This is a genomic window from Gordonia pseudamarae (assembly GCF_025273675.1).
In the GTDB taxonomy this organism is placed as follows: domain Bacteria; phylum Actinomycetota; class Actinomycetes; order Mycobacteriales; family Mycobacteriaceae; genus Gordonia; species Gordonia pseudamarae.
This window is the reverse complement of record NZ_CP045809.1, coordinates 1038087-1268772: the sequence shown is the minus strand read 5'-3', so window position 1 is coordinate 1268772 and position 230686 is coordinate 1038087. Positions and strand designations below refer to the sequence as shown.

The 230686-nt window shown below is 67.1% G+C and carries 209 protein-coding genes, 8 tRNA genes, 1 pseudogene and 1 riboswitch (2 of these 219 only partly in view); of the genes and pseudogenes, 108 read left to right on the top strand and 110 right to left on the bottom strand.

Annotation, left to right across the window (positions count from 1 at the left end; genetic code table 11):
- Positions 1-1027, bottom strand: partial view of an ADP-forming succinate--CoA ligase subunit beta gene (sucC, locus tag GII31_RS05540; protein WP_260840324.1) — the 5' portion only. The gene continues 137 nt to the left of window position 1, outside the view; 1027 of the gene's 1164 nt are visible here — the first part of the coding sequence; it begins with the start codon at positions 1025-1027; the stop codon falls past the left edge of the window.
- A gap of 496 nt (positions 1028-1523) precedes the next feature.
- On the opposite strand from sucC, the gene GII31_RS05535 reads away from it, so the two are divergent.
- Complete coding sequence (locus tag GII31_RS05535; protein ID WP_260840323.1) at positions 1524-2702, top strand: M23 family metallopeptidase; 1179 nt, start codon at positions 1524-1526, stop codon at positions 2700-2702.
- A 73-nt stretch (positions 2703-2775) separates the two neighbouring features.
- On the opposite strand, the gene GII31_RS05530 is transcribed toward GII31_RS05535, so the two are convergent.
- Positions 2776-5211, bottom strand: coding sequence for a UvrD-helicase domain-containing protein (locus GII31_RS05530; RefSeq protein ID WP_213247528.1), 2436 nt, complete (start codon positions 5209-5211; stop codon positions 2776-2778).
- Positions 5212-5437: 226 nt separating this feature from the next.
- Between GII31_RS05530 and GII31_RS05525 the strand changes: the two genes are divergently transcribed.
- Together GII31_RS05525 and pgi are read left to right on the top strand one after the other, a co-directional pair.
- Positions 5438-5719, top strand: coding sequence for a chorismate mutase (locus tag GII31_RS05525; protein ID WP_246222261.1), 282 nt, complete (start codon positions 5438-5440; stop codon positions 5717-5719).
- Between the two features lie 90 nt (positions 5720-5809).
- A complete protein-coding gene (gene pgi, locus GII31_RS05520) occupies positions 5810-7492 on the top strand; it encodes a glucose-6-phosphate isomerase (RefSeq protein ID WP_213247524.1) in 1683 nt (560 codons plus the stop codon).
- Positions 7493-7574: 82 nt separating this feature from the next.
- Here pgi and GII31_RS05515 read toward each other — a convergent pair whose 3' ends face one another.
- A complete protein-coding gene (locus GII31_RS05515; protein WP_213247522.1) occupies positions 7575-8318 on the bottom strand; it encodes an SDR family oxidoreductase in 744 nt (247 codons plus the stop codon).
- A 44-nt stretch (positions 8319-8362) separates the two neighbouring features.
- Positions 8363-9292: an Fpg/Nei family DNA glycosylase gene (locus GII31_RS05510; protein ID WP_213247520.1), complete on the bottom strand. Its 930-nt coding sequence runs from the start codon at positions 9290-9292 to the stop codon at positions 8363-8365.
- A gap of 26 nt (positions 9293-9318) precedes the next feature.
- Between GII31_RS05510 and GII31_RS05505 the strand changes: the two genes are divergently transcribed.
- Positions 9319-10092: a 3'(2'),5'-bisphosphate nucleotidase CysQ gene (locus tag GII31_RS05505; protein ID WP_213247518.1), complete on the top strand. Its 774-nt coding sequence runs from the start codon at positions 9319-9321 to the stop codon at positions 10090-10092.
- Between the two features lie 238 nt (positions 10093-10330).
- On the opposite strand, the gene cobF is transcribed toward GII31_RS05505, so the two are convergent.
- From cobF to GII31_RS05490, 3 genes are all read right to left on the bottom strand, one after another.
- Positions 10331-11107: a precorrin-6A synthase (deacetylating) gene (gene cobF / locus GII31_RS05500; protein ID WP_213247516.1), complete on the bottom strand. Its 777-nt coding sequence runs from the start codon at positions 11105-11107 to the stop codon at positions 10331-10333.
- The gene (locus tag GII31_RS05495; RefSeq protein WP_407649894.1) at positions 11104-11922 is read right to left on the bottom strand and encodes an SDR family NAD(P)-dependent oxidoreductase; all 819 of its coding nucleotides are present in this window, start codon (positions 11920-11922) and stop codon (positions 11104-11106) included. Before GII31_RS05495 ends, cobF begins: the two co-directional genes overlap by 4 nt.
- A gap of 76 nt (positions 11923-11998) precedes the next feature.
- Positions 11999-12071, bottom strand: a tRNA-Arg gene (locus tag GII31_RS05490).
- Positions 12072-12269: 198 nt separating this feature from the next.
- Between GII31_RS05490 and GII31_RS05485 the strand changes: the two genes are divergently transcribed.
- From GII31_RS05485 to GII31_RS05475, 3 genes are all read left to right on the top strand, one after another.
- A complete protein-coding gene (locus GII31_RS05485; RefSeq protein WP_260840322.1) occupies positions 12270-12938 on the top strand; it encodes a hypothetical protein in 669 nt (222 codons plus the stop codon).
- Between the two features lie 299 nt (positions 12939-13237).
- Positions 13238-16351: an Eco57I restriction-modification methylase domain-containing protein gene (locus tag GII31_RS05480; RefSeq protein WP_213247510.1), complete on the top strand. Its 3114-nt coding sequence runs from the start codon at positions 13238-13240 to the stop codon at positions 16349-16351.
- An 83-nt stretch (positions 16352-16434) separates the two neighbouring features.
- Positions 16435-19875, top strand: a complete 3441-nt coding sequence (locus tag GII31_RS05475; RefSeq protein ID WP_246222117.1) for an SNF2-related protein — start codon at positions 16435-16437, stop codon at positions 19873-19875.
- Positions 19876-19948: 73 nt separating this feature from the next.
- Here GII31_RS05475 and GII31_RS05470 read toward each other — a convergent pair whose 3' ends face one another.
- A complete protein-coding gene (locus GII31_RS05470) occupies positions 19949-20803 on the bottom strand; it encodes a hypothetical protein (protein ID WP_213247506.1) in 855 nt (284 codons plus the stop codon).
- Positions 20804-20818: 15 nt separating this feature from the next.
- On the bottom strand, positions 20819-21184 hold the full coding sequence (locus tag GII31_RS05465; RefSeq protein WP_213243997.1) for a hypothetical protein: 366 nt from the start codon (positions 21182-21184) through the stop codon (positions 20819-20821).
- Positions 21185-21275: 91 nt separating this feature from the next.
- Between GII31_RS05465 and GII31_RS05460 the strand changes: the two genes are divergently transcribed.
- The 4 genes from GII31_RS05460 (at position 21276) to GII31_RS05445 (ending at position 25192) form a co-directional block, all read left to right on the top strand.
- Positions 21276-22427 (top strand): IS630 family transposase, encoded by a 1152-nt coding sequence (locus GII31_RS05460; protein WP_246221877.1) that lies wholly within the window; start codon positions 21276-21278, stop codon positions 22425-22427.
- 93 nt (positions 22428-22520) lie between these two features.
- Positions 22521-23411 carry an IS982 family transposase gene (locus GII31_RS05455; protein ID WP_260840032.1) on the top strand — a complete coding sequence of 297 codons (891 nt, stop codon included), beginning with the start codon at positions 22521-22523 and terminating at the stop codon, positions 23409-23411.
- Positions 23412-23564: 153 nt separating this feature from the next.
- The gene (locus tag GII31_RS05450; RefSeq protein WP_213247502.1) at positions 23565-24326 is read left to right on the top strand and encodes a hypothetical protein; all 762 of its coding nucleotides are present in this window, start codon (positions 23565-23567) and stop codon (positions 24324-24326) included.
- 239 nt (positions 24327-24565) lie between these two features.
- On the top strand, positions 24566-25192 hold the full coding sequence (locus GII31_RS05445) for a hypothetical protein (protein WP_213247500.1): 627 nt from the start codon (positions 24566-24568) through the stop codon (positions 25190-25192).
- Positions 25193-25223: 31 nt separating this feature from the next.
- Here GII31_RS05445 and GII31_RS05440 read toward each other — a convergent pair whose 3' ends face one another.
- From GII31_RS05440 to GII31_RS05430, 3 genes are read right to left on the bottom strand one after another with little or no spacing between them, the layout of a single operon-like run.
- Complete coding sequence (locus GII31_RS05440; RefSeq protein ID WP_322974140.1) at positions 25224-27530, bottom strand: heavy metal translocating P-type ATPase; 2307 nt, start codon at positions 27528-27530, stop codon at positions 25224-25226.
- 43 nt (positions 27531-27573) lie between these two features.
- On the bottom strand, positions 27574-28494 hold the full coding sequence (locus GII31_RS05435; protein WP_213247498.1) for a heavy-metal-associated domain-containing protein: 921 nt from the start codon (positions 28492-28494) through the stop codon (positions 27574-27576).
- Positions 28491-28712, bottom strand: a complete 222-nt coding sequence (locus tag GII31_RS05430) for a heavy-metal-associated domain-containing protein (RefSeq protein ID WP_213247496.1) — start codon at positions 28710-28712, stop codon at positions 28491-28493. Before GII31_RS05430 ends, GII31_RS05435 begins: the two co-directional genes overlap by 4 nt.
- A gap of 147 nt (positions 28713-28859) precedes the next feature.
- On the opposite strand from GII31_RS05430, the gene GII31_RS05425 reads away from it, so the two are divergent.
- The 3 genes from GII31_RS05425 (at position 28860) to GII31_RS05415 (ending at position 31797) form a co-directional block, all read left to right on the top strand.
- On the top strand, positions 28860-29213 hold the full coding sequence (locus GII31_RS05425; RefSeq protein ID WP_246222116.1) for a metal-sensitive transcriptional regulator: 354 nt from the start codon (positions 28860-28862) through the stop codon (positions 29211-29213).
- Positions 29214-29287: 74 nt separating this feature from the next.
- Positions 29288-30598 carry an acyltransferase gene (locus GII31_RS05420; RefSeq protein ID WP_213247494.1) on the top strand — a complete coding sequence of 437 codons (1311 nt, stop codon included), beginning with the start codon at positions 29288-29290 and terminating at the stop codon, positions 30596-30598.
- 50 nt (positions 30599-30648) lie between these two features.
- The gene (locus tag GII31_RS05415) at positions 30649-31797 is read left to right on the top strand and encodes an alpha/beta hydrolase fold domain-containing protein (RefSeq protein WP_213247492.1); all 1149 of its coding nucleotides are present in this window, start codon (positions 30649-30651) and stop codon (positions 31795-31797) included.
- 10 nt (positions 31798-31807) lie between these two features.
- Here GII31_RS05415 and GII31_RS05410 read toward each other — a convergent pair whose 3' ends face one another.
- The gene (locus GII31_RS05410) at positions 31808-32254 is read right to left on the bottom strand and encodes an SRPBCC family protein (protein ID WP_246222115.1); all 447 of its coding nucleotides are present in this window, start codon (positions 32252-32254) and stop codon (positions 31808-31810) included.
- Between the two features lie 255 nt (positions 32255-32509).
- Between GII31_RS05410 and GII31_RS05405 the strand changes: the two genes are divergently transcribed.
- Positions 32510-34681, top strand: coding sequence for a glutamine synthetase III family protein (locus GII31_RS05405; RefSeq protein WP_213247488.1), 2172 nt, complete (start codon positions 32510-32512; stop codon positions 34679-34681).
- Between the two features lie 87 nt (positions 34682-34768).
- Here the strand turns inward: GII31_RS05405 and GII31_RS05400 are convergent, their stop codons facing one another.
- The 9 genes from GII31_RS05400 to GII31_RS05360 all read right to left on the bottom strand — a co-directional run bounded on the left by GII31_RS05400 (position 34769) and on the right by GII31_RS05360 (position 45727).
- Positions 34769-35227 carry a calcium-binding protein gene (locus GII31_RS05400; protein ID WP_213247486.1) on the bottom strand — a complete coding sequence of 153 codons (459 nt, stop codon included), beginning with the start codon at positions 35225-35227 and terminating at the stop codon, positions 34769-34771.
- Positions 35228-35317: 90 nt separating this feature from the next.
- Positions 35318-37006, bottom strand: a complete 1689-nt coding sequence (locus GII31_RS05395) for a substrate-binding domain-containing protein (RefSeq protein ID WP_246222114.1) — start codon at positions 37004-37006, stop codon at positions 35318-35320.
- Between the two features lie 299 nt (positions 37007-37305).
- On the bottom strand, positions 37306-37494 hold the full coding sequence (locus GII31_RS05390; RefSeq protein WP_213247484.1) for a hypothetical protein: 189 nt from the start codon (positions 37492-37494) through the stop codon (positions 37306-37308).
- A 6-nt stretch (positions 37495-37500) separates the two neighbouring features.
- Positions 37501-39126, bottom strand: a complete 1626-nt coding sequence (locus GII31_RS05385) for a VWA domain-containing protein (RefSeq protein WP_260840321.1) — start codon at positions 39124-39126, stop codon at positions 37501-37503.
- 51 nt (positions 39127-39177) lie between these two features.
- Positions 39178-40854 (bottom strand): substrate-binding domain-containing protein, encoded by a 1677-nt coding sequence (locus GII31_RS05380; protein WP_213247480.1) that lies wholly within the window; start codon positions 40852-40854, stop codon positions 39178-39180.
- 234 nt (positions 40855-41088) lie between these two features.
- Entirely contained in the window at positions 41089-41529 is a 441-nt protein-coding gene (locus GII31_RS05375) for a type II toxin-antitoxin system Rv0910 family toxin (RefSeq protein ID WP_213247478.1), read from the bottom strand.
- Between the two features lie 212 nt (positions 41530-41741).
- Complete coding sequence (locus tag GII31_RS05370; RefSeq protein WP_213247476.1) at positions 41742-41975, bottom strand: antitoxin; 234 nt, start codon at positions 41973-41975, stop codon at positions 41742-41744.
- 58 nt (positions 41976-42033) lie between these two features.
- Entirely contained in the window at positions 42034-44517 is a 2484-nt protein-coding gene (locus GII31_RS05365) for an HAD-IC family P-type ATPase (RefSeq protein ID WP_213247474.1), read from the bottom strand.
- Positions 44518-44554: 37 nt separating this feature from the next.
- The gene (locus GII31_RS05360; RefSeq protein ID WP_407649892.1) at positions 44555-45727 is read right to left on the bottom strand and encodes an MBL fold metallo-hydrolase; all 1173 of its coding nucleotides are present in this window, start codon (positions 45725-45727) and stop codon (positions 44555-44557) included.
- A gap of 204 nt (positions 45728-45931) precedes the next feature.
- Here GII31_RS05360 and GII31_RS05355 point away from each other — a divergent pair, with 204 nt between their 5' ends.
- The 4 genes from GII31_RS05355 to GII31_RS05340 all read left to right on the top strand — a co-directional run bounded on the left by GII31_RS05355 (position 45932) and on the right by GII31_RS05340 (position 50256).
- Positions 45932-46552, top strand: coding sequence for a TetR/AcrR family transcriptional regulator (locus tag GII31_RS05355; RefSeq protein ID WP_260840320.1), 621 nt, complete (start codon positions 45932-45934; stop codon positions 46550-46552).
- Entirely contained in the window at positions 46536-47792 is a 1257-nt protein-coding gene (locus GII31_RS05350) for an alanine racemase (protein WP_213247470.1), read from the top strand. The genes GII31_RS05355 and GII31_RS05350 overlap by 17 nt, the downstream gene beginning before the upstream one ends.
- Complete coding sequence (locus GII31_RS05345) at positions 47789-49102, top strand: D-arabinono-1,4-lactone oxidase (protein ID WP_213247468.1); 1314 nt, start codon at positions 47789-47791, stop codon at positions 49100-49102. The genes GII31_RS05350 and GII31_RS05345 overlap by 4 nt, the downstream gene beginning before the upstream one ends.
- 77 nt (positions 49103-49179) lie before the next feature.
- Complete coding sequence (locus GII31_RS05340) at positions 49180-50256, top strand: XdhC family protein (protein WP_213247466.1); 1077 nt, start codon at positions 49180-49182, stop codon at positions 50254-50256.
- 35 nt (positions 50257-50291) lie between these two features.
- Here the strand turns inward: GII31_RS05340 and GII31_RS05335 are convergent, their stop codons facing one another.
- Positions 50292-51917 (bottom strand): vWA domain-containing protein, encoded by a 1626-nt coding sequence (locus GII31_RS05335; protein ID WP_213247464.1) that lies wholly within the window; start codon positions 51915-51917, stop codon positions 50292-50294.
- A gap of 235 nt (positions 51918-52152) precedes the next feature.
- The gene (locus GII31_RS05330) at positions 52153-52881 is read right to left on the bottom strand and encodes an enoyl-CoA hydratase (RefSeq protein ID WP_213247462.1); all 729 of its coding nucleotides are present in this window, start codon (positions 52879-52881) and stop codon (positions 52153-52155) included.
- A 66-nt stretch (positions 52882-52947) separates the two neighbouring features.
- Between GII31_RS05330 and GII31_RS05325 the strand changes: the two genes are divergently transcribed.
- Positions 52948-54054, top strand: a complete 1107-nt coding sequence (locus tag GII31_RS05325; protein ID WP_213247460.1) for an NAD(P)-binding domain-containing protein — start codon at positions 52948-52950, stop codon at positions 54052-54054.
- 132 nt (positions 54055-54186) lie between these two features.
- Here GII31_RS05325 and GII31_RS05320 read toward each other — a convergent pair whose 3' ends face one another.
- The 3 genes from GII31_RS05320 to GII31_RS05310 all read right to left on the bottom strand — a co-directional run bounded on the left by GII31_RS05320 (position 54187) and on the right by GII31_RS05310 (position 56980).
- A complete protein-coding gene (locus GII31_RS05320; protein ID WP_213247458.1) occupies positions 54187-54546 on the bottom strand; it encodes an FKBP-type peptidyl-prolyl cis-trans isomerase in 360 nt (119 codons plus the stop codon).
- A 95-nt stretch (positions 54547-54641) separates the two neighbouring features.
- Complete coding sequence (locus GII31_RS05315; RefSeq protein ID WP_213247456.1) at positions 54642-55958, bottom strand: citrate synthase; 1317 nt, start codon at positions 55956-55958, stop codon at positions 54642-54644.
- A gap of 62 nt (positions 55959-56020) precedes the next feature.
- Positions 56021-56980 carry a carbohydrate kinase family protein gene (locus tag GII31_RS05310; RefSeq protein WP_213247454.1) on the bottom strand — a complete coding sequence of 320 codons (960 nt, stop codon included), beginning with the start codon at positions 56978-56980 and terminating at the stop codon, positions 56021-56023.
- Positions 56981-57108: 128 nt separating this feature from the next.
- Between GII31_RS05310 and GII31_RS05305 the strand changes: the two genes are divergently transcribed.
- A complete protein-coding gene (locus GII31_RS05305) occupies positions 57109-57774 on the top strand; it encodes a 5-oxoprolinase subunit B family protein (RefSeq protein WP_213247452.1) in 666 nt (221 codons plus the stop codon).
- Positions 57771-58643, top strand: a complete 873-nt coding sequence (locus GII31_RS05300) for a 5-oxoprolinase subunit C family protein (protein WP_213247450.1) — start codon at positions 57771-57773, stop codon at positions 58641-58643. Before GII31_RS05305 ends, GII31_RS05300 begins: the two co-directional genes overlap by 4 nt.
- Before the next feature lie 34 nt (positions 58644-58677).
- Here GII31_RS05300 and GII31_RS05295 read toward each other — a convergent pair whose 3' ends face one another.
- Positions 58678-59946: an MFS transporter gene (locus tag GII31_RS05295; protein WP_213247448.1), complete on the bottom strand. Its 1269-nt coding sequence runs from the start codon at positions 59944-59946 to the stop codon at positions 58678-58680.
- A gap of 2 nt (positions 59947-59948) precedes the next feature.
- Positions 59949-60695, bottom strand: a complete 747-nt coding sequence (pdxH, locus tag GII31_RS05290) for a pyridoxamine 5'-phosphate oxidase (RefSeq protein ID WP_213247446.1) — start codon at positions 60693-60695, stop codon at positions 59949-59951.
- A 168-nt stretch (positions 60696-60863) separates the two neighbouring features.
- Between pdxH and GII31_RS05285 the strand changes: the two genes are divergently transcribed.
- The 4 genes from GII31_RS05285 (at position 60864) to GII31_RS05270 (ending at position 65415) form a co-directional block, all read left to right on the top strand.
- The gene (locus tag GII31_RS05285; protein ID WP_213247444.1) at positions 60864-61976 is read left to right on the top strand and encodes a citrate synthase 2; all 1113 of its coding nucleotides are present in this window, start codon (positions 60864-60866) and stop codon (positions 61974-61976) included.
- A 135-nt stretch (positions 61977-62111) separates the two neighbouring features.
- Positions 62112-63257: a phosphoserine transaminase gene (gene serC, locus GII31_RS05280; RefSeq protein ID WP_213247442.1), complete on the top strand. Its 1146-nt coding sequence runs from the start codon at positions 62112-62114 to the stop codon at positions 63255-63257.
- Between the two features lie 196 nt (positions 63258-63453).
- Positions 63454-64578 (top strand): septation protein SepH, encoded by a 1125-nt coding sequence (sepH, locus tag GII31_RS05275; RefSeq protein WP_213247440.1) that lies wholly within the window; start codon positions 63454-63456, stop codon positions 64576-64578.
- 3 nt (positions 64579-64581) lie between these two features.
- A complete protein-coding gene (locus GII31_RS05270; RefSeq protein ID WP_213247438.1) occupies positions 64582-65415 on the top strand; it encodes a DUF6928 family protein in 834 nt (277 codons plus the stop codon).
- Between the two features lie 195 nt (positions 65416-65610).
- On the opposite strand, the gene GII31_RS05265 is transcribed toward GII31_RS05270, so the two are convergent.
- On the bottom strand, positions 65611-65904 hold the full coding sequence (locus tag GII31_RS05265) for a DUF2537 domain-containing protein (RefSeq protein WP_213247436.1): 294 nt from the start codon (positions 65902-65904) through the stop codon (positions 65611-65613).
- Positions 65901-66749, bottom strand: a complete 849-nt coding sequence (locus tag GII31_RS05260) for a TrmH family RNA methyltransferase (protein WP_213249888.1) — start codon at positions 66747-66749, stop codon at positions 65901-65903. The genes GII31_RS05265 and GII31_RS05260 overlap by 4 nt, the downstream gene beginning before the upstream one ends.
- A gap of 156 nt (positions 66750-66905) precedes the next feature.
- On the opposite strand from GII31_RS05260, the gene GII31_RS05255 reads away from it, so the two are divergent.
- Entirely contained in the window at positions 66906-68174 is a 1269-nt protein-coding gene (locus tag GII31_RS05255; protein WP_213247434.1) for a GNAT family N-acetyltransferase, read from the top strand.
- A gap of 48 nt (positions 68175-68222) precedes the next feature.
- Here GII31_RS05255 and GII31_RS05250 read toward each other — a convergent pair whose 3' ends face one another.
- Positions 68223-68735: a MarR family transcriptional regulator gene (locus GII31_RS05250; RefSeq protein ID WP_407649891.1), complete on the bottom strand. Its 513-nt coding sequence runs from the start codon at positions 68733-68735 to the stop codon at positions 68223-68225.
- 125 nt (positions 68736-68860) lie between these two features.
- On the bottom strand, positions 68861-70378 hold the full coding sequence (locus GII31_RS05245; RefSeq protein ID WP_407649890.1) for an NCS2 family permease: 1518 nt from the start codon (positions 70376-70378) through the stop codon (positions 68861-68863).
- Between the two features lie 307 nt (positions 70379-70685).
- On the opposite strand from GII31_RS05245, the gene GII31_RS05240 reads away from it, so the two are divergent.
- On the top strand, positions 70686-70916 hold the full coding sequence (locus tag GII31_RS05240) for a DUF2530 domain-containing protein (protein WP_246222259.1): 231 nt from the start codon (positions 70686-70688) through the stop codon (positions 70914-70916).
- Here GII31_RS05240 and GII31_RS05235 read toward each other — a convergent pair.
- Genes GII31_RS05235 through GII31_RS05225 form a run of 3 tightly spaced genes read right to left on the bottom strand, consistent with a single transcriptional unit; the run spans position 70898 to position 75203 of the window.
- On the bottom strand, positions 70898-71467 hold the full coding sequence (locus tag GII31_RS05235; RefSeq protein WP_213247430.1) for a phosphatase PAP2 family protein: 570 nt from the start codon (positions 71465-71467) through the stop codon (positions 70898-70900). The genes GII31_RS05240 and GII31_RS05235 overlap by 19 nt on opposite strands.
- A 5-nt stretch (positions 71468-71472) precedes the next feature.
- Positions 71473-74394, bottom strand: a complete 2922-nt coding sequence (locus GII31_RS05230; protein ID WP_213247428.1) for a hypothetical protein — start codon at positions 74392-74394, stop codon at positions 71473-71475.
- Positions 74391-75203: a DUF3027 domain-containing protein gene (locus tag GII31_RS05225; protein ID WP_213247426.1), complete on the bottom strand. Its 813-nt coding sequence runs from the start codon at positions 75201-75203 to the stop codon at positions 74391-74393. Before GII31_RS05225 ends, GII31_RS05230 begins: the two co-directional genes overlap by 4 nt.
- Positions 75204-75327: 124 nt before the next feature.
- On the opposite strand from GII31_RS05225, the gene GII31_RS05220 reads away from it, so the two are divergent.
- The gene (locus GII31_RS05220) at positions 75328-77517 is read left to right on the top strand and encodes an MFS transporter (protein ID WP_407649889.1); all 2190 of its coding nucleotides are present in this window, start codon (positions 75328-75330) and stop codon (positions 77515-77517) included.
- Complete coding sequence (locus tag GII31_RS05215) at positions 77514-78089, top strand: DUF2771 family protein (protein ID WP_213247422.1); 576 nt, start codon at positions 77514-77516, stop codon at positions 78087-78089. Before GII31_RS05220 ends, GII31_RS05215 begins: the two co-directional genes overlap by 4 nt.
- 216 nt (positions 78090-78305) lie before the next feature.
- Here the strand turns inward: GII31_RS05215 and GII31_RS05210 are convergent, their stop codons facing one another.
- A complete protein-coding gene (locus tag GII31_RS05210) occupies positions 78306-78731 on the bottom strand; it encodes a cold-shock protein (RefSeq protein ID WP_213249882.1) in 426 nt (141 codons plus the stop codon).
- Positions 78732-78950: 219 nt separating this feature from the next.
- Between GII31_RS05210 and GII31_RS05205 the strand changes: the two genes are divergently transcribed.
- From GII31_RS05205 to GII31_RS05185, 5 genes are all read left to right on the top strand, one after another.
- The gene (locus tag GII31_RS05205; RefSeq protein ID WP_246222112.1) at positions 78951-79178 is read left to right on the top strand and encodes a hypothetical protein; all 228 of its coding nucleotides are present in this window, start codon (positions 78951-78953) and stop codon (positions 79176-79178) included.
- A gap of 10 nt (positions 79179-79188) precedes the next feature.
- Positions 79189-79728: a flavin reductase family protein gene (locus GII31_RS05200; protein ID WP_213247421.1), complete on the top strand. Its 540-nt coding sequence runs from the start codon at positions 79189-79191 to the stop codon at positions 79726-79728.
- Positions 79729-79737: 9 nt separating this feature from the next.
- Positions 79738-80832: a GTP 3',8-cyclase MoaA gene (moaA, locus tag GII31_RS05195; protein WP_213247419.1), complete on the top strand. Its 1095-nt coding sequence runs from the start codon at positions 79738-79740 to the stop codon at positions 80830-80832.
- 4 nt (positions 80833-80836) lie between these two features.
- Positions 80837-81085 carry a MoaD/ThiS family protein gene (locus GII31_RS05190; protein WP_213247417.1) on the top strand — a complete coding sequence of 83 codons (249 nt, stop codon included), beginning with the start codon at positions 80837-80839 and terminating at the stop codon, positions 81083-81085.
- Between the two features lie 245 nt (positions 81086-81330).
- Positions 81331-81513: riboswitch (cyclic di-AMP (ydaO/yuaA leader) on the top strand.
- A gap of 9 nt (positions 81514-81522) precedes the next feature.
- Positions 81523-82164 carry a transglycosylase family protein gene (locus GII31_RS05185; protein WP_213247415.1) on the top strand — a complete coding sequence of 214 codons (642 nt, stop codon included), beginning with the start codon at positions 81523-81525 and terminating at the stop codon, positions 82162-82164.
- Positions 82165-82269: 105 nt separating this feature from the next.
- Here the strand turns inward: GII31_RS05185 and GII31_RS05180 are convergent, their stop codons facing one another.
- From GII31_RS05180 to GII31_RS05165, 4 genes are read right to left on the bottom strand one after another with little or no spacing between them, the layout of a single operon-like run.
- Entirely contained in the window at positions 82270-82707 is a 438-nt protein-coding gene (locus tag GII31_RS05180; protein ID WP_213247413.1) for a molybdenum cofactor biosynthesis protein MoaE, read from the bottom strand.
- Complete coding sequence (locus GII31_RS05175) at positions 82704-83198, bottom strand: MogA/MoaB family molybdenum cofactor biosynthesis protein (protein WP_213247411.1); 495 nt, start codon at positions 83196-83198, stop codon at positions 82704-82706. Before GII31_RS05175 ends, GII31_RS05180 begins: the two co-directional genes overlap by 4 nt.
- A 7-nt stretch (positions 83199-83205) precedes the next feature.
- Positions 83206-83685 carry a cyclic pyranopterin monophosphate synthase MoaC gene (moaC, locus tag GII31_RS05170; protein WP_213247409.1) on the bottom strand — a complete coding sequence of 160 codons (480 nt, stop codon included), beginning with the start codon at positions 83683-83685 and terminating at the stop codon, positions 83206-83208.
- A 28-nt stretch (positions 83686-83713) separates the two neighbouring features.
- Positions 83714-83920 (bottom strand): hypothetical protein, encoded by a 207-nt coding sequence (locus GII31_RS05165; protein WP_213247407.1) that lies wholly within the window; start codon positions 83918-83920, stop codon positions 83714-83716.
- 43 nt (positions 83921-83963) lie between these two features.
- On the opposite strand from GII31_RS05165, the gene GII31_RS05160 reads away from it, so the two are divergent.
- The 4 genes from GII31_RS05160 (at position 83964) to GII31_RS05145 (ending at position 91063) form a co-directional block, all read left to right on the top strand.
- On the top strand, positions 83964-86306 hold the full coding sequence (locus tag GII31_RS05160; protein WP_213247405.1) for a helicase-associated domain-containing protein: 2343 nt from the start codon (positions 83964-83966) through the stop codon (positions 86304-86306).
- Positions 86307-86518: 212 nt separating this feature from the next.
- Positions 86519-87904, top strand: coding sequence for a cation:proton antiporter (locus tag GII31_RS05155; RefSeq protein ID WP_213247403.1), 1386 nt, complete (start codon positions 86519-86521; stop codon positions 87902-87904).
- A gap of 152 nt (positions 87905-88056) precedes the next feature.
- Positions 88057-89253, top strand: a complete 1197-nt coding sequence (locus GII31_RS05150; RefSeq protein WP_213247401.1) for an RtcB family protein — start codon at positions 88057-88059, stop codon at positions 89251-89253.
- A 157-nt stretch (positions 89254-89410) separates the two neighbouring features.
- Positions 89411-91063: a DNA repair helicase XPB gene (locus GII31_RS05145; RefSeq protein ID WP_322973053.1), complete on the top strand. Its 1653-nt coding sequence runs from the start codon at positions 89411-89413 to the stop codon at positions 91061-91063.
- Positions 91064-91066: 3 nt separating this feature from the next.
- Here the strand turns inward: GII31_RS05145 and GII31_RS05140 are convergent, their stop codons facing one another.
- Together GII31_RS05140 and GII31_RS05135 are read right to left on the bottom strand one after the other, a co-directional pair.
- Entirely contained in the window at positions 91067-91603 is a 537-nt protein-coding gene (locus GII31_RS05140) for a hypothetical protein (RefSeq protein WP_213247397.1), read from the bottom strand.
- 8 nt (positions 91604-91611) lie between these two features.
- Positions 91612-92439 carry an LppU/SCO3897 family protein gene (locus GII31_RS05135; protein WP_213247395.1) on the bottom strand — a complete coding sequence of 276 codons (828 nt, stop codon included), beginning with the start codon at positions 92437-92439 and terminating at the stop codon, positions 91612-91614.
- Positions 92440-92478: 39 nt separating this feature from the next.
- Here GII31_RS05135 and GII31_RS05130 point away from each other — a divergent pair, with 39 nt between their 5' ends.
- Together GII31_RS05130 and GII31_RS05125 are read left to right on the top strand one after the other, a co-directional pair.
- Positions 92479-93681, top strand: coding sequence for a pyridoxal phosphate-dependent aminotransferase (locus tag GII31_RS05130; RefSeq protein ID WP_213247393.1), 1203 nt, complete (start codon positions 92479-92481; stop codon positions 93679-93681).
- A gap of 131 nt (positions 93682-93812) precedes the next feature.
- Positions 93813-93974 (top strand): annotated as a pseudogene (locus GII31_RS05125) (alpha-ketoglutarate-dependent dioxygenase AlkB); the annotation flags it as partial.
- 8 nt (positions 93975-93982) lie between these two features.
- On the opposite strand, the gene GII31_RS05120 reads toward GII31_RS05125, so the two are convergent.
- Positions 93983-94807 (bottom strand): mycofactocin-coupled SDR family oxidoreductase, encoded by an 825-nt coding sequence (locus GII31_RS05120; protein ID WP_213247391.1) that lies wholly within the window; start codon positions 94805-94807, stop codon positions 93983-93985.
- Positions 94808-95105: 298 nt separating this feature from the next.
- On the opposite strand from GII31_RS05120, the gene GII31_RS05115 reads away from it, so the two are divergent.
- The 4 genes from GII31_RS05115 to GII31_RS05100 are packed head-to-tail and all read left to right on the top strand — an operon-like array spanning position 95106 to position 99739.
- The gene (locus tag GII31_RS05115; protein ID WP_213247388.1) at positions 95106-96323 is read left to right on the top strand and encodes an aromatic ring-hydroxylating oxygenase subunit alpha; all 1218 of its coding nucleotides are present in this window, start codon (positions 95106-95108) and stop codon (positions 96321-96323) included.
- On the top strand, positions 96320-96982 hold the full coding sequence (locus GII31_RS05110; RefSeq protein WP_213247386.1) for a PaaI family thioesterase: 663 nt from the start codon (positions 96320-96322) through the stop codon (positions 96980-96982). The genes GII31_RS05115 and GII31_RS05110 overlap by 4 nt, the downstream gene beginning before the upstream one ends.
- Before the next feature lie 4 nt (positions 96983-96986).
- A complete protein-coding gene (locus tag GII31_RS05105) occupies positions 96987-98186 on the top strand; it encodes a CaiB/BaiF CoA transferase family protein (protein ID WP_213247384.1) in 1200 nt (399 codons plus the stop codon).
- A 2-nt stretch (positions 98187-98188) separates the two neighbouring features.
- Positions 98189-99739 carry a class I adenylate-forming enzyme family protein gene (locus GII31_RS05100; RefSeq protein ID WP_213247382.1) on the top strand — a complete coding sequence of 517 codons (1551 nt, stop codon included), beginning with the start codon at positions 98189-98191 and terminating at the stop codon, positions 99737-99739.
- 24 nt (positions 99740-99763) lie between these two features.
- On the opposite strand, the gene GII31_RS05095 is transcribed toward GII31_RS05100, so the two are convergent.
- From GII31_RS05095 to GII31_RS05080, 4 genes are all read right to left on the bottom strand, one after another.
- Complete coding sequence (locus tag GII31_RS05095) at positions 99764-100348, bottom strand: TetR/AcrR family transcriptional regulator (protein ID WP_213247380.1); 585 nt, start codon at positions 100346-100348, stop codon at positions 99764-99766.
- A 31-nt stretch (positions 100349-100379) separates the two neighbouring features.
- Complete coding sequence (locus GII31_RS05090) at positions 100380-101288, bottom strand: oxidoreductase (protein WP_213247377.1); 909 nt, start codon at positions 101286-101288, stop codon at positions 100380-100382.
- Positions 101285-102970 (bottom strand): adenylate/guanylate cyclase domain-containing protein, encoded by a 1686-nt coding sequence (locus GII31_RS05085; RefSeq protein ID WP_213247375.1) that lies wholly within the window; start codon positions 102968-102970, stop codon positions 101285-101287. The genes GII31_RS05090 and GII31_RS05085 overlap by 4 nt, the downstream gene beginning before the upstream one ends.
- A 175-nt stretch (positions 102971-103145) precedes the next feature.
- Positions 103146-103688, bottom strand: coding sequence for a YceI family protein (locus GII31_RS05080; protein ID WP_213247373.1), 543 nt, complete (start codon positions 103686-103688; stop codon positions 103146-103148).
- A 416-nt stretch (positions 103689-104104) separates the two neighbouring features.
- On the opposite strand from GII31_RS05080, the gene GII31_RS05070 reads away from it, so the two are divergent.
- The 5 genes from GII31_RS05070 (at position 104105) to GII31_RS05050 (ending at position 110060) form a co-directional block, all read left to right on the top strand.
- Complete coding sequence (locus tag GII31_RS05070; RefSeq protein ID WP_213247371.1) at positions 104105-104983, top strand: 1-acyl-sn-glycerol-3-phosphate acyltransferase; 879 nt, start codon at positions 104105-104107, stop codon at positions 104981-104983.
- The gene (locus GII31_RS05065) at positions 104980-107067 is read left to right on the top strand and encodes an AMP-binding protein (RefSeq protein ID WP_213247369.1); all 2088 of its coding nucleotides are present in this window, start codon (positions 104980-104982) and stop codon (positions 107065-107067) included. The genes GII31_RS05070 and GII31_RS05065 overlap by 4 nt, the downstream gene beginning before the upstream one ends.
- Before the next feature lie 103 nt (positions 107068-107170).
- Positions 107171-107581, top strand: coding sequence for an FMN-binding protein (locus GII31_RS05060; RefSeq protein WP_213247367.1), 411 nt, complete (start codon positions 107171-107173; stop codon positions 107579-107581).
- An 11-nt stretch (positions 107582-107592) separates the two neighbouring features.
- Complete coding sequence (locus GII31_RS05055; RefSeq protein WP_322973052.1) at positions 107593-108525, top strand: FAD:protein FMN transferase; 933 nt, start codon at positions 107593-107595, stop codon at positions 108523-108525.
- Positions 108522-110060: an FAD-dependent oxidoreductase gene (locus tag GII31_RS05050; RefSeq protein WP_213247365.1), complete on the top strand. Its 1539-nt coding sequence runs from the start codon at positions 108522-108524 to the stop codon at positions 110058-110060. The genes GII31_RS05055 and GII31_RS05050 overlap by 4 nt, the downstream gene beginning before the upstream one ends.
- A 550-nt stretch (positions 110061-110610) precedes the next feature.
- Here the strand turns inward: GII31_RS05050 and GII31_RS05045 are convergent.
- Both GII31_RS05045 and GII31_RS05040 read right to left on the bottom strand, forming a co-directional pair.
- Complete coding sequence (locus tag GII31_RS05045; RefSeq protein WP_213247363.1) at positions 110611-110991, bottom strand: carboxymuconolactone decarboxylase family protein; 381 nt, start codon at positions 110989-110991, stop codon at positions 110611-110613.
- A gap of 34 nt (positions 110992-111025) precedes the next feature.
- On the bottom strand, positions 111026-113179 hold the full coding sequence (locus GII31_RS05040; protein WP_213247361.1) for an MMPL family transporter: 2154 nt from the start codon (positions 113177-113179) through the stop codon (positions 111026-111028).
- A 145-nt stretch (positions 113180-113324) separates the two neighbouring features.
- Between GII31_RS05040 and GII31_RS05035 the strand changes: the two genes are divergently transcribed.
- Together GII31_RS05035 and GII31_RS05030 are read left to right on the top strand one after the other, a co-directional pair.
- Complete coding sequence (locus tag GII31_RS05035; RefSeq protein WP_213247359.1) at positions 113325-113726, top strand: DUF302 domain-containing protein; 402 nt, start codon at positions 113325-113327, stop codon at positions 113724-113726.
- Positions 113723-113983: a metal-sensitive transcriptional regulator gene (locus GII31_RS05030; RefSeq protein ID WP_213247357.1), complete on the top strand. Its 261-nt coding sequence runs from the start codon at positions 113723-113725 to the stop codon at positions 113981-113983. The genes GII31_RS05035 and GII31_RS05030 overlap by 4 nt, the downstream gene beginning before the upstream one ends.
- 73 nt (positions 113984-114056) lie before the next feature.
- On the opposite strand, the gene GII31_RS05025 is transcribed toward GII31_RS05030, so the two are convergent.
- From GII31_RS05025 to GII31_RS04995, 7 genes are all read right to left on the bottom strand, one after another.
- The gene (locus tag GII31_RS05025; protein WP_213249870.1) at positions 114057-115679 is read right to left on the bottom strand and encodes an AMP-binding protein; all 1623 of its coding nucleotides are present in this window, start codon (positions 115677-115679) and stop codon (positions 114057-114059) included.
- Between the two features lie 200 nt (positions 115680-115879).
- Positions 115880-115953, bottom strand: a tRNA-Phe gene (locus tag GII31_RS05020).
- 33 nt (positions 115954-115986) lie between these two features.
- Positions 115987-116060 (bottom strand) — tRNA-Asp (locus GII31_RS05015).
- 41 nt (positions 116061-116101) lie between these two features.
- Positions 116102-116174 (bottom strand) — tRNA-Glu (locus tag GII31_RS05010).
- Positions 116175-116362: 188 nt separating this feature from the next.
- Positions 116363-116436: transfer RNA gene (locus GII31_RS05005), tRNA-Phe, on the bottom strand.
- Between the two features lie 33 nt (positions 116437-116469).
- A tRNA-Asp gene (locus GII31_RS05000) sits at positions 116470-116543 on the bottom strand.
- 41 nt (positions 116544-116584) lie between these two features.
- A tRNA-Glu gene (locus GII31_RS04995) sits at positions 116585-116657 on the bottom strand.
- A gap of 304 nt (positions 116658-116961) precedes the next feature.
- On the opposite strand from GII31_RS04995, the gene GII31_RS04990 reads away from it, so the two are divergent.
- A tRNA-Lys gene (locus GII31_RS04990) sits at positions 116962-117034 on the top strand.
- A 120-nt stretch (positions 117035-117154) separates the two neighbouring features.
- On the opposite strand, the gene GII31_RS04985 is transcribed toward GII31_RS04990, so the two are convergent.
- Positions 117155-117358 (bottom strand): PIN domain-containing protein, encoded by a 204-nt coding sequence (locus tag GII31_RS04985; RefSeq protein ID WP_213247355.1) that lies wholly within the window; start codon positions 117356-117358, stop codon positions 117155-117157.
- A 132-nt stretch (positions 117359-117490) separates the two neighbouring features.
- Positions 117491-118381: an alpha/beta fold hydrolase gene (locus GII31_RS04980; protein WP_213247353.1), complete on the bottom strand. Its 891-nt coding sequence runs from the start codon at positions 118379-118381 to the stop codon at positions 117491-117493.
- A 124-nt stretch (positions 118382-118505) separates the two neighbouring features.
- Between GII31_RS04980 and GII31_RS04975 the strand changes: the two genes are divergently transcribed.
- Positions 118506-119426 carry an alpha/beta fold hydrolase gene (locus tag GII31_RS04975; RefSeq protein ID WP_213247351.1) on the top strand — a complete coding sequence of 307 codons (921 nt, stop codon included), beginning with the start codon at positions 118506-118508 and terminating at the stop codon, positions 119424-119426.
- Positions 119427-119440: 14 nt separating this feature from the next.
- Here GII31_RS04975 and GII31_RS04970 read toward each other — a convergent pair whose 3' ends face one another.
- The 4 genes from GII31_RS04970 to GII31_RS04955 form a co-directional block, all read right to left on the bottom strand.
- Entirely contained in the window at positions 119441-120370 is a 930-nt protein-coding gene (locus GII31_RS04970; RefSeq protein ID WP_246222111.1) for a copper resistance D family protein, read from the bottom strand.
- Positions 120371-120374: 4 nt separating this feature from the next.
- Positions 120375-120896 (bottom strand): copper resistance CopC family protein, encoded by a 522-nt coding sequence (locus tag GII31_RS04965; RefSeq protein WP_213247349.1) that lies wholly within the window; start codon positions 120894-120896, stop codon positions 120375-120377.
- The gene (locus GII31_RS04960) at positions 120889-121569 is read right to left on the bottom strand and encodes a YcnI family copper-binding membrane protein (protein WP_260840318.1); all 681 of its coding nucleotides are present in this window, start codon (positions 121567-121569) and stop codon (positions 120889-120891) included. Before GII31_RS04960 ends, GII31_RS04965 begins: the two co-directional genes overlap by 8 nt.
- A 68-nt stretch (positions 121570-121637) precedes the next feature.
- Positions 121638-122216 (bottom strand): hypothetical protein, encoded by a 579-nt coding sequence (locus tag GII31_RS04955; RefSeq protein ID WP_213247346.1) that lies wholly within the window; start codon positions 122214-122216, stop codon positions 121638-121640.
- A gap of 97 nt (positions 122217-122313) precedes the next feature.
- On the opposite strand from GII31_RS04955, the gene GII31_RS04950 reads away from it, so the two are divergent.
- Positions 122314-123174, top strand: coding sequence for a GNAT family N-acetyltransferase (locus GII31_RS04950; RefSeq protein ID WP_213247343.1), 861 nt, complete (start codon positions 122314-122316; stop codon positions 123172-123174).
- Here GII31_RS04950 and GII31_RS04945 read toward each other — a convergent pair.
- Positions 123135-124343 carry a CaiB/BaiF CoA transferase family protein gene (locus GII31_RS04945; protein ID WP_213249866.1) on the bottom strand — a complete coding sequence of 403 codons (1209 nt, stop codon included), beginning with the start codon at positions 124341-124343 and terminating at the stop codon, positions 123135-123137. The genes GII31_RS04950 and GII31_RS04945 overlap by 40 nt on opposite strands.
- A gap of 147 nt (positions 124344-124490) precedes the next feature.
- On the opposite strand from GII31_RS04945, the gene GII31_RS04940 reads away from it, so the two are divergent.
- The gene (locus GII31_RS04940; protein ID WP_213247341.1) at positions 124491-125546 is read left to right on the top strand and encodes an MBL fold metallo-hydrolase; all 1056 of its coding nucleotides are present in this window, start codon (positions 124491-124493) and stop codon (positions 125544-125546) included.
- Positions 125547-125695: 149 nt separating this feature from the next.
- Here the strand turns inward: GII31_RS04940 and GII31_RS04935 are convergent, their stop codons facing one another.
- Both GII31_RS04935 and GII31_RS04930 read right to left on the bottom strand, forming a co-directional pair.
- Positions 125696-126253, bottom strand: coding sequence for a type II toxin-antitoxin system HipA family toxin (locus tag GII31_RS04935; RefSeq protein WP_213249864.1), 558 nt, complete (start codon positions 126251-126253; stop codon positions 125696-125698).
- The gene (locus GII31_RS04930) at positions 126237-126671 is read right to left on the bottom strand and encodes a HipA N-terminal domain-containing protein (RefSeq protein ID WP_213247339.1); all 435 of its coding nucleotides are present in this window, start codon (positions 126669-126671) and stop codon (positions 126237-126239) included. The genes GII31_RS04935 and GII31_RS04930 overlap by 17 nt, the downstream gene beginning before the upstream one ends.
- A gap of 180 nt (positions 126672-126851) precedes the next feature.
- On the opposite strand from GII31_RS04930, the gene GII31_RS04925 reads away from it, so the two are divergent.
- On the top strand, positions 126852-128873 hold the full coding sequence (locus GII31_RS04925; RefSeq protein WP_213247337.1) for an NAD(+) synthase: 2022 nt from the start codon (positions 126852-126854) through the stop codon (positions 128871-128873).
- Positions 128874-129008: 135 nt separating this feature from the next.
- On the opposite strand, the gene GII31_RS04920 is transcribed toward GII31_RS04925, so the two are convergent.
- Positions 129009-130406, bottom strand: coding sequence for a WS/DGAT/MGAT family O-acyltransferase (locus GII31_RS04920; protein WP_213247335.1), 1398 nt, complete (start codon positions 130404-130406; stop codon positions 129009-129011).
- A 160-nt stretch (positions 130407-130566) separates the two neighbouring features.
- Here GII31_RS04920 and GII31_RS04915 point away from each other — a divergent pair, with 160 nt between their 5' ends.
- The 5 genes from GII31_RS04915 to phoU all read left to right on the top strand — a co-directional run bounded on the left by GII31_RS04915 (position 130567) and on the right by phoU (position 137012).
- A complete protein-coding gene (locus GII31_RS04915; protein ID WP_213247333.1) occupies positions 130567-131094 on the top strand; it encodes a nuclear transport factor 2 family protein in 528 nt (175 codons plus the stop codon).
- A gap of 136 nt (positions 131095-131230) precedes the next feature.
- The gene (locus tag GII31_RS04910; RefSeq protein WP_213247331.1) at positions 131231-132235 is read left to right on the top strand and encodes an acyl-ACP desaturase; all 1005 of its coding nucleotides are present in this window, start codon (positions 131231-131233) and stop codon (positions 132233-132235) included.
- Between the two features lie 50 nt (positions 132236-132285).
- A complete protein-coding gene (gene dusB / locus GII31_RS04905) occupies positions 132286-133437 on the top strand; it encodes a tRNA dihydrouridine synthase DusB (protein WP_213249862.1) in 1152 nt (383 codons plus the stop codon).
- A gap of 419 nt (positions 133438-133856) precedes the next feature.
- The gene (locus GII31_RS04900) at positions 133857-136241 is read left to right on the top strand and encodes an LCP family protein (protein ID WP_260840484.1); all 2385 of its coding nucleotides are present in this window, start codon (positions 133857-133859) and stop codon (positions 136239-136241) included.
- 108 nt (positions 136242-136349) lie between these two features.
- Entirely contained in the window at positions 136350-137012 is a 663-nt protein-coding gene (gene phoU / locus GII31_RS04895) for a phosphate signaling complex protein PhoU (protein WP_213247329.1), read from the top strand.
- Between the two features lie 122 nt (positions 137013-137134).
- Here phoU and pstB read toward each other — a convergent pair whose 3' ends face one another.
- The 4 genes from pstB to pstS form a co-directional block, all read right to left on the bottom strand.
- Complete coding sequence (pstB, locus tag GII31_RS04890) at positions 137135-137911, bottom strand: phosphate ABC transporter ATP-binding protein PstB (protein ID WP_213247327.1); 777 nt, start codon at positions 137909-137911, stop codon at positions 137135-137137.
- A gap of 52 nt (positions 137912-137963) precedes the next feature.
- The gene (pstA, locus tag GII31_RS04885; protein ID WP_213247325.1) at positions 137964-138902 is read right to left on the bottom strand and encodes a phosphate ABC transporter permease PstA; all 939 of its coding nucleotides are present in this window, start codon (positions 138900-138902) and stop codon (positions 137964-137966) included.
- Position 138903: 1 nt separating this feature from the next.
- Positions 138904-139938: a phosphate ABC transporter permease subunit PstC gene (gene pstC, locus GII31_RS04880; protein ID WP_213247323.1), complete on the bottom strand. Its 1035-nt coding sequence runs from the start codon at positions 139936-139938 to the stop codon at positions 138904-138906.
- A gap of 173 nt (positions 139939-140111) precedes the next feature.
- The gene (gene pstS / locus GII31_RS04875; RefSeq protein ID WP_260840317.1) at positions 140112-141176 is read right to left on the bottom strand and encodes a phosphate ABC transporter substrate-binding protein PstS; all 1065 of its coding nucleotides are present in this window, start codon (positions 141174-141176) and stop codon (positions 140112-140114) included.
- Between the two features lie 289 nt (positions 141177-141465).
- Between pstS and GII31_RS04870 the strand changes: the two genes are divergently transcribed.
- Together GII31_RS04870 and GII31_RS04865 are read left to right on the top strand one after the other, a co-directional pair.
- Positions 141466-142356, top strand: coding sequence for an IS982 family transposase (locus GII31_RS04870; RefSeq protein ID WP_260840032.1), 891 nt, complete (start codon positions 141466-141468; stop codon positions 142354-142356).
- A gap of 41 nt (positions 142357-142397) precedes the next feature.
- Complete coding sequence (locus tag GII31_RS04865; protein ID WP_260840316.1) at positions 142398-143534, top strand: LLM class flavin-dependent oxidoreductase; 1137 nt, start codon at positions 142398-142400, stop codon at positions 143532-143534.
- 29 nt (positions 143535-143563) lie between these two features.
- Here GII31_RS04865 and GII31_RS04860 read toward each other — a convergent pair whose 3' ends face one another.
- Positions 143564-144712, bottom strand: a complete 1149-nt coding sequence (locus GII31_RS04860; protein ID WP_246222110.1) for a citrate/2-methylcitrate synthase — start codon at positions 144710-144712, stop codon at positions 143564-143566.
- Between the two features lie 84 nt (positions 144713-144796).
- Here GII31_RS04860 and GII31_RS04855 point away from each other — a divergent pair, with 84 nt between their 5' ends.
- Complete coding sequence (locus GII31_RS04855; RefSeq protein ID WP_260840315.1) at positions 144797-146044, top strand: citrate synthase; 1248 nt, start codon at positions 144797-144799, stop codon at positions 146042-146044.
- Here the strand turns inward: GII31_RS04855 and mshD are convergent.
- Positions 146017-146928, bottom strand: coding sequence for a mycothiol synthase (gene mshD, locus GII31_RS04850; protein ID WP_213247313.1), 912 nt, complete (start codon positions 146926-146928; stop codon positions 146017-146019). The two genes, GII31_RS04855 and mshD, sit on opposite strands and share 28 nt — an antisense overlap.
- Entirely contained in the window at positions 146921-147667 is a 747-nt protein-coding gene (locus GII31_RS04845; protein WP_213247311.1) for a winged helix-turn-helix domain-containing protein, read from the bottom strand. Before GII31_RS04845 ends, mshD begins: the two co-directional genes overlap by 8 nt.
- A gap of 110 nt (positions 147668-147777) precedes the next feature.
- On the opposite strand from GII31_RS04845, the gene GII31_RS04840 reads away from it, so the two are divergent.
- The 3 genes from GII31_RS04840 to GII31_RS04830 all read left to right on the top strand — a co-directional run bounded on the left by GII31_RS04840 (position 147778) and on the right by GII31_RS04830 (position 150253).
- Positions 147778-148737 (top strand): LmeA family phospholipid-binding protein, encoded by a 960-nt coding sequence (locus GII31_RS04840; RefSeq protein ID WP_260840314.1) that lies wholly within the window; start codon positions 147778-147780, stop codon positions 148735-148737.
- Between the two features lie 364 nt (positions 148738-149101).
- On the top strand, positions 149102-149941 hold the full coding sequence (locus GII31_RS04835; protein ID WP_213247307.1) for a sulfurtransferase: 840 nt from the start codon (positions 149102-149104) through the stop codon (positions 149939-149941).
- A gap of 6 nt (positions 149942-149947) precedes the next feature.
- The gene (locus GII31_RS04830; protein ID WP_213247305.1) at positions 149948-150253 is read left to right on the top strand and encodes a DUF1416 domain-containing protein; all 306 of its coding nucleotides are present in this window, start codon (positions 149948-149950) and stop codon (positions 150251-150253) included.
- Between the two features lie 70 nt (positions 150254-150323).
- Here the strand turns inward: GII31_RS04830 and GII31_RS04825 are convergent, their stop codons facing one another.
- Entirely contained in the window at positions 150324-150755 is a 432-nt protein-coding gene (locus GII31_RS04825; protein WP_213247303.1) for a nitroreductase family deazaflavin-dependent oxidoreductase, read from the bottom strand.
- A 131-nt stretch (positions 150756-150886) separates the two neighbouring features.
- Positions 150887-151645 (bottom strand): SDR family NAD(P)-dependent oxidoreductase, encoded by a 759-nt coding sequence (locus GII31_RS04820; protein WP_213247301.1) that lies wholly within the window; start codon positions 151643-151645, stop codon positions 150887-150889.
- Between the two features lie 312 nt (positions 151646-151957).
- On the opposite strand from GII31_RS04820, the gene GII31_RS04815 reads away from it, so the two are divergent.
- Together GII31_RS04815 and GII31_RS04810 are read left to right on the top strand one after the other, a co-directional pair.
- Positions 151958-152086 carry a hypothetical protein gene (locus GII31_RS04815; protein WP_260840313.1) on the top strand — a complete coding sequence of 43 codons (129 nt, stop codon included), beginning with the start codon at positions 151958-151960 and terminating at the stop codon, positions 152084-152086.
- Between the two features lie 89 nt (positions 152087-152175).
- On the top strand, positions 152176-152802 hold the full coding sequence (locus GII31_RS04810; RefSeq protein WP_213249856.1) for an FABP family protein: 627 nt from the start codon (positions 152176-152178) through the stop codon (positions 152800-152802).
- A 469-nt stretch (positions 152803-153271) separates the two neighbouring features.
- On the opposite strand, the gene cydC is transcribed toward GII31_RS04810, so the two are convergent.
- The 5 genes from cydC to GII31_RS04785 form a co-directional block, all read right to left on the bottom strand.
- Entirely contained in the window at positions 153272-155020 is a 1749-nt protein-coding gene (gene cydC, locus GII31_RS04805) for a thiol reductant ABC exporter subunit CydC (protein ID WP_213247299.1), read from the bottom strand.
- Entirely contained in the window at positions 155020-156837 is a 1818-nt protein-coding gene (locus GII31_RS04800; RefSeq protein WP_246222256.1) for an ABC transporter ATP-binding protein/permease, read from the bottom strand. Before GII31_RS04800 ends, cydC begins: the two co-directional genes overlap by 1 nt.
- Before the next feature lie 71 nt (positions 156838-156908).
- Positions 156909-158006, bottom strand: a complete 1098-nt coding sequence (gene cydB / locus GII31_RS04795) for a cytochrome d ubiquinol oxidase subunit II (protein WP_213247295.1) — start codon at positions 158004-158006, stop codon at positions 156909-156911.
- 12 nt (positions 158007-158018) lie between these two features.
- Positions 158019-159566 carry a cytochrome ubiquinol oxidase subunit I gene (locus GII31_RS04790; RefSeq protein ID WP_213247293.1) on the bottom strand — a complete coding sequence of 516 codons (1548 nt, stop codon included), beginning with the start codon at positions 159564-159566 and terminating at the stop codon, positions 158019-158021.
- 160 nt (positions 159567-159726) lie between these two features.
- Complete coding sequence (locus GII31_RS04785; RefSeq protein ID WP_213247291.1) at positions 159727-160593, bottom strand: aminodeoxychorismate lyase; 867 nt, start codon at positions 160591-160593, stop codon at positions 159727-159729.
- 177 nt (positions 160594-160770) lie between these two features.
- On the opposite strand from GII31_RS04785, the gene ygfZ reads away from it, so the two are divergent.
- Together ygfZ and GII31_RS04775 are read left to right on the top strand one after the other, a co-directional pair.
- Positions 160771-161949 carry a CAF17-like 4Fe-4S cluster assembly/insertion protein YgfZ gene (gene ygfZ, locus GII31_RS04780; RefSeq protein ID WP_213247289.1) on the top strand — a complete coding sequence of 393 codons (1179 nt, stop codon included), beginning with the start codon at positions 160771-160773 and terminating at the stop codon, positions 161947-161949.
- 557 nt (positions 161950-162506) lie between these two features.
- Positions 162507-162683 (top strand): DUF3073 domain-containing protein, encoded by a 177-nt coding sequence (locus GII31_RS04775; protein WP_213247287.1) that lies wholly within the window; start codon positions 162507-162509, stop codon positions 162681-162683.
- Positions 162684-163010: 327 nt separating this feature from the next.
- On the opposite strand, the gene purM is transcribed toward GII31_RS04775, so the two are convergent.
- Together purM and GII31_RS04765 are read right to left on the bottom strand one after the other, a co-directional pair.
- On the bottom strand, positions 163011-164105 hold the full coding sequence (purM, locus tag GII31_RS04770; RefSeq protein WP_213247285.1) for a phosphoribosylformylglycinamidine cyclo-ligase: 1095 nt from the start codon (positions 164103-164105) through the stop codon (positions 163011-163013).
- A gap of 178 nt (positions 164106-164283) precedes the next feature.
- Entirely contained in the window at positions 164284-165636 is a 1353-nt protein-coding gene (locus GII31_RS04765) for an NtaA/DmoA family FMN-dependent monooxygenase (protein ID WP_213247283.1), read from the bottom strand.
- Between the two features lie 142 nt (positions 165637-165778).
- Here GII31_RS04765 and GII31_RS04760 point away from each other — a divergent pair, with 142 nt between their 5' ends.
- Entirely contained in the window at positions 165779-166912 is a 1134-nt protein-coding gene (locus tag GII31_RS04760) for a rhodanese-like domain-containing protein (RefSeq protein ID WP_213247281.1), read from the top strand.
- A 1-nt stretch (position 166913) separates the two neighbouring features.
- Here the strand turns inward: GII31_RS04760 and purF are convergent, their stop codons facing one another.
- On the bottom strand, positions 166914-168479 hold the full coding sequence (gene purF / locus GII31_RS04755) for an amidophosphoribosyltransferase (RefSeq protein ID WP_213247279.1): 1566 nt from the start codon (positions 168477-168479) through the stop codon (positions 166914-166916).
- Positions 168480-168702: 223 nt separating this feature from the next.
- Entirely contained in the window at positions 168703-169089 is a 387-nt protein-coding gene (locus GII31_RS04750) for a sterol carrier family protein (protein ID WP_213247277.1), read from the bottom strand.
- 77 nt (positions 169090-169166) lie between these two features.
- Between GII31_RS04750 and GII31_RS04745 the strand changes: the two genes are divergently transcribed.
- Complete coding sequence (locus tag GII31_RS04745) at positions 169167-170675, top strand: glutamate--cysteine ligase family protein (RefSeq protein WP_213247275.1); 1509 nt, start codon at positions 169167-169169, stop codon at positions 170673-170675.
- A 46-nt stretch (positions 170676-170721) separates the two neighbouring features.
- Here the strand turns inward: GII31_RS04745 and GII31_RS04740 are convergent, their stop codons facing one another.
- The gene (locus GII31_RS04740; protein ID WP_213247273.1) at positions 170722-171813 is read right to left on the bottom strand and encodes a YncE family protein; all 1092 of its coding nucleotides are present in this window, start codon (positions 171811-171813) and stop codon (positions 170722-170724) included.
- A gap of 169 nt (positions 171814-171982) precedes the next feature.
- Positions 171983-172906 carry a TetR/AcrR family transcriptional regulator gene (locus GII31_RS04735; protein WP_213247271.1) on the bottom strand — a complete coding sequence of 308 codons (924 nt, stop codon included), beginning with the start codon at positions 172904-172906 and terminating at the stop codon, positions 171983-171985.
- Between the two features lie 98 nt (positions 172907-173004).
- Between GII31_RS04735 and GII31_RS04730 the strand changes: the two genes are divergently transcribed.
- A complete protein-coding gene (locus GII31_RS04730) occupies positions 173005-173601 on the top strand; it encodes a helix-turn-helix transcriptional regulator (RefSeq protein WP_213247269.1) in 597 nt (198 codons plus the stop codon).
- A gap of 77 nt (positions 173602-173678) precedes the next feature.
- Here the strand turns inward: GII31_RS04730 and GII31_RS04725 are convergent, their stop codons facing one another.
- The 3 genes from GII31_RS04725 to GII31_RS04715 form a co-directional block, all read right to left on the bottom strand.
- On the bottom strand, positions 173679-174830 hold the full coding sequence (locus GII31_RS04725; RefSeq protein ID WP_213247267.1) for a thiolase family protein: 1152 nt from the start codon (positions 174828-174830) through the stop codon (positions 173679-173681).
- Complete coding sequence (locus GII31_RS04720; protein WP_213247265.1) at positions 174827-175246, bottom strand: Zn-ribbon domain-containing OB-fold protein; 420 nt, start codon at positions 175244-175246, stop codon at positions 174827-174829. Before GII31_RS04720 ends, GII31_RS04725 begins: the two co-directional genes overlap by 4 nt.
- 256 nt (positions 175247-175502) lie before the next feature.
- Positions 175503-176141 carry a TetR/AcrR family transcriptional regulator gene (locus GII31_RS04715; RefSeq protein WP_213247263.1) on the bottom strand — a complete coding sequence of 213 codons (639 nt, stop codon included), beginning with the start codon at positions 176139-176141 and terminating at the stop codon, positions 175503-175505.
- Positions 176142-176374: 233 nt separating this feature from the next.
- On the opposite strand from GII31_RS04715, the gene GII31_RS04710 reads away from it, so the two are divergent.
- From GII31_RS04710 to GII31_RS04645, 14 genes are all read left to right on the top strand, one after another.
- Complete coding sequence (locus GII31_RS04710; RefSeq protein ID WP_213247261.1) at positions 176375-177679, top strand: cytochrome P450; 1305 nt, start codon at positions 176375-176377, stop codon at positions 177677-177679.
- 2 nt (positions 177680-177681) lie between these two features.
- Positions 177682-178437, top strand: coding sequence for an SDR family NAD(P)-dependent oxidoreductase (locus GII31_RS04705; RefSeq protein WP_260840312.1), 756 nt, complete (start codon positions 177682-177684; stop codon positions 178435-178437).
- 217 nt (positions 178438-178654) lie between these two features.
- On the top strand, positions 178655-179452 hold the full coding sequence (locus GII31_RS04700; RefSeq protein ID WP_246222255.1) for an MlaE family ABC transporter permease: 798 nt from the start codon (positions 178655-178657) through the stop codon (positions 179450-179452).
- 15 nt (positions 179453-179467) lie between these two features.
- Entirely contained in the window at positions 179468-180328 is an 861-nt protein-coding gene (locus tag GII31_RS04695) for an ABC transporter permease (protein WP_260840311.1), read from the top strand.
- Positions 180329-180331: 3 nt separating this feature from the next.
- Positions 180332-181729 carry an MlaD family protein gene (locus GII31_RS04690; protein WP_260840310.1) on the top strand — a complete coding sequence of 466 codons (1398 nt, stop codon included), beginning with the start codon at positions 180332-180334 and terminating at the stop codon, positions 181727-181729.
- Positions 181726-182757, top strand: coding sequence for an MCE family protein (locus GII31_RS04685; protein WP_213247253.1), 1032 nt, complete (start codon positions 181726-181728; stop codon positions 182755-182757). Before GII31_RS04690 ends, GII31_RS04685 begins: the two co-directional genes overlap by 4 nt.
- Before the next feature lie 5 nt (positions 182758-182762).
- Complete coding sequence (locus tag GII31_RS04680) at positions 182763-183803, top strand: MCE family protein (protein ID WP_213247251.1); 1041 nt, start codon at positions 182763-182765, stop codon at positions 183801-183803.
- Positions 183800-184885, top strand: coding sequence for an MCE family protein (locus GII31_RS04675; protein WP_213247249.1), 1086 nt, complete (start codon positions 183800-183802; stop codon positions 184883-184885). The genes GII31_RS04680 and GII31_RS04675 overlap by 4 nt, the downstream gene beginning before the upstream one ends.
- Complete coding sequence (locus GII31_RS04670; RefSeq protein ID WP_260840309.1) at positions 184882-186183, top strand: MlaD family protein; 1302 nt, start codon at positions 184882-184884, stop codon at positions 186181-186183. Before GII31_RS04675 ends, GII31_RS04670 begins: the two co-directional genes overlap by 4 nt.
- Positions 186180-187517, top strand: a complete 1338-nt coding sequence (locus tag GII31_RS04665; protein ID WP_213247245.1) for an MlaD family protein — start codon at positions 186180-186182, stop codon at positions 187515-187517. The genes GII31_RS04670 and GII31_RS04665 overlap by 4 nt, the downstream gene beginning before the upstream one ends.
- Before the next feature lie 27 nt (positions 187518-187544).
- Positions 187545-188330, top strand: a complete 786-nt coding sequence (locus tag GII31_RS04660) for a hypothetical protein (RefSeq protein WP_213247243.1) — start codon at positions 187545-187547, stop codon at positions 188328-188330.
- 91 nt (positions 188331-188421) lie between these two features.
- Complete coding sequence (locus GII31_RS04655) at positions 188422-189021, top strand: TetR/AcrR family transcriptional regulator (RefSeq protein ID WP_213247241.1); 600 nt, start codon at positions 188422-188424, stop codon at positions 189019-189021.
- 113 nt (positions 189022-189134) lie between these two features.
- Complete coding sequence (locus tag GII31_RS04650) at positions 189135-190673, top strand: AMP-binding protein (RefSeq protein ID WP_213247239.1); 1539 nt, start codon at positions 189135-189137, stop codon at positions 190671-190673.
- A 35-nt stretch (positions 190674-190708) separates the two neighbouring features.
- A complete protein-coding gene (locus tag GII31_RS04645) occupies positions 190709-191890 on the top strand; it encodes an amidohydrolase family protein (protein ID WP_213247237.1) in 1182 nt (393 codons plus the stop codon).
- A 156-nt stretch (positions 191891-192046) separates the two neighbouring features.
- On the opposite strand, the gene GII31_RS04640 is transcribed toward GII31_RS04645, so the two are convergent.
- Both GII31_RS04640 and GII31_RS04635 read right to left on the bottom strand, forming a co-directional pair.
- A complete protein-coding gene (locus GII31_RS04640) occupies positions 192047-193252 on the bottom strand; it encodes a CaiB/BaiF CoA transferase family protein (RefSeq protein ID WP_260840308.1) in 1206 nt (401 codons plus the stop codon).
- A 9-nt stretch (positions 193253-193261) separates the two neighbouring features.
- On the bottom strand, positions 193262-194755 hold the full coding sequence (locus GII31_RS04635; RefSeq protein WP_213247234.1) for an aldehyde dehydrogenase family protein: 1494 nt from the start codon (positions 194753-194755) through the stop codon (positions 193262-193264).
- Positions 194756-194969: 214 nt separating this feature from the next.
- On the opposite strand from GII31_RS04635, the gene GII31_RS04630 reads away from it, so the two are divergent.
- From GII31_RS04630 to GII31_RS04600, 7 genes are all read left to right on the top strand, one after another.
- Entirely contained in the window at positions 194970-195776 is an 807-nt protein-coding gene (locus GII31_RS04630) for a TauD/TfdA dioxygenase family protein (protein ID WP_213247232.1), read from the top strand.
- A 4-nt stretch (positions 195777-195780) separates the two neighbouring features.
- Positions 195781-196488, top strand: a complete 708-nt coding sequence (locus tag GII31_RS04625) for an SDR family NAD(P)-dependent oxidoreductase (RefSeq protein ID WP_213247230.1) — start codon at positions 195781-195783, stop codon at positions 196486-196488.
- A 15-nt stretch (positions 196489-196503) separates the two neighbouring features.
- A complete protein-coding gene (locus GII31_RS04620; RefSeq protein ID WP_213247228.1) occupies positions 196504-197364 on the top strand; it encodes a mycofactocin-coupled SDR family oxidoreductase in 861 nt (286 codons plus the stop codon).
- Positions 197365-197411: 47 nt separating this feature from the next.
- Complete coding sequence (locus tag GII31_RS04615) at positions 197412-197609, top strand: ferredoxin (protein WP_213249852.1); 198 nt, start codon at positions 197412-197414, stop codon at positions 197607-197609.
- Positions 197610-197622: 13 nt separating this feature from the next.
- On the top strand, positions 197623-199029 hold the full coding sequence (locus tag GII31_RS04610; protein WP_260840307.1) for a cytochrome P450: 1407 nt from the start codon (positions 197623-197625) through the stop codon (positions 199027-199029).
- A gap of 93 nt (positions 199030-199122) precedes the next feature.
- Positions 199123-199944 (top strand): NAD(P)-dependent oxidoreductase, encoded by an 822-nt coding sequence (locus GII31_RS04605; protein ID WP_213247224.1) that lies wholly within the window; start codon positions 199123-199125, stop codon positions 199942-199944.
- Entirely contained in the window at positions 199941-200831 is an 891-nt protein-coding gene (locus tag GII31_RS04600; RefSeq protein WP_213247222.1) for an NAD(P)-dependent oxidoreductase, read from the top strand. Before GII31_RS04605 ends, GII31_RS04600 begins: the two co-directional genes overlap by 4 nt.
- Here the strand turns inward: GII31_RS04600 and GII31_RS04595 are convergent.
- From GII31_RS04595 to GII31_RS04555, 9 genes are all read right to left on the bottom strand, one after another.
- The gene (locus GII31_RS04595) at positions 200781-201176 is read right to left on the bottom strand and encodes a hypothetical protein (protein WP_213247220.1); all 396 of its coding nucleotides are present in this window, start codon (positions 201174-201176) and stop codon (positions 200781-200783) included. The genes GII31_RS04600 and GII31_RS04595 overlap by 51 nt on opposite strands.
- A gap of 86 nt (positions 201177-201262) precedes the next feature.
- Entirely contained in the window at positions 201263-201886 is a 624-nt protein-coding gene (locus GII31_RS04590; protein ID WP_213247219.1) for a TetR/AcrR family transcriptional regulator, read from the bottom strand.
- Between the two features lie 100 nt (positions 201887-201986).
- Positions 201987-203252 carry a CaiB/BaiF CoA transferase family protein gene (locus GII31_RS04585; RefSeq protein ID WP_213247217.1) on the bottom strand — a complete coding sequence of 422 codons (1266 nt, stop codon included), beginning with the start codon at positions 203250-203252 and terminating at the stop codon, positions 201987-201989.
- Positions 203252-204430 carry an acyl-CoA dehydrogenase family protein gene (locus tag GII31_RS04580; RefSeq protein WP_213247215.1) on the bottom strand — a complete coding sequence of 393 codons (1179 nt, stop codon included), beginning with the start codon at positions 204428-204430 and terminating at the stop codon, positions 203252-203254. Before GII31_RS04580 ends, GII31_RS04585 begins: the two co-directional genes overlap by 1 nt.
- 9 nt (positions 204431-204439) lie before the next feature.
- On the bottom strand, positions 204440-204934 hold the full coding sequence (locus GII31_RS04575; protein ID WP_246222109.1) for a hypothetical protein: 495 nt from the start codon (positions 204932-204934) through the stop codon (positions 204440-204442).
- A complete protein-coding gene (locus GII31_RS04570) occupies positions 204931-205665 on the bottom strand; it encodes an ABC transporter ATP-binding protein (RefSeq protein ID WP_213247213.1) in 735 nt (244 codons plus the stop codon). The genes GII31_RS04575 and GII31_RS04570 overlap by 4 nt, the downstream gene beginning before the upstream one ends.
- Positions 205662-206378 (bottom strand): ABC transporter ATP-binding protein, encoded by a 717-nt coding sequence (locus GII31_RS04565; protein ID WP_213247211.1) that lies wholly within the window; start codon positions 206376-206378, stop codon positions 205662-205664. The genes GII31_RS04570 and GII31_RS04565 overlap by 4 nt, the downstream gene beginning before the upstream one ends.
- Positions 206356-208578 (bottom strand): branched-chain amino acid ABC transporter permease, encoded by a 2223-nt coding sequence (locus tag GII31_RS04560; RefSeq protein ID WP_213247209.1) that lies wholly within the window; start codon positions 208576-208578, stop codon positions 206356-206358. Before GII31_RS04560 ends, GII31_RS04565 begins: the two co-directional genes overlap by 23 nt.
- A complete protein-coding gene (locus GII31_RS04555) occupies positions 208579-210003 on the bottom strand; it encodes an ABC transporter substrate-binding protein (protein WP_213247207.1) in 1425 nt (474 codons plus the stop codon). It lies immediately after the preceding gene.
- A gap of 376 nt (positions 210004-210379) precedes the next feature.
- Between GII31_RS04555 and GII31_RS04550 the strand changes: the two genes are divergently transcribed.
- The 7 genes from GII31_RS04550 to GII31_RS04520 are packed head-to-tail and all read left to right on the top strand — an operon-like array spanning position 210380 to position 216115.
- Positions 210380-210928: a carboxymuconolactone decarboxylase family protein gene (locus GII31_RS04550; RefSeq protein ID WP_213247193.1), complete on the top strand. Its 549-nt coding sequence runs from the start codon at positions 210380-210382 to the stop codon at positions 210926-210928.
- Positions 210929-210933: 5 nt separating this feature from the next.
- Complete coding sequence (locus tag GII31_RS04545; protein WP_213247191.1) at positions 210934-212205, top strand: aromatic ring-hydroxylating oxygenase subunit alpha; 1272 nt, start codon at positions 210934-210936, stop codon at positions 212203-212205.
- Entirely contained in the window at positions 212186-212512 is a 327-nt protein-coding gene (locus GII31_RS04540) for a hypothetical protein (RefSeq protein ID WP_260840306.1), read from the top strand. Before GII31_RS04545 ends, GII31_RS04540 begins: the two co-directional genes overlap by 20 nt.
- Positions 212513-212528: 16 nt before the next feature.
- Positions 212529-213752 (top strand): metal-dependent hydrolase family protein, encoded by a 1224-nt coding sequence (locus GII31_RS04535; protein WP_213247187.1) that lies wholly within the window; start codon positions 212529-212531, stop codon positions 213750-213752.
- Positions 213739-214203 (top strand): nuclear transport factor 2 family protein, encoded by a 465-nt coding sequence (locus GII31_RS04530; RefSeq protein ID WP_213247185.1) that lies wholly within the window; start codon positions 213739-213741, stop codon positions 214201-214203. The genes GII31_RS04535 and GII31_RS04530 overlap by 14 nt, the downstream gene beginning before the upstream one ends.
- A complete protein-coding gene (locus GII31_RS04525; RefSeq protein WP_213249847.1) occupies positions 214203-215294 on the top strand; it encodes an acyl-CoA dehydrogenase family protein in 1092 nt (363 codons plus the stop codon). Before GII31_RS04530 ends, GII31_RS04525 begins: the two co-directional genes overlap by 1 nt.
- The gene (locus GII31_RS04520) at positions 215294-216115 is read left to right on the top strand and encodes an acyl-CoA dehydrogenase family protein (protein ID WP_407649887.1); all 822 of its coding nucleotides are present in this window, start codon (positions 215294-215296) and stop codon (positions 216113-216115) included. Before GII31_RS04525 ends, GII31_RS04520 begins: the two co-directional genes overlap by 1 nt.
- Before the next feature lie 404 nt (positions 216116-216519).
- Here the strand turns inward: GII31_RS04520 and GII31_RS04515 are convergent, their stop codons facing one another.
- The 3 genes from GII31_RS04515 to GII31_RS04505 form a co-directional block, all read right to left on the bottom strand.
- Positions 216520-217056, bottom strand: coding sequence for a hypothetical protein (locus tag GII31_RS04515; RefSeq protein ID WP_213247183.1), 537 nt, complete (start codon positions 217054-217056; stop codon positions 216520-216522).
- 208 nt (positions 217057-217264) lie between these two features.
- Positions 217265-218440, bottom strand: coding sequence for an acyl-CoA dehydrogenase family protein (locus GII31_RS04510; RefSeq protein WP_213247181.1), 1176 nt, complete (start codon positions 218438-218440; stop codon positions 217265-217267).
- Complete coding sequence (locus tag GII31_RS04505) at positions 218424-219422, bottom strand: acyl-CoA dehydrogenase family protein (protein WP_213247179.1); 999 nt, start codon at positions 219420-219422, stop codon at positions 218424-218426. The genes GII31_RS04510 and GII31_RS04505 overlap by 17 nt, the downstream gene beginning before the upstream one ends.
- Positions 219423-219635: 213 nt before the next feature.
- Between GII31_RS04505 and GII31_RS04500 the strand changes: the two genes are divergently transcribed.
- Positions 219636-220286 carry a TetR/AcrR family transcriptional regulator gene (locus GII31_RS04500; RefSeq protein WP_213247177.1) on the top strand — a complete coding sequence of 217 codons (651 nt, stop codon included), beginning with the start codon at positions 219636-219638 and terminating at the stop codon, positions 220284-220286.
- A 69-nt stretch (positions 220287-220355) separates the two neighbouring features.
- Positions 220356-221171, top strand: coding sequence for an acyl-CoA thioesterase (locus GII31_RS04495; RefSeq protein ID WP_213247174.1), 816 nt, complete (start codon positions 220356-220358; stop codon positions 221169-221171).
- Between the two features lie 145 nt (positions 221172-221316).
- Here the strand turns inward: GII31_RS04495 and GII31_RS04490 are convergent, their stop codons facing one another.
- The 4 genes from GII31_RS04490 to GII31_RS04475 form a co-directional block, all read right to left on the bottom strand.
- A complete protein-coding gene (locus GII31_RS04490; RefSeq protein WP_213247172.1) occupies positions 221317-222471 on the bottom strand; it encodes a thiolase family protein in 1155 nt (384 codons plus the stop codon).
- Positions 222472-222627: 156 nt separating this feature from the next.
- The gene (locus tag GII31_RS04485) at positions 222628-223395 is read right to left on the bottom strand and encodes an enoyl-CoA hydratase/isomerase family protein (RefSeq protein ID WP_213249843.1); all 768 of its coding nucleotides are present in this window, start codon (positions 223393-223395) and stop codon (positions 222628-222630) included.
- A 2-nt stretch (positions 223396-223397) separates the two neighbouring features.
- Positions 223398-224483, bottom strand: coding sequence for an acyl-CoA dehydrogenase family protein (locus GII31_RS04480; protein WP_260840305.1), 1086 nt, complete (start codon positions 224481-224483; stop codon positions 223398-223400).
- Positions 224470-225381: an acyl-CoA dehydrogenase family protein gene (locus GII31_RS04475; protein ID WP_213247168.1), complete on the bottom strand. Its 912-nt coding sequence runs from the start codon at positions 225379-225381 to the stop codon at positions 224470-224472. Before GII31_RS04475 ends, GII31_RS04480 begins: the two co-directional genes overlap by 14 nt.
- A gap of 170 nt (positions 225382-225551) precedes the next feature.
- Between GII31_RS04475 and GII31_RS04470 the strand changes: the two genes are divergently transcribed.
- Together GII31_RS04470 and GII31_RS04465 are read left to right on the top strand one after the other, a co-directional pair.
- Positions 225552-226583: a ferredoxin--NADP reductase gene (locus GII31_RS04470; protein WP_246222108.1), complete on the top strand. Its 1032-nt coding sequence runs from the start codon at positions 225552-225554 to the stop codon at positions 226581-226583.
- A gap of 27 nt (positions 226584-226610) precedes the next feature.
- Entirely contained in the window at positions 226611-226925 is a 315-nt protein-coding gene (locus tag GII31_RS04465) for a DUF4286 family protein (protein WP_213247166.1), read from the top strand.
- A gap of 184 nt (positions 226926-227109) precedes the next feature.
- Here the strand turns inward: GII31_RS04465 and GII31_RS04460 are convergent, their stop codons facing one another.
- Positions 227110-228066, bottom strand: coding sequence for a TIGR03564 family F420-dependent LLM class oxidoreductase (locus tag GII31_RS04460; protein ID WP_213247164.1), 957 nt, complete (start codon positions 228064-228066; stop codon positions 227110-227112).
- 114 nt (positions 228067-228180) lie between these two features.
- On the opposite strand from GII31_RS04460, the gene GII31_RS04455 reads away from it, so the two are divergent.
- On the top strand, positions 228181-229449 hold the full coding sequence (locus GII31_RS04455) for an amidohydrolase family protein (RefSeq protein WP_213247162.1): 1269 nt from the start codon (positions 228181-228183) through the stop codon (positions 229447-229449).
- A 160-nt stretch (positions 229450-229609) separates the two neighbouring features.
- Here GII31_RS04455 and GII31_RS04450 read toward each other — a convergent pair whose 3' ends face one another.
- Positions 229610-230686 carry the 3' portion of an ABC transporter ATP-binding protein gene (locus GII31_RS04450; protein ID WP_260840304.1) on the bottom strand. It continues 2658 nt past the right edge of the window, so the window shows 1077 of its 3735 coding nt (coding positions 2659-3735); the start codon falls outside the window, past its right edge; the stop codon is at positions 229610-229612.

The following is a 230686-nucleotide window of genomic DNA, read 5'->3' as shown; positions in this document are numbered from 1 at the left end:
GCTTGCTGGCGGTGTCACCGAGCTTGTCGAGTGCGCCGACGATACCGTTGGCGACCGCGTCACAGGCGGTGATGCCGCCGAAGACGTTGACGAACACGCTCTTGACCTGCGAGTCACCGAGGATGACGTCGAGGCCGGCGGCCATGACCTCGGCCGAGGCGCCACCACCGATGTCGAGGAAGTTGGCGGGCTTGACTCCGCCGTGGTTCTCGCCGGCATAGGCGACGACGTCGAGGGTCGACATGACCAGACCCGCGCCGTTGCCGATGATGCCGACCTGGCCGTCGAGCTTGACGTAGTTCAGGTCGTGCTGCTTGGCCTTGAGTTCCAGCGGGTCGGTGGCTTCCTTGTCCTCGAACTCAGCGTGGCCGGGCTGCCGGAAGTCGGCGTTGCCGTCGAGGGTGACCTTGCCGTCGAGGGCAAGGATCTGATCGTCGGGCGTACGCACGAGCGGGTTCACCTCGACCAGGGTGGCGTCTTCCTTGACGAAGACCTCCCACAGCTTGGCGATGGTGACCGCCGCCGCGTCGAGCACCTCGGCGGGCAGGTGGCCCTGCTCGGCGATGGAGCGGGCGGTGGCGACGTCGACACCCTTGACGGCGTCGACGGGAACCTTGGCCAGCCGTTCGGGCTTGGTCGCGGCGACCTCTTCGATCTCCATGCCGCCTTCGACCGAGCACATGGCCAGATAGGTGCGGTTGGCGCGATCGAGCAGGAAGGAGATGTAGTACTCCTCGGCGATGTCGCTGGCCTCGGCGACCAGCAACTTCTTGACAATATGGCCCTTGATGTCGAGGCCAAGGATGTTGTCGGCGTGGGTCTGCGCGTCATCCGGGGTCGCGGCGTATTTGACGCCGCCTGCCTTGCCACGTCCACCGACCTTGACCTGCGCCTTGACCATCACGGGCTTGCCGATTTCCTCGGCAATCGCCCGCGCGTCTGCGGCGGTATCGGTCACACGTCCAGCGGAGGTGGGTACCCCGTGCTTGGCGAACAGTTCCTTCGCCTGGTATTCGAAGAGATCCATTCAGCTCACCGTCTCGTAGGTTTGCCCGCATGTGGGTGTAACGCGGGCCATATCGGACTCTAAACCTGCCCCTTGTCATTGAATCCACCACCTCGGCACCTTGTGCGACAGATCACTCGGTCGGTCGGGGTTCCGGCCGGCCGGTTGGCCGGGCGTCGTCGTCCGCATGGCCCTCAACGCGGGCACACCGCAGGTTACCGGGAACGCACCGATCACAGTCCCGACTTGCCTATCCCGTACTCGATATTGCGTACAGCAACCCACCAGTCGTGGATGGTGTGATGACAATCACATGATGATGACGAATACGGCCGAACGTTGGACTTGTCTCCACCATTTCGTTACCGTCATACCTCAGGTCACAGAACGATCACGGACCGTTGCGACGTGAGGCACCCGAAACCAGCCCCATCGGTACCAACCCCATCGGTACCACACCGTCGTCACGGTCCGGCGCGAGCCGTGACACGTAGTGCCGGCGGTAACGAGAGAGAAGGTGGACGACTTGGCAGGACGCAGGTTCCGAGTCGACCCGACAGCCACGGACCCGACGGGTTCGGCAGCGACCGATCTGATCGACGGTTACGACTTCGACGAGGCCATGACCACGATCATCCCGATTGATGATCTGCGGGCAGCGGCGGACACCGAGACGGGCTGGAAATCCTCAGACCGCCGGAGGTACGGCCCCAGACAGCACGACCCCGGACAGCACGACGCCGGACAGTACGACCCCGGACAGTACGACGACTACCGTCCGACCAGCTCCGAGGTCACCCAGGACATCTTCCTGCCGGAAGCCGAGTTCGTCGACGACGAGCCCACCGACCCGTCCGATGTCACCGGCGCCCACCTCGACAACTACAGTCTCGAAAGCAGCGGCGAGATCCGGCTGCCGCGCACGACCGTCGACAAGCCGTTCCGCACCAACACCGGCAACACCCGCCGCGACCGCGGACGCCATCGCATCGCCGCACCGCCCACCGCGCTCAAGGGCGGTCGCGCCGCACTGTTCGCGATGGCCGCCGGTGCCGCGGTCGCCGCCGTCTCCCAGTCGGGCTCGGCCTCCACCGACGCCCCCGCCCCGGCCAACGCCGCCAGCGTCTCCGGCCCGGCGATCACCACCACCCTTCCCGACCTCGGCCCCGGCGTGGCCGCCGCCGCACCCACCGCCGATCTCGGCGTCTTCACCGACCAACTCGCCCTCGGTGAGGCCCGCGCCGCCGAACAGGCCCGGCGCGAGGCACTGGCCCGTCGCCCGATGTTCGAGTCGCCACTCCCCCTCGGCGCCTACCAACTCACCTCCGCCTACGCCAACCGCTGGGGCAGCTTCCACGGCGGCATCGACCTGGCCGCACCGCTCGGCACCCCGATCCACGCGGTCACCGACGGTGTCATCAAGGAGGCCGGCCCGGCCTCCGGCTACGGCAACTGGGTGCAGTTGGAGGCCGACGACGGCACCATCACGATGTACGGACACATGTCCTCCTCGGGCGTTCTGGTTCACGCGGGCCAGCGGGTCACCGCCGGCGATGTCATCGCCCTGGTCGGCAACGAAGGCTTCTCCACCGGACCGCACGTGCACTTCGAGGTCTGGAAGAACGGCACCACCAAGATCGACCCGGCCCCGTGGCTCGCCCGCCACGGCGTCCAGCTGGCCAACTACACCGGCTAGCAATCAGCAGAACCAGGACCATGCAGAAGGCGCCAGGACCGCATGGTCCCGGCGCCTTCTGCGTCCCGCCAGGTCAGAGTTTGTCGCCGGGCAGCCCGATCGCCATGAATGTCATCCGGCCGACCCCCGGGCCGTAGTCGATGACCAACCGTTCGGTGGGCCCGCTGCCCTCCTTGGAAACAACCTTGCCCAGACCGTACTTCGGGTGATTGTTGCGGTCACCGACCTCGTAGTTCACCACCGAACGACTCGTACGCCTGGCGGGGTCGGGCGACCACGAGGACGAACCACGCTGCGCTCGCCCCGGCGAATCCCCGAACACGCCACCGGTGGACGCCCACTCGCGTCGCGCCTGCCGCTTCGGTTCGGTGCGCCGCCAGTCAACCAGATGCTGCGGGATCTCTTGCAGAAAGCGCGATTCCGGATTGCTCACCGGTTGACCCCAGGAGGCGCGCATCAGTGACCGGGTCACGTACAGGCGTTCTTTGGCCCGGGTGATACCGACATAGGCCAGACGGCGTTCCTCGCTGAGTTCGGCCGGATCGCCCAGAGCCCGCATATGCGGGAAATGCCCGTCCTCCCAGCCGGTCACGAACACCACCGGAAACTCCAGCCCCTTCGCTGTGTGCAGCGTCATGAGCGTCACCACACCCTCCCCCTCGTCGGGGATCTGGTCGGCATCGGCCACCAGCGACACCCGCTCCAGGAACGCCGCCAGCGACCCCGGCTCGGGCTCGCCCTCGCGCAAGCCCTCGGGATCCTCGTCCTGCTCGCCGTCGCGCCCGGCCAGCTGTGCCGCGTCGAGGCTGAACTCCCTGGCCACCGACACCAGTTCGTCGAGGTTGTCCAGTCGGGCCGCATCCTGCGGATCGTTGGAGGCGGCGAGTTCGCCGCGATATCCGGTACGTTCGACGATCGCCTCGACGAGATCGCCGATGTCACCGGCCTCGGCGGTCGCATCGACGGCGCCCTGATCGTCGACGCCGAACGCCTCCAGATGCTCGGCGCGCAACGACTCGATCAGTTCGACGAACGCCGCGATCTGCTTGTTCGCACGTGTGTTGAGCAGCGGTACCCGGCCCTCGGCCGCGTCCAGCAGGGCCGCGTAGAAGGAGATGCCCAGGTTCTCCGAATGCACCGCGACACACGCCTGCGCACGGTCGCCGATACCGCGGCGCGGGGTGTTGATGATGCGGCGCAGGCTCACCGTGTCCTCGGGGTTGGCCACCACCCGCAGGTAGGCCACCACATCGCGCACCTCTTTACGCTCATAGAATCGGGTGCCGCCGACCACCTTGTACGGAATGCCGTGGCGCACGAAGACCTCTTCGAGCGGCCGGGAGCCGGTGTTGGTGCGGTAGAAGACCGCGACATCGCCGTACGAACAACTCGAGGAGCCGCCGATCGAGTAGTCGGTGAGCGACTCGATCTCCTTGCCGATGAACGCGGCCTCGTCCCGATCGCTGTCGGCGACGTAGCCGACGATCAGCTCACCGTCTCCCGAGTCGGTCCACAAACGCTTCTCGCGCCGCCCCTCGTTGCGGGCGATGACCGCGTTGGCGGCCGACAGGATGGTCTGCGTCGATCGGTAATTCTGTTCCAGCAGAATCGTTTCGGCATCGGGGAAGTCGCGCTCGAACTCCTCGATGTTGCGGATCGTCGCACCGCGGAAGGCATAGATCGACTGGTCGGCGTCGCCGACCACGCACAACTCCGACGGGGCGACCGTTCCCCCGTCGCTGCCGACGAGTTCGCGGATCAGCACGTACTGGGCGTGGTTGGTGTCCTGATACTCGTCGACCAGCACATGCCGGAAACGGCGGCGATAGTATTCGGCGACCTCCGGATGGCGCTGCAACAGGGCCACCGTCTCCCCGATCAGGTCATCGAAGTCGAAGGCGTTGGCCGCACGCAGCCTGCGCTGATACTCGGCGTAGATGCGGGCGATGTCGGCGGCCGAGGGCTGGTCGTCGGGCGCGGCGTCGATCGCGTCCTCGGGCGAGATGAGCTCGTTCTTGAAGTTGGAGATCGCCGCCCCGACCCCGCGCGGGCTGAACTTCTTCGGGTCGAGGTTGAGGTCGCCGATGATCATGCCGAGCAGCCGTTTGGAATCGTCGGCGTCGTAGATGGAGAAATTCGAGTTGATGGGGGCCAGCAGCGACGACTGCGCCCGCAGAATCCGCACGCACGTCGAGTGGAACGTGGAGACCCACATGTACGTGGCACGCGGGCCGACGAGGTCGATCACCCGCTCGCGCATCTCGGCGGCGGCCTTGTTGGTGAAAGTGATGGCCAGCACCTGTCCGGGCGTGACATCGCGTGCCGCCAGCAGGTACGCGATGCGCCGGGTGAGTACCGACGTCTTGCCCGAACCGGCACCGGCGACGATCAGCAGCGGCGCGCCCGCATGCAGAACGGCTTCCCGCTGCTGCGGGTTGAGCCCTTCGAGCAGGTGTGCGCCCGGGTCGGAGGTGTCGGTGGAAGCTGGGGTGCGCGCGGAGATGGTCATCGTCCGACCAGGTTACCGGGCACCTGCGACAAGACTTTTCGGACATCGTCCACAATCGCCCGCGGTGCGGGCGCGTTCGGCGGCGGCTGTTCCGGACTCCTGCGATCAGGCGCACACCGGGCGTGGCAAAATCAGCGGCGTGACCGAGACTCCCAGCCCTACCGGCCCCGCCGACAGTTCCGCCGCCGACGGTCCCGGATCGGTCGACGAAACCGCCTCCTACGCCGTGGCCGCGTACGACCTGGGCAGCGGGGTGGCCGACCTTCCCGACGATATCGACGTGCTGCGCCAGGAGATCGACCGGATGGACGCGGTCATCCTGGCCGCGGTCAAGCGCAGGTCGGCGGTGTCCAAGAAGATCGGCGCGGCCAGGATGGCCTCCGGCGGACCGCGGCTGGTCCATTCGCGCGAGGTGAAGGTCCTCGACAGGTTCAGCGACCTCGGCCAAGAAGGACACACCCTGGCCATGCTGCTGCTGCGGCTCGGCCGGGGACCCCTCGGCCGCTGAGATCACGGCGCCCCGGATCGGGCACGTCGCCTACCGGCCAGTAGCGCCGTGCCCGCGCGAGGGAGTCCCGCACCACATAGGGTGGACGCCATGAGCGAGGTCTCCGGGTTCATCGGCAGCGGCAACGACGACATCACCGCGACACAATCCTGGCAGGCGCTCGCCGCCCACCAGCCGCACGTGTACGCCATGCACCTGCGCGAGGTGTTCGCGGTCGATCCCGGGCGCGGCAGCGACCTCACCGTCGACGTGGGCGACCTGCACATCGACTACTCCAAGCACCGGGTGCTGCGCGAAACCCTCGAACTGCTGATGAGCCTGGCCCGCGAGGTGGGGCTGGAGGATCTGCGCGACGACATGTTCGCCGGCAAGCACATCAACACCTCCGAGGATCGGGCGGTGCTGCACACCGCGCTGCGGTTGCCCGCCGGCGCGCGGCTCAGCGTCGACGGACAGGACGTGGTGCACGACGTGCATCAGGTGCTCGGCGCGATGGGTGAATTCACCGACCGGCTGCGCAGCGGCGACTGGAAGGGCCACACCGGCAAGCCCATCACCGATGTGGTCAACATCGGGATCGGCGGTTCCGACCTCGGGCCGGCCATGGTCTACCAGGCGCTACGGCACTACGCCGACGGTCCGCGCTGCCATTTCGTCTCGAACGTCGACCCCGCCGACCTGGTGGGCACGCTCGCCGACCTCGACGCCGAGACCACCCTGTTCGTCATCGCCTCCAAGACGTTCACCACCCTGGAAACCCTCACCAACGCCGCGGCGGCCCGCACCTGGTTGCTGACACGGCTGGGTACCGACACCACCGACGCCGTCGCCAAACACTTCGTCGCGGTCTCCACCAATGCCGACAAGGTGTCGGCGTTCGGCATCGACACGCACAACATGTTCGGCTTCTGGGATTGGGTCGGCGGCCGGTATTCGGTGGATTCGGCGATCGGGCTGTCGGTGATGGCGGCGGTCGGCAAAGACAGGTTCGCCGAGTTCCTCAGTGGCTTCCATCTGGTCGACGAACACTTCCGCACCCAACCGCTGGAGCAGAACGCGCCGGTGATCCTGGGCCTGATCGGCTTGTGGTACACCAACTTCTGGGATATGCAGTCGCGGGTGGTCCTGCCCTACTCCAACGACATGGCGCGCTTCGCCGCCTACCTGCAGCAGCTCACGATGGAGTCCAACGGCAAGTCGGTGACCGCCCACGGCCACCACGTCGCCACCGACACCGGCGAGATCTTCTGGGGCGAACCGGGCACCAACGGCCAGCACGCCTTCTACCAGTTGCTGCACCAGGGCACCCGGATCGTGCCGTCGGATTTCATCGGATTCGCCGAATCCACCGACGATATCGTCGACGACACAGCGGGGTCGATGCACGACCTGCTGATGAGTAACTTCTTCGCGCAGACCAAGGTGCTCGCCTTCGGTAAGACCGCCGACGAGATCGCCGCCGAGGGCGTCGACCCGCACGTGGTGGCCCACAAGGTGATGCCCGGCAACCGGCCGTCGACATCGATCCTGGCGCCGGAGCTGACGCCGTCGGTGATCGGCCAGCTGATCGCCCTGTACGAGCATCAGGTGTTCGTCGAGGGCATGATCTGGGGCATCAACCCGTTCGACCAGTGGGGCGTGGAACTGGGCAAGACCCAGGCCAAGGAGTTGCTCGGGGTGATCACCGATTCCGAAGCCCCTCCGGCACAAGGTGACTCCTCCACCGACGACCTGGTCCGCTGGTACCGCACGCACCGGGGCCGCAGTTCCTGACCCGATAATTTCTTCCGATATAGGGGCTGGCTCGGGCATATACCCGAGCCAGCCCCTATATCGGAAGAAGTTCGCGGATGACTCAGCCCAGATGGCGGGTGATCGACTGTGGGAGGTGCCGCAGGGCCGAGGCGATGGGCAGCCACGGCCAGGCCGGCACCGGCGCCCACTGCTTTTCATTGTCGATCGCCTTGACCAGCGCGTCGACACCGCCGTCGAGGTCCGCCTTGAGTGACGTCTTGACGCCACGATTGATGGCGGTCTCGATGTAGCCGGGAGCGATCACCGACACCCTGATCGGTGTGCCCGCGAACTCGGTCTGCAGTCCCTCGCCGACCGCCGTCAGCCCGGCCTTCGACGCCGAGTACGCGGTCTGCGACTTCGGCTGTCCGCGCACACCGGCAATGGAGCTGATGAGCACGAGATGGCCGTGGTTCTGCTCCCGGAAGATCTCCAGCGCCGCCTCGACCTGCGCGATACCGCCGATCAGGTTGGTCTGCACCGTCTCGAGGTTCGCGTGTGCCTTCCCGGTACCCATCGGGGCGCCCTTGCCCAGGCCCGCGTTGACGATGACCCGGTCAAGGCCGCCGAGTTCGTCGCGCAGCTTGCCGAAGACGACGGGGACGGAGTCGGTATCGGTGACGTCCAGCTCGCTCACGGCCACCTGCGCCGCGGTGGGCCGCAGTTCCGCGGCCAGTGCGTCGAGGCGCTCGAGTCGGCGAGCGGCGAGCGCGAGCGAACGGCCCTGCGCCGCGTACCGGCGGGCCATGCCCTCGCCGAGGCCCGAGCTGGCACCGGTGATCAGGATTTTGTCGCGGGTGGTCATGCGGCAATGTTACCCGCCGGTAAGCATCGACATCTGACCGATGGCTATTTGAGAAGCCGCGACATCCTGCGGTCGGCGAGGACCTTGCCGCCGGTCTGACACGCCGGGCAGTACTGGAACGACCGGTCGGCGAAGGACACCTCACGGATGGTGTCGCCGCATTCCGGGCACGGTAAGCCGGTGCGGGCGTGCACCCGCAACCCCGTCCTCTTCTCCGATTTCATCGTCGCCACCGACGCATCGCCGAGCCGGGCCACGGCATCGGTGAGCACCGACCGCATCGCGGCGTACAACACGTCGACCCCGGCGTCGTCGAGGGCGTTCGCGTTCGCGAACGGTGACAGGGCGGCCACGTGCAGGATCTCGTCGGAGTAGGCGTTGCCGATGCCGGCGATCACACGCTGATCGGTGAGCAGGTTCTTGATCCGGGCGTGCGACCCGGCAAGGATCTCTCCGAACCGTTCGCGCCCGACGCCGAGCGCGTCCGGGCCCAGCGTCGCGATCCGGTCGACGTCCTTCGGGTCCCGCACCACCCAGACCGCCAGCCTCTTCTGGGTACCGGCCTCGGTGACGTCGAACCCCTCACCGGGCAGCCCGCAATGCACGCGCAACGCGATCGGGCCCTTACCTCCGGGCCTGGGCGGCACCCGCGACAGCTTCTCACTCCAGCGCAGCCAACCGGCCCGCGACAGATGGATGACCAGGTAGATCACCGCATCATGATCGCCGCCCCCTGCTCCGTCATCCCCCATCTCATCGTCCCCTGCGTCGTAGTCGCCCGGGACGGTGCGGATGAGCAGGTACTTGCCGATCCGGCTCACCGATACGACGGTCCGGCCGGTCAGCGCCGTGTACGGCGGGTCGGCGGTCTTGAGCACCGCCAAGGAGGCGACGTCGACCCGGCGGATGGGCAGTCCGGTGATGTGATCGTCGAGAAAGGCGGCGATCGCGCCGACCTCGGGTAGTTCGGGCATGTCCACCAGTGTGCTCTAGTTAGGGGATGCACTCAGCGTCTTCGTCGTCGGACCCGCGATACCCCGGGTCCGGGCTCTCCGATGCCGAACTCGCCGCACGGATCGCGCGGGGTGCCGGTGAGATCCTGCTCGGGGTCCGGCACGGTGAATTGTTGACGGCGCGTCACCTCGGCGACGTCGGCGACACCATGGCGCAGGCGTGGATCGCGGCGGTGCTGGCCCGGCACCGGCCCGCCGACGCGGTCTTGTCGGAGGAGGCGGCCGACGTCGGCGACCGGGCCACCGCCGACCGGGTGTGGATCATCGATCCGCTCGACGGTACCCGGCAGTTCGCCGCGGGCAGCGACGAGTGGGCAGTGCACGTGGCACTCACCGAGAACGGGAAGGTCACGCAGGCGGCGGTATCGTTGCCCGCCCGCGGCCAGGTGTTCCGGTCCGACACGGTCGCGCCGGCCGACGGGCCGCTCACCGGCCGATTGGCGACATCACGGTACGCCTCGTACGAGGTGTCGTGGGTGTCGCGGGAACTCGGGTTGCGGCCCGTCCTGATCGGTTCGGCCGGCGCCAAGGCGATGGCGGTGGTGTCCGGCGAGGCGGACGCCTATGTGCACGCCGGCGGACAGTACGAGTGGGACAACTGCGCCCCCGTCGGCGTGGCGCTGGCCGCCGGCCTGCATTGCAGCAGGCTAGACGGCACCCCGATCGTCTACAACCAGCCGTACCCGTACATGCCCGACTTCGTCATCTGCCGCGGCGAATTGCGTGAGCAGATGCTCGCCTCACTCGCCGAGATCTGGTAGCTCTCCTCCCCGCGTGGATGTCCCCTCCTCAGGGTCAGGTCCCACCCAGCCGGTCGAGCCCCTCCGCCGATTGAGTCCCCTCCGCCGGTTGAGGTGCGAGGAGCGCAAGCGACGAGCCTCGAAACCCCCGTGAGATGACAATGTCGTCTCGCCAGGTTTCGAGGCTCGCAAGCTCGCACCTCAACCGGCGGAGTCGGGCGGAGTTGGCCACTTCCGGAACAAGCGCGAGACTCGCACCTCAACCGGCGAAGCGGGATTCCTTGCGCAGCAAATAGACATCCATCAACCAACCGGTCGATTCCCTTGCCTTGGCGCGGGTTTCGGCGATCCGGTCGGCGACGTCGGCGACGCGGCCGCTGATCAGGATCTCGTCGGGGGTGCCCACGTAGGCACCCCACCAGATGTGGTCGTCGGGATCGGCGGTCTCCCGGAAGGCCAGGTACGAGTCCAGCATCACCACCTGGTTGGTGTCGGCACCCGCGGGGGTGTCGGCCAGGAGCCTGCCGGTGGTGATGTGGATCGGCTCCCCGATCCGGTTGAGCGGAATGCGGTGCGCCGCGGTCAACGCGCTGATGCTGGTGACGCCGGGGAGCACGGTGACCTCGGGTGCGAGGACACCGCGCCCGGTGATGTCCTCGACGATGCGCAACGTGCTGTCGTAGAGGGCCGGGTCACCCCACACCAGGAATGCCGCGACCCCACCGGCACCCACTTCTTCGAGCAGCACCCGTTCGACGACCGAGGCCCGCGCACCATGCCAGCGCCGCACCTCCGTCGCGTAGTCGTCGGGGTCGCGGTCCCGCGGCGGGTCGGCTATCTCGATCATCCGGTACCCTTGCGGCGCATACCGATCGAGGATCTCCCGGCGGGCATCGAGCAGTGAATGCTTGGCCGATCCCTTGTCCAGGAACAGGAATGCGTCGACACCGGCCATCGCCTCGGCGGCCGCGAAGGTGACATGTCCGGGACCACCCGGGCCGATGCCGATGACCCGTATCGCAACCGGGACGCTCACGGCCTGATCCAGGACAGTCCGTGTTTGCGGGCGGTCATCGACAGGATCAGCTCACGCGGCAGGAGACGACTCGCCAGGAACACCAGTGGAGCAGAATTTCCCTTGGCGTAGAACGGTTTCGGATGGTCGGCGAGCGCCGCCTCGACGATCGCCCGCGCAGTGGCCTCGGCGGTGATGCCGGACTGCTCGTTGCGGGCGGTGGCGGCCGCGACGACGGCGTACTCGTCCGCGTACGGGGAATGCTCGCCGATGTGGACGCTGCGCCGCCCGCCGATCCCGGTGGCGATGGTGCCCGGTTCAAAGCTGATCATCCTGATCCCGTACGGCGCCACCTCGCGCCGGGTGGCCAGGGCGAACGCCTTGAGCGCGGCCTTGGCCGCCGAATACGTCGACCGGAAGGCCACCGGGAAGCTCGCGAGCATGGAGCCGACCATGACCACCGTGCCGTGCCGGCGTTCACGCATCCCCGGCAGTACCGCCTTGGTGAGGGCTATCGGCCCGAAAACGTTCTTGGCGAACAGACCCTCGACCGCGTCCATCGGCGTGTCCTCGATGGCGCCCGCCTGCGACTCTCCGGCGTTGTTGATGAGGATGTCGATGCGCCCGATCTGCTCGACCGCGGCGTCGGCGGTCGCGTAGTCGGCGTTGTCCAGACGCACGTAGGTGACACCGGGCACCGGGTCGGCGACGGTATCGGGATTACGGCTGGTGCCGTACACGGTGTGTCCCCTGGCGACGAACTCCCGCGCGACGGCGGCACCGATCCCGCTGGACGCGCCGGTGACGAGAACGATCTGTGATGAGGCTGCGCGCACCTGCACTCCGGACTGTTCGGTGCGCTCCGACGCCTGATGGTGGCGCGCCGACCGGGTGCCGGCACGAACGCGAGAGTGCTCCCGGCAGGATTCGAACCTGCGACACCGGCTTTAGGAGAGCCGTGCTCTATCCCCTGAGCTACGAGAGCGGGTACTGACGGAAGGCGCGGGCATGCCCATCGCATTCAGTCTCATGGAGTGTACGCGAGGACTGCGGGGTGCATAGCGTGCCCCCGCACCACGCTGCTGAGACTTTGCGTCGAGAGTTCTGCACACCCAGTTCGTCGATTGCTAGTGTTCGTCTCAGTGCGGCCGTACTGAACGGCAATGAGTTGAGGGGATGAGCTGTGCGCCTGACCGCCGATATGGTCGTGACTTGGAAGGAAGCAGCCGCTCCCAGCGACATCTCCCTGGGCCAGGTGTACATAGGCCCCGACCCCCAGGGACATGGCGGCTTCCAGGTCGCCGTCGCCACGTCGGCAAGCACGCCAACACGCGGTAAGCTCCGCGAACTCTTCATCGCTCGGAAGGGCAAGATGTCGATCCAACTCGTGGTCGCGGTGATCGATCGTGACACTGTCCACCTGTTCGGTCCAGACCCACACGCGCAGGCCGTCCAGCTCCCGGTCGATCAAGCCGAGCGACAGCTCCAATCCGTACTCGATGAACCCGACCTCTTCGACGCCACGGAACGATACGCCGGTTTCCGCAAGGCCGACGATTCGACCGGTGTCGCAGGTTTCACCAACAGCGGCCTGTTCGCATCACATCACGTCACCCAGAACGCCCCCGAGCGCACAGACTGGGAGTCCAAACGCAAGCGAGCCGCTCCGCTTCTGAGCAAACGTGGAAAACCACTCATCGATGCGCTCGGTTTCGGTACTCAACCCGGCCCGAACGGCACCATGCTGTTGACGGTAAGCCCCCCCCCGGACCTCCCCGCGCAGTTGCCGTTCTGCTCGATGACTCCGAACAGTTCGACGCGAAGACTCCCCGATTCCAGCTTTCACCGGTAGCTTTCGGCCTTGCTGTCGCATCCCGGCAGGAGACACCGTGGCTCGTTGTACTCCGGAAGGACCAGATTCGGCTCTACCCCGGCCGCGATGGTGTCGGTGTCGGGTCCAAAGGGCAGTCGGAAACGTTCTTTGAGATCGACCTCTCCGCCATCGACTCGAACTACGCCGCACTCCTGCCGCTGGTCTTCTCCGCAGATGCTCTCGCCGCCGACGGGACCGCCGACGAGCTGCTACGCGACAGTGCGCGCTACGCATCTGACCTTGGCGCCCGACTCCGGGAGCGCGTCTACGACGAGATCGTGCCACCGCTCGCGGTCGACGTCGCGGGTCGGCTCACCAAGCACGCCGGCGTCACCCTCGACGCCGACGGGTTGGCGATGGCCTATCGTGTGACGCTGCGAATCCTGTTCCGGCTCCTGTTCCAGGCATACGCGGAGGATCGTGGCCTCCTGCCCGCAAGACGCAACGCGGGATTCGACGCGAATAGCCTAAAGACGAATGCGAAACGTCTCCTCGACTCCGAGATCCATACATTCGGCGATGCTTCGACAATCTGGCTCGACCTTGTACAGGTGTGGAATGCCATCGACCAGGGCAACCCGCAGTGGCAGATCCCGGCTTACAACGGTGGATTGTTTTCGAATGACCCCGCTCGGTCGCCTGAAGGGGCGCTCATCAGCAAGATCGCGCTACCCGACAACGTGCTCGGGCCAGCATTGCGCAGCTTGCTCATAGATGTCAGCTCCGACGATGCGCTCGGGCCGGTCGATTTCCGGTCATTGAGCGTCCGTGAGTTCGGCACCATCTACGAGGGTCTGCTGGAAAGTTCCCTATCGTTCGCAGCGGAAGACCTCACAGTCGACAAGAACGGTGCATGGGCACCTGCCAAGCGGGGCGATGCCGTCACCGCACCGAAAGGTTCCGTCTACTTCCACACTGCCTCCGGTGAGCGAAAAGCGACAGGTTCGTACTTCACACCCAAGATTGTCGTCGATCACCTGATCGAACGCTCAATCGTACCCGCGCTCACAACGCACCTCGACAAGATCGCCACATATCTCAAAGACGGTGATGCGGCTGCCGCCGCCCGTGACTTCTTTGACTTCCGCGTTGCCGACCTCGCGATGGGTTCGGGCCATTTCCTGGTCGCCGCCGTCGACAAGATCGAAGCCCTCATGCGGGACTTCCTCACCGAACACACTGTGCCCGGCGTGACCGAAGAGCTTCTCCGGCTCCGCACTGTTGCTCGAGACGCACTCGGCACCGACGAAGTCGCCAAGTCCGAGGTCGATGAAGTCGGCTTGCTCCGTCGTCAGGTTGCCCGGCGCTGCATCTACGGCCTCGACATCAACCCCATGGCCGTTGAGCTTGCTCGTCTCGCCCTCTGGATTCACACCTTCGTTCCGGGCCTTCCCATGAGCAACCTCGACCACGGTCTCGTGAACGCGAACAGCCTCACGGGTATTGGGTCCATCGATGAAGCGGTCGATGCACTTGTAGGTGTGTCAGCTTCATTTGATGGCTCCGCCCTCAGTGCTGCCGGTCTTGGAGATGGACTCTTCGAACCCGCTGACTCGCTGTTCTCCGAGCACTCCACGCAGAAGCCAAATCGCGGAGGCTACCAGCTATGGCTAAGAACGATCCTCACCGACTACCTTGAGTCATCCAAACCCTTGCTCCTGGACATGGCAAATGCGGCGGAAGCAACGAAATCGGAAGTCCAGAAGTCCGCCGACCTCCTCGAGCGTGCACGCAATGCAGCTGAACCAGCCAAGCGCATTTTCGACGCAGCTGTCGCCGTCCGCATGGGAAGATGGTCGACAAGTATCACTCGGCCGGAGCACGTCAGCCGACTGACTCAGGCCACAGCACCCGGTGAGGTTCTCCACCCATTGGTCCCAGCGCACTTGCCCTACCTCTTCCCCGAGGTATTTCTACGCGCCACCTGCGGCTTCGATGTCGTACTCGGAAACCCGCCATGGGAGAAAGTCAGGCATGAACCCACCTCGTTCTGGGCAGTGCGCGACCCTGGCCTCATCGCACTGCCTGACGTGAAGCGAGCCGAGCGCATTAAACATCTCCGCACGTCTCGCCCTGTAGAAGCAGCCGAGGAGGATGCGGAAGCACGCTCACGCCAGGAGCTTCAGGAATTCTTCAAGAAGTCATTCGCATGGAGGGGCGGCACCCACCTCGAACTCGCACAGCTCTTCCTTGAGCGCGCGTTAAAGACTGTGTCTGCATCCGGCGAGATCGGACTGGTGCTTCCACGACAGTTCTCAGTGCTCAGCGGGTGGAAGAATCTCCGGAAAGAGATTCTGGACCGACACGACGTCCTGGTGGTCCAAGCGCGAAACAAGGCAGAATGGCTCTTCGAGAAGGTCGAACCCCGCTACGCAGTCGTTCTGCTTAATGCCTCCAAAATTCAAGGAGATCCGATCCGAGTCGGGGTAGTCCAATCCGCGAAGGACCTTCGTGCCATTGGAGACAACTCCGTTCTGGCTTTTACACGCGATGAGCTAACGTCAATGTCGGACTCGAAAGCAATCCCGTGGTTCAACAATCCTGGCGACCGCGAGGTGTTCGACAAAATGCGCAAGTATCCCCGAATCTCCAGACCTGGATCGTGGGCGCAAGGAGTGCACGACGCTCGGTGGGATTTCCGAGGAAGCGGTCCGGACCGAGGGCTTGCGTCCAGGATCGATGAACCTGGAGCATGGAAGGTAATGATGACTCGACACGCAGACGCATACGAATTGCGCCCTGCTGCCATAAAGCAGTTCATCACTGACTTCGACGGCATCGCCAACAAAGATCGGGGAATTAACACCAATTCCAACAGGTGCGCCACCATCAGCGCAGATCACCCGGTGGTCTTGTTCCGCCACCCCAGTCGGTCCGATGACACTCGCACACTGATCGCGACGGCGCTGCCGAACGAAGGGTGGATCTACAATAAGGGATATGTTCACGCATTCGCCCACCTGCCCGGAACTTCCGAAGACGTAAGGCTCGCCGTCCTCGGTCTATTCAATTCCGTTGTCGAAGATTGGTGGGCACGAAGGTTCGTGGACCGTCACGTGACGGCACCGGTGATCAACAATCTTCCGGTACCGAACCTTAGTCCCAGCGATATCGCTGCGATTTCAAGCCGTGTAGCCGTACTCCTCACCCATTCGGGATTTACTCGTCTGGCTGGCGATATTGACGTCGCCGAGCGAGCCCAAAAGTCCCCGTACAACGGTTGCACGAAGAACGATCTCATCGCGGGGATAGATGCGGTCGTCGCGCACGGATACGGACTGACCCTCACCGACTTCTCAGCCATTCGTGAGGATTTCACCAGCAAGGGCTACCCCGATGACATTTTCCTGGCAGCCTGCGCCAAGCTCACTGAAAGTGCGGTAGCGGTGTGACCCAGTTGCCCGATTTCGCCACCAATCACGCTCCGAGCGATGCGGCGACCACGGTTGCTGACACGGTTAACGAGTTGTTTCGGTTGCTGCGGCAGAATAAGGTCACGGCACCACCGATCGCGATCGCCACGGCCTACATCAACCCGGCCGGATTCGCGCTCCTCGCAGATGAGTTGGAGACCGCACCTCGGGTGCGGCTACTGTTGGGTGCCGAGCCGGAGGAGGATTCGGTTCGTGCGATCACGTCGGGTGATTCCGACCAGGATGCCCGCCGCGATACCGCTATTCAGCATCACCAGGCATGGCTGGAAGCCGAACGTGACACCATGGGATTCGCGCGCGTGCCGTCTGCGGAGTGCAGGCGGATGGTCGAATGGCTCCAAAGCGTGGACCTCGATGGAGTCGCCAAGGTCGAGGTGCGGCGCTACACGAACGGGTTCCTGCATGGTAAGACGTACCTCGTCGAGGACGCGTCAACGCAGGCGGCGATCGCGGGGTCATCGAACATGACCTATGCGGGTCTGGCCCACAACGCCGAACTGAACCTCGGCACGGGTGGCGGGACACGGGCGGCCGGCAAGGTGCGCGAGTGGTTCGATCACTTCTGGGAGCAGAGCGAGCCGTACGATTTGGCCGCGCTCTACAGCCGTCGCTGGGATCCGCATACGCCGTGGCTGATTTACCTGCGCATGCTGTGGGAGTTGTACGGCGAGCACCTCGATGCCGACGAGGACCCGCTCATCCGAACGGGCCTGAACCTCACACGTTTTCAGGCTGACGGCGTCGTCCGGATGGAACGTCTACTTGAGGAGCATGGTGGTGTGCTCGTGGCCGATGAGGTCGGCCTCGGCAAGACCTTTCTCGCCGGCGAGGTCATCTATCGCACTGCGAATGTGAACCGGCAGCGGGTTCTCATCGTCGCGCCGGCGGCATTGAAGTCGTCGATGTGGGAGCCGTTCCTGAAGGCACATGATTTCAGTCGATGGGTTGATGTCTATTCCTACGAGGAGATCCGCAACCGCCTCGATCCCGACAAGGGTTCGACCGACGCATTCCTTCAGGAGGTGGAGGACTACTCGCTGGTGGTCATCGACGAGGCGCATAACCTGCGCAATTCGGGGGCTCAGCGTTCAGGCGCGGTCGATCGGGTCATCACGGCCGGAAGTCCGAAGCGGGTGGTGTTGTTGACCGCCACACCCGTGAACAACTCACTCAACGACCTGGAAACCCTCGTCAAGTACTTCATTCGCGACGACGCACGTTTCGCCTCACTCGGAATCCCAAGTATTCACGAGTACATCAAGCACGCCCAGAACGTCGACCCGGCCAATCTAACTCCGGAGCATCTGTTCGATCTGATGGACCAGGTGGCCGTCCGACGCACCAGGAAGTTCGTCAAGGAGCACTACACCAACGAACTGATCACCAGTCCCGACGGCAAGCTCACCCCGATCAGGTTCCCGCAGGCCAAGGTCCGCCGCATCGACTACGACCTCGACGACAACGGTCTCGCACTCATCGACGCGATGGTCTACGCCCTCGACGATCCCACCGACCCTTCGGCACCGAGAGCGTGGGAGGTGCGCAGCCGCGACCCCGGGCGGCTGATGCTCGCGCGCTACCTGTCGAGCATGTACACCGTCGAACACGATCTGCAGGAGTACCAGATCACCAATGCCGGCCTGCTGCGGTCCGGTCTGCTCAAGCGGCTCGAGTCCAGTCCGCAAGCACTGTATGCCTCGCTGACGAAGATGATCGAGTCACATGAAGTATTCCTGGACGTACTCGACAAGGGATACGTACTCAGAGGCGATGCGCTCAGCGAATGGGTGTCCTCGGAGTCCGACGACCTCGACGCCTTCGTCACCGAGTTCGACAACGACCAGCAAATCGAATCTACCGACGACTATCACCTCGACGCACTCGAGACGGATGTCGCCTCCGACATCGCGTTGCTCAGGGGGCTCCGCGATCTCGCCGAGTCCGTCGTCCAGGGCACCGAGCCGAAGATCAGGACGCTGATCAAGCAACTGACAGCAATCGCGACAGACGCGAGGCGAATCGATCCTCGCGGGCTTTCGCACAGCGACCGTCGCAAGGTGATCATCTTCTCAGCCTTCACCGACACGATCCTGCCCGTCCACGAAGCGGTAGTGACCGCGATCGAGAACGCACCAGCCGAATCACCATTGGCGGACTACAAGGGGCGCGTGGCACCGCCGATCATGGGCTCGTACGCCAAGACACACGAACGTGGCGCGAGCGGCGGCGTCGACCAGGGCGGTCGTGCCGCGACGATCGCCGGATTCGCGCCCGTGACAGCCGGGCCTCAGAATGCCGCGGGTCAACCGACCGCCAAGGATGCATTCGATCTCCTCTTCGCCACCGATGTGCTGGCCGAAGGCGTCAACCTCCAGCAGGCCGGTCAGATGATCAACTACGACCTGCCGTGGAATCCGATGCGGATCGTCCAGCGTCACGGCCGCGTGGACCGGATCGGCTCGAAACACGACTACGTCCGCCTGGGCCTGTTCTTTCCTGCCGAGCGTCTCGATGCGCTGCTCGCCCTCGAAGCGCGACTGGAAGCCAAATTGGCCCTCGCCGACGCCGCTGTCGGTGCGGGCCAGGTTCTGCCGGGGCGCGGCCCCGGCCACGAAGTGAACCTGACCGACGATCAGGTGATCGATGAGTTCGAGAAGCTCCTCGACGCCGGCGGAGCCAGTGCGTCACTGTCCGGCGAGGAGTACCGGCGTCGCCTCTCCAGATCATTCACCATGGAACGCAGCCTGAGAGCGGAAGTCCTTTCACTCCCCTTCACGTCGGGCAGCGGGTTTGTGAACCCAGCCGTCCAGGGAAACGGCTACGTCTTCTGCGTCAAGATGGGCAGCAGCACCACGCCGTGGTTCCGGTACGTCGCGGTCGACAACGACTGGACCGTACGACACAACGACCAGGGTCGGCCGATCATCTCGCCCGACACGCTACTGTCACTGCGCGTCGCCGACCCACAGAGCTCCACGGCCGAGCGCTGGCTGCCCGACGAAGTCTACGACCGCGCCTTCGATGCTTGGGAGGCCGCGCGTGACGACGCCTACGCGACATGGAAGGAACTCACCGACCCCAACGCCTTTCAACCCGACCTACCCCTCTCGTTCCGCAACGCCTACGAACTGGTGCTCAGGAAGGGCCGCTACCTCGGCAAGGATGAGCAGTCATCATTGGCGAACCGACTACGCACCGTTCCCACCGCGAAGGTCACGCGGCAGGTGCGCAGTGCGCTCAACCAGGGTGCCACCGACGAACAGCGCATCCAGCTGATCGCCGAAATCCTCGACGAGGCCGGCATTACTCCCCCACCTCCTCGGGACCCATTGCCGGACATCGAAAAACACGAAGTACGCCTGGTCACATGGGTAGCTGTCAGGGGCACCCGCGGACTCGAAGAGCAGGTCGATGAGCTACAGGGACACGGAGGATCGGTCGGCCACATCCCAGGAACCACACTGCCCGAAGAACTGTTCTGACAGTTCGATTGCTCCCTCGCGATTCTCTGTGATTGACCTACGTTCGTGGACACGCGCGACCCAGGCGGGGTACCTACTCGACCGCTTCCCGTTCTAACCGAATTACACATTCGCGGTATCGTCTACGGAGGTCTCTGAGTTCGGTATGTCCGTCAGCTACGTGCGATACGAGCGAAGTCGCAACGACCGCACCCAAGAGCCAGAACGAGTCGGCCCACGTTTCCGCACCCGTTACTTCGCGCACAACCACCGCCGAAATCACCAGCGTCGTCCCGTGCACCGCCCACCTGACGACACGCGCTTGCTCAACCATCGACAAGCACGCTTTGGCCGTCGACAGGGTCCGGATCTGCGCGGGATCGTACCAGAAAGACCCGACGAACTCCGGCGACGGATCGTAGGCCAGCCCCACTCGGGGATCGATGATCGAGGGATGTTTCCGCAGTGGCTCTTCGGTTCGCACATCATCGAGCAACAGTTTGAACGCATTCAACGACACCAGAAATGGGATCACCGCCGCCACGACTGCCGCCGGGTGACCGGCATGGGAGTGCACCAGAGCCCCCACGGACATCCCGCCGTACGCCAGCACCATCAACTGAATCTCGCGCACGCGAATCACAGTTACGATCTGTTCTCGCCAGGTGCCGGGCGCCGTGCCGGGAACACCACTGACGAGCACCGTGGACAGCACGACCTGTAGTGCGATGGCAGCAAGTTGGACGGTCAAGGCCGCAAATGCGGCCAGGTACCAGGCAACCCACCCGAACTGCTCCGGCAGTTGGAAGGGCAACATCAGTAGTACAGCGCGTATCAGCATCACCACGATGAGCGCGCCTACGGCCATCATGTCCATCACGATCGCGCATTTCGCCAACACCCACTGCCACCTGCGCGGATGCACCACCACTCCCGTTGAGGAAAACATGTCCCACACCTCCCACTAGTGGGTATCGCCGTTAGTTCGTCGGGGGTCTGGGAGCCAGGTGGTGGGGTCGTTGAGGTAGAGGCCGCAGGCGGTGTCGAGGGCTTGCTCGGGGGTGCCTGAGGGCCAGCCGGTGGGGAGGACGGCTTGTTCGTAGTCGTTGTGGCTGGCGCGGTAGATCGCGAAGCCCCATTGGTTGGCCGATCCGGCGTAGCGCAGCCGGCATAGCTTCACCTCCTCGCCGTCGGTGAGGGTGGCGTCGATGTAGGCGAACCCCGCACGGTAGCGGGTGTGCAGGGTCTGGATCTGGGGCCAGCGTTCGGCGGCGCGGGCCAGGAGCTTTTGCCGTAGCGAGGTCTGGGTCGAGTCGGGGATCTTCGCCATGATTCTCATCATCGTGGCATCGTCATGTGCTGCCTTGATCTGTTCGGTGTCGGCGTGGCGTCTTGGCCTCCGGCGGCTCGGAGCGTCAGAAATGGATGTGACTCTCACCAGTGCTGACGTCGTGGTCCTCACCGATGAAGAACGACATGTCCTGACACGCCGCGCGAACGCCGCGAAATGCCCCCATCGCGATCTGCTGCGTGCCCGGATCGTGCTCGCTGCTGCTGACGGTGTCGCGAACGCCCAGATTGCCCGCGACGTGGGGGTCTGCGAGGACACCGCCCGCCGCTGGCGACATCGCTTCTGCGTGCAGCGTCTTGACGGGCTTAAGGACCGGCCCCGATCAGGGCGGCCACCGGTGTTCACCCCGGTCGAGGTTGCCGAGGTCAAAGCACTCGCGTGCACGCGACCGGCCGACCACGATCTGCCGTTAACGAGGTGGTCGACCGCCGAACTCAGCACACACGCGGTTGCGGCCGGGCTGGTGCGGCCAGTCTCGCCGTCCACGATCGGCCGGTGGTTGGCCGCCGATGCGATCAAGCCGTGGCAGCATCGGTCCTGGATCTTTCCCCGCGACCCCGACTTCGCGGTCAAAGCAAGTCCGGTGCTGGACCTGTACCAACGGCAGTACAACGGTGTCGAGCTCGGCGCTGATGAATACGTGATCAGCGCCGATGAGAAGTCCCAGCTGCAAGCCCTCAGGCGGCGTCACCCCGAAACACCCGCGGCACCAGGGCAACCACGCAGAGTCGAGTTCGAGTACCGCCGCGGTGGCACGCTGGCCTACTTCGCTGCCTACGACGTCCACCACGCCCAGGTGCATGGAATGACAGCACCGAAGACCGGGATCGTGCCGTTCACCCACCTCGTGAAACAAGTGATGACCCAGGAACCGTATGCCTCAGCGAAGCGGGTGTTCTGGATCGTCGACAACGGTTCCTCCCACGCCGGGCAGGCATCGATCGACCGGATGCGTGAGGCGTTCCCCAGCGCGGTCCTGGTGCACCTGCCCGTACACGCTTCGTGGCTCAACCAAGTCGAGATCTACTTCTCGATCCTGCAACGCAAAGCCATCACCACCGGCGACTTCACCGACCTCGATGACCTCGCGCAACGAATCCTCGCCTTCGAGGACCGCTACAACCAGAACGCTGAACCCTTCGGCTGGAAATACACCCGCGACCACCTCAACCGCCACCTCAACCGACTCAACAACGACGGCACCCTCCGCCAAGCGGCGTGACCCCCGACGAACTAACGGAGATGACCACTAGATGGTTGATTCCTTGAAGGTGCCGTCGGCAACGAGGTAGGCGGAGGGCTTCAAGATCAATGTGTGACGAAAGAACTCGAAACCCTCCTGACTGAACTCTATGTCCTCATCGACGACCACGTCGTCGAACCCCGCTCGGGACGCGGCTGGCGCCCGCTGCTCTCCGATGCCGAACTGCTCACGCTCGCGGTAGCGCAGGTGTTGCTCGGGTTCGACAGTGAACGGCGTTGGATCCGGCACGTCCACGGCAACGAGCAACTGCGCGCACTGTTCCCGTATCTGCCGGGCCAGTCCGACTACAACAAGCGTGTCAGGGCTGCACGAGGGTTGCTGTGCAAGACAATTCAGGCGGTGGCACGGCTCTCACCGTCGTGGTTCGACGACCTGTGGATCACCGACGCCACCCCGGTTCCGTGTGGCATGTCAAGGGAAACGGTCAAGCGGTCCGGCCTGGCCGGGCACGCCGGATACGGCTACTGCGCGTCACACTCGCGTTTCTACTGGGGCTTGAAGTTGTATCTGGTGTGCGCCGGCGACGGGATGCCGATCATGTGGTGCCTGGCGCATCCGAAGATCGGTGAACGCGAGGTGGTGACCGCGCTGCTCGAACGCGATCACCACCTCATCCGCTCCGGGCAGGTGCTGCTCGCCGACAAGGGCTTCTCCGGAAAGACGTTCGCTGCCACAACCGCCGCGATGGGCCTGCGGTTGCTGCGCCCGGACCGCAAGGACGAGACCTACCGCAACGGCAACCTCGGCGGGGTGCGGCAGTGGATCGAATCGGTCAACCAGACCCTCAAAGGGCAGCTCGGCCTGGAGAAACACGGCGGCCGGACCACCCACGGAGTGTTCGCCCGAGTGAGTCAACGCCTCCTGGCGATGTCCGCCGGCATCTGGCACAACTGGACCACCGGCATCACCACCAAACGATCCCTGATCGCGTACGACCACTGACCGCGTCCAAGGAATCAACCATCTAGACACGCCACCGCGTCAGGCGGTAGCTGGACGCGCCCATTGTGACGGCCACCTCTGACATTCTCGGAGCAGGTGCGAGTCGCACCGAGGTTGCTATCACCGTTCGGCAGGCAGGTAGCCTCTGGAGGTATGTACCGCAGGTGGGTGACGAGTTGCCGGTTCCTCTGGCCACCGATCCTTACCTACACGCGGCGCTGCGCAGATCTGCTCGAATGGTTCGAGACACACCTTGAGCCAGTTGCCAGCCTTGACGACGGCGAAAAGATCGGTGTCGCCGTGTTGTCGCCTGATCTGCGCATCGCTGTTACGAGGCAGGGGTTCACGGTGGACTCCGGTCTCGGGGGGTTGGATCTGATCGAACTGTCGACCGCGATTGAAGGTGTGCTGGAAGTCCTGTCACCCAAAGACGTGATCCTGGACAGCTACACGTCTGCAGGCGTCTCCCCCCTCGACGGCCGGGACTACGACGCTGAGCGAGCTTCGTACGCCGCACGGTCAGCGCTCGGCGGAGCAGCTGCGATCACATCGATCGGTCTGGAACCGGCGGACGGCTCCAATCTGATCGATCTCACCAGCGCCGACTTGCGGGTGCAAGTTGAGTGGGGAGTCGTATGCGACGACGAGCTCTTGACTCGCATACGGCACCCAGAGCAGTCACGTGTGAACGGACACGCGCTGGACACCGATACCCTTCACCTGGTGCCTCCCCGGTGGACCGCACCCCCGGTTGGCCTATACTCAAATATCTGGATTCGCCACATGGCAACTGCGCACGTCGGCTCGGCCGGAGATGTGACGGCAAGTATCGCCGCTCTCCAGAACACCACGACGCAGATTGCCGAAGCGTTACTCAGCGACTACGTATCAGGACGAGACGAGGGGGATCGATGAGTTCAGTGGACGTGTCGCGGACTACGTCCGCGCGCCACGATCCGGATGACAGTTGGCAGCTGACATCCGCATATCTCCTCCGAGCGCGTGAAGACCTTGGATCTGCGAGAACCACCGGCGACGCCGAAGCACCGGTCGTGGGTTATGGCCAATATGAGGTGCCGAACCCGGACTTCAACTACGGGGTTGTTCACACCCAGCGCCGACGATTCGGGAGCCGCCGGTCGTAGGCCGGGACAGTGCCGATACCCGAGTGCATCGTCGTCTTCGACGTCAACGTGTGGCTTGATGTCGCGACTCTGATCACCCAGCCCTTCAGTTGGGATGAGTTTGATGCCATCGCAGGTAGCGTCAATAGTCTGCCCGTGCCCCACCCCGACGTTCGATACGACTGCCTACGCGCAATCGCGATGAGCCGCACAGGGTTCTACGATTCAGGGACTCAGCGACTCGAAGTGTGGACCAGCGCCCACATCGACCGGTTGGTGATTTCGAAGGCTATCGAAGTTGTCCGTGACAAGACAGGGCGCCGTTGGACACAGGCCACCGCCGAAGGTCTTGTCGAAGACTTCCTATATGAGGTACTCGAAGACACCGGCGGCGGCACTGTCGGTGACATCACCATCCCGATGGGCAACCCACCACTTGATCACGAAGATGGATGCGTATACCGAACGGCGGTCGACGCCGGCGACGACCACATGTCACGCAAGGTGATCGTGACAAAGGATGGGCCGTTCCGCCAAAACGCACCTTCCATCGGGACGTATGTGGACGTCGTGTCGCCCGCCCAGTACGTCAGCAAGCTACGGAAGGCGCGACGACCGAGCCTTCCTCGACCTCCATCTCGTCCGAGTAAACCTTGACGATCACGAACGGATGACTCTCGCGTCGCGATCAGCGGAAGGTGCGCAGCCGGAGGCTGTTGGCGACGACGAAGACACTGGAGAAGGCCATCGCGGCACCGGCGAGCATCGGGTTGAGCATGCCGAGCGCGGCGACCGGGATGGCCGCCACGTTGTAGGCGAAGGCCCAGAACAGGTTCGACTTGATGGTGCGCAGGGTCTTACGGGACAACCGGATCGCATCGGCCGCGCTGCGCAGGTCACCGCGCACCAGGGTGATGTCGGAGGCGGCTATCGCCACGTCGGTGCCGGTGCCCATCGCCAGGCCGAGGTCGGCCTGCGCCAGGGCGGGCGCATCGTTGACGCCGTCGCCGACCATCGCGACCGTCTTGCCGTCGGCCTGCAGCGCCGCGATCACCGACACCTTGTCGGCGGGCAGCACCTCGGCGTGCACCTGCTCGATCCCCACCTCGGCCGCGATCTGCCGGGCGACGGCGGTGTTGTCGCCGGTCAACAGCACCGGTGTCAGACCGAGTTCGGTGAACCGGGTGATCGCCTGGGCGCTGGTCGGTTTGACGGTGTCGGCAACCACCAGGATGCCGCGGGCCGCGCCGTCCCAGCCGACGGCGACGACCGTCTTGCCGCCGTGTTCGGCGTCCGCCTTGGCCGCGGCCACCTCGGCGCTCAACGTCTGCGACCAGTCGGCCAGCAACGCCTCCCGGCCGACGACGACGGCCTTGCCGTCGACGACACCCCGCACCCCCCGGCCTTCCAGGTTGGTGAAACCCTCGACCGCGGGCAGTTCGCCGACCTCGGCGCGGGCACCGGCGGCGACGGCGGCGGCGATCGGATGCTCGGACGCGTCCTCCAGCGCTCCGGCCAACCGCAGCAGTTCGGTGCGCTCGACACCCGGCTCGCACACGGCGTCGACCAGCGTCATGACACCGGTGGTGACGGTGCCGGTCTTGTCGAGGACGACGGTGTCTACCTGGCGTGTCGACTCCAGCACCTCCGGGCCCTTGATGAGGATGCCGAGCTGTGCGCCGCGGCCGGTACCCACCAGCAGCGCCGTCGGGGTGGCCAGGCCGAGTGCGCAGGGGCAGGCGATCACCAGCACCGAGACGGCGGCGGTGAATGCGGCCGTCACGCCGAAACCGGCACCCAGCCACGCGCCGAGCGTGCCGACGGCGATCACGATGACGATGGGCACGAAAACGCCCGAGATGCGGTCGGCCAGCCGCTGCACCGGCGCCTTGCCGCTCTGGGCGTCCTCCACCAGGCGTGCCATCTGTGCGAGCTGGGTGTCGGCACCGATGCGCGTGGCGCGCACCACCAGCCGTCCGCCCGCGTTGACGGTCGCGCCGACCACCTGGTCGCCGGGCCCGGCCTCCACCGGCACCGACTCGCCGGTGATCATCGCCATATCCAGGGCGGATTCGCCGGAGACCACCACACCGTCGGTGGCGACCTTCTCCCCCGGCCGCACCACGAACGAGTCACCGACCGACAGTTCCTCGACAGGGATCGTGACCTCGGTACCGTCGCGCAGCACCGCGACGTCCTTGGCGCCCAGTTCGAGCAACGCACAGAGCGCGGCACCGGCCTGCTTCTTGGACCGCTTCTCGAAGTAGCGTCCGGCGAGGATGAACATCGTCACCCCGGCGGCCGCCTCCAGATAGATGTTCGACGCCCCGTCGGACGGCTGTAACGAGAACTCGAAGCCGTGCGTCATGCCGGGTTCGCCCGCGTCACCGAAGAACAGGGCGTACAGCGACCAGCCGAACGCGGCGAGCGTGCCCAGCGAGATGAGCGTGTCCATGGTGGCCTCGCCGTGACGCAGGTTGATCGCCGCGGCCCGGTGGAACGGCCAGGCGCCCCAGATCACCACGGGCGCGGCCAATGTCAGCGAGGCCCACTGCCAGTTGGTGAACTGCCACGCCGGGACCATCGCCATCGCGATCACCGGCACTGTCAGCACGACAGCACCGATGAGCCTGTGCCGCAACGACTCCAGCTCCCTGTCCGCCGGGTCCGCGACCTCCTCGGAGGTCGCGGGCGACCGCGGTGCGGGCAGACTCGCGTCGTAGCCGGCATCCCGGACGGTACCGATCAGCACGTCGGGATCGAGGTCGGCGGGCGCGCGCACCTTCGCCTTCTCGGTGGCGTAGTTGACGGTGGCCTCGACGCCGTCGAGCTTGTTGAGTTTGCGTTCGATGCGATTGGCGCATGAGGCACACGTCATCCCGGTGATGTCGAGGTCATAGCTCGCCCCGGTGCCGGGTTGTGTGGATGCGCCGGGTTGTGTGGATGCGCCGGGTTGTGTGGATGCGCCGGGTTGTGTGGATGCGGTGGTACTCATCGCGAGGACCTCTCTTTTCCGAACCGATCGGTGGGTCGGTGACTCAGTCGACGCCCGCGTCGGTGACAAATGTGGCTGTCCGGACGACACCGTCGACCTGGAAGTCGAAATACAGTAGGTAGCGTCCGGCGCTCGGCGCCCGGGTGTTGAAGTCGACACATGGGCCCGAGGTCTGCCCGACTTGGGGTTCGGCACCCTCGGGATGGACATGCAGGTAGGCGAGGTCGCCCTCGCGCAACGCCACCAGATGACCGAACGCACCCAGGTACGGCTGCAGACCGGTCACCGGCGCTCCGGCGCGGGTGACGGTGATCGCGAGCCGGGTGTCGTGGCCGACAGCGGGCACCCCGGTCAACGTGACGTCGAAACCGTCGACGTGATCGGCGGTGCGCGGTGACACCGGCACCGGCGTCACCGCGCCGGCGACGTCCACGGTCCGGGCCAGCACCACACCGCTGCCGGTATCCGGCGTGAAATCGGCGAACACCCGGTAGCTGCCGGCGGCCTCCCACCGCCACGGCAACGCCCACTCGCCGGAAGACGCGTCGAACACCGGATGCACGTGGCGGAAATGGCTCCCGTCGGACCGGACCACGATCAGGTGCAGGTCCTTGTCGTGGGTCCGGACATAGTCGCGAACCGGCTCGCCGCCGGCGGTGGTGATGGTGAACCGTAGTTCGCCGGGCCGATCCACCGTCGACGGCGCGCGCACCGGCCCGAGCGTGTATCCGTCGCGGCTCAGTACGGTCCCATCGAGTATCTCGGCCGGCGCCCCGTTGTACGCCGCGGCGTGGTCGTCGCCGGAGTCATGACCGCCGGACATCTCCTGATGGGAATCCCGGGCACGTTGCTGCCACGAGTCGACGGCGCTGTCGGGCACCGTCACCGCCGCGACGCCCAACGCGACCGCGAAGACCGCGACGAGCACGCCGGCGAACAACGCCAGGCGCCGCCAGGTGCTCATGGGATACGCACCGCCGAATAACCCGCCTCGTCGACCGCCGCGAGTACCGCGGCGTCATCGACGGTTCCGTCGCCGGTCACCACGAGCCGGCCGGTGGCGGCGCTGACCTCGATGGCGTCGATACCGGGGATCTCGCCGACCTCCTCGCGGACAGACATTTCGCAGTGGCCACAGGTCATGCCTGTCACCTGGTATTCGCTTGTGGTCGCACCGGTCATCGTGAATCTCCTCGCCAGTCGTCGTGAACGGCTTCAGCGTATACCCCCATGGGGTATACGGCAAGTGTCCCGCGTACCGGCATTCCATACCCCCGGGGGCTATGATGGCGGTCTGTCTCATCCCCCCAGAACCGAGGATGTCCCGCCATGACCGACCCGCCCACCGACACCGCCACACCCGCGCCGGACCCCGGTACCGACGCCTGCCATTCGGGCGCCGCACACGGCTACATCGCCGACAAAGGCCGCTACCTGGCCCGGCTCAAACGAATCGAAGGCCAGGCGCGGGGCATTCACCGGATGGTCGACGAAGACGTCTACTGCATCGACATCCTCACCCAGATCTCGGCCCTGACCAGTGCACTGGAGGGCGTGGCGTTGGCCCTGCTCGACGACCACCTACGCCACTGCGTGGTCGGCGCGGCCACCCGGGGCGGACCGGAGGCCGAGGAGAAACTGCGCGAGGCCTCCGCGGCGATCGCACGCCTGGTCAAGTCCTGAATCCCCACCGGGTGACCACGGAGCCCGCCGCACGCACGTAAACTCATGCACTGCGACCTGTAAGCAACACGAAGGTGCACGTGCAACCCACCCCGCAGACCCAGCCCACCGCGTCCGGCCCGGCCACCGCGTCCGACCAGAGCATCGCGATCAGTCCGGCTCCGGACGACCGCCCCGACCGCAAGGCCGGCGCCGCGGCCCGCGTCGGGCGCGCCTACACCGCGGACCTGGTCCGGGTAGCCCTATTCACCGGCGTGGTGGTCGCGCACAGCGTCAACGCCATCAACAGCGGCCCGGAAGTGACCCGCGGGTCGCATCTGGCGGGCACGCTGCTGCATCTGACCCGCTACGGGTTCGTGGCGGTCACTCTGTTCGTGCTGGTTCTGAGCATGCGCGGCAAGACGATGACCGCCACGCAGTTCTGGCGCCGCAGGTTCGGCCTGATCCTGTGGCCGTATCTGCTGTGGACCATCATCTACGCCATCACCGACCACCTGGTGATCAGGAACAATCCGTTCCCCTCCACCGGCACCTGGTTCGCCGATCTGGGCGAGGATCTGATCAGCGGCACCGGCAAGTACCAGCTGTATTTTCTGCTGATCTCGATGCAGATCTATCTGTTCTTCCCACTCATCAGCAAGATCGTCGAACGGTTCGCCGACCACCCGTGGCGGGTCATCGCGGGCGGCGCGGTGGTCCAGTTCGGCATGTTCGCGCTGTATCAGTACACGCCGCGCCCACTCCCGCCGTTCTGGCAGAACATCTTCCTGCACCTGTGGAAGACCCTGCCGATGTACGCGCTGTTCATCACGATCGGCGCCGTCGCCGCCTACCACCACGAAGCCGTCGAGACGTGGCTGCGATCGCACGTGCGACTGGTCGTGGCCTGCGGGCTGGGCTCGGCCGCGCTCAGCGTGACCGCGTACTGGCTGGCCACCTCCCCCGGGCACGTGCCGCTGCAGGCCAACACCCCGTGGAATCCGGCGCATCTGCCGTGGCTGGTGTGCGGTTTCGCCCTGCTGTGGCTGGGCGCGACGCTGTGGGACGATCGCCGCAGAACCGGCAAACGCAGCGGGGCGCGGTTCGTGTCATGGGCCACGCTGCGCGCCTTCGGGGTGTTCGCGGCGCACCCACTGATCCTCGACATCCTGGCCCGCACCGGGTTCTTCCGCCAGCTGTTCGAGTGGTTCCCCGGCGCGCCCGTGGCCCGGGCGGTCGTGCTGATCATCACGGTACTGGCGCTGTCGCTGCTGCTCGTCGATCTGCTGCTGCGCACCCCGGTCAGCCGATATCTCGTCGCCCGGCCGCGAATCCCGCTGCCGGGGGAACGCCGGGTACGCCAGGCCCTGGCGCGCGGTCGCGCCGACCCGGTCGGCGATCACTGACTCCGGTCATCGACGCCTCCTGTTTCGAATTTCCTGGTATACACGACGGAGTGATCGCCGACGACCAGCCCCGTTCCGGCACGCGCCGGAAACCGGACGTGCGCCGGAGTCCGGCACGGATGCTGACGGCGGCACTCGGCGCGACGATCTTCCTGAGCGGCGCACCCCTGGCGGTGGCCCCGGCGATCGCAGCCCCCCAGCAGCCCGAAGCCGGTGCGGCGACGTCGACGCCCACGCCCGAATCGGGCATGCAACCGGCGTCGGAGAACCCGAAGTTCACCGGCTCGGTCTCGCCGTTGACCCGTTCCGGCGTCACGGCCCTGCAATTGTTCTCACCGCTGATGAAGAAGCCCACGGTACCGACCGACAAGCCCGAGGCCGCCGATCCGGAGCGGCCACCGACCACCGAGGTGTCGGGCGCGGACATGAAGGTGGACAACTACCGCGGCTGGAATGTGTGGCGGATCACGCCCAAGCGCAATGCTGGCGCACCCACGAGCGAGGCCGCGACCAGGTACCGGCACCGGACCGTGATCGCCGTCCACGGCGGCGGATTCGTGCTCCCCGCGACGGCAATGCACTGGTCGTACTATCTCAACCTGGTCCGTGCCACCGGCGCCACGGTGGTCGTCCCGCTGTATCCGAACGCGCCGACCGCCCATGCCGCCGGTGCGGTGCCGATGATGGCCGATTTCTTCACCGAACAGATGAGCACCTACGGCGCGGCCAACGTCAGCGTTCTCGCCGATTCCGCGGGGGCCGGCCTCGCGCTGGCCGCGACCCAGCGGTTGGTGACCCAGCACCGGGCGGTACCCGCGTCACTGGTGCTGTCCTCGCCCTGGCTCGACCTGACCATGTCCAATACCGCCCCCACCCCGTACTTCGATCCGCTGCTCAACATTCCGTGGATGCGGGCCACCGCCCAGCTCTGGGCCGGCAATCTCAGCATCCGCGATCGTCGGGTCAGCCCACTGTTCGGCGACCTGCGCGGCCTGCCGCAGACGTTCGTCTACAGCGGTTCGGTGGATCTGCTCTATGTCGATTCCTTCGCGCTGTCCCGCAAGGCGGCGGCGACGCCGGGATCACAGATCTGGTTCGACCTGCGACGGGGCGGCATCCACAACTGGGCGATGACGCTGGCCCTGCCCGAGGCCAGGGGCGTGGCCCCGATGATCATCCGGCAACTGCTGGAGACCTGACCGGCCGCCCTCAGGCGGCACCGGCGGCGGTCAGACCCTTGATCAGCTCGGACTCGGTGTGCTTGATCGCCCCGGCGATAGCCGGTTCGACGATCGCGCCCAGCGCACGTCCGGCGAGGCCCCCCGGCAGACGATAGTCGACCTCGACGACCACGCGTGTCTCCTCCGCCGACCCGGCGAACGACCAGATGCAACTGACGTCCAAACCGTCGACGGACTCCAGCACGATCTTCTCCTCGCGCACCCACTCGGTGCACTTGAGCGTGGTGTGCAGGGTCTTGGGACCCAGCTTCATCGAGGCGTCGAAGACCGATCCCACACCGGAGGTCTTCTCGGTCACCGGTTCGAACCTGCTGACCCCGAACATCCAGTCCGGGACACTCCGATAGTCGTCGACGTAGGCGAACACCCGTTCGCGCGGGACCTGCGTCTTCGCCTCGTGGCGTACCTTCGTCACGGTCGGGCCCTTTCCACTGCATGTGATAGACCAAGCGCATTTGATAAAAACAAGTGCCTGCGATGGTAACTGAGTCCACTGTGCGGTCCGACACACCCCGCATTGTTGGCGCGGATTCCCGGTATGAGATACACCACTTGCCGCCGTGGCGGTGGTCGGCATGTTTTCACGGGCGTCACACTCAGGAAATGGCCACGGTACGGGGTCGCCATAGCGTCAGCTTCCGGCATCACCCACCGCACCAAGGGAGCTCCCATGAGTGGCAGCACATCGCGTCGTCAGGCCATCGAGGCCATCACCACCTACTCGGTCCCGGCGCCAGGTTTCCCCGAACCACTCGCCGACACCTTCGGCCGCAACGTCTTCTCCCTGCCGGTGATGAAGACGCGTCTGCCCAAGAACGTGTACAAGGCCGTCGCGGCCACCATCGACACCGGAGCACCACTCGACCCGACGCTCGCCGACTTCGTGGCATCGGCGATGAAGGACTGGGCCATCGAGAAGGGCGCCTCGCACTACGCGCACGTCTTCTACCCACTCACCGGGTTCACCGCGGAAAAGCACGACTCCTTCCTCGAACCCGACGGCACCGGCGCCTCCCTCGCGGAGTTCCAGGGCAAGACGCTGCTACAGGGCGAACCCGACGCGTCGAGCTTCCCCAACGGTGGCCTGCGCGGCACCTTCGAGGCCCGCGGCTACACCGGCTGGGATGTCACCAGCCCCGCCTACATACTGGAGAACCCCAACGGGAACACCCTGTGCATCCCCACGATCTTCATCTCGTGGACCGGTGAGGCCCTCGACAAGAAGACACCGCTGTTGCGCAGTCAGCAGGCGATGAGCAAGCAGGCGATGCGCCTGCTCACCCTGTTCGGGCACACCGACGTGGACACCGTGGTCTCCTATGCCGGAGCCGAACAGGAGTACTTCCTGATCGACCGCCACTTCTACTACGCCCGTCCCGATCTGGCGGTCGCCAATCGAACCCTGTTCGGCGCCAAACCGTCCAAGGGCCAGGAGTTCGACGACCACTACTTCGGCGCCATCCCCGAGCGGGTGCTGGCATTCATGATCGAATTCGACAGGGAACTGTTCAAGCAGGGCATCCCGGCCAAGACCCGGCACAACGAGGTGGCCCCCGGGCAGTTCGAGATCGCCCCGGTCTTCGAGAAGTCCAATCTCGCCCACGATCACCAGCAGCTCATGATGACGACGATGAAGCGGGTCGCCGAACGCTACGGGATGGTGGCGCTGCTGCACGAGAAGCCGTTCGCCGGGGTCAATGGTTCGGGCAAGCACGTCAACTTCTCGCTCGGCAACAACAATCAGGGCAACCTGCTCAACCCCGGCGACACCCCGCACGACAACGAGCAGTTCCTGGTGTTCTGTGCGGCCATCATCCGGGGCGTACACAAGTACGGCGGGCTGCTGCGCGCCTCGATCGCCTCGGCCTCCAATGATCACCGGCTCGGCGCCAACGAGGCCCCGCCGGCCATCATCTCGATCTTCCTCGGCGACCAGTTGATGGACGTGTTCGACCAGATCGCCAAGGGCGGCGCCAAGGCCAGCAAGGAGTCGGGCGTTCTCGAACTGGGCGTGGACACCCTGCCGCCGCTCAAGGCCGACGCCGGTGACCGCAACCGGACGAGCCCGTTCGCGTTCACCGGTAACCGATTCGAGTTCCGCGCACCCGGCTCCAACCAGTCGATCGCCGACCCGATGATCGCGATCAACGCGATGCTGGCCGAATCCATCGACCACGTCGCGTCCTTCCTGGAGCGGGAGATCGAGGCGGGCACCGCATTCCACGACGCCGTGCAGAAGGTCCTCGAAGAGATCATCGTCGAACACGGCATGGTCGTGTTCAACGGCGACGGTTATTCACAGGAATGGCAGGACGAGGCCGCCGGGCGTGGTTTGCTCAATCTGCGAACCACGGTCGAGGCCATCGCCCAGTACGACAAGCCCGAGATCAAGGATCTGTTGTCGGACTACGGCATTCTCAGCAATCGGGAACTGCAGGCGCGCAAGGACGTCGTCCTCGAGCAGTACGCGCTGACAATCCTGGTGGAGGCCAAGGAAACGCTGGAGGTGGGCAAGACGATGATTCTGCCCGCCGCGATCCGGTACCTGGGTGAACTCGCCGGTACCGCCGCCCAACTGCTCGCCGCGGGCATCCAGACCGAGACGCCGATGCTGCTGACCCTCAACAAGTACGTCAAGGACTTCAACAGCGCACTCGCCACCATCGAGGAGGCGATCGGCGCCTTCGGCGGCGACGACGTGGAGGCCGAGGCGAAATATGCCCTGGACACGCTGATCCCGGCGATGACCGAGGCACGTGCCATCGCCGACAAGATGGAATCCATCGTGGCCGACGACATGTGGCCGCTGCCCACCTACAATGAAATGCTGACCATCCTCTGATCGGCAGGGCGGCCGAAACGCGACGGCGGCCGCACCAACCCCCTCTCGGAGTGGTACGGCCGCTGTAGCGTTGCCGGTGGTGGGACGCTATCCGGCGGCGGCATCCTCCTTGATCTGGGCGATGGCCTTCTTGAATCCGCCCGACGTGAGCGAGGAACCGGCGACCTTTTTGACGTCGTCGAGCTCATCGATGCTCTTGCCGATCACGAGTTCGTCGATACCGCTCGCGAACTTCTCCTGGAACGACGCCGAAGTGCCCTTGGCGTAGCTCCGGTCGAGTTCCAGGGCGGTGACGGTGCCGGCCGCGAGGGTCACCGTCACCCCGATGTTCTGCTCGCCACCGGGGGTGACGTACGGGCCGGTGGCGGAGTAGGTGCCGTCCTTGTAGGAGACGGCGACGTTCTCGGCGCTGGTGGTCGTGGTCGTGTCGGCCGAATCCGAGTCGTCACCGCAGGCTCCGACGGCCAGCCCGACCACCGCAACGGTCGCAGCCAGTCCGGACGCACGCATCACAGCCCCGCGCTCGGGCGCTCTCGTAGAGGTCATGACTCCAGATTGTGCCGTGTACCCCCGCAAGATTGCACGCCACGGGGCCGGATCACCAGCAAATCCTCAGAAAACGGACATCCGGCGCGATCATCTGGTGCTGCCCGCGGAGGCCAGCCGCGTCCGCGCCGCATCCTCGAACAAGGTTCTGATCTTGCTCGGATCGGTCGCCACGAAGGTCGCCCCGCCGGTGACGTCGGTGATCGCGGTCAGTGATGCGACATCGGCGTCCCGGGAGATGCCCATCGCCATGACCCGCACCGGACGGCCCGGATCTGCCAGCGCCTTGAGCTGCTTGAGCAGTTCGCTCAGCGACATGCTCTGCGAGTCCTCGTTGCGCCCGTCGGTGAGCACCGTGAAGGTGTTCGAGTAGTTGGGGTCGTAGGTGTCCAGCATAGTCTTGTACCCGGCCAGGATCGTGTCGTACAGCCCGGTTCCGCCGCCGAGTTCGGTGGTCATCGCCTCCCGCACCCCGGCGACCAGCATCTCCCGCTGCACCTGGTTGCCCACCTTGGCGTCCAGGCGCCGGGAGGGCACTACTTCTTTCCAGTCCGTACCGCGGCCGCCCTTGTCGATCCCGAAGATCCACACGCCGACCACGCCGTTGCGCGGGATCAGCGTGAAGGCATTGGTCACGGCCTCGGTGAGCAGTCCCGCCCGCGTCGAGTCGCCCGCCGCAGCGGCCATCGAACCGGAGGTGTCGATGGCCATGATCGTGCGGGTGGGCAGGCTCAGATCGTGCCACTGATCGAGTGCGGCGTCGAGCTTGCCTGGTTCCACGGACAGGGTTTTGACGGCGTCGCCGACCCCGGAGCCGTCGGGATCGCGGAATCCGGCACTGTTGAGGATCTCCTGCCCGGCATCCGAGCGGGCCGTGTTCGTCAGCGTCTGGCCCGCCTTCTCGGCGCGGTCACGGTTCTCACCCCCCGCGACGACCAGCGGATAGTCGACGAGCACGGTTCCCGCGGCGGGTGTGGTGGCCAGGAGCCGGGAGCCCGCGTTGCCCCGCAGGAACTGCAGGTACTGCTGTTCGGACGTGACCACCGGGACGGTGGAGGAATTGGCCAGCGTCAATCGCGCCTGTTCGGTGTCCTCCAGCGGTGCCACGTTGTTGCGCTGGGCGGCCATCTCCGCCATCGCCGTCAGGAGCGAGCGACCGTTCACCTTGCCCGATGCCGCGGCGTCGAGTGCGCCGATGATCGGAGCGTCGGCCAGGGTCGACGATGCCGGGTTGCCGATCCGCAGGTTGACCAGTTTCATCACGTCCACCCAGGTGTCGAAGGTGATGCTGCGCGTGCTCACCACCACCGCGGGGGAGGTGGCCAGCGACTGCGTCACCGCCCCGGAGCCGAGGCGGACCTGTGCGGCAACCCGGCGAGCACGGTATTGCGAATCGGCCACCCACAGGTCGGGGACGTTGTCGGTACCGGTGAGCAGTTCGGGCACGGCGCCACCGGCGAGCGCGTCGACCCGGTAGTCGAAACACGAATCCTGCGATGCCTTCTCGGCCAGGGAGGTCAGTGTCGGCGCGATGGTCGGGTCCGCCACCACCGTGATATCGGTGCGGTCACCACCACAGCTGCCCCCGACGCTGCGCCACAGGATGACCCCACTGATCAGGATCACCACCAGGGCAAGCGCGGTGAGCACCCACATCCCCGGACGGCCGCGACCACGCCCGGCGTCGCCGTCGGATTCGGACTCGCTGATGGAGAATCCGCCCGATATCGCAGCCGAACCGCCATGCCCATGCCCACCGGAAGTGCCGTGCCGCACCATCGTCTCCCCACTCGTTGTTCCACACCGAAGTAGGCGCAGCCACCTTCCGATGACCCACACCCCGAGAAGACGCACTTACTTCGGCTTTTCGAAACCCCGACAGGAATGGATGGTAGTGGATATTCTGAGAATCAGCCAGAAGCCGCGATGCATCTTGCCGATGACATTCGCAATTCAAGATTTCATATAGTATTTGCGCAATTGCCTTTAATCTCCACCGTCGATATTTTTTCCGACCAAGGAAGTAACGGGCTACCCGGAATGCTCCGAAGAGCCGGATCCGGCCTCGGCGACGACCGTCACCGCACCACGATCACCACGGCACCACGATCACCACGGCCACCGGATACGTTGTGCCACACAAGAACACCGCCGACAAGCGCGCAGACCAGAGCCAGCGCCGTGGCCACCCACACCCCGGTTGGTGGCCACGGCGGTACGTCGAGGGGACCCGGACCGGCGCCCTGCCCACCGGGTGCGAGTCCCATCACGGGTCAGCCCTGCCGGGCCGCCTGCACCCGCGCCGCGATCGCGTTGATGAACACCGACTGGATATCGGCCGCGGTCTCGGCGATATAGCTGCTGCCCCCGGTGGCCTCGGCGATCTGCTCCAGCGCATCGGCGTCGGCGTCGGCGGAGATCCCGATGGTCAATACCAGTACCGGTCGCGCCGGGTCGGCGAGTTCCTTGAGGGTGGCCAGCAATTCGTCGAGACCGATACTGTCGGCGTCCTCGTTACGGCCGTCGGTCAGCACGATGACGCTGTTGGAGTAGGTCGGGTCGTATCCCTCCTGGACGTACTTGTACGCCGCGAGAACGCTGTCGTACAGCCCCGTGCCACCGCCGAGATCCTCGGTCATCGCACGGGTGACCTCGGCCACAAAATCGTCCCGGTGGGTTCCACGTGACGACGCGGCGTCGAACCGGCGGATCGGGAGCAGTTCCTTCCAGTCCTGCCCCGGGCCGCCCTTGTTGATCCCGAAGATCCAGCCACCGCCCTGCGTATTGTTGGGGAACAGCTTTAGCCCCTGCATCGACGCCTCGGTCAGCAGCTGCGCCCGCGTCGAGGACCCCGCCGACTCCCGCATGGACCCGGAGGTGTCGATCATGAACAGGGTGCGGATCGGGATACCGAGCACCTGCCACTGCCGCAGCGTCTTGTCCACCATTTCGGCATCGCCGCTGTCGAGCACTGTCACTTTGTCACTGAACCCGCTGCCGTCCGGGTTGCGGAAGGAGGCACCGTGCAGCACCGCGCGACCTCGCTCCGACGATGCCGCCGCCACCAGTTCCTCGCCCGCATCGGCCGCCGCGGCCTTGCTGCCCCGGCCCGCGGTGTTGAGCAGCGGATAGTCGAGCATGACCGTGCCGTCCCGGGGGATCTTCGAGGTCAGCGCCGAATCGGGGTGCCGACGCTGGAACTGGGAGAACTGCTGCTCGGTGGTGACCACCGGGATGCCCTCGACGTTGGCCAGATTCAGCCGGGTCGCCTCGCTGTCGTTGGCCGGCCGGGCGTTGTTCTGCTGGATCGCCAGGACCGACAGCGCCTGGATCAGTTCGCTGGACTTGGCCCTGCCCGCCTTCACCTCGGCCAGCGCGCCGATGATCGGCGCGTCCCCGGTGGAGGTCTCCATCGGGCTGCCCATCCTCAGGTCCGGCAGCTTCATCACATCGACCCACGAGGCGAGGGGGCCGATCGTGGTACCGGCCACCACCGTCGGCGTGGAAGCCAGCGATTCGGTGACGTAGTCGGGGGTCTTGCGCACCTGTGTGCTGACCCGCCGCGCCTGGGTCTGCGAGTCGGCGACCCACAGTTGCGGCGACTTGTCGTCGCCGCTGGTCAGCCTGCCCGGCACGTCGGCTCCGGCGACCTCGTCGACCTGATAGTCGAAGCAGCCGTCGTCCTCGGCGATCTCCGCCAGCGAACGGACAGTCCCGACAATCGTGGGGTCGGCGGCGACCGTCACCGGCGTACGGTCACCGCAGCCGCCGGACTGTCCACGCCACACCAGCACGCCGGCGACGCCCGTGACCACCAGTATCGCGGCCAGCACTATCTGCAGGACACGACGCCGGCCGCCGCCCTCCTCCGCGAATCCGAACTCATCGGATCGACTCATGATCGGTGCCACCCTTCTTCCCGATCGCCGCCGCGACCGAAGTCCGAACGTTCACCGGCCGGCGGCCGCGAGACGGGCGGCGATCGCCTCGTAGAACACTCCCTTGACATCATCGACGCTGCGCTCGACGTGCGTGGTCGCTCCGGTGACATTCGCGATCTGTTTGAGCGCGGTGGTATCGGCGTCGTCGGAGATACCCATGGTGACCAGCAGCACCGGGCGGGCCGGATCCTGGCGCCGCTTGAGCTCGGCGAGCAACTGCTCGAGGGTGATGCTGTCCTCGTCCTCGTTGGTGCCGTCGGTCATCAGGATGACGCTGTTGGAGTAGCTGGGATCGTAGGAATCCTGCACCTTTGTATACGCGGCGAGTGCCGTGTCGTACAGACCGGTACCGCCGCCGAGCCGGTTGGTCAGCGCGTCATTGGTCACCGAGACGAGCTTCTCACGATGACCGGGACTGTCCAGGCGTTTGATGGGGGCCAGCTGGTCCCAGTCGATGCCCGGACCGCCCTTGTCGATGCCGAACAGCCAGGAACCGACCTGCGCATTGTTGGGAAACAGGCGCAGACCCTCCAACGCCCCTTCGATGAGGACCTTGGCACGGGTCGAGTCACCGATGGTCGCCTGCATCGAACCCGAGCCGTCGAGGACGACGAGCGTTCGCATCGGTACCGCCAGAACCTGCCACTGGTTCATCGCCTTGTCCAGGCCCTTGGGGTCGGCAATCGTCAGTTCGGTCACCTTGTCACCGATCCCCGAGCCGTCGGGATTGCGGAATCCCGCGTTGCCCAACAGATCTCGACCCTCGTCGGAAGCAGCGGCAGCGGCCAGCGCCTTGCCGGCCCCGGCCGCATCGGCACGTCGGGCCTCGCTCGCGCTGTTCACCAGCGGGTACTCCAGCAGCACGGTGCCGTCGGCCGGGGTCTTGGCGGTCAGTTGCGATCCGGTGTTCACGCGCACGAAGTTCAGGTACTGCTGCTCGGTGGTCACCGCCAGTACGCTCGACGTGTTGGCCAGCTGGAGTCGTTCCTGATCAGTCTCGTCGGACTTGCGCACATTGTTCTGTGCCACCGCCATCGCACTCATCGCCTCGGCGAGCTTGGCGGGGGCGATCTTGCCCTTCTCCGCACCCGCCACGGCGCCGATGATCGGCGCGTTGCCGGTGGCCGAGTCGATGGGACTGCTCACCCGCAGGTCCGAACGGCCGATCACATCGACCCAGCTGTCGTAGTCGGCGACCGATCGACCCACGATCACCGCGGGCGAGGATGCGACCGACGGCGACACCTCGGCCAGGGTGCGGCGAACCTGCGCACCGACCCGGCTCGTCTGATACGCGGAGTCGGCGACCCATAGGTCGGGAGACCTGTCGCCGTCGGCCAGCCGGGCGGGAATGTCCTTGCCCGCCACCGACTCCACCGCGAACGTATAGCAGGAGTCCGCGCTCGCCCGCTTGCCGATCTCGGTCATCACCTCGGCGATCGCCGGGTCGGCGGCCACGGTGACTGAATGGTCACCGCACGAATCGGCTGCCGAGCGCCAGACGAAGGAGCTGCCCACCAGCATCGCCACCAGCGCGACGGCGAGCGCTCCCCACACCCAGCGGCGGCGCGAACCACGCTGCTTGTCGAAACCGAAACCGTCGGCGCCGTCGAGGTCGGCGTCGCGGCCACGGGCTGCGGGCAATCTCCCGCTGGTCGCGCCCATGTCGTCGTTATGTCGTCCCATTGTGTTCGTTTCCACCTCTCGCAGACCCGTTGCTCCTGGTCTGCCGATCGGTCGGCCAACCGACGGTCCCCGCACCGTCATGAGCGCGTACCCGCAGGGCGGGCGATCTCGCGCCGTCGCCGCCGTTCGTCAACCGCACTGTTCTTGCCACCGCGTGGTACGAATACCGCGCTGCCTGACTACCACACTGCGCGCTGCCTGATTACCGCACCGGATGAGCAGCGCGTGGCCGGATCACTGTTCCGAGGCGAAGACCTGCCGGAACTTCTGCAGAGAAACCGCGAGATCCCCCTCGACCGCCTTCGCCGCGGCCTTTCCGGCCGGTCCGATCAGCGGCAAGCCGCCCAGGTCGATCCCGAGTGTCACCGTCGAACCGGTGCCCGATGCCGTGATGGCCAGGTCGAGCGTCGCCTTGATGCCGCCCTTACCCTTTCCGGACAGCCGGATCTCGACCGGCGGGCGGTACCGATCGATGACCCAGTCGAATCTGATCCGGGCACCCTTGACCGACACCACGGAGGTGACCTTGAGCTTCTCGCTCAACTCGCCGGGCACGTCGCCGCGCCAGCCGTCGTGCAGAATCAGCCACTCGTCGAAGCGCGCCAGATCCGATGCGGCTGCCCACGCCTCGTCCACCGATATGTCGAGGCTGATCGAGTTACTTGCCTTTGCCATGGTTGAGCAGCCTAGCGCCCACAGCACAAATCCTTGCTACCAGGGAGTAATATTCGAGAAATTCGATACATTCTTCTCGATCCCGAATAATGTGAGCGCGGTCCGGCACCGCCCCGGCACCAACGAACACATGTGGCCTGGAACCGAATACGGTCCTGATCACGCCTGCGGCCACCGATTCGGCCGCACCTGCCGCGCCCTGATCCCTCGCGCTAACCCTTGTTGTCGGCACCCTTGTTGTCGGCACCCTTGTTGTCGGCACCCTTGTTCTCAGCACCCTTGTCCTGTGCGCCGACCGCCTTGCGCACCGCGTCCTGCGCCTTGTCCACCTGGCCGACGTACTTGCCCTTGGTGGCCTTGTCGACGGCGTCGCCGCCCTTCTCGATCAGATCGGGGTTCTTCTTGAGCGCCTGCTTGGCCTTGTTCACGAGACCGCCGAGATCCATCGTCTTCTCCTGTGGTGAGGTCCGTCGACGCTGTCACGCCGAGGATGGTGATACTGCATCAGAGTAGGGCATCGGAGTGGGTCGTCGGCACCTGCGGCCCGGGTGCCGCGCGGGCCGCCAGCACACGCTGCACAACTTCCACGCAGCAGATGCCCACCGCCGCGGACACCGCGCCGACCGCCAACTTCTGCGGATCGGACACGTCGAGCAGGAACATGTCCTGCGACCAGGGGACGAGGAAGATCAGCACGTAGGCGCCCGCCGACACCGCCAGCAGCACGATCTTCCACCAGTTGTACGGCCGCGCCACCACCGCCAGCACGTACCAGGCGACCGCGATCAACGTCAGCAGGGTGGCCGTGGCCGCCTGCGTCTGATCGGGTGTCAGGTCGACCGAATCCTCGGCGCCCAGCTGCGGACCCATGCCGCCCGGATTGACGATCAGGAAGGTGACGAACGTGCACAGACCGATGATGATGCCGTTGGGCACCGCCTGACTGAGCACCCGGCGCACGAAGCCGGTTCGGGCGCGCTCGTTGTTGGGTGCCAGCGACAGGACGAACGCCGGCACCCCGATCGTGAACCAGTTGGAGATGGTCATGTGGATCGGCTGGAACGGGTAGCTGATCGAGTCGACATCGAACATCCAGCCCACCACGCCGCCCACCCCGATGAAGATGGCCAGCAGCACCGCGTACACGGTCTTGGTGAGGAACAGGTTGGAGACCCGCTCGATATTGCCGATGACCCGCCGGCCCTCGCCCACGACATAGGGCAAGGTGGCGAACTTGTTGTCCAGCAACACGATCTGCGCCACCGACCGCGATGCCGAACTGCCCGAACCCATCGCCACGCCGATGTCCGCGTCCTTGAGCGCCAGCACGTCGTTGACGCCGTCACCGGTCATCGCGACGGTGTCGCCGCGGCTCTGCAGTGCCTTGACCATCGCCCGCTTCTGATCCGGGCGCACCCGGCCGAAGGTGACGCCGTCCTCCACCACGTCGGCGAGCGCGTCCTGGTCGTCGGGCAGGGTACGGGCATCGACGGAGGTGTCCACCGAGCCGAGCCCCAGCGAGGCCGCGACTGCGCCGACCGAACGTGCGTTGTCACCGGAGATCACCTTCACCGACACGTTCTGATCGGCGAAGTACTCGAGCGTCTCGCGGGCGTCGGGGCGCACCCGCTGTTCGAGCACCACCAGCGCGCGCGGGATCAGCGTGCCGGGCACGACACCGGCCGGACCGGCCGGGACATCGGTGTCCACGGGCACGTCGGTGGCGCCGAGCAGCAGCACCCGCAGCCCCGTCTCGCCGATCTGTGTCGCGGTGCGGGCGATGTCGGTGTCCGGGTCGAGCAACACGTCCGGGGCACCGAGCAGCCAGTTGCCCCGGCAGCCGCCGGCGTCGGCGAACGACATACCGCTCCACTTCTTGGCCGAGGTGAACGGGGCGATCGCGGTGGTCGACCAGTCCGGTGCATCCGGGTATGCCTCACCGATCGCGGCGACGCTGGCGTTGGGTCGCGGATCGTGCGCGGCGAGCGCGGCCAGGACATCGGCGAAGTCCGCACCGCTGCCGTCCACCGCGCGGACCTCGCCCAGGCGCATACCGTTCTCGGTCAGGGTGCCCGTCTTGTCGGCGCACACCACGTTCACCCGGGCCAGCCCCTCGATCGCGGGCAACTCGTTCACCAGGCACTTGCGCGCGCCCAGGCGCACCACACCCACCGCGAAGGCGATGGTGGTCATCAGCACCAGACCCTCGGGAACCATCGGCACCAGGGCCGCGACCATCCCGAGCAGCGCCCGCTTGAGACCGTTGTCGCTGATGAACAATTGGTTGACGATGGTGAGCACACCGGCCGGAATCAGCAGCCAGGTGATCACCTTCAGGATCTTGTCGATGCCGGCGCGCAGTTCCGAGGACACCAAGGTGAATTTGGACGCCTCCGCCGCCAGCTGCGCGGCGTAGGCATCGGCGCCGACCTTCGTGGCGCGATACGCCCCCGAACCGGCCACCACGAAACTGCCCGACAGGATCTGATCGCCGGGCTGCTTGTGGATCGGATCCGCCTCACCGGTCAGCAGCGACTCGTCGACCTCCAGCGCCGCCGCCGTCACCACCTCGCCGTCGACGACGACCTGGTCGCCCGAGCCGATCTCGATGATGTCGTCGAGCACCACCTGGTCTGGGGCCAGATCGGCGGCGACGCCGTCGCGGCGCACGATGGGGCGGGTCTGCCCGACGATTGCCAGGGCGTCGAGGGTCTTCTTGGCCCGGATCTCCTGGAAGATGCCGATGCCGCTGTTGGCCACCAGGATCAGCGCGAAGAGCCCGTTCTTGAACGACCCGGTGACCGCGACGATCACGAACAGCAGACCGAGGATCGCGTTGATCCTGGTGAACACGTTGGCCCGGACGATCTCGCCGACGGTGCGCCCGGACCGGTCCGGCAGGGCGTTGACCTTCCCGGCCGCCACCCGTTGCGCCACCTCGTCGGCCGACAGGCCGGGAAACATGTCGATCTTGTCGGTCCGCGTCATCGCCGTTGCCTCACCGCTGTTCCTGAATTCCGCACGCTCACGCCGATCGCTCCCACCAGGACGGATCGTGTAGTCCGTCGCCCGACCTGTGGATCAGGTCGATGCGGCCACCGGGTGGCGGGATGAGCACCGCGGCGGCCTCCGACTGCGCCGAGGGCAACAGTCGCCGCACCGGGTCCGACCAGGTGTGCCGTGCCAGATTGAATGTGCCCCAATGGATCGGCATCATAACCGCATCGCCCACCGAGGACCCCGAGAGCATCCGGTGCACCGTGATCGCCTCCTCGGGGTTCAGGTGGATGTCGGGCCAGAGCGGATCGTAGGCGCCGATCGCGATAAGTGTCAGGTCGAACGGTCCCACCGTGGCCCCGGTCTCGGCGAACCGCTCGGTGAAACCGCTGTCGCCGGAGAAGAAGAAGCTGTGCGCGGGCCCCCGGACACCCCAGCTCGCCCACTGGGTGAGGTTGCGGTCGAGGAACCGGCCAGAGAAGTGCCGGGCAGGGCAGCAGGTGAAGGTGATCGACCGCCCCGCCACCGGCAGCGTGAGCGCCTGGCCCCAGTCGGCCTGCCGGATGCGTTCGGGCGCGATCCCCCACGCCTGCAGGTGCGCCCCGACGCCCACCGGCGCCACGAACAGCACCTCGGGGCGGGTCAGCGCGATCTCGACGACGGTCTCGTAGTCGAGGTGATCGTAGTGATCGTGGCTGATCAGCACCACGTCGACGACGGGCAGCCCGGCGACCGTCGACGGCGCCGGATGCAGCCGTGCGGGGCCGACCAGTTCGCTCGGTGAGCAACGTCTGCTCAGCACGGGATCGGTGAGGATCCGCACGCCGTCGAGTTCGACCAGGACCGTCGCATGTCCGAGCCAGGTGGCGGCCAGGTCGGCGCGGGCGTCGTCGAATCCGGGAAGGGTGAACGCGGGGGTGAGGACCCGCACCGGTCGCTGCGGCCTGCCCGGCCTGCGCACCATGTCGCGCAGCAACGACCCGTCGGACTCCACCGGCGGGCTCGGCGGTTCGATGTTGGTGAAACGCCCGCCCCGCTGATGGGGCGAGTCCTGAACGTGCGGCCGGATCTGCTCGCGGCCGGCACCGAGCGCGCGGACCACCGGGACGCCGGTCCCCGCCAGCTTCGTGGCGGCCCCGCCCGCGGCCTGTCGGGTGGCGGAGGCGGCCGAGGACACAGCTCGCCGTGCGGCTTGCGACACGGTGCTCCGTGGGGGACTCTGACTCACTCCGACCACATTAGCGGCGTGTTCCGGCCGTGTCGGGCTTCGACCCGCAGGCGCGGTGATTACCGCACCGGTGACTCCACCGCGGACACCTCGGCCGCTGGTAGGATCACGCAGGTCGTCAACCGACACAGAGCTGCCCTTGCCCGAGAACCACCACGGTGTTCCGAGAGTGAATCCATGACCCGCATGCCTGTCGAACAGCGCCGCAAGGCACTGGTCGAGGCAGCATTCGAAGTGATCGCCGAGCGCAGTGCCGAGGGCGCCACCACCCGCACCATCTGCTCACACGCCGGAATGCCGCTGGCAAGTTTTCACTACGCCTTCGAGAGCCGTGACGACCTGCTACGGCGCGTCATGCTCACCACCGTGCCCGAGGAGATCAGCGACTGGGTGTCCACGATGGTGCCCGGTCGCGGTGCCGGGGTCACCGGACGCGCCGGTCTCGAGGAGGGCCTGCGCACGCACCTGGGCGTGTTCCACAGCGTGCTCCAATCCGGTCCGGGCCGGATGCGCGCATGCGTCTCGCTCGCCTTGTACGCCCATAACCATCCCCCGCTGGCCGATGCTGCCAAGGAGATGTTCGATCACCTGTACGCCATCGCCGAACGGTCGCTGGTCGAGGCCGCCGACAACATGGGCGTACACTGGCTGACCCCTCCCCGCACGCTCGGCCGGTTTGTCGTGGGCACCACCACCGCGGCCGCCCTGGTCCATCTGGCCACCGCCGACGCGGAGGCCGTCGGCAACATCATTGACAGCACTATCGAACTGCTGATGTTTCATGTGGCCGACGACTGATCCGACGACCGCCCCGTGGCGGTCCGATCCCGACGAGTACTGGCGGAGCATCGATGCCGCGGTCCGCGAGGAGGGCTGCGACAGTCCCGTGGCAGTCCTGGACCTGACCGCCTTCGAACACAATGTGGCCGACCTGCGCCGCCGTGCCGGTGGCGTGCCGATCCGGGTGGCGTCCAAGTCGATCCGGGTGCGCGCGGTGATCTCGGAGATCCTCGGCCGCCCCGGATTCGCCGGTGTGCTTGCCTACGACGTCGCCGAAGCCGTATGGCTGGCAACGAAATCCGACGTCAGCGACGTACTGCTCGGCTATCCCTCGGTACGCCCGCACGCGCTGCGCGCACTCGTCGCCGACGATGTCGCCCGTTCCCGGGTTACCCTGCTCGTGGACTCCGTCGAACACCTCGATCGGGTCGACGCGGTGACACCGCCCGGCGGACGCGGCGAGGTGCGGGTGGCCATCGACCTGGACGCCTCGCTGAGGATCGGCGGCGGACGCGTACACCTCGGGGTCCGCCGCTCACCCGTGCACAGCCCCCAGCAGGCTCGAGCGCTCGCCGAGAACATCGACAGCAGAAGAGGTTTCGCACTCGTAGGAGTGATGTCCTACGAGGCGCAGGTGGCCGGCATGGGCAACGGCGCGGCGGGCAGACCACTCACCAACGCCGCGGTGCGGCTGCTCCAGCGACGATCGATGGCCGAGCTCATCGAACGGCGCGGCGCGGCGATCGAGGCGATCGGCTCGATCTGCGAGCTCGAGTTCGTCAACGGCGGCGGTACGGGCTCCCTGGAGGTCACCGCGACCGATCCATCGGTGACCGACATCGCCGCGGGCAGCGGGTTCTTCGGTGGCCACCTGTTCGATTCGTACGCCCATTTCCGGCCCGCCCCGGCGGTCGCCTTCGGGCTCGACGTGGTGCGGCTGCCCGCGCCCGGCATCGCCACCTGTGCGGGCGGCGGCTGGATCGCGTCCGGTCCACCCGGCGCCGACCGGCTGCCGCTGCCGGTGTGGCCCGCCGGACTGCGGTACGTGGGCACCGAGGCCGCCGGCGAGGTACAGACACCGCTGCGCGGCACGGCCGGGCTCACCGTCGGTGATCGGGTATGGTTCCGGCACACCAAATCCGGAGAGATCAGCGAAAGGGTCAACGAGGTGGTGATGCTCGCCCGCGCCGGCGACGGGTCCGCCCGCGTCGTCGACCGGCTGCCCACCTACCGCGGCGAAGGGAAGTGTTTTCTGTGAATCAGTCCACCGGGCACCGTTGGCACAACTGGGGCCGCACCGTCTCGTGTGCCCCGAGCCGCACCGAATCCCCGTCCGATGCTCGGCAGATCGCCCAGATCATCACACGGGCAAGGGAATCAGGCACCACCGTGAAGCCGATCGGCGCCGGGCACAGCTTCACCGCCATCGCCGCCACCGACGACATCCGGCTGGACCTGAGCAACCTGCGCGGACTGTCGGCCGTGGACACCGAACGCAAGCAGGTCACCCTGTACGCGGGTACCCGCCTCCACGAGATCCCCGAACTGCTTGCGCCGCACGGATTGGCGATGGTCAACCTCGGAGACATCGACCGGCAGACCATATCCGGGGCCATCTCCACCGGAACCCACGGCACCGGATTGCGGTTCGGCGGCATCGCCACCCAGATCGTCGGCGCCACCCTCGTCACCGGCACCGGTGAGATCACCACCGTCACCGCCGGCGACGACCTGCGGGCGGTGGCCCTCGGCCTCGGCGCACTCGGTGTACTCGTCGAGGTCACGGTGCAATGCGCCGACGCTTTCTGCCTGCGCGCCGACGAGCGCCCCCGGGATGCCGACGAGACCTTCGACTCGTTTCTTGATGAGGTCGCCGCACAGGACCACTACGAGTTCTACTGGTTTCCGCACACCAGCCGGACACTGACCAAGACCAACACCCGACTGCCGGCGAACACCGCCGCCACCGGCCCCGGCAGGGTTCGCCGGTACATCGACGACGAGCTGCTGAGCAACAAGTTGTTCGGTGTACTGTGCGAGGTGGGCGCCAAGGCCCCGCGCCTGGTGCGCCCGATCAACCAGGTGAGCTCGCGGGCACTGTCGGCCCGCACCTTCACCGATGTCTCGACCGGCGTATTCACCTCCGCACGCAACGTGCGATTCGGCGAATCGGAGTTCGCGATTCCGCTGGAGGCGGTGCCCGAGGCCCTGCGGGACATCAGGAACATGGTGGACCGCAAGGGCTTCCGGGTCAGCTTTCCGATCGAGGTCCGGGCCGCAGGTGCCGACGACCTGCTCTTGTCGACCGCCTCGGGCCGCGACAGCGGCTATATCGCCGTGCACCGCTACCACCGCGACGACCCGGCCGACTCGGCCGCCTACTTCGCCGCGTTCGAGGCCATCATGGTCTCCTATGACGGCCGCCCGCACTGGGGCAAGCTCCATACCCGCGACGCCGGTCACCTGGCCCGGTCCTATCCCGGTTTCGCCGAGTTCGGCACCATCCGCGACCGCTACGACCCCGACCGGGTCTTCGCCAACCAGTATCTCCGGCGGGTGCTGGGCTGACCGACGGCCCACCGGAGCATCCCGGACGGGGCGGGTGACGGAGTGCGCGATCGGTGCACCGGGGCGACAATGGTGCAATGCGTACCGTGCTCGACCAGCTCATCACCGGCCTGTCCGTCGGCCCGGTCGCGCTGGCGCGGATCGCGTCCGCGACGGGTTCGGTACCGAGCGCCGTGGGTGCCGCGGTGCTGGTCGGCCCCTCGGGTGCGGTGATCGGATCGTTGTCGTCGGGATGCGTGGATGCCGCCGTCGTCGAATCCGCCGGTCAGGTCCTGCGCACCGGCGAGGCGATGTTCGAGGAGTTCGGCGTCGATGACTCCGGCGGTTTCGGGGTGGGCCTGGTGTGTGGCGGCACCATCGGGGTGTTCGTCGAGCGGGTCAACCCGGACCGGCTGCCGTTGCTGCGCGATCTGCGCGAACGGATCCGCGCCGGTGCCCCGGTCGCCCTGACCGCGTCGCTGTCGGGAACACCGCACTGGAGTCTGCGTGATCCCGGCGCCTCGGACGGGTGGCGGGCCCTGGACCGTGACATCGACGATCTGCTGTCGGCCGGGCGGTCCGGGATCGTCGGCGGCGACGGCTGTGAGGACGCCGTCCGGCCCCGCGCCCTGGTGCAGGTCTTCGCCCCACCCCGTCGGCTGATCCTGGTGGGCGCCAACGATTTCGTTCGCGAGCTCACGGTCCTGGGCGCCCAGCTCGGGATGCGGGTGATCGTCGTCGACGCCCGCCCGGTGTTCGCCACCGCCGCCCGCTTCCCGGCGGCCGACGAGGTGGTGGTGGACTGGCCCGACCGCTATCTGCGCCGGGAGATCGATGCGGGCACCGTCGGTGCGTCGTGCGCGGTGTGCGTCATGACGCACGACACCAAGTTCGACGTACCCGCGCTGACCGTCGCGCTGCGGGCCCGGACCCCGCTGGGCTTCGTCGGGGCGCTCGGGTCGCGACGCACCCACGACGACCGGTTGCGGCGGCTGCGGGCGGCCGGACTCACCGATGCCGAACTGGCTCCGCTGCGCTCACCCGTCGGTCTTGATCTCGGTGGCCACACCCCCGCAGAGGCCGCGGTGTCGATCGCCGCGCAGATCATCGCCGAGCGCACCCACGCCACCGGCCGGCCGCTGCATTCGATGTCGGGCGCGATCCACCGGCGCTGATCCACCGGGGCGCCGCCCCCTCGATCCTGACCGAGTCAGTCCTGCACGAGCTTGGACACCTCTGTGGTGAAGATGCCCTTGATGTCCTTGGGCTCGCGGGCGATGTAGCTGGTTCCGCCGGTGACCTCGCCGATCTTCCTGAGCGCCGACTCGTCGGCCTCATCGGACACCCCGATGGCGACGATCCGCACCGGCCGACCCGGGTCCTGTAGGGAGGCGAGCTGACTGAGGAGTTCGTCAAGGGTGATGCTGTCGGCGTCCTCGTTCTTGCCGTCGGTGACGATGGCGACGGTGTTGGTGGTGGTCGGATCGTAGGTGTCCACCATCCGCTTGTAGGCGGCGAGCGTGGTGTCGTACAGCCCGGTGCCACCGCCGAGTTTGTCGGACATCGCCTTTCGGATCAACGCGGCCAGGCGTGCCCGGTGACGGGAACCTGCGGACCTGTCGTCGAGGCGCCTGATCGGGGCGACCTCTTTCCAGTCCTTGCCCTTGCCGCCCTTGTTGATGCCGAAGATCCACAATCCGACCTTCGCACTGTTGCCGAGCAGCTCCAGACCCCCGACGGTCGCCTCGGCCACCAACTCCGCACGTGAGGCGCCTCCGGTGCGTGTCCGCATCGAACCCGATGTGTCGAGCACCTCGAGCATCCGCGTCGGAATGGCGAAGATCTGCCAGTTCTGCAATGCCTTGTCGATCACGGCGGTGTCGTCGAACGTGAGCACCGTGACCGCCGAACCGATCCCGGTACCGTCCGCGGAACGGAAACCCTTCTCGTTGAGGATTTTACGGCCGCTAATGGACTCGGCCGACTCGACCAGACGCCGCCCCGCCCGGGCCGCGAGGTCGCGGCGGGCCTGCTGAGCGGTGTTGACCAGCGGGTAGGTCAGCATCACCGTGCCCTCGGCGGGAACCTTGGCCATCAGTCTCGAACCGGGATTGCCGCGCAGGAACGACAGGTACTGCTGTTCGCTGGCCACGGTGGGGACGTCGGAGGTGTTGGCGAGCGCGAACCGGGCGTCGTCGCTGTCCTTGCCGACCGCGACGCTGTGTCGCTGCGTCGCCATCATCGTCATCGCCTGGACGAATGTGGACTGCGAGATCTTTCCGGCCGCGAGCGATGCCACCCCGCCGATGATCGGAGCTTCTCCCGTCGACGTATCGATCGGATTGCCGACCTGTAGTTTCGGCATGCTCATCACCTCGACCCAGCTCTTCGGACTGCCCAGCATGCTGCCCACCACCACCACCGGCGAACTGGCCACCGAGGGCGCCACCAGATCGGTCTTGATGCGCACCTGTTCGGTGACCCGGCGGGCCCGGGTCTGCGAATCCGCCAGCCACAGGTCCACGGAGGTGTCGCGCGCACTCAACCTGCCCGGAACGTCGACATTGGCGACCGCGGCGATGCGGTAGTCGAAGCAGGAGTTCTTCGATGCCGCCGCCGCGATCGGCCCCAGCGGCTCGGCCACCGCGGCATCGGTCATCACCGAGATCTGTGTCCGTTCACCGCCGCAACCGTCGGCAAGGTGACGGTACACCAGCACACCGCCGATCAGCACGGCCACCAGTGCCACCCCGATCAGCGCCCTGCCCCGTCGCCGGGCACGCAACCGCCCGAATCCGGCAGCCGTGCCGCCGCCCGCGTTGATATGCCGTGCCATGTCGAGTGCGCTCCCCCACCAAGCCAATTCACGCCGCATAGATCCCGCCGTCGTCTGATCATGTGTCAGACACCCTGGACAGCCTAGCCGAACAAACCCCATCCGTACCAAGGCGAACGATCTTATTCGGCACCGCATACGTGAACGGCACGATAGTGAATAGCTTTCGGCGACTTGACAATCAATCCATATCAGCAAGTAGCGAGACGTGGGTCACCCTCGACCGGTACCGGGCCTACCGCCCGTGGAAGACCGGCTTTCGCTTGGCGGCACGGGCCGCCCGCGCCTCCTTCATGTCCTCACTGGTCCAGCACCGCTGCATCGCGGCGATGCGTTCGGGGGCGGGCTCCTCGCGGGCCTCGGCGTTGAGCACCAGCTTGTAGTGCGCAAGGGTGAGCGGGGCCAGTTCCGAGATCTCCGCCGCCCACGCCTGCGCGGCGGCCAGATCGCCGATGCGGTTGGTGAAGCCCAGTTCCAGACCACGCTCGGCGGACAGGGTTTCACAACCCAGCAGGATGTTGCGGGCCTGCCCGGCACCCACCAGCGTGACCAGCCGGCGGATTGTCCACTCATCCACGGCCACACCGAGCTTGGCCGCGGGAATGGCCACCTGGGTGCCGGATGTGAGGACACGCAGATCGGCGGCCATCGCCAACTGCAGTCCCGCGCCGATGGCCGCCCCGTTGACCGCCGCGAGCACCGGCACCGGCACCGATTCGATCTTCTCCATCAATGCCATCAGGCTGTCGAGGAAACCCAGATCATAGACCGGTCCGGACAGATCGGCACCCGCGCTGAACACCGGGCCGCGACCGGCGAGCACGATGGCGCGCGCCCCGCCGTCGACCGCCTCACCGAACGCCTCGGACAGTCCCGACAGCATGTCCGCGTTGAGCGCGTTGCGCTTGTCCGCACGGTTGAGTTCGATGGTCACCACGGCATCTGTCCGGCTGCTACGAATCATGCACGCAGCCTACCGAGAAGGGTGCCGACCATGCCGGGCGACGTCGCGTCGGGTACACAGGTGAGGATGAGTATCGACAGGATCGAGCACACCGATGTGCTGGTCATCGGTGGTGGCCAGGCCGGGTTGTCGGCCGCCTACTTCCTGCACCGAACCGGCCTCGGCGGAGACTACCAACTGCTCGACCAAGCCCCCGAACCCGGCGGCGCGTGGCAGTTCCGCTGGCCCACATTGACTCTGGCGGCCGCCAACCGGGTACACGATCTCCCCGGGTACGGGTTGCAGGAGGCCCTGGGCACCGACTGCGACGAATTGCCCGCCGCGAGCTCGGTCCCGAGATACTTCGGCGACTACGAGAGCCGGTTCGGGCTTCACGTCCGGCGACCGGTCGGGGTCCGGGCGGTCCATCGCGACCCCTCGGGCCCCCGCTACCGCATCACGACGGCCGACGGCACCACCATGACCGCGGCGACGATCATCAACGCCTCCGGAACCTGGGATCGGCCGTTCGTGCCGTACATCAGCGGCATCGACACCTTTCGCGGACGGCAACTACACACCCACGACTATCGGCGACCCGAGGAGTTCGCCGGTCGGCGGGTGCTCGTGGTGGGCGCAGGCATCTCGGCCATCCAGTTGCTGATCGAGATCGCCCGCAATGCGCCCGGTGTCCGGACGTTCTGGTGCTCACGGCGCGAACCGACGTTCACCGACGGGCCGTTCACCCCCGACCAGGGCCGTGCGGCCGTGGCCAGGGTGGAGCAACGGGTACGCGCCGGACTGCCACCCACCTCCGTGGTGTCGGTGACCGGGCTGCGCAACACGCCGTCGATCACCGCCGCGCGCGCCGACGGCATCCTGGCGTGGCGGCCGATGTTCACCGCCATCACCGACACAGGCGTGTTGTGGGCCTGCGGGGACGGTCCCGACGAGGAACTGGCCGTCGACACCATCTTCTGGAACACCGGATTCCGCAGCTCCCTCGATCACCTCGCGCCCCTGCGGCTGCGGGCGCCCGGCGGTGGTATCACGATGACCGGGCGGCTGGCGACGGTCGTCGCCGACGATCCGTATGTGCAGTTGCTCGGCTACGGCCCGTCCGCCTCGACGATCGGCGCCAACCGGGCCGGCCGGGCCGCCGCCGCTCACGTCGCGGATCTGCTCGGCAACTGACCCGACCGGACCGGCCGAAAGCGAGAACCGGCACGAACAACACCGGGTCCCCCGAACTACACCGGGCCCCAGAACGACGAGGGTCCGTGCGCATCACACGCACGGACCCTCGACGACTGTGACGGCGACCGATCAGCCGACGCCGAGCAGGTCGATCACAAAGATCAGCGTCTTGCCCGAGAGCCGGTGCCCGGCGCCCGCCGGACCGTACGCCAGGGCCGGCGGCACGGTGAGCCGGCGACGGCCGCCCACCTTCATGCCGGGGATGCCTTCCTGCCAGCCCGGAATCAGCCGGGGCAGCGGGAAATTCGCCGACTGGCCACGATCCCACGACGAATCGAACTCCTCGCCGGTCTCGTACTCGACACCCACGTAATGGACGTCGACGACACCGCCGGGCTTGGCCTCGTCGCCCTCGCCGACCACCAGATCGACGATCTGCAGTTCGACCGGGGCCGGGCCTTCGGGAAACTCGACGACGGGTTTGCTCATGGAACTCTCCTTTGAGTTGCGTTGTCCGGCCGGAAAACACACCGGCCGTACAGCGAAAACACCACGCGCCGGAGGTGGCGCGTGGTGTCGTGGGACTAGCGGGCGCTGAGGTCTACGTAGTCGCGTTCGGTGTAACCGGTGTACAACTGTCGCGGACGTCCGATCTTGGTGGTCGGGTCCTCGTGCATCTCGCGCCAGTGCGCGATCCAGCCGGGCAGCCGGCCGAGCGCGAAGAGCACGGTGAACATCCGGGTCGGGAAGCCCATCGCCCGGTAGATGACACCGGTGTAGAAATCGACGTTCGGGTACAGCTTGCGCGAGATGAAGTAGTCGTCGCTCAACGCGACCTCTTCCAGGCCCTTGGCGATGTCGAGCAGGTCGTCCTGCACGCCGAGGGATTGGAGAATGGTGTCGGCGGTCTTCTTGACGATCGCGGCGCGCGGGTCGTAGTTCTTGTACACCCGGTGCCCGAAGCCCATCAGCTTCACGCCGTCTTCTTTGTTCTTGACCTTGTTCATGAAGGCCTTGGTGTCGCCACCGGACCGCTTGATGTCCTCCAGCATCTCCAGCACCGCCTGGTTGGCGCCGCCGTGCAGCGGACCCCACAGCGCATTGATGCCACCGGAGATAGAGGTGAACAGGTTGGCCTGCGAGGAACCGACGAGCCGGACCGTGGAGGTCGAACAGTTTTGTTCGTGGTCGGCGTGCAGGATGAACAGCATATCGAGTGCCTGGGCGACCTTGGGATCGACCTCGTATGGTTCGGCCGGGAAACCGAATGTCATGCGCAGGAAGTTCTCCACCAGCGACAGCGAGTTGTCGGGGTACAGGAACGGCTGGCCGGCCGACTTCTTGTGCGCGTAGGCCGCGATGGTCGGCAGCTTGGCCAGCAACCGGATCGTCGACAGTTCGACCTGCTCGGGATCCTTCGGGTCCAGCGAATCCTGGTAGTAGGCGCTGAGCGCGTTGACCGCACTGGAGAGCACCGGCATCGGATGCGCGTTACGCGGGAAGCCGTCGAAGAACCGCTTGAGATCCTCGTGCAGCAGGGTGTGCCGCTGGATCTTGGTGGTGAAGTCATCGAGCTGGGCGGGCGTGGGCAGCTCGCCATAGATCAGCAGATAGCTGACCTCGATGAATGTCGATTTCTCGGCCAACTGGTCGATCGGGATACCGCGGTAGCGCAGGATGCCCGCGTCGCCGTCGATATAGGTGATGGCCGACTTGGTGGACGCCGTGTTGACGAAACCGCCGTCGAAAGTTGTCAGTCCCGTCTCGGAAAGCAACTTGCCGAGCGCGATCGAATCGCTGCCCTCGGCCGCCTTGAGGATCGGGAGTTGCAGCTGTCCACCTGGATAAGTGATGGAGGCCGTGTCGGTTGCCTGGTCGGCTGGGACTGTTTCAGCGGACACGCGATCCCCTTCTTGCATTGAAGTGAATTTTGTTGTGGTCCGGTAGGACCATTGGGTACAACCTAGTCGGTTCTCAGCTCGCTCGCCCACGGAGGGTCTGCTCCGGGCCTGGAAACTGTAACGGCGGCGACCTCCGCGGCGAATACTGCGACCTCCCGCCAGTCGTCAACCTCGAGTCCCGCAAGCGCCTCCGCCGACAGCGCATCACGCTGCTGCAAGGCCCGCACGATAGCCCCCATCACGCTGTCACCAGCACCGATGGTGTCGGCGACGGCCACCGCACAGGAGTCGACATGCGCGGTGAAATCGCTGGTGGCGACCGTGATCCCGGCAGAACCTGCGGTGGTGACAACAGCACCGACACCTGCGGCGAGCCACTCGGGCACCGACGAACCCGCGCCGCCCTCGCCGAGCCAGCGCTGATCCTCGTCGGAGAGCTTGAGCACATCCACCGACGGCAACCACGAGCGGAACCGCCGCCGGTAGGCATCCGGGTCGGCGATGACCGCGGACCTGATGTTGGGGTCGAGCACCACCAGCCGGCCCTGCGCGTGGGCGCGGTGCATGAGCGCCTCGTACGCCGACGCACCCGGCTCCAGGACCAGTGACAGGGTTCCGAAGCAGACCGCCCGCACCGACGGCGGCAGCTCACCCGGATCGGTCATCGTCCGGTCGGCGGTGCCGTCGACGTAGAAGGTGTACTGCGCGGCCCCGTCCGGACCGATGGTGGCCAGCGCCAGCGACGTGGGTTCGGGCCGTCGCGTCACCGGCGTCGTGTCGACGCCCGCCGCGCCGAGGGCGGTGATGATCGCCTCGCCGTAGGCGTCGGTGGAGACCACCGAACAGAACGACACCGCTCCGCCGAGTCTGCCGATGGTGACGGCCACGTTGAACGGTCCGCCGCCGAGCGCCGGTGCCAGCGAGGGCAGCGCGCCGGTCTCGGCGACCGAGGCCGACGGTGTCACCACCGCCGACTGCACCACGTCGACCAGCGCCTCACCACACACCACGATCTCGCGCACACCCTGCCCCTTTCGTCGCTGCCCCTGTGCCCATAGCAACCCTGTGCTTATCGTGCCAGTTGCCGTCGCGCGGCGGCGATCGGCGCAGGTATGGGGCGACGCGGACGCGCGCCCACTACGCTCGCGGTATGCGTGTATTGCCCGTCGGCCCCGACGCGCTGCTGCTGGATTTCGGTTCCGACGACGATCCGGCGGCGGCCGGTGACCACGCGTGGCGCACGCTCACCGACGCCCGCGCCACGGGTGCGCTGCCCACGATCACCGATCTGGTACCCGGCGCGCACACCCTGCTGGTGCAGGCCGAGTCCGGTGCCGGCGTGGACGTGCTCGGGGTGCGCCGCGCCCTGCGGGCGGCCGCGGCGGGGCCCGGTCAGCCGACGCATCCGCCGACGGTGTCGATACCGGTGGTGTACGACGGTGCCGATCTGGCCGCGGTGGCCGCGATCATCGGAACGGCGCCCGACGAGGTACCGGACCTGCACCGGCACACCCTGTGGCAGGTCCGGTTCATGGGTTTCGCACCGGGTTTCGGATATCTGTCGCCCGCCGGGCCGTCCGGTTCATCGCATCCGTTCGCCGGGGTCGGACGGCGCCCGGAGTCGCGCCCCCGGGTTCCGGCGGGGTCGGTGGCGATCGCCGCCGGCTACAGCGCCGTCTACCCGGGACCCAGTCCGGGAGGATGGTACCTGTTGGGACACACCGATATCCGATTATGGGACGATCGTGCCGAACAGCCCGCACTGCTCACGCCGGGCACCTTGGTCCGGTTCGTCACCGAAGGTGAGGACGGATGAATCAGGCGCACGTCCTGGCCACCGGCCCGCTCGCCACCGTGCAGGATCTGGGCCGGGGCGGCCACGCCCATCTCGGAGTGCCGCGCTCGGGCGGAGCCGACCGCGGCGCTCTGCGCCTGGCGAATCGGCTGGTGGGCAACCCCGAATCGGCGGCGGTGATAGAGGTGACACTCGGCGGACTGCGGCTGCGGGCCGCGCAGCGTCTGCTGGCCGCGGTGACCGGCGCGGTGGGGCAGGTCACCGCGAACGGGCGGCCGGTCGGCATCGGCGCCCGCATCGAACTGCCCGCCGGCGCCGAGTTGAGCGTCGGCTTCCCCGAGAGCGGTTGCCGCAGTTACGTGGCGATCCGGGGCGGAGTCGACGTGCCACCGGTGCTCGGCTCACGGTCCACCGACATCCTGTCCGGGCTCGGCCCGCCGCCGCTGGCGGCCGGCGATGTGCTGGACATCGGTGCGCCGCAAGCGGATCTACCGCCGGTCGCCCTGGCTCCGGTGGACACCCGACGCGACCGCGTCATCACCCTCGACATGTTCGACGGTCCACGCCGCGATCTGCTGGCCGAACCGGCCTGCCTGGTCACCGGGGTGTGGGAGGTCGGCGCCGACAGCAATCGGGTCGGCGTGCGGCTGTCCCGTCCCGCCGGTGCCACCGAGGCTCCCGCCCGTCACCGCTCCGACGCCGGCGAACTCGCGTCCGAAGGTCTCGCACACGGCGCGGTACAGGTGCCACCCACCGGCAACCCGGTGATCTTCCTCGCCGACCATCCGGTGACCGGCGGCTACCCCGTCGCCGGGGTGCTGACGGCGCGCTCACTCGACGCCGCCGCGCAGTTGGTGGCCGGTTCGCTGATCCGGTTCCGGGACCGCTGACCCCCGCCGGTCGGTGCGCCCAGTCCTCCCGCGCTCAGTTCTCCCGCGCGCCCACCCGGTAGCGCAGGAACGACGGGATCAGCGCCGCCGCCACGAGCGTGGCGAGGATCACGCCGACGCCGCCCATCGACGTCGCCCAGGCAACCCCCACCGATGCCGCGGCCGCACCGTGTGCGACGTCGGCGATTCGTGGCCCACCGGCCACCACCACGATGAACACCCCCTGCAGCCGTCCACGCACCTCGTCGGTGGCGGCGGCCAGCATGATCGACTGCCGGAACGCCGACGAGGCCATGTCCGCGGCGCCGCCGACCATCAGCAGCACCAGCACCACGGGCAATATCGGCAGCGCCGAACCACCGGCGAACGCCACCGCCAGCCCGGCACCGGCGACCGCGGCCCCCCAGATGAGGATGCACACGATCACCGCCAGCCCCTGCCGCCGAACCCGGCTCACCCAACCCGAGAACACCCCGCCCAGCACCGCACCCGCCGAGATGGCGATGAACAGCAGTGCGAACGCCCAGCCGCCCTCCTGCGGCCCGCCGAAGTTCTCGTGCGCCATCTGTGGGAACAGCGCCCGCGGCATTCCCAGGATCATGGCGATCAGGTCGACGACGAACGAGGCGAGCAGGATCTTCTCCCGCGACAGATAACGCAGCCCGTCGATCACCGCCCGCAGTCCCGCCGTCCGGGGCGCGTCGCCGTCGGGCGTCATCGACGGCAACCGGATCACGGCGAACAAGGTAGGCACCAGGAACATGGTGTCCAGCAGATACAGCGCCGGGAAACCCAGCACCGGGATCAGTGCGCCACCGACCAGCGGTCCCGCGATGGCACCGGCCTGGGTGACCGTCATCGACAGACTCAGCGCGGCGGGCAACTCCCGCGCGGGCAACAGTCGGGGCAGGATCGCGGTGCGGGTCGGCTGGTTGACCGCGAAGAACGCCTGCTGCACCGCGAACAGTGACAGGATCACCCACACGTTGTCGACGCCGGTGGCGGCCTGCGCCCAGAACAGCGCGCTGCATCCGATGAGACCGGCGGTGGTGCACACCAGCAGTGTCCGCCGGTCCATCGCGTCGGCGAGCGCGCCGCCCCACAGACCGAACACCACCAGCGGAACCAGACCGAACACACCCGTCAGACCGACATAGGCCGAACTACCGGTGATCAGGTAGATCTGCGCGGGTACCGCGACGATGGTCAGCTGGGCGCCGACCACCGTGACGATATTCGCCAGCCACAGCCGCCGGAAGTCGGGATTCCGCAGCGGTGCGGTGTCGGCCAGAAACCCCGGCACCCTCAGGGCTGCAATCGTCGCGCGTGCCAGCCGTCCTCACCCAGGATCAGCCGGACCCGGTTGTGCAACCGGTTGGCCCGGCCCTGCCAGAACTCGACGACCTGCGGCGTGATCCGGTAGCCACCCCAGTTGTCGGGCACGGGAACCGCTGGGCCCGAATCGAATCCGCCGAATCGGTGGGCCACCTCGGCGGCCTTGGCCTCCAGTTCGAGGCGGCTGCCGATAGGCTGCGACTGGTCCGACGCCGCCGCCGACAACTGCGATCCGCGGGGCCGTTTCGTCCAGTACTCGGCCGTTTCGGCGGCACTGACCTTGACCACCGGGCCCCGGACATGCACCTGCCGCTCCAGCGCGATCCACGGGAAGGTGACCGACGCGTACGGATGGACGGCCAGGTCACGGCCCTTGTCCGAGTCGTAGTTGGTGAAGAAGGTGATGCCGTCGGCGTCGGCGCCCTTGCACAGCACTGTACGGGTGACGGGCAGACCTGCGGCGTCGACCGTGCCGAGCACCATCGCGTTGGGTTCGGCGATCCGCGCGTCGAGCGCCTCGCGCAACCACACCTCGAACAGCTCGAGCCACGGCGGATCTCCGTGCAGCCAGCTCGGGTCGAGGTTCTCGCCGACCCCGTCGGCACCGGCGGCCCGGTCCCCTTCCCCGACGGTGGACGGGTGGATGTTCCCGTACCCGGCCCGCAGGCTGGGCAGGTCGACACGGTACCGGCGGGTGCCGGGAAGATCATCGTTCACGTAGTGGCAGGTTACTCCGCCGGTCCGCGAACATCCGGGCGGTGGACCTGACTACAGTCTTGGTCAGGTGAGCGTCCGCCCCAGCCCCGGCGGACAGGACAGGCCCGCACACCGCGGCCCGGCGCGCAGGCGTCGATGATCGAGAACGACGCGAAGAGGTGAGGGCCGATGCCCGGATACGTCCCCGAGGGATTCTCCGCCGGACTCGAAGGCGTCGTCGCCTTCACCACCGACATCGCCGAACCCGACAAGGACGGCGGCAATCTCCGGTACCGGGGCGTCGACATCGAGGACCTGGTGGAGAACGAGGTCACCTTCTCCGACGTGTGGGCATTGCTCGTCGACGGCCGTTTCGGTGACGGGCTGCCGCCGGCCGAACCGTTCCCGCTGCCCATCCACACCGGCGACGTCCGGGTCGACGTGCAGGCCGCGTTGGCGATGCTGGCCCCGATCTGGGGATATCGCCCGCTCCTGGACATCGACGACGGCACCGCCCGCGACAACCTGGCCCGCGCATCGGTGATGGCGCTCTCGTATGTGGCGCAGTCGGCGCGGGGCATCTATCAGCCTGCGGTACCGCAGCACATCATCGACGACTGCCCCACCGTCACCTCCCGCTTCATGACGCGGTGGCAGGGCGAACCCGACCCCAGGCATGTCGCGGCCATCGACGCCTACTGGGTCAGCGCCGCCGAGCACGGTCTCAACGCCTCCACGTTCACCGCGCGCGTCATCGCCTCCACCGGCGCCGATGTCGCGGCGTCGCTGTCGGGGGCGATCGGTGCGATGTCGGGGCCGCTGCACGGCGGCGCGCCCGCCCGCGTGCTGCCGATGATCGAGGAAGTCGAACGCACCGGTGACGCCCGCACACTGGTGAAAGGCATTCTCGACCGCAAGGAGAAACTGATGGGATTCGGGCACCGGGTGTACCGGGCCGAGGATCCCCGCGCCCGCGTATTGCGCCGCACCGCACGCGAACTCGGCGTCCCCCGGTACGAGGTGGCGGCCGCCCTCGAACTGGCCGCGCTCACCGAACTCCGCGAACGCCGCCCCGACCGTGCCATCGAGACCAACGTCGAGTTCTGGGCCGCGGTCATCCTCGACTTCGCCGAGGTACCCACCCATATGATGCCCGCGATGTTCACCTGCGGACGCACCGCCGGGTGGTGTGCACACATTCTCGAACAGAAACAACTCGGCAAACTGGTGCGCCCCGCCGCCGTCTACACCGGCCCCGGCCCGCGGCGCCCCGAGGATGTCGACGGCTGGGCGGACCGCTGATCTGTCCGCGCGGCACCCACCCCATCCAGATGCCGAACCCATAAGTCTGTTCGCGGCCGGCGCGCATCTTCCGGTTGTGGACACCGGGGACCACTTCTGCCAGTGGTCCCGGCCACACCGGTAAACTTTGCGCCCATGAGCGAAACCGCGTCCGCGCCCATCACCATCCCCAACGACCTGTTGCCGTCCGACGGCCGGTTCGGTTGCGGACCGTCCAAGGTCCGCCCCGAGCAGCTGCAGTACCTCGTCGACACGGGGTCGTCGGTGTTCGGCACCAGCCACCGGCAGGCCCCGGTGAAAAACGTGGTGGGCGCGATCCGCGAGGGCCTGACACAGCTGTTCTCGCTGCCTGAGGGCTACGAGGTGGTGCTCTCGAACGGCGGCACCACGGCGTTCTGGGACGCCGCCGCGTTCGGCCTCATCGAGCGCCGCTCCCTGCACCTGACCTACGGCGAGTTCAGCTCCAAGTTCGCCACGGTGTCCAAAAAGGCGCCGTTCCTGGACTCCCCCGCGGTGATCTCCACCGACCCCGGCACCGCGCCCGACCCGGCCGCGCTGACCTCCGACGACTTCGGCGGCGTCGACCTGATCGGCTGGGCCCACAACGAGACGTCCACCGGTGTTGCCGTGCCCGTGGTGCGTCCGTCGGGCTCCGAGGACGCACTCGTGGCCATCGACGCGACATCGGGCGCCGGCGGTCTGCCGGTGAACGTCGTCGACACCGACGTCTACTACTTCGCCCCGCAGAAGTGCTTCGCCGCCGACGGCGGTATCTGGGTGGCGCTGATGAGCCCGAAGGCGCTCGAACGCATCGACAGGATCGCGCACACCGACCGCTGGGTGCCCGAGTTCCTGTCGCTGCCCACCGCGGTGGACAACAGTTCCAAGAACCAGACCTACAACACCCCGGCCCTGGCCTCGCTGCTGCTCTTCCGCAACCAGATCGAGTGGATGCTGGGCAACGGCGGTCTGGATTGGTGCGTCTCGCGTACCGCCGACTCCAGCAAGCGCCTCTACGACTGGGCCGAGGCCAGCGAGTTCGCCACCCCGTTCGTGACCGATCCGGCACTGCGCAGCCAGGTCGTGGGCACCATCGACTTCTCCGACGACGTCGACGCCGCGGCCGTCGCCAAGGCACTGCGGGCCAACGGCGTGGTCGACACCGAGCCGTACCGCAAGCTGGGCCGCAACCAGTTGCGCATCGGCATGTTCCCGGCGATCGAGCCCGACGACATCACCGCACTGACCCGGTGCATCGACCACGTCGTCGGCAAGCTCTGACGACGACGGATTCTCCGACACCGGTGCACCCCGGTGCCTGTAGCATCACCTATCACTGCCATCACATGCCTTCGGGTGTGTGCGCAAATGGGGGTTTGTGCGTGTCATCGGGTACCGGGACCACCGGTCTGATCTAGGCTTGGGCCCGATGCCCGTACTCAAGGTCCCCGTACTCTAGGTCACAGAGGAGGAGCAGATGCGTGAACTCCGCGTCGTCGGTGTCGATACCGACGGTAAGCGTGTCATCTGCCAGGACCCTGAGACCGCCGAACGTTTCGTCATCGCCGCCGACGAGCGACTGCGTGCCGCCGCGCGCGGCGACATCTCGCGACTGGGCCAGATCCAGATCGAGATGGAGAGTTCGCTGCGGCCCCGAGAGATCCAGGCCCGTATCCGGGGCGGTGCGAGCGTCGCCGAGGTGGCTGCGATCGCGGGTGTGACGATGGAGCGGATCGAACGTTTCGCACACCCGGTACTGCTCGAACGTCAGCGGGCCACCGAGCTGGCGGCGCTCTCGCACCCGCTGCGTGAGGACGGCCCGTCGGCGTACACCCTCGCCGAAACGGTCACCGAAGCGTTCGGCGCGTTCGGTGACAACCACGCCGAAGTCGACTGGGACGCGTGGAAGGGCGACGACGGCGACTGGGTCATCCAGCTCATGTGGGTCGTCGGGCACAGCGACTGCTACGCGCACTGGCGGTACCGGCCCGGCTCACACGGTGGCCTCACCGATCCACTCGACGAGTTGGCCTACGAGATCACCCACCCCGAGCTGATCGAGCCCAGGCGCAGGCTGGCGCCGGTGGCGTTCGAGCAACCGGCCGCGCCGGAGTTGGTGTCGGCCACCGTCGCCGATCACGCCCAGCCGGTGCGTCCTACTCCCGAATCCGCCACCGGGTTCCCGGTTGCGCGGCCCGACGCAAACGAATACGGCGCGGGTGAGTACGAGGCGGACACGTACGACGCCGGCGAGACCGGGGCACCGGCGGTCACCGTGCGCTATGGGCCGAGCGGCACCGAACCGTCGGACAGTGGGTACCGCGACGAGTCGGACACCGATGATCGGCGTGCGGCCGCACCCACCCCGATCACGCGCGGGCGCACGCTCGGCCGGTCCGACGACGCCCCCGTGGCCGACCGGAGCCCTGACGGGCAGACGCCGACCGCCCCTGGCATCCCCCGCACCGGAGACCACGAGGAAGCCTCCCACGATGAACATGGTGACGACGCACAAGTGAAGCCGCGACGCAAAACCCGCACCCCGCCGGTTCCCGCCTGGGAGGACGTCCTGCTCGGCGTCCGTGGCAACGGGCACAGCTGACCCGTGTCCGCCCGCGCCACAGCCGTCTGGTTCATCGACACACCCGATGCCACGGTCCGCATCCGCGAAGGCCTCATCAACAGTCCCGATGACGCCCGCACACTCATCCAGCCGATCTACGGCGACAAGGTGCTCGTTCCCGCCGTCGACACCGACCTGGCGACCGCGACTGCCGCCGTCGACGCCGACTCCGATCCTGATTCGATCGTGTATGTCGGATCGTACGGCGGACTGGCGGTGGTGGTGTGTCCGCTCTTCGTCACCGCCCGGCCGTCGACCCTGACCAAGACGATCATGGCGGTCCGCACCAGCCATGTGGTGACACTGCTGCACACCGATCCCGGCACCGCGCTGGGCGCGTTCGCACGGTGGGAGGCAGGCACATTGCGCCGCGCATTCTCGGCCAACCCGGTGACCATCTACGAGGACGAGGGCATTCCGTTCGTCTTCGAGCGTCCGTTCTGGGCGGGCGAGTGCCCGATCTATTACGCGCCGGGCGCGCAGCCGGAGCTGATGGCGCTGCCGTTTCATCCGCAGGAGCTGGCCGAGCAAGCCAACCGCGACTGGCTCGGATTCCGGTTCACCCATCCCCTCGCCGATACCGACACTGATCCGGCGACCATCCCGGTCACGGGTTTCCGGGTGCACCCCGCCGGTTACGTCGCCGCTGCCGATCATGTGGTCACCGCTGCCGATCATATGGTTGCCAGGACCGTGGCGACGCCGCAACCCGCGCCCCCCGACCAGTTCCCGGAGGCTCCGGCAACTCCACCGGCGGGCAAAGGAAAACCGAAAGGTCGCTTCCTTCGGCGTCTCAGGCGGTACTTCGGGCTATAGACGGGTTCGACGGAGGAAGAACGGGGATGTGCGGGCCCACAGACCGAGGCCCGGCGCATATATTCAGCCGGGTTCGGTGTGTGGGCCCGCCCCGTTCTGGACGACGGAGTGAGCCGGGCGACGAAGGAGCCCGCGCGAACGACGGAGGAAGAACGGGGATGTGAGGGCCCACAGACCGAGGCCCGGCGCATATATTCAGTGCGGTATGAAGGTGAGCACCACTCCGGATCCGAGCCCGGACAGCATTCCGACGTAGCTACCGCCCACCAGCCAGCGCCACACCGGAAGCATCCGCAGATCCCATAGCGTCCAGGCGATTCCGCAGGCGACAATCGCCATTGCGAGCCAGCCGAGCCACCATCGGATGTCACCGAGCAGGTCGTTGATCCCCACCAGCAGGCATGCGCTGAACACGGCCAGCACAACGGTGACGAGCACACCCAGACCCCACGGTGTGGCCTCGGCCTGACCCGGCGGGCGCGGGGTCACAGTGTCCGCGCCCGTTCGTAGAAGGCGATCGCGGCGGCGGTTGCCACGTTGAGCGAATCGGTGCCGCGTGACATCGGAATGCGTGCGCGCACATGGCTCGCCCGCATAACCGCCCTGGTCAGTCCGGGCCCCTCCGCGCCCACCAGGAACGCGACCTTCTCTCTCGGCGCCTCGGTCACCGGGTCGGTCAGCGCTTGCGCCAGTGCCGGCGACGACACTTCGGGCGTCAGCGATACTGTCTGAAATCCGTTGTCGTGCAATATATCCAGCCCGTCCGGCCAATCGTCGAAGGCGGCGGAAGGCACCAGCAGCGCATGCCCCATCGACACCCGCACGCAACGCCGGTACAGCGGGTCGGCGCAGCCTGCGCCAAAAAGCACCGCGTCGATACCGAGCCCGGCCGCGTTGCGGAAGATGCTGCCGATGTTCTCGTGGTCGTTGACCCCTTCGAGGACCGCGACGGTGCGCGCACCGGCCAGCACGTCGGACAGCGCGAGGCGCTGTGGCCTGCGAGCCACGGCAAGCACCCCGCGGTTCAGATGGAACCCGACGACCTGGGCCATCACGTCGGCGCTCGCGCGGTAGAAGGGCACACCGGCGAGTTCTGTCCCGCGCAGATCGCCGGCCAGTTCGCGGAGCCGCTTGTCGACGCCGAGGAAGGCGTGCGGCGCGAACCGGGATGCGATCATCCGCTGAGCCACCAGCACACCCTCGGCGATGACCAGGCCTTTGCCGACGCGTCCGCCGGGTAAGGCGGGCAGATCGGGCCGGCGATCGACCGAGTTGAGGTCACGGAAGTCGTCCACGCGCGCGTCGTCGGGGTCATCGACGTCGATGACGGTCACCGACAGTCCCTCATGGACGGGCCCCCGCCCTGTCACTTCAGGTCCTGTCACTTCAGGTCCTGTCACCTCGGGGTCTGGCGCCTCGGGGGCTACTTCTGGGGTCGACACATGCCCAAGTCTGCCAAACGGCCTGACGTACTGTGACATCGTAGGGCGATGAGCACATCGGCATTTCGCTTGGAACTCCACCGGGCCACCGAGAGCGACTGGCCGGACATCTTCGTCAACGACGCGCGGGCGTTTCTGCAACCGGGACCGCCGCCCGCGGCCGAGCAGGCGAAGGCCCGGGCGATGTTCGGCGACGGCGATGTGGTGGTGGTCCGTGATCCGGGGATCACCACCGGCCAGTCGCTGGCCGGTGTCGCGGCCTTCTACCGGATGCGGATCACGGTGCCCGGCACACCCGCACCCGTCGCCCGGGCCGCGGGCCTGTCCTGGGTGTCGGTCGCCGCGACCCATCGTCGCCGGGGCGTCCTGCGGGCGATGATGAGCGATCTGTTCGATCAGTGGGAGGCCGAGAACTTTCCGTTCGCGATTCTCACCGCGACGGAGGCGACGATCTACGAGCGCTTCGGCTTCGGCCCGGCCTGCCTCGCCGACAAGTACACGATCACTCTCGACAAAGCCCATCTGCGGGCCGAGCAAGACTCATCCGGCGCCGCGACGGTCACCTTCGCCGCAGCCGCGGATGTGATGAAAATTCTACCCGCTCTGCATGATCGGTGGACATCAACACGACCGGGCGCGGTCCACCGCGACGAGCCACACTGGCGGACCCTGGTGCGCGGGTATGATGCGGAGTCCGCGCCGCACCGATCGGCCGGGCACTATCTGCTGCACCGGGACGGCTATGCGCACTATCGGACCATCGACGAACCCGAGAACACCGAGAACAGCGGCGCCTACGCCGCCCGCGCCGAGGTCGACGAGTTCTTCGCGACCACCGACGAGGCACATCGCGAGCTGTGGCGGGTCCTGCTCAACCTCGACCTGGTGACCACCGTGAGTGTGGACGTGCCCACCGACGACCCGCTGCCGCTGGCGGTGACCGACATGCGGTCGGTGGACGTCACCGGTCGCGACGACAAGCTGTGGCTACGGATCCTCGACGTTCCGGCCGCGCTCACGATGCGCGGCTACCGGGGTGACCTCGACGTGGTGATCGACGTCGAGGACCGGTCCCGGGACCGCGGCGGCACATTCCGCCTGCAGGTGAGCGACGGCGTGGCGCAGGTCTCCGCATCCAGCGCCGAACCCGTTGTGCGTCTGGATATCTCAGTTCTGGCATCGCTCTACCTGGGGGCTTTCACCCCATCGATGACGGCGGCCGCCGGAAGGCTGTGGACGGCCGGACCCGATATCACCGCGGCACTCGATCGGGCATGGGCCACCGACCGGGCTCCGTTCGCGGGTACGTACTTCTGATCGGCCGGTGGCTGTCAGCCGGTGCGTTTCGGGCGGTGCGTGTCAGTTTCAGGCGGTGCGTGTCAGGCGATAACCGCGGCCGCCGACGGTACCCATTGCCGAGTCGGGGGCGATCTCGTCGACGTCGTCGTCGCCGCGGATGATCTTGTCCATGATGCCCACGACCTTCTCCAAGGTCTCCCGCTCGTCGGGGGTGAGTTCGGCCAGCCGACGGCTGAGCCACTCCTCGCGGGCGGCCAGCTCCGCGGAGATCGCGTCGATCCCACGCTCGGCGAGCGTCACGATCGCCTGCCGCCCATCGGTGGGGTGCGGTTCGCGTCGCACCATACCGAGTTCGGTGAGCGAGGCGATCACCCTCGTCATCGACGGCGGTTGGACACGCTCGGCCATGGCCAGCGCGCCCGGCGTCATCGGGCCTTCGTGGTGCAGGGTGTTCAGCGCCGACAGCTGAGTCAGGGAAACGGACTTGGTTCCCCGGCGGCCACGCAGGCGACGAGCCAGCCGGACTACCACCAGAGACAAGTCGCCCGGCAACCGGTCTGCGTCGTAATTCTCGTTCACGCTCACAGACTAATCGACAATGTCGATGCAAAGTATCAAAGAACAGACCCTGACGACCACTAGTCCGGAAATGGGACCAATGACCCTACGGCACGCCTCGTAGTTGTAGCCCATACGGGGTATTGCTAACCGAACAGATTTGAGATTGGTTCGCGTACAAAGTAAAGCACGAACACCGCGGCGACCAGCCAGAGCAACGGGTGCACCGTCCGTGCCTTACCCGACGCGGCCGCGAGCACCACCCAGCTGATGAACCCGACCCCGATTCCATTGGCAATCGAATAGGTGAACGGCATCGTGACGATGGTGAGAAACGACGGCAACGCGATATCGAAACGGGTGAAGTCGATATTGCGTACCTGTGCAATCATCATCGCACCCACCACGACGAGAGACGGCGCCACCGCCTCCAGCGGAATAATGCTGTAGAGCGGCGTCAGGAACATCGCCGCCAGAAACAGCAATCCGGTGACCACGTTGGCGAAGCCGGTCCGCGCGCCCTCGGCGATGCCCGAGGCCGACTCTACGAACACCGTATTCGACGACGACGAGGCCGCGCCGCCGATGACCGCTCCCGAACCCTCCACGATCAGCGCGCGGCCGATGCCCGGCAGGTTCCCGTCCTTGTCGGCCACGCCGGCTTCCCGTCCCAGCCCGGTCATCGTGCCCATCGCATCGAAGAAATTCGACAGCACCAGAGCAAACACCAGCACACAGGCGGCGAACACCGAGATCTGGCTGAACGCCCCGAAAATGTCAACCTCGCCCACCAGACTCAGATCGGGCAGACCGCCGACACCGTCCGGCAGGTCCGGCACCGACAGGCTCCAGCCGCCCTTCTCGGTGGCGCCGGACCCGAAATGGAAAATCGACTCGAGAATGACCGAGACGACTGTCATGATGACGATTCCGAGCAGGAGTCCGCCGGGAACGCGCCACACCACCAGAGCCGCCATCAGCAGCACACCGACAACAAAGATGAGCGTCGGCACCGTCGAGATGGAATTTCCCTCTGCGCCCAATTGCACCGGGACCGTGGTATTGGCGGCGTCGGGAATTCGATGAACGAATCCGGCATCCACCAATCCGACAAATGCGATGAAGCAGCCGATGCCCGCCGCGATCGCGGCCTTGAGTTCGGCGGGTACCGCATTGAACACCGCGGTGCGAAAGCCCGTGGCCGCCAGCACCACGATGATGATGCCGTCGATGACCACCAGCCCCATCGCCGCCGGCCACGACATCTGCGGCGCGATCGTCACCGCCAGCAGACTGTTGATCCCGAGCCCGGCGGCGAGTGCGAACGGATAGTTCGCGATAACCCCGAACAGAATCGACATCACACCGGCGACCAGCGCGGTGACCGCGGCGACCTGATCGAGTTGCAGGAAGTGGCCGTCGGCGTCGGTGTTGTGCTCACCGCCCAGGATGATCGGGTTGAGCACCACGATGTAGGCCATCGTGAAGAAGGTGACCAGACCGCCGCGCACTTCGCGGCTCAGCGTCGAGCCCCGTTCGCTGATCTTGAAATAGCGGTTGAGCGCTCCGGTCCCCGACCGGACTTGCCCGGAAAGATCTGGCCCAGAGGGATCTGGCCCAGAGGGATCTTGCCCGGAGTCATCGTGTACGGATGGTTCGGCCACAGCAGAAAGCTACCCTGATCGTATGTCCGACGCATCCCAGTCCCCGGAGTTCACCGAGTCCGGGAGCACCCCGAATCCGATGGTCGGGCCCCGGTCGGCCCCCGAGGCTCCGTCTTCCTCCCTCCCTCGGGGTCGCAAGCTCCCCACTCACTCAGTCGTCCAGACGGAGCCGGGCCAACCGAACCCTCAGAATCCGATGGTCGGGCCCCGGTCGGCCCCCGAGGCCCCGTCTTCCTCCCTCCCTCGGGGTCGCAAGCTCCCCACTCACTCAGTCGTCGAGACGGAGCCGGCCCAACCGAACCCTCGCATCCCGGAACTGCCCGCCGCGCTGCGCGCACCCGGGCCGGTGATCGTCGCGGGTATGGCGGCCTGGCTCGTGGCGACCGTCGTGGTGGCCGTCACCGGGGTGGGCCCCGACCGCGCGTTGACCGTGTGCTGGGTGGGGCTGGCGGTGGGGGCGCTCGGCACCGTCATCGTGCTGGTGCAGCGTGGAGCGGTGCGACGCGGCGCCAAGGGCGCTCAGGTCGGCCTGAACTGATCGACCGGCCCGCGGGCGCGGCGGCGACCCACCGAACGCGCCACCGCCACGCACACCAGCACCCATAACGTGCCGAGCAGCCATCCGGCGACCACGTCGGTGGCCCAGTGCACCCCGAGGTAGACGCGGGTGGCGCCGATCACCAGCACCAGCGCCGGCACCAGCCACAGCACCGCGAGGTGACCGCGCAGCCACGCCCACACCGGTACCAGCGCGAACGCCGCCAGGCCGTAGACCACCGCGCTCATCATCGAATGCCCCGACGGGAACGAGAAACTGTCGATGGCGACCAGTTTGGTCACATCGGGCGGGCGCTGCCGGCCGAAGGTGTGTTTGAGGGCGATCATCAGACCCAGGCCGACAGCGGACCCTCCGCCCATCATCACCGCCTCCACCGGCCGGCCGCGCATCAGCGCGAGGACGGTGACGGCGACGGCCACCGCGGTGAGCACCGGTGTGGACCCCAGATGGGTGATCAGAGGCACGATCCGGTCGCCGAAGCCGGTGCGGTGGTCGACCACCCAGTTGGTGATCTCGTGGTCGATCGTCATCGAGGTCACCGCGCGGTCCGGTCCGCGTTCAGGTGCGTGATGCCGCGGTCGTCGACCCACCAGCGCACCTCACGCACCTCACCGGTGCCACGTACCCGCAGCCTATCGTGCACCCGTACCTCACCGTGCCCTGGTTCATGGCCGCCGTCGGCGGCGAAGGCCACGGCCACGGCGTCGTCCCAGGTGGCGGCGGTCCCCTCGTCGACGACCTCCATTCGTACCTGCTCCGAGGCCAGACCCACATCCAGGATGTCCGCGAGCAGCGCGGCGGCCCCGGGGTCCACCGGCAGACCGGCGATCACCGCCTCCGACGGCGCGATCACCCCGACCAGCCACGGACGGTCCAACACCACCGCACGGCGGCCGGCCGACCCGTCCATCCGCCGTACCGCCTCCGGGACGGCGAGGTCGTCGACGGTGACGGTGCCGGCCACGCAGGCCGCCACGAGCGCACCGTGGGCGCGCACCGCCGCACCGGGACTGATCACCCGGTCCGGGTCGGCGAGCCGGTCGAGCACGAGCTGAGCGTCGCGCACCGATTCGACGATCCCGCCCAGGGCGGGTGCCAGGAGATCGGCGTGCGGATGCTCCAGCGGATCGAGCACCCCGGCCAGCCGCGGGTCGTCGGGAGCCCGGTAGTCGCCCAGCCGGCGACCGCCGATGCGGGCGTGCCGACGCAACCACCATGCGGTGTAGCCGTCCCGGTCGGCGATCAGCGGCGCGGTGCGTTCGTCGGTGGCCAGCAGGCTCAGCGCGGCCGGCCAGCGGTCGGGGTCCACCAGATCGAGGTCACGGACCGCCCGCAGCGTCCGCGGCGGCTCGGGGCGGGTGTCCCACCAGAGTTCCTCGTCGGGCAGGTCGTGGTCGGCGGCCACCGGCATGTCGTCGACGACCGTGAGGAAGCCCCAGCCCGCTCCCAGCCGACGCAGCGTCGCCACACCGTGCTCGGCCACGAACGCCGGATCGACCGTGCCGAAAGGGGATTGGTCGTCGAGGACCTGTGCGAGCGGACTGCCGGGCAGCAGCAGTTCGTCGGCGCACACCCATTCGCCGTCCTCGTCCGGCAGCGGGAGAACCGACAGCCATTCGGGGACGGCCATGTCCGGATCGGCGGCGAGCAGACTCAGCACGTCCTGCACGAGGGTCGCGGTGTCGGCGCCGACGGCATCACCCTCGTACGGGTCGCCCTCGTGCGGATCACCGGCGTACGGGTCGTCGGCGCGGGCCACGACAGCGGCCCGCAATTCCGGCAACGCGATCACCTCCTCGGTGGAGATGACCTGCGCACCAAGACGTTCGAGCAGCGGATGCACCACCTCCGGGTCCGGCCCGGTGATCCAGCAGGCCCGGGTACCCGGTATCCGGGGGATGAGCAGGCCCCGCGCACCGAAGTTGAGTCGGCCGTCGGTCCGGGGTACGGGCAACGCGCCGAGCGCCTCCACCTCGATCGGTCCGAACACCAACGGCGACAACGCATCGTAGAGCTTCCACCACCACCGCGGCGGCCGGTCGGCACCCGCGAGACGGTCAGCGATCCCGGCCAGGCCGATCTCGTCCACACCCACCGCCCGCAGGACCGGCAGCCAGGTCGGCGACGAGACCTCCACGCAGACAAGGCCGCCGACGAGATCGCCGAGCGCATCGGCGAGCGGTGCGGTCAGATCGGCGAAGAGCACGGCCCGTCCGGGCACCACATCGCCGTCGGCGACGGTGGGCAGCCACCGGCCGTCCGTGACCTCCGCCAGTACCGCGGCGGTGATTGCGGCATCAATGTCGTTGCGCGCCAGACCTATTCGTGGAATCAGTGCCGGTCGCGACGCCGGGGCCAATGCCAGCATCAGCGACAGATAACCGTCGGCCACGCCCGACAGGTCGGCATCGGGGTGCACACGGCGACGATCGGGGGTCAACGCCAAGGTGGTGATACAGCGTGCCGGCAACGACAATTCGATGTCGGTGGGCGTCGGCGCCCGCAGCACATCGGACCCGGCGACGACGGGCGCGCCGGTGGCGTCGGTCTCGACCAGCCACGACGCGGAGCGCCCATGAGCGACCAGCCAGGCGCGTTCACCCGCGCCGCCCCCGCGTACGATCGCCGTCCCGACATCGGGCACCTCCGGGTGCGGGCGTCTGTGGATGACGAATCGTGTTCCCGCAATATCGATCTCGGACAGGGCCGTAAGTTCGAGCAGCAGATCGGGCGCTTCCGCGATCATGCCGACGAGCAACCCGTCCAGGTCGATGCCGGCCCGGACCGTGAGCACGATCTCGGTGTCGAAACCGTCGGCCGGGCCCCGCGATGACTCCCACACCAGTCGCAGTAACGGCACCTGCCGGGCCGTCAGCGCGCCGGCCACGCCGATCGTCTCGATCTCAGCCCAGGTGCGTGCGCGGTCGAACAACACCGAACCCGAGCGAGACCGGATCTCGACGGTGTCGGCGATCGTGGCGGTGGCGGTGAATCCGACCCCGAACCGGCCGACGGCCGGCGGAGTCTCATCGTCTCCCCCTACGCCGGCCTCCACTGGGCCGATGTCCGCCGCGTCCGTCGCCGCTGCGCCGATGTCCCTTGCGCCGATGTCCCTTGCGCCGATGTCCCTTGCGCCGGGCCGGTGCCCGGCCTTGGCCGACACCCGCAGTGCGGTCAGCGAACGCACCCCCGCCGCGCTCAGCGGCGCACCGGTGTTGGCCACATGTAATTCGCGGCCCGTCACCCAGACCGCCACGGTACCGGGCACCCCCGCCGCCGCGGCGGCATCGGCGCCGTTGGCGGCGAGCTCGGTGAACAGCCGGTCCCGATAGCCCACCGACACCAGGTCCGACTCGGCGGCGCAGTCCTCCAGCAGCCGCGTCTGCGACAACCGCCACGACTCGGCTATCGCCGCTCGCAGCCCTGCGGTGGCAAAGGGATCCAGGCCGGAGGTCACTCCGCGGAAACGCGGACGGGCGTCTGCTCGATGGCCGCCTGACGCACCGCGGTGGACACGATCTCCACCGCGCCGTCGTCGTAGGCCTCGAACGCCGGCGATCCGCCACCGTGCGGCGCGGGCACATCCGAGTGCGCACCGCATCCGTACTCGGCCGACACCACTCGGCCGTCGGCCGAGTACTCGTTCGCGCACGCCCCGAATCCCGCGCGCAACGCGCCCGAGAGCGGAACATAGAAACCACACGAACAGCACGAGTGTTTGGCCGCCAGCGCCATCGCCGCCGTCGGGCCGAACTCGCCGTCGTACCAACGCTGCGCCGCATCGTCACGGCCCTCACGGCTCAAGAGCCTGCGCCGGCCGAGGCCCAACTCGCCGATGGCCTGCGCCACGTCGTCGGGATCGGTCTGTTCGCTCTCGGTGCGGAACTCGTCACCGGTGTCGACCTGACCGGGCACCAGCCGCACGTCGTCGGGCTCGGCGCCCAGCAGATCGCCGGGCGTCAGATCGCCGGCGACGACCCTCTCGTTCCACGGCACCCAGGCCGGGGCCAGCAGCGAATCACCGCCGGGGAGCAGGACGATCTCGCTGACGGTGATCTCGTCGGAGCCCGGCGCACCGGCCAGGACCACGCACCACTGCCACCCGCGGTAGCCGACCAGGTCGGCCTCGAAGTAGTGGGCGACGGCCCAGGGGCCCTCGGCCACGGCACCCCGATGGGCGCCCGGCTGTGCGCCGTCATCGACCAGCGCCTCCCGCGCCTGCGCAACAGCATCGAGCAGCCGGTCACCACTACTTGGAAGAGTCACGGTTCCAGTGTGCAATACCGATGGGTGTGTATTCCACTTGTGCCCCTCCCACGGCTACCGCGCCGGACGACATCACCCGTGCGGCTCCGCCACAGCGGTCGCCGGATAGGGAACAATCGACTCTGTGAATCGACGCAACCGGCCGCTGCATCCCCGGCGCGACGAGTCGGGCCCGACCCGGCGCGGCCCGGGGTCGGGTGGCACCGCCTCGCGTCCCCCGGGTTCATCCGACTCGCGTCCCCCGGGTTCGTTCGAACCGGCGCCGACGCGGACCACGCCGCCGACCAGGCCGTTCGATGAGCATCCGGGCGCGGTCAACTATCCGCCCGACGGCTCATCGCCCGACCGTCATGGAACCGACCGTCATGGATCCGACCGTCATGGATCCGAACGTCATACAACCGACCGCCACGCAACCGACCGCCACGCCTCGGGCGGCCGCCATGACGAGCCGGTGCGGCGCGACCCGCGCCGGTCCACGCGCACCGGCGGGAGCCGTGGACCTGCCGACCAGGCGTATCTGCCGCCGCCTACGCACAATCCGCACCTGTCGCCGCTGACCCCCCGCCACGGCGGAACCCACGACACCCACCCCGACGGCCGCCCGACCGACCGGATCGACCCCGACCGGATCGACTCAGGGCAGGCGCCCGGGGCCGCCCAGGCCGCGACGCCCTCGAAGCTGACGGTCACGCGGGTCGCGGCGATGCGTGGCCGGTACTTCTCCAAGCTGATCGCCGACAAGGTGTACCAGGCGGCCACTGCCGACGGCGCCGACCGCTCGGGCATGACCGCGCTCACCATCCCGGTGATCACCAACTTCGCGGTCGACGCCGCGATGGCCGTCGCACTGGCCAACACACTGTTCTTCGCCGCCGCCACCGGTGAGTCCAAGATCAGCGTCGCCCTCTACCTGGCGTTGACCATCGCACCGTTCGCCGTGATCGCACCGCTGATCGGGCCCGTCCTGGACCGCCTGCAACGCGGCCGGCGCATCGCGATGGCCGGCACCTTCGGGCTGCGGGCCCTGCTGGCGGTGCTGATCATCACCAACAGCGACTGGAACGCCGACGCCGGCCAATTGCACTACGACCCGTGGGTGCTGTACCCGTGCGCGCTCGGCATGATGGTGTTGTCCAAATCGTTCGGCGTACTCAAATCGGCCGTCACCCCGCGCGTGGTGCCACCCGCGATCGACCTGCCCCGCGTCAACTCCCGGCTGACCACCTTCGGACTGATCTTCGGCACGATCGCCGGCGGCGCCGTCGCCGCCGTCTTCGAAATACTGCTGTCCAAGGCGCTGCCGATGCACCAGCCCGGCGCGTTGGTGTTCCTGTGCATCCTGGGCGTCACCGGCGCCGTGTACTGCATGCGTATCCCGGCCTGGGTGGAGGTGACCACGGGCGAGGTGCCCACGACGTTCTCCTACCACGGCGAACCCGCCACCAGCGCCCCTCCTCGCGACGATGTCCGCTTCGCGCACGGCGCCGACAGCGTCTCGGCACGGGGCAGACAGATGGCCGGCGCGATCGCCCAGACCATCCGGCAGCCCCTCGGCCGGGTGGTGGTGGCCGGCCTGTGGGGCAACGCCACCATTCGCGTGCTCACCGGATTCCTCACGCTCTACATCGCCTTCTACGCCAAGGCCCAGGGCGAACAGTCCGGTCTGATGCAGCTGGCGGCGGTCGGTGCGGTCGGCGCCGCGGCGGGCGTCGGCAACGCGCTGGGCAACGGTCTGGGCACCCGCGTCGAACTGCGAAGTCCACCGCGCATCATCGTCATCGCGACCACCTCGTGCTGCGCCATCGCTCTGCTCGCCGCCCTCTTCGGCAACCTGTTCGGCGCGGTCGCGGCGGGCCTGGTGGCCTCCGGGATGAGCGCCATCGGCAAGGTCTGCCTCGACTCGACGATCCAGGACGGCCTGCCCGAACAGTCCCGCGCTTCCGCGTTCGGGCGGTCCGAGACCGTCCTGCAGTTCGGCTGGGTCCTGGGCGCCGCGCTCGGCGTGCTGCTGCCCACCACCCTGTCGATCGGTTTCGGCGTGGTCGCCGGGGTGATGACGATCGGAACGGTGCAGACCATCCTCACCACCCGCGGGTCGACCCTGATCCCCGGTTTCGGCGGTAACCGCCCCGACTATGCTGCACCTACCGGAGCCATTCACCGGCCCCCGGCCGGCTCGCAGCCCACGGCCGGTACACAGCCCCCCGCCCGACCACAGGCACCCCGCACCGCACCGACGGACCGGGTGCCCCGACCGGGCGACACCCCCTATCCCCCGCAGGCCGACAGAAGAGGACGACCCCGGACGTGACATTCGGACAGCTGCGCAGCGGCGAACGCAAAGCACTGGTGATCTTCGTCGTCGTGGTCGTGGCCTTCGTGTCGGTGGTCGGCGGCACCGTAGCCCTGCTCACCGACGGTTTCGCCGGGCACGACGAGGACGATCACCCACCGAAGGTGGCACTGGCCGTCGGCGGCACGCTGACCCGCATCGAACCGGCACGCTGGTGTTCGGTCGACCTGAGCGACTGCTCCCCGGCCCGCATGGAGGACATGAAAGTGCCGCGGGTGCCGGTCGAGGTCGGTGAATCGGTGGTGCTGTCGGTACCGGCGTCGATCGCCGAACGCCCGTGGAACATCGTCGCCGAATACCTCACCCCGCACGGTTCGGCCCGCGACGGCGGCATCCGCACCTCGGGCAGCACGTACACGATGGTGCTGCACTCACGGCCCGACTACATCCTCACCACGATCGAGATCCAGCTGCCCTCGATCCGTCTGGACGCCGACGGTGTGCCGGTGGCCCGCGCCATCATCGCCGCCGACACCCGGCCCCGGGAAAAGACCGGAACCGACAAGGCGGGCAGCGACCACTCCGACTAGGTCGATAGTCGACGTACCGAATCGACGTATGCCGACACAACCGGCGGAGCTCGCGCGAAGCTCCTTAGACGGGTACCGGAAAGCCGGTACCGACGAAGACCCCGTACGGTACGCCCGAGAACCGATGCGACAGAAAACCGATGCGACGAGGGGCCCGCCGGCAGCGACCGCTGCAGACGGGCCCCTCTCATCCGGGAGTGAACCCGATGTCCGGGATCAGGCCTCGAGTTCGCGGGCCACGGCCCGCACGACCTCGGAGATGCGCTGCGCGGTCTTGCGGTCCGGGTACCGGCCCTTGCGCAGATCGGGCTGTACCTTGGCCTCCAGCAGGGTGATCAGGTCGGCGACCATGCCGTGCAGTTCATCGGGGGTGTGTCGCTTGGCCTCTTTGCGGGCCTGATTGCGGGCGGCCTCGCGGGTGTTGCGGGCGACACTGGGCGCGGGATCGAGAATGGTGACGGCCAGCGCCTGCGGACCGCGGCGGCCCGCGGCCATCCCGAACTCCACCTTCTGCCCGGGTTTGAGGGCCTCGACCCCGTCCGGGAGCGCCTCAGCGCGAACGTAGACGTCTTCGCCGCTCTCCTGCGACAGGAAGCCGAAGCCCTTGTCCGCGTCGTACCATTTGACCTTGCCGGTAGGCACTGTGCTCACCCTCACCTGTGTCGGGAACGTACCTGCGCCCGAGGAATTCGGACACACTGAAATGCGCCCGCTCAATCACAGATTCGACTCCATGATGACGAGCAGGGCGCATCGGTGTCCCCAGTCTAGCGGGCGCGCACACCCGCCGTCACGTCCATATCGTTGTCCCGGGGTACCGCGCGCTCTCCGTGGGCTAGCCCGGTGTTCTACCGTGGAGATATGCACAGTGAGGGCAGCGAGCGCACCACCCGCGCACCGGCCGGACTCATCGCCGCGATCGGATTCTTCGTGGTCGGGCTGGTCGCGATCATCGTCCTGTTCGTGACGCCGCTCGTCACCGACGGCGACACCGCGCCGACATTCGTCTACCTGCTGACGATGTGTGCGCCGATCGGGTTTGTACTCGGTCTGATTTTTGCATTGCGGTCGGGGCGCGGGATTCGGTGAGGATCGAGCCATGACACACACCCCGTACCTGACCACCCTGTCCCCCGCCGCCGACTCCGATGTCCTGCGGCGCGCGTTCAGTTGCTTCCCGTCCGGTGTCGTCGCCGTCTGCGCCCGGATCGGCGACGAACTGGTCGGCATGGCCGCGAGCGCATTCACCACCGTGTCGCTCGAACCGCCGCTGGTCTCGCTGTGCGTGCAGAACACCTCCACCACCTGGCCACGGCTGCGCGGTGTGTCCGAGGTGGGCGTGAGCGTGTTCGCCGGTGATCAGTCGGCGCTGTGCCGCCAGCTCGCCGGCCCGGCGCACCTGCGTTTCGCCGCGATCGAACCGTTGCACACCGAGGCCGGGGCGGTGTTCGTGCCGGGTGCGGCGGCGAGCCTGTCATGCTCGCTCTACAACGAGATCCCGGCCGGCGATCACACGCTGGTTCTGCTGCGAATCAACCAGCTCGACGCCGACCCGGCGGTCGAACCGCTCGTCTTCCACGCCAGTGGTTTCCGCACTCTGGTCTCGCGGGCGGCCGTCGATGCGCCGTCCGGGCCCTAGCGGGCCCCGATGTCCATCACCCCGCTCGGACTGCCGATGCGCCGCCGACCCCCGGTGAGCGCGGCACCGGCGCACGTGACCGGCGCGGGGCTGATCGACAGGTACGGGCGGGTGGTGCGCGACCTGCGCGTGTCGGTGACCGACAGGTGCAATCTGCGGTGCACGTACTGCATGCCCGCCGACGGGCTCGACTGGCTGCCCGGCGACGCGGTGCTCACGGCCGACGAGTTCGTCCGGGTGATCACCGTCGCCGTCCGCGACCTCGGGGTCCGCGGTGTCCGCTTCACCGGGGGCGAGCCGCTGCTGCGCCGCGACCTGGAAACGATCGTCTCCGGTGTCGCCGCGATGCGCCCGCGCCCGGAGATCACACTGACCACCAACGGCCTCGGCCTCGGGCACCGCGCCGACGGCCTCGTCGCAGCCGGCCTGGACCGGATCAATGTGTCGCTCGACACCGTCGACGCCGACAGGTTCGCCCAGGTCACCCGGCGCTCGCGGCTGTCGGACGTCGTCGGCGGACTCGCCGCCGCCCGGCGGGCGGGAATCGGCACCATCAAGGTCAACGCGGTCATCCCGGATCGCTCGGACCTGGCGCGGTTGCCGCAGTTGGCCCGGTTCTGCCTCATCCACGGCTATCAGCTGCGGGTCATCGAACAGATGCCGCTCGACGCCGGCCACCGCTGGGACAGGTCGCAGATGGTGACCGCCGACGACATCCTGCGTACATTGCGCGGCGAGTTCGGTCTGCTCGACGACGAGCGGCCACGCGGCAGTGCCCCGGCCGACACGTGGGTGGTCGAGGGTTGGCGGGCGGCCGACGGCGGCCCGGCCCGGATCGGGGTGATCGCCTCGATCACCCGGCCGTTCTGCGGCGATTGCGACCGCACCCGACTGACGGCGGACGGGATGGTGCGCAACTGCCTGTTCGCGAACACCGAGACCGATCTGCGGTCGGTGTTGCGCGGGGGCGGTACCGCACGTGAGGTCGACGCCGCGATCGCCGCCGCGTGGCGGGGCAACGCGTGGGCCAAAGCGAGCGGCCACGGCGTCAACGATCCGGACTTCCACCAGCCCGAGCGACCGATGTCGGCGATCGGCGGCTGAGGCGATGCGGGTGACGGTGCGGTTCTTCGCGGCCGCACGGGCGGCGGCGGGCACCGAGTCGGCGATCGCCGACATCGACCCGGCGATCACGCTCGGCGAGTTGGAGGCCCTGCTCGCCCAGGGCGATGCCGAGCTGCTCCGGGTGCTGGACCGTTGCTCGTACCTGCGCGATGAGATCGCGTTCTGCGATCGCACCGCCCGGGTCGGCGAGTGCACGACGATCGATGTGCTGCCGCCGTTTGCCGGCGGCTGAGCCACCCAGCACCCTGTGACCTTCCTCACATAACAGGCAGGTAACGAGACGGCCACAAGTCAACCATTACGCCGTGAGCAGGGCGGACGCGTTTTTCCCGCCCGAAGGCACCTGATCCGGCATGAAATTACTTTGCCGACAAGGGTGATTACCGACGGTAAAAGCCGTAGTCTACGAATCGTTCGTTCCTCCGAACGATCCACCCCAAGAAACAAATCGATAACGTCCGGGCGGTCGCGCCGAGCCTCGCTCCATCCCCGGACGTGAAAAGACACTTCAGGAGCGAGGACGGGGGACCCACCCTCATCACGAGACCGGGCATCGGCGATCCGATGCCCTTGGGGTCAAGCCGGGTGCACCACACCCGGCCGAGCAACCTCTCGCTCGAACCCGACAGCTGACTTCGTAGGCGCGTGGAGAGAGGAATTTACAGACCTATGTCCGGACGTCATCGCAAGCAGACAAACAGTACCGCAAGCAGGACAGTTGCCAAGGTCGCCCTCACCGGCGCCGTCCTCGGCGGCGGAGCAGCCCTGCTGGGGACCGGGTCGGCCAACGCCGCCACCGATTCCGAGTGGGACCAGGTGGCTCAGTGTGAGTCCACCGGCAACTGGTCCATCGATACCGGTAACGGCTACCACGGCGGCCTGCAGTTCAGCCCCAGCACCTGGTCCGGCTACGGAGGCGGCCAGTTCGCCCCGACCGCCAACCAAGCCACCCGCGAGCAGCAGATCGTCGTCGCCGAGCGTGTGCTCGCCGGCCAGGGCCCCGGCGCCTGGCCGGTCTGCGGAACCGTTCTGTCCGGCCCCACCCCGCGCAGCGCTCCGGAGTCCACCACGATCACGCCGGCCGCGCCCAAGATCACGGTCCCCGAGGCACCCGAGCAGGTCAAGCAGATCACCGATACGTTCGCCAAGAGCACCACCGACGTGGAAAAGCGCCTCGACGACGCCCTCCAGTCGCTGAACGTGCACCCCGATCTCACCAAGATGTGGGCCGCGGCCAAGAAGACCGGCTTCGAACTCACCCCCGAGCAGATCGCCCTGTTCAACCAATACGAGAACCAGCTGCCCAAGTAGGGCGCACGGCGTTCACGTTCACAGGCCTCCGCACGTAGATCCACTCCGTGCGGAGGCCTTGCTGTCCCCGCAATTCATGCCCGGGGCTGCCTGTTCGCGTGCGTGTCAGGCGGAGCCGACCCATTCATCCGTGCCGTCGGCAAAGCGCTGATGCTTCCATACCGGCAGTCGCGCCTTCACCTCGTCGACGAGCCCGGCGCACAGCGTGAAGGCCTCGCCCCGATGGTCGGCGGCCACGGCCACCACGAAGGCGACGTCGCCGACACCCAGGTCTCCGACGCGATGGGACACCGCCACCGCCCGGACGCCGTCGCCCGCACCGGCGGTCACCTCAGCGACGACCCGGTCGAGGACGCCCGGCGCGCTGGGGTGCGCCGAATACGACAGCGCGACCACGTCGTCGTGATCGCCGTCGTGGTGGCGGACGATGCCGCCGAATCCGACGATCGCACCGGCCGCACCGCCGGACAGCGCGGTCACGTGGTCCTCGTGTTCGCGCTGGCAGATGGGGTCCTCACACACCGCGGTGCGGATCGGGATCAATGGTCGCCTCCGGCGATCTGGTCGAGCGCGTGGTCCAGGACGGTGGCCAGTACAGCCAGTCCGTCGCGCACCCCGCCGGTCGAGCCGGGCAGGTTCACCACCAGAGTGCGGCCGGCGATACCCGCGACCGCGCGCGAGAGCATAGCCGTGGGGACCTGCGGCGTCCCGGCGGCCCGGATGGCGTCAGCGAGACCGGGGATCTCGGCGTCGAGCAGCGCACGCGTCTGTTCGGGGGTGCGGTCGGTGGGTGACAGGCCGGTCCCCCCGGTGGTGACCACCAGATCGGCCTGCTCGAAGATCGCGGTGCGGATCGCCCCGCCGACGGGCTCGCCGTCGGCGACGACCGTGCGTTCGACCACGTCGAAGCCGCGTTCGGTGAGCCATTCCTCGATGAGGGGTCCGGTCTTGTCGCGGTAGCGGCCCTGGCTGGCGCGGGTGGAGGCGACCACCACGTGTGCGAGGCGGCGGGACTGTCCGGTATGTGCGCTCATCGGATACCTACAAGGAGCCGTCGCGGAACCAGTCCCCCGACTTGCCCCCCGTTTTCGACACAAGCCGAATGTTGTCCATCCGGGCGGATCGGTCGACCGCTTTGACCATGTCGTGCAGGGTGAGTCCGGCGACCGCCACCGCGGTCAGCGCCTCCATCTCCACCCCCGTCTGCCCCGACGTCGACACCGTCGCGGTAACCGCGATGCAGTCGGTGTCGATGGTGAACTCGACGTCGACGGACGACAGGGACAGCTGATGGCACAACGGAATCAGCGAGTCGGTGCGCTTGGCGGCCATGATCCCGGCGATCCGGGCCGTCGCCAGCACATCGCCTTTGGGCAGTTCGCCGTCGACGAGCAGGGAGATGACCTCCGCGGTGGTGCGGAACGTGCCACCGGCCACCGCGCGCCGGCGCGTTGTCGCCTTGTCGCCGACGTCGACCATGCGGGCGGTACCCGACCCGTCGATATGTGACAGGCGGGGCATGTGCCCGGGGTCGTTCACCGTCGCCGGGTCAGCTGTTGACGACGGTGTGCGACTGCACGAACGACAGTTCTTCCGCGGGCAGCGGGAACGTCACATCGCCGAACGGTGAGAGCGCGCCGGGCACGCTCGCGGCAAACTCGGAGACGGCGTGCTGGTGGCCGCCCTCGTCGTCGATCGGCCAGCCGTTGTCGATGTACTGCTTCTTGCCATGCTTGTTCTGAGCCACAACGGTCATTCTGCCATGAGCCCCCCGAGGCCGTGTCAGTAGAATCGGCCGAATGAGTGCCGACGATCAGCACATCGGTCTGGCCGAGGATCTGGCCACCCGATCCGACGACGAGCTCGTCGCACTGTTCGTGGCCCGGCCGGATCTGGCGGCGCCCCCGCCGCAGGGTTCGGGGGTGCTCGGACAGCGTGCGCTGTCGGCCGCCTCGATCACCCTCGCCGGCGAGGATCTCGACGTCCTGGCGGTGGCGGTGCTCGAACAGATCATCGCGCTGGCCACTCCCACCACCGGCGCCCGCGCCGTGTCGCCGGTCGCCGCGACCGCGGTGGTCAAGGCGCTGGGCAGGCGGGCCGACCGTACAGACGTCCTGGAGCGGATCGACATGCTGCACCGCCGGGCGCTGTTGTGGGGCGGCCCGAAACGATTGATGATCGGCGCGCACACCCCCTCGGCGCTGCCGTGGAAGGCACGTCAGCTGACCGGGCCGCTCGCCGGACGTTCCGTCGACGACATCCGTGGGCTCCTCGACAGCGTCGACGAGAGCCAGTCCGAGCTGCTCGGCACCCTCTCGCGGGGCCCGGCGCTGGGCCGGACCCGCGACGCCGCCGACGACGCCGACCCGGCGCGGCCCATCCCCCGGCTCATCGCGCTCGGCCTACTGGCCCGGGTCGACGAGCAGACCGTCGAACTGCCGCCGATGGTGGGACAGTTGCTGCGCGGTGAGGCACCCATCCGCGCCGACGACCTGCGCCGCCCGACGCCCACTGCCGCCAACTCGCGCTTCTCCTCCGCCGATGTGGAGGCAGCCGCGGGTGGTGAGGCGATCGAACTGCTCCGGCACACCACCGCGGTCCTACGGGTTCTCGGTGCCACCCCGGCGGCGATCCTGCGCTCGGGCGCCCTGGGCGTGCGGGAGCTGCGGCGCGTCGCCAAGGCCGCCGAACTCGACGTGCGGCGGCTCGGGCTGATCGTCGAACTGCTCTCGCACGCCCGGCTGATCGACGCGGGCCTGCCCGATCCGCCGCCGTCAGGCGACACCGGCGAGCAGTATTTCGCGCCCACCGGTTCGGCCGACGCCTGGCTGCATCAGGGACCGGACCGGCAGTGGTCGGTGCTGGTCTCGGCGTGGCTGGACATGCCCCGGCGGCCGTGGCAGATCGGTACTCCCGACCGGGACGGCACTGCGCAGGCGGCATTGTCGGCCGAATTGTTCGACGCGTACGCACCCGCCCAGCGCCGCATCGTCCTGGAGACCCTGGCGCTGGCCGGACCGGCCCGGGCGTGGGACGTGGCGGGGTTGTGCGAGGTGCTGGTGTGGTCGTACCCGCGGCAGATGCGGCGACTGACCCATCGGGTGGTGTCCGAAACACTGCGTGAGGCGCGAGAGGTGGGCCTGGTGGCGCACGGCTGCGTGACCGCGGTCGGCCGCGCCGCGCTGGCCCCCGATCGACCGGCGGACGAGGCGACCCTCGTCGCGGCGATGCACAAGGCGCTGCCCGAGCCCGTCGACCACTTCCTCACCCAGGCCGATCTGACACTGATGGTGCCCGGGCCGATGACCCCGGAACTCGCCGAACAGGTCGAGCTCGTCGCCGAACTGGAATCCGGTGGGGCGGCGTCGGTGTACCGGATCACCGAGGCGAGTGTGCGCCGCGCCCTCGACACCGGCCGCAGCAGCAGTGAACTGATCACCATGCTCACCACCCATTCCCGTACCCCGATCCCGCAGTCGCTGACCTACCTGATCGAGGATGTGGCCCGCCGGCACGGCCGGCTGCGGGTGGGCGTGGCGTCGTCGTTCGTACGGTGCGAGGATCCGGCGACGCTGGCGGCGGTGTTGCGCAGCGATGTCGCCGGCCGGCTCGCGTTGCGTGCGCTGGCCCCGACGGTCGCGGTGGCCCATGCCGAGGTCAGGGACGTCATCGAGGCGCTGCGCGACGCCGGGTTCGCCCCGGCCGGCGAGGATTCGTCGGGCACGCTGGTCGACTTGCGGGAGGTCGGCAGCCGGGTCGGCGCGTCCCGCCGGTCGCGGCAGGCGCCGACGCGCAGGTCCGCACCCACCGAGGACCAATTGCACAAGGTGATCAGCCGGCTGCGGGCCGGCGACCGGGCAGGGCGGGCGGCATCCGGTGGTGCCGACGGCCGGCCCGTGCGCGCCACCGACGGCGGCGAGTCGGCCACCGCGCTCATCCAGCTCGCCCTGCGCGCCGATCGGAGGCTGCTCGTCGGCTATGTCGACGGGAACGGTTCGGCGAGCAACCATGTGCTGTTCCCGAAGGCGCTCAACGCGGGGCAGTTGCTCGCCGAGGAATCCGGTGGCGACGGCGCCGGTCCGGGTGAGCGGAGGCAGTTCTGGTTGCACCGGATGACCAGCGTGGAGTTGCTCGATCCGTAGTGCGCTCCGGTGGATATTCCCGGTGGATATTCCCGGTGGATATTCGCGGGCGTGATGCACATCACGACCCATATCGGCGATTGTCCCGACTCGCGAGCACTCACGGCCCGATCACTGGGCTAGGCTAGGCTAGCCTAGCAAAATTTCGTCGATTCCAGGAGCATCATCATGTTCGCCGCGCCCCACCGCTCCTACTCCTCCGGGTCGACGCGATGACCGGGCCCACTTTCGATCTCCTGCTCGACGTCGGGGCCGCCTGGTTCGTGATCATCCTGGCCGCGCAGGTCCTGGGCTGGTTGGCGCCCAAGATCGGACAGCCCGCGGTGGTCGGCGAGATGGCCGCCGGTGTGATTCTCGGGCCCAGCCTGCTCGGCTGGGTGTGGCCCGCCGCCGGTGAGCATCTGTTCACCGCCGAGGTCAAAGAGGTGCTCTTCGTCATCGCGATGGTCGGCCTGAGCCTGTACATGTTCGTGGTCGGCGTCGAGCATGAACACGAGCCCGAATCCCGCAAGGAGGCCACCTTCCCGATCGCGGTGGCGCTCGCCGGAATCATCATCCCGCTGATGGTCGGCGCGGGTGCGGCGGCGATCATCGCCGGCGAGTACAAACCCGACGATGTCGGCTTCTGGGTGTTCATCCTGTTCGTCGGCGGTTCACTGACGGTGACGGCGTTCCCGATGCTCGCCCGCATTCTGCAGCAGCAGCGGATGATGCACACCAGGTTCGGCGGTGTCGCCACCAGGGCGGCGGCGATCGACGACGCCCTGGCCTGGTGCCTGCTCGCCGTACTGAGCGGTATCGCCACCAAGGGCTCGGCATCGGGCGTGATCGAGACGGTTCTCCCGGCAATCGCCTTCGCACTTGTCTGCTACTGGGCGCTGCCGCTGATCTTCCGCAAGGTGATGGAACGTGCCGTCGCCGACAACGAGATCAGCGACGGCCTGTTCGGCGCGCTTCTGCTGACCGTGCTCGGCGCGGGCTGGTTCACCGACTACATCGGGATCTACTCGGTGTTCGGCGGTTTCGTGGTGGGCATGACCCTACCGTCGGTGCCCGGCTTCGCCGACCTGCTCAAGGACCGGCTGCTGCAAACCGTGCGCTGCCTGATGCTGCCGGTGTTCTTCGCCTACTCCGGCCTCAACACCGACCTCACCACGTTGTCGGGCAGTGTTCTGCTGGTGCTGGCGCTGATGCTGGTCGTCGCGTTCGGTTCCAAGACCATCGCCTCGATGGGCGTGGCCCGCGCCTACGGCTGGAGCTGGGGACAGTCGACGGCGTTGAGCGCGCTGATGAATGCGCGCGGACTGATGATCTTGATCTTCATCAACATCGGGCTGAGCCTCGGGGTCATCGAGCAGCGGCTGTTCTCCGTCCTGGTGGTGGTCGCCGTGCTCACCACCGCGATGGCGATGCCCATCTACCGCCGGTACTACACCCCCGAACGCGAGGAGGCCGAGCGCGTCGCCGCCACCCGGACTCGCGTCGCCGCCCCTCCGGGCTCGCCGCCGATCGCACCTGCCGACCACACCGGCGGCGACCGCCCCGAGTCACCCCACACCGACACGGCAGCGACGAATCTTCCGTCGGCACACCGATAGGCCGGCGGTGTTCGTACCCACCGCGAGGATGCGCCGCACATGCGCGGGGACGCGGCGGGTACGCGAAAAATACGGCGACGATACCCACATCGTTCACGTAGCGTGAGCACGCCGCACAACAGTGCGGCGCACACATCACGCCAGGAAGAACGATGAGTACCACCTTTCCGGTCCCCCTGTCCGGCGCCGCCGCGTCCACCCTGCTCTGGGCGGACGAGGAGTCGATCGAGCACGATGCCCGCAATCAGCTCCGCCGCGTGTCGAATCTGCCATGGGTCCACGGGGTTAGGGTGATGCCCGATGTCCACGTCGGCAAGGGCGCGACCGTCGGTTCGGTGATCGCGATGCGCGATGCCGTGTGCCCGGCGGCCGTCGGTGTCGACATCGGCTGCGGAATGTCGGCGGTGCGCACCGATCTCACCGCCGCCGATCTGCCCGACGACCTGTCGGGCATCCGGTCGGCGATCGAGGCCGTCGTGCCGGTCGGTTTCCGCTCCCACGAGCGGCCGGTGAACGTGCGAACCCTGCGCGTCGGCCGCGGCTGGGATGCCTTCTGGGGCCGCTTCACCGACCTCCATCACGGTGTGCGGCAACTCGATATGCGAGCCGGAAAGCAACTCGGCACCCTCGGCGGCGGCAATCACTTCATCGAGGTGTGCCTCGATGACGAGGACGCGGTGTGGATCATGCTGCATTCCGGGTCGCGCAACATCGGCAAGGAACTGGCCGAACGGCATATGTCGATCGCCGCGAAGCTGCCGCACAACGCCGCGCTGCCGGACCGGGATCTGGCGGTGTTCCTCACCGGGACACCGGAGATGGACGCCTATCGGCACGACCTCGACTGGGCGCAGGAGTACGCCGCCCGCAACCGGCAGGTGATGCTGACCCTGGTCTGCAACGCGGTACGCGCCGGCTTCCCCACCCGCACGGTACGTTTCGATGATCCGATCAGTTGCCACCACAACTATGTGGCGACCGAGACGATCGACGGCCTGGAACTGCTGGTGACCCGCAAGGGCGCCATCCGGGCGGGTGCGGGCGATCTGGGACTGATCCCCGGGTCGATGGGTACCGGGTCGTACGTGGTGCGGGGCCTGGGCAGCGAACAGTCGTTCTTCTCCGCATCGCACGGTGCGGGCCGGAGGATGAGCCGGTCCAAGGCACGCAAGCTGTTCACCGCCGACGACCTGATCGCCCAGACCCGGGGCGTGGAGTCCCGCAAGGACCCCGGTGTCGTCGACGAGATACCGGCGGCCTACAAGGACATCGACGAGGTCATCGCCGCCCAGACCGACCTCGTCGAGGTTGTCGCGCACCTGCGTCAGGTGGTGTGTGTGAAGGGCTGAGACACCCACCTCGCGTCCACCGGACACGGCGGACGCGAGGTGGGTCCGGCGTTGCGACGCCCAGCGTTTCATGGACACCGCACCGGCCAGGTAACCCTGACAGCGGAGCGCACGCCCCCGGTGGCCGGGTAGCCGGCCGATCTGGACAATGGATCGGGTGACCGATGGACCCCTGATCGTGCAATCCGACAAGACACTGCTGCTCGAGGTGGATCACCCCGACGCGGGTGCGGCGCGGGCGGCGATCGCCCCGTTCGCCGAACTCGAACGCGCACCCGAACATGTGCACACCTACCGGGTGACTCCGCTCGCGTTGTGGAACGCGCGGGCGGCCGGTCACGACGCCGAACAGGTCGTCGACGCGCTGGTCAAGTATTCACGGTACGCGGTGCCGCAGCCGCTGCTGATGGACGTCATCGACACCATGGGCCGGTTCGGACGGCTGCAGTTGGTCAAGAATCCCGCACACGGCCTGACGCTGGTGAGCCTGGATCGCGCGGTGTTGCTCGAGGTGATGCGCAACAAGAAGGTCTCCCCGATGCTGGGCGCGCAGATCGACGAGGACACCGTCATCGTGCACCCTTCCGAACGCGGGCGGCTCAAGCAGGTGCTGCTCAAGATCGGCTGGCCCGCCGAGGACCTCGCCGGGTATGTCGACGGTGAGGCGCACGCCATCACCCTGGACCAGAGCGACTGGCATCTGCGCGACTACCAGGAGCTGGCCGCCGATTCGTTCTGGGCGGGCGGCTCCGGCGTGGTGGTGCTGCCGTGCGGCGCCGGCAAGACGATGGTGGGTGCGGCGGCGATGGCCAAGGCAGGCGCCACGACATTGATCCTGGTCACCAACACCGTCGCCGGCCGGCAGTGGAAGCGCGAACTCGTGGCGCGCACATCTCTCACCGAGGACGAGATCGGCGAATACTCCGGCGAGCGCAAGGAGATCCGGCCGGTCACCATCGCCACCTACCAGGTGATGACCCGCAAATCGAAGGGCGAGTACAAGAATCTCGATCTGTTCGACTCCCGCGACTGGGGCCTGATCATCTACGACGAGGTGCACCTGCTGCCCGCTCCGGTGTTCCGGATGACCGCCGATCTCCAGTCGCGGCGGCGCCTCGGACTGACCGCCACCCTGGTACGTGAGGACGGCCGTGAGGGTGACGTGTTCAGCCTCATCGGCCCCAAGCGCTACGACGCGCCGTGGAAGGACATCGAGGCCCAGGGCTGGATCGCACCAGCCGACTGCGTCGAGGTGCGCGTGACCCTCACCGACGAGGAACGCCTGCAGTACGCGGTCGCCGAGAACGACACCAAGTACAAGCTCTGCTCGACCGCCCACTCCAAGGTGAACGTCGTCAAGGCGATCCTCGCCCGGCATCCGGGGTCACAGACGCTGATCATCGGCGCCTACATCGACCAGCTCGAAGAGCTCGGCCACGAACTCGGCGCCCCCGTCGTGCAGGGCTCCACCCGCAACAAGGAACGCGAGGCCCTGTTCGACAGGTTCCGCTCCGGCGAGATCTCGACGCTGGTCGTCTCGAAGGTCGCCAACTTCTCCATCGACCTGCCCGAGGCGTCGGTGGCGGTGCAGGTCTCGGGAACCTTCGGCTCCCGCCAGGAGGAGGCGCAGCGGCTCGGCCGGCTGCTGCGCCCCAAGAAGGACGGCGGGCAGGCGCACTTCTACTCGGTGGTCTCCCGCGACACCCTCGACGCCGACTACGCCGCCCACCGCCAGCGTTTCCTCGCCGAACAGGGCTACGCCTACCGCATCACCGATGCCGACGACCTGCTCGGCCCCGCCATCGGGTGAGGCCTACGCCTGCCCCTGCTTGAGCAGGCAGTAGCCGACCTTGATGGGGATCTCGTAGCTGATCGCCAGTTGGGTTCCCTCGCAGGTGGGCTCACCGTCGGTGCGGGTGGTGGCCTTGAAGATCGCCGATCCCTCCTTGGGTGCGGCCGCGCACGCGACCTTCTGGTAGTCGGCGAGGATGCCGCTGCCCATCGGGATCTGGTAGCACTCACCCGCCACGAAGTTGGGCGTGATGCAGAGTTTGGACTTGTCGTCGAAGGTGAGGGTCGAGTAGTTCTCGTTGGCGCACTTCTCGCCCTCTTTGATGACCGAGGCCGCGTAGAAGGTGAGCCTGTCGCCCGGGTCGCACGAGGCCTTGTCGACGTCGACCTTGGTCTCCTTGTCACCGCCGCCGGAGATCGTGATGCACTCACCGATCGTCGCGTCGGTGGCCTTGCCGACCCGGTCGTCGCCACCGCCGCCGCACGCCGCCACGAACCCCACCGCGGCGAGTGCCGCGCACCCCACCGAAGCCCTTATCAGCACCGTATTTTTCCGCATTCCCTGTCCTAGCTCTGCCACTCGTCGGTCACTTCGGCCAAACAGTATCCCGCGGGTGTCGGCTTTGCCAGATAGAGCGGCACCTGTCCGGATTCGCAGGTCGGTTGCGAGGGCACCTTGGTCTCCACGCGCAGGACGCGGGCACCGGTCACCGTCGGGGACGAGCCGCACGCGGCATCATCGAAATCGGCCAGTGCGGTGTCGGTCTCGATGGTCGGGAACTGGTAGCAGTTGCCCTCCCGCATGATCGGTGCCAGGCACAACACCTGTCCGGACGCGTCGTCGGCCCGTCTGGTGAACCACAGCTGCGAGTAGTCGCCACAGGCGGCCCGGTCCTGCGTCTTGCTGACCACCGTGAAATGAAAATCGGTTGTGTCACACTCTACTTCGTTGGCCTTGACGGCGGAGCCGGCCTCACTGACACGCAGGCAGTCACCGATCGCGACGTCGGTGGAGTCGCGGACCTTGCCCGTGGATCCGACCACCACCAGCCCGCCGAGGATCGCACCGCCGAGCACCACCACGACACCTAGCAGAATCCACAACCCGGTCCGCGACTTCTTGGCCGGCGGTTGCGGTCCGGGATAGGGGCCGAATCCCGGACCCTGCCCGTACGCGGGTTGCTGCGGCTGCCCGAACGGGTAGCCCTGCCCGTATCCGGGTTGCTGCCCGTACCCGGGCTGCTGACCGTATCCGGGTTGCTGCCCAGAGGCCGGTTGCTGCCCGAATCCCGGTTGCTGCCCGAACGCCCCGGAAGACCCCGAGGGGTAGGCACCCGACTGCGGGTATCCCGACGGATAGTGCGGTCCGGGGTAGCCGGGCGGTGGAGTACTCACGTGCGCTCATGTTACCGGCCGGCCACTAGCCTGGGGATCATGAGCACCGACTCGCGGGCCGGCCGCGCACATCTGGTCGACCGTCTCGTCCCGTTCCGGGCCACCGTCTTCGCCGAGATGTCGGCGCTGGCCGTCGCACACAACGCCATCAATCTGGGACAGGGTTTCCCGGACACCGACGGACCGGCGTCGATGCTGTCGGCGGCGGTCACGGCGATCAACGGCGGCCGGAACCAGTACCCGCCCGGCATCGGGGTGCCGGAGCTGCGCCGGGCCGTCGCCCGCCACCAGCGCGAGCACTACGGCCTCGACTACAACCCGGACACCGAGGTCCTGATCACCGTCGGCGCCACCGAGGCCATCGCGGGCGCCGTCGTCGGACTGGTGGAACCGGGCCGCGAGGTGGTGATGATCGAGCCGTACTACGACTCGTACGCCGCCACGGTGGCGATGGCGGGCGGGGTGCGGCGCACCGTACCGCTGATACCCGACGGCGACGGCTTTCGCCTCGATCGCGATCGTCTCGGCACGGCGTTCACCCCGGACACCGCACTGATCCTGGTGAATTCGCCGCACAATCCGACCGGCACCGTCCTCTCCGACGATGACCTCGGCGAGATCGCCCGACTGTGCGTCGAACACGACGTCGTGGCCGTCACCGACGAGGTGTACGAGCATCTGCTGTTCGACGGCCGCACGCACCGGCCGCTGGCGACCTTCCCCGGCATGCGCGAACGAACCCTTCGGATATCCGGTGCGGCCAAAACATTCAACTGCACCGGCTGGAAGGTGGGCTGGATCAGCGGTCCACCCGAGTTGGTGGCGGCGGCACGGGCGGCCAAACAGTTCATGAGCTACGTGGGTTCGGGGCCGTTCCAGCCCGCCGTCGCCCACGCCCTCGACCACGAGATGGAGTGGGTGGCCGACTCCGCCGTACGCCTGCGGCATCAACGCGACCTGCTCGCCGAGGCCCTGCGCGAGGCCGGTTTCGGGGTGCACCGGAGCGAGGCGACCTACTTCATCTGCGCCGATCCCCGACCCCTCGGATTCGACGATGCCGCACAGTTCTGCCGCGAACTCCCGGCCGCGATCGGCGTGGCGGCCGTTCCGGTCAGCGCGTTCGTCGACGATCACGACTCCTGGCGGCACCTGGTCCGGTTCGCCTTCTCCAAACAGGAACACGTCATCACCGAGGCCGCCGACCGGCTGCGCGCGGTGCGCCCTGCCCAACACATCAGTTAGTACACACGTTCGACAGCATCGGCTAGACTGCTCCCGTGACCGCCGGAATCCAGGTATCGCTGTTCGCCGACGACCCCACGGGCGAGCGGTCCGGCAGTCCGCTCCCGCCGGTGGACGGCCTCGTGCGCCGACGACTGTCCGGCGGCGGAGCCTCGCTGACGTTCACCCTCGCCTCGGGCGACCTGTTGGTGATGGGCGGCAGTTGCCAGCGCACCTGGGAGCACGCGGTCCCCAAGTCCCCCGGTGCCGGTCCCCGCATGAGCGTCCAGTTCCGCCCGCTCGGCCCGTGGTGACCGGAGGATCAGCGGTTGTAGTAGCCCGCGTCGACGGGCAGGGTGACGCCGGTGATGTAGCGCGCCTCATCGGAGGCCAGGAACACGATGGCGTTGCTGATGTCGACGGCATCGAGCATCTCGACGGGCATCGGGTTCTTGAAGGCCTCATCGCTGGCCACCTCGGGATGGCTGTTGATGAACTCGCCGTATTCGGCGTTGGCGACCATCGGCGTGTTGACCGCGGACGGGTGCACCGTGTTGACGCGGATGTAGTCCTTGGCGAGCTTGTTCGCGTACAGCCGCATGAGACCGACGACGCCGTGTTTGGCAGCGACGTAGCCGGCCTGACCGGGCAGCGTGTTGAGCGCCATGCTCGTATGGCCCGCAGCGGAGCTGGTGATGACGATGCTGCCGCCCTGACCCTGCTCCAGCAGTTTCGGCACGGCGATGTCGAGCACCTGATACACACCGGTCAGCATCACGTCGACGGCGTCGGTCCAGGCCTGAACCTCGGCACCCTGATTGATCACGGGCATGATGCCCGCGTTGGCGATGACGGTGTCGAGCCGGCCGAACTGTTCGAGCCCCGCGTCGAGGGCGCGTGTGATGTCCTCACGGCTGCGCACATCGCCCACCGTGGTGACGATCTCGCCGCCGGCCTCCTTGACGAGGCGTTCGGTCTCGGCGAGGTCCTCGCGGGTTGCCATCGGGTAGAAGACGGTGGGGATCTGCTCGCAGATGTCCATGCCGATGATCCGCGCGCCCTCTTCGGCGAACCTCACCGCATGCGAGCGGCCCTGCCCGCGAGCGACTCCGGTGATGAATACGACCTTGTCCGACAAACGTCCCACGGTGAAACCCTTCTTTCGTAGCTGTTCGAACCGCGATCAGGATGTGATCACAGTCACGGCAATAATCTAACAGTAGTAGATATATGGCTGGACTGGAACCCACGAACACCATCCTAGAGGTGATGTAGCTCACTCATTTATGGAGTGGTTCCGCAGCCGGAAGGCCCCCGGAACATCCCGAGTGCACACACATAACCGCAGGTAATATGCGGTTTACGATCGGCAAGCAGATTGCCGGGAGATGTCGATCACGCTGCGACGGTAGACATTTATTGTCTCATGTGCCAGGCTCACAGGCATGGAGCGAGAAGAGAAGATACAGCTCACCCGACGACTGATCGCCCACGTCGACAACAACTCGACCGACTACGCCGACGATCTGCTGGTGGTGCCGTTCAGCACGTTCAACGACCCCGAACTGGGCAAGGCCGAGACGGAGATGGTCCGCCGGTTCCCGCACATCGTCGCCCACCTCGACGAACTGCCCGACAGCGGTGATTTCATCACCACCGACCTGATGGGAACCCCGCTGCTGGTGGTCAGGCAGGACGACGGCGGTGTTCGCGCGTTCGCCAATGTCTGCCGCCATCGTGGTGCGCGCGTGGAGTTCGAGGAATCCGGCTGCAAACGCAGCTTCGCCTGCCCATATCACAAGTGGTCGTACGGCAAGGACGGACGACTGCGCGGATTCCCACACGCCGAAGGGTTCACCGGGATGCCCAAGAACGACTACGGACTAGTCGAGTTCCCTTGCGAGACAAGGCATAGCCTAGTGTGGGTGGTCCCGACCGCGGATGCGGACATCGATATCGCCGCGGCCCTGGGACCCAAGCACGACGCCGAGGTCACCGACACCGGGATGGGCCACTCGTACCAGGTACGACAGGAGACCTGGCACCTGGACATGAACTGGAAGATCGCCGTCGACGGTGTGCAGGATTCGTACCACCTGTGCCAACTGCACACCAAGACCGTGTGCCATTACCTGCAGGGCAACATCTCCACCTTCGATCAGGTCGATCGCTCGTGGCGCCTGGTGGTGGCGCGCAAGTCGATCACCGAGGTCCGTGACGCGGACCCGGATTCCTATGATGTGCGCGACTATTCGCTGGCCAACTACACCGTGTACCCGGGCACGATGCTGGTGACCGAACCCAATCACTTCGAGGTATGGACCATCGTTCCCGACCCCGACGACGTGAACAAGTCCTACTGCACGATCCGGCTCCTGTCCCCGCACAAACCGGCGACACCCCGCGAAGAACGGGTGCTGGAGAAGAACTGGGAACTCCTCATGGAGACATTGCACGCCGAGGATTGGTTCGTCACCAAGACCATCTCCGACAATGCCGCCCACGGCCAGGTCGACACGCTGATCTACGGCCGCAACGAGTTGCCGGGTCAGGTCTTTCACAACATGGTGGCGCGCGATGTTGCGGCGATGGCGGCGACGGGCAGACCGGCCCCGTCGGGCAGGACCGACGCCGCCTGCGCACCGCTGCTGGTCGGGCGATGAGCATCGCTCCGCTCGGGGCGGGCCGGACCATATCCGAGGTCATCTCGCCGACGTGGACTGACCTCTTCGGCCCGACCACCGAATCCGACGACGAGTTCGCCGCACTCACGGGCGCGGTGAGTGCGCTGCAGGAGGCGTTCACCCGGTGCGATCCGCCGCCCGAAGTCGCCGCGGCACTTGCCCATCGGCTCCACGAGGTGGCCGGGCAACTGCGATCGCATGAGACGGCCGAGGACGACCAGCTCTGCGGCCGCCTCTGGGACCGCCCGGGCCGGGGGCAGGTGATGGCGCCGGCGTTGCACGTCGACGAGGTCACCGGCACCACCGCACGCGGGCACTTCACCATCGAGCGGTTCCATTCGGGACGCTACGCGCTCAACGGGGGCGTCACCCCGATGATCTTCGACGAGATCATGTCCCGGCTGGGCAATTCACTCGGCCTGGGGTGGGCGCGCACCGCCAATCTCAGCGTCGACTACCGGTCGCCGGCGCCCCTCTACCGGAAGCTGACCGCCACCGCCGAATTCGTCCGCCAGGACGGCCGCAAGCGATATCTGGCGGCGACCATCACCGACGACCGGACACTGATCGCCGAGGCCACCGGCCTGTGGGTGCTCACCACCCCCGGCACCGCACCCGAACCGCAGAGAAGGAACTGACACCATGAGCGGATACTCGCTGCTGGAAGGCATTCGAGTACTCGAAGTCGCGCAGCTGGCGCCCTCGTCCCTCGGTGGGCACCTGGCCGACCTCGGTGCCGAGGTGATCAAGGTCGAAACCGGTGCCGGCGATCCGGTCCGAGTGGGCGGCGCCCGCGCGGTCGGCGGGCCCGACGGCCCCTCGTTCATGCATCTGCGCTGGAACCGGGGCAAGAAGTCCGTCGACATCGATCTGCGTTCGGACGCGGGCAAACAAACCTTCCTCGCCCTGGCCGCACAGTGCGACGCCGTCATCGAAGGTATGCGCGGCGGCTATCTCGACTGGCTGGGCATCGGCTATCCCCAACTCCGGCAGGCCAACCCATCGATCGTACTGTGTACGGTGTCGGGGATGGGCACCGACGGCCCCTACCGCACGCTCGGCACCGGTGGGCCGGTCTTCGACGCCTACGCCGGCCTGCGGGAGGTGGCCACCCCCGACACTCCCCCGGTGAGCGGTATCGCCGGATCGCGGACCCCGCCGATCGCCATGTACGCGCTCGGCGCCTACGGGGCGATGGCGGTGCTCGCCGCCCTGCACAAGGCCCGCACCACCGGCGAGGGCGGCCACGTCGAGGTCGCGGGCATCGACATCGCCGCCGCCTGGATGCCCGACCTCGCGGACGCCACGCTCAATGAGACGCGGTCGATGCCGCGGCCCACCTGGCTGCCCGACGGCCGGCTGCCGGACTGGCCACGGCTGGAGGCCTACCGGACAAAGGACGGCCAGGCCATCCTGTTCGGCTCCCATGTGGACAAGTTCTGGCACAACTTCCTGCGTGCCGTCGGCCGCGACGACCTCATCGGCATCGACCTCACCAGCACCGACGACGACGCTCCGCGCCGGGCGGACATGGTGTGGCAGGCCCTGACCGAGATCTTCGCCGAGCGGACACGGGCCGAGTGGGTCGAGATGTTCATCGAGCACGGCATCGCCGGCGGCCCCGTCAACGACATCGACGACATGCTGGCCGACCCCCATTTCGTCGCCCGGAACAATACCTACTCCGTCGCCTGCGAGGGAGTAGGCGACCTGCGATTCATCACCTCACCGGTACGTGTGGCCGGCGAGGACTTCGCCCCCGCCCTGCCACCGGCCGTCGGCGCCCACACCGCCGAGATCCTCACCCGTCTCACCTCAGCCCAGCCATCACATCAGGAGTGACTATGAATATCGCCGACCTCGTCCGGCATTGGGGCCGCACGCGCCCCGCACAGGACGCCATCGCCTTTGCCGGAACCTACCAGAGCTGGTCCGAATTCGACCGTGCCACAGACGCACTCGCGCGCGGGCTGGCGACCCGCGGAGTCACCAAGGGCGACCGGGTCGCGGTGATGATGCTCAACTGTCCCGAGTTGGCCCAGATCATGATCGCCACCGTCAAACTCGGTGCGATCTGCGTCCCCCTCAACTTCCGGCTCACCGGGCACGAGCTCGCACCGATGATCGTCGACAGTGCACCGAAAGTCGTTGTCGTCGAGGATATGTTCGCCGGACTTCTCGATATTGCCGCGGCCGCGGCCGAATTCGAGGTCGTCAATCTCGGCGGCGCCGGGCACCTTCCGTTCACCGCACTCGTCGACCCCGGCCCCGCACCGGCGGTCACCATCGAACCCGACGATCCGGCGTTCATCTGCTACACCTCCGGTACCACGGGCGTACAGAAGGGCGCATTGCTGACCCATCGCAACGCGATCACCCCGGGCATCTCGCAGACAATCACCTATGGCATATCCGCGAGCGACCGGGTGATGTGCTCGGCACCGCTGGTCTACACCGGTTCGGTGATGTCGATCTTCATCCAGTTGGTGCTGGTTCCCGGTGCCACGATGGTGCTGCTGCGCGATTTCGATCCCGAGATCGCCCTGGACACCTTCGAACGCGAACGGGTCACCGCCACCACCACGGTACCGGTGATCTGGGAGCGGATCGCCGCCCTGCCCGACTTCGGCAAGCGCACGCTGGCCGAGTTCACCTTCGCCGGCACCGGAGGCGCCCCGGTGAGCGATCATCTCATCGAGACATACCGGGCCCAGGGGATTCCGCTGATCCAGGTGTACGGCCTCACCGAGGCGTCGGGGATGGTTGCGACCCTCAGCCCGGCCGATGCCGCCGATCATCCCGGCTACGCGGGACTGGCGCTGGTGGGCACCGAGATCCGGATCGGCGACGCCGACAACCGGACCGTCCCCGCCGGGGAGGTCGGCGAGATCCTGGTCAAGGGCGAGCACGTGATGAGCGGCTACTGGAACAATCCGCGGGCCACCGCCGACACGCTCGTCGACGGTTGGCTGCGCACCGGCGACCTCGGCTTCGTCGACGAACGTGGGTTCCTCAAGATCGTCGACCGTAGCAAGGACATGCTGATCTCCGGCGGTCTCAACGTCTACCCGGCGGAGATCGAAAGCGCACTGCATGCCATCGACGGACTGCTCGACTACGCGGTGATCGGCGTCAAGGACGAACGCTGGGGCGAGGTGCCCATGGTCGTCTTCCACAGTGACCGTGATCCGTCGGCGATCGTCGCCGATATCGCCACCACCGCGCAGCAGTCACTGGCCAGGTTCAAACGACCGCGGCACGCCGTCGTACTCGATGAGCCGCTGCCCCGGACGTTCTCCGGAAAGCTGGCCAAAGCACAGTTGCGGCAGCGCTTCCCGTCCGCACCGGAGGCGGCGGTGCCGGTCGATCCGGCGGCCGACCGCATTCCGTCGTAGCAAGGCCGACGTTCGGGTACCGGCTCAGCGCGGCTCCAGCGACGGCACGAGGAACTGCCGCAGCTTGCGCCGGAATCGGTCCATCGCCTCGGGGCTGTCGTCATCCTGCCCGATGTAGGTGAGTTCCAGTTCGGCGATCCACTCGCACAAGAGCCGGATATCCACGTCCTTGCGCATCTCCCCCAACAGTTGCGCCTGGGTCAGGATCGGCGCCCACAGTTCGTAGGTCATCTCCACCGCCGCACCCGACCGCCAGAGCAGCGTCGTGGAGAGCATCATCTCCTCCGGCGACACGAGCCGCCGGACCAGCGGGTCGCGCCGGCCACGACTGATGTTGTGGCACATCCCCTCGACGATCTTCTGTTCCAGCGTCGGGCAGTTGGCGATGTAGGACCGGGCCGGCCCGATGTTGAGCCGTGCCCGCCGCAGGACACACGCCACGATGAGGCTCTCCCGGTCGCTGTACCGCCGGTACACCGTGGCCCGCGACAGGTTCGCGGCGCGCGCCACGTCCTCCATCGTCGTCTTGGTGATCCCGAACTGCGCGAAGCATTCCTCCGCCGCCAACAGAATCCGGTCCGAACCGGTTGCCGATGTTTGTTGACTCATGCCGGCAATTCACCGCGCCCGCAACGATTTGTCAAGCGAGCGTGCCCATGACATCGAAGTCGATGCCCGTGAGTCGTTCGGACTCGCGCCACAGCCCCTCGCGGATCGCCCGGTCGCGGGCGCGGGCGTTGTATCCGGACCGGCCGGGCGCCCCGCGCAGACCGAACAGCTGTGTGGGGCCGTAGAACCTCCCCGACTCGGCATCGGGTGCGGTGGCGGCCAGCAGCGTCGGCAATGCGCCGTCGGCGGCGGACTGGGCGATGGGAAGACGAGCGCCGAGTTTCGCGATCGGGTCGAGCAGGGTCTCGGTGTGTCCGACGAGCCCGGTCGAGGCGTAGCCGGGATGCGCGATCTGCGACCGGATGGCCGACCCGGCCGCGCGCAGCCGCTCGGCGAGTTCGAGGCCGAACATCAGGTTGGCCATCTTGGAGTCGCCGTAGGCCTGCCATCTGCGGTACCGGCGTCGTTCCCAGTTCAGATCGCCCAGGTCGATCCGGCCGAGCTGATGCAGACCCGACGACAGGGTGACGACCCGGTCGGTGATCGTGGGCAGCAGCAGCGCGGTGAGCGCGAAGTGGCCGAGATGGTTGGTGCCGATCTGCGATTCGAAGCCCTGCGCGGTACGCCGCAGCGGGACCGCCATGATGCCGGCGTTGTTGATCAGGACATCGGCGCCACCGACGGTGCCGGCGAAGGCGCGGACCGAGTCGAGATCGGCCAGGTCGAGTGCGCGCACCGTCGCCTTGTCACCGATCCGCGCGGCAACCTCTCCGGCCTTGGCGGTGTTGCGGCAGGCGAGTACGACGTGCGCTCCACGGGCGGCCAGCGCGGTGGCGGTCTCGGCACCGAGTCCGCTGTTGGCACCGGTGATGATCACCGTGCGGCCCGTCTGATCAGGGATGTCGGCGACGGACCACGGCGTGCTCGAGGTGTGAGTCATAGCCGTAGGGTACGTCGCGCCGGTCGCAGGATCGACGAGAGGACATCGGAGAACGACGGCGGATCGTGCGGCAGGAACTCGACCGGCATGAACAGTTCAGTGGCCTCCTCGCGTCCGCGCACCACCCGCGACCCCACCGAGCGCCAATGCCGGGCCTCGCCCTCGGCCGCGTGCACCGCGGGCGCGTTGGCCAGTACCGAACCGTTCACGGTCTTGGCCAGGTCCGAGAGCCGGGCACACTCGTTGACCGGGTCGCCGATCACCGTGTATTCGTAGCGCCGTTCCGAGCCGATGTTGCCGGCGAACGTGGTGCCGAAACACACGCCGATCCCCCACTGGATCGGCAGTTCGCCGCGCAGCTGGCGGGCCATCTCGCGCGCCGCGGCCAGGGCGGCCGCCGCCGGGTTGGGGTGGTCGACGGGCGCACCGAACACCGCCAGCGCGGCGTCCCCCTCGAACTTGTTGATCAGTCCGTTATGTCGGGTGACCACCTCGTCGACGATGGTGAAGAACGCGTTGAGCAGTTCGGCGGTCTCCCCCGGATCCTGGTGTTCGGCCATCGTCGTGGAGCCGAGGATGTCGACGAACAGCACGCCGACGTCGGCCTTGGTGCCCGAGCGTCCCAGTTCCGAGGTCATGGCGCGTTCGGCGACGGTGTCGCCGACGTGCCGGGCGAACAGGTCGCGCACCCGTTCGCGCTCCTGAAGCCCCTTGACCAGGTCGTTGAAACCGTGCTGGAGCACACCGATCTCCGACGAGTCGTACACGGCCACGCGGGTGTCGAGTTGGCCCTTGTCCACTTTGAACAGTGCTTGGCGCAGTTCCAGGAGTGGATCGGAGATCGACCGCGCGACCAGCGAGACCACCCGGCTGCCCGCGGTGACCGCGACGATCGCGAGGATCACGGTGGCCCAGTCGGTGCGGCCCTGCGGGCGGGGCAGGATGTCCAGGCCCCGGCCGACGTTGAGGATGACCAGGCCGATCAGCGGGACCGAGGAGCTGACCGCCCATGCGGCCAGCATCCGGGACCGCACGCCGTACATCGCGTGGGTGGCCGGGTAGTCGTGCAGTGCGACCACCGCCAGCGGCCGCAGCGCGCGCTCGGCGAACAGAAAGGTCAGCGCCCCGCTCGAGGCCGCCGCGAGCGTGAACGCGACGGCCACCCCGATGATGCGGTCCGCGGTCACCCGGTCGGCCACCGCGATGTACGCCCCGACCGCGCAGAACCACGCCATGACGGTGGCCGCCACCTGGCGGTACGGGACGTATTGCACGGCCTTGCGCCGATCGTGATCGGCGAGCGAGCCGGTGCGGAACCAGCGCATCTGCGGATGCAACATGCCGATCCCGAACAGCACGTTGAGCACCAGGCCGACGGCCACCGCGGCGACGGTGGCCGAGAAGTTGGGGGCACCGATGGTCGAGTCGTAGGACAGCACTCCACCGTTGAAGGCCAGCTGGACCAGCAGGTAGGTCTCGACGCTGATGGCCGCGTTGCTCAGAACGATCACCAGGATTGAGATGACCGTCGCCCGTTTCGCCAGACGGTTGCGGGTGGCGATGTCGAGCCGTCCCCAGTCGACGACCGGTTCGGAGGTACCCCAGAGCAGGACCGCGATCTCGCGGCCGAGCACGAGCCGTTGCATCGGGCGCCTGGCGGCGGCCCAGCGCGGCGCCACCATGCGCCCTCCTCAGGTGCCCGTTGTCAGTAGCCGGTGCCGGGGTAAAACGACTACCCGTAGTAGGAGCGTACCCAATCGGCACGCCCCATCGGCGTCAAAACAACCCGGGGTGCACCGGATATGCCACGGCCGGTGGCGCCTGAGGGCAGCCACCGGCCGTGTGGGAGAAGCGGGATCAGGCGGCCAGGCCCGCCTCGATCTCCAGAACGATTGTGATCTTGTCGCCGACGACCACGCCGCCGCCTTCGAGCGGCATCTCGATGTCGATGCCGAACTCCTTGCGGCTCAGCACGGTCTTGGCCTCGAATCCGGCGACCGGGCCGTTACCCATGCCGGGGTTGACGCCGTTGAACTCCAGTTCCAGCGCGACCGGCCTGGTGACGCCCTTGAGGGTGAAATCGCCGGTGAGGACGTAGTCGTCGCCGTCGGCCTCGACGCCGGTGGACACGAAGGCGGCCGTGGGGAACTGCTCGGCGTCAAAGAAGTCCGCCGACTTGACGTGACCGTCGCGCTGCTCGTTACGGGTGTTGATGGAGGTGACGTCGACCTCGGCCCGTACCGACGGGGTACCGTCCTCGGCGACGGTGATGGCACCGGTGAAGGTGTCGAAGGTTCCGCGGACCTTGCTGACCATCAGGTGTTTGACGGAGAAGCCGACGGTGGAGTGGGCGGGGTCGATGGTCCAGGTTCCGGCGGGGATGGGGGCGGTGACGGTCATGGGGTGTTCTCCTTCGAGATCGGTGATCTTCCCGGACCGTGATCCGGTCCGTGTGCTTCACCGAGTGTAAACGGACCACGGTCCGATTACATTCCCGCCAGGGAAAAATTCTTCTGACGCCCACCGGAGGCGTCGAGCTTTCATCCCGGGTGCACCTGCCTCGGTCACCGCGCTCACCGGCGCCGCGCCGGCCCGATCTACCTACGCCCCCACCTCCCCATCGGCTACGTGTTCCCGCCGGCCATCGGCTCACTCACGGTGACCGCCGAATTCCGGCACAAGACGCTGAATGACCCTCACATCCTTCATGATCGTGAGGAGTTTTCGATACTGCCAACACGGAGGGTCCCGGTCGGCTACCCTACGTCGGCGGCTGTCCTGCCACAATGACGCATGCCTGGAGGGATGTACGAGCAATGAGTGGAGAATCGGGCGGCACCGGCGTGGGTCCCGCTGTGCTCTCACTGGTGACCGGTCAGGTCAAACGCTTCCTGCCGCGGTTACGGGTCGGAAACCTCGACGACCGTGACCCCGACGCGATCCGCGAGCTGCTGCCGGGGCTGTGGCTGGTCATCAGCGCCTGGTACCGGCCCGACGTACGCGGCCTGCACCACATCCCGCCGAAGGGTCCGGCACTGATCGTCGGCAACCACACCGGCGGCATCCTGTCACCCGAGGTGCTGATCAGTCAGCTCGCCGTGACCTCCTATTTCGGCGCGCAGCGCCCGTTCTATCAGCTCGCCCACCGGATGGTGCTCAACTCGCCGCTCGCCCCGATCCTGCGGCGCTTCGGTACCGTCGAGGCCGACCCCGACAACGGGCACGCCGTCCTGTCCGAAGGCGGGCTGCTGCAGGTGTTCCCGGGCGGTGATTACGAGTGCTACCGGCCCTCGTCGCAGTCGGCGCTCATCGACTTCGACCACCGCAAGGGCTTTCTGCGCCTGGCTCTCCAACACGATGTGCCGATCGTGCCGCAGGTGACCATCGGCGGCCAGGAAACCGCACTGTTCCTGACCCGAGGCGATTCGCTCGCCCGGTTCCTCGGCCTGGACCGGACGATGCGGCTGAAGGTGCTGCCGATCGTGCTGTCGGCGCCGTTCGGGGTCACTCTCCCGTTCGGGCCGTTCCTGCCGCTGCCGGCCAAGATCACCATCTCCTATCTGCCGCCGATCGACCTGCGCGCCACCTACGGCGACGATCCCGACCTGGACAAGGTGTACGACGACGTCGTCGGACGGATGCAAGACGTGCTGACCGCCCTCCAAGCCGAACGAAAGCTCCCGGTTCTCGGATGAAAATCGAACATCGCGAAGTCATCGCCGCCCCCATCGACGAAGTGTGGGCGCTGTGCGCCGACCCGGTCTCGCTCAACCGGTTCGCGGACAGCCGGCTGAAGGTGCTCGCCCAGGATCCCGGCCGCGCACCGGAGCTCGACGCACACTACCGGGTGCTGATGCACGTCGGCGGCGCGACCATCGGCGGCAGCGTCATCATCACCGAGTACACCGAACCGCGCGAGCTGGCCTGGTCCACCTACGGTGGTGTCTCACACCGCTTCCGGCTGCGGCTGCGGTCAGTGGGCGGCGGGACCTCGCTCACCCTGCGGGTGTCCTACGACGCGCCCGGCCTGCTCGGGGCGGTGGCCGATCTGGCCGCTTATCCCATGGTGTGGTCGGTGCTCAAAGAGATGGTCCTGAGCATCAAGACCGAGGCCGAAGGAGTTGCCGGCAGCCCGCCCGGCAAATCGGTGCCGCGCCGCATCACCGACGAGGTCGAACACCTGGGCACCCTCACCCGGGCCGGAATCATCGCCCCGATGCGGCCCGACAGGCTGGTGCGGATCGGTTTCGCCGCCCGCAACTGGGGCATGTCGCCGGCATCGCTGCTGGCGATCGGCGAGGCCCGGCACCCCGACCGCATCGCCGTCATCGACGACCAGGGTCCGCTCACCTACGCCGAGGCCGACCGGCAGAGCACGTCGATCGCGGCGGGGCTGCGCATGCTCGGGGTCAACGAGGGCGACGCCGTGGCCCTGCTGGCCCGCAACCATCGCGGGTTCGTGCTCGCGATGGCCGCGGTGGCGAAGGCGGGTGCCGACCTGCTGCTGCTCAACACCGGCTTCTCCGGCACGCAGATCACCGAGGTGTGCCGCCGCGAGCAGCCGTCGGCAATCATCTACGACACCGAGTTCACCGAGTTGGTGACCGAGGCCGCGACCAACCGCAGGACCGTGCTCGCCGACGGCCCCGGCCTGCGCGACGCCGAGGATGAGCTGACCTCGCTGGCGGTACTCGTGGCGAAATACCCGCACCACTCCCCGCCGAGCCCGGGCCATACCGGCAAGATCACCATCCTCACCTCCGGCACCACCGGAACCCCGAAAGGCGCCGCACGCGGAGCCATCTCGGGCGGCGGATCGGTGCCCACGCTGGAGGCCCCGGCCGCGGTGCTCGACCGCATCCCGCTGCACGCCGGTATGCGGGTCGGCCTGGCCGCACCGGCCTTCCACGCGTGGGGGTTGTCCAATCTCCTTCTGGGACTTGCCCTGGGCGGCACGATCGTGTGTGTGCGGAAGTTCGATCCGGAGCAATGGCTGGCCGCGATCGCCGAGAACCGGGTGCAGGCGCTGGTCGTGGTACCGGTGATGCTCCAGCGCATTCTGGACTTGCCCTCCGACGTCCGCAGCGGGCACGACACGTCAACGCTGACGGTGGTCTCGGCGTCGGGATCGGCTCTGCCCGGCGATCTTTCGGACCGCTGGATGAACACCTTCGGCGAGAACCTTTACAACCTGTACGGATCCACCGAGGTTGCCAACGCCACCATCGCCACCCCCGAGGACATGCGCCGCGCACCGGGCACCGCCGGCACACCGACCCGAGGTACGACGATAAAGATTCTGGGCGAGAACAACTCCGAGCTCTCACAGGGTGAGGCCGGGCGTATCTTCGTCGGCAATTCACAACTGTTCGAGGGCTATTCGGGCGGAGGCGACAAACAACGGCGCAACGGCCTGATGGCCACCGGCGATCTCGGATACTTCGATGCCGCCGGCCGGTTGTTCGTCGTCGGCCGCGACGACGACATGATCGTCTCCGGTGGCGAGAACGTCTTCCCCAAGGAGGTCGAGGACACGATCGCCCGCCACCCGGCGGTCACCGACGTCGCGGCGGTCGGCGTCGACGACAGCGAGTTCGGGCAACGCCTGCGGGCGTTCGTGGTGCTGCGCGAGGGCCAGTCGGTGTCGGCCGACGAACTCCGATCATTGGTGAAGAACCAACTGGCCGGTTACAAGGTGCCGCGCGACATCGAGTTCATCGACGAGTTGCCGCGTAATGCCACCGGAAAGATCCTGCGTCGGGAACTACAGTCGAGATAGACGACGTTTCGGCGGCGACGGGGCGTGGTTCTGCTATTTCACCACTGGTAGATAATTAGGTAAGGCTATCTTTCACATCCTTTTTCTTGATACCGTCCTAGCCATGACATCAACCAAGAATTCCCTGCACGGCTCCGTTCGCGTGGCCGGCGTCCTTGCCGCCGTCGCCACCGCCGGAACAATGACGACTGCGCTCGCGGCGGATGCGGATGCGGCCAACTACCGCGACGGCACCTACACCGCGACCGGCGACTACACCCGGCCCGGCGGCCCGGACAAGATCAATGTGACTGTCACGCTGAAGAAGAACATCGTCCAGTCCGTCAGTGTCACCCCGGGATCGTCGCATCCCGTCTCATCGCGGTTCCAGGGATTGGTGGCCGGAGCGATCGCCTCTCAGGTCCAGGGAAAGAACATCGATTCGATCAACGTGGGCAAGACTGCGGGATCGTCGCTGACGCCGCAGGGCTTCAACAACGCGATCTCCAAGATCAAGTCGCAGGCCCGCGCCTGAAAACGCCTGCTTTGACCAACACCATTGCCACCGATTGGTCCTTCGAATCGCTCGGTACCCGGTGGATGGTGTCCACGGCGGATCCACTGCCGCGTTCCTGCGCCGAGGAGATCACCGCGGAACTCGATCGCATCGATGTGATGTGGTCCCGATTCCGCGGTGACTCCACGGTCAGCGAAATGGCCCGACAGCCCGGCCGATACCCCATCGCCGAATCCGATCAGGCATTGGTGGACTGGTACTGGCGTCTGTACCAGTTGACGGACGGCGCGGTGTCGCCGTTCGTCGGGCAGGCCCTCGCCGACGCCGGATACGACGCGAGTTACTCGCTGCGCCGGATCGCGGGCATCGCGCCGTGCCCCGCCTGGTCCGATGTCATCGAGTCACACGACGGCGAACTGGTGACCCGGCTGGGCGCGATTCTCGATGTCGGCGCGGCGGGCAAGGGTTTCGCCATCGACCGCGTCGCCCGGATCGTCGCCGAACACACCGACACGTTCATCGTCGACGGCAGCGGCGACATGGTGATCTCCACCGGTGACGTGCCGGTCCGGGTGGCGCTGGAACATCCGGCGGACCCGACCAAGGCCATCGGCGTCGTCGAACTCGCCTCCGGCGCCATCTGCGCATCGGCGAGCAACCGGCGCGCGTGGATCGCGCGGGGGACCGACGGGACCGGACACGATGACATCGGGGACGACGCCCACTGGCATCACATCATCGATCCCAAGACCGGCACCCCGACGTGGGATGTGGTGGCCACCTGGGTGATGGCGCCCACCGCGATGCTCGCCGACGGCCTGGCCACGGCGTTGTTCTTCACCCCTGCCGATCGGCTGCGTGAACGCCCCGACCTGATCGGCGCCGACTTCGAGCACGTGGTGGTGCGGCACAATGGCACTGTCGAATACTCGGATAACCCGGATGTGGAGTTGTTTTTGTGACACGGTTCATTCCGTCCTGGCTCAGCGGCCACCGGGCCGTCCTCCTCGCGCTCCTCGCACTGACCGCCTGCGCCCTCGTGGTGGCGGCGACCGACGACGAGTTCGGGTACACCCCGGCCCAATTGCTGAAGTCGCTGGTGACCGTGATCGTGGTGTGCGGTGCGGTCACCTACCTGGGCGCGGCGATCGTGCGGGTACCGCCGAACTCTGATTCGTGGCTGATCACCGCGCTCATCCTGTTTTTCGTGATGCCGGTGGCGACCGACGGCGCAACCTGGAAGACTGCGGCCCTCGGTGCCGCCGCGGCCGCGGCCTCCAAGTACGTGCTCGTGTGGCGGCGTCGCCTGATCATCAATCCCGTCGTCGTCGGCGCGATCGTCTGCTACGCCCTGATGTACGCCGATATCGGCGGACTGATGTACATCTCGTGGTGGGTGGCGGCCGAACCGCTGCTGATACCGATGCTGGTGATCGGGGCGCTGCTGGTGACGGCGCTACGGGTATGGGAACTGGTGGGCGTCTATCTCGCGGCATCGGTCATCACGCTGCTGGTGGCCGGCCAGTTCACCACCGTCCCGGATGCGCAGATGTGGCTCAAGTCGACGCCGGTGCTGTTCCTGGGGGCGATCATGCTGCCCGAACCGTTGACGTCGCCCGCCACCAGGATTCCTACGCTGATCTACGGCGCGCTGGTGGGTGTGCTGATGCATTGCCAGGTCACGTTCGAGATCACCTCGTCCTACGAGTTCTCGTTCGACCCGGAGATCGCGCTGGCATTCGGTTGCCTGTTCGCGTTCGCGGTCCGGCTGGCGAACGGATCGGCCCGCCGTATTCGGCTGTCTGCGACCACCACCCCGTCGGCGGACCGAACATATGTGATCGACGGCGACCCGGCCGGTGGCGCACCGCGTTTCACCCCCGGTCAGTGGGCCACCGTCAGCGCCCCGAGCTGGTCGCTGCCATTGTGGCGCAATTCCCGCCGGGTATTCTCCTACTCGTCGCCCGCCGACGCCGTCGAGTTCTCGTTCACCACCGGCCCGCGGCCCTCACCGTTCAAACAACGGCTGATCGATGCCCGGCGGACGGCGTTCATCGATAATCAGGGCGGCGACTTCGTGGTGTCACCGGCCGCGTTCGCCGACGACCGAATCGTGCTGATCGCCTCCGGAATCGGGATCACCCCGTACATCTCGATGCTGCGCACCTGGCTCAACACCGGCGCCGATCTGTCGCGGGTGGTGCTGGTGCACATGGTGGGCGACGACAGCCGCCGCGTCTACCGCGAGGTTCTCGACGAGGCCGCAGCCCGCGGGGCGCGGGTGGTGATCATCGAGAACCCTGACGCCTCACCGAAGGCCATCGACCGCATCGTGGCGCTCTCCGACGAGCTCGCCGCCGACGGCCCACGTCCCCACTTCTATATCTCCGGCGCACCCGCTTTCGTGTCCGCCACCCGGTCACGACTCATCGGTGCCCACCGCGATCTTCTCCTGCGGCCGTGGCGGATTCACACCGACGCATTCACCGGCTACTGAAGGTTCACCTCAGTCATTCGTCAATCGTCCACGCCACTCCACTGTCGTACGGCGTGACCGACCGTAGCGAGAACTCCCCGGCCCGGATTCGGCACCGGGCCGGGGAGTTCCGAACAGTGGCACGCCCTTTCCGAGGGCCACCGGATACACCTTGAGGTGCAGTTCGTCGATATCCACACTCAGCGGACACACCCCCGTGCCGGTCAAGATCGGCGAACACACCCTCCGCCGGTTGAGGTGCGAGGTCGCCCGACGACCGAGCCTCGAAACCACGCGAGACAACAATGTTCCCTCACGAAGTTTCGAGGCTCGCAGGCGCACATCTCAACGGGCAGGGTGAACCACTGTCACAGCAGCAGCCCGCCAGTTCAGGATATGGACTTACCCGCAGCGGAGTGGTAGGTGTGCCCCGGACACCAGTTGGCAGGGGGCACGGTGCGGCGGACTTCCTCGATATGGCTGCCGCAGCCGGTCCAGGTGGTCTTACCGCAGGTACGGCATCGGATCGGTTGGCACATGTGTCTGCGCTCCCTTCTCGGTTGCTATTTCATCATTCGCCGGCCGCATCCGCGACGAAACCGCGGAACACCTCGTAGGCGCGGGCACCGTGGATCGTGGCGGGGCCGCCGTGCATCAGGAACGTGACACCGATGGCCTCGGCGGCCTCCTGTTCGGTGGCCCCGGCCTTGACCGCGGCCTGGCCGTGTGAGGCGATACAGCCGTCGCAACCTTCGACGACGCCGATCGCGAAAGCGATGAGTTCCTTGGTCTTCCGGTCGAGTGCACCGTCCTCGAAGGCCGCGCCGGCCAGTGCGCCGAAGCCGGCGTAGACGTCGGGAATGGCCTTGCGCAGGGCCCGGTGTTGCGGGACCAGCCTGCGCAGAGTGGTCGCGCCGGATTCGCTGCCGTGGTTGTCGATGGTGTCAGTCATGATGAATCTCCTTGTGGTCGAGGCTTGTTCGGGTTCAATTGTGGGCGAAGCTGATGTTGGGCAGGATCCTGGCCAACCAGGCCGGGCAGGCCCAGGCGGCGCGACCGGTCAGGCGCAGCAGCACCGGCAGCAGCACCAGCCGCACCAGCAGGGTGTCGAGCAGGACGGCGACACCGAGGATGATGCCCATCTCCTTCGGTGGCAGCGGACCGGACAGCGAGAAGGTGAAGAAGACGGCCACCATCACCCCGCCCGCGGCGAAGATGACCCGGCCCGAATGCGCGACCGCCCCGATCATCGCCTCCTTGGGGTCGCCGGAACGTTCCCAGTGTTCTTTCGCCGAGGACAGCAGGAACACCGTGTAGTCCATGGCGATGGCGAAGATCATCGCGAAGAAGAACACGGGCGCCCACGCGTCGAGGAAGCCCTGGGATTCGAATCCGAAGAGTCCCGCGCCGATCCCGTCCTGGAACACCAGCCGTGCCACACCGAACGCGGCGGCGGTGGACAGCAGGCTGACCAGCGTGCCGAGCAAGGCGATGAGCGGGGCTCGCAGCGCGATCAGCAGCAACGCGAAACCGAGCAGCAGGACGACCGCGATGACCAGCGGTGTGGACGAATCGAGCTGGTTCTTCAGGTCGATGTTCTCCACGGCTGCACCGCCGACGAGTGATCCGTCGGGCAGATCGGCGCGCAGTCTGTCGACGGTGCCGGCCAGCGCCGAGTCCGACGGGTCGACGGACGGGACGGCGGTGATCATGCTCAGTCCACTGCCGTCGGTCGCGGGCATCGCCGGCAGGACTCCGGCGATGCCGGATTCGTCGTTCAGGACCCGCTGCGCCTCATCGGCTTTCACGCTTTCGGTGATGATCTGCAGGGTACCGGGCGCACCGTCACCGAAGGCCGCTTTGACATCGTTGTAGCCGACCCGCGCACTGGCGTCCGAGGGCAGCACCGCGATCGACGGCATCGCCGTCTGCAAACCGGCCAGCGGGATCGCCAGTGCCAGCAGGATCGCCAGCGCTCCGGCACCCCAGGCGACAGGATGCTTCCACAGGCGTTCACCCCACTTCTCGAACAGCGGTGAGCGATGCTCACCGGCCGTGGCCCACGGCAACGCGAACTTGTTCAGCCGATGATCGAGCTTGACCATGACCAGCGGCAGCAGGGTCAGCGTCGCACCCAGGACGTACACCACCGACAGCATGATTCCGCCGGCCATCGACCGGAATGAGGGCGAGGGCACCAGCATCACAGCCGACAGCGAGACCAGAACCGTGATCCCCGACAGCAGCACGGCCTTGCCCGCGGTGTCCATCGTCTGCGCGATCGCCTCCCGCGTCGACAGTCCCTGCCCCATGCGGGCCGCCCGGAAGCGGACCAGCAGGAACAGCGCGTAGTCGATACCCAGCGCCAGGGAGAACATCATCGCGAAGTTCATCGCCCAGATCGACACGGGCACAATCATGTTGATCAGGACCAGCGATCCGGCGGAGGCGATCAGGCCGGCCAGGGTGAGCAGTAGCGGCATTCCGGCCGCCACCAGCGCTCCGAAGGCGAGCACCAGGATGATCAGGGTGACCGGCCACGAAAGCATCTCGGAGGTGAGCATCGCTTCGAGGTTGGCGGCGTTGAAGTCCGACCACAGCATCGATGACCCGGTGGGGTTGACCGAGATCACGGCGGTGGACAACTCGTGTAGTGGATCTTTGAGATCGGTTGCGGCCTTGACCATCTCATTGGTATCGGCACCCGCTCCGCCGAGCACGACGGCGGTACGGCCGTCGGCGCTGAGCGTAGCACCGGGCTGCGGTGCCACGACCTCGGCGATACGACTGTCCGCCTTGAGGATCCGGGTGACCTCGGCGATGATCGCGGGACCGTCACCGTCGGTGAGCGGAGCGTCGTCGCTGCGGATGACCACCTGAATCGCATGCGAGGCGTTGCCACCGAAGTGCTCCTGCGCCAGTTCACGCGCCTGCACGGATTGTGAACCCTGCGCCTGCCAGCCGGCGCCCGACAGGTTCTTCTCCACGAACGGGGCGAAGATACCGAGCCCGACGACTAGCAGCACCCATACGGCGGTCACGATCTTGCCGTGTTCGCTCACCCAGATACCGAGGCGCGCGAGCGGCGACGCGGTGGAGCCGGGCCGGATATCGGGTGGGCCGGTGGTGACGTCGGACATGTGGCACTCCTTGCGATAGACCCAGGCTGCGATAGACCCCGGGTTTTAACCCCCTAGGGGGATGTGACATGGCGAACCTAGCATCCCCCCGGGGGGTTATGCAATGATGGTTGTTGTCCAGGAAAGAACCGGCAAGGAGGCCGACATGACCGAATTCACGATGAGCCGCACACTCGACCTGCCGTACGAGCAGGCGGTGCCCGCCGTCCGTGAAGCTCTCGCCGGTGTCGGTTTCGGTGTGCTCACCGAGATCGACATCGCGGCAACACTGAAGAAGAAGCTGGACGTCGACGTCGCCCCGAAGATCATTCTCGGCGCGTGCCGGCCTCAGCTGGCCCATCAGGCACTGCAGGCCGACCCGCGCGTTGCCGCCCTGCTGCCCTGCAACGTCGTGGTCAGCGCCCACGGCGACGGCTCACTGGTGGAGATCATGGATCCGGGCGTCATGCCCGCGTTCACCGGCACCGCCGAACTCGACGTGGTCGCCACCGAGGCCCGCACACTACTCGGGTCGATGCTGGACACTCTCACCGGAGCCGTCGCGTGAAGATCCCCGAAGAAGGCACCAAACCCATCGTCACGCGCCTCAAACGTGCCCACGGTCACCTCGCCACGGTGATCCGGATGCTGGAGGAAGGCCAGGACTGCGAGGACGTCCTCACCCAGCTCGCCGCCGTCAACAAGGCCCTCGGCCGAAGCGGCTACGCCCTGGTCGCGACCGGCCTCCAACATTGCATCATCACCGAGGGCCCCGAGAACGTCGACTCCAGAAAGCTGGAGAAGCTCTTCCTGGCCCTGGCGTGACCCCGAACTCTCACAAGAACATCGCGATCAGCTCCGGAATCCGGAACTGACCGCGATGTGTGGGCGGCCAACCCTATTCCGACGCGGCCTGCTTGCGGAGTTCGAACTTCATCACCTTGCCGGTGGAGGTGCGCGGCAGATCGGCGGGGAAGACGATGTCTCGCGGAATCTTGTATCCCGCCAACATCTTTCGTGCATACTCGATGAGTTCACCCGCGGTCAGGGTCGCTCCGTCGTTGAGCAGCACATATGCGCGCGGGCGTTCGCCCCACTTCTCGTCGGGCACCCCGACGACGGCGACGTCCAGGACGGCGTCGTGACTGACCAGGGCCTGTTCCACCTCGACGGTGGAGATGTTCTCGCCGCCGGAGATGATGATGTCCTTGGCCCGGTCGCGCAGCTGCACGTAGCCGTCCGGATGCATGACGCCGAGGTCGCCGGTATGGAACCAGCCACCGGCGAAGGCCTCCGCGGTGGCGTCGGGATCCTTGAAGTAGCCCGCCATCACGTTGTTGCCGCGCAGCAGGATCTCGCCCATCGACTCGCCGTCGGCCGGTACGTCCACCAGACCCCGGGCCTCGCGGTCGACGACGCGCACATCCTCGGCCTGCACCATCGACACACCCTGCCGGGACAACTTCTGCGCGCGCTCGTCGGCGGGCAACTCGTCCCAGGCGTCCTGGTATTCGCAGATGGTGAACGGCCCGTACACCTCGGTGAGTCCGTACACGTGCACCACCGAGATACCGAGGGCGGTGAGCTGGCCGATGACCGTCGGCGACGGCGGTGCACCGGCGGTGGTGATACGCAGCGGCCGGTCCAACTCGTGCGCCTGATCGGCACCGACGATCGTCGTACACACCGTCGGGGCACCGCACATGTGAGTGGCACCGAGGTCGTCGATGGCCGCCCAGATGGCGTCCGCGCGCACCGCCCGCAGACAGATGTGAGTACCCGAGGCGGCAGTCACCGCCCACGGTGTGCACCAGCCGTTGCAGTGGAACATCGGCAGCGTCCACAAGTAGCGGGTGTGGCCGGTGAACTGGTTGTGGAAGGTCTCGCCGAAGGAGTTCAGGTACGCACCACGATGGGTGTACATGACGCCCTTGGGCTTTCCGGTGGTGCCGGAGGTGTAGTTGATGGTGATGACGGCGCTCTCGTCGTCGACGGTCCACGGCCGGGCCGGCAGGTCCTCGGCGCCTGCCAGAAAATCGGCGTAGGAGACCAGGCCCTCGATCTCGTCGGGCCCCGCCGGTGTCCCGAACTCCGGATCGTCCACCTCGACGACGGTGTGCAGGCTCGGGATCACGTCGGTGATGGCGGCGACGGTGCTGTGGAACTCGGCGTCGGCCACCAGGATCGTCGACTCGGAGTGATTCAGGATGTATGCCAGCTCTGCACCCGCCAGACGCGAGTTCAGCGCCACCAGCACACCCCCGGCCAGCGGAACGGCGAAGTGCGCGATCAGCATCTCCGGAATGTTCGGCGCCAGATAAGCCACCCGTTCACCCGGTTCGATCTTCGATGCCAGGACCCGCGCCAGACGCTGCGCCTCGTCGGCGAACTCGGCGTAGGTATAGCTGCGCCCGCCGTAGACGATGGCGGTACGGTCGGGAAAGACCTTCGCTGAGCGTTCCAGGAACCGCAGCGGGCTCATCTCGGACCGATTCGGGACGGGAGCGCTGGCCGTCGACATGTCTTCCTCCTGGTACACCTGTGAATCTGACAACTGTCCCAGCCTACGACGACACGCCTCACACCCGAAGCGCCTCGGCAGACAATACGGTGAACGGTCGCCTACCGCGCCGTGCGGTTGATCGGTACCAGCGAAAGCCGGCGATCGCACAGGTGTCGGGAAACAGAAAAGCCCACCCGCGTGGGGTGGGCTTTCGAGAGTGGCCAGAGTCGGGATCGAACCGACGACCTTCCGCTTTTCAGGCGGACGCTCGTACCAACTGAGCTACCTGGCCGGACGGCGCCGGCACGAAACCGAAACCATAAAGCGACCCTGACGGGACTCGAACCCGCGACCTCCGCCGTGACAGGGCGGCGCGCTAACCAACTGCGCCACAGGGCCATATTCTGTTGTTGCCCTCACCCGTAGGGGCTCGAACAGCGTACCCCCTACGGGATTCGAACCCGCGCTACCGCCTTGAAAGGGCGGCGTCCTAGGCCGCTAGACGAAGGGGGCCGGTTCCCGTTGGGAGCCACTCCCGTGGGAGCTGCACAAGCTTATGACATGACCCTGATATTTCCCAAACCAGCAGGTCAGCATAGCCACGAACCCCATTTCGGCCGGCCGGGCCCGGACCCGAGGATCCGCCGCGAACCTCATCGGGAAACAGAAAAACCCACCCGCGTGGGGTGGGCTTTCGAGAGTGGCCAGAGTCGGGATCGAACCGACGACCTTCCGCTTTTCAGGCGGACGCTCGTACCAACTGAGCTACCTGGCCGGACGGCGCCGGCACGAAACCGAAACCATAAAGCGACCCTGACGGGACTCGAACCCGCGACCTCCGCCGTGACAGGGCGGCGCGCTAACCAACTGCGCCACAGGGCCATATTCTGTTGTTGCCCTCACCCGTAGGGGCTCGAACAGCGTACCCCCTACGGGATTCGAACCCGCGCTACCGCCTTGAAAGGGCGGCGTCCTAGGCCGCTAGACGAAGGGGGCCGGTTCCCGTTGGGAGCCGCATCAGCTTATGACACGGCAGCAGAAAACTACAAATCACCTGTTCAGGTCATATTTTCTCCGGTCGCGGCCCCCTATGCAGGCCAATCGAGAACCGGACATACCCGGCGACCCAATCACCAAGGAAAACGCTCCTCTTACGCCCGCGCACCGTCATCGACGTCCACCAAGCGATTTCTCCCGTCCGGGCGCCGACAAAGCCGCCGCGACGCCGGTCAAGGCCCCCGAAAACGGTCTCCGATCGCCGTGTACACTCATCCGTGCCTCGCTGACGCAAGGCACTGCTGCCCCTATAGCTCAGTTGGTAGAGCTACGGACTTTTAATCCGCAGGTCCCAGGTTCGAGCCCTGGTGGGGGCACGCGAATCCCCGGTCGACCTCACGGTCGGGCGGGGATTTTTGACTCGAGGTGAATCACACTTCCCCTGAACAGTGGCCATTCCCTGGGCCATTCACCGAACAATGGCCATCCCGCGTGGGTCACTCCGGCGCGACAGCCTTCAGGCCGTGCGCACGGGCCGCTTCGGCCGGCCCGAGATCGTAGGTCGCGATCACCGGTGCGTCGATACCCGGCGCACCGGCCAGGTGCAGCGCGTCGAGACTGCGCACCCCGATCCTGCGCGGTTCCGTCTCAAGCAGGTCACTCGAGACGATCGTCGGACCGCTGTCCGGGTAGGAACGCAACGCATCGGACTCCGTACCACAACCCGGTGACGCCACCGATCGCCCGCGGTGCGTCCGCGTACCGCATCGAGCGCAGCCTCTGTGTCCACCCGGGAGCGCGGAAACCGCGTCCGGGGTCCGAGAGCGAGCCGGTCACGGAGTCGGCGGTGCGAGTGTGCCCCGAATGGCGACCGCGTCGACGGCGGCACCGAAAGGTGCGATGAAGTCCTCGGCACCGAGCACGCAGCAGGCGTGCCCGCCGTGTACCTCGAAACGCCGGGCGCCGGGAATGCCGTCGAGGAGCAGTTGTTGCCGGGACGGCGGAACCACCTTGTCGCGGGTGGACACCAGCACGGAGGTGGGGACGTCGATGTCGCCGAGCCAGTCGCGGGAGTCGAAGCGCCCCAGCCCTTCTCCGAACATCCCGAAGTCGGGCAGCGAGGTGGACAAGAACTGCCGGAACGCCCACACGGTGGTGTGCGCGTCGGTGTCGTCCAGGCGTACGGACTTCGGCAGCATCCGGTAGACGGGGGTGGCCAGCCGACCGACCCGGTCGGCGACGGCCTGGGCGCGCGGATCCTGTTCGGAGAAGAACGGACCGGTCGAGCACAGCACCATTCCGTTGAGCCGCCCCGGATGCCGCCGCCAGATGAGTTGTGCGATACCGCCGCCCATCGAGAAGCCGGCGGCGGTGAACCTGTCGACGCCGAGTGCGTCGGCGACGGCAACGGTGTCGTCGGCGGCGTCGTCGAGGGAGAAGTCGTCGGATCTGATGCCCCGGCCGTGACGCCGGTGGTCGAGGGTGATGACGCGATAGCGCTCGTTGAGCGCCGGAATCACCGGATACCAGCACAGCAGCCCGGTGGTCAGCACCGAATGCAGCAGGATGACCGCCGGTGCGTCCCGCGGACCGGAGTCGGTGACGAATGTCCGGCCGCGTCCGGGCAGGTCAAGCATCGAGCCGGCCGGAATATCGCGCAGCGGGTAGGGACGCACGAGATGGCGGACGCTGCGCTGCGCGCGCTGCAGAATCTCAGGGCTCACAACCTCAAACGGTACGCGCTCACCGCCCGCGCGGGGGCCACGTATCCGACATGTCTGACATTTGACTGTGGTGAATGGGACCCGATGGTGACAGTGTGATCCACACCATGCGATTCTATTGCGCATGATGGAAGTCGAACGTCCGAAGATCGAAGGATCGATCAAGGTTGGCGAGCGTCGGCGAATGGGCTTCGCCGAATGGGGCGAGCCTGGTGGGCGCACATTTTTCTGGTTGCACGGTACGCCTGGTGCACGTCGGCAGATCCCACTGCAGGCACGTGCCTACGCCGCGGAGAAGGGCTTCCGGATCATCGGCCTGGACCGGCCGGGGGTTGGCGCGTCGACCGCCCACCGGTACGCGTCGATCTCGGAGTTCCCCGCCGACCTGGCCACGGTCGCCGATTCGCTCGGCATCGACGACTTCGCAGTCATCGGGCTGTCGGGTGGCGGGCCGTATTCGTTGGCGACGGCGGCGGCGTTTCCCGACCGGGTGGTGACGGTCGGCATCCTCGGCGGCGTCGCACCCACCGTCGGCCCGGAGCGGATCGGTGGCGGCGCGATGGAACTCGGCGTCCGCGCGGCACCGCTGGTCCGCGTCGCCGGTGCCCCCATCGGTCATGTGATCAGTTCGGTTCTGTCGGTGGCCCGTCCGTTCGGCGACACCGCGGTCAAGCTGTACGGGCTCACCTCCCCCAAGGCCGACCGTGAGGCCCTGGCCCGGCCCGAGTTCTCGGCGATGTTCCTCAACGACCTGATCTTCGGTGGGCGGCGGCAGATGGATGCCCCGTTCGCCGACATCCTCGCCTTCGCCTCCGACTGGGGTTTCCAGGTGTCCGACATCAAGGTCCCGGTGCGCTGGTGGCACGGCGACGCCGACCACATCATCCCGTTCTCGCACGGTGAGCATATGGTGGCGCTGCTGCCCGATGCCAAGCTGTATCCGCTGCCCGGCGACAGCCACCTGTCGACGCTGCACATGGCCACCGACCTCATCGACGAACTCAACGCCGTGTGGGATGTCGAGCGGCCCGATAAAAAGCGGTAGCCCGCACGTGGTGGTCAGGGGGCGGTGACCGACAGCCCCACCGCCAGCCCCAGAACCACCGCCATCACGGCGAGTTGTGTCGCGGCCCGGCGAATGGCCTGATTTTCGGTGCCCCGATGCCGGGCCGCGTCGGGCACCCAACGGCGGCGATGCCGGGCCGCGATCGCCACCAGTAGGCCCAGTCCGACCGATTTGCCGACGACGATCAGCCCGTACCCCGTGGTGAACAGCGACGACACCGACCCCAGTTCGATGATCGCCGACACCACCCCGGTCGGTACCAGCGCCAGCACCGCCCACGGCGCGAGTTCGGAGAACCGCGGCAGCGATCGTGCCCAGCCGGACCGGCCGCGCACCGAGAGCACCAGCGCGGCGAGCGTGCCGCACCACCAGGCCGCGGCCAGCGCATGAACCGCCACCAGCACCGGCATCACCGCGTGGGTGCCGGGGTGCGCCGAAATGGCGACGGCGACGAGGCCGACGCCACCGAGCACCGCCACCGACTGCACGGGCACCGAGGTGTCGGTGATCAGGTCGGCGCATGCCCAGCCGATGACGGCGAGCGCGCACGTCGCGGCAACCAGGTCGGGAGCACCGTGACGCATCACCTCGGAGAATTGTCCGAGCGCCACCTCACCCACACCCACACCCACCTGGTCGGCCGCTCGTGCCCACGCCGCCACCAGCGACGCCGCCGCCCACACCCCGCCGACCACGCCGACCGCCATCGGCGACGGTGCGGCGCCCAGGGCGGGCAACGTGCCGAGACCGATGAGCAGGACCGCGGCGGCCAGTGTCACCACGGCCGGCAACGAGCCGGCACCGGCGGTGTCGGCGGCGCCGCCGGCCGCACCCGACAACCGGGCGGCGACCAGACCGACGGCCATCACCGGCACGCAGGCAACCACCAGCAGGGCGCGCGTGCGGCCGTCGGCCGGGGTCACCGGGTCAGCTCTTCCGGCGGCGCGAGAGCACGAACATCGCGCCCACACCGGCCGCGATGACGACGACCGCGCCGATAATGAACGGCCACACCGGAACACCGTCACCGGAGCCGGAATCCTCACTCGCCGACGTGCCGGGTGTGCCGGTACCGACGACGGTCAGCGTGAAACGGCGCTGCCCTTCGACGGGGTGTCCGTCGGCGGAGGTGACCCGGTAGTTGACCGTGTAGGCGCCGACCGGCCCGAGCGGGCGCAGCGCCACCCGCACCCGCGGGCCGTCGACGACCGCGGTGCCGTCGTGCCAGTAGTTGCCGTCGGGGCCGACGACGGTCATCACCGCGAACTGTTCCTGCAGCGGTTCGTTGAACGTCAGCACCACCTCGGCCGGACCGGATGTCAGCTGAGCATCCTGCGCGGGTACCGACGAGGTGAGCCCGGAGTGCGCCGCCGCGGACGCGGCGAACACCACTCCCACCAGCGCCAGCAGCAGCGCCAGGACGGTCGCGGCGAGCCCGCGGCTACGCATCGGATCCACCCGGGCGCCGACGTCCGGCGGCCACCCCGAACGCCACACCGGCGATACCGACGGCCAGTCCGGCACCGCCGAGCCAGCGGGCGACGGTGTCGGTGCCCTCGCCGTCGGTGTCCGCCGCCACCGACGGTGTGCCGTGGTGGCCGTCGTGGCCGTCACCCTCGGGGAGGGTCAACGTGGGCGCGGGATGTTCGGGTTCGTCGCCGCCCTCGGGTGTGCTCTGATCCCAGGCGACCTTCTGGCCGTCGGAGTAGACCTGCACGGCGGGCAGTTCGACGGTGTTCTGGTCGGGGAACGGACCGCCGGCCAGCCGGAACTGGGCGAACTGCCCGACGGGCACACCGGGTGTGCCGGGTTCGGCGGTCCAGGTGATCGCGGTGGCCTCCTGCGTCCGGGGATCCTTGGTGACCTCGGCCTTCCAGCCGGTGGTCGTCTCGGGTCGGGCCGATTTAAGCCGGGGCAGGGTGACGGTGACCGATGTGGTGGACGCGGTGTCCGATTCGTTGGGCACCACCAAGGTCACCACCCCGTAGCCACCCTGGGTGAGGGTGGGTGCGTTGGCGCTGACATGGGCCTGCGCGGCCCCGGCGCCGAGCGTCGCGCACGCTCCGCCGAGGACCGCGGCAGCACAGAGAGCGGTCGCGGACGACCGATTGAAATGAAACATGATGAAGTTCAATGCCTTTCAGGCAACAGCAGGGAGCGTACCGGGACATCGGTCCGGGCGCGCAGTGGTCACAGGTGCGGTACCGCGACCGTTCCCGGAGGCCCCCGGACACCGCCGGCACCGCTCAGCGCGGCCGACGAGGGCACCCGCACCACACCGAAGACCGGTGCGGGCGCCCGCCGCGACGAATGTTCGTGCCCGGCCACGAGGCGGCGTGCGGCGACCAGCACCACCCCGACCTGATGGGCGAGTTGGGCGGCCACCGCGACCACGACGGCCGTCAGCCCGGTCGCCACCGCGTGCGCGGTCACCATCGACCACGACATCCCGAGGCCGTGGCCGGGCGACACGTGGGTGCCCGCCGCGAGCACGAGGTGCGCACAGATCTGCGCCGCCGACAACACCCCGGCGGTCCGCAGCATCGACAACTTCGGCCGACGCACGGCGGCCGACGCGGCATGCTGCGAGGGCACGGCGACGAGCGCGGCCAGCGCGCCCACCCCGAGCAGCAGCACCAGATCCGACGCCGACGCGGACACATCGCCCGCCCTACCGTGAGCGGCCGCGGCGAGCGCGGGCACGGCGAGGGCGATCGTCGCCCGGACGGGCAGCACGTCTCCTCGCTCGCATTTCACGGGTTCCAGCATCCCATGTCATTCATCGGCCACGATGTCCGGTTCTCCCGACACACGCGAGAGCGCGGCAACCGGCTCCGGGACCACGGACAGATGACAGAATCGAGTCATGGCCCTTACGCCCGCGGGGTCGGCACCGAAGCATTCGGCCGACCCACTGACGACACAGCGCGATGTGGTGATCCGTGAACTCACCGATTCCGATGATCTCGCCGCATTGGCCAACGTCTTCGATGACGTGTGGCATCCGGACCCCAGCAACCGGGTCATCGGCGTCGACACGCTGCGTACGCTGGCGCACACCGGCAACTATGTGGTGGGCGCATTCATCGATGGTGTCCTCGCCGGAGGCAGTGTCGGGTTCTTCGGCGCGCCCGCCGGCACCACCCTGCACAGCCACATCACCGGGGTGTCGAGGCTGGGCCGCGGCCACAACCTCGGTCACGCGCTCAAGCTGTATCAGCGGGAGTGGGCGATCGAGCGCGGGCTGTCGGAGATCACCTGGACGTTCGATCCGCTGGTGTCGCGCAACGCCTACTTCAACCTGGTCAAGCTGGGTGCGCGGCCTCGCGACTATCTGGTCGACTTCTACGGGCAGCTCGGGCTGGAACTCGCCGGCACCGATGCCACCGACCGGCTGTTCGTGTCGTGGCCGCTCGACGTCCCGGTGCCCGACCCGCCCGTCGTCGACCCAGGTGGTCCGGGGGTGGTGTACGCGATCGACATGCAGGACCATGATCATCCGCAGGGTAAACCGGGGGTGATCTCCGATGCCGCCACGGTCGTGGTGCCGGTGCCCGGCGACATCGAGTCGATGCGCCGCACCGAACCGCTGGTCGCCGCACGCTGGCGGATCGCGCTGCGTGAGGCGCTGGCTCCACTGGTCGACGGTCCCGACCGTGACCCTGTCACGTTCCTGCGGTCCGGTGCCTACGTGTTCGGTCCGGTAGGCGGGCCGCCCCCGGAATAGCCGTCGCGGCATGGCGCCCAGGCGAGTTCGGCGCGGATTTTCTCCGTGTGTTCACCGAGCGCCGGCACATCGCCCATGGCCAGTTCGACATCGGCGAACGTCATCGGTGGCAGCACCGCCCGTACCTCGCCCTTCTCGGTGCCGACGGTGCGCCAGCGCTCGCGCATCCGCAATTGCGGATGATCGGCCAGGCCGTCGAGTTCGCGGATCTCGGCCGCGGGCACACCGGCGGCGGCAAGCCGTTCATCGAGTTCACCGGTGGTGAACGTGGCCGTCTCGGCAGCGATCAGGGCGTCTACCTCGGCGCGGCGCCGCACCCGGGCGATGTTGGTGGCGTAGCGCGGGTCGTCGACGAGTTCGGGGCGGCCGAGAACCTCGGTCATCAACAGTTCCCAGCCGCGTTCGTTCTGCACGCCGATCAGGATTTCTCCGTCTGCGGTCGGATACCGGTCGTAGGGCACGATCGCGGCGTGGCCCACGCCCGCGCGTTCGACCTGTCTGCCGCCGTACAGCCGGATGTAGAGCGGGTGGGTCATCCACTCGGCGATGGCGTCGAACATCGACACCGACACCGTCGCCCCCTCCCCGGTGACACCCCGGCGTACCAGCGCCGCCAGCACCGCGGTGAGCACATACATACCCGCGCCGATGTCGGCGGCGGGGATACCGGTCTTGGCGGCGGCATCAGGGGTTCCGGTGACCGAGATGAGCCCGGTCTCAGCCTGGATCAGCATGTCGTAGGCCTTGCGGTCGCGGTATGGTCCGTCGTCGCCGTACCCGGACAGGTCGACGACGATCAGCCGCCGATGATCGGCGCGCAGGTCGTCGGCGCCGAAGCCGAGGCGGGCCGCCGCGCCGGGTGCCAGGTTCTGCACGAACACGTCGGCGCGGGTGATCAGCCGGTGCAGCAGGGCGTTGTCGCCGGGGTCACGCAGGTCGAGGGCGATCGATTCCTTGCCGCGGTTGAGCCATACGAAATGGGAGGCGAGGCCGTGGACGTCGGCGTCGTAGCGCCGGGCGAAATCGCCGCCGTCGGGCCGCTCCACCTTGATGACGCGGGCGCCGAGATCGGCGAGGTGCCGGGTGGCCAGCGGGGCGGCCACGGCCTGTTCGAGGGCGACGACGGTGATCCCGTCCAGCGGTAGCGTTCCCGGCTGCGCACGATCCATGCCGCAACGATCGCCGATGACGGCCACGGTGGTCAACCCGGCTCCGCCGCCGCGCCGGTTTGCTATCGTAACCCTTCCCGAATGGCTGTCGAGATGTGTGGTCTCATGGAGGAGCAGCCCTGCGCGTCCTTGAGGAGGCCACACACGATGACGTCCACCGTGGAAATAACCGGTCACAGCCAGCGTGAGGCCTGGCTCGCCAAGACGCTACCGCCGATCGAGGAGGTCCGGCCCGGCCTGTGGTCCATTCCGGTGCCGATGCCGCAGTCCCCGCTGCGGTACACCCTGGTCTACGCACTGGTCCTGCCCGACGGCATCGCCCTCATCGATACCGGCCTGGACACCGACGAGACATGGCGGGCACTGGTCGACGGCATCCACGCCACCGGGCACGACATCACCGACATCCGGTACGTCGCGATCACCCACCTGCACCCCGACCATTTCGGACTCGTGCCCCGGCTGCTCGAACACACCGACTTCACCCTCGCCATGCACGGCAACGACGCGAAGTTCATGCGGTTCCGCGACGAGGGCGAGATCGAGCGCGAACAAACCTGGGCCACCGAGCAACTCGCCAGACTCGGCGCTCCCACCGACATCCCCGAGACGGGGATGCGTTCGTTCACCAGGCTGCCCGACGGGCGCACCGTCGACGTCGAACTCGACGACCACCAGCCGCTGAACCTGCCCGGCTGGAACGTCAAGGCGCTGTGGACGCCCGGGCACACGCCCGGCCATCTGTGCTTTCTCGACGAGGACGCGGGCACGGTGTTCACCGGCGACCATCTGCTGCCGCGCATCAGCCCCAACGTGTCCACCACCATCTTCCAGCCCACCGACCCGCTCGCGGCCTACCTGGTGTCGCTGGCGCACACCGAACAGCTCCCCGACGTGGAGGCCCTGCCGTCGCACGAGTACCGCTTCCGGGGACTGGCCGAGCGCGTCACCGCCCTGCTGTCCCATCACGAGGAACGGTTCGATGAGATCACCGCCGCCGTCGCCGCCGATCCGCAGATCACCGCCTGGGAGATCGCCCGCTCGGTGTCGTGGTCACGTCCCTTCGACGATCTGCTGTTGCCCCTGCGGCGGATGGCGACCCGCGAAACCCATGCCCATCTCACCGTCTTGGAGTCGCGCGGCATCCTCACCCACGACGGCGGACTCCCCCAACGCTGGTCGGTCGTCGCAGTTCCCGTCTGAGACTCGGCTGTCGCAGCGCATTGATACGTTGACGCCTGTGGCGACGGCCTGTCGGCTCCGGCGTCTTGTGGTGACCGCGGTGCGTCGTGCCGCACGCTGCTCATCTGATCCGGTATGCGCGAGCCCGACTCGAAAGGCCCACCCCGTGATCAGGCTATCTGCCCGAGCACGGCGAGGCCGTATTCGACGGCCTCCGCGAAGGGCTCGATATCGCGCGCACGGATGCCATTGCGCGCTGCCGCTTCTCGCCACCCGGCCACCACCTCGGCCACCTCCCGCACCAGCGCGGACGCCTGCGTGCTGGTGAGTCGGCACTCGTCGGCGAACGCCAGGAGCGCGGCGGGCTCGTCGTCGACGCTGCCGACGATGCCCATCACCCTGCGCTTGTGGATGTCGGGTTCGGGGTTGACATCGAAGACCGGGCTCAACGACCAACCGCCCTGAGTGCGCAGGAAGCCGTGGTTGCGCAGGTGGTCATCAGTGTTGTGGATGGCGACATTGAAGACGACGCGTCGGAACAGGTCGGCGAGATCCGCCTTGACGGACGCGCCGTAATCGGGCAGCGCCTCGGCGATATCGGCGTAGTCACGTTCGTCGCCGTCGCGGGCACCGAGCAACGTCATCGCCGAGATATAGCCGATACGCGCTACACCAGATCGATCAAATCGACTGATAAGTAACGAATTTCGATCACCAACCTTGGCCAGGAGCCTCGGCGCACATCGTGTCCCGGCGCGAGGAAGCCGTCGGTGTCATTCCGGTCGGCGAATCGGAGGTCGCCCTGTCTGGTGATGTCGCTGACGCCGACGAGATAGTCGATCGCGGTGGCAGCGGGCAGCCGCTGCGAGGTTTCGCGCTGCGCTGCGCGACGACCTTGTCGATGAGGTTACGTCCCCACCGGTCGGGTGCCGAGTCGGCGAATGCTCCCGGCAGACCGTCGACGTACTGCTGGCCACCCACCCGGGGCAGACGGGGTTCGAGATCCCCGGGAACGGAACGGGCCAGATATGACGGATCGTAGGTGAACGTGGTGCCCACTCGGTGTCGGTGCTCGGTGAAATAGGCGACACCGGCCCGGACGGGCTCACCGCCGACGTCGATGTACACGTCCAGGGCGTCGTTCAATGACGCACCCGCTTGGGGATGGACTCAATGGCCCGGACGCGACCGACGTCGGTCCACATCGGGTCGAGGGCGTCGCCGGGTCTATCGGCACCCGGTCCGAGTTTGCCGATAGACCCGGTTTCCGGGTTCAACAGCAAACTCAGACGCGACCGCACAACGCCGCCCGCTACGCTCACAGCTGTGTCTGTCTACTCCCACGGATTCGCCCGCGTGGCGGGGGCCGTGCCGGTCATCAAGGCCGCCGACCCCGCCTTCAACGCCGAACGTACCGTCGAACTCCTCCGCGAGGCGGCCGCACACGACTCGGCGCTCGTGGTGTTCCCCGAACTCGGGCTCACCGGGTACAGCATCGACGACCTCGTCCAACAGGACGCGATCCTCGACGCCGCGCTCGCCGGATTGGCGCGGATCCTGGAGGCCAGCCGTGGTCTGCGCCCGGTGGTGGCCGTCGGGCTGCCGCTGAATGTGGGCGACGCCCTGTTCAATTGCGCGGCCGTCCTGCGTGACGGCGAGTTGCTCGGGGTGGTGCCCAAGTCGTACCTGCCCAACTATCGGGAATTCTACGAGCAGCGGTACTTCTCCGCCGCCCGCGATGCCGTCACCGACACGGTCACCGTCCTCGGGCACACGGTGCCGTTCGGTGCCGACCTCATCTTCGAAGCCACCGACCTGCCCGGATTCGCGTTGCACGTGGAGATCTGCGAGGACGGCTGGGTGGCGATCCCCCCGAGCACCTGGGCATCCCTGGCGGGGGCGACCGTGCTGGCGAACCTGTCGGGCAGCCCGGTCACCGTAGGCAAGGAGTCGTACCGGAAGTCATTGTGCACCGGGCATTCCGCCCGCTGCATCGCCGCCCATCTGTACGTGGCCGCAGGTTACGGCGAGTCCACCACCGATCTCGCCTGGGACGCAGACGCACTGATCACCGAGAACGGCACCCTGCTCGCCCGCAGCGAACAGTTCTCGATGGCCGACCAGATCATCACCGCCGACATCGACCTCGATCGGCTGCGACAGGAACGCCTGCGTATGATCAGCCTGCGCGACCAGGCGGGCGACCTGCGCGACCGGCTGACACCGTTGCGGCGCATTCCGGTGCGCTTGGGCACCCTCGACGACGCCGACGACGCGCTGCGCCGGCTGGTGCCCCGGTTCCCATTCGTGCCCACCGGCACCGCGGACCGCGAGATGCGCTGCCGAGAGGTGCGCAACATCCAGGTGCAGGGACTGGCGCAACGACTGCGCTCGACCGGGTTGCAGAAGATCGTCATCGGTGTGTCCGGCGGCCTCGACTCGACCCTCGCACTGCTCGTCGCCGTCGACACCTTCGACCGGATCGGGCTGCCGCGCACCAACATTCTAGCCTACACGATGCCAGGATTCGCCACCGGCAGCGCCACCCTGCGCCGGGCGCACGAGCTCATGGATTCACTCGGCGTGTCGGGCACCGAACTCGATATCCGGCCCTCGTGCGAGCAGATGCTCGCCGACCTCGGACACCCGTACGCCAACGGCGAGAAGGTTTTCGACATCACCTTCGAGAACGTGCAGGCCGGTGAGCGCACCTCCCACCTGTTCCGGCTGGCCAACCATCACGGGGCGGTCGTGCTGGGCACCGGTGACCTGTCGGAGCTGGCACTGGGCTGGTGCACCTACGGTGTGGGCGACCAGATGTCGCACTACAACGTCAACACGTCGGTACCGAAAACCCTGATCCAGCACCTGATCCGGTGGATGATCGACACCGGCGAATACTCGGCGCGCACCACCGGCACGCTGCGGGAGATCCTTGACGACGTGATCTCCCCCGAACTCGTCCCACCCGGTGAGGACGGCGCCGTGCAATCCACCGAGGACACCGTCGGCCCGTACGAGTTGCACGACTTCTTTCTCTACTACACCACCCGATTCGGTTACCGCCCCAGCAAGGTCGCCTTCCTGGCCCGGCATGCCTGGGGTGACGTGACCCGCGGACCGTGGTCGGAGATGATGCCGACCGATCGTCGCAACCAGTACGACGACGCCACCATCGACCACTGGCTCGCGGAGTTCCTGCGCCGCTTCATGGGTGCGCAGTTCAAACGCACCGCCATGCCCAACGGGCCCAAGATCGGCTCGGGCGGTTCGCTGTCGCCGCGCGGTGACTGGCGCTCGCCGTCGGACGTGTCGGCCCGCACCTGGCTCGACCAACTACGACAGTAGTTGCGAACATACTCATCTCACCGGCTGTCGAGGCTCCTCGCCCAGCGGCTCGTCGCACCTCAACCAGCGACACCCCGCCGGTTGAGGTGCGAGGTCGCTCCGCGACCGAGCCTCGAAACCCCGTACGCCGACCGCTCAGTCGCAGGTGTCGAGGAGCTTGGTGAGTTCGTCGCCGAAGTAGTGGGCGAGTTTGTCGATGTCGGGGACCAATTCGGTGCAGCCGAGCAGGCCGACGTTGATGGATGCGTCGGCGGAGAACACGCTGATGTTGAGGCCGAGGCCGTGGAAGATGGGACCCAGCGGGTATACACCCACCACCCGCGCACCGAGATAGTACAGCGGCAGCGTTGGGCCGGGAACGTTGGATACCACCACATTGAACACCGGCGGGTGGAGGGCCGAGAGTTTGCGGCCACCATAGCTTTTCATCAGCTGCTGCAACGTGATACCGGGCGCGAACTGAGCCCAGGCCCGGAGAATGTTGGCGTCGATGTCGGCGTGATGGTCCTTGGACCGGCGGGCCAGTTCGGCGGCCTGTTCGACACGCTCGACGGGATCGTCGACGTCGGTGGCCAGCTGGGTGAACATGCCGCTCACCTTGTTGGTGCCGGTCTCCACGAGCGCGGTCTCGTCCGAGCCGTGCACCGACACCGGCACCATCGCCACCAGTCGCCGGTCCGGCACGCCGCCGTGGTTCGCCAGGTACGACCGCAGCGCACCGGCCGCGATGGCCAGCACGACGTCGTTGATCTTGGCACCGTACCGGTTCTTGACGCGTTTGACGTCATCGAGCGGCAGCTGGGTGAGCGCCAGCGAACGATGCGGGGTGATCGGGGCGTTGAACGGGGTACGCGGTGCCTGGAACGGCGCGGGCATGGCCGAACCATCCAAGGCGCGTCTGACCCAGCCGATCGGCACGTTGATAGTACCGGGCAGCAGACGGGCCAGTGCCAGCGGACGTTGAACAAAGTTCAGTGCCCCGCCGACGGCCATCGCCAGCCGCGAGGTGCCGCCCGCGGATTCCTTGATCTTGGCGGTGTCGAGCTGAGGCGGCTCGGGGGTGATGGTGCACAGCTGGGAGAGCATCTCGGCACTCGTGACACCGTCGACATTGGCGTGGTGCATGCGCAGCACCACCGCGACGTTGCCGTTGGCGAGCCCCTCGATCACCCACATCTCCCACAGCGGCTTACTGCGATGCAGTTCGCGACCGGCTACGTGGCCGATGAGTTCGGTGAGTTCACGGTCGCCACCGGGCGCGGGCACGCCGACATGCCGGACATGCTTCTCGATGTCGAAGTCGGCGTCCTCGACCCACACCGGATGATCGATGTTGAGCAGTGAGTTGTCAAGTTTACGGCGGAAGTTGGGCATGGCCGCGATGCGCCGGCCGAGTTCGTCGCGCATCGCCGGGTACGAGTAGCCACCCGGCATGGTCGACGGGTCGATCTCGATGACACCCACCACATGCATCAGCTGCGATCGGGTTTCCAGGTAGAGAAACGACGCATCCAAACCGCTCAGACGCTCCATCGGACCACGCACCTCCATCGCCATCGCCCGACCCGGGACCGGGCGGATTCCGATCACGCACTACGGGCGGGCGTCACGATCATCGCAGACCGTACGCCGGATCATCGCCGGATGCACGATCCCCGCCACGACACAACCTAGCGCTTGCTAGGTTGTGGTGATGACACCGACGCCGCCCCGCTTCTCCGCCGCCGAACTCGACGCGGCGTTCACCGCGTTCCAGGCCACCGTTGCCGAGATCGCAATCAGCCGCGATTGGGACCGGTTCGCCGAGCAGTTCACCGTCGACGCCGACTACGTCGAACACGCACTGGGCACGATGCACGGCCGGGAGGAGATCCGCGAATGGATCTGGCGGACGATGACCGCCTTCCCCGGTAGCCACATGACCGGCTATCCGTCGTTGTGGCATGTCGTCGACGAGGAACGCGGCCGGGTGATCTGCGAGGTGGACAACCCGATGCGCGATCCGGGGGACGGAACCGCCATCACTGCGACCAACATCACGATCCTCACCTACGCCGGTGACGGGTTGTGGAGCCGCGAGGAGGACATCTACAACCCGCTCAGGTTCGGGATCGCGGCCATGCGCTGGTGCGAAAAGGCCGAGACGCTGGGCACTCTCGACGACGCCGCACGGGCGTGGATGACCGGTACGGGGGCGATGTTCGCCCGCAAAGCCCGTTAGCGGACCACCCGAACACCGATCACACGCACCCGACACCTCGACTACGGAACCGTAACCAAGACTTGGGCGTGCGTCCGAGTGTGCCGTATGGTAGGGGGCCGACCAGCCCAACACCCGATCGGCCCGAAGGACTGCAATGACCCGTGAACTGACGCAACTGGAACTCCTCCGCGAGCTGGAGTCCGTTGCCGAAGCCAACGTGAATCGCCATCTGAAGGCAGCTCGCGACTGGAATCCGCACGATTATGTGCCGTGGGACGAGGGCCGCAACTTCGCCGCACTCGGCGGCGTCGACTACCACCCGGAGCAGTCCCGGCTCAGCGATGTCGCACAGGCCGCGATGATCACCAACCTGCTCACCGAGGACAATCTTCCGTCCTATCATCGGGTGATCGCCGATAACTTCTCGATGGATTCGGCGTGGGGCTACTGGGTGGGCCGCTGGACCGCGGAGGAGAACCGGCACGGCATCGCCATGCGCGACTACCTGGTGGTGACCCGCGGCGTCGACCCGGTGGCCCTGGAGCAGGCCCGCATGACGCACATGACCAACGGCTACTCCCCCGAGGTGGCCGCGGGGGACCGCATCGACGAGTTCACCGGCGCCACCGGTCAGATGGGCATCCTGCGGTCGGTGGCGTATGTGACGTTCCAGGAACTGGCCACCCGCGTCAGCCACAAGAACACCGGCAAGGCCTGTGACGATCCGATCGCCGACAAGCTGCTGCAGCGGATCGCGGCCGACGAGAACCTGCACATGCAGTTCTATCGCAACGTCTGCGGTGCGGGCATGGACATCGCACCCGACCAGACGCTGCGCGCGGTCACCGATGTGGTCACCAATTTCCAGATGCCGGGCGCCGGTATGCCCAACTTCCGCAGGCACGGTGTGCTGATGGCCAAGCACGGCATCTACGATCTGCGCCAGCACCTCGACGAGGTGATCATGCCCGTTCTGCGCAAGTGGGATGTGTTCGGCCGCGACGACTTCGGTGCCGAGGGCGAGCAGACCCGCGAAGAACTCGCCGCCTTCCTCGAACAGCTCGAACGCGACACGGCGAAGTTCGAGGAGATGCGCGACCGCTCGCTGGCCCGGGACGCCCTCAAGAGGGCGCGGCAGCAGGAAAAGAAGGCGTCCTGAGCACCGCGCAGGCGATCGCGGTCGATACCCGTTCACCGGCGCACGACCGGCTGCGCATAGGGTCGATCGAGCTCGCCAGTCCCGTCGTGCTGGCACCGATGGCCGGTGTCACCAACGTCGCCTTCCGCACGCTGTGCCGCGAGCTCGAACTCGAGCGGACCGGCACGGTGTCGGGTCTTTACGTCTGTGAGATGGTGACCGCCCGCGCACTCGTGGAGCGGCATCCGGTGACGATGCACATGACCACGTTCGCCCCGCAGGAGAACCCGCGGTCGATGCAGCTGTACACCGTCGACCCCGAGTACACCTATGCCGCGGCCAAGATGATCGTCGAGGAGAATCTCGCCGATCACATCGACATGAATTTCGGTTGTCCGGTCCCCAAGGTGACCAGGAAGGGCGGCGGTTCGGCGATCCCCTACAAGCGCAAGCTGTTTCAGCGCATCGTCGCCGCCGCGGTCAAAGCCACCGAGGGCACCGATATCCCGGTGACCGTCAAGTTCCGCATCGGGATCGACGATGAGCATCGCACCCATCTCGACGCCGGCCGCATCGCGGCCGCCGAGGGCGCGCGGGCCGTGGCGCTGCACGCGCGCACAGCCTCGCAACGCTATTCGGGCACCGCCGACTGGGATGAGATCGCCCGGCTCAAGGACCATGTCGCCGATGTCCCGGTGCTCGGCAACGGCGACATCTTCGAGCCCGCCGACGCGGTGGCGATGATGGATCGCACCGGATGCGACGGCGTGGTCATCGGACGCGGTTGTCTGGGCAGGCCGTGGCTGTTCGCCGAGTTGTCGGCAATGCTGAACGGCCGTCCGGCGCCGCAGGCGCCGACCCTCGGAGAGGTGTCGGACATCATCATCCGGCACTGCGAGTTGCTTATCGCGCACTACAACCATCTGGAGGGCGGCGGCGAGGCCAAGGGCTGTCGCGAGATCCGTAAGCATGTGGCGTGGTATCTGCGCGGCTTCCCGGCGGGGTCGGAGATCCGTTCCCGGATGTCGCTGGTGACAACCCTCGATGAGCTGCGCGAACTGGTGAGCTCGCTGCCCGCCGACGCCCCGTTTCCCACCGACGGCCACGGCCCGCGCGGCAGGCAGGGTTCGCCCGCGAAGGTCGCCCTGCCGGAGGGGTGGCTCGACGACCCGTACGAGGACATCGTTCCCGAGGGCGCCGAGATCATGCATTCGGGCGGCTGAGCCCGGTACCGCGACGGGCGATCGAGTCGGGTGTTCTCAGGTCCGCTCGGTACGATGTCGGGGTATCCACACCAGTGGGCACATTCGATGCACGCCGGTACGTCCCCCGTACCCGGTGCGTCGAGTCCAGACGCGAGAGGTGGCCGACGCACGTGAGCCGCAGGAAATCCGGGCCGGAAGGCCCGCATTCCGGTGACACCGGCGACGGCGCACGGTCCGGACCCGAGTCCACCGGGGCGGGCCGAGGTGGTCCCGGTCAGGCCGGATCCGATCAGCCTCGGCACGGAGCGGCGCAGCCGCCGCAGCGGCCCGGTCCCCGCGTCATCCCCCCGATACCGGGTGGTCTGCATGAGCCCCGTACCACCAACCGGTATGTGCGCGGGCGTTCCCGACTGACCGTCCGGGAACTGCTCGAGGAGATGAACGCCGAGGGCGCGGCCTTCGACGATGCCGGACAACCCGAACCCGACGAGTCGCCGACGATAGCGCACCGGTTCGGGTCACTCTTCCGCGGCGACCGCGACGGCGGCGACAGGCCCGCGAGTGAGGGCGCCCCCGACCACCGACCCCCGGCCGATCGCGGTCGGCGTGGCCGGCCACCGATCCGGGAGGTTCCCGCACCCCGCCCCGGTGGGCGTGGTCGGCAGGAACCGGGGCGGCCTCCCGTCGGCGGGAACCCGGCCCCCCACACCCCCGCACACCAGACCCCCGGACGCCAGATCCCGGGCGGCCAACACGCCTCCGGCCCCCAGACGTCCGGCGCGCACAGCAGGCCGACCGACGTCCCACCGCCCGGCCTCGACGTCACGCAACGAATCCCCACCGTCGGCGACCACGCCGACGTCGACCTGTCCGAACAGGCCACCCGGCAGCGGGCCATCGCCGAATCGCGCGGTCAGGAGCCGGCTCCCTCCGATACGGCGTTCGATCCGGGCGGTATACCGACGGTCCCGCCGGTGCGTTCGGGCCAGGACGACGCGCCCACCGAGATCATCCCGGTCGTCCGGGCCGCGGCCGGGGCACCGGAGACGACGACACCGGCCGACGAGACCGATGCCGACGCCGCGTCCCCCGCGGCTCCGGCCGAGGCCACATCCGACGCCGATGCGGACGACGAACCGACACCGTCGGCGGGCTCACGGCTCAAGGCCCGGGCGCTGCCGCTGCAGCGCACCCCGGATCTGGTGGCCGCCAGCACCCGCGTGGCCGCGGCCCGCGGCAAGGCCGCACGACGGCGGGCACTGGTGCACGATGCCACGATCACCGGCCGCATTCTGGTATCGGTGGCGTGTGTCCTCGCGCTGGTCGGCACCGGTTTCGTGTGGGGTTACATCCAGTCGGTGGACGGCAAGTGGCGCTCCATCGAGGCGCTCGACTCCGGTGACGGCAACATCCGCAACAAGGAGGCCCAGCACGGCGACGAGACGTATCTGATCGTCGGCACCGACACGCGCGGCGGCACGAACTCCACGGTCGGTGCGGGCAGTGCCGAAGATGTTGAGGGCGCCCGCTCGGACACCGTCATCCTGGTCAGCGTGCCCGCCGACCGGGACCGGGTGGTCGCCGTGTCGTTCCCGCGTGACCTGCAGGTCGACCGGCCGGACTGCGCGTCGTGGGACAACGACAACGGCGCATACGACTACGACAACGTGTTGCCCGCGGCCGAGGCGGTAAAACTCAACTCGGTGTACGCCGAGGGCGGACCGAAGTGCCTGGTGCAGGTGCTCACCGCGATGAGCGGCCTGAACATCAACCACTTCATCGCGATGGACTTCGACGGCTTCGAGAAGGTCGTGCGCGCCATCGGCGGCGTCGAGGTGTGCTCGACGGTCCCGCTCTACGACTACGAGCTCGGCTGGATCCTGCGTAAGAAGGGCCCCAAGAAGCTCAACGGCCGGTACGCGCTGAACTATGTGCGTGCCCGCAAGATCGAAACCGAGGGCAACGGCGACTACGGACGGATCAAGCGGCAGCAGCTGTTCATGTCGTCGCTGCTGCGCTCGACCCTGTCGGGAAATGTGCTGTCCAACCCGGGCAAGCTCAACGGGATCGTCAACACGTTCATCAAACACAGCTTCGTCGACGGGGTCGACACCAAGTCGCTGATCACGCTCGCCGAATCGATGCAGGGTATGGACGCGGGCCGGGTCAGCTTCCTGACCATCCCCACCTCCGGCACCTCCACCGACGGATCGAACAACGAGATCCCGCGCGTGGACGACGTCGACGCCATCTTCAACGCGATCATCGACGACGACCCCCTGCCCGGTGAGACCAAGAAGACCACCGACACGGACGAGAAGAAGTCGGACGAGAAGAAGAACACGAGCACCTCGACGTCCGCACCGGCCACCAGCAGCACCACCACCACCACCTCGGCAGCACCGAAGACGGTGTCGGCCACGGCACTCGATCCCTCCCTGGTGACGGTGCGTGTGCTCAACGGCACCGGCAGTCCCGGGGTGGCCGCCAGCGCGGCCGATCTGCTCGCCCCGCTCGGCTTCATCATCCCGGGTATCGCCGACGCCTCCGAGCAGCGCGACGACACGGTGGTGCGGTACGGCGCCGGCGAGAAGGACGCCGCCGCGACGGTCGCCGCGATGTTCCCCGGCGCGACCATCCAGTCGGACCGCAACGTCAAGTCCGGTGTCGAGGTGATCCTCGGGCACAACTACGCCGAGACCATCGAGGAGCAACCGGCCGCGGGATCGGCGTTGCGGGTCGGTCAGTTGTCCCCCTATCGCGGCAGCAGCCTGCCCAACGACCTGACCGTCACCAACGCGGGCGACACCACCTGCTCATAGCTGCCCACTCGCAGGGTGTCCGCCGGTGACGCCTCGGAAAGAGGCCGTTCACGCGACGTTCATTGCGACCTCGTCGGCAGGGTCACCTGGCCAAGTAATCTGGACAACATGCGTACCGCGTACCAAGAGCAGCTCCAGCGGCTGAACACAATTCTGGGTGATATGTGCGAGCTGGCAGGTGCCGCGATGTCGCGCGCCACCGAATCACTTCTCCAGGCAGATCTGGCTCTTGCCGAAGAAGTCATCACCGATGCCGACCGGATGAATTCACTGTCGACGCAGGCCGAGGAACAGGCGTTCGCGGTGCTGGCGCTGCAGGCTCCGGTCGCCGGCGATCTGCGGGGTGTGGTGAGCGCGTTCCAGATCGTCGGCGATGTCGACAGGATGGGCGCACTGGCCCTGCATGTGGCCAAGGTCGCCCGCCGACGGCACCCGGCCGCGGCCCTTCCCGAAGAGGTCAGGGGCTATTTCGCCGAGATGGGCCGACTGGCCATCGCGCTCGCCCACAATGCCCGCGAGGTGCTCAACTCCCTCGACCACGAGGCCGCCGCCCGTCTGCAGGAGGACGACGACGCGATGGACGACCTGCACCGGCACCTGTTCACCGTCCTGATGGACCGCGAATGGGAGTACGGCGTGGCGGCCGCCGTCGACGTCACCCTGCTGGGCCGCTACTACGAGCGGTTCGCCGATCACGCCGTGATGGTCGGGCGCCGGGTGTTCTTCCAGGCCACCGGCAAACTCCCCGAACAGTTCGAGGACGCCTCCTAGCACGGGTCGGGCGCGGCAACACACCACCGCCGCGCGGCAACACACCGGAACACACCGGAACACACGGAAAGAGAAGGCCGGTTGAGGAATTCCTCAACCGGCCTTCGTCGTACGTCCGCTCGTCAGCCGAAGCGGCCCGAGATGTAATCCTCGGTCTCCCGCTTGGACGGGTTGGAGAACATCGTCTCGGTGTCGTTGATCTCCACGAGCTGACCGGGCTGCCCGACTCCTTCGAGGTTGAAGAATGCGGTCTGGTCGCTGACACGGGCAGCCTGCTGCATGTTGTGGGTGACGATGACGATCGTGTACTCCTTCTTCAGCTCACCCATCAGATCCTCGATCGCGAGCGTCGAGATCGGGTCGAGCGCCGAACACGGCTCATCCATCAGCAACACGGCCGGCGAGACGGCGATGGCGCGGGCGATGCACAGACGCTGCTGCTGGCCGCCGGACAGTCCGCCACCGGGCTTGTCGAGGCGGTCCTTGACCTCGTTCCACAGGTTGGCCCCGCGCAGGCTCCGCTCGGCGACCTCGTCGAGCTCGGCCTTGTTACGCAGGCCCTGCAGCCGGAGTCCGGCGACCACGTTGTCGCGGATCGACATCGTCGGGAACGGGTTGGGGCGCTGGAACACCATGCCGATGGTGGCACGCACGCTCACCGGGTCGACGTTCTTGGCGTAGATGTCCTCACCGTCGAGCAGCACGCTGCCCACCGCGTACGCGCCGGGGGTCACCTCGTGCATGCGGTTGAGGGTGCGCAACACCGTGGACTTGCCGCAGCCCGACGGCCCGATGAAAGCGGTGATACTGCGCGGCGGAACCTCCAGGCTCACGTCCTTGACGGCGTGAAAGTTGCCGTAGTAGATGTTCAGATCTTTGATATCGAGGCGCTTGGCCATGATCGGTCCGTTCTGGGGGGAGATATCCGGCGTCCGGAGATACCGGCGGGTGTCAGGACTGTTTGGGCGAGAAGACCTTCGAGACCACCTTGGCGCCGAAGTAGATGATCGCGACGAGGATGACCAGCGTCAGCGCCGCACCCCACACATTGTCGAAGGCTCCCGGCCCCTTGCCGTATTCCTGCACCATCATCAGCGGCAACGACTGTTGGCTGCCGTCGAAAGGATTCCAGTTCACGGCGCGGGTGGAGCCGACGAGGATCAGGACGGGCGCCGATTCGCCCATGACCCTGGCAATGGCCAGCATCACGCCGGTGATGATGCCCGACAGCGCGGTGGGCAGCACGATGCGCGCAATCGTCTTCCATTTGGGGATGCCGAGGGCGTAGGACGCCTCACGCAGATCCTGCGGCACGATCTTGAGCATTTCTTCGGTGGACCGCACCACCAGCGGCACCATCAGCAGCACCAACGCGATCGCCACCACGAAACCCGATCGTTCCATGCCCAGTGTTGTGCGCCAGGCCGCGTACACGAACAGCGCGGCCACGATCGAGGGGACACCGGAGAGGATGTCGACCATGAAGGTGGTGGCGCGGGCCGTCGCCGACTTTCGGTCGCTGTATTCGACCAGGTAGATGGCGACGAAGATGCCCACCGGGACCGAGATGATCGCGGCCAGCGCGGTCTGGATCAGGGTGCCGATGATGGCATTGCCGGCGCCACCGCGGATCTGTGGTCGGGTCCACCACTCGAGGTCGAGGATGGGGCCGATGCCCTTGCTGATGAGGGTGACCGCCAGCCACACCAGCGGCACCAGCGCCAGCAGCACCGAACCCAGGACCAGTATCCGCACCGCGTCGTCGGTGATGGTGCGGCGCCGGCTCAGGGGGGTGAAGCCCGACGGTGCGGTCTTGACCGGGACGGCGCCGTTGCCACCGAGTGATCCGTGGTCTCCGAGTGATCCGTGGTCTCCGAGAGTTACCGACATGTCAGTTGCCCTTTCCGCTGACCACCGCGCGAGCCGCGGCGTTGACGATGAACGTCAGGACGAACAGGGTCAGGCCGGCCGAGATGTAGGCACCGGTCTTGGCCGGTGAGTCGAATTCGGCGGCGTTGAGTGCGATCTTGCTGGCGAAGGTCTCGCCGCTTTCCATGAGGTTGACGTTGATCGGCCCGGCCGAGGAGATGATCAGCATCAATGCCATCGTCTCGCCGAGCGCGCGGCCGAGGCCGAGCATGCCACCGCTGATGTAGCCGGACTTGCCGAACGGCAGCACCGCCACCCGCACGACCTCCCACTTGGTGGCGCCGAGCGCGAGGGCGGCCTCGCGATGTCCGACCGGTGTCTGCGCGAACACCTCGCGGGTCACCGCGGTGATGATCGGCAGGATCATCACCGAGAGCACGATCCCGGCGGTGAGCACCGTGGCGCCGGTGTCCATGTTGGTGCTCTGCTCGGGTTCCTGGAACAGGAACAGCCAGCTCAGGTTGCCCACGAGCCAGACGTTGATCGGTTGCAGCACCGGCCCCAGGACCAGGATGCCCCACAGGCCGAACACGATTGACGGAACCGCGGCGAGCAGATCGACGGTGTAGGTGATGGGCCCGACGAGCCGCTTCGGCGCGTATTCGGTGAGGAAGATCGCGATGCCCAGGGCGATCGGCATCGCGATCAGCAACGCGATCACCGACACGAAGATGGTGGTGTAGAGCAGTCTCGGGATACCGAACCGCAGTTCGCCGCCGGAGGTGACCCACTTCCCCTGATAGGTGAAGAAGTTCGCCGTGTTGTCGAGCAGCGATGGCACTGCCTGGGCGACGAGGAACGCGGCGATCAGGAAGATGACCGCCGTGACCAGCATTCCCGAACCCACGGCGAGGTTCTTGAACACGATGTCGCCGAGGCGTCTGGTGCCGCCGGTACCCAATTGCCGTCCGGTCTCGTCCGGCGGCGTGCCGCCGGTCCGCGGCCCGGACGCGGCGTCGCCGCTGTCCGGGCTCTGGTCTTTCGTGAGGGACGCCATGGTTCTCTCTGTTGCTGAGGTCCGGTTGTCTGCCCTGGTCATGTCACTTTCCTCGGACTTGTCGAGTCTCTCACGCGGACACCGCCGACGATCTGGCGGCGCGGTAGGGGGCCGCCCAGATACCGGGATCGCGGACGGTGGACGCGCTACGCACCTGGATGCGCAGGGTCCGGTCAGTTGCCGGAGTCCAGCGCGTCGATGGTGGTTCGCAGGGTGTCCTTGAAACCGTCGGGCAGCGGAACGTAGCCGAGCTCACCGAGACCTTCCTGACCCTCGTCGAGGATCTTGGTGAACGCCTCCTTGAGCGTGCTGCTGGTCTCCGAGTCGTCGTAGCCGGTGGAGCAGACGATCGAGTAGGGGGTGAGCACCAGCGGGTAGGCGCCGGGCTCCTTGGAGGCGAACAGGGCGTCGGTGTCGACGACGAGATCCTTGCTGCCGGGGGTCGTGAACTCGATCGCGTCGAGGGCCTTACCGGCGGTGTCGGCGTTGAGTTCGACCGAACCCGCACCGAAGTCGAGGGCGGCGATGCCCAGGTCGTTCTCGGTGGCGAAGCCCCACTCGACGTAGGTGATCGAGCCGGGCGACTTCTTCACGGTGTCGCCGACGCCGGTCGACTTGGCGGCACCGGAGCCACCCTTGCCCTGGAATTCCTTGCTGTGCTCGTACGGCCACGCGGCGGGTGCCGCGCTCTGCAGGAAACGCTGGAAGTTGTCGGTGGTGCCGGAGCTGTCACTGCGGTGCACCGGCTTGACGGCGGTGTCCGGCAGGCTGACACCGGGGTTGAGCTCGGCGATCGCCGGATCGTTCCACTTGGTGATCTTCGAGTCGAAGATCCCGGCGAGTACCTCGGGGTTCAGGGTCAGCTTGTCGACGCCGTCGAGGTTGTAGGCGATGGCCACGGGGCCGGCGACGAGCGGGATGTGCCAGGCGTCGTTGCCGCCGCAGCGGGCTTTGGCGTCGGTGATCTCGGCGTCCTTGAGGGCCGAGTCCGAGCCGGCGAAGTCTACGTCGCTGTTGATGAACTTCTTGATACCGTCGCCGGAGCCGCTGCCGGTGTAGTCCAAGACTATGTCGGTGTTCTCGGCGAGTTTATCGCTGAAGTGCTCCATGGCCTTCTGCTGCGCGGTCGATCCCTCACCGCTGATCGCCTTCTCTCCGCCGCTGCTGCACGAGGTCGCGAGCACTGTTGCCGCGGCCGCGGTGAGCGCGAGAGCTGCGCCTTTACGGGAAATCTTCACCTCTGGTGTCGCCTTTCGTTCATCACACGCCCCGCACGGGCGGTCGGGACAGCTGTCACCATTGCCCTCGGGAGTTCCCCGGGGTCGGTGTCCGGTTTGACGCTAGGGGTGGCCGATGGACGAATTCTCGACGCGAAGTGAACTGGGGGTGAATTGCACGCGGGCATGTGAACTACACCCAGAGGTATGGCGTGAGATGGTCGACTGTCCATCTCACGGCACACTAGATGGTTGATTCCTTGAAGGTGCCGTCGGCAACGAGGTAGGCGGAGGGCTTCAAGATCAATGTGTGACGAAAGAACTCGAAACCCTCCTGACTGAACTCTATGTCCTCATCGACGACCACGTCGTCGAACCCCGCTCGGGACGCGGCTGGCGCCCGCTGCTCTCCGATGCCGAACTGCTCACGCTCGCGGTAGCGCAGGTGTTGCTCGGGTTCGACAGTGAACGGCGTTGGATCCGGCACGTCCACGGCAACGAGCAACTGCGCGCACTGTTCCCGTATCTGCCGGGCCAGTCCGACTACAACAAGCGTGTCAGGGCGGCACGAGGGTTGCTGTGCAAGACAATTCAGGCGGTGGCACGGCTCTCACCGTCGTGGTTCGACGACCTGTGGATCACCGACGCCACCCCGGTTCCGTGTGGCATGTCAAGGGAAACGGTCAAGCGGTCCGGCCTGGCCGGGCACGCCGGATACGGCTACTGCGCGTCACACTCGCGTTTCTACTGGGGCTTGAAGTTGTATCTGGTGTGCGCCGGCGACGGGATGCCGATCATGTGGTGCCTGGCGCATCCGAAGATCGGTGAACGCGAGGTGGTGACCGCGCTGCTCGAACGCGATCACCACCTCATCCGCTCCGGGCAGGTGCTGCTCGCCGACAAGGGCTTCTCCGGAAAGACGTTCGCTGCCACAACCGCCGCGATGGGCCTGCGGTTGCTGCGCCCGGACCGCAAGGACGAGACCTACCGCAACGGCAACCTCGGCGGGGTGCGGCAGTGGATCGAATCGGTCAACCAGACCCTCAAAGGGCAGCTCGGCCTGGAGAAACACGGCGGCCGGACCACCCACGGAGTGTTCGCCCGAGTGAGTCAACGCCTCCTGGCGATGTCCGCCGGCATCTGGCACAACTGGACCACCGGCATCACCACCAAACGATCCCTGATCGCGTACGACCACTGACCGCGTCCAAGGAATCAACCATCTAGGCTAGCCTTACCTACGTGCGCGATGTCGACGACTTTCATCCGGGCAACCCGGCTTTCCTCTGGTACATCAACCCCACCGACGGGGAAGCACCCTGGGAACCGGAGCAGCGGGTCACACCCTCGTTCGACGTCATCCGGCACCAGGCCCGCACTCTCGACCGGCTCGGCTTCTACGGCGCGCTGACCACCGCCCGCGAACCGATCTCACTGATCGGCGACACCACCGATCTGCGCTTCCTCATCCCCTGCTATCCCGGGGTCAAACCGCCCACCCTGATGGCCGAGGAGGCCCAGGTGTTCGACCAGTACTCGGGCGGTCGGCTCATCATCAACCAGGTCAACGGCGCCGACCCGGTATTGCGCCGGTACGGGCAGTACACACCGAAATCCGAGCGTTACCGGCTCTCCTCCGAGTACTGGTCACAGGTCAAGAAGCTCTATCTCGACGACACCGAGCCGTTCGACGGCGAATTCTTCTCCTACGACAAGCGGTACAAGCCGGCGATCCCCGGACCCCGCCAGCCCGCCGGCCTGCCCGTCTGGGGCACCGGGGCCTCCCCGGAGGGGATCGAACACGCCGTCGACGTCCTCGACGTCTATCTGTCGTTCATGTCCGAACCCGGTGCCCTCACCGCACTGTTCAACCGGGTCCGGTCGGCGGCCGCCGACCGGGGCCGGACCCTCAAGTTCGGGGTGCTGGCCAGCGTCATCGTCCGCGACACCGAGGAGCAGGCGTGGGACCGGTTCGAGTGGCAGCTCGCCCGGACCCGGCCCGAGACGGTTCTGGCCACCGCCGACCGCAATCTGAAGAGCTTCGGCTATCCCGGCCTGGACGAGTTGACCAGCGACGACCCTCAGGTCCTTGCCCGCATCGAGGCACTGCGCGCGGGCAAACTCCCCGACCGTTCGGCATTGGAGTTCGCCCCCAACATGGCGGCGGGCCTGACCACCTGGACCGCCGCCGAACCGCCCTTCGACATCGCGGGCAAGGGCACCGGCACCTACTTCGTCGGCAGCGCCGAGAACGTCGCCACGGCGATGCGGACGGTCGGCGAACAGGCCGGCGTCGACGCCTGGATCCTGTCCGGGTGGCCGCTGGCCCGCGAGGCCGAGATCGCCGCCGAACTCCTGCTCCCCCTGTTGAGCAACTGAACCTGTCGAGCGACTGAACCCCGGCGACGTCACCGCACGGGCGGCGTCCCCACATACCGTGCCGACGGACGAATGATCTTGCGGCTCCTGGACTGTTCCAGAATGTTCGCGCACCACCCGACAACACGGCTCACCGCGAACGTCGGGGTGAACATCGACCGCGGTATTCCGCAGCTCTCCATCACCACCCCGGCATAGAATTCGACGTTGGCATAGCGCGGACGATCCGGATGCGCCTGTGCGAGAACATCTGTGACTGCCCGCTCGGCCGTCAGCGCCCGCTCCACCAGCGGACCGCCCAGGTCGACGGCGATGCCGCGCAACAACTCCGACCGGGGATCGACGGTGCGGTACACCGCGTGCCCGAACCCCATGATCCGCCGACGCTGCTCGAGCTGCCGCCGGGCCCAGCCTGCCGCGTCACCGTCGGCGTCGATCTCGTCCAGCGAATCCAGCGCGCGGTCGGGGGCACCGCCGTGCAACGGTCCCGAAAACGCCCCGACCCCGCCGCATATCGCGGAGTACACGTCCGCACCGGTGGAGGCGACCACCCGCGCGGTGAACGTCGAGGCGTTGAATCCGTGATCGATGGTCGCGATCAGGTACTGCTCGACGGCGCGCGCATGGTGAGGCGTCGGTTCGTGACCGGTCAGCATGTACAGCCAGTTCGCCGCGACCGGAAGGTCCTCGCGCGGGGCCACCGGATCGTCACCGTTGCGCAACCGGTACATGGCCGCCAACAGGGTCGGTGTCACCGCCGCCACGCGCAGTGCGTCGGCGAGCCCCTGCTCGGCGGTCGCGTCCCACAGCGGGCGGGCCCCGGTGGCCACACCCACCGCGGACAGGGCAGTGCGCAGGGCCGCCAGTTCGGTGCGCGGTGCGCCCAGCAGTGCCGCCGAGGCGACGATCCCACCGACCTCGTCCGGTATGGGCCGCAACGTCCTGACACGGCGGGCGAACGCGGCCGACGCCTGCTCGTCGGGGAGGTATCCGTGGGCGAACAGATGCCACACCTCCTCGAAGGTGCGGCTGCGGGCCAATTCGATCGCTGGATACTGCCGATAGTGGTAGAAACCCTCGTCACCGCGCACGTCCCCGATCTCGGTGTCGGCGACGACGACCCCGCTGAGTCCGGGTGGCGCGATCAGCACATCACTCATGGTCTTGACATCACTCATGGTCTTGCTCCTTCACTTCCCGGTTGATCCACCGCCACGATGACAATCTTGAGCAAGGCTCGTCAATATTGATTTAATCAATGTATGAAACGGACGCGATCCCGGCGCTGGCCTCCCCCGATACATCACGACGGGTGCGACTATCTGACCACCGAGCAGGTTGCCAGGGTATTGGGCGTCAAACCGTCCACCGTCTACTCCTATGTCAGCCGAGGCCGCCTCACCAGCAGCCGCATCGACGGCCACGACGGAAGCGTTTTCGACGTCGACGAGGTGGAGACACTGCTGGCGGGTACACGCAACAGGCCTCCGGCCGGCGTCGTCGAACGCATCCGCACCCAGCTCACCCATCTGCACGACGACACGCTGTACTACCGCGGGCGCGATGTCCGGGGCCTTGCCCGCACAGCGACATTCGAGGATGTCGCGGAGCTTCTCTGGCAGCAGCCCTGGCCGGACCGGCCGGCCGACGGGCAGGTCGCGGCCGCGGTGCGTGCCCTCTGCGCGGACCGCGCCCGCGACCTCGATCGTATCCGGATCGTCGTCGACCTCCTCGGCGCGCACGATCCCCTGCGCCATCGCATCGATCCGGATTGCGTCGCATCCTCGGCCGGACTGGTCATCGCGTCCGCGGTCGCGGCGGTGGGCACCCCCACCCGCGGCGGGGAGGGCACCGTGGCCGAACGTCTTTGGCCCACAATGACCGCCGAACCGGCCACCGCCGAACGGATTTCACTGCTCAACGCCGTCCTGGTCCTGCTCGCCGACCACGATCTGTCGGCGGGCACCGTCGCCGCCCGGGTGGCGGCCGGCGCCCGCGGCAGCATCTACGCGGTCCTGGGCGCGGGTCTGGGCGCATTCGACGGCCCGATACACGGCGGCGCGACCACTTTGGCTCACCGATTCCTCGAATCGGCCCTCGACGACCCGGAACGCGCCGTGGCCGAACGCATTGCCGCCGGCACCCCGATACCGGGAACCGGTCACCTCATCTACTCGCACCGCGACCCCCGCGCCGCCTGCATGCTCGAGTTCCTCGCCGCCGCGGCACCCCCCGACCCGCGACCGGCCGCGGCACTCGAGGTCGTCGCCAGGTCTATCCACACCCGGGACGAGCATCGAGGATTCATCACATCCGATCTCGCGCTCGCCGCGGTGGCGCTGAGTTTCGGGATGAACGACAATGCGGCCGAGACGATTTTCGCCCTGGCCCGGATGGCCGGCTGGACCGCGCACGCGCTTGAGGAGTATCAGGAGCGCCCGCTGCGGTTCCGCCCCGAAGGGGTGTACACCGGGGTCCGGCCTCACTCCGCAGGCGTGCGCGTCCCGTAGGCGACGTCCACCGCGTACCGGGTGAAGCCGAGCTTCTCGTAGGTGTTCAGGGCGGCGGTGTTGTCACCCTCCACGTACAGCATGACCTCGGAGGCGCCCACGCGCACAAAGTAGTACAGGCCGGCGAGAGTGAGGAGCCGGCCGAGCCCGCGTCCTTGCGCGGCCGGGTCGACACCGACGATGTACACCTCGCCGAGTTCGGGCGATTGCATCTTGGTCCAGTGAAAACCCAGCAGCCGCCCCGATTCCCGGTCGTAGGCCAGGAACAGCCCGCGGGGGTCGAACCAGTCGGCGCCGGTCCGTTCAGCGATCTGTCCCTGCGACCAGCCGCCCTGTTCCGGATGCCAGCCGAAGGCTGCGTTGTTGACCCGCAGGATCTCCGCGTCGTCACCGGGTCCCGTGTAGGTACGCAGCTCCATCGACCCGTCGACCACCTCCTCCGGCAGATCCGAGCCGTCGCCGGCAGCCCGGCGCAGTTGCAGCAGTTCACGATTGCGCAAGAGCCCGAGATCCTCGGCGATCGCGGCCGCGCCGGGCAGGTCGCCATGCGCCCAGACACTCGCGTCGGCGCCGAGCAGCCGGGCCTGCGCGAGGGCCTCCCGCACAAGCGCACGCCCGTGTCCACGACGCCGGTGCCCGGGATCGACGACGGCCTCGATCATCGCCGCCCCGTCCCCCTGTGCCGCCACCACGACAGCATATCCGTGTGGCAAGAGCACATGCCGCACAACGCTTTCGGCGCCGTCACCGCGTCCGTCGACGGCCAACAGACCCTGCTCGGACAGCGGGGCGACACCGTCGGCCGCCTCCGCCGACGCCACCAGTGCGTGGACCCGCCGGGCCTCGTCCCCGGTGAGTTCACCGGCCACCCGCACCTCATTCATCGGCGACCAACTCGTCCTCAGCGCCGTCGAACTCGTCGACGCCGTGGTCGTCGGGGGCGGCGTTGCGTCCACGGTTGGGCCGCACCGCCTTGTAGCCGACGTTGCGGACGGTGCCGATCAACGACTCGTGTTCAGTGCCCAGCTTGGCGCGCAGTCGCCGCACATGGACGTCGACGGTGCGGGTGCCGCCGAAGAAGTCGTATCCCCACACCTCTTGCAGCAGCTGCGCACGGGTGAACACCCGGCCCGCGTTCTGCGCGAGGTACTTGAGGAGTTCGAACTCCTTGTAGGTGAGGTCCAGGGGTTTGCCGCGCAGGCGCGCGGTGTAGGTGCCCTCGTCGATGACCAATTCACCGAGGGTGACCTTGCCGGCCGCCTCGTCGGTGCTCAGGCCGCGGGTGCGCACGATCAGCAGACGCAACCGGGCGTCGATCTCGGCGGGACCGGTGGCGGGCAGGAGGAATTCGTCGATCCCCCAGTCCGCGTTCACGGCCACGAGGCCGCCCTCGGTGAGGACCGCAGCGACCGGTGTCGATGATCCGGTACTGCCGAGCAGTCGACACAGTCCGCGGGCGGCGGCGAGGTCGGCGCGGGCGTCGACAATCGCCACATCCGCGTTGCCGACCTCCATCAACGACGACACCTCGGCGGGCGCGACCCGGACATTGTGGGCCAGCAGTGTCAACGCGGGCAGCACCGAATCCGGGTTGGGATCGGTGGTCAGGAGCAGGAGATCCACGTATGCAGCTCCGATCGGCTACGTCGGGCAGACCGGCATGAATCGGACCCGGTCCGCTTTGTGTCCGTCGCCTTACCACCTTGTACGCGACAGATGACAGAATAACGCCAATGTCGGACCCGGCTGTTAACAAGGCACATCCCGATGCCCGTGCGGACGGGTCCATCGGGAAAAAAACGCAACGTTTCCGGTGCTCCCGGCCACTGATCGTGATCATCGTCATGGTGCTCGTCTGCGCCGCCGCCGCCTTTCTGACGGACACGGGTCTGGCAGTGCGCGCCGAACGCTCACTGGCCCGGGCGCTGCTGTCGTCGCCGCGTGTCGTCCACGAGCCGCAGGTCACCCTCAAGGGCTTTCCGTTCACCGCCCGGGCCCGCGACGGCGAGTTCACCGGCTCGATCATCACCGCGCGCGGGGTATCGGTGGACGGCTGCGCGGGCCGGGGCGGCTGTTTCGCGGAGATGAGCGTGGTCACCGGCCCGCTGCGTACGGCCTCGGGCGGCGGTTTCCGGTTCGGTGCCGGCGACTCACCGGCCGCCGACGATGTCATCGCCTCGGTGCGACTCGACTCCCCCAACCTGGGCAGACTGCTCGGCATCACCGATCTGTACGTCACCACGCCCGCCGAAACGGGCCGGGCGGGCGCCGGCGGCCCCGGCGACGGGGTGCTCAAACGCTCGCACGGGGTCGTGCTCACCGGGACCGTCGCGGTGCCGCCCACACCGCCGGGCGGCATGCCGACGCCCGGAACGTCCCCGTCGGCGTCCGGATTCACCGGTGAATCGCTGCGAGTAAGCGTCCTGGTCAACCTGGTACTGACCGACGGACGCCTCGGTGTGTTCGCCTACGGCCTCTACAACGGCCCGGAGGAGCACGCCGACGCCGGTGGCCTGGACACCGACCCGGCCCGGGCCGACCTGCTGCAGGCGGTGCTCGGCCGGTTCACAATGGTGCTGCCCGGTATCGCACTGCCGTGGGGCGTACCCGCCTCGGCGGTCACCAGCGCGGGCAGCGACATCCTCATCGAGGGTCGTTCCGATCATCGTGATCTCAGCCTGAACAACTTCTGAGCTGCGCGTTCACCTCGAAATCCGGCATCCGCGACATTGCCCGGCCCCCAGGTGTGTGAGCGCACCGACACGCTCCTGTAGTCTCGTCCCCATGCAACAGCGCCGTGAGTTCCTTCTCACCCGTCGCCGCGCAATCGACTTCTGTCGTTGCGCCACTTGTTGCTGTCGCTGATCAGCGACCGCGTCGCGTTCGGCGATCGACGGGTGAGCGTCTTCACCCCGAACCGTCCCGTTCCGGCGCACTTCGAAGGACAGCCATGTCCACGCCGCAGCGTCCCGGGCTTCCCCGTGCCGTCGCGTGCAGACTCCCCAGCAAGATCTGAAGAAATCCGAAGACGTCTCCGTCTTCCGAAAGGACACCACAATGGCACGTTCCGACGTCCTGGTCAGCGCCGATTGGGCTGAGCAGAACCTCACCGCCGACAAGACCGTCTTCGTCGAGGTCGACGAGGACACCAGCGCCTACGACGGCGGCCACATCCCCGGCGCGATCAAGCTCGACTGGAAGAAGGACCTGCAGGATCAGGTCCGCCGCGACTTCGTCAACCGCGAGCAGTTCTCGGCCCTGCTGTCCGAGCGCGGCGTCGCCAACGACGACACCGTCGTCCTGTACGGCGGCAACAACAACTGGTTCGCCGCCTACGCGTACTGGTACTTCAAGCTGTACGGCCACCAGGACGTCAAGCTGCTCGACGGCGGCCGCAAGAAGTGGGAACTCGACGGTCGCCCGCTGTCGGCCGACGCCGTGACCCGCGCCGCCACCGAGTACAAGGCCGCCGAACCCGACAACTCGATCCGCGCGTTCCGCGACGAGACCGTCGAGGCCATCGGGGTCAAGAACCTCGTCGACGTGCGTTCGCCCGACGAATTCACCGGCAAGATCCTCGCTCCCGCGCACCTGCCGCAGGAGCAGAGCCAGCGTCCGGGCCACATCCCCGGCGCCATCAACGTGCCGTGGAGCAAGGCCGCCAACGAGGACGGCACCTTCAAGTCCGACGAGGATCTCGCCGAACTGTACAAGGAGGCCGGCCTCGACGGTGAGAAGGAAACCATCGCCTACTGCCGCATCGGCGAGCGTTCGAGCCACACCTGGTTCGTGCTCCAGGAGCTCCTGGGCCACAAGAACGTGAAGAACTACGACGGCAGCTGGACCGAATACGGCTCGCTCGTCGGCGTGCCGGTCGAACTCGGAGAAGGAAAGTAATCAGTTATGTGTGGTGCACCCAAACAGGGCCAGAAGCTGCCGGCCGGCGTTGACGTGGAGAAGGAGACCGTGCTGCTCGGCACCGTTTCCGACGCCGCGGGCGCTCCCGTCGCCGGCGCATTCGTCCGGCTGCTCGACTCGACCGGCGAGTTCACCGCTGAGGTTGTGGCCAGCGCGACGGGCGACTTCCGGTTCTTCGCCGCTCCGGGTACCTGGACGCTGCGCGCGCTCAGCTCGGTCGGCAACGGCAACGTGACCGTGAGCCCGGATGGTCCCGGCGTTCACGAACACAACATCACGGTCGCCAAATAGTACTTGGCTGTACCGAACAGGCCCGGTCACCTCACGGTGGCCGGGCCTTTCGGCGTCCTGATGCGGGTGGTCAGACGGTGATGTCGGCGGCGAACACGGCCGAACGCCGAAGCAGTCCCTGAGCCCGTTTCGGCAGTTCGGGCGCGTCGGCGCCGACCGGCACGATGCGCGGGTTGGTGATGCGCACCACCTGGCCTCTGGTTCGGACGCCACCGGCGAGTTTCACCTCGGCCTCCCCCGCGGCCAGCACGTTCTTGACCCAATTCGTCTTGCCGTGCACCAGTCCGATGGCCAGCACGTCGCCCCGGCGGAACGTGCTGACCGGTGTCTCGTAGGTCTTCCCCGAGGTCCGGCCGAGGTGTTTGACGACGCCGAAGAACGGCAGCTTCTTGGCGGTGGCGTTCGCGAATGGCGCGAAGTATTCGTTGACCAGATCTTCGACTTTGCCCGGCAGCAGCATCGGTGTCTCGGGGGTGTCGTTCGGATGTTTGCGTGAGCCCATCGTCGGGTCCCTTCGGTATGTTGTCCACTGTCCCCATCGTGCCCCGCATGCCGTCCTGCGGGCGACGGACGTGTCCCCCGATCCGGACGGGAACATACGCGATCAGGCCCGCGAGCCCCGCCCATATCGGCTCACAGGAACGCCGCGAGGTGTTTGCCGAGTTGCGGGTAGCGCATGAGGTGGGCTCCACCGTTGATGTCGAGGACTTCCCCGGTAATCCAGGCGGCGATGTCCGAGCACAGGTAGCGCGCGGCGCCGGCGATCTCCTCGGGCGTACCGGAACGCCCCAGCGGGGTGTTCTCGACATAGTCTCCCTCAATACCGTCGATGGCCTGCAGACCCTCGGTGAGCGGGGTGATGACCAGTCCCGGTGCGATCGCGTTGACGCGGATACGCCGGGGTGCGAGTTCCAGCGCGGCGACCTGGGTGAGCATCGCCAGCCCTGCTTTCGACGCGCAGTAGGCCGACAGTCCGTCGCCGGGCTGGCGGGCATTGAGCGATGCCAGCGACACCAGCGAGCCGCCGTCGGCGACGGCACGTCCGGCGTGTTTGAGAACGATGAACGCACCGACGAGGTTGACCTCGAGCACGTCGCGCCACAGTTGCACGTCGTGGTCGATCATCGGCCCCCAGCTGCTGATACCGGCGGTGTTGACAACGGCGTGCAGTTCACCACCGCGCGCGGCGTCGGCGAACAGCGCCTCAACGCCCGACTCATCGGTGACGTCGACCCGCGCCGACACCGCACCGATCTCGGCGGCGACGGTCGCGGCGTTGCCCTCGTCGCGGTCGGCGACGGTGACCCGGTAGCCGTCCTCGACCAGACCTGCGGCGACGGCGCGGCCGATACCTGATCCGCCCCCGATCACGACGGCGTTGCGAGCACTCATCAGCGAACACACCTTCCCACTGTGACCGATGACAATTGACATTGACAGCTGTCAGATTCTCACCAGTGTTGCACGTCACATCCCCCCGGGAGGCATTCGGTGAGTCGCAGCACGAGATCCCACCACCCCACCCGTCCTCCCCCACCCCGTCCGACGCCGTCATCGGTGCCGGGATCGCGGGTCTGAGCACCGGCAAAGACACTCAGTGACCACGGCGTCGACTACCGGGTCCGGGCAGACACGCGGATTCGATCTTCTCGTCGTCGTCGCCGACGGCCCGCCTCATGAGTGAGCCCACCCTTAATTCGGTCGATGCGCAGGACCGGCGGTAAACTCACGGCCGTGGTCATCTTCTTCGAAATCCTGTTGGTGCTCGCCTCCGTGCTGATCACCTGGTTCGCCGTCTACGTGCTGTTCCGCCTGGTCAACGACGAATCGTGACCGGCCCGTCGGACGACGGCAGCCTCCCCGATCAGCCAGTGGGCAGCTCGGGCGATCGGCGCGGTCCGGATGTTCCGCGTGATTCGGACATGCCGCGCCGCTCAGGTGATGCGGCCGTGGCCGATGCCGAGGCGAGGGCACTGGAATCGGGCAGCCGCGAACGCAACGTCCCCACCTGGGAGGATCTGCCGCTGCCCACCGACACCGCCAATCTCCGCGAGGGTGCCGATCTGCATCCGGGCCTCTTGGGCCTGCTGCCGCTGGTGGGCGTGTGGCGCGGCGAGGGCGAGGGCCACGACCTGATCACCGGTGACGATTATCACTTCTCCCAGCAGATCGTCGTCAGCCACGACGGCCAGAACTTCCTCAACTGGGAGTCCCGCTCCTGGGTTATCGATGACGACGCCGCCTTCGTCGGTCCCGACCTGCGCGAGACCGGCTATTGGCGCATCGGCGATGACGACACGATCGAACTGCTCCTGGCCCACGCGGAGGGCTCTGTCGAGTTGTTCTACGGCAAACCCCGCACCCAGACCTCGTGGGAGTTGGGCACCGACGTGGTGATCAAGGCCGAGTCGGGGGTACACACCGGCGGCGCCAAACGCCTCTACGGGCTGGTTCCCGACGGCGATCTGGCCTATGTCGAGGAGCGCATCGACCCCGACGGCGACCTCATCCCCCGCCTGTCCGCCAAGCTCCGCCGTCACGTCGGCTGATCGGCCCGGCACCCGTAATCCCGCCCCACCCGGAATCCTGACAGCCGGAATCCGCACATCCCGGAATCCGCACATCGGCAGGGATACAGATCGGCCCCCGTACCGCTCCCACGGGGAAGCCGAGCCGACGGACGGTCGGGGTACGGAGGCCGGGTGACCATCTGGGATTCGCCTCGGCGAACCAGGGTCCAACACCTCAGGGTGTGGTCGGATCCGCCTCAGCGGATGGCCACCTCACTTGTCCGATTGTCAATCAATTCGGATCACCTCCTTTCTCGTGTATCGCCAACCTACGCCCGGCCGACGATCCCACGCAACGGGTTTTCGCCGACGAAGTGCAGCGGTCGTCCGGCCGTGACCGAGACGGCATCATCCACACCGATTCCGCTGTCCGGGTTCACCATTGCCACAACCTGCGCCGCATCACCCACCGTCGCGCTCCAGGTACGCCTCAGCTCTGCGGGCCACGTCAGAGCGGGCCGAGAGTCAGGTCGGCGGTCATCCCCTCCGGGAGATGGTGGGTCACCACGACCACACTTCGGTCCGGTCCGAACATGCCCACGGGGTCGATCAGCGCGCGCAACATGGTGTCCGCATCGCGGGCGTCGAGATGTTCGACCGGTTCATCGAGCAGCACGACGGGCGCCGGATGAATCAGCGCACGGGCGAGCAGCAACCGCCGCCGTTGCCCACCGCTGACAGATTCGCTCCCACCGTCCAGCACGGTGTCGAGCCCCTCCGGAAGATTGCCGGCCCACTCGGCCAGGCCCACGGCAGCCAGCGCCGACTCCAGCTCCGTGGTGGTGGCGTCCCCGCGGGCCACCAGCAGATTCTCCCGCACACTGGTCGCGAAGATATGCCCTTCCTCGGCGAAATAACAGGTGGCCGAACGTAGATCGACCTCATCACCCGATTCCGTACGTGCGCTGACAGTACCGCCGAGCGGCGGGATAATACCGGCCAACGTCATCAGCAGTGTCGACTTCCCCGACCCGCTCGGTCCCGTGATCACCATCGGTGATCGCGGCGACAATTCGAGGCTCAGACCACCGGGCGGCCCCAGCGCCCGACCGCCGCGCCGGCCCCAGTCGAGCCGGTCGCATACCACCGTGATCGGCCCCGGGCACACCGTCACATCAGTCGTCCGATCCGACGCGCCCTCGTCCGCACCGGCACCGTCGACCAGTGCCATCACCCGGGCCGCGCTCTGCCTGCTGCGTTCGAGTTGCAGCCCGGCCTCGGTGAGCGGTGCGGTGCTCTCGAATGCCGACAGCGGCAACAGGATCAGCACACCCAGGACCATCGGCGTCAGCTCACCGGAGGTCGACGAGACCCCGGCCAGCGACCCCGACACGCCGGACGCGAGGTCGATGCCGATCAGACAGGCGGCCAGCAACGACACTCCGAGCGCCAGCGGTGTGGCGGCGGCCGCGGCTGCCTGCCGGGCGAACCCGCGATCAGCGGCCCGCATCGCGTCGTGGTCAGCCCTGGCAGCCGCCGCGAGCACGACATCGCGACGACCGGCGACGACCAGTTCGGGTGCATGCCACAGGAGAGTGGTGGCGGCATCGGCCGATGCCGCCGTCGCCGCCGCAGAGTCGGCGATCGACCGGGCCGAACCACGGGCGGCCAGCCACGGCGCCACCCCACCGCTCACCACCAGAGCAACCAGCAGAACCCCCGCCGCCCAGAATGACACGAGCGACATCACCACGACCGCGGCGATACCGGTGACCGCACCGACGCCGATGGGGATGATCCCCCGGATGAGGGCGTTGCCGATCTCGTCGATGTCGTCGCCTGTGCGCGAAAGCAGCGCACCCCGCTTGAGTCCCACCGAGTATCCCGGATCACCCTGCGCCAGAACCCGATACAACCTTTCCCTGGCATTCGCCATCGCCCGCAACGCCAGGTCGTGGGTGGCCAGGCGCTCCAGGTACCGCAGCACTCCACGCGAGATTCCCAGGGCACGAACCGCGGTGATGGCAACCGACAGGTACAGGATGGGCGGTTGCTGCCACGCCCGGGTGATCAGCCACGCCGACAACGCGGCCAGCCCGAGCGCCGACAACGCTCCGCCGACGCCCAGCAGCAACGACCACAGCAGTGGCCTGCGACTCAAGCCCAGAAAGCGTAAGGCCCGGACCAGCGGATCACCGCCGGGCCCGCCGTGTCCGGCGGATCGTTCCCCGCGATCGGCGTCGCGCTTCCCGCCCATCACCTACCTCCGCCCGCGATGCCGACTCCGACGGCGGGCATCTCGACGATGTCGTCGGCGTGCCGCAGCACGTCCGGCCCGTGCGCAACCACCACGACGGCGTCCCCGCGCCCGGCGCGTTCGCGCAACAGGGTCAGCACCCGGTCGGCCGACACCGGGTCGAGGTGAGCGGTGGGCTCATCGAGCAACAGCAGTGTTCCGGACGAGACCAGCACACGGACCAGCGCGAGTCGCTGGCGCTGACCCGCCGATAATCCGACGCCGCCCGCCCCGAGCAGGGTGTCGTAGCCGGCGGGCAGGCCGGCGAGCACCTCGTCGAATCCGGTGACCGCTGCCGCCGCGTCGAGATCGGTTCGTGCTGCGTCGGCGAACAGCGTCAGGTTCTCGGCGACGGTCCCCGGCACCACGACCGGCTGCTGCGGCAGCCACGCGATCCGCCGCCGGAACGCTTCGAGTTCCTGATCGGCCCGCACCACACGACCCTCGTCGGGTTCGAGCAATCCCATGATCGCCTCCAGCGCCGTCGACTTGCCCGACCCGTTGGGCCCGGTGAGCATCGTCAGCCGCCCCGCCCGGATCGTGGCCGACAACCCGCGCGGCGCCCACCCGTCACGCCCCCACACCCCCAAACCCTCGACAACCACAACCGCTGAACCCTCCCCTTCGCCGGTTGAGGTGCGACGAGCCCGTGGGCGAGGAGCCTCGAAACACGGTGAGGCGGCATCGTCCCCTCGCGAGGTTTCGAGGCTCGTCGCTTGCGCTCCTCGCACCTCAACCAACAAGGGGGGCACCTCAACCAACAAGGGGGGCACCTCAACCGACAAAGGGGGCACCTCAACCGACGAAGGGGGCACCTCAACCGACGAAGGGGGCACCGAGGCCGCCGAAGAGGGCACTGAGGCCGCCGAAGAGGGGTCGATGAGCGCGAACGCCTCGTTCGCCGCCGCCAGTCCGTCGGCGGAGTCGTGGAATTTCGAACCGACTTGCCGCAGCGGCAGATACGCCTCGGGCGCGAGGACCAGCGCCAGCACACCGGCGTACAGGCTCATGTCGCCGTGGACGAGCCGCACGCCGATCCCGACGGCCACCAGCGCAACGCACAGGGTGGCGAGCAGTTCCAGAATCGCCCCGGACAAGAATGCCACCCGCAGCGCCGACATCGTCGATCGCCGGTGTGCGGCACCGAGTTCGGCGACCCGGCCGGCCTGCGCCCGGGCCCGGCCCAATGCCCGCAATGTCGGCAGCCCGGCGATCAGATCGAGGGTTTGCGCGGTGAGCCGCGACATCGTCGCCAGCTTGCGTTCGGTCCGGTCCCGCGTCATCAGCCCGACGAGAATCATGAACAGCGGGATCAGCGGGATGGTGAGTACGATGATCAGCGCCGACGGCCAGTCGGTGACGCCGATGACGCCGATGACGGCCGGGGTGACGGTGACCGTGAGAATCAGTGCGGGAACGTATCCGGACAGGTACGGCGTGAGCGCGTCGAGTCCGCGCAGCAGTACCGTCGACGCCTCGTCGCGCCGGCCGAGCAATTCGCGTGGCGACGTCCGCGCCGGGTCGGTCAGCGAGTCCAGTGCCCGGGCCCGCAGTTCGGCGATGACCGTGGCCGACGCCCGGTGCGCGTACCGGTCGTGGCCGAAGGTCATCGCCACCCGCGCGAGCAGCGCACAGACCAGCACGATCAGGTGTGTGGCCTGCGCCGACAGCGAACGCCGCGCCGGGTCGACGACGAGCTCGGACAGTATCGACGCGGTCATCGCCGCGGCGACGACGATCGCGACGACGGTCCCGAATGCCAGCAGCGCGGTGACCATGATGTAGACGCGGCTCGCCGGTGAATACCTCAGCAGCCTCGGATCGATCGGCGGACTCGCGCGAGGGGTGCTCACTTCAGTGATTCGGCCTTCGGCCCGACCCTCAGCGAGGGCAGTCCGGTGTGCGCCGGGATCTGGTCGGTCGAGATCCGCTTGCGGAACACCCAGTAGCTCCACGCCTGGTATCCGATCACCACCGGCGTGACGAATGCGGCGGCCCAGGTCATCACGGTCAGCGTGTAGTGGCTCGATGACGTGTTGGCGATGGTGAGGCTGTACGCGTCATCGGTGGTGGAGGGCAGCACGTCGGGGAACAGCGACCCGAAGAGGGTGGCGATGGTTCCGGTGATGGCGATGCTGGTGGCGGCGAAGGCGATGCCCTCGCGGCCCACCCAGGTGGCGGCCACCATGACGACCGCGGCCAGCGCCGCGATGATCACCGCGAGCCAGGTCCAGCCGGAGCCGTAGGCGAACTGGGTCCACAGCAGGAATACGGCGGCGACGACGGCGGTCGGGATCGCCAGCTTTCTGGCCAGGTCCATCGCGTCCCGCTGGAGCACCCCGGAGGTCTTCATGCCCAGGAACACCGCGCCGTGGGTGAGAAAGACCAGCAGGGTGGTGATGCCGCCGAGCAGGCCGTACGGGTTGAGCAGGTTGAAGAAGCCGCCGGTGTACTGGGCGTCGGCGTCGATCGGCAGTCCGCGCACGACGTTGGCGAAGGCCACGCCCCACAGCAGGGCGGGGATCCACGACCCCAGGCCGATCCCGACGTCGCACCACATGCGCCAGCGGGGGTCGTTGATCTTGCCGCGCCATTCGATGGCGCAGACGCGGACGATCAGGCCCACCAGGATCAGCAGCAGCGGCAGGTAGAAGGCGGTGAACATGGTCGCGTACCACCCGCCGAAGGCGGCGAACAGCGCACCGCCGGCGGTGAGCAGCCACACCTCGTTGCCGTCCCACACGGGCCCGATGGTGTTGAGCAGCACGCGCCGCCGGGTGTCGGGGTCGGCTTCGGGGGCCTCGGGTGCCACCTCGGCGTCGCCGCCGGTGTGTGTGCGGCCGAGGATCGGCATCAGCATCCCGACCCCGAAGTCGAATCCTTCGAGGACGAAGTAGCCGATGAACAGGACCGTGATGATCAGGAACCAGAAGTTTTCGAGACTCATCTTTGCGCTCCCCTAGTACGCGAACGACAGTTGTTTGGGTTCATCGGAATCTGCGTCGTCGTCGCTGTGGCCCGGCGGCCGCGCGTCATAGGTGGCCGGACCTTCGATGACGTAGCGCCGTTGCAGCATGAACCACACCACGCCGAGTGCGCCGTACAGCAGGGTGAACACGATGAGCGAGGTCCACACGGTGGCGGCGACGTGGTTGGACACACCGTCCTGCACGAGCATCGAGATGCGCAGCGGGTCGAGGTCGTCCTGCCAGTTCGGGGCGACGACCCAGGGCTGGCGACCCATTTCGGTGAAGATCCAGCCCGAGGCGTTGGCCAGGAACGGGGTGGGGATCATCCAGAGCGCGAACAGTCCGAATCTTCGTGATCCGACGACCCGGCCGCCGCGGGTCAGCCACAGCGCGGCGAGCGCGAGCAGTGCCGAACCGGCCGCCCAGGTGATCATGGCGCGGAATGCCCAGTAGGTGACGAACAGGTTGGGCGCGTAGTTCTTGCCCGGTGTGTTGAACGCCTTCTGGTACTGCTCCTGCAATTCGTTGACGCCCTTCACCTCACTGTCGAAGGTGTGGTCGGCCAGGAAGGACAGCATCCTCGGCACTTGGATGACGTGGGAGATGTTGGCGCAGTTGTTCTGCCGACCGATCGACAGGACCGAGAAGCCGGCCCCTTCCTCTGTTTCGCAGAGCGATTCGGCCGCGGCCATCTTCATCGGCTGCTGTTTGAACATGATCTGCGCCTGGAAGTCGCCGCTGATGATCACCGCGACACCGGCGACAATCACCATCCACAGCGCGAACCGGGTGACCGGACGCCACAGTTGCTTGGCGTCCTCGTCGAGTTGTTCGGGGGTGGCGCCGACATGGCTGGGTGAGGTCGACACGGGAATGTCCTCGGCGGCACGGAGTTTGCGGGCCCGCCAGGTGTTGCGGGCCATCCACCAGCAGCCGATGCCGGCGACGAAGGTGGCGGCGGTGAGCCAGGCACCGGCTATCACGTGCGGGAACGCGGCGAGTGTCGTGTTGTTGGTGATGACGGCGAAGAAGTCGTTCATCGCGGGCCGGCCGCGCTCGTCGTCCCAGGCGACGCCGACGGGATGCTGCATCCACGAGTTGGCGGCGATGATGAAGTAGGCCGAGGCGTTGACGCCGATCGCGGCAAGCCAGATGCAGGCCAGGTGCACCTTGCGAGGCAGCCTGTCCCAGCCGAAGATCCACAGTCCGATGAACGTGGATTCCAGGAAGAACGCCACGAGCCCTTCGAGGGCGAGCGGTGCGCCGAACACGTCGGCGACAAATCTGCTGTATTCACTCCAGTTCATTCCGAACTGGAATTCCTGGACGATGCCGGTGGCGACGCCGAGCGCGAAGTTGATGAGGAAGAGTTTGCCGAAGAACTTGGTGGCCCGCAGCCACTGTTCGTTGCCGGTCTTGAGCCAGACCGTCTGCATGATGGCGATCATCGGCGCCAGACCGATGGTCAGCGGAACGAGGACGAAGTGATAGACGGTGGTGATCCCGAATTGCCATCGAGACACGTCCAGTGCGTTCATGGGCCTCTACTTGACGTCGGCGCGCCGCAAGGCGCGAGGGCTGACTCACTACTACGACAAGTAGTAAGCATACGGCCGACGGTACGCCCGGTGGATGATTACTGACAGCGACCTAAGGCTCAATCATTCTGAATTAAATGTGATGACCGGCACGCCGGAATCATTCGTCGCCGTCGACCGACCGATTCACCAGGTCGAGAAAGTCAGTCCCGTCACCCGTGACGGTCAGCGTACCGTCGATCACAGTTATCCGCGCGGCCAACGTCACACTGCTGATCAGCCACACCGAGTCGGCGGCGAGCAGATCGTCGACGGTCAGCAGTCCCGTCGTCGCCGCCCAACCGGACCGTCGCGCCTCGGCATAGATCGCCCGCTGCGTGGTCCCGGGCAGTATCCCCACCTCGGCGGGCGGGGTGAGCAGCGTTCGCCCGGTCACCGCGATCACCGACGCCCGGGCCCCCTCCAGCACATACCCGTCGGCCGACAGGTAGATCACATCGCCGAAGCCGCGCTCGCTCGCGTACCGCACCGCGGCCATATTGGTGGCGAAGCTCAGTGTCTTGGCCCCGAGCAGCTGCCAGGGCGCGTCGGCGGCGAAGTCGGTGGTGTAGCCGCGGTTGAGGGTCATCACCGACACCCCGGACGTACGCGTCCGGGCGACCCGCTCCGGAATCGGCGCGACGCTCACATACCCGGTCGGTCCCGCCCCGGGCACCGATTCCCGGCCCCGCGAATACGCCAACCGCACCATCGCCTCGGCGTCCCCGCTCCCCCGGACCCATTCCCCGGTCGCGATCTCGATCGCCCGGGCCGCGGCCGCCCTGTCCACGGGCGGCAGCCCGAGCAGCCGCGCGCCGTCGGTGAGCCGGTCCAGGTGCAGCCCGACCTTCCGCACCCGACGGCCACGCAGCAACATCGTCTCGAACACGCCTTCCCCGCGCACGGCACCGAGGTCGTCGGCGTAGAGAAACGGAAGGTCGGGGTTGTGAACAGCGCCGTCCAGGGACACCAGAATCCGTTCAGTCACCGCCCCACGATCCCACGATCGCACGGTCGACGGTGACATAGAACGGAGAGCGACATAGGACCGCGAGCGGCCGGGCACCTGCGATCGGCAGTGGCCGGACCGCGTGCGCGGGATCGGCTGTGCGTGGGATCGACCGGCTCTACATAGGATCGCCCCGCTGTGCGTAGGATCGACATGGTGAGCCAGTCACCGATCCTGAGCAGGTACAGCGGTATCGGGGCCGTCCCCGCACCCGTGACGCCCCCCGAGGGCATCGCGGCCACCGCCTGGCACTACGGCGACCCGCTCGGCGAACAGCGCGCCGCCACCACCGGCGTCATCGTCGTCGACCGCTCCGACCGGTCCGTCATCGAACTCTCCGGCGCGGAACGCCTGACCTGGCTGCACACCATCTCCAGCCAGCACATCGCGAATCTCCCCGACCGGCGCAGCGCCGAGAACCTGTCCCTGGACGCCAACGGCCGCGTCGAGGAACACTTCGTCCTGACCGACATCGACGAGATCACCTGGATCGACACCCCGGGCACCCATGGCGAGGGTCTGCTGACGTTCTTGACGAAGATGGTGTTCTGGGCGAAGGTCGAACCGGTCGCCCGCCCCGACATGCGGCTGCTCACGCTCGTCGGCCCGGGCGCGCTCAGCGGGCCGGTGGCCGAGATGCTGCGCATCGGGCCCGACGCTCCCGTCTACGCCGCCGACGACCTGCCCGAAGCCCATCACGACGACGAACCGCTCGGTTTCTGGCGTCGCATGCCTGCGCTGGGCGCCCTCCCCGGCGGTTCCGACACCCCGCTGCCCGTCATCGACCTGCTGGTCCCCGAATCCCTACTGCCCTACTGGTGGGAACGCATCACCGACGCGGGGGCCACGATGGCCGGAAGCTGGGCGTTCGACGCGCTGCGGGTGGCGGCGCTGCGCCCGGAGATCGACATCGACACCGATGACCGCACCATCCCGCACGAGGCCGGCTGGATCGGCGGACCCGACCAACTCGGCGCGGTTCACCTGGACAAGGGCTGCTACCGCGGTCAGGAGACGGTCGCCCGCGTGCACAACCTCGGCAAACCACCCCGCAGGCTGGTGCTGCTGCATCTCGACGGCAGCGCCGACGAACGTCCGGCCCCCGGCGACCCGGTCGCCGCGGGTACACGTACGGTCGGCCGCGTCGGCACCGTGATCGACCATTTCGAGTACGGGCCGATCGCACTGGCCCTGATCAAACGCACCATCGGCGCGGACACCGAACTCACGGCAGCGGGAGCGGCCGCAAGCATCGACCCCGATTCGATCATCGAGGAGTCCGGCGTCCAGGCGGGCCGCGCTGCTGTCGAACGCCTGAGGAAAGGGCCGCGGTGACGGGCATCGCCGCCATTGGATGCCCGTCATGCTGGGGTCGATTCGGAGCGCCGTGCGCGTGCACCGACGCCGCGGGCGACGACGCCGTCATCCAAATTAGGATGGCCTTAACAAATAAGGGCACGGCAGCTTCGGCATCCGGCGAGTCGACACACGCGTGCGCGGTCCGCCACTCGGACAGTGAGAGCACTCAGACGGACAGCGAGAGCACTCAGACGGACAGTGAGAGCACTCAGACGGTGAGAGCACTCGGACAGTGAGAGCACTCGGACGAGCTGGAGCGGTTCGGTGAGAATCCACGCATCGACTCGATCGGTGTGACCTTCGCAATCGTCGGCAGCCCGAACGCACTGCTCGTCACCGCCGGGATCACCCCGAGGGTTCACCGGGGTGCCATCGGGGTCCGCCCCCGAACGACACGTTCGGCTCCCTCTTAGCAGCCGGAATCAACATTGTGTGGGTCGGCGCGCTAGACTGGCAACCACGACAGATTCACTACCTACAGAACGGGGCCGCCACACCGATGGCCGCCCCGTCATTGTGCGAGGGGGTCCCAAATGGGCCGCGGCCGGGCGAAAGCAAAGCAGACGAAGGTTGCTCGTCAGCTGAAGTACTCCACTCCCCATACCGACTTCGACAGCTTGCAACGCGAGCTCTCGGGCTCGGGCGATTCGGCGAGCAGGCCGGATCCGGTGGACGAGTGGCTTGACGAAGACGAGTGGCGTCGAGCCTGAGGCTCGACGCGTAATCGGCGCGTCTCCCACAACGGGTAGAAACACATCACGCAGCACCCACACCGGCGTTCCCACGCCGGCGGTCGGGTGCTGCGTGATGCTTGTGTTTCGTCGCCAGTAGCCGCGGGTGAGGTGCGAAGAGCGGCCGGGCGATCACCCCTGTAACCCAGGACCCAGATTGCCCGGACGCATCCACACCCCGGCCCCACGAAACACAGGAGCCCCGAAACCCGTGAGGTTGTCCACTCGCCGGATTTCGGGGCCATTGCCCGTGTGCCTCTCACACCCCACAGCGTGAGGGGCGCCTCGACCGGGTGAGGCGTCAGATCAGAACCGCGGGTGCTCGCCGACCAACTCGACGTGTCCGTCGTTGCCACGTTCGGAGTCGGTCCGGACCGACCCGAGAACCCAGTTGTCGACGTGCCGCGCGGTGAGCACGGCCTGCGCGCGATCGGTGTCCTCGGGTGCGACCACGGCCACCATCCCGACACCCATGTTGAAGGTTCGCTCCATCTCGGCCTGCTCGACGCGGCCGCGCTGAGCGATCATCGTGAAGACGGGGGCCGGTGCCCAGCTACGCCGATCCAGTTCGGCGACGAGGCCGGCCGGGATGACGCGGGCCAGGTTCTCGGCCAGTCCGCCGCCGGTCACGTGCGCGAAGGTCCGCACGTCGGTCTCGGCGGTCAGCGCCAGGCAGTCACGGGCGTAGATGCGTGTCGGTTCGAGCAGTTCCTCACCGAGGGTGCGACCGAACTCCTCGACGTGCCCGTGCAGATCCATGTGCCCCCATTCGAGGAGCACCTTGCGGGCCAGCGAGTAGCCGTTGGAGTGCAGGCCCGACGAACCCATGGCGATCACCACGTCGCCGGGACGCACCAGATCAGGTGAGAGGATCGCGTCGGCCTCCACCACGCCGACCGCGGTCGCGGACAGGTCGTAGTGGGTTTCGTGCATGAGGCCTGGGTGTTCGGCGGTCTCGCCGCCGAGCAGCGCGCAGCCGGCGTCGACGCAGCCGTCGGCGATTCCCTTGACGATCTGTGCGACCGTTTCGGGCACCACCTTGCCGACGGCGATGTAGTCCTGCAAGAACAACGGTTCGGCGCCGCACACCACCAGGTCGTCCACGCACATGGCGACAAGGTCACGACCGACGGTGTCGTGTACGTCCATCGCCTGGGCGACGGCCAGTTTGGTGCCCACGCCGTCACTGGCCGCCGACAACACCGGTTCGCGGTAGCCCTTGAGTTTGAACAGTCCCGAGAATCCCCCGAGACCGCCGAGCACCTCCGGACGCGAGGCCCGCTTGGCGTGCGGGGCGAACAGCTCGACGGCCCGTTCCCCGGCGTCGATATCGACGCCCGCCGCGGCGTAGGACGCGCCACGGGTTGGGTCGGTTCCTTCGGCAGCGCCTTGCTCGGTCATCGGGTTGCACCCCTTGTCACACTCGCGGTCCCCGCGTTCCACGCGGAACTCGGGCATGTCGGTATCGAGCCGTGCACCTTCGGTGCGGGATCCGGCCCGACAGCGCCTCATACGCTACCCGAGTTCCCCCTTCCCGACCGCATCGTGGCCGGTGGTGACTTCGATCCGGCCCCCGCTGTCAGCCGACGGCCAGGTCCGGCAGGGCGGCCCCACCCGATACCGGCGCGGGCGTCGGCAGCCCGAACCGGCCACGGATCGTCGGTTCCTCGTACGCGGTGGGATACACCCCTTCGGCCTGCAGGATCGGTACCACCTGGGTGACGAACCGATCGAGGTCCTCGTGCAGCAGCGGCAGGTGAACGTTGAATCCGGCGACATGCCCGCCCGACCACCAGTCGATGATGTCGTCGGCCACCTCGCGGGGTGTGCCGACAACCACCCGGTGCCCACCTGCCGGCCCCACCCGGCGCACGAGCCGGCGGGCGGTGAGTTCCTCCTCGGCGATTACATCGTGCAGCGCCTGGGTGAATCCGATGGGCCTGCCCTGGTCGTCGGTGGAGGTGAACCATTCGGGACGCAGCGGCCGGTCCGCGTCGACGTCGGCGGGCAGGAGCGGGTTGTTCTTGCGCAGCCGGGTGAGCAACTGCGCCACCAGCGCGTCCTCGTCACCCGCACCCTCGAGCGCCTCCTGGCGCCGGTACGCCTCGGCGGTGGTGTCGCCCAGCACCACGCCGAGGCCGGGCAGCAACCTGATGTCGCCGCCGGAGCGGCCGTGCACCACGGCACGTTCGGCGAGCCTCCTGCGGTAGGTATCGGCCTCCGCCTTCGACAGGATCGCGGCGTAGACGATCTCGGCGTGCCGGGCGGCCAGGTCGATGCCTCGCGGGGATCCGCCGGCCTGGGAGATGACCGGGTGTCCCTGCGGGCCGACGGGTACGTTCAGCGGTCCGCGGACATCGAACAGGTCACCGTGGTGATCGATGGTGCGGGCAGTGGTCTCGTCCCACAGCGGCCCGTCGGGCACGTCCCCGGTGGGGGTGTCCCAGCTCAGCCACAGCTTCTTGACGACCTCGATGAACTCGTCGGCGCGGCGGTACCGTTCGGCCCGGTCCGGCAGCGGTGCCGAGCCGAAGTTGGCGGCGATGTCGGGGTTGAAGTTGGCCACCACGTTCCAGATCACCCGGCCGCCGGAGATGGTGTCGAGCGAGGCCAGTTTGCGGGCCAGGTCGTAGGGCGCGCTGTAGGTCGACGACGCGGTGAGCACGAATCCGATGTCCGGTACGGCGCCGGCGATCGCGGCGAACAGCACCGTCGGGTCGAAGACATGGGTGGGTGCGCGGTGCGCGTCGCGTGAGAGCGCCGGGTGATCGGAGACGAAGACGGCATCGATCACCCCGCTGCGGGCGATCTCCGCCGACCTCCGGTAGAAGGCGAAATCGTTGAACCGATTCCATTGTGTTCCCGGCCATTTCCAGGAGAGCGCACCGGATCCGGTGCCGTGGACCGCGACCGCGAGATTCAACCGTGACATGCTCCACAGGCTTGCACCGCACTCGGCGTACATCCACCTATATCGACTTCACGAACATAAAAGGCAATCTTAAAACTCATTGTGGCACAGGAATACTCACCACGATCGGAGATATCGACAGCATCCGCGACGGGAGTTTTCAATGACCCGGAATCTCCGGACACCACGAAAGGCCGATCACGTGCCACACACCATCGATGCCCCGACCCTGCGCGACTGGCTGGCCGACGGCGCAGAGCTAGCCGTCATCGACGTCCGCGACCGCGAGGCCGTCGGCTATGCCTCCCCGCTCGCTGCCACCAATCTCCCCGCCGACGAATTACCCTCCGCGATCGGTCGTTTCATCCCGCGCAAGGCCGTTCGTACGGTGCTGGTCGACGGCGGCGACGGCGCCGCGCAGCGGCTCGCCGGGGAACTGGACACCGACGGGTGGTCGGCCGTCGTCGCCCTCGACGGCGGGATCGCCACCTGGGAGGCCCAGGGCGGCAACGACTCCCCCACCTTCGACATCCCCGGTCGCGACTTCTCGCTCGCGATCCGCGACGAGCGCGGTACGCCCTCGGTGACCGCCGACGAGCTCAAGGAACTCCGCGAACGCGGTGATGACGTGGTCGTGCTCGACACCCGCACGGTGCCCGAGTACACCGCCGGGCATGTGCCTGGGGCGGTCGCCGTCCCCGGTGCCGAACTGCTGTTGCGGTTCGGGGACCTGGTGCCGTCTGCGGACACCCACGTGGTGGTGTCGTGCGCCGGGTTGCCGCGGGCGATCATCGGGGCACAGACGCTCATCGACGCCGGGGTGCCCAACAGGGTCTCGTTCCTGTACGACGGCACCAAGGCGTGGACTGCGTCCGGCTCGGAACTGGAAACCGGCGCGACCGCCACCTACCGGCCGGTCGATGAGCAGGCCCGCGAGACCGCGGCCGACCGGGTCCGCTCGATCGCCGGCGATGACAGCTTCGCCCAGATCGATCCGGACACCGCCGCACGGTGGCTGGCCGATACGGACCGCACCACCTATCTGATCGACGTGCGCACGCCGGAGGAGTACGCCGAAGGACATCTCGACGGATCGGTCTCGGTGGAGGGCGGCCAGTTGCTCGGTGTCGCATTCCGGGCGATCGCGGTGCGCGGCGCCCGCGTTGTCCTCGTCGACGACCTCACCGGCGCCCGCGCCGCGGTGGTGGCGCACTGGCTGCAGCGGCGTGGCTTCGAGATCGCCGTCGTGCTGCACGACTTCGAACCGGCCACAGCCGGCAGCGCACAGGCCGGGTAGGTCAGGGTCGCATGATGGCGCTGACGTTGTCGTTGGCCTGCGTCAGCGGGTCACCGGCAGCGTTGGCGAGCATCTGTTCGAGGACCGCCTTGCCCATCGAGGTCTCCTTGGGCAGTTCGATCGGGTAGTCGCCGTCGAAGCAGGCCGCGCACAGCTGGGCGCGGGGCTGTTCGGTCGCGGCGACCATGCCGTCGACACTGATATAGCCGAGCGAGTCGGCGCCGATGGCCTGCCGCACACCCTCCACCATGCCCGCCTCCGACTCCATGCCGTTGGCGATGAGTTCGGCCGGTGAGGCGAAGTCGATGCCGTAGAAGCAGGGCCAGCGGACCGGACTGGATGCGATCCGCACGTGGATCTCGGCGGCCCCGGCCTCACGCAGCATGCGGATGAGAGCGCGCTGGGTGTTGCCGCGCACGATCGAATCGTCGACCACGACGAGTCGTTTGCCGCGGATCACCTCGCGCAGCGGGTTCAGTTTGAGCCGGATGCCGAGCTGCCGGATGGTCTGCGACGGCTGGATGAAGGTGCGGCCGACGTAGGCGTTCTTCATCAGGCCCTGCCCGTACGGGATACCCGATTCCTGCGCGAAGCCGATAGCGGCGGGAGTGCCCGATTCGGGCACCGGGATCACCAGGTCGCCGGTCGCCGGGTTCTCGCGGGCCAGCCGGCGCCCGATGTCGACGCGGGCCGAGTTCACCGACCGGCCGTGGATGACGCTGTCGGGCCGGGCGAGGTAGACGTACTCGAATACGCAACCACGCGGGGTGGCCTCGGCGAATCGCTGCGACCGCACACCGTCGGCGTCGATCGCCAGCAGTTCGCCGGGCTCGATATCACGGACGAACGACGCGCCGACGATGTCGAACGCGGCGGTCTCCGAGGCGACCACCCACCCACGGTCGAGGCGGCCCAGCGACAGCGGGCGCACCCCGTGCGGATCGCGGGCGGCGTACAGGGTGTGCTCGTCCATGAAGGTGAGGCAGAACGCGCCGCGCAGCGTCGGCAACAGTTCCATCGCCGCCTGCTCCAGCGTGCTGTCGGCGGCCCCGTGCGCCAGGAGCGCACCCACGACGTCGGAGTCGGAGGTGGCCGGACCACCGGATACGCCCAGCTCACGGGCGCGGGCGGCGAGTTGCGCGGTGTTGACGAGGTTGCCGTTGTGTCCGAGCGCCACACCGGTGCCCGCGGCGGTGGTGCGGAAGATGGGCTGCGAGTTCTCCCAGGTGGTGGATCCGGTGGTGGAATAGCGGCAGTGACCGACGGCCACGTGCCCGCTCATCGCGCCGAGGGTCTGTTCGTCGAATACCTGACTGACCAGGCCGAGATCTTTGAACACCAGCACCTGCGAGCCGTCGCCGACGGCGATGCCCGCGGCTTCCTGCCCGCGGTGCTGCAGGGCGTACAGGCCGTAGTAACTGAGCTTGGCGACGTCCTCGCCGGGGGCCCAGACACCAAAAACGCCGCACTCCTCGCGCGGCTCGTTCTCGGGTTCGTCGCTGATATGCCCGCCGCATGCGGGCGCAGCGGCCATCAGGTTCTTGCTGTCGATCGACAGGTCGGTCATCGCACTCCCCAGAGGCCGGCGGGTCAGACACCACCGAGTTTACGTTCCGGTACCGCCGACACGCCAATTCCCGACACACCGCCGAGCGTGGCGCGGTCCCGCCCGCCACCTCGGAGAACACCTGGTACCTGCGGCTTCTTCGACATGTGACTGACGCCATAACAGGACCTGGTCCACGATCTCACCACGTCCGGACACCATCTGCCCCGGATGCCGGACCGCCCTACACCGGGAACAGCGGCATCCACGAGGCCACCTCCGCGGCCCGCGAGCCGGACGCGCTCACCGCACCGTCCTTCACCGCGTCGGCGAACGACAACTCCCCGATCACCATCCGCAGCCAGGTCCGCGGATCGCATTCGACGACATTCGGCGGGGTCCCGCGCGTGTGCCGGGGCCCCTCGATGCATTGCACCGCCACGAACGGCGGCACCCGCACCTCCACCGACGAACCGGGCGCGATCTGGGCGAGCGTCCGCGCCGACATCCGCACCGCCGCGGCGAGTCCGGTCCGGTCCGGTTCGGATAGGTCCGCGGCCCGCGCCCAGTCGGCGACGGCGATGACCGCGGCCCGCGCCGCGGCCTGATCGATTGTTTTCCGTGCTGCCATGGTCCTCAGCTTCCCCGTTCCACCCCGCCGTGCCCGTTCCGGGGTGCCGACTCCGGCGTATCGGGCAGAATCGACGGATGGGTACCGATGTGTCCGCGCGCGGTTTCACCGGCGACGACAGGGTGCGCTTCCGCACCCAGGTCGGCCGCGGCACCGACGCGATCGCCCGAATGCTGTCGGAGGGCCTGTTCACCGATCAGGGCCGTCCGCCCGAACCACTGCTCGGGATGGAGGTGGAACTCAACCTCGTCGACGCCGCCATGAATCCGGCGAAGGCGAATGCGACGGTGCTCGACGCGATCGCCGACCCCGATTATCAGACCGAGCTGGGCCAGTTCAACATCGAGATCAACGTGACGCCCCGGCCGTTCGTCGACCAGGACACGATCTCGCTGGAACAGGCGTTGCGGACGTCGCTGAACCGGGCCGAGGCGCGGGCCTCGGCCACCGGCAACCATCTGGCCATGATCGGAATGTTGCCCACGCTGAGTACCGAACACTTCGCCCATCACTGGATTTCGGCCAACCCCCGCTACGACCTGCTCAACGAGCAGATCTTCGCCGCACGCGGCGAGGACATGGACATCGACATCACCGGGGTGCCGTTGTCCGAGTCCGGGAATCGGGAGCGGCTGCACATCACCTCCGATTCGATCCTGCCCGAGGCGGCGTGCACGTCGCTGCAGTTACACCTGCGCGTGGCGCCGGAGGACTTCGCGGCGCACTGGAACGCGGCCCAGGCGATCTCGGGTATCCAGGTGGCACTGGCCGGTAACTCGCCGTTCCTCGCCGGCAAGGCACTCTGGCACGAGAGCCGGATCCCGGTGTTCGAGCAGGCCACCGACACCAGACCGCTCGAACTCAAGAATCAGGGGGTGCGCCCACGGGTGTGGTTCGGCGAACGATGGATCAACACCATCTTCGACCTGTTCGAGGAGAACACCCGCTATTTCCCGGCGCTGCTGCCGGTGTCCACCGACGTCGATCCACTCGCCGAACTCGATGCCGGCCGCATTCCCACGCTCGACGAACTGCGCTTGCACAATGGCACCGTGTACCGCTGGAATCGTCCGGTATACGACGTCATCGACGGCAAAGCCCACCTGCGTGTGGAGAATCGGGTGCTGCCGGCCGGGCCGACCGTCGTCGACACGATGGCCGACGCCGCCTTCTACTACGGCCTGGTGCGCGGACTGGTCGATGCCGACCGCCCGCTCTGGTCACAGATGTCGTTCGACGCCGCCGACGAGAACCTGCACACCGGTGCCCGCGACGGCATCAACGCGCAACTGTATTGGCCGACGGTCGGCTGGGTGCGCCCCGACGAACTCACCCTGCGCCGCCTCCTGCCCATCGTCGACGACGGGCTGCGCACCTACGGTGTGAGCGGCAAGGCCCGCACCCGCTATCTGTCGGTGATTGAAGGCCGTTGTCTGTGCAGGCAGACCGGGGCGGTGTGGCAGCGCAACGCGGTCGCCGCCCGCGAGCGGGCGGGCGAGCGCCGCGTCGACGCCCTGCACGGCATGCTGCGCGACTACCTCGCCCTCATGCACGAGGGCGAGCCCGTCCACTCCTGGCCCCTGTGATCACCTGGCCGCTGTGATCACCCGGCCGCTGTGATCACCCGGCCGTTCAGCCCCGGGCCGGACGCACGACCATCATCGTCGCCTTCTCGTTCTGGGTGCCGTAGACCAGGCCCGGACCGGGATCGAGCGCCAGAGTATGGATCTCACCGGGAATGGCCTTCGTGGCGACCACCTTCAACGAGTCCGCGTCGAACACGTACAGCGTCTTACCCTTCAATGTCGTGGCGTACACGAGCCGACGCTGCGCATCGACCACAACCGACGACGGCGTCGCGCCGGTTTCGCGGGTGGCCACGACCGTCAACGAGTCCGGATCGATGAGTTGGACCTGACCGCTGATGAAGCTCACGGTGACGATCCGCCCTGTCGCCGAGTCGATCGCCGGCCGGGCGTTCGGCGTCGTCGGGATCTGTGTGATGATCCGATTGGTCCGGGTGTCCAGAACCGTGAGGAAGTTGCGCTTCTTGCGGTCGTAGTCGTTGTTGCCCACATACAGACGGTGACGCTTGGCGTCGAACGCCATCAGGGTGGGATGGAAGGCGTTGATCCTGCCGACGACACGGCGGGTGGCGGTATCCAGGACGAGGATCGTGTCCTGGGAGTAGAGCGCCACCCAGGCGCGACCTGCGTTGTCGGTGGCCACACCCATCGGATGCCCACCGGGAACGGGGATCAGGTTCTTCTCGGTGACCGCCTTGTCGTTCATGCCGAAGACGGTGATGCCCTCGGAGTGCGCGTTGGTGGTCACCACCCGGCGATTGGTGGTGTCCAGGGCGATGCCGTCGGGGATCTGGGCCATCGGCACCGGCAGCGGTCCGTAATGGTAGACGCCCGGCGGCTGGCCGGACAGGTCGATGGTGCGCACCGTGCGTTGCGCGGAAGTGCTGAACACCGCGACCCGAGGCCGCGCGTCGGGGAAGGAGATCCCCTTCTCCGTCTGCACAGGGAACGTGTTGTTGGTGATGAAGAACCGTCCGCGCTTCTGGTCGAGCGCCAGCTGGCCCGCGGTGGTGAGGCCGGTCGGCGCCTGGCCGACCGAGAATGTCCAGGCCGGTGCGGCGTACACCGGCGCGATATGCCCCGGAAGCAGCGCCACCAGTACACCGAGCACAGCCACGATGATCGGTCTCGAACGCATGAATGCCTCTCGCCTCAGGTCGTATTACCTGGGACACCGCGCGTGTTCGGCCACGATCGGCACGCCAGATCGGAGGTTAGCTTAACTTAATAGTCAGCATTAATAGTCAGCATCCGGGTGTGAGGCGTTCAGGCCGCCGACTCCTCGATTATGCGGGCGGGGCAGGCCGTCAGGCCCGGTCGTCGGGGTCCCGGGCGGCGCGCGCGTCCTCGACGTACTCGAGCGCGGCGGTGATCCGGCGTTCGGTCCGGTCACGGTCGACGACGTGGCCCGGGATCGGTTCGGTCATCGCGATCAGGGTCGAGGTGAAGGTCAGGGCTGGGCCGGTCCACGGTTTGGGCACACCGGTGCCGAACGGGTCGACGTCGTCGGTGGGCACGCGCAGGTCGGGCAACAGGTTGCCGCCGGTCAGCCCGGCCCGCAATACCTGCCCCTGAATCGCCGACGAGCACACCTCCGCCAGGTACAGGTACTCGCCGGCCCCGTCCGGTATCGGCGCGGCGAACTGCGGCCTGATCCGGCGACCGAGGATCGGCAGCACCAGCGCGTAGAACCTGGACATCCCGTCGACATAGTTCCGTTCGGAGGCGGCGAGCTTGGCGCTGAGCGTCGTTCGCACCTCGTCGTCGAACGACATTCCGGTCGCCGACAGCACGACGAACGCATACCACGACTCCTCGGCCAGGTTGGCCTCGAAGTTGCGGATCGCGCCCTGCCGGCAGATCTCGACGAGCAGCGCGAACCGGCCGTCGGCGGTGGCCAGCCGATCGATGTCGGCGCGGAGGGCGGCGATGGCGACGGACAGGGTTTGCGGGTCGAACACCGACGGGGACAGCTCGTTGCGTTCGGCGAGCCGGATCAGCAGGTCGGCGAAGAACGCTTCCTTTCGCGGCCACATCCGGTGCACGGCGCTGCGCGACACCTGCGCCCGCACGATCACCTCTTCGAGGCTGATGTGGTCCATGCTGACCATCAGACCGTCCGAGAGCACCATCTGTTCGGCGGTGGCCAGCGCACGCCGCCGCACCTCGGCCGGGTTCATCCGCGGCCTGCGCTTGATCTTTGACCTGCTCACGCCTGGTTCGTCGGCCATGCCTCTTCCCATTTGAACATTGCGTACTCAATGTTCATTGAGCATACTGGCGTGGTCCGCTATCCGCCGGAATCGACACCGGCGACGAGGGAGAAGCCATGACCAGCACCGACACGCGCGTACACGCACTGCCCGTCTCCTGCGATGTCGTGGTTGTCGAGCAGCACGATTTCGCCGATGTCGCGCTGGTCGCCCTGATCGAGTCGTTCGGACATCGGGTCGTCGCCGCCGAGTCCGGCGCCGCCCTGTTCCCGCACTGCCGGGTCGTCGTCGTGCGCGCGGCCGCCCAACTGGTCTCCGCGCGGCGGCTCGCCCCGGCGGCAGCGCTCGTCGGCATCGGTATCGACGGCCCCGCCGACGCCGACGTCACCTACCTGCCCGACACCGCCGACTCGGCTGATCTGCTGCGCGAGGTGCTCGCGATCCACTGCACGGCACCCGGGCAGACGACCGACCGGGTCCATCTCGGTCGGCGCGAACGCGAGGTCATGACCACCTACGCGCTCGGCGCCACCATCTACCAGACGGCCCGCCGCCACGCCATCTCCGAGAGCACGGTACGCTCCCACTTCCGCAGGGCCGCCGGGCGTTACACACAGGCCGGCCGCACGGTGAACAACAAGTCGCAACTACTCATCGAGCTGATGGCCGACGGCTGGATCGAGCAACCGGCCGCCGACTCGACGGCCAGCTGACTCCGTCCCGGGGTACACCCCCGTACGGCCGTCCACCGCGAGACGGTCCGCCGCAAGATGGTCTACAGCGAGACGGTCTACAGCGAGACGATCGTCGCCGAGGCCGTGCCGGGAGCGCCGTACACCTGGGCCAGGCCGACGCGCGGGTTGCCCGGGACCTGCCTGTCACCACATTCACCACGCAACTGCTTGACCAATTCGTGCATCTGCCGAAGGCCCGAGGCTCCGATCGGTTCGCCGTTGGCGATGAGGCCGCCGTCGGTGTTGACGGGGATGGAGCCGCCGATCTCGGTGGCGCCGTCGGCCAGGAGTTGTTCCTGCTCACCGTCTTTGCACAGTCCGGTCTCGGCCATGTGGATCACCTCGGCACCGGCGTCGGTGTCCTGCAATTGCGCGATGTCGACGTCCTCGGGCCCGATGCCCGCCCGCTCGTACGCCGCACGCGCCGCGTACACCGTGGGTGAGAGGTCCTCATCGAGCGGCGCCGACGTGGCGTGCACCTCGTACGCCCCGGCCCGGCGGGTACGAATCTCACTGGCCCGCAAAAACACCGGCTTGTCGGTATACCTGTGCGCGATGTCGCCGCGGCACATGATCACCGCCGCGGCGCCCTCGTCGGGTGAGCAGAACATGTATTGGGTGAGCGGATAGTTCACCGATTGCGAGTTGAGGATGTCGTCCTCGCCGATCGGTGTCCGGCGGAAGGCGTTCGGGTTCTTCGCACCGTTGCGGAAGTTCTTGGCGGCCACGCGGGCCAGGGTGCGCTGCGAGATGCCGTGGTCGTGGATATACCGATTGGCCTTCATCCCGAAGAACTTGGTGGTGAGAAATTGGCCGTTCTCGGCATACCATTGCGGCAGAGCAAGTTTCGCCGGATTGTCGGTGAACGCCCCACGAGGGTGCTTGTCCATGCCCACGGCGATGCCGATGTCGTAGGTGCCGAGCCGAATGGTGTCCGCGGTCTGTGCGATGGCACTGGCCGAGGTGGCGCAGGCGTTGAACACGTTGGTGAAGGTGATGCCGGTCAGGCCCACGAGGCGGGTGACGGCATCGGGGTTGGAGATCTCATAGCTGCCGCCGAATCCGAACTGGATGTCCTTCCATCGCAGGCCGGCGTCGGCGAGCGCGAGGTCGATGGCCTCGGCTCCCATGTCCATCGCGGTCTTGGGGAATCGGCCGAACGGGTGCAGGCCCACACCGATGATGGCGACCGAGTTGTCACTGCTCATGATGCGATGCTCCTGAATGCGAAGGTATAGATATCATCACCGTCATCGTCGGTGGCGAACGGGATCATCGTCAGCTCCACGCGCTGACCGAATGCGATCTTCGACGGGTCGTTCTCGGTGAGGCGGCCTTCGACCCGAACCACGCCGTCGAGTTCGACGAGGCCGACACCGAACGGCTCGAAGTCCTCCCCGACAGGCCCCACGTAGGGCGCGCCCGGCGGGAATGCCTGCACGGTCCACGCGATGAGCGTGCCGGTACGCGGGAGGAGTTCGGTGGCCATCGACGCGGCACTGCAGCCGGGGCAGCGTTTCTGCGTCGGGAAGGTCACGAACTCGCACTCTCGGCAGCGGCTTCCGATGAGCTGCGGAGCCTCGTCGGGCCAGGTGGAGATGTCCGGCGCCAGCGCCTTGGGCATGTCGTCCCTCCATGGGTTCTTCGATACGGGCGTTCTCGATACAGGGATTCTTCGATACGGGGTTCTGCGATGCAGTGGCTGCAGTACAGGGGATCGGGGACCGCGCAACCCGCGACACACGGGGAGCCTCTGACACGAGAAAGCCCCATATCCGGGTTGAGTCTCTGATTCTCTCCCAATGTATCGCATGTTCTCGTATGATGGAAATATGATTCTCATACGGCCGCCGCCCAGAGCCGGCACGACAGACATGGGTTCAGTCCTCGCCCCCGAGCGCGGGAAGCGGCATTGCCGGAGGCGAATAGTGCTGCCGTGGAGCACCTTCCAACTCAGTTAGGATCAACTCGATGAACTCGAAGGTTTCCCGATGACCGTCCGTGAAGCCCAGCGACCGCTCCATCATCACCACCCGCGACACGCTTGTGAGCACCACGATCGCCGCAGCGGGCGGGATCTCACCGAACCGGCTCGACGAAGCGGCAAGGGCCTTGGCGATCATCGCCTGCGCCTCGACACGCAGTTCGGCGGAATATCTCGCGATCTCGGCGCGCAGCTCCTCACGATGGTTGGCCAGCGCCAGCAGCTCGGTGGTGAATGCGGCAACCCTGGGGTCGGTACTGAACTGCCACAGCGCCCACAGCGGCTGTGGGCAATCGAGCAGCATCCGCTGTTGCCCGACCCCCTCGGCGGCCCGGCGCCGGAACATTTCCAGGAACAACTCGTCCATCGTCCGGAAGTAGTAGTGCACCAGCTGCGGCTTCAGCCCGGCCTCTTCGGCAATTCTTCTGGAAGTTACTGCAGCATAGCCGTTTTCGACCATCAATCGCTCGGCCGCATCAAGCAAGGCGGCCCTACTGGTCGCGTCCCGCGCACCGATCCGACGTTCACCGACCATGCCGGCACCTCCATTCCTGCCGCACCGCGCATCACCGCGGACCACTCACCGAAAGTGATCTTGACCGCACTGTGAGTTGCTGGTAATCCTAGTCACATTGCTGTGCGACTGCTCAGCGTTTCGACTCTGCGGAATCCAGCCCCCGCATCACGAACCGCACTGCCCGCGGCCGTCGTGAAATATCTCTGCCATATCCCAATGGGCAGAGAATAATTCGGACAGAGGAGACAGCCTTGAGTGAGCTCAAAGACCACGACAGTGCAATCGGTGACCTGGACTTCTTCACCGCCCAGGAACTCGTTCCCAACCCGTACCCGTACTTCGACGAACTGCGCAGCCGATGCCCGGTCACCCGCGAATCGCATATGGGCGTCTTCGCGGTCACCGGCCACGCCGAGGCGGTCACCGTCCTGAAGGACCCGGATAACTTCTCCTCGTGCATCTCGGTATCCGGGCCGTTCCCCGGTCTGCCGTTCACCCCCGAGGGCAGCGACATCAGCGAGCAGATCGCGGCCCATCGCACCGAACTGCCACTGCACGAACACATGGTCACCATGGATCCGCCCGACCACGCCCGCGCCCGCAGTCTGCTCAGCCGCCTGCTCACCCCCAAGCGCATCAGCGAGAACGAGCAGTTCATGACGCGCCTGGCCGACGACTTCATCGACGAGTTCATCGCCACCGGTTCGTGCGAGTTGATGGCCCACTACGGAAAGTCGTTCGCGCTGCTGACGATCGCGGATCTGCTCGGTGTTCCCGAAGAGGACCACGACGAGTTCCGAACCGTCCTCGGCTCACCCCGCAAGGGTGCCCGGCCCGGGGCCCTGGACAAGGAGGTGATGGCCGAGAATCCGCTGCAGTGGCTCGATGACAAGTTCACCGCCTACCTCGCCGACCGGCGCGAAACGCCACGCAACGACGTGCTGACACTGCTCGCCCAGGCCACCTACCGTGACGGCACCGTTCCCGAACTCGTCGAGGTGGTGCGCACCGCCACGTTCTTGTTCGCCGCCGGCCAGGAGACCACCACCAAACTGATCACCGCGGCACTGCGAGTGATCGGCGAACGCCCCGACCTGCAACAGAAACTGCGCGAAGACCGCGGCCTCATTCCCGCGTTCATCGAGGAGACACTGCGGCTGGAGAGCCCGGTCAAGAGCGACTTCCGGGTGGCTGTGCGCGACGCCACGCTCGGCGGCACCGACGTGCCGGCCGGCTCGACGGTGATGATCTGCCCCGGTGCGGTCAATCGCGACCCCGAAACCTTCACCGAACCCAACGAATTCGATATTCAGCGGGAGAATGTGCGCGAGCAGCTGGCGTTCGGCCGCGGCATCCATTCCTGCCCTGGCGCCCCCCTGGCCCGCGCAGAGGGCCGTGTGACCATCGAGAAATTCCTCGACCGGATGACCGATATCCGCATCTCCGAGGAGCACCACGGCCCCGAGGGTGACCGCCGGTACGACTTCGAACCCACCTACATCCTGCGTGGACTCACCGAGCTGCACCTGGAGTTCACCCCCACCGAAAGCGAATGATCATGAGCAACAACAAAAGCCGGGTCGCCGTGGTCACCGGCGGCGGTTCGGGCATCGGTGCGGCGATCGCCGAACAGCTCGGCGCGGCCGGACATCGGGTGGCGGTCCTGGACTTCAACACCACCGGCGCCGAAACGGTCGCCGCCTCGATCGTGGCCACCGGCGGCGAGGCGATCGGCCTGCACGTCGACGTCGCCGACCGGACCAGCGTCGACAAGGCCGTCGGACAGGTCCGTGAAAAGTTCGGCGCCGTCGAGATTCTGGTGACGAGCGCCGGCATCGACGCCCAGACCCCGTTCACCGACATCACCGCCGAGGAATGGAACCGGGTGATCGGGGTCAACCTCACCGGTACCTTCAACTCCACCCAGTCGGTGATCCCCGACATGCAGGCCGGCGGCTGGGGCCGCATCGTCACCATCTCCTCGTCGAGCGCGCAGTCCGGCGCCCCCGACCGCGGCCACTATGTGGCCTCCAAGGGCGGCGTCATCGCCCTCACCAAAGCACTGGCGTTCGAGTTCTCCCCGCAGGGCATCACCGCCAACACCATCCCGCCGTCGATCATCGCCACCCCGATGGCCGACACCGCCGTCGAGGCCGGTCTGCTGCCCAAACTCGACGATCTGGCCATGATGACGCCGGTGCGGCGCACGGGCAGACCCGACGACATCGCCGCCGCCGCCGCCTTCCTGTGTTCGGAGCAGGCAGGTTTCATCACCGGACAGGTGATCGGCGTCAACGGTGGCTGGTACATCTGATCACCCGGGGATCCCGATGACCACCGTCGACAGACCCACGAGCGGCACGGGACCGACCACCGTCTCCGCGCCCGCCAAGGCCATGTGCCCGGTGTGCGATGACGACGGCCTGCCCATCGCCCCCGACACACCCCTCACCGGCCCCGGCCTCCCGGCCGACCCGAACGTCCGCGACCCGGCCCCACGGCCCACGGCCACCGCGGAGATCGGCGACTGGATGCGTGGCTACACACGTCGGCACCCGATCGCTTCTCTGGAAACCGTGGGCGGGCAGGTCATTCTGGGCTGGCAGGCGCTGGTCTACCTGGTCACAGATATCGTCCATCTGCGGTTTCCGTGGAAGGAATTCGTCCGTCAGTCGGCATTCATGACGTCGGCGTCGGCGTTGCCGACGGTGTTCGTCGCGATCCCGATCGGCATGACGCTGTCGATCCAGTTCGCGCTGCTCGCCGCACAGGTCGGCGCCACCTCGTTGGCGGGGGCGGCCAGCGGGCTCGCCGTGATTCGGCAGGGCGCCCCGATGGTGGCGGCATTGCTGATGGCGGCCGCGGCCGGGTCCGCGGTGTGTGCCGACCTCGGTTCGCGCAAGATCCGGGAGGAGATCGACGCGATGGAGGTGATGGGTCTGTCGGTGATCCAGCGTCTGGTGGTGCCGCGCATGGTTGCGGCGGTGCTGGTCAGCGTCTGCCTCACCGGCGTCATCTGTTTCGTCGGCTTCTTCTCCGGCTATATCTTCAACGTCTTCGTCCAGAACGGCACCCCGGGTACCTTCGTCACCACGTTCGCCTCGTTCGCCACCGTCTCGGACTTCGTGCTGACCATGATCAAGGCGGCGGTGTTCGGGGCGATCGTGGCGATCGTGTCCTGCCACAAGGGCCTGAACGCGAGCGGCGGACCGGCCGGCGTGGCCAACGCGGTCAACGCCACGGTCGTCGCCTCGATCATTCTGCTGATGCTGGTGAACGTCGGATTCACCCAGCTCTATGTGATGCTGTTTCCCCGGACCGGGTTCTGAACGGACAGGATTCCCATGGCCGCACCCGCCCCCTACTATCCGCCCGGCACCAGGCCGATCGTCCTCGCCACCAGGGCGGTCACCGCGTGGTGGCTCAAACTCGGACACATCGCCTACTTCTGTGTTCGCGCCATCGCCTCGATCCCACAGGCAGTCAAGAACTACGGCAAGGAAACCCAGCGCGTGCTGTCCGACGTCACATGGGGCAACGGCTCCATCGTGGTGGGCGGCGGCACCGCCGGCGTCATTCTCGTGCTCGGCGCGGCGGGTGGCGCGATTGTCGGCATCGAGGGCTACAACGCGCTGCAGATGCTGGGCATGGAACCGGCCACCGGCATGGTCGCCTCCACCGCCGCAACCCGCGAGCTGGCCCCGCTGATGGCGTCATTGGCATTTGCCTCGCAGGCCGGATGCCGGTTCACCGCGCAGCTGGGGGCGATGCGGATCGCCGAGGAGATCGACGCCCTGGAAAGCATCGCGATCCGGCCCATCCCCTATCTGGTGTCCACCAGGATCTTCGCCGCGGTCATCGCGGTCATTCCGCTGTACCTGGTGTGCCTGGCGCTCAACTATCTCGCGGTGCAGGCGGTGGTCTTCCTCTCGGGCGGATTGTCCAACGGCACCTATCAGCACTATTTCCAGCTGGTGCTCAGTCCCGTCGACGTTCTGTACTCACTGGCCAAGGCGGTCATCTTCGTCATCATCACCTCACTCATCCAGTGCTACTACGGCTTTTACGCCAGCGGCGGTCCGCAGGGCGTGGGCACCGCGGCCGGCCGGGCGATGCGGGCGGCGATCTCGGCGATGATCGTCGCCAATCTCATCGCCACCATCCTGTTCTGGGGTATCGACTCCGCGGCCCGATTGAGCGGGTAGACCATGACCGGGGTGTATGAACAGGGGCCGAGGGGAATCAGCACACGCAGGCTGGCGGTGAGCGCTTTTGTCGCGGTCGCGGTCGTCGTGGCGATCGTGGCGGCCACCGTCCTCAAAGCCGGCGGCTCACTGACCGATTCGGTATCGGTGACCGCCGAGCTCTCCGATGTCGGCGACGGTCTGCCCAAGAGTTCGGATGTCAAGTATCACGGCGTGATCGTCGGCGCGGTCCGAGGCGTGACCCCGGGCCTGCCCGGTGACCGTACTGTGGTCGAGATTGCCCTGGAACCATCTCGGGCACAATCGATTCCCAAATCGGTGACCGCACGGGTGGTACCCAGCAATCTGTTCGCGGTGTCATCGGTGCAGCTGCTCGACGACACCGCCGGGACCGCACCGGCACGCACCCTGCGCGCGGGCGATGTGATCACCGAGAACCGCGACAACGACACCGTGCAGTTCCAGACGGCGCTGTCGAAGATCCGCGACATCGTGTCGGCATCGGCCCGCGAACCGGGCGACACCACGGTCGGCCTGCTCGCCGCCGTCACCGCCGCCACCGATCGGCGCGGCACCGACATCGTGGCGGCCGGCGCCCAGCTGCGCCGCATCACCACCGAGATCAACGCGGTGATGACGCCGGGCGGACCGTCCCTGCTCGACGGCCTCACCGAATCGGTGACAGCGCTGGGCAAGTCGGCTCCGGAGCTGCTCGACGCCCTGCATTCATCGGTGGTGCCGATGCGGACGGTGGCCGCCCAATCACGGCAATTGCAGACGCTGCTGTCCGCGGGGATCACCACCACCGGACGAATCGACGTGGCGATGGGCAACAACGCGGCCACGATCAAGAAAATCACCTCCGAGGCCGCGCCGATCGCGGATGTGGTTGCCCGCGGCGGGCATTCGTTCACCGGAACGGTGGTGGCGATCGCCGAAATCTCCGACAAGTGGTTCACCGAGTTCTGGCCCGAAGGACAGCAGAACGCGCGCGGCAAGTTCCGTCTGCAGGTCACCCCTCACCGCCTGTACACCCGCGCGGACTGCCCGCGCTACGGGACGATGGAGGGTGAGAGCTGCACGACGGCACCAACGGTGGTCACCGCACCGAAATACACGGGCAAGAAGGCCGGGGTACGCGGAACTCCGGGGTACACGACCGGGGCGAGCGAAGTGACGGGGCATATGAACGATGTCACCAAGGGATACAGGCCGGTCGCGAACATGGGCGGGAATGTCGGATCGGTCGGCAGCGAGGCCGAACAGCAGCAGCTCGGGCGGCTCGTCGGTGGAAACCCAGTCACCTCCACCCTGCTGCTCGGCCCGGTGACCCGTGGCGCCGACATCTCCGTCACCCCCGTCGCCGACACATCCGCGAGCGAAGGGAGAACCCCGCGATGAGTGTGCGCAAACCGCTGATCGGGATGATCCTGTTCCTCATCGTCTCGATCGCCCTCACCTCCACCGTGCTGGCGACCCTGCGACGCGGCGTCGACGGCGAGTCCGTGTCGTACACCGCACGATTCACCGATGTGACCGGCCTCAAGGCGGGCGACGACGTCCGCATGGCAGGCATCAGGGTGGGCCGCGTCGACAAGGTGTCCCTCGACGGCGCGATCGCGAAAGTCCGTTTCCGGGTGGAGAAGGACCAGCTCGTCGACTCGCGCACCCGGGCATCGGTCACCTACCAGAACATCGTCGGACAACGGTTTCTCGGATTGTCGCGGGACCAGCAGATCGACCCCGCACCGTTGCGGGACAACGAGATACCGATCAACCACACCGAACCGTCGTTCGACATCTCCGGTCTGCTCAACGGATTCGAACCACTGTTCAGTGTTCTGGATCCCGAGCAGGTCGACAACCTGACCACCGCCATCATCCGGTCCTTCCAGGGCGATACCGGATCGATCGCCCAATTGATCGCGCAGACTTCCGAACTCGCCAAATCCCTGACCGGAGACGATGACCTGCTCGGGCGGGTCATCACCAACCTGTCCGACATCGTCGGGGTGTTCGCCGACCAGCGCGGCGAGATCGACACGGTGGTCCGCAGTACCCGCGACGTGCTCTCCGGGCTGTCGGCGCAACAGGACCGGTTCCTCAAGAACATCGACGTCACCGCCACAGTGGTGGACCGGGCGGCCGTGCTCACCTCGCAGGCGCTGCCGGAGTTCACCACGATGCTCGACCGCGAACCAGGCTTCCTCGGCCACTTCCTGGCCGACAAGGAATCCTTCGGCTATCTCGGATTCAACCTCGCCCCGCTGCTCAAGGGGTTGGCCCGGGTCACGCAGGGCGGTTCCTACATCGAGACCTACCTGTGCAATCTCAATGCGACCTTCGTGCCCGCGCTGAGCACCGTCATCCCCACCATCGTCGCGAGCGCCTCCGGGGGCCGCATCAAACAATCCCCGATCTGCAGGTGACCACGATGTCGCAACGATTGCTCGGCTGGCTGAAAAGGCCCCTCGCCGAACGCAACAAGGCCCTCGTCGGCACCACCGCACTGGTGATCATGGCGGTGATCATCGCCACCGCGTTGCAGATCAGCGCCGGCGGCATCGGCAAACGTACCGTGCACGCCGAGTTCGCCCAGGCCGCGGGCATCTCGTCGGGAGACGCGGTGAACGTGGCCGGCGTGCAGGTCGGCACGGTCACCAGGACCGCCCTGGCGGGCACGCTGGTGCGTGTGGACATGCACGTCGACGCCGACGTCGACCTGGGACCGTCCACCCGGGCGGCGATCAAACTCACCACCCTGCTCGGCTCCCGATACATCGACCTGCGCCCCGGCGGGAAGGGCGACCTGCCCGACGCGACGATCAGGTTGTCCCATACCGAGGTTCCGTACACGCTTCAGGAGGTTCTGCAGGACGCCACGGTCACCTTCGAGAAGGTCGACGCCGACGCGATCGCCACGTCGATGTCCACCCTCGCCCATCAGCTCGACGACACCCCGGCGCTCATCCCCCAGGTGCTGGCCAACGTGCAGAACCTGTCGACGGTCCTGGCCGACCGGCGCTCACAGATCGGTGGACTGCTCACCAGCACACAGCAACTCACCGACGTGGTCCGGGATCAGCAAAAGAACCTCGGGGAACTCGTCACCTCCGGCGAGTCGCTGCTGCGCGCCCTGCTGCAACGGCAGCACACCATCACCCGGCTACTGGGCGCCACCACCGAGGTGGTGACGCAGTTGCGCACCATCATCGTCGACGACGATTCGGGCGTGCAGGCGCTGATCACCAACCTCAACGGGCTACTCACCACCCTGCAACGCAACGACGCCCTGCTGCGCAACACCCTGGAAATCCTCCCGGTCCCGTTGCGCAACTTCACCAATACCACCGGCACCGGCAACGAGGTCGATTTCAGCTCGGTGGCCGGGCCGTTCATCGACTCGTGGATGTGTGCGGTATCGACACAGGCGGAGGTGGTCAATCTGCCGGCCTACTTCAAGGATTGCCAGTGAAAACGCTCGTCAAGGTGGCCGTTGCCCTCGCCGTCGTCGCCGTGCTCGTGGTCGGCGCGGCCAGGATGTGGCTCGACAAGGATCAGACCATCGACGTGGTCGCGAAGTTCGACAGCACGGCCGGTCTGTACGAGGGCAATGCCGTTGCCGTGCTGGGTATGACGGTCGGCAAGGTCACCTCCATCACCCACCGTGGCAGCTACGTCGAGGTGAGAATGCGGATCGACGCCGACACCCCGGTGCCCGCCGACGTCACCGCCGTCACCGTGTCCACCTCGGTGCTGACCGACCGGCATGTCGAACTCACCCCGGTCTACGACGGCGGACCGCGCCTGGCCGCGGGTCAGGTCATCGACGACACGCGTGTCCCCGTCGAACTCGACCGCACCCTGGCGATGACCGAGGATCTGGCGCGGAGCCTGCAGGGTGACGGCACGGGCGGCGGACCGGTGGCGGAGTTGCTGTCGACGGCCTCGGCCCTGACCGACGGCAACGGTCCCGACATCCGCTCCGCGCTCACCACCCTGTCGCAGGCACTGGCCGTCGGCGACGACGGCGGCGACCGGACCCGCGAAAGCATCACCGAAACCGTCAAGAACCTTTCGGCACTGTCCCAGGCGGCCGCCGACAACGACAAGCTCATCCGCGGTTTCGGCTCGTCGGTGCACCAGATCAGTGACCTGTTCGCCGACCAGCGCATCGGCTGGGGAACCACCGGCGCGCAGATCAACGCGATTCTCGGTGAGGCCACCGAGATCCTGACCACCCGTCGCGACCACCTGGCACAGACCGTGTCCGGTGCGCAGACGGTCACCCGGGCACTCGTCGACTACCGGCGGCAACTCCAGGAGTTCCTCAATGTGACTCCGCTGCTCATGGACAACGTGTGGAACGTCATCGACATCCCCCGCGGCGCGGCCCGCGTCCACGGAGTCCTCGACCATGTGGCCACCCACGGCACCCTCATGAAGGAGATCTGCAACGCGCTGCAGATGAAGGACAGGGGTTGTGCCACAGGAACACCCAGGGATTTCGGCCCCGACTTCGGTTTGAGTTCGATGCTCGAAGGGCTGGCCAGATGACCACGCGCTCCACGCGCAGGCTCGCCGTCGTCACCACTGCCACGGTCCTGCTGTCCGGGTGCGGTGTGGGTCTGGAAGATCTGCCGCTGCCCCAGCGCGGCGACGGCGGCGGCGATTTCTACAGCATCACAGCGGAGTTCACCAACGCGCTGAACCTGCCCGAACGCGCCAAGGTGCGCCTCGCCGGCGCCGATGTCGGCGAGGTGTCGGGGATGGCGGTCCGCGACTACACGGCGGTGGTCACCCTGCGGATCCGCGACGACGTGACATTGCCGGTGGGCACGGGTGTCCAATTACGCACCGCCACACCGCTCGGCGAGGTGTTCGTGGCCGTCACCCCACCCGAGGTCCGGGCCGACGGCGACAATCTCTCGGGCGCGATGCTCGGCGACGGTGACAAGATCCCGCTCGACTCCACCTCGGCGGCCGCCACCATCGAACAGGTGCTGGCCTCGTCGGCGCTGCTCGTCAACGGTGGGGTGCTCCGCGACCTCACCAATCTCCTCAACGGTCTGGGGGCCGCGGTCGGCGACAACGGTGCCGCGCTGGCCGATCTGGTGGCACAGTCCACCACGCTGATCGACAGGCTCTCCGAGCGGTCCGGCGACATCCGTACCGCGCTCAGGCACACGGACGGGCTGGTGCGCACCCTGTCCGATCGCCGGTCGACGCTCACCGAGTCCATCGCCGCGGCCGGTCCGGCGGTCGAGGTGATCTCGGCCAACACCGACGACATCCTCGCCCTGATCGACAAGGTCGGCGCCATCAGCTCCACCCTGTCGACGTTCCCGTCGGTGGCCACCGGTAGGACGCAACACCTCGCCGCCAGCATCAACCGCATATCGTACGAGCTCAACAAGGCCGCCACCGACCCGCGGGCATCGCTGGACAAGATGAACAAGCTGCTGCCACCGGTTCTCAAGATCGTCAACTCCACCGGTGCCCACGTCGACGCCGATCTCGAGGACCTGTCGGCCGGGGCACTCCCGGACTTCCGCCATTCGGCCGACCCGGGCAGCGAGCTGCCCGGCACCATCGACATCGACAACTTCGCGGGCACCATCATGTACTCGCTGCTGCGGCTGAAGATGAAGTTCGGCCCCGGCGACGACGTTCTCGACCCACGTACCCCGAAGTCCCAGAAGACCCCGAAGTCCCAGAAGACCCCGAAGTCCCAGAAAGCCCCGAAGTCCCAGAAAGCCCCGAAGTCCGAGACCCAGAAGCCTGAGAAGCACCCGACGAAGAAACCGGCGAAGACAACCCGCACCACCACACCGAGTCGAACGGCTCCCCGATGACCACACGTACCGACTTCCATTCCGGCCCCGCCGCGCGCGCCGCCGACCTGCCGGCCAGGGCGATCACCTCCACCGTCCGGGCGGCGGTTCGGCACCGGCTGGCGCTGTCGGCGATCGGTCTGGGACTGGTGCTGTTGCTCGGTATCGCCTATCACGCGGTTGCCGTGTTCGGGCTGAACGCCGACGACACGATCTCGGTGCGAATCCGTTTCGCCGATTCGGGCGGCCTGCTCGCCGATCGGGAGGTGACGGTACGCGGGGTCAAGGTGGGATCGGTCTCGTCGGTGGAACTCGATCCCGACGGCGTGGTGGCGGTGCTCTCGATCGACGCCGATGCCCACATCCCGCGGGACTCCCCGGTGCGCGTTGCCGGATTGTCCTTTGCCGGTGAACAATACGTCGACTTCCGGCCCGCTACATCGAACGGTCCGTACCTGACCGACGGTACCGAGATCACCGCGAACGCACCGGACAGCACCCCCACACCGCTGGCCACCCTGCTCGACGATCTGGATGGCATGCTCGCCCAGATCGACACCGACCAGCTCGCAACCATCCGCGACGAACTCGGCGTCAGTACCGCGGGCCCGGAAAAGCTGCGCGACATCATCGACGGCGGCACATTCCTGATATCGACGCTGGATTCGGTTCTGCCGCAGACCACATCGCTGATCAAGTCGAGCCGGGTGGTGCTCACCACCCTCGGCGACGGCAGCGCAGCCATCGGTGAGACCGCCCGTAACCTCGACACCCTGTTCACCGGAGTGTCGCGAAGCGTCGGCGGCTACCGGACGTTGCTGAAGCAGACACCGCCGTTGTTGTCGTCGATCGACGCGATCATCGCCGACAACTCGCCGACGATGGTGCAGTTGCTGGGTAATCTCGCCACCGTCACCCAACTGGTGTACCAGCGGCTGCCCGCGCTCAATGACTTCTTTTTCCCGGCCAGTGGCCGCGGGTCGGTGCTCAAGGCGCTCACCTACACGATGCACGACGGCGGCATCTGGGGTGCGCTCAACGTGTATCCGCGGGCGTCGTGCGACTACCTGCAGCTGCCACGGTTCGCGTCATCGGAGCCCAGTTTCCCCGAACCATACCTGTACACCTTTTGCCCCAACAATGATCCGTCGGTGCTGATCCGCGGTGCACGCAACGCACCCCGCCCGCCCGGGGACGACACCAACACCCTGCCCGAGGGTGCCGACCCGCGTGCCCGCGCCACCCCCACCCCAACCGGGCCGCTGAGCATCCCCCTGCCGTTCGCCGGTCCGGTACTGCCCAACCAGCCCAACCCGCTGCCCGCACCGCAACCCACTATCGACCAGCCCCGCTAGCGCGCCCGGGACACAAGGAGAGACATCATGACACGCACACTGCCCGACCGCACCGACAGCAAGTCCGATGGCCCCGCCGACGAGGACAAGACCACCGTGGCCGAAGACCGGACAGGGGACGACAGAGCAACGGAAGACGGAGCAACGGAAGGCGGGACAGCGGAAAACGGGACAGGGGACACGGAGGTAGAAGAAGCCACCGAAACGAAGGCCACGAAGGAGGAGACCCCACCGGCGAAGGCCGCAAAGGAGAAGGCCACCCGGGACGAGCCTGCCACCGCAGTGGCGGCAGCCCCCGCACGGGCGGCCCGGCTGCGTGCCGCGCTCGGCAGCGCCCGATCCGCCCGTATCGGGGTGATCATCCTGGCCGTACTCGCCGTCGCCGGGATCGCGGGAACCGCGTGGTTCGGCTCGCAGTCGCGGGCGGCCGACAACACCGACAAGGCCGCCGACGCCGCGGTGTCGGCGGCGCGCGAGTTCACCACCACGCTGACCAGCGTGAGCGCGAACTCCATCGACAAGGATTTCGCGGCCGTCCTGGCCGGATCGACCGGTGAGTTCCGGGCGATGTACGCCAAGTCCAGTGATCAGCTCCGGCAGCTGCTGGTGGACAACAAAGCCCAGGCCAAGGGCACGGTACTCGCCTCGGGAGTGGAATCGGCGACGACCGACAAGGTGGTGGTCCTGATGTTCGTCGACCAGACCGTCCAGAACGTCTCCAATGCCCAGCCCCGCATCGACCGCAGCCGCATCCGCATCACGATGACCGAACACGACGGCCGCTGGCTCGCGGAGAAGGTCGAACTGCCGTAGGGGACGACGATACCCGCATAACGCCTGCGCGTGAGCAGGCGGCTACGTTTCTATGGTCGGGAACGAGTTGCCGGGTGACCAGAGGTGAAGTGTGGCCGAAGAACGACTGACGCGAGAGGCCAGGCGCCGCCGGACCCGCGAACGGCTCCTCGCCGCATCGACCGTCGAGTTCGGCCGCGCCGGTATGGCCGAGGCCGATATCGCCAAGATCGTCGCCGAGGCCGGTGTCGCACATTCCACATTCTTCTTTCATTTCCCCACCAAGGAACATGTGCTGATCGAGCTCGAGGCCCGCGAGGAGCGACGCATGGCCGACAGGTTCACCGAGTTCGTCGGCACCGCACCCGATCTGGGTACGGCCCTGCATAAGGCCGTCGATCTGCTGGCCGAGCTCGAGATGCGCCTGGGGCGGCCGTTGTTCCGGGATTTCCTGGCATCGCACTTCTCCACCACCCGACCCATTTCCGAGGAAGGTCTCGACCATCCGCTGGTGTTGTCGGTGGTCGCCCTGCTCGAGGGCGCCGTCGACGAGGGCACCATCGACCCCGAGGTCGATGCGATGAACTCCGCCATCTTCTTCCTGCTCGGTCTCTATGCCCTGCTCGTCACGGTCGTCGATAGTCCGGCGCGCGCGGGCATACTCGATGACTACGTCACCCGTACCGTGCGGAGTCTGCAGCCCGCCCGCTGATCCACCCCGTGTCACGACATTTCCCAGATGGGTTGCTCTCCGCCTGTGAGATTGGCATTCTCATAGATGAGAACGCCGTCACTGCCCACTCAGCAGCCCTGAGGAGAGTTCACGTGAGACCCATTCCCGACGACCTCACCGAAAAGTACCTGGCCAACGGATGGTGGACCCCCGAGTCCATCGGCGACCTGCTGCAACAGGGCCTGCGCGCCGCACCGGACACCGAGTTCACCGTCCATTCCCGCCTACGCCCCTGGTCGGGCACATTCGCCGACGTGGAGAGCGTGGCCCGCCGCCTCGCCTCGGGCCTGGCCAAACGCGGCGTACGACCCGGCGATGTGGTCGCCTTCCAGTTGCCCAACTGGATGGAGGCCGCGGCCACCTTCTGGGCCGCGGCCTTCCTGGGCGCCACGGTGGTCCCGATCGTCCACTTCTACGGCCCGAAGGAGGTCTCGTTCATCCTGGGCGAGGTGGAACCCAAGGTGTTCATCGCGCCGCAATCGTTCGGCAATCTGGTCTACGACCCCGACATCGCGGCCGGCGTCCCGATCGTCGGCATCATCGATCGCACCTTCGAGGACCTGCTCGACGACGAGCCGTTGCCCGGTGTTGCCCACGTCGATCCCGCCTCGGTCACCCTCATCGCCTTCACCTCGGGCACCACCAGCAACCCCAAAGGCGTACTGCACAGCCACTATTCACTCGGACACGAGACCCGCCAGCTCGCCGCTATGTATCCGGCCGATCGCGGGTTGCAGCTCACCGCCGCACCGGTCGGTCACTTCATCGGCATGATCAACGCCTTCTTGATCCCGGTCTTGGACGCCACCGCGATCAACCTGGCCGACACCTGGGATCCGGGCCAGGCGCTGGCACTGATGCTGCATGACGATCTGACCGTCGGCGGCGGCGCCACCTACTACGTCACCAGCCTGCTCGATCACCCCGACTTCACCCCCGAACATCTGCCGCACATGAAGTACGCGGGCCTGGGCGGGTCGTCGGTGCCCGCCGCGATTACCCGCAGGCTCACCGATCTGGGGATCACCGTGTTCCGTTCGTACGGCAGCACCGAGCACCCGTCCATCACCGGCTGCCATCCCGGCGAGCCGCTCGCCAAGCGCGCCTACACCGACGGCCGGCCACTGGCCGGGGTGGAGATCATGTTCGGCGAGGACGGCGAGATCCTCAGCCGCGGGCCTGATCTGTGCGTCGGCTACACCGATCCGGAGACCACCGCCCGCGCCTTCGACGACGACGGCTGGTATCACACCGGCGACATCGGCATCCTCGACGAGGACGGCTACCTCACCATCACCGACCGCAAGTCCGACATCATCATCCGCGGCGGCGAGAACATCAGCGCCCTGGAGGTGGAGGAAACCCTGCTCGGCATGCCGGCCGTCGCCGAGGCCGTCGCCGTCGCCGCACCCGACGCACGCCTGGGCGAGCATGTGGCGGCGATACTGCGCCTCCGCCCCGGTTTCGATCTGCCGAGCATCCACGAGGTGCAGCAGCACTTCGCGGCCGCAGGGCTGGCCAAGCAGAAGTGGCCGGAGGAGTTGCGCCGCGTCGACGAGTTGCCGCGTACCGCGAGCGGCAAGGTTCAGAAGTTCAAGGTCCGGCAGGACATTGCCACATCTCATTTATGAGAATATGATTCTCATAGACTGCAAAGGAGAGTTTCATGCCCGTTAAGGAACTGCCGTACCCGCTGTTCGACGCGGACAATCACCTGTACGAGACCCCGGAGGCGCTGACCAAGTTCCTCCCCGATCGGTACAAGCGTGCGATCCAGTACGTTCAGGTGAACGGCCGTACCAAGATCGCCGTCCGCGGTCAGATCAGCGACTACATCCCCAACCCCACCTTCGACGTGGTCGCCCGGCCCGGTTCGATGGAGGACTACTTCAAGAACGGCAACCCCGAAGGCAAGTCCAAGCGCGAGATCTTCGGTGAGTCGATGAAGTCCATCCCCGCGTTCCGCGAGCCGCAGGCCCGACTGGAATTGATGGACGAGCTCGGCGTCGACCGCTCGCTGATGTTCCCCACCCTGGCGAGCCTGGTCGAGGAACGGATGCGCGACGATCCCGAGACAATTCACGCCGTCGTGCATGCGCTCAACGAGTGGCTGTACGAGACTTGGGGATTCAACTACAAGGACCGCATCTTCACCGTTCCGGTGATCAGCCTGCCCATCCTGGACAAGGCCCTCGAAGAGCTTGAGTGGTGCGTGGAACGCGGCGCGAAGTCCATCCTGGTGCGCCCGGCCCCGGTTCCCGGTTTCCGTGGTCCCCGTTCGTTCGCGCTGCCCGAGTTCGACCCGTTCTGGAAGCGTGTCACCGAACTCGACATCCTCGTCTCGCAGCATTCGTCCGACAGCGGATACGCCCGATTCGATTCGGAGTGGGAGGGTTCGGATGGCGAGATGCTTCCGTTCCAGACCAACGCCTTCCGGATGGTCAACGAGTGGCGCCCCGTGCAGGACACGGTGTCCTCGTGGGTGTGCCATGGCGCGCTGTTCCGGCACCCCGACCTCAAGATCGCCGTCATCGAGAGCGGCGCGAGCTGGCTCAAGCCACTGATGGAGATGCTCGCCGACACCTACAAGAAGGCCCCCGAGGGCTTCGGCATGAACGATCCGCTCGAGGCGATCCGCCGCAGCATCTCGGTGAGCCCGTTCTACGAGGAGGGCGTCACCGACCTGATCGACCTGATCGGCGTCGACCGCGTGCTCTTCGGGTCCGACTACCCGCACCCCGAGGGCCTGGCCGAACCCACTCATTTCGCCGACATGCTCGGTCACCTGTCCGAAGAGGATCAGGCAAAGATCATGGGCGGCAACCTCGCCCGTCTCCTCAACCTCTGAGAACGGCAATTCTCGATCCCTGAGGTTCTGCTGTCGGGCGGTTTGCGAGCGAGCCTGCAACACGCCGAGGGGGACGGCGACCACAAGCAAGACGCACTCTGTCCGGAACCACAACAGTGGTTCCGGACAGAGTTTTGTCACCGCGGGCCGAAACGGCTAGGTCACGGCGCCGGCGACCTTGAACTCGACGATCCGGTCCCAGTCGAATCCGAGCTCTTCCAGAATCATGTCGGTATGTTCGGCAAACCCGGGCGCGGCGGCGGATTCATTCCTGCTCACGTCGAATTGCACAGGGCTCGATACCAATTCGATGTCGCCGACCTCGATGATGTAGTCATTGGCCCGCACCTGGTCGTCGGCACCGACCTGCAGCGAGTCCTGCACCGGCGCCCACGGCCCCGACAGGGTCGCGAACCGTTTGGTCCAGTCGGCCAGCGTCCGGGAACCGATCACCTCGCGCAGGATCTCCACCGCCGCGACCGTGTTCTCCATGATCGAGGCGTTGTCGGCGAACCTCGGGTCATCGATCAGGTCGGGGCGTTCGATGTGCTCGCACACGTCGCGCCAGAATTTGCCGGGCTGCAACATCACCAGCGACAGGAACCGGTTATCGGCGGTCCGGTACAGGCCCGAGAGCGGATTGCGCACCGCCCCGTGTTCGCCCGGTGTGGGTGCGACGAGCGGCTTGTCGCAGTACAGCGACAGCCCGATCTGGTGTCCCATCGACCACAGCCCACTGCCCAGCAGCGACACGTCCACGACCGACCCCTCGCCGGTGCGTTCGCGCCGCACCAGTGCGGCGGCGATCCCGCCGGCCAGGTTGGTGCCGGAGATGGTGTCACCGAATGCCGGTCCGGGCGGCGAGACGATGCCGGGTGAGTCCGGCGGCGTCATCGATGCCGCGATCCCGCCTCGCGACCAGAACGCGGTCATGTCGTATCCGCCACGATCGGACTCGACCCCACGCGGACCGAGCGCACTGCCGCGGGCGTAGACGATGGTGGGGTTGATCGCCCTGATGTCATCGACATCGATCCCGAACTTGCCGCGCGGACCGGGCAGGAAACTGGTCAAGAACACGTCGGCGGTCTTGGTGAGTGCGTACAGCACCTCCCGGCCTTCGGGTTTGGACATGTCCACCCCGATACTGCGTTTTCCCCGATTCGCATGTTCCACATTGGGATTGGTGTCACCGTCGACGACGAACGTGCCGGTCTGGCGCAGCCCGCGCTGCGGGTCACCGTTGACCGCGTGCTCCACCTTGATGACCTCGGCACCCCATTCGGCGAGCACCGCACCGGCCGACGGCACGAATCCGTACATGGCGACTTCGAGAACCCGGAACCCTTCGAGTGGTTTCATCGGCTATCCCTACCCTTTCACCGTGGCCGCGTACGCCTTGATCTCCAAGAACTCCTCCAGCCCCGCCACGCCCATCTCCCGGCCGATACCGGATTGCTTGTAGCCGCCAAATGGCACGTCCGGGGTGAAGTAGTTTCCGCCGTTGATGCTGAAAGTTCCCGTACGGATGCGCCTTCCGATCGCCAGCGCCCGATCGTCATCGGCCGACAGGACACCCCCGGACAATCCGTACCTGGAGTTGTTGGCGATGCGCACCGCGTCATCATCGTCGTCATAGGGGATCAGCACGAGTACCGGACCGAACACCTCCTCCTGCGCGATCTCACTGTCCGGATCGACATCGGCCAGCAGTGTCGCACTGTAGAAGAAGCCCGGGTCGATCCTGCTGCCACCGCGCACGAGACGCGCACCGTCGGCGACGGCACGCTGCACCATCCCGTCGACCTTGTCGCGCTGCTTCTCGCTGATGAGTGGTCCCATATAGGTTTTCGTATCACCCGGATCGCCCACGGCGACATGGTCGAGCATTCCGGCCACCATCTCGGCGATCTGGTCGTGCTGGGCTCGCGGCACCAGTAGCCGGGTGGTAAGCGCACAGCCCTGACCGGCGTGGGTGCAGATGGTGAAGGCCCCGAACATGGCGGCCTGCTGCAGATCCGCGTCGTCGAGCACGATCAATGCCGACTTGCCACCCAGTTCGAGAAACACCCGCTTGAGTGAATCCGCGGCGGCGGCCATGATCTGTTTGCCGACCGGCGTGGATCCGGTGAAGGTCACCACGTCCACCTCGGGGTGGGTGGTGAGCAGCCTGCCCACCTCGACGGACTGACCGGAGATGATGTTGACCACGCCCGCCGGGATATCGGTGTGCTCGGCGATGAGTTCCCCGAGCGCGAGGGTGATCAGCGGCGTGTCGGGGGCCGCCTTGAGCACCACGGTGCAGCCGGCGGCCAACGCCGGCGCGAGCTTGGCCAGGGCGAGCTGATTCGGGTAGTTGTAGGCGATGATGGCCGACACCACGCCGGCCGCTTCCTTTTCCACCCAGCGACGATTCTCCTGGCCGCGTACCTCGATGCTGGCCAGTTCCTCGGTGAAGGCGTATCCGTCGAGCAGTCCGGCGTAGTACTCGACGATCCCGATGGGCGCGTCGAGCTGATTGCCGTAGGTCAGATTCCGGGTGGCGCCGACCTCGGCGATGGTCAGCTCGCGCAGGTCATCGGCGTGCTCGCGCAGGACTGCGGCGAGCTGGGTGATGCAGCGCCTGCGCAGCTCGACGTCGGTGGCCCAGCCGCTGTTGTCGAAGGCCTCGCGGGCGGCCAGCACTGCCCGCCCGGCCTCGGAGACCCCGCCGTCGGGGGCGGTGCCGAGCACCTGTCCGGTGGCCGGGTTGATCGATTCGTAGTTCCGGTCGGCCCCGACCAGTTCCCCGCCGATCAGCATCCGCTTGTGCACACCGGCGGCCGCCGGATTGTCGGCGTCGCGTTCGATGGTCTCTTGGCTCATCCCTGACTCCGTTCGGAAATATCATTCTCACTTGTGGCATATGCCACATCCGTAATCTGGCACTGTATCAGCCCGCCGGAGACGGCGACAGCGCCTCAACGGTTCGAACGATTCCGACATTTCGTACAGATCAAACCGGACGGATCAGCTGAAAGCGGTTGCCTACTCGCAGCAAACGAGAGTACGGTTCTCATTCATAGGAAGGGAGATTCTTGTGATCGACACAACAGCCCTCACGCCCTCGATGGGTGTGCAAGTACATGGGGTCGACAGCCTCGACGACGACGCGGTCATCGCGGCCTGCCTCGAAGCGCTCAAGTGGCGCGGCGTCCTGCTGATCCGCGGACTCCAACTCGACGAGGCGGCGCAGGTCGCGTTCAGCAAGAAGCTCGGCCCCGTGCTGGCCCCGGCGGGCAAGGAGATCTTCACCGTCTCCCTCGACCCGTCCAAGTCCCGGTCGGCCGAGTACCTCAAGGGCACATTCCACTGGCATATCGACGACACCACCAACGACATCCCGGCCAAGGCGACGATGCTCGCCTGCAAGCACGCCGCGATGGTAGGCGGCGGAACAGAATTCGCCAGCACCTACGCCGCCTACGAGAACCTGCCCGAACACGACCGCAAACGCTACGAGGGCCTGCGTGTACTGCACAGTTTCGAGGCATCGCAGCGCCTGGTCAACCCGGACCCCACCGACGAGCAACTGGCCGCCTGGCGCAGTCTGCCCACCCACGAGACCTCACTGGTGTGGAACCGCAAGGACGGACGGCGCTCGCTGGTACTGGGTGCCACCGCCGACCACATCGTCGGCATCCCCGAGTCCGAAAGCCGCGAGATCCTCGATGAGTTGCTCGCGTGGTCGACCCAGGAGCGCTTCTCCTACACCCATGAGTGGCAACAGGGCGACGTGGTCATCTGGGACAACACCGGAATGCTGCACCGCGCACTGCCTTACGACCCGTCGTCGGAACGTCTGATGCATCGCACGACGATCGCCGGCGACGAGGCGTGGTGCTGAGGCGATGAAGAATGCCGTTGTGACGGGCGGCGGCTCCGGCATCGGGGCCGCCGTCGCCGAACGCCTCCGCAGCGAGGGCTACCACGTCGCCACCATCGACCTGACCCCCTCACCCGACGACCCACTGGCCAAGGCCGCCGACGTCACCGACCCCGTGCGGCTCGCCGCGGCGTTCTCGGCGATCCGGGAACAGTTGGGCCCCATCACGATTCTGGTGAACGCGGCGGGGCTCGACGGATTCAGCAAGTTCTCCGACATCGATTTCGACTCCTGGCGCAAGGTGATCGACGTCAACCTCAACGGCGTCTACCACACGGTGCAGGCGGTCCTGCCCGACATGGTCGAGGCCGGATGGGGCCGGATCGTCAACATCTCCTCCTCGAGCGCGCATTCCGGCCAGCCGTTCATGGCGCACTACGTGGCGGCCAAATCGGCGGTCAACGGACTCACCAAGGCACTGGCACTGGAGTTGGGGCCCAAGGGAATCACCGTTAACGCGGTGCCACCCGGCTTCATCGACACCCCGATGCTGCGCAACGCCGAGAATCAGAAGAACCTCGGCGGCACCGTCGAAGACCACATCAAGCGCACCCCGGTACGCCGGGTTGGCCGCCCGCAGGACATCGCCGCCGCGTGCGCCTTCCTCATCTCCGAGGACGCCGGCTACGTCACCGGCCAGATCCTGGGCGTCAACGGCGGCCGTAACACCTAAGAAAGGCAACACATCATGGGACGTGTAGAAGGCAAGGTAGCTTTTGTCACCGGCGCCGCACGCGGCCAAGGCCGCAGCCACGCGGTACGGCTGGCCGAGGAAGGCGCCGACATCATCGCCGTCGACCTCTGCAAGAACATCGACTCGATGGGCTATCCGATGGCCACCCCGGAGGACCTGGAAGAGACCGCCCGACTAATCGAGAAGGAGGGACGCCGGGTCATCACGGCGGTGGCCGATGTCCGCGACGCCGAAGGACTGCGTGCGGCCGTCGAACGCGGCATCAACGAACTCGGCAAGCTCGATGTGGTGGTGGCCCAGGCCGGTGTGGCCGGTATGAAGGGCGACCCGCCCACGCAGGCGTGGTGCGATGTGATCGACACCAATCTCATCGGCACGATCAACGCGGTACAGGTGGCGTTGCCGCACCTGTCCGAGGGTGCCTCGATTATCGCGACCGGCTCGCTCGCGGCGATGATGGACATCAGCAAGGTCGATCAGCCCGGCAAGGATCTCGGCGGTGTCGCGTACGTGTTCTCCAAGCGCACGCTGTCCAACTACATCCACGAGCTGGCCACCCATATCGCCCCGCAGGGCATCCGCGCCAATGTCATTCACCCCACCAACTGCAACACCGACATGTTGCAGAGTGAGCCGATGTACCGCTCGTTCCGGCCCGATCTGGAGGCACCCACCCGTGAGGACGCCACCCCCGCCTTCTACGTCCAGCAGGCGATGCGCGTGCCGTGGGTCGAGCCCGGTGACATCAGCAACATGGTGTTGTTCCTCGCCTCCGATGAATCCCGATACGTCACCGGCATGCAGATGCGTGTCGACGCCGGTGGCTACCTCAAGTGGTACGACTACCGCGTATAGGAGCTCCCGCATGCTGAAGGTGAACCCATGTGGAAAGTGAACCCATGTTGAAAGTAAATGTCGACGGGTCCCGTTGCCAGGGACACACCATCTGCGCCATGGTCGCCCCGGAGAGTTTCGAACTCGACGAGATCGACGGCCACTCCACTCCGGTCAACGCCGAGGTGCCGCCCGAACACGCCGACGAGGTCCGCGAGGCTGTGCGCTCATGCCCGGAACAGGCGATTTCCATCATCGAAGAATGAGGAGACCACCACCATGACCACCGAAACCACGGCGTCCGTCGATTCCGGCAGCGACGCCGCGACCGACGACGATGCGCGCAAGGAGAAGCGGTACTCCTTCGAACGGCATTCACCCGAGTACCGTGAGAATTTCCTGGACACCACGCGGGAGATGCAGGAGCAGTGTCCCGTCGCCTGGAGCGACACCTACGGCGGGCACTGGGTGGCCGCGAGCAGCGACGCGGTCTTTGAGCTGGCCCGTTGCCCGTACGTGTCCAACGATCATGATGTTCGCGGACAACGCAAGGGCTACAAGGGGATCAACGTCCCCACCGCCGAGCGGGCATCGGGGGTGCGGGGCGGCATCCTGGAGATGGACGAGCCCGAGCACAGCTTCTTCCGGTCGATCCTCAATCCGTACCTGTCCCCGGCCGCGGTCAAGCGCTGGGTACCGTTCATCGACAAGGTCGTACACGCCTGCATCGACGAGAAGATCGAGTCGGGCCGTATCGATTTCGTCGACGATCTCGCCAACATCGTTCCCGCGGTGCTGACCCTGGCGATGCTGGGCATACCCGTCGAGAAGTGGACCATCTACAACGAACCGGTCCACGCGGCTGTGTACACGCCGCCGGACTCACCGGACGCCCCGCGGGTGGCCGAACTGCACCGGCAGCTCGGTATCGACCTGATCACCAATCTCTTCGAGATCCGCGCGAATCCGCGTCCCGGCCTCATCAATGCCGTCGCCAATGCCGCCATCGACGGCGGCGCCCCCGACGACATGGAGTTGCTGGGCATCCTCAGCCTCGTGATCGGCGGCGGATTCGACACCACCACAGCGCTCACAGCCCATGCGCTGGAATGGCTTTCGGACAATACCGACCAACGCGCACGCCTGAGCGTCGAACGCGACACCCTGATCAATCCCGCCACCGAGGAGTTTCTGCGCTATTTCACCCCCGCTGCGGGTGACGGTCGCACCATCGCCGAGGACTGCGAGGTCGCCGACACCGAGTTCCGTGAGGGCGAACGGCTGTGGCTCTCGTGGGCGATGGCCAACCGGGATCCCAGCCTGTTTCCCGAGCCCAACACCATCGACATGGAGCGAAAAGGCAACCGGCATTTCAGCTTCGGACTCGGCGTACACCGCTGCATCGGCTCGAACGTGGCGCGCACCGTGTTCAAGCGAATGCTGGTCGCGGTGTTCGACCGGATGCCGGACTATGTGTGCGACCCCGAGGGAACCGTGCACTACGACTCGATCGGCGTGATCCAGGGGATGCGGCACCTTCCCGCCACCTTCGCCCCCGGCCCACGCACCCACAAGCCACTGGCCGACACCCTGGTGGAACTGCAGCAGATGGTCGAGGACGAGCGGCTGGCCGAACCATTGTCGATCGCCCGCAAACGTGAGTCGGACGCCGCACCCTCCGACTGAGCCACACGAAGCCCCACCACCGCGCACCTCAACCGCGGAACCCACGTCAACCGCGGAAGCACCGACGGCCCGACACACAGTAAGGACACTCCCATGACGACGGTCGGTTTCATCGGGCTCGGCAGTCAGGGCGGGCCGATGGCCCGGCGCATCGTCGAGGCCGGCATCGACACCGTGCTGTGGGCGCGGCGCCCACAAACCCTGGAGCCGTTCGCCGACACGGCGGCCAAGACCGCCGGGTCTCCGGCGGAGCTGGGTGCGGCAGGCGACATCGTCTGCCTGTGCGTGGTGGGCGATGACGATGTACGGTCGGTCGCCACCGGCCCGGACGGGGTGCTGGCCGGTATGCGCGAGGGCACGGTTCTGGTGGTGCACAGCACTGTTCACCCCGACACCTGCGCGGGGCTGGCCGCCGAGGCGGCCGGACGCCGGGTGTCGGTGGTGGACGCGCCGGTCAGCGGCGGTGGCCGGGCAGCCCAGGCGGGCGCCCTGCTGGTGATGGTGGGCGGCGACGACGAACCGGTGACCGAATGTCTGCCCGTGTTCGGCACCTACGGCGATCCGGTGGTGCATCTGGGGCCGCTCGGCTCCGGACAGGTCACCAAACTCCTCAACAACCTGCTGTTCACCGCCAATCTCGCCACCTCGGCCGACACACTCGCACTCGGCAGATCCCTCGGGGTGGACGCCGAGCGCCTGGCACAGGTGATCACCGCGGGCTCGGCGAACAGTTTCGCTCTCGAACGGGTCGCATCGGCGGGCGGCAGCCTCGACCGGATCGCCGGTCACGCGGGGAACGTACTGCTCAAGGACGTCGGCCTTATCGACGGGATCGTCTCGGGTGCACACGTGCACAGCGCGGTGGTGCAGGCGACCGCACACGCCACCTTGAGACTGATGGGTCTCGAACGATGAGCCGGATCGGGCTGATCGGGGCCGGCCGCATGGGACTGCCCATCGCCCGGATCCTGGTCGGCGCAGGGCATGAGGTGACGGGGTGGGCCCGCTCCGAAGAGTCCCGGAACCGCCTGCGCGAGGTGGGTGCCCGGCCTGCTTCCGACATCGGCGACCTCGTCCGCGCGGGGACCGACGTGATCCTGGTCGTGGTGCTCACCGACGATCAGGTGCGTGAGGTCTGTCTGACCGGACCACTCCCCGAGCAGATCGCACCGGGCACCACACTGGTCATCCACACCACCGGCAGCCCCCGCACCACCCAGGACATCGCCGCTTTCCTGCACCCGCGTGATGTCACGGTGATCGACGCCGCGGTCAGCGGTGGACCGCACAACATCGCGGCCGGCGATCTCACCCTGTTCGTCGGCGGTCCGCCCGGAGTCCTGGCGTCGATCTCACCGATTTTGAGCGCCTACGCCGATCCGATCATCCACGCGGGTGCGGCCGGCGCCGGACAGTGCGTGAAGCTGGTCAATAACGCGCTGTTCACCGCCCAGATCGGCGCTGTCCGTGCGGCCGTCGAGCTCGGTGAGCAGCTCGGCATCGACGAGTCGGCACTGTTGTCGGCACTTCCGCACGCCAGTTCGGACAGTCGTGCACTGGCCGGTGCGGCCCGCCGCGGATCGGTCGGCGCGTTCGTCGACAGCATCGCCGAGTTCGTCGGCAAGGACATCACCACGGTCCGTGCGGTGGCGGACGGACTTGGCGCCGACCTGGGCGTACTCGACCCGCTGATCGCCTACGGCCTGAACCCACCCACCGGTCCTGACGTCGCAGCCGGCCGGTGTGCCCGCTCAGACGGCGGCGCTCGGGCCGCCGCCGACGGTCGCCGACCCGACGACTAGGAACGTCTCGGCGGTGGTCATCGTCTCGGGGGCCAATCCGGCGGCCGCGAATGCGCGCCGTTTGAACGCGCGGGCGGCGAAGCTGAGTTCGTAGACGGTGCTCTGGCATCGGCCGGCCAGTTCCACCGGCTGGCTGGCGCCCCAGATACGCAGATCGGCGCGAGCAGTGTCGATGGTGTCGAGCACACCGGCCCTGACCCGTCCATCGGCCTCGAACAGCGACGAACACACGGCAAGGGCCTGCGGCCACGGTCCGTTGTCGGTATGAGAGCGCATGGATGTGCCGAAGTCCATCGGGCGGGCGCCGAGAATCTCCAGCGGACGTACGTCGCAGTCGGTGGCCACGTGCACGGTCACCTCCCAGCCGGCGAGGGCCTGATCGAACAGCCATCCGCCGGCGTACCTGATCGCCTGCTCGGTGTCGGGGGTGATCAGCGCGAGGCGGTTGCGCAGGGGCCGACGCCGCGCGTCAGCTCGCGTTCGAGTGATCTCACGTACTCCCGGAACACGCGGGTTAGTGGAATTGATGAGTCCAGCAGCCATGTTGTTTCCATCCCGTTGATGAAGGCGACAGCTTCGACGGCCTTGTCGGCCGCGTCCAGGTCGGTTCGGAAACGGCCCTCACGCTGACCCCGCCGGATGCCTTCGGCGACGATGTCGACGGCAACACGGTGGCGGTGCACCAACCGGGCGTGCAGCGGGGAATCGAGTTCGAGATTTTCTGCCCGGAGAACGACGAACAGGCCGACGAGTTCGGGTGAGCGTTCGAAGCGCTCGGCGACACGCTCGAGTTCGTCAAGAATGTCTCCTCCCAAATCTGCGTGCCGGCGATCGTCGGCATCCCTTCGTTCCAGCACGGCGTGCAGCAACTGCGCCTTTGACCCGAAATGATGCAGAATCCCCGCAGATGTGACACCGGCTTCACGGGCGATCTGTGCGAGGGATGTATTCCGCCAGCCGTTGCGGATCAGCAAGCGCTGAGCCACGTCGAGGATGAGTCGCTTGCGCTCTTCACCCTTGATCAGCAAGGCGTCGTACGGCCGCACGCCCGTCACCGCAGTCCTACCTTCGGGGGGCTGTCCGAAACTGACCTAGTGAACACATAGTAGGTAGGTTTCCGAAATGTGACAAGCATCTCGTTTACCAATAGCAATGTCACAAGTCACTCTTTACGGTGCCAAATGCCCCGCGCTCATGCCATCTGGCCACTTCGTCGGCCGTCACCTCCAGTGCGGCGAGGATCGAATCGGTGTGCTCACCCAGTGCGGGCACCGGGCCCATCACCGGATCCACCCCGGAGATCACCGCCGGCGGCAACAGGGCGGGCACCGGGCCACCGGGGGTGTCGATGGTCCGCCACCGGTCACGGGCCCGCAGATGCGGATGGTCGATCACATCGAGTGGTGTGTTGTAGCGGGCGTTGCCGATGCCCGCATCGTCGGCACGCTTCTGGATCTCCGCCAGATCATGCCGACCGCACCAGTCGGTGATCGCCTCGTCGAGGATCTCCCGATGGGACACCCGCCCGGAGTTCGACGTGAACCGCGAATCGTCCGCGAGGTCGTCACGGCCGATGATGTCCCGTGCCAGCCGCTGCCACTCCCGATCGTTGGTCGTGCCCAGCACCACCGTCTGGCCGTCGGTCGTGCCGTAGGACCCATACGGTGCGACCGCGGGCGACCCCATCCCCCGCGGCTCCTGGTTGATCCCGGTGTGCAGGGTGTAGTTGAGCGCATATCCCATCAGCTCGGTCATCGTGTCGAACAGGCTCACCTGCACCTGCGCCCCACCACGGGCCGGACCGGGCGAACCCGGTGGGCGTTCGCGGCGAAGAAGCAGCGACAGGATGGAGATCGCCGAGAACAGACCCGAGGCCACATCCGCCATCGGCGGTCCCGGCTTCGCCGGCGCGCCCGGTGAGCCGGTGATGGCGCAGGCCCCCGACTCGGCCTGCGCGAGCAGATCATAGGCCCGCTTGTGCGAGAGTGGGCCGCCCGGGCCGTAGCCGTCGATCTCCACCGAGATCAGCTCCGGGTGTCGTTCGGCGAGTTCGGCCGGGGTAAGCCCCAGCCGCGCGGTAGCGCCGGGCGCCAGATTGGCCACCAAGACGTCGGCGGAGTCGAGCAGTCGATGCAGAACCTCCAGCCCCGCACTGTTTTTCAGGTTGATCGTGATGGATTTCTTGCCTCTGTTGCACCACACGAAGTGCGCGGCCTGACCCGCGACGACGTCGTCGTAGTGGCGGGCGAAGTCGCCGCCTCCGGGATTCTCCACCTTGATGACCGTGGCCCCGAGGTCGGCGAGCACCCGGGTACACATCGGCGCCGACACGGCCTGTTCGAGCGCGACGACGGTGATACCGGCGAGCGGCGGCACACCGCAGGCCGACGACGATGCACCCGGGTCCGACTCGGCCGCCATCAGTAGCTGCGCGGCAGGCCGAGGGTATGCGAGGACAAGAAGTTCAAGATCATCTCCTGACTGATGGGCGCGATCCGCATCACCCGCGCCTCCCGGAAGTAGCGGCCCACGCTGTATTCCTCGGAATATCCCATGCCGCCGTGCGTCTGGACCGCTCGGTCGGCGGCGGTGAATCCCGCATCCGCACACAGGTATTTGGCGGTATTGGCCTCCCGCCCACAGGGCAGGCCGTTGTCGTACAGCCAGGTCGCCTTGCGCAGTACCAGTTCCGCCGCGTCGAGGTGTGCCAGCGAGTCCGCGAGCGGAAACGCCACACCCTGGTTCATCCCGATCGGACGGTCGAAAACCTCGCGCTCCTTGGCGTAGGTCACCGCGCGGTCGAGCGACACCCGGCCCAGCCCCAGTGCCTCGGCGGCGATCAGCATCCGCTCGGGGTTGAGACCGTCGAGCAGGTACCGGAACCCCTTGCCCTCCTCCCCGACCCGATCCTCGACCGGAACGACGAGGTCGTCGATGAACAGTTCGTTGGAGCTGACCGCGTTGCGGCCGAGCTTCTTGATCGGCCGGATCTCCACCTTGTCGCGGTCGAGGTCGGTGAGGAACAGCGTCATGCCGTCGGTCTTCTTGGTCACCTCGTCGTACGGTGTGGTGCGCGTGAGCAGCAGCACCTTCTCCGATTCCATCGCCTTGGAGATCCACACCTTGCGACCGTTGACCACGTAGTGGTCACCGTCGCGGCGGGCACATGTCGTGATCCGTGAGGTGTCCAGGCCCGCACCGGGTTCGGTGACACCGAAGCATACGTGCAGGTCGCCGTCGACGATCCGTGGGAGGGTACGCGCCTTCAGTTCGTCGGAACCGTGCACCACCACCGGCTGCATCCCGAAGATCGACAGGTGGATGGCGGTGGCCGCGTTCATGCCGCCACCCGATCTTGCCACCTCCTCCAGCAGGATGGTGGCCTCGGTGATACCCAGGCCGTGGCCGCCGTACTCCTCGGGGATAGTCATGCCGAGCCAGCCGCCGTCGGCGATCGCCTGATAGAACTCGGCCGGGAACTCGTGTGCCAGATCCTTTTCCATCCAGTACCGGTCATCGAACCGGGCGGCGAGCTCGGCGACCGACTTGCGGATCAGTTCCTGGTCATCGGACAGTGCAAAACTCATTCCGTCGCTCATACGTTCCTCTCAGCGCACCGGCAGATCGGTGGATATCCCTCGTCGCTCCGCGGTCTGCTCCACGTCACGGCCGCCGCCGGTGACCCGCTCGGCGAGCGCACCCATGTCGAAGGCCTGCCGGGCCAGCCAGAACCGCAGAAAGTTGGTCAGTGAGAAACGCAGGAACACAACCGAACCCACGATGGCTATGGCAACCCCGGTGAGCGCCAGGATGACTGCGTCCCGCTGGACCAGCGGGTCGGAGGTGTTGTGCGAGATGAAGTAGGCGATGATCGGCACAGCGATCCCCGCCGCCATCGCCGCCACACCCAGTCGGATCCACAGCTGCGAACGCTTGGCGGCGGGGTCGGCGACGGTCAGCGCGTCGAGATCGCGGGCGAATCGCTGTGCGCGATCATTCGCCGGAGCGGGCACCTCCCCGGCCGAGGCGGACACCGACGGCGGCGTGGCCGCCGTATCGGGGAACGCGGAGCGGCGGGAGGTGTCGGACTGGGCGTGACTCATGTTGAGCTCCCTAGGTAGAGGTTGGCGAGTTCGTCGGTGAGGGAACGGCCGGGCGGCCCGTCGTAGACCACCTTTCCCCGCACCAGGACGGCGGCACGATCGGCCATGTCCAGTACAGCGGTGGCGAACTGTTCCACCACCAGGACGGCGACGCCCGTCCGGGCGAGTTCGGCCACCTGTCCGTACAGTTGCTCGACGATCAGTGGCGCCAGTCCCATCGACAGTTCGTCGAGCAGGAGCACCGCCGGATCACAGGCCAGGCCACGACTGAGGGCGAGCATCTGTTGTTCGCCGCCGGACATCGTGCCGGCGGTCTGCTTCGCACGCCGGGCCAGGATCGGGAACCGTTCGTAGGCATCGGTTTCGATCTGCTCCCGGGACCTTCCGGTGAACGTCATCATCCAGAGGTTCTCCCGCACCGAGAGATTGGGAAAGACGCCGCGCCCCTCGGGAATCAGGCACACCCCGGCGCGGGCCGCGTCCCGTGCGCCGATGCCGGTGACGTCCTTGCCCGCGTACCGCAGCCGTCCGCCCTGCGCCGGATGTACTCCGGCCGCGACCTTCTGGGTGGTCGATTTGCCCGCGCCGTTCGGGCCGAGCAACGCCACCACCTCCCCGGCCCGCACCGACAGACTCACCCCGTGCACCGCGGTGATGCCGCCGTATCCGGCCCGGATGTCCTGCAGCTCAAGTATGGGCGCGCCCGACCGGTCCCCGTTCGGCCGACTCACGTCGACACCCCCAGATATGCCTCCAGCACGGCCGAATGGTTGCGCACGTGTTCGGGTGTACCGGAGGTGATGATCGCACCGAGATCGAGCACGTGTACCTGATCGCACACCTCCATCACCAGTTCCATGTCGTGCTCGACGAGCAAGACCGCGATGCCACCGGCAACCACAGTGCGCAGCACGTCGGCAAATCGTGCGGTCTCCTCCGGGTCCTGGCCGGCCGCGGGTTCGTCGAGCAGGATGATGCGCGGTTCGGTGGTGAGCGCACGCGCCACCTCCACCTGCCGTCCGACGCCGGTGGGCAGCGAGTCGGCCAGCCGGTCCGCGTACCGGCCGAGCGCGACCCGGTCGAGGATGTCGTCGACGATCCGGGCCGCGGCCGCACCCCGGTGCCGCATCTCCGCGGCCACCAGCAGGTTGTCGCGTACACTGAGCCGGCCGAACAGCTCCAGACCTTGGAAGGTGCGGGCCATTCCGAGCCGGGCGCGTTGTGCCGGGCCGAGCTTGGTGATGTCGGCGCCGTCGAGCGACACCGACCCCGAACCCGGCCTGCGCAGGCCACAGATCACATCGAACAGCGTGCTCTTCCCGGCGCCGTTGGGACCGATCAGTCCGGTGATGTGTCCTGTCTCCGCGCGCAGCGCGACGTCACTGACGGCCTTGTGCGCACCGAAGGTGACATTGACGTTCTTAACTTCGAGCAGCGATGGCACGATCGAGCACCTCCTCGTCTTCCGGTGCCCAGTCCCTGGCGATTCCCCACCATTCGACCGGCACCTCCTCATCGGGTTCGGCCGTGTCGGCGGGTTCGGCCGTGTCGGCGGGTTCGGTCGCGTCAGCGGGTTCGGCCGTGTCGGCACCACCCGACGCCGACGGCGCAACCGGTGTGTTCGATGTCCTCAGCCGCCGGCCCGCGAACGCGGGTATCAACGGGACGGCGAGCGCCAGCAACAGCGTGAACACGTAGCCGTTGACAACGTCGGTCAGCCGCAGCAGCCACGCCAGCAGTGTCCAGAGCACCAGGGCGCCCATCGCCACGTTGTCGTCGAAGGCGGCGTTCCAGCGTTTGCGCAGTTCAGCGATACCGCCTTCCTGGACGGCCTTGGCACCGAAGGCCACCGCACCGATCGCGGGCAGCGCCTGCGACATCTCCCGGATCGAGGGCCACAGCGCGCCGATCGCGTGTATCGGTCCGGCCAGACCGGCGCCGGTGAACAGGCCCGCCCCCACCGAACCCAGACCGGCCAGCACCACGACCAGGAAGATCGGTAGCCCGGCGATGAAGCTGAACTGGTCCGGTGTGGCGGACTGCAACGACATCCCGTACAACGCACCCCCGAGCCCGGCGATCGCCGAGCTCAGACCGAAGACGATCAGCTTGCCCGCCAGCAGGTTACCGCCGAGCGTGGCGAAGGCCGCCTCGCTGTCGCGCAGGGCGATCAACCGGCGGCCGAGCCGACCGCGCCGCAGCATCGCCACGGCCACCGTCACCAGCGCGAGCACCACCGCGCCGAAGATCGTCACCCGTGCGGGGGTGTCGATCGCCAGACCGAACAGCGACGGGCCCGACACCTCGATCGACCCCTGATCGAACAGCGAGATCCGGACACCGGCGATCTCGAAGGACGGCAGGGTGAAGATCCAGCGGTCGAAGATGACCGCGATGGCAGCCGTGCCCAGCGCCAGGTAGACACCCGAAAGGCGCAGTGCAGGAACGGCTATCACCGCGCCGATGACACCGGCTATCACCGCGGCGAGCAGGATCGCCCACCACTGTCCGTCACCGCCGAACCGGGCACACACGATCGCACCGATCGCCGCGAGCGAGATCTGGCACAGCGAGATCTGTCCGGCGAACCCGGCCAGCGGCACATACGACAGCGCGATCACGCCGATCGCGAAGATCTGCCCGTAGCTCATCAGGTCGCTCTCGCTGAGCACCGTCGCCAGGATGACGCCGAACAGCACGATCACCGCGGCCAGGAACCAGGTGCCACGTAGGGTCGGCAGCGGCACCGGGCTCAGTTGCCGGTCTCGCCCGCGCAACCGCCCGTGCGGGAACAACAACAGCGCCAGCAGCAGCAGGATCGCGGGTGCGGCCAGCCGCAGCCCCGGCAGATAGTCGTTCTGCGGCAGGTACCCGGCGAGGTAGCTCTCCATGCAGCCCACCACGATCGCACCGAGGAAGGTCAGCGGCAGACTCCGCAGCCGACCGAAAATCGCCGCGGCGTACGCGCTCACGATGAGCAGCGACAACGCTGTCGCGTCCAGAGCGACGGCCGGCGCAATGAGGATGCCACCGACCGCGGCCAATTCGATGCCCAGAATCCAGGCGATGCGGTTGGCGCGCAACGGGTCGGCACCGGTCAGACCGACCAGCGCGCGGTCGTCGACGGTCGCCCGCATCTCGGCGCCGGTCCTGGTCTGCAGCAACAGAACCCGTAGACCGACGGCCACCGCCACGGCCACCACCATCGTGAGGGCCTGATGCCAGGTGACGGTGGCGCCGAAGATGTGGAACGGCGTCCGGTCGGCGAAGAACGGTGTCAGCGAACGCGCCTCGGTGGGATTCCAGATCCACCGCGCCATCGCCATCAACCCGCTCAGCAACGCCACCGTCATCACGAGCTTCTCGGCTTCGCCGAGGGCCTGCGCCGGACGCATCGCCAGCTCGATGGCCAGCCCGAACAACGGCGCCCCGATGCCCAGGATCACCAGCAGCGACAACCACACCGGCCAGCCCCAGCCCACCGACAGCTGCCAGTACATGAACGCGGAGAACATCCCGGCCGCGCCGTGCGCGAAGTTGAAGACGCCGGTGGTGGTGTAGGTGACGACGAGCCCGCCGCTGATGACCGCGTAGATCGCGGCGGTGCTCAGCCCGACGACGCCGTAGGCGAGAAACTGGTCCATCTACTTGAAGTCGTTCATGCTCTTGCCGACATCGGCGAGGGTCAGTCCCTTGCCGTAACGGCTCTTGTCGGCCATCGGCCGGGGATCGATGTCGCACCGGTAGGCGCCCTCGTCGGGCTTGAAGTCGGCCACTTCCCACCCCTTCGAGGTGACCTTCATGATGTTGAAGCAGCCTGACGGGGCGGTCGCATCTCCCGTCGCTCCGCTCGCCCTGCCCGGCTTCAGGTTCTGCGCGGCCTGCAGCCCGCCGGCGGTCCACGCCGATTCGGCACCGATCTTCTCGTACAGGCACGAACGGGTCAGCTCGTCGCCACAGTCGGCGGCGGCCTTGGCGAACACCAGCCACGACGAGAACGCGCGCACCGCCGGAGCGGTGATCTCCGCACCGGGCGCGTACCTCTGGTACAGCGCCTTGAGCTGCTCCATCGCAGGTTCGGTGCTTTCGAGCGGCAGGATGCCGCTGAGGTCCACAAGGTTGTTCTGCGCGTCGGCCGAGGTCCCGAGGAGAGTGGGGAAGGACGCGCTGTAGGAGTTGTTGTTGGCGTCGATCCAGTCGAGCTTGTAGTTCATCCCGGTCAGCACGGCCTCGAGTTTGGCGAGCTGCTCGTACTGGCCGTAGAAGATCAGCCCCTTGACGCCCTTGTCCTTGATGCCCTGCGCATAGGGCGTCCAGTCCGAGACACCGGAGGCCGGGTACAGGTTGTTGTAGACGAACGCGCCGCCCGCGGCCTCGGTGGATTCGATCTGCATGTCGCCGAGCACCTTTGTCACCGGGGAGTCGCCGTTGATGATGCCCACCTTCTGCGCCGAGTCCGGGTATGCCTCGGTGAGCAACCACTTGCGGAACTGGTAGTACGGCATGTAGCCGAAGGTCTGCGCAGGTGCGGGCTGGATCTGCAGGTCGGAGTCGAGCGCGGCCACCTGGGAGGTCTGGGCCGGGAAACTGGGCAGCAGACAGGTCAGCCGGTCCTTGGTGCCCAGCCCGTCCAACGCGGCACCGCCGCCGACGAGGGCGAAGTCCTCCTTGCACGCCTTGACCATCTCCTGGCGCACACCCATCAGTTTGGTGTCGCGGATGTTGACGGTGATCTTGCGTCCGGCCACGCCACCGTTATCGTTACACCAGGATGTGAAAACTTTTGCGGCATCGCCGAATTCGGACTTCTTGGTGAAGCCGACGTCGGAGAACACCCCGATCTTGATGTCGGTGTCGGTCACGCCCTGGGCGGTGGCCCCCTTCGCCGAGCCCTTGGCGCAGACCTCGCCGAGATCACCGAAGGAACTGGATATCTCCGACGACGAGGTCTTGTCCGCACCGGACTCGGACTCCGTACCGCCGGAGCCGTCGCGGCCGCCGCAGCCGGCTACCAGCAGCGCACTCGCGGCCACCGCCAGCAGCGCAACCGGTGTGCTCGATGCCTTCATGGGTTCTCTCCTGCCTCCGGAACATCCGGGGTGGCCCATCGGGAGAGCCGAACGTCGGGAAGGCCGGGCCGTAGCCTTCCGGGCTGTCATGCGGTGAGCACCTGGCCGGACCCTCGCGGGGCCGTATCGATAGCGTCACTCTCGTATCAGGAAACTAGCTTCTCCCCGTGCAAGAATCAACCGAAACAGCGATCTGAGTCACACAAATCGGACGTGGGGCGGCAAACCCGCAGATCACCAACGCCGTCGGCACGAGCCCCGCCCGCGGATGACCACCAGGCCGAATGAGCCGGTTTGCCGAAACGGATTGACTGGACCCGCCAAGCATGGAAACGTAGTATTCGTAGATGAGAATCAGATTCTCACAGGAGGTGACATGAGATTGACCCCGCTGCCGGCCGACCGATGGGACGGTGACGTCGACGCGGCGCTGGCAAGTCTGCTCCCCAGGCAGCGCCGCAACCCTCAGGGGGCCGGAAACGCACTGGCCACCTTGGTCCGGCATCCGGAACTCACCAAGGCATTCCTGCCGTACAACGTCCATGTTCTGTTCGGTTCAACCCTCACGCCCCGTCAGCGCGAGATCGCCATCCTGCGGGTGGCCGCCCTCGCCGACAGTCCCTACGAGGTCGAGCATCACACCGGGATGGCACGCGCCGTGGGGATGACCGACGAGCAGATCTCCGACGCACTCGGCGGCATCGCCACCGCGGACGAGGAACAGCTCATCCTGCGGGCGGTCAACGAACTCCACACAACCTCAACGATTTCCGATTCCACCTGGAACGCACTGTCGGTGCACATGGACGAACGTCAGCTCATGGATCTCGTCTTCACCGTCGGCGCCTACACCACCCTGGCAATGGCCTTCAACACCTTCGGCGTCGAGCCGGACCGCGAACTACAGCCTGAATACGAAAGGTAAATCCGTTGGCACACTTCAAGAAGCCGGCCGCCGGCAGCTGGACCGAGCACTATCCCGACCTGGGCACCGAACCGGTCGACTACACCGACTCGATCGACCCCGAGTTCTACGAGGCCGAGCGTAATGCGATCTTCCGCAAGACCTGGCTCTACATGGGCCGGGTCGAGAAGCTGCCCAAGGTGGGCAGCTACTTCACGCGCGAGCTGCCCGTGGTCAACACCTCACTCATCTTCGTCAAGGGTAAGGACAAGGTGGTCCGGTCCTTCCACAACGTGTGCCGCCATCGCGGCAACAAGCTGGTGTGGGACGACTTCCCCAACGAGGAGACCGCCGGTTCCTGCCGCCAGTTCGCCTGCAAGTACCACGCCTGGCGCTACCAGCTCGACGGCGAACTCACCTACGTGCAGCAGGAAACCGAGTTCTTCGACCTCGACAAGGGCCAGTACGGACTCAAGGAGGTCCGCTGCGAGGTCTGGGAAGGGTTCATCTTCGTCAACTTCGACAACACCGCCGTCTCGCTCGCCGACTACCTCGGCGCATACGGTAAGGGATTGGAAGGCTACCCGTTCCACGAGATGACCGAGACCTACAGCTACCGGGCCGAGATCGGCAGCAACTGGAAGCTGTTCATCGACGCCTTCGCCGAGTTCTACCACGCACCGATCCTGCACCAGAAGCAGGCGGTCAAGGACGAGGCCGACAAGCTCATGAAGGTCGGTTTCGAGGCGCTGCACTACGACCTGCAAAGCCCGCACTCGATGATCTCCTCCTGGGGCGGCATGGCACCGCCCAAGGACATGAACATGGTCAAGCCGATCGAGCGGGTCCTGCGCTCGGGCCTGTTCGGACCGTGGGACCGCCCCGACATCGAGGGACTGGACCCGCTTCCTGCGGCGGTCAACCCGGCAGGCGCAAAGCCCTGGGGCGTCGATGAATTCGAGTTCTTCCCCAATATGTCGCTGCTCATCTGGGCGCCTGGCTGGTACCTGACCTACACCTACTGGCCCACCGCGGTGGACCGGCACATCTTCGAGTGCAACCTGTACTTCGTGCCGCCCAAGAACATCCGCGAACGGCTCGCCCAGGAGCTGGCCGCGGTCACGGTCAAGGAGTACGCGCTCCAGGACGCCAACACCCTTGAGGCCACCCAGAAGATGCTGGAGACCCGGACAGTCACCGAGTTCCCGCTCTGCGACCAGGAAATCCTTCTGCGCCATCTGCACAAGATGGCCGTCGATCACGTTGAGGAGTACCGCAATGCCAGTGTTGCCGGCTGAATTCGCCGATCTCGAACCGTACGCCGATTGGGCGCTGGAGACCGAGCAGGAGCGCTGCGCCAAGCGCCTGGCCTCCACCATGCCGCAGATGCAGGAGTTCTACGACGCAGCGTTCCCCCGGCTGGCCGACGTGATGGACTACGGCGACCAGTTCGACATGGATGATCTGCCCGAGGAGGTCCGCAAGCTGGTGCACCTGATGCAGTCACTCATCATGGTGTCCTTCCCCGTGGAGGTGTGGAAGCAGCCACGGGTGCCCGACTCGGGTGCGGCCTGGGCCGAGTTGATCTACGAACCCGTCGTCTGACGAGGCGCACAATCACATGCTGATCATCAAGGCCGCCGGCCTGATCGACGTCGACGCGGGCCGGCTGGTCACCCCGGCCGTGCTCCGCGTCGACGGCGATCGCATCGTCGGTGTCAATGACGGTGTTCCACCTTCCGACTCCGACGAGGTCATCGATCTCGGCGACAACATCCTGTTGCCCGGACTGATGGACATGGAGGTCAATCTCCTGATGGGCGGACGCGGTGAACGTCCGCCGCTGTCGTCGGTCCAGGACGATCCGCCCACCCGCATACTGCGCGCCGTCGGCAATTCCCGGCGCACGCTGCGGGCCGGATTCACCACCGTGCGCAACCTCGGACTGTTCGTCAAGACCGGCGGCTACCTGCTCGACGTGGCACTGGGCAAGGCCATCGACGCCGGCTGGATCGACGGTCCCCGGATCGTGCCGGCCGGACACGCGATCACCCCCACCGGCGGCCACCTCGATCCCACCATGTTCGCCGCGTTCGCCCCCGGGATGATGGAACTCACCCTGGAGGAGGGCATCGCCAACGGTGTCGACGAGGTCCGCAAGGCGGTGCGATACCAGATCAAGTACGGCGCCCAGCTCATCAAGGTCTGCGTCTCCGGTGGTGTCATGTCCCTGACCGGTTCACCTGGCGCGCAGCACTACTCGTTCGACGAGTTGTGCGCGATCGTCGACGAGGCGCACCGCCGCGGCCTGCGCGTGGCCTCGCACACCCATGGCGCCGAGGCGGTCAAGCAGGCCGTCCGGGCCGGTATCGACTGCATCGAACACGGTTTCCTGATGGACGACGAAGCCATCCAGATGCTGGTGGACAACGACACCTTCCTGGTGCCCACCACCCGCCTCGCCGATGCGATGGACACCTCACACGCGGCCCCCGAACTCCAGGCCAAGGCCGCCGAGATGTTTCCCCGGGCACGTATTTCGGTGAAGAAGGCCTACGATGCCGGGGTGAAGATCGCCGTCGGCACCGACGCCCCGGCCATCCCGCACGGCAGGAACGCCGACGAACTCGTCGCCCTGGTCTCACGCGGCATGTCCACCGCGGCGGTCCTGCGGGCCGCCACCGTGGTGGCCGCCGATCTGATCCAGGTCACCGACCGCGGCCGCCTCGCCGACGGCCTGCTCGCCGACGTCATCGCCGTTCCGGGCAATCCGCTCGACGACATGACCGTCACCCAGGACGTTCGTTTCGTGATGAAAGGAGGACAGGTCTATGTCAACAAATAGCGCGCCGACGAGCAGCCGCACCGACGACATCGTCGAGATCGGCCAGCTCCTGGCCAAGTACGCCGTGACGATGTCCACAGGCGATGTGCAGGGCGTCGTCTCGGTGTTCACACCCGATGGCACCTACAGTGCCTTCGGCGACGTGTATCCGCTCGATCAATTTCCCGCCCTGGTGACCGTGGCGCCCAAGGGCCTGTTCGTCACCGGTACCCCGCTGATCGAGTTCGGCGAACCCGACGAATCCGGGATCGTGAACGACGCCAACGGAACCCAGACACTGCAGTTCATCGACCACACCCAGACCGACATCCGCATCGGCTACTACACCGACACCTACCGCCGCACCGGCGACGGCTGGCGTCTGGCCACCCGGGCGATGACCTTCATCCGGCGCAACGGCGAACACAACTCCGGCCGCCCCCACGTCGTCGACCTCAGTGCCGCACCGTGATCGAGGCCGACGAATTCCGCGCGAAGCTGAGGTCCTGGCTCGATACCCACGACCTCAGCCCCGGCGACGACCATTCGTTCGATGCCCAGGTCGCCCAACTCTCCCGCGTTCGGAAGGCACTGTTCGACGCGGACTGGATGCGGTACGGCTGGCCCACCGAGGTGGGTGGCCTCGGCGGGCCGGCCGTGCTGCGGGCGATCCTCGGCGAGGAGGTGGCCACCCGTTTTCTCGCCGAACCCGGCATCTACTCGATGATCGAGGTGCTGGCACCCACGATGATCTCCTATGCCCGGCCCGAACTGGCCGCGGAGATGGTCCCGCGCCTGCTCGACGGCACCGAGCAATGGTGCCAGGGCTTCTCCGAACCCGGTTCGGGCAGCGACCTGGCGTCCCTGTCCACCCGCGCCGAGCAGCGCGGCGATTCCTGGGTGATCAACGGGCAGAAGGTATGGACCAGCCTGGCCCAGTACGCGTCGCGGTGCGTGCTCCTGACCCGCACGGCCCCCGGCCATGCGGGCATCACCGCGTTCTTCGTCGACATGGACACCCCGGGCATCACGGTCCGGCCACTGCGCACGATGCACGATGTCGACGAGTTCGCCGAGGTCTATTTCGATGACGTCGTGGTGCCCGCCGACAGGATACTGGGCGCACCGGGCGACGGCTGGCGCCTGGCGATGGACCTGCTGCCGTACGAGCGGTCCACCTGCTTCTGGCATCGCATCGCCTATCTGCTGGCCACGCTCGACGGACTGGCCGGAAAGTCCGACGAGGCAGACGACCTCGATCTCGGTTCGGCGTATCTGGCAGTGCACACCGCGCGCTGCCGTTCCCACATCACCCAGCGCACGCTCGCCGACACCGGCCGCGTCGGACCCGAGACATCCATCGACAAGGTGCTCTTATCCACCGCCGAACAGCAGTTGTTCGACACATACCGCGATCTGGTACCCGGCGCCGTCGAATGGACCGATCCCGCACTGCGTTCGGAGTACCTGTATTCCAAAGCAGCCACCATCTACGGCGGTACCGCAGAGATCCAGCGCAACATCATCGCACGCCGGCTGCTCGATCTGGGAAAGGATTCGTAGTGGACCGAACCGACATCACCCTGCTCAGCGAGGCCTTGCGGAGCACGATGACCGAATATTCCGGTCCCGCACTCGACACCGCTCTCGACGACCTGGGCTGGCACGACATGCTCGCCGAGATCCCGGAGATCGCCATCCCGCTGGTGTTCGCGCTCGTGGGCGAGACCGGCACCCACGCGTCGATCATCAACGATGTGCTCGACACCGGGCGGACCTCCACCGAACACCCACTGCCGATGACCGGCGATCTGTGGCTGCGCTGGCACCGTCGCCGCGACACCGGTGGCATCGCTCTCGACCCGGAACTACCGCTGTCACAGTCGGCTCCGGGACCACTCCCCAAGGACGCCCTGATTCGCGGCCGGATCGCCCTGGGGTGGTGGCTGGTGGGTTCGAGCAGGGCAATGCTGGATCTCGCCCGCACCCACGCCCTGGACCGTACTCAATTCGGCACACCGATCGCTGGATTCCAGGCGGTCCGGCACCGCCTGTCCGAAACCCTCGTCGCCATCGAGGGCGCCGAGGCCACGCTGGTCGCGGCTACCGTCGACCTGTACGCGGACTCCCCTTCCCCGCAGGAGGATTCCCTGCTGCGCGCACTGCTGGCCAAGGCCGCGGCGGGCCGGGCGGCGTTGATCGCCTGTCGGCACGCCCAGCAGGTACACGGCGGGATCGGCTTCACCGCCGAGCATTCGCTGCACCGCCACATCCGCCGCGTCCACATCCTCGACGCGCTCCTGGGTTCGTCCCGCACCCTCACCCGCGAGGCCGGTTCGCTGATCCGTGAACAGTCCCACGCCCCCCGCCTCGTCCACCTGTAGACACTTCTCGGCCCCGCCCGCCGAGGCGCGAAGAGTTTCTCGAAAGCGCCATCACCCGCTGGTTGAGACACGAAGAGTCGCCAGGCGATGAGCCTCGAAACCACCTCTCCACCGGAAGCTGTTGCGGACAACGCGATCCCACCAGGTTTCGAGGCGCAGTCGCTGCGCGACTTCGCACCTCAACCGGCATGAAGAGCCTCGAAAGCACCCCAACCCGCTGGTTGAGGCACGAAGAGCCGCCAGGCGATGCGCCTCGAAACCCGGCGAGACAGCGATGTCCGCAACCACTCCCCACCGGAAGCTGTTGCGGACATCGCGATCCCACAGGTTTCGAGGCGCAGTCGCTGCGCGACTTCGTACCTCAACCGGCACCAAAGGACCACCGACTGAGGTACGAAGCGAGCTCAGTTGCAGGCGGGGATCTGTGCGCCGGTGCCCTGGATGGAGAGCAGCGCGCAGAAGGTGGCGCTGGCGACTTTCCATGCACCGTCGACCTTGACGGCCTGGCCGGTCTGGTCTGGCATCACCGGGGTACCGTTGAGCAGCAGGTCGTAGGACACGTCGGCGTTGGTGTCGTCGGTGAGCGTGACACCCTTGACCTCGACGCTGGTGCCCTGCGCCTGGGTGTCGTCGGCCATACCGGCGAGCACCTGACTGAAGCCGTCGGGGTTCTCGATCAGCGCGGTGCGGTCGGCCGCGGGGGTCTTGCCGTTGAAGAACGTGGTGAACGCGTCGGTGACCTCTTGGGTAACCGCCGGATCGGCCGGCGCAGCAGCGCTGGTGGTGGTCTCGGTGGCCTCGGCCGAAGTGACGGCCGAGGTCGTGGCGCTCGACGACGAGTCCGACGAATCATCGTCGTCGCTACAGCCCGCGACCACACCGAGCACGACGACCGCCGCACAACACGCGGTCAGTGCCCGGCTCAACTTTGTTTGACGCATAGCGCGTTCCTTTCTCCGGCGACGACGGCAGCGTCGTCAGGTGACATCGAGAGTGTCGACGCCAGCTGCCATCGACACCGGCGGAAATGCCGTTCTCGGATATGAGATTACAATCTCCAGCGGGTGAAAGATACCATTTCGCCAGAACGGCTCTGTCCGTTTTGCAAAGATTCCGCAGGCCTTGCCGAGGCGGCTTCCGGCCGCCGGCTCACCTGCGCGGCATACCCAGCACCCGCTCGGCGATCACGTTGCGCTGGATCTCCGAGGTGCCCCCGGCGATCGTGAACCCGAAACTGCGCGCGTACCGCTCGAACCAGCTCGCGTAAAACTGCTCCAGATCGGTATGGCAGTAGGGCGCGGTCATCGCCGGATGCGCCAACCCGTCGCCACCGGCAGCGGCCAGGGCATGCTCGGTGGCGCGTTGCACGGCCTCCGAACCGAGCAGCTTGAGCACCGACAGCGACGGTGTGTCCTGTTCCCCGCGTGCCGCGCGCGCCAGCGCCTTGGACCCGAGCAACCGCAACGCGTAGGTGTCCATCACCAGCGTCGCGTAGCGGTCCTCGTCCAGTGAGGTCTGCGGGTGAAAATCACGCAGCAGGTCGTCGAGCCGGTCGGCGAAACTGAGCCACAACAGGGTTCGTTCGTGCCCCAGTGAACCGTTGGCGACGGTCCAGCCGTCGTTGAGCTCGCCGACGAGATTCTCGGCGGGCACCCGCGCATCGTCGAAGAACACCTCGTTGAAGTCGTGGTCGTCGCGCGAGGCGATCGAACCGAACGGCCTGCGTGTCACCCCCGGTGTATCGGTGGGAATGACCAGCACACTGATCCCCTTATGTTTGGGTGCATCAGGGTCGGTGCGCACGAAGGTGAGCAGCACGTCGGCATGGTGGGCGCCCGAGGTCCACACCTTCTGGCCGTTGACCACGAAATGGTCGCCGTCGAGCCGAGCGGTGGTCCGCAGACCGGCCAGATCCGATCCCGCTCCGGGTTCGCTCATCCCCAGCGCAGCGGTGATCTCGGCGCGCAGGATCGGCACCGCCCAGCGCTGCTTCTGTTCGGGTGTACCGAAGGTCAGCAGCGAGGCCGCGATAATGCCCAGCCCCTGCGGGTTGTAACTGTGATAGATCCGCCGGGCCGACAGTTCGGTGAGGTGCACGAACTGTTCGACGATGCCCGCGTTGCGCCCGCCGAATTCGGGTGGATTTCCCGGCAGCAGCCAGCCCGCGTCGAATTGGGTACGCTGCCAGGCCCGGGCCCAATCCGGGATGTCCGCACTCGAGCGGGCGCGCGCGGTGGCCTCGGACTCGGCGGGCAGATTGGCATCGAGGAACGCCGCGAATTCCTGCCGGAACTCCTCGACATCGGCATCAAAGCTGAGTTGCACGGTACCCCTCCGTGATGAGTGCGCGATGGTGGTCGGCGCCACCGAAGAGCAGATCGGTAGCCTTTGCCCGTTTAAGGACGAACTGCACGTCGTTCTCCCATGTGTAGCCCATGGCGCCGAACAGCTGGTATCCGTGCCGGAACACCAGCGATTGACATTCTCCGGCAGCGGCTTTGGCCATCGAAGCGCCCAGCCGGGCCTCCGGCGAGTCCGAGGCGATCGACAGGGCGGCGAACTGGGTCAGCGCCCGCGCCCGTTCGATCGCCACATGCATATCGGCGGCCTTGTGCTTGACGGCCTGGAAACTGCCTATCGCGACACCGAACTGCTTGCGGGAAACCACATGTTCCAGTGTCATATCCAGGATTCGTTGACATGCACCGACTGTTGTAGCCGCCAGCCCGACCAGAGCACGACGACGAGCGGACTCCACATCGGCGGCGACCCGGCGATGATCGGCCACGACCGCGTCGAAGGTCAGATCCGCCACGTGTAGAAGCGGATCGAATACCGGCACCCGTCGTGCGGTCACCTGATCGGCGTCGACGAGGAAGACCCCCGCCGTGGTGGCGACCGCGATGCTCCGGGCCCGGTCGCCGTCGAGCACCGCCCGGGCGACACCGTCGAGCCTCCAGCGACCGTCGCCGATGCGCGCGGCGGTGATCCCACCGAAAACGCCCGCGCCCGGCACCGACGTGTCGGGATCGTCTCCGGCGAGTGGCGCGAACTGCGTCATCGTCGCCAGATACGGGGTCGGATCACTTGCCGCGCCGAGTTCTTCGAGTGCTATGACGAGCTCGACCGTATCGCCCGGCTCGATCAGCTCGGCCCAACCCTGTGCCACCATGTCCCGCCACAGCCCCTCGGAACCGGTGTGCCCCTCGGCCACCTGCCTGACCCACGTGGGCGGGCACTGCTTCGCCAGGAAGTCTTTCACCGTCTTTTGCCAGAGTCGCTGATCGGAGTCCAACTCCAGGAGCATGCGCCCGCCTCTCGTGAGAATTATGTTCTCGAATTTGGAGAGTATCGTATCTTCATAGAGATATACATCACCTCCGAAGATTTGCAAACGCTCATCTCACCAGCCGCTACACTGCGGTAACGCCTTGCCGGATCCGGATACCCCGGCCAGGCTCCCGAGAGAGTCAGTGATGCGAGAGAATTCAGGGATGCACGAGAATTCAGGGATGCGACCGTGACCGAGACCAACGACGAGCCGGCCTGGAAGCAACGGGCGGTCGAGCGGTCGATCAAGACGGCCAAGCTCCGTGCTGAGCAGCGAGTTCAGCGTTTCCTCGATGCCGCACAGGCGATCATCACCGAGAAGGGCACCACCGAATTCACCGTCCAGGAGGTTGTCGACCGCTCGCGCCAATCGCTGCGTAGCTTCTATCTCCAGTTCGACGGCAAACACGAACTGCTCCTGGCCCTGTTCGAGGACGCGCTCAACAAGGCCGCCGCACAGATCCGGGTTGCCGCCGAGTCCGAGACCGACCCCGTCGAACGACTGCACATCGCAACCACTTTGCTGTTCGAGCTCTCGCGCCCCGACCCCACCGCCACACGTCCGCTGTTCAGCGATTTCGCACCCCAGCTACTGCTTACCCACCCCAACGAGGTGCGTGTGGCACACGCGCCGCTGATCGCCCTGTTCGCCGAGCTGATGTCCGACGCCGCCGACTCCGGACATCTCGACTCGACGATCGCACCACGGCGACTGGCCGCGATGACGATGCAGACCATCATGTTCATCGCCCAGTCCAGCGCGCCCGAAACCCCCGATGCCCACCCCATCGCCGCCGACGAGGTGTGGGAGTTCTGCTCGAAGGGGTTCCTGAGCACCTGAGCCGGATGCGTATCGTGGACGGAAACCGTATTTCCGTCCACGAGAACGGGATGCGCTAGGCTGGCTGTCATGTCTGCCGAGTGGGATCGACTGCTGACCGTCCTCAACCTCACACCCGGGTCCGCCGACTCCGCCGGCACGAGTGTGACGCTGACGGGTGACAACCTTGAGCTCGCCTATCACCGTCTGTTCGGCGGACAGATCCTCGCGCAGTTCGTGGCCGCCGCCCTTCACGCCTGCCCCGGCAAGTCCGTGAAGTCGCTGCACAGCGTCTTCGTCAAGGAGGGGCTCATCGACAGCCCGGTCACCTACACCGTGTTTGTGCGCCACGAAGGCCGATCGTTCGCGACCGCGCAGATCGACGCCTCCCAGGGCGAACGACTCATCGCCACGGCCACCGCGTCGTTGCACGTCCCCGAACAGAGCCCCGACATCCAGCACGTCGACGCCGTGCCCACCCTGCCCGACGAGACGTTCGCACGGAGCATCGACCTGCTGCCGTGGGAGGCCCGCTCCGCCGACGACCTCGACGACGCCACCGCGGGCCCGCCCACCTACGAACTCTGGATGAAGACCCCCCACACGCCCGCCGACCGGGGCGAGTGCATCGCCGCCTACGCGACGGACCTGACATTGATCGGCACCGCCCTGCGGCCCGTCGACAACTACGACCAGCGCGGCAACGGCACCGCATTCCTGTCCGCGGTCACCACACACACTCTGTGGTTCCATCGCCCCGTGCGCACCGACCAGTGGCTGCTGCTACGCCAGCACAGCCCGATCCTCGCCGCCGGCCGCTGCTTCGGCAGAGGCGATCTGCTCAGCGCCGACGGCCGACTGCTGGCCTCCTTCGCCCAGGAAGCGATGGTCCGCGGCCTGGTCTGACCACGTGAGCCACGAGAAGCACAAGCAACACCGGACCCCGCCGGTAGAGGTGCGAGAAGCGCAAGCAGCGAGCCTCGAAACCTGTTGAGATGACATCGTTCTCAACCGGGGTTTCGAAGCTCGCACCTCAACCGGCGATCGGACCCTACCCCGCGACCTCGATCACGGTCGCCGATCCCATCCCGCCTCCGGCACACATGGCCGCCACTCCGATTCCTCCTCCGCGCCTGCGGAGTTCGTGAACGAGGGTGACCAGCATCCGGGCACCGCTCGCGGCCACGGGGTGCCCCAACGAACAGCCGCTGCCGGACACGTTGACCTTCTCCGGGTCGATCTCCAGAAGTTTCACGCACGCAACGCAGTTGGCGGCGAAGGCCTCGTTGATCTCGAACAGGTCCACATCGTCGAGCGACAGTCCGGCACGCCCAAGTGCCTTCGGGATGGCGGTGACCGGTGACAGCCCTGTCTGCGCGGGCTCGACACCGACGTTGGCCCACGATCGCACCGTGGCGAGCGCGGGCAGCCCCAGTTCGCCCGACGCGATCGCGAGCAGTGCGGCGGCGTCGTTGGCGCCGCACGCGTTTCCCGCGGTGATGGAGAACCCGTCGATCTCCGGGTGCAGCGGGGTGAGCGCGGCCAGCTTCTCAGCCGTGGTTGTGCGTCGCGGATGCTCATCGACGGAGAACAGTCCGTGTACGGTTTTGATCGGCACGATCTCGTCGACGAACCGGCCCCCGTCGATGGCGGCGATCGCCTTCTGATGCGAACGCAACGCCCAGGCGTCCATCTCCTCGCGGGAGATCCCCGCCGTTACGGCCGAGTTCCAGCCCACGGTGATCGACATGTCCCTGTTGGGGGCGTCCGGTTCGTTGGGGTGTGTGGCCGGCATCCACGGGTCGATCCACTCGTCGGCACCGATCCGGAACCTCGACCTGGGTGATGTCGACGCCGAGTTGACCCCGCCCGCCAGGATCAACGAATCCATCCCCGCCCGGATCGATCCGGCCGCCGACTGCACCGCGGACAGGCCCGCGGCGCAGTGCCGGTTGTTGGCAAGTCCGGGCACGGTGCGCAGGCCGGCCGTGATCGCGGCGTGGCGCGCGATCACGCCGCCGCCGTAGAGCCCCTCGCCCAGGATCACGTCGTCGATGTCCGCGGTGTTGCCAAGAGCGGCGACGTCGGCCGCCAGCGCCGAGACGATGTGCTCGGCCAGGTCGAATGCGTCGGTATCGCGCAGGCTGCCCTTGCCCGCGGTGCCGATCGGTGTGCGCCGCGCGGCGACGATGACTGCTTCAGGCACGGTGATGACCCTTCCACTCGGAGATCTGTTGAGAATGCAATTCTCAACAGATGGAGATTACTGATTACAAGTAGGGGAGCCGAGCCTACCTCGCCTTTCGGCGGAAACTCATGGCCGGGAAGCCTGCCTCCGCGGCACCGGAACCCGACCGGGACCTCACTGCTTCGACGCGGTGAGCCTGGCGATCGTGGACCGGAAATCGTCTGTCTGGAAAGACAACTCCTCGGCCATGTTGGCGTAGTCGAGGCTGGCCAGGATCGCCCGTTCGAGGTGGATGTTGAGCATCCGCTTGGTGGCCTCGACAGCCTGCTGCGGCAGTTCCATCATCTTCTTCGCGCAGGCGACGGCCTCGGTGAGCGGGTCGTCCACCACATGATTGGCCAGCCCGAGCGCCACGGCGCGCTCGGCGGGGATCCGGGTGCCGGTGAGCGCGAACTCCTTGGCCTGCAACAAGCTGATCTGCAGCGGCCAGGTGAGTGGGCCACCGTCGGCGGCGACAAGTCCCACCTGCACGTGGGGGTCGGCCAGGTACGCGTTGGGCGCCATGTACACGGTGTCACTCAACGCGACCAGGCTGCACCCCAATCCGACGGCCGGGCCGTTGACCGCGGCCACCACCGGAACCCGGCAGCGCGCCATCCCCAGCACGAGCTCACGGCCGTGACGGATGGTCTTGGCGCGCAACGCCGGGTCCTCCCCCAGCTCGGCGAGGTAGGTGAAATCGCCGCCGGCGGAGAACGCCTTGCCCCGGCCGGTGAGCACGGCGGCACGAACCCGCGGATCGTCGGTGAGCCGGCCCCACAGCTCCGCGAGTCCCGAATGCAGGTTGTCGTTGACGGCGTTGAGGGCGTCGGGACGGTTGAGGGTGATGATCCGCAGCGCGCCCTCGGCCGTCACCTCGATCTCATCGGGCATTCCGTACATGGTCACACTCCCAATCCCAGTAGCCGCGAGGCGATGATGTTCTTCTGAATCTGTGAGGTTCCGCCCATCACGCTCTGCGCCCGCGAATACAGGTACGAGCTCAGCAGTTCGGGGTCGGAGGTGCCGGTCACCGACAGGGCCGCGTGCCCGACGGTCTGCTCGGTCCACGTCATCAGCAGTTTGTCGAGCGAACCTTCGGATGTATGCGAGATGCCGTCGAGCTGTTCGGACAGCCGGCGCCGCACGTGCAGCCGCAGCATCTCGGTTTCCACCGCGGCCACAGCCAGCTCGTCCGACGGCTCGTCGCTGCGCGCCACCAGGGACTGCACCGTCTTGGCATAGCGGGCCACATAGCCCAGCGTCGACGGCTCCCGCTCGTGACCGACGACGGTCATCGCCATCGCCCACCCGTCGCCGGGCTCACCCACGAGATTGCGGGCCGGAACACGGACGTCGTCGAAGGTGACCTGCCCGAACTCGGTGGTGATGCCGCTGATCATCTTCAGCGGCCGCTGCTCGATGCCCGGGGTGTCCATCGGCACGATGAACGCCGAGATACCCCGGTGCCGTGGCACATCCGCGTCGGTGCGGGCCAGCAGCAGGCACCAGTCGGCGATGTCCGAGTAGCTGGTCCAGATCTTGTGCCCGTTGATGACGTACTCGTCGCCCTCCCGGACCGCCGCGGTGCGCAAGGATGCCAGATCCGAACCGGCGCCCGGTTCGGAGAAGCCCTGGCACCAGCGCTGGGTGCCGTCGATCATGCCGGGCAGGAACCGTTCCTGCAGTTCCACGCTGCCATGCCGGCACAGGCCGTGCAGCAGGTAGCCCAGGCTCGGCCGGGGCGGGGCACCGGCTTTGGCCAGTTCCTCGTCGAGGATCACGTCGTACACCGCGGGCAGGTCGTGTCCGCCGAACCTCTCCGGCCACGACAGTCCGAAGAACCCGGCGCCGTAGAGCGCCTGATGCCATTCACCCTGCCGCGCCCAGTATTCGTCACCCGATGTGGGGAATCGGCCGGCGTTGTCGGCCAGCCAGGTGCGCAGCCTGGTACGGAACTCCGCCTCCTCGGCCGAATCACGATAGTCCACTGCTGATCTCCTTCAACGTGACGGGACAGGTCTCGGTGGCCACCAGTACCCGGCGCAGGTACAGGTGCGCCAGGCATTCCCAGGTATTGCCGATGCCGCCGTGTACCTGAATCGAGTTCTCGCACACCGTGAGCGCCGAGCGGGCCGCGTAGACCTTGGCCATCTGCGCGGCGCGGACGGCCTCGTCGGGTTCGAGTTCGTCGACCGCCCATGCGGCGTGCCGCACGATGGAGACCATGCCCTCGATGAGCGCGAGCCCCTCGGCGAGCAGATGCGCCACCGCCTGATAGGAGCCGATGGTCTTGCCGTACTGTTCGCGGATCTTGGCATAGTCACAGGCCAGCGCATGCGCCCCGCGTGCGGCGCCGAGCAGATCGGCCGCGGTGGCCGCCAGTGCCAGGGCGTACCAGCGCCGGGCGTCTGCGGCACCGAGGGTGACCACCGCCTCACCGCCGGAGGCAACCGCCTTCGCCTCCCGCGTGAGATCGGCACAGGCCACGGGCGTACCCGCCGCCGCGAGCAGCACGGTGGTCCCGTCGAGGGTCACCACGCTGTCGATGCCGCGCGCATCGAAGGCGGTGCCCTCGATCGCTACCGCGACCGCCACATCGTCGGTTCGCGCCGGGGCATGCCTGAGCAGGTCGTCGGCGAGAATCGGTCCGAGGAACGGGGTGTCGACGAGGCCGCGGGCCAGTTCTTCGGCCACCACCGCCACTTCGACGCCGGAGGCGCCGTCGGAGCGGAGTGTTCGCCATCCCGAGCCGGTGACCGCGGCGTCGAGTCGGGCGCGACGCTGCGCCGACTCAAGTGCGGCCACCGATTCGGGTCCGAGGTCGGTGGCGAGTTTGGCGGCGGCGTCACGCAATTGCGCCTGCTCACCGGTCAACCGGGCGTCCATCGGTCTCCTAACACGGATCGTGGAGGTTTGAGATTTGGGGAACTTGAGAGGATGCTACCTCAATGTGAGAATATGATTCTCATAACAATAGAACTGCAATACCGTCGTGGTTGGCAAGCCCCACCGGGCATGCCACCGGCCACAACGACAGCCCTACCAGAGGAGAGGCCGTGTCCAGACCTCCGATGTTCCAACGCGCCACCGTCACTCGCGTCATCAAGGAGACAGCCGATGCCCGGACCTTCGTCCTCGCACCGCACGAGGGACCCATCACCTACCGTGCGGGGCAGTACTGCACATTCCGGGTCGAGGTCGACGGTCAGACCCTATACCGCTCGTACTCGATGTCCAGTTCCCCCGACGCCGACGACGAGTTGTGCACCACCGTCAAGCGGGTTCCCGGCGGGAAGGTGTCCAACTGGCTGCTCGACAACATCGCCGACGGCGACACACTCGACATGACGAGGGCTTTCGGCACCTTCTGTCTCAAGGAGAGCGATCGGCCGGTCATCGGATACAGCGGCGGCAGCGGTATCACCCCGATCCTGTCCCTGGCCAAGTCCGCACTGACCGCCACCGACCGCGACGTCTATCTGCTGTGCGCCGACCGCGACCCCGACGCCGCCATCTTCACCGCCGCCCTCGACGAGCTGCTCACCCGCTATCCCGATCGGCTGACCGTGCAACGCAGCTTCGATATCGAGAACGGGTTCCTCACCGCCGAAGCCGTCGCGAAGTTCCTCGGCGACCTGTCCGACGCCGACCACTACATCTGCGGCCCCGAACCGTTCATGGATCTCGTCGAAGACACGGTCACCGGTCGCGGCACAGTGTTCGTCGAACGTTTCGGCGGCGCCGCCCAACTTCCCGAGGGCGCCGAGACCGAAACCGCGACGGCCACCGCCGCCGACACCGGCGAGGAGGTGAGCGGCACCATCACCATCAAGCTCAAGCGCAAGAAGGTCACCGTCTCCCGGGAGGCCGGCGAGACCATCCTCGAGGCTGCCCGTCGTGGCGGACTCACCCCACCCTTCTCCTGCGAGGCGGGGAACTGCGCCACCTGCATGGCCCACCTCGACGAGGGCACCGCGACGATGCGCGTCAACGACGCCCTCGAGGACGACGAGATCGAGGACGGCTACACCCTGACCTGCCAAGCGGTCCCGGACTGTGCCACAACCGTGGTCACCTACGAAGACTGACACCCAACAACGAAAGGTAGAAAGCATATGGCCAAAGGCATTCTGCTGGTGGAGAGTCGGCCCAGTTCATCCGAACGGGAGACCGAGTTCAACGAGTGGTACGAGAGCGTCCACATGCCCGAGGTACTCGCCCTCGACGGCTTCGTCTCGGCCCGCAGGTTCCGCCCGGTCCGTGCCGGCGAGCCCTACGTGACCGTCTACGAGATCGACGCCGACGATGTCACCGTCGCCGCCAAAGGCGTGTTCGCCGCCGCCCAGAGCGGGGCGTTCCGCATGAGCGACTCCATGCAATTCGATCCCCCGCCCGCCATGCGCATCCTCGAACTGGCCGCCGAACAGTGACCCCGCTGATTGAGGTGCGAGGAGCGTCAGCGACGATCCTCGAAACCCGGTGATACACAATGTCCGCAACAACTTCTACCATGGAAGCGGTTGCGGACATTGTTATCTCACCGGCATATCGTTATCTCACCGGTTTTCGGGACTCCTCGCCCAGCGGCTCGTCGCACCTCAACCGACGATCGCCCTACCGGAGGTCTTTGGCCATGTAGGCCACCGCTTCCCGAGTGCGGTCACGCGAGGCGCGCAGTTCCTCACGGGTGTCGCCGACGGGCAGCAGCCGCATGGAGATGTCGGTGACGCCTGCGTCGATGTAGCGCTGGAATCCGGCGAGGATCGCATCCTCGTCACCGGCGAGGATCAGATCGCCCGCGTCCTGGGCGTTGCCGTGTTCGAGCAGGCGCTGATAGTTGGGCGAGAACTCCGACTCGGTGAGCAGCAGGTTGGCCCGCTCCCGGGCGGCATCGATTTCCGAAGCACCACACAGACATACGGGGATGCCGGCCACAACCCGCGGCGCGGGACGGCCGGCCGCCTCGGCGGCGGCGTTGATCCGCGGGGCGATGTGATTGCCGATCGCCTTCTCGTCGGCCATCCACAGAATGGTGCCGTCGGCGCGTTCACCGGCGATCTTGAGCATCACCGGCCCGAGGGCCGACAGCATCACCGGCATCGGCCCGACCGGACCGAGATCGAGCGGGTTGTGCACGGTGAACGAGTTGTTCTCCACGTCGACCGGTCCCGGTCCGTGCAGTGCCTGGTCGAGCACGTCGAGCACGTCCCTGGTGTAGGCGGCGGGCTTCTCGTACGGGATGCCCAGCATATCCCGCACGATCCAGTGGTGCGACGGACCAATGCCGAGCACCACCCGCCCACCGGACACCGCATGCGCCGACAACGCCTGCCGGGCAAGGGCGATCGGGTGCTGAGCGTGCAACGGCACGACGGCCGTGCCGATCTCGATCCGGCCGGTGCGCGCCCCCACCGCCGTGACGGCGGTCAGTGCGTCAAAGTCACCGGGCACCTGCGGAATCCAGATCGAGTCGAAGCCCGCGTTCTCGGCCCACTCCGCATCTCTGATCATCCGGCCCAGTTTGCGTGCGGCGTCGCCGCCCTCCGGTCCCACCATCACGCCCATGCGCATGTTTCTCAGCCTCCCAGCCGCCGGCGGCCCGGCATCTCGTGAATATGCTACTTGCAGATTGCGAGAATACCAATATCGTAGATGGTATTCAGATTCTCATCAGGAGGCCCGCCCATGAATCTCGATGACCTGGTGCTCATCAGCATCGACGATCACGTCGTCGAACCACCGGACATGTTCCTGCGCCACGTACCCGAGAGGTACCGCGACCAGGCCCCGGTCGTCGTCACCGATGACAAGGGTGTGGACAAGTGGATGTACCAGGGCAAACAGGCCGGCGTCAGCGGCCTCAACGCCGTGGTCAGCTGGCCGGCCGAGGAGTGGGGCCGCGATCCGGCGGGCTTCGCGGAGATGCGACCGGGCGTCTACGACGTCCACGAACGGGTCCGGGACATGAGCCGCAACGGCATCTGGGGCTCGATGTGCTTTCCCACCTTCACCGGCTTCTCCGCCCGGCACCTCAACCAGTATCAGGACCCGGTGACGCTGGTCATGGTGTCGGCGTACAACGACTGGCACATCGACGAATGGTGCGGCACCTACCCTGAGCGGTTCGTCCCGCTGGCGCTGTTGCCCACCTGGAATCCCGAGGCGATGTGCGCCGAGATCCGCAGAGTGGCCGCCAAGGGCTGCCGGGCGGTCACCATGCCCGAAATCCCACATTTGGAGGGGCTCCCGAGTTACCACGACATCGACTACTGGGGGCCGGTGTTCCAGACCCTGTCGGACACCGGGCTGGTGATGTGCCTGCACATCGGGTCGGGTTTCGGCGCCATCTCGATGGCCAAGGACGCCCCCATCGACAACCTGATCGTGCTGGCCACCCAGATCTCGGCGATCGCCGCGCAGGATCTGCTGTGGGGTCCGGCGATGCGTGCCTACCCCGACCTCAGGTTCGCGTTCTCCGAGGGAGGCATCGGCTGGATCCCGTTCTATCTCGACCGCTGCGACCGGCACTACACCAACCAGAGATGGCTGCGCCGCGACTTCGGCGGCAGACTGCCCAGCGAGGTGTTCCGTGAGCACTCACTGGCCTGCTATGTCACCGACCCCACCGCGTTGTTGCTGCGCAACGAGATCGGTATCGACATCATCGCCTGGGAATGCGACTACCCGCATTCGGACTGCTTCTGGCCCAACGCCGCCGAACTCATGCTCGACGAGCTCAACCGCGCCGGGGCATCGGACTCGGACATCGACAAGATCGGCTGGCAGAACTCGGCCCGCTTCTTCAACTGGGATCCGCTGAAAACCAGGACCCGCGAGGAGATATCGGTCGGCGCGCTGCGCCGGTCCGCCGCCGACGTGGACGTGTCCATCCGCTCCCGCGCCGAATGGGCCCGCCGCTACCACGAGAAGCAGGCCGCCGGGTCCTCGGTGTAGTCCGCTGCCGGTCGCGCGCCCCACCGCCCCTTCCTGTTGCACCTACCGCCACACTGCCACCCCCTCCCCGTTGAACGCACCGCCACGCCACCGTCCCCCGTCGGTTGAGGTGCGAGCTTGCGAGCCTCGAAACCTGGTGAGCGGACGTCGAAGCGGCCGCCTACCCCGCGTGGGCGGCCTCCGAGGCGGCCGCCCACAGACCGGCGTAGCGGCCGCCCGCGGCGATCAGATCCTCGTGTGAGCCGTCCTCCACGATAATCCCGTTGTCCACCACCAGAATCCGGTGTGATGTCCGGGCGGTGTGCAGGCGGTGGGCGATGACGATAGTCGTGCGGCCGCTGGACACCAGCCCCATCGCCCGCTGCACCCGAGCCTCGGTGGCCAGGTCGAGGTTGGCGGTGGCCTCGTCGAGCAGCAGGATCGCCGGATCGACCAGCAATGCCCGGGCCAGGCTCAGCAACTGGCGTTGTCCCGCCGACAGCGATGTGCCCTGCTCACTGACCGGGGTCAGATATCCCTCGGGCAGTCCGCGGATGAACTCGTGTGCCCCCACCGCACGAGCGGCGCGTTCCACTTCCAGATCCGACGCCTCGGGACGGCCGTAGGCGATGTTGGAGCGGATGGTACCGCTGAACAGAAATGGTTCCTGCGGAACGAAACCGAGCTGGTGCCGATAGGCGGACAGGTCCAGATCCCGGAGCGGCACACCGTCGATGCGGACCGTTCCGGCGTCCGGATCGTAGAACCGGGCGACCAGTTTCATCAGTGTCGACTTGCCCGCGCCGGTGGTGCCGACCAACGCCACCACCTGACCTGACGGAATATGAAGCGACACATCGTCCATCACCACCAGGCCCGTGGACTCGTAGGCGAAGGTGACCTTGTGGAGGTCGATGTCACCGCGCAGTCGGCCCGGGACGACCGGTGATTCGGCCGCCGGCGTCGCCGACGGGGTGCGCAGCAGTTCGCCGAGCTGACCGGCCGCGACCTTGGCCTGCAACCACTGGTCGAACACCGACGACAGCTGCCGGATGGGTGCGAAAAACTGGTCGAGGTAGAGCAGGAACGCCACCAGCACACCGGCGGTGAGGGTTCCGTCGGCGAACATGCTCGCCCCGGCGCCGAGCGCGGTCGCCTTGGCGATGACGCTGAGCAGATCGATGAAGGGGAAGAATCTGGCCTGTAGCTCATAGGAACGTTCGCGCGCCGTGCAGTAGCTGTCGGCCAGGCCGGCGAA

Coding starts and splice junctions, on each gene's coding strand:
- GII31_RS05530 (WP_213247528.1), bottom strand. CDS start 5,211: ATGACCATCTCCGCGCGCACCCCAGCTTCCACCGACACCTCCGACCCG.
- pgi (WP_213247524.1), top strand. CDS start 5,810: ATGAGCGAGGTCTCCGGGTTCATCGGCAGCGGCAACGACGACATCACC.
- GII31_RS05515 (WP_213247522.1), bottom strand. CDS start 8,318: ATGACCACCCGCGACAAAATCCTGATCACCGGTGCCAGCTCGGGCCTC.
- GII31_RS05510 (WP_213247520.1), bottom strand. CDS start 9,292: ATGCCCGAACTACCCGAGGTCGGCGCGATCGCCGCCTTTCTCGACGAT.
- GII31_RS05505 (WP_213247518.1), top strand. CDS start 9,319: ATGCACTCAGCGTCTTCGTCGTCGGACCCGCGATACCCCGGGTCCGGG.
- GII31_RS05470 (WP_213247506.1), bottom strand. CDS start 20,803: ATGTTTTCCTCAACGGGAGTGGTGGTGCATCCGCGCAGGTGGCAGTGG.
- GII31_RS05465 (WP_213243997.1), bottom strand. CDS start 21,184: ATGGCGAAGATCCCCGACTCGACCCAGACCTCGCTACGGCAAAAGCTC.
- GII31_RS05460 (WP_246221877.1), top strand. CDS start 21,276: ATGGATGTGACTCTCACCAGTGCTGACGTCGTGGTCCTCACCGATGAA.
- GII31_RS05450 (WP_213247502.1), top strand. CDS start 23,565: ATGTACCGCAGGTGGGTGACGAGTTGCCGGTTCCTCTGGCCACCGATC.
- GII31_RS05440 (WP_322974140.1), bottom strand. CDS start 27,530: ATGAGTACCACCGCATCCACACAACCCGGCGCATCCACACAACCCGGC.
- GII31_RS05435 (WP_213247498.1), bottom strand. CDS start 28,494: ATGAGCACCTGGCGGCGCCTGGCGTTGTTCGCCGGCGTGCTCGTCGCG.
- GII31_RS05430 (WP_213247496.1), bottom strand. CDS start 28,712: ATGACCGGTGCGACCACAAGCGAATACCAGGTGACAGGCATGACCTGT.
- GII31_RS05425 (WP_246222116.1), top strand. CDS start 28,860: ATGACCGACCCGCCCACCGACACCGCCACACCCGCGCCGGACCCCGGT.
- GII31_RS05405 (WP_213247488.1), top strand. CDS start 32,510: ATGAGTGGCAGCACATCGCGTCGTCAGGCCATCGAGGCCATCACCACC.
- GII31_RS05400 (WP_213247486.1), bottom strand. CDS start 35,227: ATGACCTCTACGAGAGCGCCCGAGCGCGGGGCTGTGATGCGTGCGTCC.
- GII31_RS05395 (WP_246222114.1), bottom strand. CDS start 37,006: ATGGTGCGGCACGGCACTTCCGGTGGGCATGGGCATGGCGGTTCGGCT.
- GII31_RS05390 (WP_213247484.1), bottom strand. CDS start 37,494: ATGGGACTCGCACCCGGTGGGCAGGGCGCCGGTCCGGGTCCCCTCGAC.
- GII31_RS05385 (WP_260840321.1), bottom strand. CDS start 39,126: ATGAGTCGATCCGATGAGTTCGGATTCGCGGAGGAGGGCGGCGGCCGG.
- GII31_RS05380 (WP_213247480.1), bottom strand. CDS start 40,854: ATGGGACGACATAACGACGACATGGGCGCGACCAGCGGGAGATTGCCC.
- GII31_RS05375 (WP_213247478.1), bottom strand. CDS start 41,529: ATGGCAAAGGCAAGTAACTCGATCAGCCTCGACATATCGGTGGACGAG.
- GII31_RS05370 (WP_213247476.1), bottom strand. CDS start 41,975: ATGGATCTCGGCGGTCTCGTGAACAAGGCCAAGCAGGCGCTCAAGAAG.
- GII31_RS05365 (WP_213247474.1), bottom strand. CDS start 44,517: ATGACGCGGACCGACAAGATCGACATGTTTCCCGGCCTGTCGGCCGAC.
- GII31_RS05355 (WP_260840320.1), top strand. CDS start 45,932: ATGACCCGCATGCCTGTCGAACAGCGCCGCAAGGCACTGGTCGAGGCA.
- GII31_RS05350 (WP_213247470.1), top strand. CDS start 46,536: ATGTGGCCGACGACTGATCCGACGACCGCCCCGTGGCGGTCCGATCCC.
- GII31_RS05340 (WP_213247466.1), top strand. CDS start 49,180: ATGCGTACCGTGCTCGACCAGCTCATCACCGGCCTGTCCGTCGGCCCG.
- GII31_RS05335 (WP_213247464.1), bottom strand. CDS start 51,917: ATGGCACGGCATATCAACGCGGGCGGCGGCACGGCTGCCGGATTCGGG.
- GII31_RS05330 (WP_213247462.1), bottom strand. CDS start 52,881: ATGATTCGTAGCAGCCGGACAGATGCCGTGGTGACCATCGAACTCAAC.
- GII31_RS05325 (WP_213247460.1), top strand. CDS start 52,948: ATGAGTATCGACAGGATCGAGCACACCGATGTGCTGGTCATCGGTGGT.
- GII31_RS05320 (WP_213247458.1), bottom strand. CDS start 54,546: ATGAGCAAACCCGTCGTCGAGTTTCCCGAAGGCCCGGCCCCGGTCGAA.
- GII31_RS05305 (WP_213247452.1), top strand. CDS start 57,109: ATGCGTGTATTGCCCGTCGGCCCCGACGCGCTGCTGCTGGATTTCGGT.
- GII31_RS05300 (WP_213247450.1), top strand. CDS start 57,771: ATGAATCAGGCGCACGTCCTGGCCACCGGCCCGCTCGCCACCGTGCAG.
- GII31_RS05285 (WP_213247444.1), top strand. CDS start 60,864: ATGCCCGGATACGTCCCCGAGGGATTCTCCGCCGGACTCGAAGGCGTC.
- serC (WP_213247442.1), top strand. CDS start 62,112: ATGAGCGAAACCGCGTCCGCGCCCATCACCATCCCCAACGACCTGTTG.
- sepH (WP_213247440.1), top strand. CDS start 63,454: ATGCGTGAACTCCGCGTCGTCGGTGTCGATACCGACGGTAAGCGTGTC.
- GII31_RS05255 (WP_213247434.1), top strand. CDS start 66,906: ATGAGCACATCGGCATTTCGCTTGGAACTCCACCGGGCCACCGAGAGC.
- GII31_RS05235 (WP_213247430.1), bottom strand. CDS start 71,467: ATGACGATCGACCACGAGATCACCAACTGGGTGGTCGACCACCGCACC.
- GII31_RS05205 (WP_246222112.1), top strand. CDS start 78,951: ATGCACAGTGAGGGCAGCGAGCGCACCACCCGCGCACCGGCCGGACTC.
- GII31_RS05200 (WP_213247421.1), top strand. CDS start 79,189: ATGACACACACCCCGTACCTGACCACCCTGTCCCCCGCCGCCGACTCC.
- moaA (WP_213247419.1), top strand. CDS start 79,738: ATGTCCATCACCCCGCTCGGACTGCCGATGCGCCGCCGACCCCCGGTG.
- GII31_RS05190 (WP_213247417.1), top strand. CDS start 80,837: ATGCGGGTGACGGTGCGGTTCTTCGCGGCCGCACGGGCGGCGGCGGGC.
- GII31_RS05185 (WP_213247415.1), top strand. CDS start 81,523: ATGTCCGGACGTCATCGCAAGCAGACAAACAGTACCGCAAGCAGGACA.
- GII31_RS05175 (WP_213247411.1), bottom strand. CDS start 83,198: ATGAGCGCACATACCGGACAGTCCCGCCGCCTCGCACACGTGGTGGTC.
- moaC (WP_213247409.1), bottom strand. CDS start 83,685: ATGCCCCGCCTGTCACATATCGACGGGTCGGGTACCGCCCGCATGGTC.
- GII31_RS05165 (WP_213247407.1), bottom strand. CDS start 83,920: ATGACCGTTGTGGCTCAGAACAAGCATGGCAAGAAGCAGTACATCGAC.
- GII31_RS05160 (WP_213247405.1), top strand. CDS start 83,964: ATGAGTGCCGACGATCAGCACATCGGTCTGGCCGAGGATCTGGCCACC.
- GII31_RS05155 (WP_213247403.1), top strand. CDS start 86,519: ATGACCGGGCCCACTTTCGATCTCCTGCTCGACGTCGGGGCCGCCTGG.
- GII31_RS05150 (WP_213247401.1), top strand. CDS start 88,057: ATGAGTACCACCTTTCCGGTCCCCCTGTCCGGCGCCGCCGCGTCCACC.
- GII31_RS05140 (WP_213247397.1), bottom strand. CDS start 91,603: ATGCGGAAAAATACGGTGCTGATAAGGGCTTCGGTGGGGTGCGCGGCA.
- GII31_RS05130 (WP_213247393.1), top strand. CDS start 92,479: ATGAGCACCGACTCGCGGGCCGGCCGCGCACATCTGGTCGACCGTCTC.
- GII31_RS05115 (WP_213247388.1), top strand. CDS start 95,106: ATGGAGCGAGAAGAGAAGATACAGCTCACCCGACGACTGATCGCCCAC.
- GII31_RS05110 (WP_213247386.1), top strand. CDS start 96,320: ATGAGCATCGCTCCGCTCGGGGCGGGCCGGACCATATCCGAGGTCATC.
- GII31_RS05105 (WP_213247384.1), top strand. CDS start 96,987: ATGAGCGGATACTCGCTGCTGGAAGGCATTCGAGTACTCGAAGTCGCG.
- GII31_RS05100 (WP_213247382.1), top strand. CDS start 98,189: ATGAATATCGCCGACCTCGTCCGGCATTGGGGCCGCACGCGCCCCGCA.
- GII31_RS05095 (WP_213247380.1), bottom strand. CDS start 100,348: ATGAGTCAACAAACATCGGCAACCGGTTCGGACCGGATTCTGTTGGCG.
- GII31_RS05090 (WP_213247377.1), bottom strand. CDS start 101,288: ATGACTCACACCTCGAGCACGCCGTGGTCCGTCGCCGACATCCCTGAT.
- GII31_RS05085 (WP_213247375.1), bottom strand. CDS start 102,970: ATGGTGGCGCCGCGCTGGGCCGCCGCCAGGCGCCCGATGCAACGGCTC.
- GII31_RS05080 (WP_213247373.1), bottom strand. CDS start 103,688: ATGACCGTCACCGCCCCCATCCCCGCCGGAACCTGGACCATCGACCCC.
- GII31_RS05070 (WP_213247371.1), top strand. CDS start 104,105: ATGAGTGGAGAATCGGGCGGCACCGGCGTGGGTCCCGCTGTGCTCTCA.
- GII31_RS05065 (WP_213247369.1), top strand. CDS start 104,980: ATGAAAATCGAACATCGCGAAGTCATCGCCGCCCCCATCGACGAAGTG.
- GII31_RS05060 (WP_213247367.1), top strand. CDS start 107,171: ATGACATCAACCAAGAATTCCCTGCACGGCTCCGTTCGCGTGGCCGGC.
- GII31_RS05045 (WP_213247363.1), bottom strand. CDS start 110,991: ATGACTGACACCATCGACAACCACGGCAGCGAATCCGGCGCGACCACT.
- GII31_RS05040 (WP_213247361.1), bottom strand. CDS start 113,179: ATGTCCGACGTCACCACCGGCCCACCCGATATCCGGCCCGGCTCCACC.
- GII31_RS05035 (WP_213247359.1), top strand. CDS start 113,325: ATGACCGAATTCACGATGAGCCGCACACTCGACCTGCCGTACGAGCAG.
- GII31_RS05025 (WP_213249870.1), bottom strand. CDS start 115,679: ATGTCGACGGCCAGCGCTCCCGTCCCGAATCGGTCCGAGATGAGCCCG.
- GII31_RS04975 (WP_213247351.1), top strand. CDS start 118,506: ATGATGGAAGTCGAACGTCCGAAGATCGAAGGATCGATCAAGGTTGGC.
- GII31_RS04965 (WP_213247349.1), bottom strand. CDS start 120,896: ATGCGTAGCCGCGGGCTCGCCGCGACCGTCCTGGCGCTGCTGCTGGCG.
- GII31_RS04960 (WP_260840318.1), bottom strand. CDS start 121,569: ATGTTTCATTTCAATCGGTCGTCCGCGACCGCTCTCTGTGCTGCCGCG.
- GII31_RS04955 (WP_213247346.1), bottom strand. CDS start 122,216: ATGCTGGAACCCGTGAAATGCGAGCGAGGAGACGTGCTGCCCGTCCGG.
- GII31_RS04950 (WP_213247343.1), top strand. CDS start 122,314: ATGGCCCTTACGCCCGCGGGGTCGGCACCGAAGCATTCGGCCGACCCA.
- GII31_RS04945 (WP_213249866.1), bottom strand. CDS start 124,343: ATGGATCGTGCGCAGCCGGGAACGCTACCGCTGGACGGGATCACCGTC.
- GII31_RS04940 (WP_213247341.1), top strand. CDS start 124,491: ATGACGTCCACCGTGGAAATAACCGGTCACAGCCAGCGTGAGGCCTGG.
- GII31_RS04920 (WP_213247335.1), bottom strand. CDS start 130,406: ATGGAGCGTCTGAGCGGTTTGGATGCGTCGTTTCTCTACCTGGAAACC.
- GII31_RS04915 (WP_213247333.1), top strand. CDS start 130,567: ATGACACCGACGCCGCCCCGCTTCTCCGCCGCCGAACTCGACGCGGCG.
- GII31_RS04910 (WP_213247331.1), top strand. CDS start 131,231: ATGACCCGTGAACTGACGCAACTGGAACTCCTCCGCGAGCTGGAGTCC.
- GII31_RS04900 (WP_260840484.1), top strand. CDS start 133,857: ATGAACGCCGAGGGCGCGGCCTTCGACGATGCCGGACAACCCGAACCC.
- phoU (WP_213247329.1), top strand. CDS start 136,350: ATGCGTACCGCGTACCAAGAGCAGCTCCAGCGGCTGAACACAATTCTG.
- pstB (WP_213247327.1), bottom strand. CDS start 137,911: ATGGCCAAGCGCCTCGATATCAAAGATCTGAACATCTACTACGGCAAC.
- pstA (WP_213247325.1), bottom strand. CDS start 138,902: ATGTCGGTAACTCTCGGAGACCACGGATCACTCGGAGACCACGGATCA.
- pstC (WP_213247323.1), bottom strand. CDS start 139,938: ATGGCGTCCCTCACGAAAGACCAGAGCCCGGACAGCGGCGACGCCGCG.
- GII31_RS04860 (WP_246222110.1), bottom strand. CDS start 144,712: ATGAGTGATGTCAAGACCATGAGTGATGTGCTGATCGCGCCACCCGGA.
- GII31_RS04855 (WP_260840315.1), top strand. CDS start 144,797: ATGAAACGGACGCGATCCCGGCGCTGGCCTCCCCCGATACATCACGAC.
- mshD (WP_213247313.1), bottom strand. CDS start 146,928: ATGAATGAGGTGCGGGTGGCCGGTGAACTCACCGGGGACGAGGCCCGG.
- GII31_RS04840 (WP_260840314.1), top strand. CDS start 147,778: ATGTCGGACCCGGCTGTTAACAAGGCACATCCCGATGCCCGTGCGGAC.
- GII31_RS04835 (WP_213247307.1), top strand. CDS start 149,102: ATGGCACGTTCCGACGTCCTGGTCAGCGCCGATTGGGCTGAGCAGAAC.
- GII31_RS04830 (WP_213247305.1), top strand. CDS start 149,948: ATGTGTGGTGCACCCAAACAGGGCCAGAAGCTGCCGGCCGGCGTTGAC.
- GII31_RS04825 (WP_213247303.1), bottom strand. CDS start 150,755: ATGGGCTCACGCAAACATCCGAACGACACCCCCGAGACACCGATGCTG.
- GII31_RS04820 (WP_213247301.1), bottom strand. CDS start 151,645: ATGAGTGCTCGCAACGCCGTCGTGATCGGGGGCGGATCAGGTATCGGC.
- GII31_RS04815 (WP_260840313.1), top strand. CDS start 151,958: ATGCGCAGGACCGGCGGTAAACTCACGGCCGTGGTCATCTTCTTCGAA.
- GII31_RS04810 (WP_213249856.1), top strand. CDS start 152,176: ATGCCGCGCCGCTCAGGTGATGCGGCCGTGGCCGATGCCGAGGCGAGG.
- cydC (WP_213247299.1), bottom strand. CDS start 155,020: ATGGGCGGGAAGCGCGACGCCGATCGCGGGGAACGATCCGCCGGACAC.
- GII31_RS04800 (WP_246222256.1), bottom strand. CDS start 156,837: ATGGTCACCGCGCTGCTGGCATTCGGGACCGTCGTCGCGATCGTCGTC.
- cydB (WP_213247295.1), bottom strand. CDS start 158,006: ATGAGTCTCGAAAACTTCTGGTTCCTGATCATCACGGTCCTGTTCATC.
- GII31_RS04790 (WP_213247293.1), bottom strand. CDS start 159,566: ATGAACGCACTGGACGTGTCTCGATGGCAATTCGGGATCACCACCGTC.
- GII31_RS04775 (WP_213247287.1), top strand. CDS start 162,507: ATGGGCCGCGGCCGGGCGAAAGCAAAGCAGACGAAGGTTGCTCGTCAG.
- purM (WP_213247285.1), bottom strand. CDS start 164,105: ATGACCGAGCAAGGCGCTGCCGAAGGAACCGACCCAACCCGTGGCGCG.
- GII31_RS04765 (WP_213247283.1), bottom strand. CDS start 165,636: ATGTCACGGTTGAATCTCGCGGTCGCGGTCCACGGCACCGGATCCGGT.
- GII31_RS04760 (WP_213247281.1), top strand. CDS start 165,779: ATGACCCGGAATCTCCGGACACCACGAAAGGCCGATCACGTGCCACAC.
- purF (WP_213247279.1), bottom strand. CDS start 168,479: ATGACCGACCTGTCGATCGACAGCAAGAACCTGATGGCCGCTGCGCCC.
- GII31_RS04750 (WP_213247277.1), bottom strand. CDS start 169,089: ATGGCAGCACGGAAAACAATCGATCAGGCCGCGGCGCGGGCCGCGGTC.
- GII31_RS04745 (WP_213247275.1), top strand. CDS start 169,167: ATGGGTACCGATGTGTCCGCGCGCGGTTTCACCGGCGACGACAGGGTG.
- GII31_RS04740 (WP_213247273.1), bottom strand. CDS start 171,813: ATGCGTTCGAGACCGATCATCGTGGCTGTGCTCGGTGTACTGGTGGCG.
- GII31_RS04735 (WP_213247271.1), bottom strand. CDS start 172,906: ATGGCCGACGAACCAGGCGTGAGCAGGTCAAAGATCAAGCGCAGGCCG.
- GII31_RS04730 (WP_213247269.1), top strand. CDS start 173,005: ATGACCAGCACCGACACGCGCGTACACGCACTGCCCGTCTCCTGCGAT.
- GII31_RS04725 (WP_213247267.1), bottom strand. CDS start 174,830: ATGAGCAGTGACAACTCGGTCGCCATCATCGGTGTGGGCCTGCACCCG.
- GII31_RS04720 (WP_213247265.1), bottom strand. CDS start 175,246: ATGCCCAAGGCGCTGGCGCCGGACATCTCCACCTGGCCCGACGAGGCT.
- GII31_RS04715 (WP_213247263.1), bottom strand. CDS start 176,141: ATGGTCGGTGAACGTCGGATCGGTGCGCGGGACGCGACCAGTAGGGCC.
- GII31_RS04705 (WP_260840312.1), top strand. CDS start 177,682: ATGAGCAACAACAAAAGCCGGGTCGCCGTGGTCACCGGCGGCGGTTCG.
- GII31_RS04700 (WP_246222255.1), top strand. CDS start 178,655: ATGCGTGGCTACACACGTCGGCACCCGATCGCTTCTCTGGAAACCGTG.
- GII31_RS04695 (WP_260840311.1), top strand. CDS start 179,468: ATGGCCGCACCCGCCCCCTACTATCCGCCCGGCACCAGGCCGATCGTC.
- GII31_RS04690 (WP_260840310.1), top strand. CDS start 180,332: ATGACCGGGGTGTATGAACAGGGGCCGAGGGGAATCAGCACACGCAGG.
- GII31_RS04685 (WP_213247253.1), top strand. CDS start 181,726: ATGAGTGTGCGCAAACCGCTGATCGGGATGATCCTGTTCCTCATCGTC.
- GII31_RS04680 (WP_213247251.1), top strand. CDS start 182,763: ATGTCGCAACGATTGCTCGGCTGGCTGAAAAGGCCCCTCGCCGAACGC.
- GII31_RS04670 (WP_260840309.1), top strand. CDS start 184,882: ATGACCACGCGCTCCACGCGCAGGCTCGCCGTCGTCACCACTGCCACG.
- GII31_RS04665 (WP_213247245.1), top strand. CDS start 186,180: ATGACCACACGTACCGACTTCCATTCCGGCCCCGCCGCGCGCGCCGCC.
- GII31_RS04660 (WP_213247243.1), top strand. CDS start 187,545: ATGACACGCACACTGCCCGACCGCACCGACAGCAAGTCCGATGGCCCC.
- GII31_RS04645 (WP_213247237.1), top strand. CDS start 190,709: ATGCCCGTTAAGGAACTGCCGTACCCGCTGTTCGACGCGGACAATCAC.
- GII31_RS04640 (WP_260840308.1), bottom strand. CDS start 193,252: ATGAAACCACTCGAAGGGTTCCGGGTTCTCGAAGTCGCCATGTACGGA.
- GII31_RS04635 (WP_213247234.1), bottom strand. CDS start 194,755: ATGAGCCAAGAGACCATCGAACGCGACGCCGACAATCCGGCGGCCGCC.
- GII31_RS04625 (WP_213247230.1), top strand. CDS start 195,781: ATGAAGAATGCCGTTGTGACGGGCGGCGGCTCCGGCATCGGGGCCGCC.
- GII31_RS04620 (WP_213247228.1), top strand. CDS start 196,504: ATGGGACGTGTAGAAGGCAAGGTAGCTTTTGTCACCGGCGCCGCACGC.
- GII31_RS04610 (WP_260840307.1), top strand. CDS start 197,623: ATGACCACCGAAACCACGGCGTCCGTCGATTCCGGCAGCGACGCCGCG.
- GII31_RS04605 (WP_213247224.1), top strand. CDS start 199,123: ATGACGACGGTCGGTTTCATCGGGCTCGGCAGTCAGGGCGGGCCGATG.
- GII31_RS04600 (WP_213247222.1), top strand. CDS start 199,941: ATGAGCCGGATCGGGCTGATCGGGGCCGGCCGCATGGGACTGCCCATC.
- GII31_RS04585 (WP_213247217.1), bottom strand. CDS start 203,252: ATGGCGGCCGAGTCGGACCCGGGTGCATCGTCGTCGGCCTGCGGTGTG.
- GII31_RS04580 (WP_213247215.1), bottom strand. CDS start 204,430: ATGAGCGACGGAATGAGTTTTGCACTGTCCGATGACCAGGAACTGATC.
- GII31_RS04575 (WP_246222109.1), bottom strand. CDS start 204,934: ATGAGTCACGCCCAGTCCGACACCTCCCGCCGCTCCGCGTTCCCCGAT.
- GII31_RS04560 (WP_213247209.1), bottom strand. CDS start 208,578: ATGGACCAGTTTCTCGCCTACGGCGTCGTCGGGCTGAGCACCGCCGCG.
- GII31_RS04555 (WP_213247207.1), bottom strand. CDS start 210,003: ATGAAGGCATCGAGCACACCGGTTGCGCTGCTGGCGGTGGCCGCGAGT.
- GII31_RS04550 (WP_213247193.1), top strand. CDS start 210,380: ATGAGATTGACCCCGCTGCCGGCCGACCGATGGGACGGTGACGTCGAC.
- GII31_RS04540 (WP_260840306.1), top strand. CDS start 212,186: ATGCCAGTGTTGCCGGCTGAATTCGCCGATCTCGAACCGTACGCCGAT.
- GII31_RS04535 (WP_213247187.1), top strand. CDS start 212,529: ATGCTGATCATCAAGGCCGCCGGCCTGATCGACGTCGACGCGGGCCGG.
- GII31_RS04530 (WP_213247185.1), top strand. CDS start 213,739: ATGTCAACAAATAGCGCGCCGACGAGCAGCCGCACCGACGACATCGTC.
- GII31_RS04515 (WP_213247183.1), bottom strand. CDS start 217,056: ATGCGTCAAACAAAGTTGAGCCGGGCACTGACCGCGTGTTGTGCGGCG.
- GII31_RS04505 (WP_213247179.1), bottom strand. CDS start 219,422: ATGCTCCTGGAGTTGGACTCCGATCAGCGACTCTGGCAAAAGACGGTG.
- GII31_RS04495 (WP_213247174.1), top strand. CDS start 220,356: ATGTCTGCCGAGTGGGATCGACTGCTGACCGTCCTCAACCTCACACCC.
- GII31_RS04485 (WP_213249843.1), bottom strand. CDS start 223,395: ATGTACGGAATGCCCGATGAGATCGAGGTGACGGCCGAGGGCGCGCTG.
- GII31_RS04475 (WP_213247168.1), bottom strand. CDS start 225,381: ATGGACGCCCGGTTGACCGGTGAGCAGGCGCAATTGCGTGACGCCGCC.
- GII31_RS04465 (WP_213247166.1), top strand. CDS start 226,611: ATGGCCAAAGGCATTCTGCTGGTGGAGAGTCGGCCCAGTTCATCCGAA.
- GII31_RS04460 (WP_213247164.1), bottom strand. CDS start 228,066: ATGCGCATGGGCGTGATGGTGGGACCGGAGGGCGGCGACGCCGCACGC.
- GII31_RS04455 (WP_213247162.1), top strand. CDS start 228,181: ATGAATCTCGATGACCTGGTGCTCATCAGCATCGACGATCACGTCGTC.